The sequence below is a fragment of the Escherichia sp. KTE159 genome (assembly GCF_000408805.1).
Taxonomy (GTDB): domain Bacteria; phylum Pseudomonadota; class Gammaproteobacteria; order Enterobacterales; family Enterobacteriaceae; genus Escherichia; species Escherichia marmotae.
In genome coordinates, this window is record NZ_KE137292.1 from 3,167,659 (window position 1) to 3,398,344 (window position 230,686).

Annotated in this window: 236 protein-coding genes, 1 rRNA gene and 2 pseudogenes (1 of these 239 cut by a window edge); 89 read left to right on the top strand and 150 right to left on the bottom strand. The window is 50.5% G+C overall.

Features of this window, described 5'->3' with window-relative positions; genetic code table 11:
• Nucleotides 1–44 precede the first annotated feature (44 nt).
• Nucleotides 45–1,586, bottom strand: a 16S ribosomal RNA gene (locus tag A31E_RS06750).
• Nucleotides 1,587–2,057: 471 nt separating this feature from the next.
• Between A31E_RS06750 and A31E_RS06745 the strand changes: the two genes are divergently transcribed.
• Entirely contained in the window at nt 2,058–2,612 is a 555-nt protein-coding gene (locus A31E_RS06745) for a gamma carbonic anhydrase family protein (protein ID WP_001278230.1), read from the top strand.
• Here A31E_RS06745 and A31E_RS06740 read toward each other — a convergent pair.
• Genes A31E_RS06740 through dprA form a run of 6 tightly spaced genes read right to left on the bottom strand, consistent with a single transcriptional unit; the run spans nt 2,588 to nt 6,382 of the window.
• Nucleotides 2,588–2,845: a DUF1488 family protein gene (locus A31E_RS06740; RefSeq protein WP_001070589.1), complete on the bottom strand. Its 258-nt coding sequence runs from the start codon at nt 2,843–2,845 to the stop codon at nt 2,588–2,590. The genes A31E_RS06745 and A31E_RS06740 overlap by 25 nt on opposite strands.
• On the bottom strand, nt 2,842–3,660 hold the full coding sequence (gene aroE, locus A31E_RS06735; RefSeq protein ID WP_024191913.1) for a shikimate dehydrogenase: 819 nt from the start codon (nt 3,658–3,660) through the stop codon (nt 2,842–2,844). Before aroE ends, A31E_RS06740 begins: the two co-directional genes overlap by 4 nt.
• Nucleotides 3,661–3,664: 4 nt before the next feature.
• On the bottom strand, nt 3,665–4,237 hold the full coding sequence (tsaC, locus tag A31E_RS06730; RefSeq protein WP_016249269.1) for an L-threonylcarbamoyladenylate synthase type 1 TsaC: 573 nt from the start codon (nt 4,235–4,237) through the stop codon (nt 3,665–3,667).
• A 4-nt stretch (nt 4,238–4,241) separates the two neighbouring features.
• Nucleotides 4,242–4,784: a DNA topoisomerase family protein gene (locus tag A31E_RS06725; protein ID WP_001517199.1), complete on the bottom strand. Its 543-nt coding sequence runs from the start codon at nt 4,782–4,784 to the stop codon at nt 4,242–4,244.
• Between the two features lie 28 nt (nt 4,785–4,812).
• A complete protein-coding gene (gene smg / locus A31E_RS06720) occupies nt 4,813–5,286 on the bottom strand; it encodes a DUF494 family protein Smg (protein ID WP_000460672.1) in 474 nt (157 codons plus the stop codon).
• On the bottom strand, nt 5,258–6,382 hold the full coding sequence (gene dprA, locus A31E_RS06715) for a DNA-protecting protein DprA (protein WP_000228572.1): 1,125 nt from the start codon (nt 6,380–6,382) through the stop codon (nt 5,258–5,260). The genes smg and dprA overlap by 29 nt, the downstream gene beginning before the upstream one ends.
• Nucleotides 6,383–6,514: 132 nt before the next feature.
• Here dprA and def point away from each other — a divergent pair, with 132 nt between their 5' ends.
• The 5 genes from def to mscL all read left to right on the top strand — a co-directional run bounded on the left by def (nt 6,515) and on the right by mscL (nt 11,265).
• Nucleotides 6,515–7,024 carry a peptide deformylase gene (gene def / locus A31E_RS06710; RefSeq protein ID WP_000114984.1) on the top strand — a complete coding sequence of 170 codons (510 nt, stop codon included), beginning with the start codon at nt 6,515–6,517 and terminating at the stop codon, nt 7,022–7,024.
• Nucleotides 7,025–7,038: 14 nt separating this feature from the next.
• Entirely contained in the window at nt 7,039–7,986 is a 948-nt protein-coding gene (fmt, locus tag A31E_RS06705; protein WP_016249270.1) for a methionyl-tRNA formyltransferase, read from the top strand.
• 51 nt (nt 7,987–8,037) lie between these two features.
• A complete protein-coding gene (gene rsmB, locus A31E_RS06700; RefSeq protein ID WP_016249271.1) occupies nt 8,038–9,327 on the top strand; it encodes a 16S rRNA (cytosine(967)-C(5))-methyltransferase RsmB in 1,290 nt (429 codons plus the stop codon).
• A 21-nt stretch (nt 9,328–9,348) separates the two neighbouring features.
• Nucleotides 9,349–10,725, top strand: coding sequence for a Trk system potassium transporter TrkA (gene trkA, locus A31E_RS06695; RefSeq protein ID WP_000691382.1), 1,377 nt, complete (start codon nt 9,349–9,351; stop codon nt 10,723–10,725).
• A 129-nt stretch (nt 10,726–10,854) separates the two neighbouring features.
• Complete coding sequence (mscL, locus tag A31E_RS06690; protein ID WP_000022446.1) at nt 10,855–11,265, top strand: large-conductance mechanosensitive channel protein MscL; 411 nt, start codon at nt 10,855–10,857, stop codon at nt 11,263–11,265.
• Here the strand turns inward: mscL and arfA are convergent.
• The 31 genes from arfA to rpsJ form a co-directional block, all read right to left on the bottom strand.
• The gene (arfA, locus tag A31E_RS06685) at nt 11,262–11,480 is read right to left on the bottom strand and encodes an alternative ribosome-rescue factor ArfA (RefSeq protein ID WP_000092705.1); all 219 of its coding nucleotides are present in this window, start codon (nt 11,478–11,480) and stop codon (nt 11,262–11,264) included. The two genes, mscL and arfA, sit on opposite strands and share 4 nt — an antisense overlap.
• A gap of 55 nt (nt 11,481–11,535) precedes the next feature.
• Entirely contained in the window at nt 11,536–11,961 is a 426-nt protein-coding gene (zntR, locus tag A31E_RS06680; RefSeq protein ID WP_000285595.1) for a Zn(2+)-responsive transcriptional regulator, read from the bottom strand.
• A 10-nt stretch (nt 11,962–11,971) separates the two neighbouring features.
• Entirely contained in the window at nt 11,972–12,340 is a 369-nt protein-coding gene (locus A31E_RS06675; protein ID WP_000266523.1) for a DnaJ family domain-containing protein, read from the bottom strand.
• A 106-nt stretch (nt 12,341–12,446) separates the two neighbouring features.
• The gene (rplQ, locus tag A31E_RS06670; RefSeq protein WP_001216372.1) at nt 12,447–12,833 is read right to left on the bottom strand and encodes a 50S ribosomal protein L17; all 387 of its coding nucleotides are present in this window, start codon (nt 12,831–12,833) and stop codon (nt 12,447–12,449) included.
• 40 nt (nt 12,834–12,873) lie between these two features.
• Nucleotides 12,874–13,863 carry a DNA-directed RNA polymerase subunit alpha gene (locus A31E_RS06665; RefSeq protein WP_001162094.1) on the bottom strand — a complete coding sequence of 330 codons (990 nt, stop codon included), beginning with the start codon at nt 13,861–13,863 and terminating at the stop codon, nt 12,874–12,876.
• Between the two features lie 25 nt (nt 13,864–13,888).
• Nucleotides 13,889–14,509, bottom strand: coding sequence for a 30S ribosomal protein S4 (gene rpsD, locus A31E_RS06660; protein WP_000135224.1), 621 nt, complete (start codon nt 14,507–14,509; stop codon nt 13,889–13,891).
• 33 nt (nt 14,510–14,542) lie between these two features.
• The gene (gene rpsK / locus A31E_RS06655) at nt 14,543–14,932 is read right to left on the bottom strand and encodes a 30S ribosomal protein S11 (protein ID WP_001029684.1); all 390 of its coding nucleotides are present in this window, start codon (nt 14,930–14,932) and stop codon (nt 14,543–14,545) included.
• A gap of 16 nt (nt 14,933–14,948) precedes the next feature.
• Nucleotides 14,949–15,305, bottom strand: coding sequence for a 30S ribosomal protein S13 (gene rpsM / locus A31E_RS06650; protein ID WP_000090775.1), 357 nt, complete (start codon nt 15,303–15,305; stop codon nt 14,949–14,951).
• A gap of 146 nt (nt 15,306–15,451) precedes the next feature.
• A complete protein-coding gene (gene rpmJ / locus A31E_RS06645) occupies nt 15,452–15,568 on the bottom strand; it encodes a 50S ribosomal protein L36 (protein WP_000868187.1) in 117 nt (38 codons plus the stop codon).
• Nucleotides 15,569–15,599: 31 nt separating this feature from the next.
• Nucleotides 15,600–16,931 (bottom strand): preprotein translocase subunit SecY, encoded by a 1,332-nt coding sequence (secY, locus tag A31E_RS06640; protein WP_001118864.1) that lies wholly within the window; start codon nt 16,929–16,931, stop codon nt 15,600–15,602.
• 7 nt (nt 16,932–16,938) lie between these two features.
• Nucleotides 16,939–17,373, bottom strand: a complete 435-nt coding sequence (rplO, locus tag A31E_RS06635) for a 50S ribosomal protein L15 (protein ID WP_001238917.1) — start codon at nt 17,371–17,373, stop codon at nt 16,939–16,941.
• 3 nt (nt 17,374–17,376) lie between these two features.
• On the bottom strand, nt 17,377–17,556 hold the full coding sequence (gene rpmD / locus A31E_RS06630; protein WP_001140433.1) for a 50S ribosomal protein L30: 180 nt from the start codon (nt 17,554–17,556) through the stop codon (nt 17,377–17,379).
• A gap of 3 nt (nt 17,557–17,559) precedes the next feature.
• On the bottom strand, nt 17,560–18,063 hold the full coding sequence (gene rpsE / locus A31E_RS06625) for a 30S ribosomal protein S5 (protein WP_000940122.1): 504 nt from the start codon (nt 18,061–18,063) through the stop codon (nt 17,560–17,562).
• 14 nt (nt 18,064–18,077) lie between these two features.
• Nucleotides 18,078–18,431, bottom strand: a complete 354-nt coding sequence (gene rplR, locus A31E_RS06620) for a 50S ribosomal protein L18 (protein WP_000358960.1) — start codon at nt 18,429–18,431, stop codon at nt 18,078–18,080.
• Nucleotides 18,432–18,440: 9 nt separating this feature from the next.
• Nucleotides 18,441–18,974, bottom strand: coding sequence for a 50S ribosomal protein L6 (gene rplF, locus A31E_RS06615; protein WP_000091945.1), 534 nt, complete (start codon nt 18,972–18,974; stop codon nt 18,441–18,443).
• Nucleotides 18,975–18,986: 12 nt separating this feature from the next.
• Nucleotides 18,987–19,379, bottom strand: a complete 393-nt coding sequence (gene rpsH / locus A31E_RS06610; protein WP_000062611.1) for a 30S ribosomal protein S8 — start codon at nt 19,377–19,379, stop codon at nt 18,987–18,989.
• Nucleotides 19,380–19,412: 33 nt separating this feature from the next.
• Nucleotides 19,413–19,718, bottom strand: a complete 306-nt coding sequence (gene rpsN, locus A31E_RS06605; RefSeq protein ID WP_001118930.1) for a 30S ribosomal protein S14 — start codon at nt 19,716–19,718, stop codon at nt 19,413–19,415.
• 14 nt (nt 19,719–19,732) lie between these two features.
• Complete coding sequence (rplE, locus tag A31E_RS06600; RefSeq protein WP_001096200.1) at nt 19,733–20,272, bottom strand: 50S ribosomal protein L5; 540 nt, start codon at nt 20,270–20,272, stop codon at nt 19,733–19,735.
• Between the two features lie 14 nt (nt 20,273–20,286).
• The gene (gene rplX, locus A31E_RS06595; protein ID WP_000729185.1) at nt 20,287–20,601 is read right to left on the bottom strand and encodes a 50S ribosomal protein L24; all 315 of its coding nucleotides are present in this window, start codon (nt 20,599–20,601) and stop codon (nt 20,287–20,289) included.
• 10 nt (nt 20,602–20,611) lie between these two features.
• Nucleotides 20,612–20,983 (bottom strand): 50S ribosomal protein L14, encoded by a 372-nt coding sequence (gene rplN, locus A31E_RS06590; protein ID WP_000613955.1) that lies wholly within the window; start codon nt 20,981–20,983, stop codon nt 20,612–20,614.
• Nucleotides 20,984–21,147: 164 nt separating this feature from the next.
• Complete coding sequence (rpsQ, locus tag A31E_RS06585; protein WP_000130100.1) at nt 21,148–21,402, bottom strand: 30S ribosomal protein S17; 255 nt, start codon at nt 21,400–21,402, stop codon at nt 21,148–21,150.
• A complete protein-coding gene (rpmC, locus tag A31E_RS06580) occupies nt 21,402–21,593 on the bottom strand; it encodes a 50S ribosomal protein L29 (protein ID WP_000644742.1) in 192 nt (63 codons plus the stop codon). The genes rpsQ and rpmC overlap by 1 nt, the downstream gene beginning before the upstream one ends.
• Nucleotides 21,593–22,003, bottom strand: coding sequence for a 50S ribosomal protein L16 (gene rplP, locus A31E_RS06575; protein ID WP_000941212.1), 411 nt, complete (start codon nt 22,001–22,003; stop codon nt 21,593–21,595). Before rplP ends, rpmC begins: the two co-directional genes overlap by 1 nt.
• Nucleotides 22,004–22,015: 12 nt before the next feature.
• The gene (rpsC, locus tag A31E_RS06570; RefSeq protein ID WP_000529945.1) at nt 22,016–22,717 is read right to left on the bottom strand and encodes a 30S ribosomal protein S3; all 702 of its coding nucleotides are present in this window, start codon (nt 22,715–22,717) and stop codon (nt 22,016–22,018) included.
• A gap of 17 nt (nt 22,718–22,734) precedes the next feature.
• Nucleotides 22,735–23,067, bottom strand: coding sequence for a 50S ribosomal protein L22 (gene rplV, locus A31E_RS06565; RefSeq protein WP_000447529.1), 333 nt, complete (start codon nt 23,065–23,067; stop codon nt 22,735–22,737).
• Nucleotides 23,068–23,081: 14 nt separating this feature from the next.
• Nucleotides 23,082–23,360, bottom strand: a complete 279-nt coding sequence (gene rpsS / locus A31E_RS06560; RefSeq protein ID WP_001138117.1) for a 30S ribosomal protein S19 — start codon at nt 23,358–23,360, stop codon at nt 23,082–23,084.
• Between the two features lie 16 nt (nt 23,361–23,376).
• Complete coding sequence (gene rplB, locus A31E_RS06555) at nt 23,377–24,198, bottom strand: 50S ribosomal protein L2 (protein WP_000301864.1); 822 nt, start codon at nt 24,196–24,198, stop codon at nt 23,377–23,379.
• A gap of 17 nt (nt 24,199–24,215) precedes the next feature.
• Nucleotides 24,216–24,518, bottom strand: coding sequence for a 50S ribosomal protein L23 (gene rplW / locus A31E_RS06550; protein ID WP_000617544.1), 303 nt, complete (start codon nt 24,516–24,518; stop codon nt 24,216–24,218).
• Entirely contained in the window at nt 24,515–25,120 is a 606-nt protein-coding gene (gene rplD / locus A31E_RS06545; protein ID WP_000424395.1) for a 50S ribosomal protein L4, read from the bottom strand. The genes rplW and rplD overlap by 4 nt, the downstream gene beginning before the upstream one ends.
• Before the next feature lie 10 nt (nt 25,121–25,130).
• Complete coding sequence (rplC, locus tag A31E_RS06540) at nt 25,131–25,760, bottom strand: 50S ribosomal protein L3 (RefSeq protein ID WP_000579833.1); 630 nt, start codon at nt 25,758–25,760, stop codon at nt 25,131–25,133.
• 32 nt (nt 25,761–25,792) lie between these two features.
• Complete coding sequence (rpsJ, locus tag A31E_RS06535) at nt 25,793–26,104, bottom strand: 30S ribosomal protein S10 (RefSeq protein WP_001181004.1); 312 nt, start codon at nt 26,102–26,104, stop codon at nt 25,793–25,795.
• A 378-nt stretch (nt 26,105–26,482) separates the two neighbouring features.
• Between rpsJ and A31E_RS06530 the strand changes: the two genes are divergently transcribed.
• Nucleotides 26,483–26,950, top strand: coding sequence for a prepilin peptidase (locus tag A31E_RS06530; RefSeq protein ID WP_000340140.1), 468 nt, complete (start codon nt 26,483–26,485; stop codon nt 26,948–26,950).
• On the opposite strand, the gene bfr is transcribed toward A31E_RS06530, so the two are convergent.
• The 11 genes from bfr to fkpA all read right to left on the bottom strand — a co-directional run bounded on the left by bfr (nt 26,947) and on the right by fkpA (nt 35,147).
• Nucleotides 26,947–27,423: a bacterioferritin gene (gene bfr, locus A31E_RS06525; protein ID WP_000675514.1), complete on the bottom strand. Its 477-nt coding sequence runs from the start codon at nt 27,421–27,423 to the stop codon at nt 26,947–26,949. The two genes, A31E_RS06530 and bfr, sit on opposite strands and share 4 nt — an antisense overlap.
• 72 nt (nt 27,424–27,495) lie before the next feature.
• Nucleotides 27,496–27,690, bottom strand: coding sequence for a bacterioferritin-associated ferredoxin (bfd, locus tag A31E_RS06520; RefSeq protein WP_000289090.1), 195 nt, complete (start codon nt 27,688–27,690; stop codon nt 27,496–27,498).
• Between the two features lie 183 nt (nt 27,691–27,873).
• The gene (tuf, locus tag A31E_RS06515) at nt 27,874–29,058 is read right to left on the bottom strand and encodes an elongation factor Tu (RefSeq protein WP_000031784.1); all 1,185 of its coding nucleotides are present in this window, start codon (nt 29,056–29,058) and stop codon (nt 27,874–27,876) included.
• Between the two features lie 70 nt (nt 29,059–29,128).
• Entirely contained in the window at nt 29,129–31,243 is a 2,115-nt protein-coding gene (fusA, locus tag A31E_RS06510; protein WP_000124700.1) for an elongation factor G, read from the bottom strand.
• A 96-nt stretch (nt 31,244–31,339) separates the two neighbouring features.
• A complete protein-coding gene (rpsG, locus tag A31E_RS06505) occupies nt 31,340–31,810 on the bottom strand; it encodes a 30S ribosomal protein S7 (RefSeq protein ID WP_001138043.1) in 471 nt (156 codons plus the stop codon).
• Nucleotides 31,811–31,905: 95 nt separating this feature from the next.
• Nucleotides 31,906–32,280 (bottom strand): 30S ribosomal protein S12, encoded by a 375-nt coding sequence (gene rpsL / locus A31E_RS06500; RefSeq protein WP_000246815.1) that lies wholly within the window; start codon nt 32,278–32,280, stop codon nt 31,906–31,908.
• Between the two features lie 125 nt (nt 32,281–32,405).
• Nucleotides 32,406–32,693: a sulfurtransferase complex subunit TusB gene (gene tusB, locus A31E_RS06495; protein WP_000903393.1), complete on the bottom strand. Its 288-nt coding sequence runs from the start codon at nt 32,691–32,693 to the stop codon at nt 32,406–32,408.
• Nucleotides 32,694–32,700: 7 nt separating this feature from the next.
• Entirely contained in the window at nt 32,701–33,060 is a 360-nt protein-coding gene (gene tusC, locus A31E_RS06490) for a sulfurtransferase complex subunit TusC (RefSeq protein ID WP_001517204.1), read from the bottom strand.
• Nucleotides 33,060–33,446, bottom strand: a complete 387-nt coding sequence (tusD, locus tag A31E_RS06485) for a sulfurtransferase complex subunit TusD (RefSeq protein ID WP_016249272.1) — start codon at nt 33,444–33,446, stop codon at nt 33,060–33,062. Before tusD ends, tusC begins: the two co-directional genes overlap by 1 nt.
• Nucleotides 33,446–34,168: a helix-turn-helix transcriptional regulator gene (locus A31E_RS06480; RefSeq protein WP_000091466.1), complete on the bottom strand. Its 723-nt coding sequence runs from the start codon at nt 34,166–34,168 to the stop codon at nt 33,446–33,448. The genes tusD and A31E_RS06480 overlap by 1 nt, the downstream gene beginning before the upstream one ends.
• A gap of 166 nt (nt 34,169–34,334) precedes the next feature.
• The gene (gene fkpA, locus A31E_RS06475) at nt 34,335–35,147 is read right to left on the bottom strand and encodes an FKBP-type peptidyl-prolyl cis-trans isomerase (RefSeq protein WP_000838277.1); all 813 of its coding nucleotides are present in this window, start codon (nt 35,145–35,147) and stop codon (nt 34,335–34,337) included.
• A gap of 219 nt (nt 35,148–35,366) precedes the next feature.
• Between fkpA and A31E_RS06470 the strand changes: the two genes are divergently transcribed.
• Nucleotides 35,367–35,585 (top strand): protein SlyX, encoded by a 219-nt coding sequence (locus tag A31E_RS06470; protein ID WP_001153620.1) that lies wholly within the window; start codon nt 35,367–35,369, stop codon nt 35,583–35,585.
• 48 nt (nt 35,586–35,633) lie between these two features.
• On the opposite strand, the gene slyD is transcribed toward A31E_RS06470, so the two are convergent.
• The 4 genes from slyD to kefG all read right to left on the bottom strand — a co-directional run bounded on the left by slyD (nt 35,634) and on the right by kefG (nt 38,885).
• Nucleotides 35,634–36,224: a peptidylprolyl isomerase gene (gene slyD, locus A31E_RS06465; RefSeq protein ID WP_000861334.1), complete on the bottom strand. Its 591-nt coding sequence runs from the start codon at nt 36,222–36,224 to the stop codon at nt 35,634–35,636.
• A 94-nt stretch (nt 36,225–36,318) separates the two neighbouring features.
• Nucleotides 36,319–36,519, bottom strand: a complete 201-nt coding sequence (locus A31E_RS06460) for a YheV family putative zinc ribbon protein (protein WP_001007731.1) — start codon at nt 36,517–36,519, stop codon at nt 36,319–36,321.
• Between the two features lie 9 nt (nt 36,520–36,528).
• Nucleotides 36,529–38,334 (bottom strand): glutathione-regulated potassium-efflux system protein KefB, encoded by a 1,806-nt coding sequence (gene kefB, locus A31E_RS06455; RefSeq protein WP_000399145.1) that lies wholly within the window; start codon nt 38,332–38,334, stop codon nt 36,529–36,531.
• Nucleotides 38,334–38,885, bottom strand: a complete 552-nt coding sequence (kefG, locus tag A31E_RS06450) for a glutathione-regulated potassium-efflux system ancillary protein KefG (protein WP_001517205.1) — start codon at nt 38,883–38,885, stop codon at nt 38,334–38,336. The genes kefB and kefG overlap by 1 nt, the downstream gene beginning before the upstream one ends.
• Before the next feature lie 129 nt (nt 38,886–39,014).
• On the opposite strand from kefG, the gene A31E_RS06445 reads away from it, so the two are divergent.
• Genes A31E_RS06445 through A31E_RS06430 form a run of 4 tightly spaced genes read left to right on the top strand, consistent with a single transcriptional unit; the run spans nt 39,015 to nt 43,085 of the window.
• A complete protein-coding gene (locus A31E_RS06445) occupies nt 39,015–40,928 on the top strand; it encodes an ABC transporter ATP-binding protein (RefSeq protein ID WP_000634831.1) in 1,914 nt (637 codons plus the stop codon).
• A complete protein-coding gene (locus tag A31E_RS06440) occupies nt 40,928–41,950 on the top strand; it encodes a hydrolase (protein ID WP_000079999.1) in 1,023 nt (340 codons plus the stop codon). The genes A31E_RS06445 and A31E_RS06440 overlap by 1 nt, the downstream gene beginning before the upstream one ends.
• Nucleotides 41,944–42,162, top strand: a complete 219-nt coding sequence (locus A31E_RS06435) for a YheU family protein (RefSeq protein WP_000907082.1) — start codon at nt 41,944–41,946, stop codon at nt 42,160–42,162. Before A31E_RS06440 ends, A31E_RS06435 begins: the two co-directional genes overlap by 7 nt.
• Nucleotides 42,163–42,215: 53 nt before the next feature.
• Complete coding sequence (locus A31E_RS06430; RefSeq protein ID WP_001274686.1) at nt 42,216–43,085, top strand: phosphoribulokinase; 870 nt, start codon at nt 42,216–42,218, stop codon at nt 43,083–43,085.
• A 54-nt stretch (nt 43,086–43,139) separates the two neighbouring features.
• On the opposite strand, the gene A31E_RS06425 is transcribed toward A31E_RS06430, so the two are convergent.
• Nucleotides 43,140–43,544, bottom strand: coding sequence for an OsmC family protein (locus tag A31E_RS06425; RefSeq protein ID WP_001148907.1), 405 nt, complete (start codon nt 43,542–43,544; stop codon nt 43,140–43,142).
• 301 nt (nt 43,545–43,845) lie between these two features.
• On the opposite strand from A31E_RS06425, the gene crp reads away from it, so the two are divergent.
• Together crp and A31E_RS06415 are read left to right on the top strand one after the other, a co-directional pair.
• A complete protein-coding gene (crp, locus tag A31E_RS06420; RefSeq protein WP_000242755.1) occupies nt 43,846–44,478 on the top strand; it encodes a cAMP-activated global transcriptional regulator CRP in 633 nt (210 codons plus the stop codon).
• 50 nt (nt 44,479–44,528) lie between these two features.
• On the top strand, nt 44,529–46,619 hold the full coding sequence (locus tag A31E_RS06415; RefSeq protein ID WP_016249273.1) for a YccS/YhfK family putative transporter: 2,091 nt from the start codon (nt 44,529–44,531) through the stop codon (nt 46,617–46,619).
• Between the two features lie 109 nt (nt 46,620–46,728).
• Here the strand turns inward: A31E_RS06415 and argD are convergent, their stop codons facing one another.
• The 5 genes from argD to ppiA form a co-directional block, all read right to left on the bottom strand.
• Entirely contained in the window at nt 46,729–47,949 is a 1,221-nt protein-coding gene (gene argD, locus A31E_RS06410) for a bifunctional acetylornithine/succinyldiaminopimelate transaminase (protein ID WP_000190011.1), read from the bottom strand.
• Nucleotides 47,950–48,034: 85 nt separating this feature from the next.
• Nucleotides 48,035–48,598: an aminodeoxychorismate synthase component 2 gene (gene pabA / locus A31E_RS06405; protein ID WP_000601889.1), complete on the bottom strand. Its 564-nt coding sequence runs from the start codon at nt 48,596–48,598 to the stop codon at nt 48,035–48,037.
• 31 nt (nt 48,599–48,629) lie between these two features.
• Nucleotides 48,630–49,232, bottom strand: a complete 603-nt coding sequence (locus A31E_RS06400) for a putative adenosine monophosphate-protein transferase Fic (protein WP_016249274.1) — start codon at nt 49,230–49,232, stop codon at nt 48,630–48,632.
• Nucleotides 49,222–49,389: a YhfG family protein gene (locus A31E_RS06395; RefSeq protein WP_000736867.1), complete on the bottom strand. Its 168-nt coding sequence runs from the start codon at nt 49,387–49,389 to the stop codon at nt 49,222–49,224. The genes A31E_RS06400 and A31E_RS06395 overlap by 11 nt, the downstream gene beginning before the upstream one ends.
• Before the next feature lie 104 nt (nt 49,390–49,493).
• Entirely contained in the window at nt 49,494–50,066 is a 573-nt protein-coding gene (ppiA, locus tag A31E_RS06390) for a peptidylprolyl isomerase A (protein ID WP_000477213.1), read from the bottom strand.
• 264 nt (nt 50,067–50,330) lie between these two features.
• Between ppiA and tsgA the strand changes: the two genes are divergently transcribed.
• From tsgA to A31E_RS06360, 6 genes are all read left to right on the top strand, one after another.
• Entirely contained in the window at nt 50,331–51,512 is a 1,182-nt protein-coding gene (gene tsgA, locus A31E_RS06385) for an MFS transporter TsgA (protein ID WP_000185221.1), read from the top strand.
• A gap of 260 nt (nt 51,513–51,772) precedes the next feature.
• A complete protein-coding gene (gene nirB / locus A31E_RS06380; RefSeq protein ID WP_000049234.1) occupies nt 51,773–54,316 on the top strand; it encodes an NADPH-nitrite reductase large subunit in 2,544 nt (847 codons plus the stop codon).
• Nucleotides 54,313–54,639, top strand: a complete 327-nt coding sequence (gene nirD / locus A31E_RS06375) for a nitrite reductase small subunit NirD (RefSeq protein WP_000084764.1) — start codon at nt 54,313–54,315, stop codon at nt 54,637–54,639. Before nirB ends, nirD begins: the two co-directional genes overlap by 4 nt.
• A 124-nt stretch (nt 54,640–54,763) precedes the next feature.
• Nucleotides 54,764–55,570: a nitrite transporter NirC gene (gene nirC / locus A31E_RS06370; RefSeq protein ID WP_000493561.1), complete on the top strand. Its 807-nt coding sequence runs from the start codon at nt 54,764–54,766 to the stop codon at nt 55,568–55,570.
• Between the two features lie 17 nt (nt 55,571–55,587).
• Complete coding sequence (gene cysG, locus A31E_RS06365; protein WP_000349875.1) at nt 55,588–56,961, top strand: siroheme synthase CysG; 1,374 nt, start codon at nt 55,588–55,590, stop codon at nt 56,959–56,961.
• A 276-nt stretch (nt 56,962–57,237) separates the two neighbouring features.
• Entirely contained in the window at nt 57,238–57,405 is a 168-nt protein-coding gene (locus A31E_RS06360; RefSeq protein WP_001031834.1) for a YhfL family protein, read from the top strand.
• Between the two features lie 108 nt (nt 57,406–57,513).
• Here A31E_RS06360 and A31E_RS06355 read toward each other — a convergent pair whose 3' ends face one another.
• From A31E_RS06355 to hofM, 20 genes are all read right to left on the bottom strand, one after another.
• On the bottom strand, nt 57,514–58,599 hold the full coding sequence (locus A31E_RS06355; RefSeq protein ID WP_000847166.1) for an aminotransferase class I/II-fold pyridoxal phosphate-dependent enzyme: 1,086 nt from the start codon (nt 58,597–58,599) through the stop codon (nt 57,514–57,516).
• 11 nt (nt 58,600–58,610) lie between these two features.
• Nucleotides 58,611–59,915, bottom strand: a complete 1,305-nt coding sequence (locus A31E_RS06350) for a YhfT family protein (RefSeq protein ID WP_000366842.1) — start codon at nt 59,913–59,915, stop codon at nt 58,611–58,613.
• 11 nt (nt 59,916–59,926) lie between these two features.
• Nucleotides 59,927–60,280: a DUF2620 domain-containing protein gene (locus A31E_RS06345; protein ID WP_001517214.1), complete on the bottom strand. Its 354-nt coding sequence runs from the start codon at nt 60,278–60,280 to the stop codon at nt 59,927–59,929.
• A gap of 10 nt (nt 60,281–60,290) precedes the next feature.
• Nucleotides 60,291–61,169 (bottom strand): phosphotriesterase-related protein, encoded by an 879-nt coding sequence (locus A31E_RS06340; protein ID WP_016249275.1) that lies wholly within the window; start codon nt 61,167–61,169, stop codon nt 60,291–60,293.
• On the bottom strand, nt 61,166–62,392 hold the full coding sequence (locus A31E_RS06335; RefSeq protein WP_001517216.1) for a phosphopentomutase: 1,227 nt from the start codon (nt 62,390–62,392) through the stop codon (nt 61,166–61,168). The genes A31E_RS06340 and A31E_RS06335 overlap by 4 nt, the downstream gene beginning before the upstream one ends.
• Nucleotides 62,393–63,556: a YhfX family PLP-dependent enzyme gene (locus A31E_RS06330; RefSeq protein ID WP_016249276.1), complete on the bottom strand. Its 1,164-nt coding sequence runs from the start codon at nt 63,554–63,556 to the stop codon at nt 62,393–62,395. It abuts the gene before it with no gap.
• A gap of 83 nt (nt 63,557–63,639) precedes the next feature.
• Nucleotides 63,640–64,002, bottom strand: a complete 363-nt coding sequence (locus A31E_RS06325; protein ID WP_000450044.1) for a hypothetical protein — start codon at nt 64,000–64,002, stop codon at nt 63,640–63,642.
• A 16-nt stretch (nt 64,003–64,018) separates the two neighbouring features.
• The gene (gene yhfZ, locus A31E_RS06320) at nt 64,019–64,924 is read right to left on the bottom strand and encodes a GntR family transcriptional regulator YhfZ (protein ID WP_001254804.1); all 906 of its coding nucleotides are present in this window, start codon (nt 64,922–64,924) and stop codon (nt 64,019–64,021) included.
• A gap of 282 nt (nt 64,925–65,206) precedes the next feature.
• A complete protein-coding gene (gene trpS, locus A31E_RS06315) occupies nt 65,207–66,211 on the bottom strand; it encodes a tryptophan--tRNA ligase (protein WP_000165548.1) in 1,005 nt (334 codons plus the stop codon).
• A complete protein-coding gene (gene gph / locus A31E_RS06310) occupies nt 66,204–66,962 on the bottom strand; it encodes a phosphoglycolate phosphatase (RefSeq protein WP_001517219.1) in 759 nt (252 codons plus the stop codon). Before gph ends, trpS begins: the two co-directional genes overlap by 8 nt.
• Nucleotides 66,955–67,632, bottom strand: a complete 678-nt coding sequence (gene rpe / locus A31E_RS06305; protein WP_000816280.1) for a ribulose-phosphate 3-epimerase — start codon at nt 67,630–67,632, stop codon at nt 66,955–66,957. The genes gph and rpe overlap by 8 nt, the downstream gene beginning before the upstream one ends.
• A gap of 17 nt (nt 67,633–67,649) precedes the next feature.
• A complete protein-coding gene (dam, locus tag A31E_RS06300) occupies nt 67,650–68,486 on the bottom strand; it encodes an adenine-specific DNA-methyltransferase (protein ID WP_000742158.1) in 837 nt (278 codons plus the stop codon).
• Between the two features lie 106 nt (nt 68,487–68,592).
• Entirely contained in the window at nt 68,593–69,891 is a 1,299-nt protein-coding gene (gene damX, locus A31E_RS06295) for a cell division protein DamX (RefSeq protein WP_016249277.1), read from the bottom strand.
• Between the two features lie 91 nt (nt 69,892–69,982).
• Nucleotides 69,983–71,071 carry a 3-dehydroquinate synthase gene (gene aroB, locus A31E_RS06290; RefSeq protein ID WP_000439860.1) on the bottom strand — a complete coding sequence of 363 codons (1,089 nt, stop codon included), beginning with the start codon at nt 71,069–71,071 and terminating at the stop codon, nt 69,983–69,985.
• A 56-nt stretch (nt 71,072–71,127) separates the two neighbouring features.
• A complete protein-coding gene (aroK, locus tag A31E_RS06285) occupies nt 71,128–71,649 on the bottom strand; it encodes a shikimate kinase AroK (protein ID WP_000818619.1) in 522 nt (173 codons plus the stop codon).
• Between the two features lie 400 nt (nt 71,650–72,049).
• Nucleotides 72,050–73,291, bottom strand: coding sequence for a DNA uptake porin HofQ (hofQ, locus tag A31E_RS06280; RefSeq protein WP_071990327.1), 1,242 nt, complete (start codon nt 73,289–73,291; stop codon nt 72,050–72,052).
• Nucleotides 73,200–73,607, bottom strand: coding sequence for a HofP DNA utilization family protein (locus tag A31E_RS06275; protein ID WP_016249278.1), 408 nt, complete (start codon nt 73,605–73,607; stop codon nt 73,200–73,202). The genes hofQ and A31E_RS06275 overlap by 92 nt, the downstream gene beginning before the upstream one ends.
• Nucleotides 73,597–74,037, bottom strand: a complete 441-nt coding sequence (locus tag A31E_RS06270) for a HofO family protein (protein ID WP_001517223.1) — start codon at nt 74,035–74,037, stop codon at nt 73,597–73,599. Before A31E_RS06270 ends, A31E_RS06275 begins: the two co-directional genes overlap by 11 nt.
• Nucleotides 74,021–74,560 (bottom strand): PilN domain-containing protein, encoded by a 540-nt coding sequence (locus A31E_RS06265; protein WP_016249279.1) that lies wholly within the window; start codon nt 74,558–74,560, stop codon nt 74,021–74,023. The genes A31E_RS06270 and A31E_RS06265 overlap by 17 nt, the downstream gene beginning before the upstream one ends.
• Complete coding sequence (gene hofM, locus A31E_RS06260; protein ID WP_000874538.1) at nt 74,560–75,339, bottom strand: DNA utilization protein HofM; 780 nt, start codon at nt 75,337–75,339, stop codon at nt 74,560–74,562. Before hofM ends, A31E_RS06265 begins: the two co-directional genes overlap by 1 nt.
• 119 nt (nt 75,340–75,458) lie before the next feature.
• Between hofM and mrcA the strand changes: the two genes are divergently transcribed.
• A complete protein-coding gene (gene mrcA / locus A31E_RS06255) occupies nt 75,459–78,011 on the top strand; it encodes a peptidoglycan glycosyltransferase/peptidoglycan DD-transpeptidase MrcA (protein WP_001517225.1) in 2,553 nt (850 codons plus the stop codon).
• Between the two features lie 61 nt (nt 78,012–78,072).
• Nucleotides 78,073–78,717 carry a hypothetical protein gene (locus tag A31E_RS06250; protein ID WP_016249280.1) on the top strand — a complete coding sequence of 215 codons (645 nt, stop codon included), beginning with the start codon at nt 78,073–78,075 and terminating at the stop codon, nt 78,715–78,717.
• A 9-nt stretch (nt 78,718–78,726) separates the two neighbouring features.
• Here the strand turns inward: A31E_RS06250 and nudE are convergent, their stop codons facing one another.
• Nucleotides 78,727–79,287 (bottom strand): ADP compounds hydrolase NudE, encoded by a 561-nt coding sequence (gene nudE / locus A31E_RS06245; RefSeq protein ID WP_000045743.1) that lies wholly within the window; start codon nt 79,285–79,287, stop codon nt 78,727–78,729.
• A 321-nt stretch (nt 79,288–79,608) separates the two neighbouring features.
• On the opposite strand from nudE, the gene igaA reads away from it, so the two are divergent.
• The 4 genes from igaA (at nt 79,609) to hslO (ending at nt 83,791) form a co-directional block, all read left to right on the top strand.
• Nucleotides 79,609–81,744: an intracellular growth attenuator protein IgaA gene (gene igaA / locus A31E_RS06240; RefSeq protein ID WP_016249281.1), complete on the top strand. Its 2,136-nt coding sequence runs from the start codon at nt 79,609–79,611 to the stop codon at nt 81,742–81,744.
• Between the two features lie 63 nt (nt 81,745–81,807).
• Nucleotides 81,808–82,476 carry a GMP/IMP nucleotidase gene (gene yrfG / locus A31E_RS06235; RefSeq protein WP_000547898.1) on the top strand — a complete coding sequence of 223 codons (669 nt, stop codon included), beginning with the start codon at nt 81,808–81,810 and terminating at the stop codon, nt 82,474–82,476.
• 10 nt (nt 82,477–82,486) lie between these two features.
• A complete protein-coding gene (gene hslR / locus A31E_RS06230; protein WP_000660493.1) occupies nt 82,487–82,888 on the top strand; it encodes a ribosome-associated heat shock protein Hsp15 in 402 nt (133 codons plus the stop codon).
• A 24-nt stretch (nt 82,889–82,912) separates the two neighbouring features.
• The gene (gene hslO / locus A31E_RS06225) at nt 82,913–83,791 is read left to right on the top strand and encodes an Hsp33 family molecular chaperone HslO (RefSeq protein WP_001517230.1); all 879 of its coding nucleotides are present in this window, start codon (nt 82,913–82,915) and stop codon (nt 83,789–83,791) included.
• 149 nt (nt 83,792–83,940) lie between these two features.
• Here hslO and A31E_RS06220 read toward each other — a convergent pair whose 3' ends face one another.
• A complete protein-coding gene (locus A31E_RS06220) occupies nt 83,941–85,665 on the bottom strand; it encodes a DUF4153 domain-containing protein (protein WP_016249282.1) in 1,725 nt (574 codons plus the stop codon).
• Nucleotides 85,666–86,042: 377 nt separating this feature from the next.
• Here A31E_RS06220 and pckA point away from each other — a divergent pair, with 377 nt between their 5' ends.
• Entirely contained in the window at nt 86,043–87,665 is a 1,623-nt protein-coding gene (pckA, locus tag A31E_RS06215; protein WP_001517232.1) for a phosphoenolpyruvate carboxykinase (ATP), read from the top strand.
• A 74-nt stretch (nt 87,666–87,739) separates the two neighbouring features.
• A complete protein-coding gene (locus A31E_RS06210) occupies nt 87,740–88,132 on the top strand; it encodes a hypothetical protein (protein ID WP_016249283.1) in 393 nt (130 codons plus the stop codon).
• A gap of 90 nt (nt 88,133–88,222) precedes the next feature.
• Here A31E_RS06210 and envZ read toward each other — a convergent pair whose 3' ends face one another.
• Both envZ and ompR read right to left on the bottom strand, forming a co-directional pair.
• Nucleotides 88,223–89,575, bottom strand: coding sequence for a two-component system sensor histidine kinase EnvZ (envZ, locus tag A31E_RS06205; RefSeq protein ID WP_001253702.1), 1,353 nt, complete (start codon nt 89,573–89,575; stop codon nt 88,223–88,225).
• Nucleotides 89,572–90,291, bottom strand: coding sequence for an osmolarity response regulator transcription factor OmpR (ompR, locus tag A31E_RS06200; protein ID WP_001157751.1), 720 nt, complete (start codon nt 90,289–90,291; stop codon nt 89,572–89,574). Before ompR ends, envZ begins: the two co-directional genes overlap by 4 nt.
• Before the next feature lie 227 nt (nt 90,292–90,518).
• On the opposite strand from ompR, the gene greB reads away from it, so the two are divergent.
• The 8 genes from greB to A31E_RS06160 all read left to right on the top strand — a co-directional run bounded on the left by greB (nt 90,519) and on the right by A31E_RS06160 (nt 98,717).
• Complete coding sequence (gene greB / locus A31E_RS06195; RefSeq protein ID WP_001517234.1) at nt 90,519–90,995, top strand: transcription elongation factor GreB; 477 nt, start codon at nt 90,519–90,521, stop codon at nt 90,993–90,995.
• A 96-nt stretch (nt 90,996–91,091) separates the two neighbouring features.
• Nucleotides 91,092–93,413, top strand: a complete 2,322-nt coding sequence (locus tag A31E_RS06190; RefSeq protein WP_000980770.1) for a Tex family protein — start codon at nt 91,092–91,094, stop codon at nt 93,411–93,413.
• A 698-nt stretch (nt 93,414–94,111) separates the two neighbouring features.
• Nucleotides 94,112–94,339 (top strand): ferrous iron transporter A, encoded by a 228-nt coding sequence (gene feoA, locus A31E_RS06185; RefSeq protein ID WP_001200455.1) that lies wholly within the window; start codon nt 94,112–94,114, stop codon nt 94,337–94,339.
• Between the two features lie 16 nt (nt 94,340–94,355).
• Nucleotides 94,356–96,677 carry a Fe(2+) transporter permease subunit FeoB gene (gene feoB / locus A31E_RS06180; RefSeq protein ID WP_000737036.1) on the top strand — a complete coding sequence of 774 codons (2,322 nt, stop codon included), beginning with the start codon at nt 94,356–94,358 and terminating at the stop codon, nt 96,675–96,677.
• 10 nt (nt 96,678–96,687) lie between these two features.
• On the top strand, nt 96,688–96,924 hold the full coding sequence (gene feoC / locus A31E_RS06175; protein ID WP_000157586.1) for a [Fe-S]-dependent transcriptional repressor FeoC: 237 nt from the start codon (nt 96,688–96,690) through the stop codon (nt 96,922–96,924).
• A 215-nt stretch (nt 96,925–97,139) separates the two neighbouring features.
• On the top strand, nt 97,140–98,066 hold the full coding sequence (gene rpnA, locus A31E_RS06170) for a recombination-promoting nuclease RpnA (protein ID WP_000039070.1): 927 nt from the start codon (nt 97,140–97,142) through the stop codon (nt 98,064–98,066).
• Nucleotides 98,067–98,085: 19 nt separating this feature from the next.
• Nucleotides 98,086–98,358 (top strand): AbrB/MazE/SpoVT family DNA-binding domain-containing protein, encoded by a 273-nt coding sequence (locus tag A31E_RS06165; protein ID WP_016249284.1) that lies wholly within the window; start codon nt 98,086–98,088, stop codon nt 98,356–98,358.
• Nucleotides 98,352–98,717, top strand: coding sequence for a type II toxin-antitoxin system PemK/MazF family toxin (locus A31E_RS06160; protein WP_016249285.1), 366 nt, complete (start codon nt 98,352–98,354; stop codon nt 98,715–98,717). Before A31E_RS06165 ends, A31E_RS06160 begins: the two co-directional genes overlap by 7 nt.
• Nucleotides 98,718–98,735: 18 nt before the next feature.
• Here the strand turns inward: A31E_RS06160 and bioH are convergent, their stop codons facing one another.
• Complete coding sequence (gene bioH, locus A31E_RS06155; RefSeq protein WP_001060066.1) at nt 98,736–99,506, bottom strand: pimeloyl-ACP methyl ester esterase BioH; 771 nt, start codon at nt 99,504–99,506, stop codon at nt 98,736–98,738.
• Nucleotides 99,507–99,543: 37 nt separating this feature from the next.
• On the opposite strand from bioH, the gene gntX reads away from it, so the two are divergent.
• From gntX to gntT, 3 genes are all read left to right on the top strand, one after another.
• Nucleotides 99,544–100,227: a DNA utilization protein GntX gene (gene gntX / locus A31E_RS06150; RefSeq protein ID WP_016249286.1), complete on the top strand. Its 684-nt coding sequence runs from the start codon at nt 99,544–99,546 to the stop codon at nt 100,225–100,227.
• A gap of 58 nt (nt 100,228–100,285) precedes the next feature.
• Nucleotides 100,286–100,861: a Fe-S biogenesis protein NfuA gene (gene nfuA / locus A31E_RS06145; RefSeq protein WP_000619389.1), complete on the top strand. Its 576-nt coding sequence runs from the start codon at nt 100,286–100,288 to the stop codon at nt 100,859–100,861.
• Nucleotides 100,862–101,222: 361 nt separating this feature from the next.
• Entirely contained in the window at nt 101,223–102,539 is a 1,317-nt protein-coding gene (gntT, locus tag A31E_RS06140) for a gluconate transporter (protein WP_001131743.1), read from the top strand.
• 101 nt (nt 102,540–102,640) lie between these two features.
• Here the strand turns inward: gntT and malQ are convergent, their stop codons facing one another.
• Nucleotides 102,641–104,725, bottom strand: coding sequence for a 4-alpha-glucanotransferase (gene malQ / locus A31E_RS06135; protein ID WP_016249287.1), 2,085 nt, complete (start codon nt 104,723–104,725; stop codon nt 102,641–102,643).
• A 9-nt stretch (nt 104,726–104,734) separates the two neighbouring features.
• Nucleotides 104,735–107,128, bottom strand: a complete 2,394-nt coding sequence (gene malP / locus A31E_RS06130) for a maltodextrin phosphorylase (RefSeq protein ID WP_000081932.1) — start codon at nt 107,126–107,128, stop codon at nt 104,735–104,737.
• Between the two features lie 623 nt (nt 107,129–107,751).
• Between malP and malT the strand changes: the two genes are divergently transcribed.
• A complete protein-coding gene (malT, locus tag A31E_RS06125) occupies nt 107,752–110,457 on the top strand; it encodes an HTH-type transcriptional regulator MalT (RefSeq protein WP_000907051.1) in 2,706 nt (901 codons plus the stop codon).
• A gap of 42 nt (nt 110,458–110,499) precedes the next feature.
• On the opposite strand, the gene rtcA is transcribed toward malT, so the two are convergent.
• Together rtcA and rtcB are read right to left on the bottom strand one after the other, a co-directional pair.
• Nucleotides 110,500–111,516 carry an RNA 3'-terminal phosphate cyclase gene (gene rtcA, locus A31E_RS06120; protein WP_001517239.1) on the bottom strand — a complete coding sequence of 339 codons (1,017 nt, stop codon included), beginning with the start codon at nt 111,514–111,516 and terminating at the stop codon, nt 110,500–110,502.
• Between the two features lie 3 nt (nt 111,517–111,519).
• Entirely contained in the window at nt 111,520–112,746 is a 1,227-nt protein-coding gene (gene rtcB, locus A31E_RS06115) for an RNA-splicing ligase RtcB (protein ID WP_016249288.1), read from the bottom strand.
• Nucleotides 112,747–112,934: 188 nt separating this feature from the next.
• Here rtcB and rtcR point away from each other — a divergent pair, with 188 nt between their 5' ends.
• Nucleotides 112,935–114,533: a DNA-binding transcriptional regulator RtcR gene (rtcR, locus tag A31E_RS06110; protein ID WP_001232910.1), complete on the top strand. Its 1,599-nt coding sequence runs from the start codon at nt 112,935–112,937 to the stop codon at nt 114,531–114,533.
• Here the strand turns inward: rtcR and A31E_RS06105 are convergent.
• Genes A31E_RS06105 through glpE form a run of 3 tightly spaced genes read right to left on the bottom strand, consistent with a single transcriptional unit; the run spans nt 114,515 to nt 116,491 of the window.
• Entirely contained in the window at nt 114,515–115,273 is a 759-nt protein-coding gene (locus A31E_RS06105; protein WP_000815101.1) for a DeoR/GlpR family transcriptional regulator, read from the bottom strand. The genes rtcR and A31E_RS06105 overlap by 19 nt on opposite strands.
• 16 nt (nt 115,274–115,289) lie before the next feature.
• A complete protein-coding gene (glpG, locus tag A31E_RS06100; protein ID WP_001517241.1) occupies nt 115,290–116,120 on the bottom strand; it encodes a rhomboid family intramembrane serine protease GlpG in 831 nt (276 codons plus the stop codon).
• Between the two features lie 44 nt (nt 116,121–116,164).
• Complete coding sequence (gene glpE, locus A31E_RS06095; protein ID WP_016249289.1) at nt 116,165–116,491, bottom strand: thiosulfate sulfurtransferase GlpE; 327 nt, start codon at nt 116,489–116,491, stop codon at nt 116,165–116,167.
• 189 nt (nt 116,492–116,680) lie between these two features.
• On the opposite strand from glpE, the gene glpD reads away from it, so the two are divergent.
• Complete coding sequence (gene glpD / locus A31E_RS06090; protein WP_016249290.1) at nt 116,681–118,186, top strand: glycerol-3-phosphate dehydrogenase; 1,506 nt, start codon at nt 116,681–116,683, stop codon at nt 118,184–118,186.
• A 336-nt stretch (nt 118,187–118,522) separates the two neighbouring features.
• Here glpD and A31E_RS06085 read toward each other — a convergent pair whose 3' ends face one another.
• The 16 genes from A31E_RS06085 to asd form a co-directional block, all read right to left on the bottom strand.
• Nucleotides 118,523–118,987, bottom strand: coding sequence for a hypothetical protein (locus tag A31E_RS06085; RefSeq protein WP_010381141.1), 465 nt, complete (start codon nt 118,985–118,987; stop codon nt 118,523–118,525).
• Between the two features lie 3 nt (nt 118,988–118,990).
• A complete protein-coding gene (locus tag A31E_RS06080; protein ID WP_016249292.1) occupies nt 118,991–119,395 on the bottom strand; it encodes a hypothetical protein in 405 nt (134 codons plus the stop codon).
• A gap of 21 nt (nt 119,396–119,416) precedes the next feature.
• Nucleotides 119,417–120,931, bottom strand: a complete 1,515-nt coding sequence (locus tag A31E_RS06075; protein WP_016249293.1) for a PstS family phosphate ABC transporter substrate-binding protein — start codon at nt 120,929–120,931, stop codon at nt 119,417–119,419.
• Nucleotides 120,932–121,012: 81 nt separating this feature from the next.
• Complete coding sequence (locus tag A31E_RS06070) at nt 121,013–122,143, bottom strand: fimbrial protein (RefSeq protein ID WP_016249294.1); 1,131 nt, start codon at nt 122,141–122,143, stop codon at nt 121,013–121,015.
• A gap of 13 nt (nt 122,144–122,156) precedes the next feature.
• Nucleotides 122,157–122,933 (bottom strand): fimbrial biogenesis chaperone, encoded by a 777-nt coding sequence (locus A31E_RS06065; protein WP_016249295.1) that lies wholly within the window; start codon nt 122,931–122,933, stop codon nt 122,157–122,159.
• Entirely contained in the window at nt 122,899–123,423 is a 525-nt protein-coding gene (locus A31E_RS06060; RefSeq protein WP_000199134.1) for a fimbrial protein, read from the bottom strand. The genes A31E_RS06065 and A31E_RS06060 overlap by 35 nt, the downstream gene beginning before the upstream one ends.
• 7 nt (nt 123,424–123,430) lie before the next feature.
• The gene (locus tag A31E_RS06055; RefSeq protein WP_016249296.1) at nt 123,431–123,994 is read right to left on the bottom strand and encodes a fimbrial protein; all 564 of its coding nucleotides are present in this window, start codon (nt 123,992–123,994) and stop codon (nt 123,431–123,433) included.
• Nucleotides 123,994–126,585 (bottom strand): fimbrial biogenesis usher protein, encoded by a 2,592-nt coding sequence (locus A31E_RS06050; RefSeq protein ID WP_016249297.1) that lies wholly within the window; start codon nt 126,583–126,585, stop codon nt 123,994–123,996. Before A31E_RS06050 ends, A31E_RS06055 begins: the two co-directional genes overlap by 1 nt.
• 41 nt (nt 126,586–126,626) lie before the next feature.
• Complete coding sequence (locus tag A31E_RS06045) at nt 126,627–127,379, bottom strand: fimbria/pilus periplasmic chaperone (RefSeq protein ID WP_016249298.1); 753 nt, start codon at nt 127,377–127,379, stop codon at nt 126,627–126,629.
• Between the two features lie 121 nt (nt 127,380–127,500).
• A complete protein-coding gene (locus tag A31E_RS06040) occupies nt 127,501–128,205 on the bottom strand; it encodes a fimbrial protein (RefSeq protein WP_001517251.1) in 705 nt (234 codons plus the stop codon).
• Between the two features lie 483 nt (nt 128,206–128,688).
• A complete protein-coding gene (gene glgP / locus A31E_RS06035) occupies nt 128,689–131,136 on the bottom strand; it encodes a glycogen phosphorylase (RefSeq protein ID WP_000993434.1) in 2,448 nt (815 codons plus the stop codon).
• Between the two features lie 18 nt (nt 131,137–131,154).
• The gene (gene glgA, locus A31E_RS06030) at nt 131,155–132,588 is read right to left on the bottom strand and encodes a glycogen synthase GlgA (protein ID WP_016249299.1); all 1,434 of its coding nucleotides are present in this window, start codon (nt 132,586–132,588) and stop codon (nt 131,155–131,157) included.
• Entirely contained in the window at nt 132,588–133,883 is a 1,296-nt protein-coding gene (gene glgC, locus A31E_RS06025) for a glucose-1-phosphate adenylyltransferase (RefSeq protein ID WP_000624233.1), read from the bottom strand. The genes glgA and glgC overlap by 1 nt, the downstream gene beginning before the upstream one ends.
• A 17-nt stretch (nt 133,884–133,900) precedes the next feature.
• Entirely contained in the window at nt 133,901–135,874 is a 1,974-nt protein-coding gene (gene glgX / locus A31E_RS06020) for a glycogen debranching protein GlgX (protein WP_016249300.1), read from the bottom strand.
• Nucleotides 135,871–138,057 carry a 1,4-alpha-glucan branching enzyme gene (glgB, locus tag A31E_RS06015; protein WP_016249301.1) on the bottom strand — a complete coding sequence of 729 codons (2,187 nt, stop codon included), beginning with the start codon at nt 138,055–138,057 and terminating at the stop codon, nt 135,871–135,873. Before glgB ends, glgX begins: the two co-directional genes overlap by 4 nt.
• A gap of 271 nt (nt 138,058–138,328) precedes the next feature.
• On the bottom strand, nt 138,329–139,432 hold the full coding sequence (gene asd, locus A31E_RS06010) for an aspartate-semialdehyde dehydrogenase (protein ID WP_001517255.1): 1,104 nt from the start codon (nt 139,430–139,432) through the stop codon (nt 138,329–138,331).
• Between the two features lie 192 nt (nt 139,433–139,624).
• Between asd and yhgN the strand changes: the two genes are divergently transcribed.
• Entirely contained in the window at nt 139,625–140,218 is a 594-nt protein-coding gene (gene yhgN, locus A31E_RS06005; RefSeq protein ID WP_001002535.1) for an NAAT family transporter YhgN, read from the top strand.
• Between the two features lie 285 nt (nt 140,219–140,503).
• Here the strand turns inward: yhgN and gntU are convergent, their stop codons facing one another.
• The 5 genes from gntU to A31E_RS05980 all read right to left on the bottom strand — a co-directional run bounded on the left by gntU (nt 140,504) and on the right by A31E_RS05980 (nt 145,457).
• Nucleotides 140,504–141,844 (bottom strand): gluconate transporter, encoded by a 1,341-nt coding sequence (gene gntU, locus A31E_RS06000; RefSeq protein WP_000210103.1) that lies wholly within the window; start codon nt 141,842–141,844, stop codon nt 140,504–140,506.
• Between the two features lie 3 nt (nt 141,845–141,847).
• Entirely contained in the window at nt 141,848–142,375 is a 528-nt protein-coding gene (gene gntK / locus A31E_RS05995; RefSeq protein ID WP_000108330.1) for a gluconokinase, read from the bottom strand.
• 138 nt (nt 142,376–142,513) lie between these two features.
• Nucleotides 142,514–143,509 carry a gluconate operon transcriptional repressor GntR gene (gntR, locus tag A31E_RS05990; RefSeq protein WP_000730265.1) on the bottom strand — a complete coding sequence of 332 codons (996 nt, stop codon included), beginning with the start codon at nt 143,507–143,509 and terminating at the stop codon, nt 142,514–142,516.
• A 93-nt stretch (nt 143,510–143,602) separates the two neighbouring features.
• Entirely contained in the window at nt 143,603–144,298 is a 696-nt protein-coding gene (gene yhhW, locus A31E_RS05985) for a quercetin 2,3-dioxygenase (protein ID WP_016249303.1), read from the bottom strand.
• A gap of 121 nt (nt 144,299–144,419) precedes the next feature.
• On the bottom strand, nt 144,420–145,457 hold the full coding sequence (locus tag A31E_RS05980; RefSeq protein ID WP_016249304.1) for an oxidoreductase: 1,038 nt from the start codon (nt 145,455–145,457) through the stop codon (nt 144,420–144,422).
• A gap of 477 nt (nt 145,458–145,934) precedes the next feature.
• On the opposite strand from A31E_RS05980, the gene yhhY reads away from it, so the two are divergent.
• Entirely contained in the window at nt 145,935–146,423 is a 489-nt protein-coding gene (yhhY, locus tag A31E_RS05975) for an N-acetyltransferase (protein ID WP_001517259.1), read from the top strand.
• Nucleotides 146,424–146,483: 60 nt separating this feature from the next.
• Here the strand turns inward: yhhY and ggt are convergent, their stop codons facing one another.
• Nucleotides 146,484–148,229, bottom strand: a complete 1,746-nt coding sequence (gene ggt / locus A31E_RS05970) for a gamma-glutamyltransferase (RefSeq protein ID WP_016249305.1) — start codon at nt 148,227–148,229, stop codon at nt 146,484–146,486.
• 121 nt (nt 148,230–148,350) lie between these two features.
• Here ggt and A31E_RS05965 point away from each other — a divergent pair, with 121 nt between their 5' ends.
• A complete protein-coding gene (locus A31E_RS05965) occupies nt 148,351–148,791 on the top strand; it encodes a DUF2756 family protein (protein ID WP_000826135.1) in 441 nt (146 codons plus the stop codon).
• On the opposite strand, the gene ugpQ is transcribed toward A31E_RS05965, so the two are convergent.
• The 10 genes from ugpQ to livK form a co-directional block, all read right to left on the bottom strand.
• Nucleotides 148,778–149,521, bottom strand: a complete 744-nt coding sequence (gene ugpQ / locus A31E_RS05960) for a glycerophosphodiester phosphodiesterase (RefSeq protein WP_001517261.1) — start codon at nt 149,519–149,521, stop codon at nt 148,778–148,780. The two genes, A31E_RS05965 and ugpQ, sit on opposite strands and share 14 nt — an antisense overlap.
• The gene (gene ugpC / locus A31E_RS05955) at nt 149,518–150,588 is read right to left on the bottom strand and encodes a sn-glycerol 3-phosphate ABC transporter ATP binding protein UgpC (RefSeq protein ID WP_000907767.1); all 1,071 of its coding nucleotides are present in this window, start codon (nt 150,586–150,588) and stop codon (nt 149,518–149,520) included. Before ugpC ends, ugpQ begins: the two co-directional genes overlap by 4 nt.
• Before the next feature lies 1 nt (nt 150,589).
• On the bottom strand, nt 150,590–151,435 hold the full coding sequence (ugpE, locus tag A31E_RS05950) for a sn-glycerol-3-phosphate ABC transporter permease UgpE (RefSeq protein WP_000572182.1): 846 nt from the start codon (nt 151,433–151,435) through the stop codon (nt 150,590–150,592).
• Complete coding sequence (gene ugpA, locus A31E_RS05945; RefSeq protein ID WP_000099289.1) at nt 151,432–152,319, bottom strand: sn-glycerol-3-phosphate ABC transporter permease UgpA; 888 nt, start codon at nt 152,317–152,319, stop codon at nt 151,432–151,434. Before ugpA ends, ugpE begins: the two co-directional genes overlap by 4 nt.
• Before the next feature lie 97 nt (nt 152,320–152,416).
• A complete protein-coding gene (gene ugpB, locus A31E_RS05940) occupies nt 152,417–153,733 on the bottom strand; it encodes a sn-glycerol-3-phosphate ABC transporter substrate-binding protein UgpB (protein ID WP_016249306.1) in 1,317 nt (438 codons plus the stop codon).
• A gap of 407 nt (nt 153,734–154,140) precedes the next feature.
• Nucleotides 154,141–154,854, bottom strand: a complete 714-nt coding sequence (gene livF / locus A31E_RS05935) for a high-affinity branched-chain amino acid ABC transporter ATP-binding protein LivF (protein ID WP_000416891.1) — start codon at nt 154,852–154,854, stop codon at nt 154,141–154,143.
• A 1-nt stretch (nt 154,855) separates the two neighbouring features.
• The gene (gene livG / locus A31E_RS05930) at nt 154,856–155,623 is read right to left on the bottom strand and encodes a high-affinity branched-chain amino acid ABC transporter ATP-binding protein LivG (protein WP_000082101.1); all 768 of its coding nucleotides are present in this window, start codon (nt 155,621–155,623) and stop codon (nt 154,856–154,858) included.
• On the bottom strand, nt 155,620–156,897 hold the full coding sequence (gene livM / locus A31E_RS05925) for a branched chain amino acid ABC transporter permease LivM (protein ID WP_016249307.1): 1,278 nt from the start codon (nt 156,895–156,897) through the stop codon (nt 155,620–155,622). The genes livG and livM overlap by 4 nt, the downstream gene beginning before the upstream one ends.
• A complete protein-coding gene (gene livH, locus A31E_RS05920) occupies nt 156,894–157,820 on the bottom strand; it encodes a high-affinity branched-chain amino acid ABC transporter permease LivH (protein ID WP_001295106.1) in 927 nt (308 codons plus the stop codon). The genes livM and livH overlap by 4 nt, the downstream gene beginning before the upstream one ends.
• Before the next feature lie 47 nt (nt 157,821–157,867).
• On the bottom strand, nt 157,868–158,977 hold the full coding sequence (livK, locus tag A31E_RS05915; RefSeq protein WP_001517262.1) for a high-affinity branched-chain amino acid ABC transporter substrate-binding protein LivK: 1,110 nt from the start codon (nt 158,975–158,977) through the stop codon (nt 157,868–157,870).
• Between the two features lie 422 nt (nt 158,978–159,399).
• Between livK and panM the strand changes: the two genes are divergently transcribed.
• Nucleotides 159,400–159,783, top strand: a complete 384-nt coding sequence (gene panM, locus A31E_RS05910) for an aspartate 1-decarboxylase autocleavage activator PanM (RefSeq protein ID WP_000778773.1) — start codon at nt 159,400–159,402, stop codon at nt 159,781–159,783.
• A gap of 187 nt (nt 159,784–159,970) precedes the next feature.
• Here panM and livJ read toward each other — a convergent pair whose 3' ends face one another.
• The gene (gene livJ, locus A31E_RS05905) at nt 159,971–161,074 is read right to left on the bottom strand and encodes a branched chain amino acid ABC transporter substrate-binding protein LivJ (protein ID WP_010381090.1); all 1,104 of its coding nucleotides are present in this window, start codon (nt 161,072–161,074) and stop codon (nt 159,971–159,973) included.
• Between the two features lie 543 nt (nt 161,075–161,617).
• On the opposite strand from livJ, the gene A31E_RS05900 reads away from it, so the two are divergent.
• The 6 genes from A31E_RS05900 to dapA are packed head-to-tail and all read left to right on the top strand — an operon-like array spanning nt 161,618 to nt 165,927.
• Complete coding sequence (locus tag A31E_RS05900) at nt 161,618–162,019, top strand: PTS sugar transporter subunit IIA (RefSeq protein ID WP_001071222.1); 402 nt, start codon at nt 161,618–161,620, stop codon at nt 162,017–162,019.
• Between the two features lie 6 nt (nt 162,020–162,025).
• Nucleotides 162,026–162,511 carry a PTS sugar transporter subunit IIB gene (locus tag A31E_RS05895; RefSeq protein ID WP_016249309.1) on the top strand — a complete coding sequence of 162 codons (486 nt, stop codon included), beginning with the start codon at nt 162,026–162,028 and terminating at the stop codon, nt 162,509–162,511.
• A 16-nt stretch (nt 162,512–162,527) separates the two neighbouring features.
• The gene (locus A31E_RS05890; protein WP_000021881.1) at nt 162,528–163,274 is read left to right on the top strand and encodes a PTS mannose/fructose/sorbose/N-acetylgalactosamine transporter subunit IIC; all 747 of its coding nucleotides are present in this window, start codon (nt 162,528–162,530) and stop codon (nt 163,272–163,274) included.
• Entirely contained in the window at nt 163,267–164,121 is an 855-nt protein-coding gene (locus A31E_RS05885; RefSeq protein ID WP_000370586.1) for a PTS system mannose/fructose/sorbose family transporter subunit IID, read from the top strand. The genes A31E_RS05890 and A31E_RS05885 overlap by 8 nt, the downstream gene beginning before the upstream one ends.
• A 1-nt stretch (nt 164,122) precedes the next feature.
• Nucleotides 164,123–165,043, top strand: a complete 921-nt coding sequence (locus A31E_RS05880) for a phosphoglycerate dehydrogenase (RefSeq protein ID WP_016249310.1) — start codon at nt 164,123–164,125, stop codon at nt 165,041–165,043.
• Nucleotides 165,043–165,927: a 4-hydroxy-tetrahydrodipicolinate synthase gene (gene dapA / locus A31E_RS05875; protein WP_016249311.1), complete on the top strand. Its 885-nt coding sequence runs from the start codon at nt 165,043–165,045 to the stop codon at nt 165,925–165,927. The genes A31E_RS05880 and dapA overlap by 1 nt, the downstream gene beginning before the upstream one ends.
• 101 nt (nt 165,928–166,028) lie before the next feature.
• Here the strand turns inward: dapA and rpoH are convergent, their stop codons facing one another.
• The 4 genes from rpoH to ftsY form a co-directional block, all read right to left on the bottom strand.
• Complete coding sequence (gene rpoH / locus A31E_RS05870) at nt 166,029–166,883, bottom strand: RNA polymerase sigma factor RpoH (RefSeq protein WP_000130220.1); 855 nt, start codon at nt 166,881–166,883, stop codon at nt 166,029–166,031.
• Nucleotides 166,884–167,127: 244 nt separating this feature from the next.
• Nucleotides 167,128–168,186 (bottom strand): permease-like cell division protein FtsX, encoded by a 1,059-nt coding sequence (ftsX, locus tag A31E_RS05865; RefSeq protein ID WP_001042022.1) that lies wholly within the window; start codon nt 168,184–168,186, stop codon nt 167,128–167,130.
• Nucleotides 168,179–168,847 carry a cell division ATP-binding protein FtsE gene (gene ftsE, locus A31E_RS05860; protein ID WP_000617724.1) on the bottom strand — a complete coding sequence of 223 codons (669 nt, stop codon included), beginning with the start codon at nt 168,845–168,847 and terminating at the stop codon, nt 168,179–168,181. The genes ftsX and ftsE overlap by 8 nt, the downstream gene beginning before the upstream one ends.
• A 2-nt stretch (nt 168,848–168,849) precedes the next feature.
• Entirely contained in the window at nt 168,850–170,388 is a 1,539-nt protein-coding gene (gene ftsY, locus A31E_RS05855) for a signal recognition particle-docking protein FtsY (RefSeq protein WP_001517270.1), read from the bottom strand.
• Nucleotides 170,389–170,537: 149 nt separating this feature from the next.
• Between ftsY and rsmD the strand changes: the two genes are divergently transcribed.
• A complete protein-coding gene (gene rsmD, locus A31E_RS05850) occupies nt 170,538–171,134 on the top strand; it encodes a 16S rRNA (guanine(966)-N(2))-methyltransferase (RefSeq protein ID WP_000743180.1) in 597 nt (198 codons plus the stop codon).
• A complete protein-coding gene (locus tag A31E_RS05845; RefSeq protein WP_001517271.1) occupies nt 171,124–171,393 on the top strand; it encodes a DUF1145 family protein in 270 nt (89 codons plus the stop codon). Before rsmD ends, A31E_RS05845 begins: the two co-directional genes overlap by 11 nt.
• A gap of 2 nt (nt 171,394–171,395) precedes the next feature.
• Here A31E_RS05845 and A31E_RS05840 read toward each other — a convergent pair whose 3' ends face one another.
• Complete coding sequence (locus tag A31E_RS05840; RefSeq protein ID WP_000030471.1) at nt 171,396–171,755, bottom strand: DUF2500 domain-containing protein; 360 nt, start codon at nt 171,753–171,755, stop codon at nt 171,396–171,398.
• 140 nt (nt 171,756–171,895) lie between these two features.
• Here A31E_RS05840 and A31E_RS05835 point away from each other — a divergent pair, with 140 nt between their 5' ends.
• Nucleotides 171,896–172,522 carry a lysoplasmalogenase gene (locus A31E_RS05835; protein ID WP_000964706.1) on the top strand — a complete coding sequence of 209 codons (627 nt, stop codon included), beginning with the start codon at nt 171,896–171,898 and terminating at the stop codon, nt 172,520–172,522.
• Nucleotides 172,523–172,595: 73 nt separating this feature from the next.
• Nucleotides 172,596–174,794 (top strand): Zn(II)/Cd(II)/Pb(II) translocating P-type ATPase ZntA, encoded by a 2,199-nt coding sequence (gene zntA, locus A31E_RS05830; protein WP_000106513.1) that lies wholly within the window; start codon nt 172,596–172,598, stop codon nt 174,792–174,794.
• A 32-nt stretch (nt 174,795–174,826) separates the two neighbouring features.
• Here the strand turns inward: zntA and A31E_RS0123055 are convergent.
• A pseudogene (locus A31E_RS0123055) lies at nt 174,827–175,134 on the bottom strand (hypothetical protein).
• Between the two features lie 264 nt (nt 175,135–175,398).
• Nucleotides 175,399–175,644, bottom strand: coding sequence for a sulfurtransferase TusA (tusA, locus tag A31E_RS05825; RefSeq protein WP_000130621.1), 246 nt, complete (start codon nt 175,642–175,644; stop codon nt 175,399–175,401).
• A gap of 221 nt (nt 175,645–175,865) precedes the next feature.
• Between tusA and A31E_RS05820 the strand changes: the two genes are divergently transcribed.
• Both A31E_RS05820 and dcrB read left to right on the top strand, forming a co-directional pair.
• Entirely contained in the window at nt 175,866–176,531 is a 666-nt protein-coding gene (locus A31E_RS05820; protein WP_000991081.1) for a 7-cyano-7-deazaguanine/7-aminomethyl-7-deazaguanine transporter, read from the top strand.
• Nucleotides 176,532–176,603: 72 nt separating this feature from the next.
• Entirely contained in the window at nt 176,604–177,161 is a 558-nt protein-coding gene (dcrB, locus tag A31E_RS05815) for a phage sensitivity protein DcrB (RefSeq protein ID WP_001245289.1), read from the top strand.
• Nucleotides 177,162–177,163: 2 nt separating this feature from the next.
• On the opposite strand, the gene A31E_RS05810 is transcribed toward dcrB, so the two are convergent.
• Nucleotides 177,164–178,414 carry an MFS transporter gene (locus A31E_RS05810; protein WP_001517276.1) on the bottom strand — a complete coding sequence of 417 codons (1,251 nt, stop codon included), beginning with the start codon at nt 178,412–178,414 and terminating at the stop codon, nt 177,164–177,166.
• Between the two features lie 98 nt (nt 178,415–178,512).
• Between A31E_RS05810 and A31E_RS05805 the strand changes: the two genes are divergently transcribed.
• From A31E_RS05805 to nikR, 8 genes are all read left to right on the top strand, one after another.
• Nucleotides 178,513–179,562, top strand: coding sequence for an AI-2E family transporter (locus tag A31E_RS05805; protein WP_010381063.1), 1,050 nt, complete (start codon nt 178,513–178,515; stop codon nt 179,560–179,562).
• 54 nt (nt 179,563–179,616) lie between these two features.
• Complete coding sequence (acpT, locus tag A31E_RS05800) at nt 179,617–180,204, top strand: 4'-phosphopantetheinyl transferase AcpT (protein ID WP_000285763.1); 588 nt, start codon at nt 179,617–179,619, stop codon at nt 180,202–180,204.
• A 110-nt stretch (nt 180,205–180,314) separates the two neighbouring features.
• A complete protein-coding gene (gene nikA, locus A31E_RS05795; protein WP_016249312.1) occupies nt 180,315–181,889 on the top strand; it encodes a nickel ABC transporter substrate-binding protein in 1,575 nt (524 codons plus the stop codon).
• Complete coding sequence (gene nikB, locus A31E_RS05790) at nt 181,889–182,833, top strand: nickel ABC transporter permease subunit NikB (protein WP_000947086.1); 945 nt, start codon at nt 181,889–181,891, stop codon at nt 182,831–182,833. Before nikA ends, nikB begins: the two co-directional genes overlap by 1 nt.
• Entirely contained in the window at nt 182,830–183,663 is an 834-nt protein-coding gene (nikC, locus tag A31E_RS05785) for a nickel ABC transporter permease subunit NikC (RefSeq protein WP_001008957.1), read from the top strand. The genes nikB and nikC overlap by 4 nt, the downstream gene beginning before the upstream one ends.
• Nucleotides 183,663–184,427 carry a nickel import ATP-binding protein NikD gene (gene nikD, locus A31E_RS05780; RefSeq protein ID WP_016249313.1) on the top strand — a complete coding sequence of 255 codons (765 nt, stop codon included), beginning with the start codon at nt 183,663–183,665 and terminating at the stop codon, nt 184,425–184,427. The genes nikC and nikD overlap by 1 nt, the downstream gene beginning before the upstream one ends.
• A complete protein-coding gene (gene nikE / locus A31E_RS05775) occupies nt 184,424–185,230 on the top strand; it encodes a nickel import ATP-binding protein NikE (RefSeq protein WP_000173709.1) in 807 nt (268 codons plus the stop codon). The genes nikD and nikE overlap by 4 nt, the downstream gene beginning before the upstream one ends.
• 5 nt (nt 185,231–185,235) lie before the next feature.
• A complete protein-coding gene (gene nikR / locus A31E_RS05770; protein ID WP_001190061.1) occupies nt 185,236–185,637 on the top strand; it encodes a nickel-responsive transcriptional regulator NikR in 402 nt (133 codons plus the stop codon).
• 168 nt (nt 185,638–185,805) lie between these two features.
• Here nikR and A31E_RS05765 read toward each other — a convergent pair whose 3' ends face one another.
• From A31E_RS05765 to A31E_RS26270, 4 genes are all read right to left on the bottom strand, one after another.
• Nucleotides 185,806–186,930, bottom strand: coding sequence for an ABC transporter permease (locus A31E_RS05765; protein WP_001314210.1), 1,125 nt, complete (start codon nt 186,928–186,930; stop codon nt 185,806–185,808).
• Nucleotides 186,930–189,665, bottom strand: coding sequence for a ribosome-associated ATPase/putative transporter RbbA (rbbA, locus tag A31E_RS05760; protein WP_016249314.1), 2,736 nt, complete (start codon nt 189,663–189,665; stop codon nt 186,930–186,932). The genes A31E_RS05765 and rbbA overlap by 1 nt, the downstream gene beginning before the upstream one ends.
• On the bottom strand, nt 189,662–190,729 hold the full coding sequence (locus A31E_RS05755; RefSeq protein WP_000361522.1) for an HlyD family secretion protein: 1,068 nt from the start codon (nt 190,727–190,729) through the stop codon (nt 189,662–189,664). Before A31E_RS05755 ends, rbbA begins: the two co-directional genes overlap by 4 nt.
• 62 nt (nt 190,730–190,791) lie before the next feature.
• A complete protein-coding gene (locus A31E_RS26270) occupies nt 190,792–190,905 on the bottom strand; it encodes a hypothetical protein (RefSeq protein ID WP_214678606.1) in 114 nt (37 codons plus the stop codon).
• Between the two features lie 529 nt (nt 190,906–191,434).
• Here A31E_RS26270 and A31E_RS05750 point away from each other — a divergent pair.
• The gene (locus A31E_RS05750) at nt 191,435–192,487 is read left to right on the top strand and encodes a DUF2776 family protein (protein ID WP_010381050.1); all 1,053 of its coding nucleotides are present in this window, start codon (nt 191,435–191,437) and stop codon (nt 192,485–192,487) included.
• Between the two features lie 99 nt (nt 192,488–192,586).
• Here A31E_RS05750 and A31E_RS05745 read toward each other — a convergent pair whose 3' ends face one another.
• A complete protein-coding gene (locus tag A31E_RS05745) occupies nt 192,587–193,780 on the bottom strand; it encodes a BaiN/RdsA family NAD(P)/FAD-dependent oxidoreductase (protein ID WP_000439152.1) in 1,194 nt (397 codons plus the stop codon).
• 230 nt (nt 193,781–194,010) lie between these two features.
• Between A31E_RS05745 and pitA the strand changes: the two genes are divergently transcribed.
• Complete coding sequence (gene pitA / locus A31E_RS05740; protein ID WP_000902773.1) at nt 194,011–195,510, top strand: inorganic phosphate transporter PitA; 1,500 nt, start codon at nt 194,011–194,013, stop codon at nt 195,508–195,510.
• Nucleotides 195,511–195,577: 67 nt separating this feature from the next.
• On the opposite strand, the gene uspB is transcribed toward pitA, so the two are convergent.
• On the bottom strand, nt 195,578–195,913 hold the full coding sequence (gene uspB, locus A31E_RS05735; RefSeq protein WP_000626185.1) for a universal stress protein UspB: 336 nt from the start codon (nt 195,911–195,913) through the stop codon (nt 195,578–195,580).
• Nucleotides 195,914–196,303: 390 nt separating this feature from the next.
• Between uspB and uspA the strand changes: the two genes are divergently transcribed.
• Nucleotides 196,304–196,738: a universal stress protein UspA gene (gene uspA / locus A31E_RS05730; protein WP_000323571.1), complete on the top strand. Its 435-nt coding sequence runs from the start codon at nt 196,304–196,306 to the stop codon at nt 196,736–196,738.
• 308 nt (nt 196,739–197,046) lie between these two features.
• The gene (gene dtpB, locus A31E_RS05725) at nt 197,047–198,516 is read left to right on the top strand and encodes a dipeptide/tripeptide permease DtpB (protein WP_001098671.1); all 1,470 of its coding nucleotides are present in this window, start codon (nt 197,047–197,049) and stop codon (nt 198,514–198,516) included.
• Nucleotides 198,517–198,563: 47 nt separating this feature from the next.
• On the opposite strand, the gene rsmJ is transcribed toward dtpB, so the two are convergent.
• Together rsmJ and prlC are read right to left on the bottom strand one after the other, a co-directional pair.
• Entirely contained in the window at nt 198,564–199,316 is a 753-nt protein-coding gene (rsmJ, locus tag A31E_RS05720) for a 16S rRNA (guanine(1516)-N(2))-methyltransferase RsmJ (RefSeq protein ID WP_001517284.1), read from the bottom strand.
• Nucleotides 199,317–199,323: 7 nt separating this feature from the next.
• Nucleotides 199,324–201,366 carry an oligopeptidase A gene (gene prlC, locus A31E_RS05715; RefSeq protein WP_000184159.1) on the bottom strand — a complete coding sequence of 681 codons (2,043 nt, stop codon included), beginning with the start codon at nt 201,364–201,366 and terminating at the stop codon, nt 199,324–199,326.
• A 262-nt stretch (nt 201,367–201,628) separates the two neighbouring features.
• Between prlC and rlmJ the strand changes: the two genes are divergently transcribed.
• A complete protein-coding gene (gene rlmJ, locus A31E_RS05710; protein WP_001517285.1) occupies nt 201,629–202,471 on the top strand; it encodes a 23S rRNA (adenine(2030)-N(6))-methyltransferase in 843 nt (280 codons plus the stop codon).
• A 71-nt stretch (nt 202,472–202,542) separates the two neighbouring features.
• Nucleotides 202,543–203,895: a glutathione-disulfide reductase gene (gene gorA, locus A31E_RS05705; RefSeq protein ID WP_001517286.1), complete on the top strand. Its 1,353-nt coding sequence runs from the start codon at nt 202,543–202,545 to the stop codon at nt 203,893–203,895.
• A gap of 53 nt (nt 203,896–203,948) precedes the next feature.
• Here the strand turns inward: gorA and dinQ are convergent, their stop codons facing one another.
• Entirely contained in the window at nt 203,949–204,032 is an 84-nt protein-coding gene (dinQ, locus tag A31E_RS0123065; protein WP_001295215.1) for a damage-inducible type I toxin DinQ, read from the bottom strand.
• Nucleotides 204,033–204,341: 309 nt separating this feature from the next.
• Between dinQ and arsR the strand changes: the two genes are divergently transcribed.
• The 5 genes from arsR (at nt 204,342) to A31E_RS05675 (ending at nt 208,107) form a co-directional block, all read left to right on the top strand.
• Nucleotides 204,342–204,695 (top strand): As(III)-sensing metalloregulatory transcriptional repressor ArsR, encoded by a 354-nt coding sequence (arsR, locus tag A31E_RS05695; RefSeq protein ID WP_000025636.1) that lies wholly within the window; start codon nt 204,342–204,344, stop codon nt 204,693–204,695.
• Nucleotides 204,696–204,749: 54 nt separating this feature from the next.
• Complete coding sequence (gene arsB / locus A31E_RS05690; RefSeq protein ID WP_016249316.1) at nt 204,750–206,039, top strand: arsenite/antimonite:H(+) antiporter ArsB; 1,290 nt, start codon at nt 204,750–204,752, stop codon at nt 206,037–206,039.
• A gap of 12 nt (nt 206,040–206,051) precedes the next feature.
• Nucleotides 206,052–206,477, top strand: a complete 426-nt coding sequence (arsC, locus tag A31E_RS05685) for a glutaredoxin-dependent arsenate reductase (protein ID WP_000065763.1) — start codon at nt 206,052–206,054, stop codon at nt 206,475–206,477.
• A gap of 390 nt (nt 206,478–206,867) precedes the next feature.
• On the top strand, nt 206,868–207,434 hold the full coding sequence (gene slp, locus A31E_RS05680; RefSeq protein WP_001044202.1) for an outer membrane lipoprotein Slp: 567 nt from the start codon (nt 206,868–206,870) through the stop codon (nt 207,432–207,434).
• Nucleotides 207,435–207,576: 142 nt separating this feature from the next.
• Nucleotides 207,577–208,107 (top strand): helix-turn-helix domain-containing protein, encoded by a 531-nt coding sequence (locus A31E_RS05675; RefSeq protein WP_000478606.1) that lies wholly within the window; start codon nt 207,577–207,579, stop codon nt 208,105–208,107.
• Between the two features lie 61 nt (nt 208,108–208,168).
• Here A31E_RS05675 and chuS read toward each other — a convergent pair whose 3' ends face one another.
• Nucleotides 208,169–209,197 carry a hematinate-forming heme oxygenase ChuS gene (chuS, locus tag A31E_RS05670; protein WP_016249317.1) on the bottom strand — a complete coding sequence of 343 codons (1,029 nt, stop codon included), beginning with the start codon at nt 209,195–209,197 and terminating at the stop codon, nt 208,169–208,171.
• A gap of 48 nt (nt 209,198–209,245) precedes the next feature.
• Complete coding sequence (chuA, locus tag A31E_RS05665) at nt 209,246–211,159, bottom strand: TonB-dependent heme/hemoglobin receptor ChuA/ShuA (RefSeq protein WP_311933278.1); 1,914 nt, start codon at nt 211,157–211,159, stop codon at nt 209,246–209,248.
• A 752-nt stretch (nt 211,160–211,911) separates the two neighbouring features.
• Between chuA and shuT the strand changes: the two genes are divergently transcribed.
• From shuT to A31E_RS05635, 6 genes are read left to right on the top strand one after another with little or no spacing between them, the layout of a single operon-like run.
• Nucleotides 211,912–212,835: a heme ABC transporter substrate-binding protein ShuT gene (gene shuT, locus A31E_RS05660; protein ID WP_024193612.1), complete on the top strand. Its 924-nt coding sequence runs from the start codon at nt 211,912–211,914 to the stop codon at nt 212,833–212,835.
• 19 nt (nt 212,836–212,854) lie between these two features.
• On the top strand, nt 212,855–214,192 hold the full coding sequence (gene hutW / locus A31E_RS05655; RefSeq protein ID WP_016249320.1) for a heme anaerobic degradation radical SAM methyltransferase ChuW/HutW: 1,338 nt from the start codon (nt 212,855–212,857) through the stop codon (nt 214,190–214,192).
• A 12-nt stretch (nt 214,193–214,204) separates the two neighbouring features.
• The gene (gene hutX, locus A31E_RS05650) at nt 214,205–214,699 is read left to right on the top strand and encodes a heme utilization cystosolic carrier protein HutX (protein ID WP_000020030.1); all 495 of its coding nucleotides are present in this window, start codon (nt 214,205–214,207) and stop codon (nt 214,697–214,699) included.
• Nucleotides 214,699–215,322 carry an anaerobilin reductase gene (gene chuY / locus A31E_RS05645; RefSeq protein WP_016249321.1) on the top strand — a complete coding sequence of 208 codons (624 nt, stop codon included), beginning with the start codon at nt 214,699–214,701 and terminating at the stop codon, nt 215,320–215,322. Before hutX ends, chuY begins: the two co-directional genes overlap by 1 nt.
• Nucleotides 215,323–215,372: 50 nt before the next feature.
• Nucleotides 215,373–216,365, top strand: a complete 993-nt coding sequence (shuU, locus tag A31E_RS05640) for a heme ABC transporter permease ShuU/ChuU (RefSeq protein WP_016249322.1) — start codon at nt 215,373–215,375, stop codon at nt 216,363–216,365.
• The gene (locus A31E_RS05635; RefSeq protein ID WP_001517293.1) at nt 216,362–217,132 is read left to right on the top strand and encodes a heme ABC transporter ATP-binding protein; all 771 of its coding nucleotides are present in this window, start codon (nt 216,362–216,364) and stop codon (nt 217,130–217,132) included. The genes shuU and A31E_RS05635 overlap by 4 nt, the downstream gene beginning before the upstream one ends.
• A gap of 52 nt (nt 217,133–217,184) precedes the next feature.
• Here A31E_RS05635 and A31E_RS05630 read toward each other — a convergent pair whose 3' ends face one another.
• The 3 genes from A31E_RS05630 to hdeA all read right to left on the bottom strand — a co-directional run bounded on the left by A31E_RS05630 (nt 217,185) and on the right by hdeA (nt 218,671).
• The gene (locus A31E_RS05630; protein ID WP_010381017.1) at nt 217,185–217,832 is read right to left on the bottom strand and encodes an MgtC/SapB family protein; all 648 of its coding nucleotides are present in this window, start codon (nt 217,830–217,832) and stop codon (nt 217,185–217,187) included.
• 63 nt (nt 217,833–217,895) lie between these two features.
• Nucleotides 217,896–218,222, bottom strand: coding sequence for an acid-activated periplasmic chaperone HdeB (hdeB, locus tag A31E_RS05625; protein ID WP_001517295.1), 327 nt, complete (start codon nt 218,220–218,222; stop codon nt 217,896–217,898).
• 116 nt (nt 218,223–218,338) lie between these two features.
• Nucleotides 218,339–218,671: an acid-activated periplasmic chaperone HdeA gene (gene hdeA / locus A31E_RS05620; RefSeq protein ID WP_000756548.1), complete on the bottom strand. Its 333-nt coding sequence runs from the start codon at nt 218,669–218,671 to the stop codon at nt 218,339–218,341.
• Between the two features lie 254 nt (nt 218,672–218,925).
• Here hdeA and hdeD point away from each other — a divergent pair, with 254 nt between their 5' ends.
• On the top strand, nt 218,926–219,501 hold the full coding sequence (hdeD, locus tag A31E_RS05615; RefSeq protein ID WP_000965682.1) for an acid-resistance protein HdeD: 576 nt from the start codon (nt 218,926–218,928) through the stop codon (nt 219,499–219,501).
• Between the two features lie 714 nt (nt 219,502–220,215).
• Entirely contained in the window at nt 220,216–220,743 is a 528-nt protein-coding gene (gene gadE, locus A31E_RS05610) for an acid resistance transcriptional activator GadE (protein ID WP_000576682.1), read from the top strand.
• Between the two features lie 38 nt (nt 220,744–220,781).
• Here gadE and A31E_RS25845 read toward each other — a convergent pair.
• Nucleotides 220,782–221,048, bottom strand: a pseudogene (locus tag A31E_RS25845) (hypothetical protein).
• A gap of 107 nt (nt 221,049–221,155) precedes the next feature.
• Between A31E_RS25845 and mdtE the strand changes: the two are divergent.
• The 3 genes from mdtE (at nt 221,156) to A31E_RS25850 (ending at nt 225,732) form a co-directional block, all read left to right on the top strand.
• Complete coding sequence (gene mdtE / locus A31E_RS05605; RefSeq protein ID WP_308065336.1) at nt 221,156–222,265, top strand: multidrug transporter subunit MdtE; 1,110 nt, start codon at nt 221,156–221,158, stop codon at nt 222,263–222,265.
• Nucleotides 222,266–222,289: 24 nt separating this feature from the next.
• A complete protein-coding gene (mdtF, locus tag A31E_RS05600) occupies nt 222,290–225,403 on the top strand; it encodes a multidrug efflux pump RND permease MdtF (RefSeq protein WP_000024856.1) in 3,114 nt (1,037 codons plus the stop codon).
• Nucleotides 225,404–225,516: 113 nt separating this feature from the next.
• Nucleotides 225,517–225,732, top strand: a complete 216-nt coding sequence (locus A31E_RS25850; protein ID WP_032141470.1) for a hypothetical protein — start codon at nt 225,517–225,519, stop codon at nt 225,730–225,732.
• 36 nt (nt 225,733–225,768) lie between these two features.
• Here A31E_RS25850 and gadW read toward each other — a convergent pair whose 3' ends face one another.
• From gadW to A31E_RS05585, 3 genes are all read right to left on the bottom strand, one after another.
• The gene (gadW, locus tag A31E_RS05595; RefSeq protein ID WP_000951549.1) at nt 225,769–226,497 is read right to left on the bottom strand and encodes an acid resistance transcriptional activator GadW; all 729 of its coding nucleotides are present in this window, start codon (nt 226,495–226,497) and stop codon (nt 225,769–225,771) included.
• Between the two features lie 367 nt (nt 226,498–226,864).
• A complete protein-coding gene (gene gadX / locus A31E_RS05590) occupies nt 226,865–227,689 on the bottom strand; it encodes a DNA-binding transcriptional regulator GadX (RefSeq protein ID WP_001191824.1) in 825 nt (274 codons plus the stop codon).
• Between the two features lie 355 nt (nt 227,690–228,044).
• A complete protein-coding gene (locus A31E_RS05585) occupies nt 228,045–229,445 on the bottom strand; it encodes a glutamate decarboxylase (protein WP_001517297.1) in 1,401 nt (466 codons plus the stop codon).
• Nucleotides 229,446–229,940: 495 nt separating this feature from the next.
• Between A31E_RS05585 and A31E_RS05580 the strand changes: the two genes are divergently transcribed.
• Nucleotides 229,941–230,686, top strand: the 5' end (the start) of a protein-coding gene (locus A31E_RS05580) for an alpha,alpha-trehalase (RefSeq protein WP_001517298.1). 904 nt of this gene lie beyond the right edge of the window; only the first 746 of its 1,650 coding nucleotides appear in the window; it begins with the start codon at nt 229,941–229,943; its stop codon lies beyond the right edge, outside the window.

Sequence of the window (230,686 nt, forward strand, 5' to 3'; positions counted from 1 at the left end):
ATCAGACAATCTGTGTGAGCACTTCAAAGAACGCTTCTTTAAGGTAAGGAGGTGATCCAACCGCAGGTTCCCCTACGGTTACCTTGTTACGACTTCACCCCAGTCATGAATCACAAAGTGGTAAGCGCCCTCCCGAAGGTTAAGCTACCTACTTCTTTTGCAACCCACTCCCATGGTGTGACGGGCGGTGTGTACAAGGCCCGGGAACGTATTCACCGTGGCATTCTGATCCACGATTACTAGCGATTCCGACTTCATGGAGTCGAGTTGCAGACTCCAATCCGGACTACGACGCACTTTATGAGGTCCGCTTGCTCTCGCGAGGTCGCTTCTCTTTGTATGCGCCATTGTAGCACGTGTGTAGCCCTGGTCGTAAGGGCCATGATGACTTGACGTCATCCCCACCTTCCTCCAGTTTATCACTGGCAGTCTCCTTTGAGTTCCCGGCCGGACCGCTGGCAACAAAGGATAAGGGTTGCGCTCGTTGCGGGACTTAACCCAACATTTCACAACACGAGCTGACGACAGCCATGCAGCACCTGTCTCACAGTTCCCGAAGGCACCATCCCATCTCTGGAATGTTCTGTGGATGTCAAGACCAGGTAAGGTTCTTCGCGTTGCATCGAATTAAACCACATGCTCCACCGCTTGTGCGGGCCCCCGTCAATTCATTTGAGTTTTAACCTTGCGGCCGTACTCCCCAGGCGGTCGACTTAACGCGTTAGCTCCGGAAGCCACGCCTCAAGGGCACAACCTCCAAGTCGACATCGTTTACGGCGTGGACTACCAGGGTATCTAATCCTGTTTGCTCCCCACGCTTTCGCACCTGAGCGTCAGTCTTCGTCCAGGGGGCCGCCTTCGCCACCGGTATTCCTCCAGATCTCTACGCATTTCACCGCTACACCTGGAATTCTACCCCCCTCTACGAGACTCAAGCTTGCCAGTATCAGATGCAGTTCCCAGGTTGAGCCCGGGGATTTCACATCTGACTTAACAAACCGCCTGCGTGCGCTTTACGCCCAGTAATTCCGATTAACGCTTGCACCCTCCGTATTACCGCGGCTGCTGGCACGGAGTTAGCCGGTGCTTCTTCTGCGGGTAACGTCAATGAGCAAAGGTATTAACTTTACTCCCTTCCTCCCCGCTGAAAGTACTTTACAACCCGAAGGCCTTCTTCATACACGCGGCATGGCTGCATCAGGCTTGCGCCCATTGTGCAATATTCCCCACTGCTGCCTCCCGTAGGAGTCTGGACCGTGTCTCAGTTCCAGTGTGGCTGGTCATCCTCTCAGACCAGCTAGAGATCGTCGCCTAGGTGGGCCGTTACCCCGCCTACTAGCTAATCCCATCTGGGCACATCCGATGGCAAGAGGCCCGAAGGTCCCCCTCTTTGGTCTTGCGACGTTATGCGGTATTAGCTACCGTTTCCAGTAGTTATCCCCCTCCATCGGGCAGTTTCCCAGACATTACTCACCCGTCCGCCACTCGTCAGCAAAGAAGCAAGCTTCTTTCTGTTACCGTTCGACTTGCATGTGTTAGGCCTGCCGCCAGCGTTCAATCTGAGCCATGATCAAACTCTTCAATTTAAAAGTTTGATGCTCAAAGAATTAAACTTCGTAATGAATTACGTGTTCACTCTTGAGACTTGGTATTCATTTAGCGTCTTGCGACGTTAAGAATCCGTATCTTCGAGTGCCCACACAGATTGTCTGATAAATTGTTAAAGAGCAGTTGCGACGCGGCTTTCAGCTCACTGTCGCGAGGTGGCGTATATTACGCTTTCCTCTTTCAGAGTCAACCCTGAATTTCAGGATTTTTCTCTGTGTCGTTCCGACCATCTTGTGAAGTGTTTCACGTTGTCGTCTCAACGGAGGCGCATTATAGGGATCCCATTTTTTTGCACAAGTACTTTTTTGATCTTTTTTTCTGTTTGTTGTTTTTTCAGCCTTTTTGCTGCATTCGCATGCAAAATGGCGCATTTTTACATAGCAAAACACTTGCTTAAGGCTAATAAAGCACCCAAAGTCATAGTTAAATCATTTTTCGCTGAGGTAAGTATGTCTGACGCTCTACGCCCATACCGGGATCTTTTTCCACAAATCGGTCAACGAGTCATGATCGACAGCAGTAGTGTGGTTATTGGTGATGTTCGTCTGGCTGATGATGTGGGGATCTGGCCGCTCGTCGTGATTCGTGGTGATGTGAATTATGTTCAGATTGGCACCCGAACGAATATACAAGATGGCAGTGTCCTACACGTGACCCATAAATCGACGGCCAATCCTCAAGGTAATCCATTGATCGTGGGGGATGATGTTACAGTTGGGCATAAAGTCATGCTTCATGGATGCACCATTGGGAATCGTGTACTGGTTGGGATGGGCTCAATTTTACTTGATGGCGCTGTAATAGAAGATGATGTGATGGTTGGAGCGGGTAGTCTGGTCCCACAAAATAAACGCCTGGAGAGCGGATATCTGTATCTCGGTAGCCCCGTCAAACAGATCCGCCCGTTAACTGATGAAGAAAAATCTGCGTTACGCTATTCAGCTAATAACTACGTGAAATGGAAAGACGAGTATCTGGATCAGGGTAACCAAACCCAACCTTGATCATCTTCGCCTTGATCCTGAATCAAGCTTTCAGCTTCTTCTTCCAGATCCCAGCGATGTTGACGAAAATTCGCTAACCAATGTTCTGGCGTATCTCCGGCAAAACGATGCGCCAGACTCTCACCAGTAATCGCACAAGTCAATTGCATACCATTCACAATAGCAGGAAAACATACGCATTTTTTACTCTCGCTCCACTCTTCCCTGTCTGGAAACTGGATTGCCTGATTCACGCGGACAGCTCCTGTTGCAATTGTTTAATGACCGGTTCCACGTCGGGCAGAACACCATGCCAAAGAAGGAAAGCATGCGCTGCCTGCGCCACCAGCATTCCTAAACCATCAGCATTACGCTTTGAACCGTGCTGCTCACACCATACCAGAAAAGGCGTTTTCCCTTTCTGGTAGAACATGTCATAACAACTAATTCCTGGATGAATGAGTGATTCCGGAATCGCCGGAACATCGCCACTAATACCACTGGATGTCGCATTAATAATGAGATCGAACTCGTGCCCCTCCAGTTCGTCCATGCTCAAGGCCTGAACACTACCAGTATGCGCAAATAATTTAGCCAACTCTTCCGCGCGAGAAACCGTTCGGTTAGTGATTGTCACCGCACAATCCAGAGAAAGAAGTGGCAGTAATACACCCCGAGATGCCCCACCAGCGCCAATGAGCAAAATACGCAAGCCGGGGCGGATAAAAGACAGGCGTTCCAGATCGCTTAACAAACCTACGCCATCAGTATTGTCACCCAGCAGGCGTCCATCTTCTAACCGCTTGAGTGTATTAACCGCTCCAGCCAACGCCGCCCGCTCAGTAAGTTCATCTGCTCTGGCAAAAGCTTCTTCTTTAAAAGGCACCGTCACATTCGCACCTTTACCACCAGCACTAAAGAAAGCATTCAATGTGTTGATGAAATCATTGATTGGCGCCAGTACGCGTCCATAGGGATGTTCAATATTCAGTTGCTGTGCAAATTGCTGATGAATGAATGGCGATTTGCTGTGGGCTATCGGATTACCAAAAACAGCATAGGCTTGCATCATGTTACCCCTGTCGAAACAGTTCACCCGTCAGGGCATCGCGAATTTCTGAAGGATTTAAACGACCGCCCGTTTCACCTGGCACAATCGGGAACTCCGCACCAAATTGTCTGCGAACTTCTTCTACTGTTCGACAGGGCGGCAACCCACTCAAGTTGGCACTGGTAGAAACCAGCGGTTTACCATAAGCCTCGCACAAAGCAACCACCAACGGATGGTCGGTGACTCGGACAGCAAGCGAATCAAAGGACCCTGTCAACCAGCGCGGCGTTGCCGCAGACGCGGGAAAGACAAAGGTGACAGGACCTGGCCAGCGAGAAAAAATGGTTTCACGCTGCGCGTCCGTCAGCATGCTGTCATCAATATAAGGTTTGAGCTGCTCGTAACTTGCCGCGATTAAAATCAGCCCCTTATCAACCGGACGCTGTTTTAACTCCAACAGTCGCATTACTGCTGTTTCACTATCAGGATCACACCCGACACCGAAAACGGCTTCCGTTGGGTAAGCGATGACTCGTTCTTCATTGAGGACATCTACCGCAGTCGCGATAGCATCTTCTTGCAGGTTATTATTCACGTTATTATTCCGCCGAAACCGGCTTTCCACATTGTTTACTGGCACAGAAATGTTTTACACCCTGCGCGGTTTTCTTTTCGATGAGTAGCGGATAGTGACACTCAGGACACTCACCGGCTATAGGTTTGAAGTTAATAGCAAATTGACACTCCGGGTAGCGATCGCAGGAGTGAAACGTTTTACCATAACGAGAGCGGCGCTGGACCAGATGGCCCGTCCGACATTGAGGGCATGTAATTGTCGTTTCGTCCGGTTTATCGATAATTTCGGTATGCTCGCATTCAGGGTAGTTACTGCAACCAATAAACATACCGAAGCGCCCCTGACGTAACACAAGGTTTGCGTCACATACAGGGCAAACCTGCCCCTCCAGAACTTTGACAACATGGCCGTCCGCAGATGATTTCAGGGGACGGACATAGTCACATGCCGGATACTGTGAACACCCGAGAAACGGCCCATGTTTCCCGGATCGAATAACCAATTCAGCCCCACACTTTGGACAGGACTCATTATTACGCACCGTGAACAGTGCTGATTTTGCCATAACAACTTATGCTGAATTAAAGAAATGATTAATGCAGCATACCTTCATTCACCTCAAAGAGTAATTCTTCCATTTGCTGGTACGCATTTTCGCAGCCCGGAATGTTGAACAACACCATCAGGATCACCCATTTCAGATCTTCCAGGTCGAACTCCGCGGTATCCAGCGCGAGCACTCGCTCTATCACCATTTCACGAGTTTCAAGGTTGAGCACCTGAATCTGCTCGAGGAAAAGCAGGAACCCACGGCAACTGGCATCCAGTCTTTCACACTCTTCCGGGGTGTAAATACGCATGGAAAGAGGATCAGAGGCCAGTTGCATCGGCTCTGCCAATCCTTCCTGATAATCCGCAAGCTTTTCCAGCCAAAGCAAGGCATTGTAGATATCTTCTCGATCGAATCCTGCGTCGGTAAGATCCTGTTCAAGTTTGTCTTGATCCACACGTAACTCGGCTTCAGTGTGAATATAGGTTTCAAACAAATACATTAGTACGTCGAACATGGCATGCCCTCCTCAATCGGACATAGCCGCCGGGTACTGCTGCGATCCACCCTGCTAACTCCAGTTCGAGTAGTTGAGTAACTACCTCTGGCACAGGTTGGCCGGCACGTTCAGCGACGACGTCAACAGGTGTTACCTCATCTCCTACGTTAGCCAGGAGCTCAGGAAATGGCAATGCCACATCTTCGTGATCTGGTGAATAAAATGAATTTTCAGGAGCATCTGGCAACCAGTGCAATCCATATTGCAAATTTTCCAGAATTTCTTCCGGTTCCGTCACAAGAATCGCACCTTGTTTAATGAGCCAATGGGGCCCTTCACTACCGGGGCTACCTAATGGACCGGGTAAGGCAAAAACTTCACGCCCCTGCTCAAGCGCACAACGCGCAGTCACCAGTGAACCACTGCGCAAAGCCGCTTCCACCACCAGTACCCCTTTACTTAGACCACTTATAATGCGATTTCTTCGCGGAAAATTATAAGCAAGAGGTGGAACATCGAGAGGAAATTCCGAGACGAGAGCGCCGCCATGTTCAAGCAGACTGGTAGCCAGTCGGGCATGGCGACGAGGATGAATGGTATTGAGTCCATTCCCCAGTACAGCAATACTGACGCCATTCACCTGCAATGCCGCTTTATGCGCCACTCCATCAATTCCACGCGCCAACCCGCTGGTAATTGTTACACCTCGCACCGCCAGCGACTCGCAAAACAGCCGCCCCCAGCGTTCGCCATACCATGAATGTGCCCGACTCCCCACTACGGCAAGCTGAAATGATTGCAACGCGTGCAACTCTCCAGCAACAAACAGTGCGCCGGGGTAATCTGTCGTCGCAAGAAGTTGAGGAGGATAAAATTCGCTGTCCGCAGGGATTAAATGATGGTTTGGTTGTTCCAGCCAACGGCGTGAACTTTCGATACTCTTCTGCGAAAATGAAAGAAAGCGTTGTGCCTGCCGCAATGAAAGTCCTGTTTGCTGCAATACAACAGCATCAATATGCGGCTGTTCTACCAACCAGTGAGCAATACGAACCATATCATCGCCGTACAAGGTACTCACACTCATCAGACGCAGCCAAATTTCTGTGTCGACCATCCTTATCATCCCCTTGCCATAAGCAGCCTTAGCAATCTTTGCGATTGGTCAGTGATGCTGTCAATCAGAGGGGGATTTGTCTAGAATAGAAGAAATAATCTTTCTAACTCCTGAACACATCTCTGGAGATTTATGTCAGTTTTGCAAGTGTTACATATTCCGGACGAGCGGCTTCGCAAAGTTGCTAAACCGGTAGAAGAAGTGAATGCAGAAATTCAGCGTATCGTCGATGATATGTTCGAGACGATGTACGCAGAGGAAGGTATTGGCCTGGCAGCAACCCAGGTTGATATCCACCAACGTATCATTGTTATTGATGTTTCGGAAAACCGCGACGAACGGTTGGTATTAATCAATCCGGAGCTTTTAGAAAAAAGCGGCGAAACAGGCATTGAAGAAGGTTGCCTGTCGATCCCTGAACAACGAGCTTTAGTACCGCGCGCAGAGAAAGTTAAAATTCGCGCCCTGGACCGCGACGGTAAACCATTCGAACTGGAAGCAGACGGTCTGTTGGCAATCTGTATTCAGCACGAGATGGATCACCTGGTTGGCAAACTGTTTATGGATTATCTGTCACCGCTGAAACAACAACGTATTCGTCAGAAAGTTGAAAAACTGGATCGTCTGAAAGCCCGGGCTTAAGGATAAGAACTAACGTGTCAGAATCACTACGTATTATTTTTGCGGGTACACCTGACTTTGCAGCGCGTCATCTCGACGCGCTGTTGTCTTCTGGCCATAACGTCGTTGGCGTGTTCACCCAACCAGACCGACCGGCAGGACGCGGTAAAAAACTAATGCCCAGCCCGGTCAAAGTTCTGGCTGAAGAAAAAGGTCTACCCGTTTTTCAGCCCGTCTCCCTGCGTCCACAAGAAAACCAGCAACTGGTCGCTGATCTGCAGGCTGATGTCATGGTTGTCGTTGCCTATGGTCTGATTCTGCCCAAAGCCGTGCTGGAGATGCCGCGTTTAGGTTGCATCAATGTTCATGGTTCGTTGCTGCCACGCTGGCGCGGTGCCGCCCCGATTCAACGCTCACTATGGGCGGGCGATGCAGAAACCGGCGTAACGATTATGCAAATGGATGTCGGTTTAGACACTGGCGACATGCTCTATAAGCTCTCCTGCCCGATTACCACAGAAGATACTAGTGGTACGTTGTATGACAAACTGGCAGGGCTTGGTCCACAAGGGCTTATCGCCACGCTGAAACAACTGGCAGACGGCACGGCAAAACCGGAGGTTCAGGACGAAACACTTGTCACTTACGCCGAAAAGTTGAGTAAAGAAGAAGCGCGTATTGACTGGTCGCTTTCAGCAGCGCAGCTTGAACGCTGCATTCGTGCTTTCAATCCCTGGCCGATGAGCTGGCTGGAAATTGAAGACCAGCCTGTTAAGGTCTGGAAAGCGTCGGTCATTGATACGACGACCAAAGCTGCGCCAGGAACGATCCTTGAAGCCAACAAACAAGGTATCCAGGTTGCAACCGGTGATGGAATCCTGAACCTGCTCTCGTTACAACCTGCGGGTAAGAAAGCGATGAGCGCACAAGACCTCCTGAATTCTCGTCGGGAATGGTTTGTTCCGGGCAACCGTCTGGCCTGATAGTCCACTCTTCTAAGCCCGGTCTTGCCGGGCATTTTTATTTTTATACTTATGAAAAAACAACGTAATTTACGTAGCATGGCGGCCCAGGCCGTTGAACAAGTCGTTGAGCAAGGGCAATCATTAAGCAACATTCTGCCACCGCTCCAGCAAAAAGTTTCTGATAAAGATAAAGCACTTCTGCAGGAGTTGTGTTTTGGCGTACTGCGTACGCTCTCACAGTTAGACTGGCTGATTAATAAGTTAATGGCCCGTCCGATGACTGGCAAACAGCGGACCGTGCATTACCTGATTATGGTTGGTTTGTATCAACTGCTTTATACCCGTATTCCACCTCATGCCGCGTTGGCCGAAACGGTTGAAGGCGCAGTCGCAATTAAGCGTCCACAACTTAAGGGGTTGATTAATGGCGTGTTACGCCAGTTCCAACGTCAGCAAGATGAGTTATTAGCTGAGTTTAATGCCAGTGATGCGCGCTATCTGCATCCATCCTGGCTATTAAAACGTCTGCAAAAAGCATATCCAGAGCAGTGGCAATCCATCGTCGAAGCCAATAACCAACGCCCGCCAATGTGGCTACGCGTTAACCGTACACATCATTCCCGCGATAGCTGGATTGCACTTCTGGAAGAAGCTGGCATGAACGGCTTCCCACATGCGGTTTACCTGGATGCAGTACGCCTGGAAACACCCACGCCTGTTCATGCACTACCCGGTTTTGAAGAAGGATGGATCACCGTTCAGGATGCATCGGCGCAAGGTTGCGTAACTTATCTGGATCCACAAAACGGTGAGAATATTTTAGACCTCTGCGCCGCCCCCGGCGGTAAAACAACGCATATCCTTGAGGTGGCACCAGAAGCGCAAGTTCTGGCGGTTGATATTGACGAACGGCGCCTCTCTCGCGTTTACGACAATTTAAAACGTCTCGGTATGAAGGCAACCGTGAAACAAGGTGATGGTCGCTATCCTGCACAATGGTGTGGTAGCCAACAGTTCGATCGCATTTTATTAGATGCACCTTGTTCCGCTACCGGTGTGATTCGTCGCCATCCGGATATAAAATGGCTGCGTCGCGATCGCGATATTGCCGAACTGGCTCAGTTACAGGCAGAAATCCTCGATGCCGTCTGGCCGCATCTAAAATCAGGTGGAACGCTAGTTTATGCCACCTGTTCAGTGTTACCGGAAGAGAATAGCCAACAGATTAAAGCCTTCCTGCAACGCACTGAAGATGCAATGCTTTGCGAAACAGGAACACCAGAGCAACCGGGTAAACAAAATCTGCCCGACGCCGAAGAAGGTGACGGCTTCTTTTACGCTAAGCTAATTAAAAAGTGATGAGATAACGGGTCGCGACTGATGAAAATTATCATTCTGGGTGCCGGCCAGGTTGGTGGCACGCTGGCGGAAAACCTGGTAGGCGAAAATAACGATATTACCGTTGTCGATACCAATGGTGAGCGTCTGCGGACCTTGCAGGATAAATTTGACCTGCGAGTCGTTCAGGGTCATGGCTCTCACCCACGGGTCTTGCGAGAGGCCGGTGCCGATGACGCCGATATGCTGGTTGCAGTAACCAGTTCAGATGAAACCAATATGGTTGCCTGTCAGGTAGCCTACTCGCTTTTCAACACCCCTAACCGTATCGCTCGCATCCGTTCACCAGATTACGTCCGGGATGCCGATAAGCTCTTTCATTCAGACGCTGTACCAATTGATCATCTGATAGCACCAGAGCAGTTGGTTATCGATAATATTTACCGGCTGATTGAATATCCCGGCGCATTACAGGTGGTGAACTTCGCAGAAGGCAAAGTCAGCCTGGCAGTAGTCAAAGCCTATTATGGCGGCCCGCTGATTGGTAATGCGCTTTCGACCATGCGCGAGCATATGCCACATATCGATACCCGTGTAGCGGCCATCTTCCGTCACGATCGCCCCATTCGTCCACAAGGATCAACCATCGTTGAAGCTGGCGATGAAGTGTTCTTTATTGCCGCTTCGCAACATATCCGCGCAGTGATGAGTGAATTACAGCGTCTGGAAAAACCGTATAAACGCATTATGTTGGTTGGTGGCGGTAATATCGGTGCCGGGTTGGCGCGTCGACTGGAAAAAGATTACAGCGTCAAACTCATCGAACGTAATCAGCAACGTGCCGCCGAGCTGGCAGAAAAATTGCAAAATACGATCGTCTTTTTTGGTGATGCATCAGATCAAGAACTGTTGGCCGAAGAACATATTGATCAAGTTGATCTGTTCATCGCCGTCACCAACGATGACGAGGCCAATATCATGTCGGCCATGCTTGCTAAACGCATGGGTGCGAAAAAGGTAATGGTGTTGATCCAGCGTCGCGCTTATGTGGATCTGGTTCAAGGAAGCGTGATCGATATTGCGATTTCACCGCAACAGGCAACCATTTCTGCGCTACTCAGTCACGTACGAAAAGCAGATATCGTTGGTGTTTCCTCATTACGCCGCGGTGTAGCTGAAGCTATTGAAGCCGTTGCTCACGGGGATGAAAGTACTTCTCGTGTTGTCGGTAGGGTTATAGATGAAATTAAACTGCCGCCGGGAACAATTATCGGTGCTGTGGTTCGTGGAAATGATGTCATGATAGCCAATGATAATTTGCGCATTGAGCAAGGCGATCACGTGATTATGTTCCTGACAGATAAAAAGTTTATTACCGACGTTGAACGCCTCTTCCAGCCAAGTCCTTTCTTCTTGTAATTCATGAGGCGTCTTGTGGCGCCTTATTATTTCCTTTTGTTTTTCAAGGTTTAATTAAATTCATTCCTGACAGGAAAATGGCTTAACATTTGTTAGACTTATAAATGTCAGCTTCATAGGGAGAATAAGATGAGCATTATTAAAGAATTTCGCGAATTTGCGATGCGCGGGAATGTGGTGGATTTGGCTGTGGGTGTCATTATCGGTGCGGCCTTCGGTAAGATTGTCTCTTCACTGGTTGCCGATATCATCATGCCGCCGCTAGGTTTGTTAATTGGTGGGATCGACTTTAAACAGTTTGCTGTCACGTTACGCGATGCGCAGGGGGATGTACCCGCTGTTGTCATGCATTACGGTGTCTTCATTCAAAACGTATTTGATTTTCTGATTGTTGCCTTTGCCATCTTTATGGCGATTAAGCTAATCAACAAACTGAATCGTAAAAAAGAAGAACCGGCAGCGGCACCAGCACCAACTAAAGAAGAAGTGTTACTGACAGAGATTCGCGATTTGTTGAAAGAGCAAAATAACCGCTCTTAACAAATGCCTGAAAGCAGAAGGCCAGTGGTAAAAAAGTGATTTACTTTCTTGCCACTGGCCTCCCAGTTATTCCGGTTACCCTGTTTGCCTTTACGCATGTAACTTCCTTTCCCTTTCTTATTTTTCTCAACTCGTTGTCTGAACAAGGGATCATGCAGTAATGCTTCAATCGCATTATCCTTTATCTGCCCTTTAGTATGCTGATATCGACTCATAAAAACTCCTGTTGGTTATTTAACCGCGCGAGTGTAATCCTGCCAGTGCAATAAATCAACAGCCTGTTTTCACACCACTTGCACCTTGCTCAAGAGCTTCGAGAATTGAGCAATAAACGCTGCTATGGGCTGTTCCGCAGCAGGCATCATTAAGTCGTTGCAGTGAACGTTGCATACTCTGCAACTCAGCTATTCGTGCTTCCACTTCCTGTAGTCTTTCCTGCACAATGCCTTTTGATTCCTGGCAGGTATGATGTTCAGGATCGATACGGATCGACAACAACTCACGGATCGACTCAAGACTAAAACCGAGCTGTCTGGCATGGCGAATAAATTTCAAACGTCGGAGATCGCTTTCGGTATAAAGACGAAAACCACCTTCGGTACGTACTTCATGATCCATCATCTGCTGCTTTTCATAATAACGAATAGTGTCAGGCGTCACTTCCGCCAATTTTGCCAGCTCACCAATGCGATACATAAACGCTCTCTCAGTTGTCATTAATTTTATTCAGAAGCTTACCTGCATATTCGCCATGTAAAAATTCTGTGCTCAAACCTGCTTGTCGCAGTTTTAACTCTAGCAAAGATAACCTGCGGCTAACTTCCTGATATTGTGGATCGTCCTGACGAATGCTTTTAAGAATATCCAGAAGCTGAATTGCTTCCCTCCGCTGCTCAAGTTCTGGCGGTAAACAACCGGCATTCTTCAACAAGCGATACCCCGCACGTAATTCCGGTGGCACATGGGAATCATCATCCAGTATCAATGGTTCGCCGCTACCTGGTAGGTTATCAAACTCACCTTTCGCTTGCGCTTCTGATATATGGCGCTCTGCCCACTGGTCAAGTAACCACATAAATACTCCAGGGGATGAACAAAAAGAGTACAGCTATTGTAGATAAGTGGGGATGCGACGGGTATAAAAAAACCCGCCGGGGCGGGTTTTTTTACGTTGCTTCAGATTACTCTGCAGCAGCTTCTGCTTTCGATTCAGAACGATCAACCAGCTCGATGTATGCCATCGGCGCGTTGTCGCCTGCACGGAAGCCACACTTCAGAATGCGAGTGTAACCACCGGCGCGGCTCGCGAAACGCGGGCCCAGCTCGTTAAACAGTTTTGCCACGATCTCGTTATCACGAGTACGGGCGAATGCCAGACGACGATTAGCTACGCTATCAGTCTTGGCAAGAGTAATCAGCGGCTCAACTACGCGGCGCAGCTCTTTCGCTTTAGGCAGAGTCGTCTTGATGATTTCATGACGAACCAGTGAACCTGCCATATTGCGGAACATAGCCTGGCGATGGCTGCTGTTGCGGTTCAGTTGACGACCACTCTTACGATGGCGCATGACCTTATCCTTCTCAGTAAAACCTTAACCTGTGATCCGGTTACTCGTCAGCGATGCTTGCCGGTGGCCAGTTTTCCAGGCGCATGCCCAGAGACAGTCCACGGGAAGCCAGCACGTCTTTAATCTCAGTAAGAGATTTTTTACCAAGGTTAGGCGTTTTAAGAAGCTCAACCTCGGTACGCTGTACCAGATCACCGATATAGTGGATAGCTTCTGCTTTAAGGCAGTTAGCAGAGCGGACAGTCAATTCCAGATCGTCAACAGGGCGCAGCAGGATCGGATCGAACTCTGGTTTCTCTTCTTTCACTTCCGGCTGACGTACATCACGTAAGTCAACGAAAGCTTCCAGTTGTTCAGCCAGAATGGTTGCCGCACGACGAATCGCCTCTTCAGGATCGATTGTGCCGTTGGTTTCCATTTCGATGACCAGCTTGTCCAGGTCGGTACGCTGTTCTACACGCGCTGCTTCAACATTGTAGGCAATACGCTCTACAGGGCTGTAGCATGCGTCGACCAGCAGACGGCCGATTGGGCGCTCATCTTCTTCCGAATGAATTCGGGTAGAAGCCGGCACATAACCACGACCGCGCTGAACTTTGATACGCATGCTAATAGACGCGTTCTCATCGGTCAGGTGGCAGATCACGTGCTGCGGCTTGACGATTTCGACATCACCGTCGTGGGTGATATCGGCTGCAGTCACAGGGCCAATGCCAGATTTATTCAAGGTAAGAATAACTTCATCTTTGCCCTGAACTCTCACCGCCAGCCCTTTCAGGTTGAGCAGGATTTCCAGGATATCTTCCTGAACGCCTTCTTTGGTGCTGTACTCATGTAGTACACCATCAATCTCAACCTCGGTCACCGCGCAACCCGGCATCGATGAGAGCAGAATACGGCGCAGTGCGTTACCCAGAGTATGGCCAAAGCCACGCTCTAAAGGCTCAAGGGTCACCTTGGCGTGCGTCGAACTCACTTGCTCGATATCAACCAGGCGCGGTTTTAGAAACTCTGTCACAGAACCCTGCATTGTGTCCTCTCTTTGGTACTAAGCTTTACTTGGAGTAAAGCTCGACGATCAGGTGTTCGTTAATGTCCGCAGACAGATCAGAACGCTCCGGCTTACGCTTAAACGTACCTTCCATCTTGCCAGCATCAACTTCCAGCCAGGTTGGCTTTTCACGCTGCTCAGCCAGCTCCAGAGCGGCTTTCACGCGAGACTGCTTCTTCGCTTTCTCACGAATGCTTACAACGTCATTCGGACTAACCTGATAAGAAGCGATGTTAACAACACGACCGTTTACCATAATTGCTTTGTGGCTAACCAGCTGACGTGCTTCTGCACGAGTGGCACCGAAGCCCATACGGTATACAACGTTGTCCAGACGACCTTCCAGCAGAGCCAACAGGTTTTCACCGGTGTTGCCTTTCAGACGTGCTGCTTCTTTATAGTAGTTACGGAACTGACGCTCCAGCACACCATAGATACGGCGAACTTTTTGCTTTTCACGCAACTGCACACCATAGTCAGACAGACGCGGTTTACGCGCACCGTGCTGGCCAGGAGCTTGTTCAATTTTACACTTGGTATCGATCGCGCGAACGCCAGACTTAAGGAATAAGTCGGTGCCCTCACGACGGCTCAGCTTGAGCTTAGGACCCAAATATCTTGCCATTTTCTTTCTCCAACAAACCTGGAAAACGAAGCGTTATACGCGACGTTTTTTCGGCGGACGACAACCGTTATGAGGGATCGGAGTCACATCAGTAATGTTAGTGATGCGGAAACCTGCGGCGTTCAGAGCACGAATAGTAGATTCGCGGCCTGGACCCGGACCTTTAACCATAACTTCCAGATTCTTGATGCCGTATTCTTTCACGGCGTCAGCGCAACGCTCTGCTGCAACCTGAGCTGCAAACGGAGTGGATTTGCGAGAACCACGGAAACCGGAACCACCGGCAGTTGCCCAACCCAACGCGTTACCCTGACGATCAGTGATAGTCACGATGGTGTTGTTGAAAGAAGCATGGATATGAGCCACGCCGTCAGAGACTTGTTTTCTTACACGTTTACGTGCACGAATTGGTGCCTTTGCCATTATTCAATCACCCCGATTATTTCTTGATCGGTTTGCGCGGACCCTTACGGGTACGTGCGTTGGTCTTGGTACGCTGACCGCGAACCGGGAGACCACGACGATGACGCAAACCGCGATAGCAACCAAGATCCATCAGGCGCTTGATGCTCATGCTGATTTCACGGCGCAGATCACCTTCAACGACAAATTTGGCAACTTCGTCACGCAGCGTGTCGATTTGTCCTTCAGACAGCTCACTGATCTTAACATCTTCAGCGATACCCGCTGCAGCCAGGATGGCTTTGGAACGGGTCTTGCCGACGCCATAAATCGAAGTTAATGCGATTACGGCATGCTTATGATCAGGAATGTTAATGCCTGCTATACGGGCCACTATGCACTCCTACTATTTAATATGTACGTTCCATGCTGAAAAGCCCGTTTTCAGGATACTCAAATGGAAACGCACAGACATACAAAAGATTGGCTGGCTAATCTAGCCAGCTCAACCCAACTTTGCAAGAAAAATATGCGAATAAATCAGCCTTGGCGCTGTTTATGCTTCGGCTCGGCACTGCAAATCACACGGATGACACCATCACGCTTAACGATTTTGCAGTTACGGCATAATTTCTTGACGGAAGCACGAACTTTCATTTTTACTCTCCGTAACTTCTCGGGCGCCCAATTAACGGCCGTAGCCTTTCAGGTTCGCCTTCTTCAATGCAGACTCATACTGACTGGACATCATCAGAGTTTGCACTTGAGCCATAAAGTCCATAATCACGACAACAACGATAAGCAGTGATGTTCCACCGAAGTAGAACGGTACTTTCATTGCATCACGCATGAACTCCGGGATCAGGCAGATAAAGGTAATGTACAGCGCACCAACCAGGGTCAGGCGGGTCATTACTTTATCGATATACTTCGCCGTTTGCTCTCCCGGACGAATTCCTGGTACAAATGCACCGGACTTCTTCAGGTTATCTGCTGTTTCACGCGGGTTGAAAACCAACGCCGTGTAGAAGAAACAGAAGAAGATGATTGCAGACGCATAGAGTAACACATAAAGCGGTTGCCCAGGCTGCAAATACAGCGAAATTGTTGTCAGCCAGTTCCAACCAGTACCGCCCCCGAACCATGACGCAATGGTTGCCGGGAACAGAATAATACTGGAAGCGAAGATTGCCGGGATTACCCCCGCCATATTCACTTTCAGCGGTAAATGTGTGCTCTGTGCAGCATAGACACGACGACCCTGCTGACGTTTCGCGTAGTTTACCACAATGCGGCGTTGGCCACGCTCAACAAATACAACAAAGAACGTCACTGCAAATACTAATACTGCAACCAACAGCAACACGAGGAAGTGCAGGTCGCCTTGACGCGCTTGCTCGATAGTATGGGCAATGGCTGGCGGGAGTCCCGCGACAATACCGGCGAAGATAATGATTGAGATACCGTTGCCGATACCACGTTCAGTAATCTGTTCACCCAACCACATCAGGAACATTGTTCCTGTGACCAGACTTACAACAGCGGTGAAGTAGAATGCAAAGCCCGGATTCATAACCAGGCCTTGCATACCAGGCATATTCGGAAGACCGGTAGCAATACCGATCGACTGAAATATTGCCAGCACCAGAGTACCGTAGCGGGTGTACTGGCTGATCTTACGACGACCAGACTCCCCTTCTTTCTTAATTTCTGCCAGCGTTGGATGGACCACCGTCAGCAACTGGATAATAATTGATGCCGAAATGTACGGCATAATACCCAGAGCAAAGATAGAAGCACGGCTGAGAGCACCACCAGAGAACATGTTGAACATTTCAATGATGGTGCCTCGCTGTTGCTCAAGCAGTTTGGCAAGTACAGCGGCATCAATACCAGGGATCGGAATGAAAGAGCCAATACGGAACACAATCAGCGCACCGATAACAAACAGCAGTCTGCGTTTCAGCTCGCCTAAGCCACCTTTGGCACTTTGAAAATCTAATCCCGGTTGTTTAGCCATCTGCTACTTATTCCTCGATTTTACCGCCAGCAGCTTCGATAGCAGCACGAGCGCCTTTAGTAACACGCAGGCCACGAACAGTTACCGGAGTTGTAACTTCACCAGCCAGGATCACTTTCGCGAACTCGATCTGGATACCGATAATGTTAGCCGCTTTCAGCGTATTCAGGTCTACAACACCGCCTTCTACTTTAGCCAGGTCAGACAGACGAACTTCGGCTGTAATCGCTGCTTTACGAGAAGTGAAGCCGAATTTCGGCAGACGACGGTACAGAGGCATCTGACCACCCTCAAAACCGCGACGTACGCCACCGCCAGAACGAGACTTCTGACCTTTGTGACCACGACCACCGGTTTTACCGAGGCCAGAACCGATACCACGACCCAGGCGTTTACCCGCCTTTTTGGAGCCTTCGGCCGGAGACAGAGTATTTAAACGCATCTCTTACTCCTCAACTTTAACCATGAAGGAAACCGCGTTGATCATACCGCGAATAGCAGGAGTATCCTCGCGCTCTACGGTGTGACCAATACGACGCAGACCCAGGCCAAGCAGCGTTGCCTTGTGTTTCGGCAGACGACCGATTGCACTGCGGGTTTGAGTAATTTTAATAGTCTTTGCCATGGTTTATTTCCCCAGAATTTCTTCAACGGATTTACCACGCTTGGCAGCGACCATTTCTGGAGAACTCATATTTTCCAGGCCATCAATAGTTGCACGAACCACGTTGATCGGGTTGGTAGAACCATATGCTTTAGCCAGAACGTTATGAACTCCAGCGACTTCCAGAACGGCGCGCATTGCACCACCGGCAATGATACCAGTACCTTCGGAAGCCGGCTGCATGAATACGCGAGAACCCGTATGAACACCTTTAACAGGGTGCTGCAGAGTGCCGTTATTCAGCGCGACGTTAATCATATTGCGACGGGCTTTTTCCATCGCTTTCTGGATCGCTGCTGGAACTTCACGCGCTTTACCGTAACCAAAACCAACGCGACCGTTACCATCGCCTACTACAGTCAGAGCTGTGAAGGAGAAAATACGACCACCTTTAACGGTTTTAGATACGCGGTTTACCGCGATCAGCTTTTCCTGCAGTTCGCCAGCTTGTTTTTCGATGTGAGCCATCTTACACCTCTACCTTAGAACTGAAGGCCAGCTTCACGGGCAGCATCTGCCAGTGCCTGGACACGACCATGATATTGGAACCCGGAACGGTCAAAGGATACATCTTTGATGCCTTTTTCCAGAGCGCGTTCAGCGACAGCCTTACCCACAGCTGCAGCCGCGTCTTTGTTACCGGTGTACTTCAGTTGTTCAGCGATAGCTTTTTCTACAGTAGAAGCAGCTACCAGAACTTCAGAACCGTTCGGTGCAATTACCTGTGCGTAAATGTGACGCGGGGTACGATGTACCACCAGGCGAGTTGCGCCCAGCTCCTGGAGCTTGCGGCGTGCGCGGGTCGCACGACGGATACGAGCAGATTTCTTATCCATAGTGTTACCTTACTTCTTCTTAGCCTCTTTGGTACGCACGACTTCGTCGGCGTAACGAACACCCTTGCCTTTATAAGGCTCAGGACGACGGTAGGCGCGCAGATCCGCTGCAACCTGGCCGATCACCTGCTTATCAGCGCCTTTCAGCACGATTTCAGTCTGAGTCGGACATTCAGCAGTGATACCCGCAGGCAGCTGATGGTCAACAGGATGAGAGAAACCCAGAGACAGGTTAATCACATTGCCTTTAACCGCTGCACGATAACCTACACCAACCAGCTGCAGCTTCTTAGTGAAGCCTTCGGTAACACCGATAACCATTGAGTTCAGCAGGGCACGCGCAGTGCCAGCCTGTGCCCAACCGTCTGCGTAACCATCACGCGGACCGAAGGTCAGGGTATTATCTGCATGTTTAACTTCAACAGCATCGTTGAGAGTACGAGTCAGCTCGCCGTTTTTACCTTTGATCGTAATAACCTGACCGTTGATTTTTACATCAACGCCGGCAGGAACAACGACCGGTGCTTTAGCAACACGAGACATTTTTTCCTCCGATTAGGCTACGTAGCAGATAATTTCGCCACCAAGACCAGCCTGGCGCGCTGCACGATCAGTCATAACACCTTTAGAGGTAGAAACAACTGCGATACCCAGACCCGCCATAACTTTCGGCAGCTCATCTTTACGTTTATAGATGCGCAGACCTGGGCGGCTGACACGCTGAATGCTTTCTACAACAGCTTTGCCCTGGAAATACTTAAGAGTCAGTTCCAGTTCAGGCTTGGTGTCGCCTTCAACTTTAAAATCTTCAATAAAACCTTCTTCCTTCAGCACGTTGGCGATTGCCACTTTCAGCTTGGAGGAAGGCATGGTGACCGCAGCTTTGTTCGCGGCCTGACCGTTACGGATACGGGTCAGCATATCCGCGATCGGATCTTGCATGCTCATCTGTCTTTACTCCCGTGATTCAATTGGTGACAATTACCAGCTAGCCTTTTTCAGACCCGGGATTTCACCGCGCATAGCGGCTTCACGGACCTTAATACGGCTCAACCCGAACTTCCGCAGGAAACCATGCGGACGACCTGTTTGACGGCAGCGGTTACGCTGACGAGACGGGCTGGAATCACGCGGCAGAGTCTGCAGCTTGAGAACAGCATTCCAACGATCTTCGTCGGAAGCGTTCACATCAGAGATGATCGCTTTCAGTTCAGCGCGTTTCGCGAAGTATTTATCAGCTAAAGCTACGCGTTTTACTTCGCGTGCTTTCATTGATTGCTTAGCCATTTAGTAACCCTACCTTACTTGCGGAACGGGAAGTCAAAGGCAGCCAGCAGAGCACGGCCTTCTTCGTCAGATTTCGCAGTAGTGGTAATGGTAATATCCAAACCACGAACGCGGTCGACTTTATCGTAGTCGATTTCTGGGAAGATGATCTGCTCACGGACACCCATGCTGTAGTTACCACGACCGTCGAAAGACTTAGCGGACAAGCCACGGAAGTCACGGATACGCGGTACAGCAATAGTGATCAGGCGCTCAAAGAACTCCCACATGCGTTCGCCACGCAGAGTTACTTTACAGCCGATCGGATAGCCCTGACGGATTTTGAAGCCTGCAACAGATTTGCGTGCTTTGGTGATCAGCGGTTTTTGACCGGAGATTGCTGCCAGGTCTGCTGCTGCGTTATCCAGCAGTTTTTTGTCAGCGATCGCTTCACCAACACCCATGTTCAGGGTGATCTTCTCGACCCGAGGGACTTGCATGACAGAATTGTAGTTAAACTCAGTCATGAGTTTTTTAACTACTTCGTCTTTGTAGTAATCATGCAGTTTCGCCATCGTACTACTCCAAATTACTTGATAGTTTCGCTGTTAGACTTGAAGAAACGGACTTTTTTACCGTCTTCGAATCTAAAGCCTACACGGTCAGCCTTGCCGGTTGCCGCATTGAAGATTGCTACGTTGGAAACCTGAATAGCGGCTTCTTTCTCAACGATGCCACCCGGTTGGTTCAGAGCCGGAACTGGCTTCTGGTGTTTCTTAACCAGGTTGATACCTTCAACAATGACCTTGCCGGAAGACAGGACATTCTTAACTTTACCGCGCTTACCTTTATCTTTACCGGTTAACACGATAACTTCGTCATCACGACGGATCTTCGCTGCCATGATTCGCTCCTTAGAGTACTTCTGGTGCCAGAGAGATAATTTTCATGAACTTCTCACTACGAAGCTCACGAGTTACCGGCCCAAAAATACGCGTACCGATAGGCTGCTCGCTGTTGTTGTTCAGAAGAACACAAGCATTACCATCGAAGCGAATGACAGAACCGTCCGGGCGACGAACACCCTTCTTGGTGCGCACCACTACCGCCTTCAGCACATCACCTTTTTTGACCTTACCACGCGGAATTGCTTCTTTGATGGTGATCTTGATGATGTCGCCTACGCCTGCGTAGCGACGGTGCGAGCCACCCAGAACCTTGATACACATTACGCGACGTGCACCGGAGTTGTCGGCGACGTTCAGCATAGTCTGTTCTTGGATCATTTTAGTGCTCCGCTAATGTCAACTACTACTGAGACCCGAAAATCAGGCCGTTAAAAAGCCCCATATCGAGGGCGCGGCATTATAACACCGCTTCAACGATAAGGGTAGAAAAAATAAACGGCTCATCGCTGAGCCGTTTATTCGTATCGAGAAAGTGTACTGTATTACAGAACTGCTTTCTCTACAACGCGAACCAGCGTCCAGGATTTGGTCTTGGACAGCGGACGGCATTCGCGGATTTCAACCACGTCACCGATACCGCATTCGTTGTTCTCGTCATGTACGTGCAGTTTGGTCGTACGCTTGATGAATTTACCGTAGATCGGGTGTTTCACAAAACGTTCGATAGCAACAACAATGGATTTCTCCATTTTGTCGCTAACAACGCGACCTTGCAGAGTACGGATTTTATCGGTCATTACGCACCCGCCTTCTCAGTCAGTAAAGTCTTAACGCGTGCGACATCGCGACGCACTTGCTTCAACAGGTGAGACTGTTGCAGCTGGCCACTTGCAGCCTGCATACGCAGGTTGAACTGCTCACGCAGCAGGTTCAGCAGCTCGGTGTTCAGCTCTTCAACGCTCTTCTCACGCAGCTCTTTTGCTTTCATTACATCACCGTCTTAGTTACAAAGGTGGTTTTAATCGGCAGTTTCGCTGCTGCCAGCTTGAATGCTTCACGGGCCAGCTCTTCCGGAACACCGTCCATTTCATACAGGACTTTACCCGGCTGAATCAAGGCAACCCAATACTCCACGTTACCTTTACCTTTACCCATACGCACTGCCAGCGGCTTTTCAGTGATCGGTTTGTCCGGGAACACACGGATCCAGATCTTACCTTGACGCTTAACTGCACGGGTCATAGCACGACGTGCTGCTTCGATCTGACGTGCAGTCAGACGACCACGGCCAACAGCTTTCAGACCGAAGCTGCCGAAGCTAACATCCGTACCCTGCGCCAGACCGCGGTTACGGCCTTTGTGCATTTTACGGAATTTTGTACGCTTTGGTTGTAACATCAGCGACGCTCCTTATTTACGGCCTTTACGCTGCTGCTTTTTAGGCTGAGCAGCCGGTTTTTCCGGTTGTTCAACAGCAGCCATACCACCCAGGATCTCGCCTTTGAAGATCCACACTTTAACGCCGATTACACCGTAAGTGGTGTGCGCTTCGGAGGTGTTGTAGTCGATGTCAGCACGCAGAGTGTGCAGCGGTACGCGACCTTCGCGGTACCATTCGGTACGTGCGATTTCCGCGCCGCCCAGACGGCCGCTAACTTCAACTTTGATACCTTTAGCGCCCAGACGCATTGCGTTCTGTACAGCACGCTTCATAGCACGACGGAACATAACGCGACGTTCCAGCTGAGAAGTGATGCTGTCAGCAACCAGTTTTGCGTCCAGTTCAGGCTTACGAACTTCGGCGATGTTGATCTGTGCAGGAACGCCAGCGATGTCCGCTACGACCTTACGCAGTTTTTCTACGTCTTCACCTTTCTTACCGATAACGATACCCGGGCGAGCAGTGTGAATGGTTACACGGATGCTCTTAGCCGGACGCTCGATAACGATACGAGATACGGACGCTTTAGCCAGTTCCTTAGTCAGGTACTGACGTACTTTAAAATCGCTGTCCAGGTTGTCAGCGAATTCTTTGGTGTTCGCAAACCAGGTAGAGTTCCATGGTTTTACAATACCCAGGCGAATACCATTAGGATGTACTTTCTGACCCATTGCTAGTCTCCAGAGTCTCAGCGATCGGACACAACCACAGTGATGTGGCTGGTGCGCTTCAGGATGCGATCTGCACGACCTTTTGCACGCGGCATAATGCGCTTCATGCTCGGGCCTTCGTCTACGAAAATTTTCGTAACTTTCAGATCGTCAATGTCAGCGCCATCGTTGTGTTCAGCGTTAGCAATGGCAGATTCCAGAACCTTCTTGACCAGTACAGCCGCTTTCTTGTTGGTGTAGGTCAGAATATCCAGAGCCTGCGACACTTTCTTACCGCGAATCAGGTCAGCAACAAGGCGAACCTTCTGAGCAGAAGAACGAGCATGGCGATGTTTAGCGATAGTTTCCATCTCTTCCTCCTACCTTATTTCTTTTTCGCTTTTTTATCAGCAGCATGGCCGCGATAAGTACGAGTCGGTGCGAATTCACCCAGTTTGTGACCAACCATTTCGTCGGTTACAAATACCGGAACGTGCTGACGACCATTATGGACAGCGATGGTCAAACCGATCATGTTAGGAAAGATCGTTGAACGACGGGACCAAGTGCGCAGGGGCTTCTTGTCTCCGCTTTCCACCGCTTTCTCTACCTTCTTCAGCAAGTGCAGGTCAATAAAAGGACCTTTCTTGAGAGAACGTGGCATGGCTTATCCTCTAAAATTATTTGCTACGGCGACGTACGATAAATTTATCAGTACGCTTGTTGCTGCGGGTCTTCTTACCTTTGGTCTGAACGCCCCACGGAGTTACCGGGTGCTTACCAAAGTTACGACCTTCACCACCACCATGTGGGTGGTCTACCGGGTTCATCGCCGTACCGCGAACGGTAGGACGAACACCACGCCAGCGTGCAGCACCTGCTTTACCCAGAACGCGCAGCATATGCTCAGCATTGCCAACTTCGCCCAGAGTAGCGCGGCAGTCTGCTTCTACTTTACGCATTTCACCAGAACGCAGACGCAGGGTGACATAAGCACCGTCGCGAGCAACGATCTGAACGTAAGTACCAGCGGAACGTGCCAGCTGACCGCCTTTACCTGGTTTCATTTCTACGTTGTGAACAGTAGAACCAACCGGGATGTTGCGCATCGGCAGAGTGTTGCCTGGTTTGATTGCAGCATCAACGCCAGACTGAATCTGGTCGCCAGCTTTCAGGCCTTTAGGGGCCAGGATGTAACGGCGCTCACCGTCTTTGTACAGAACCAGCGCGATGTTCGCGGAACGGTTCGGATCGTACTCAAGACGTTCAACAACTGCCGGAATACCGTCTTTGTTGCGTTTGAAGTCAACAATACGGTAAGCCTGCTTGTGGCCACCACCGATATGACGAGTGGTGATACGGCCATTGTTGTTACGACCACCGGATTTGCTGTTTTTTTCCAGCAACGGAGCAAAAGGTTTGCCCTTGTGCAGCTCAGGGTTAACCACTTTAACAACGTGGCGACGACCCGGAGATGTCGGTTTACATTTAACAACTGCCATTGTATTACTCCTCCGACTTACTCAGCGCCGCCAACGAAGTCCAGGTTCTGGCCTTCTTTCAGGGTGACGTAAGCTTTTTTCCAGTCGCTACGACGACCGATACGCTGTCCGTGACGTTTAACTTTCCCTTTAACAACCAGGGTGTTAACGACTTCGACTTCGACTTCAAACAGTTTCTGCACAGCAGCTTTGATTTCTGCTTTGGTCGCGTCTTTAGCAACTTTGAGCACGATGGTGTTAGATTTTTCCATCGCAGTAGACGCTTTTTCAGAAACGTGCGGTGCACGCAGCACCTTCAGCAGACGTTCTTCACGAATCATGCCAGCATCTCCTCAACTTGCTTAACAGCATCAGCAGTCATTACGACTTTGTCGAAGGCGATCAGGCTAACCGGGTCGATACCAGTTGCATCGCGTACGTCAACCTTGTGCAGGTTGCGCGCAGCCAGGAACAGGTTCTCGTCCAGCTCACCGGTGATGATCAGCACATCTTCCAGAGCCATGTCTTTCAGTTTCTGTGCCAGCAGCTTAGTTTTCGGTGCTTCTACAGAGAACTTCTCGACAACGATCAGACGATCCTGACGTACCAGTTCGGACAGGATGCTTTTCAGCGCGCCGCGGTACATCTTCTTGTTAACTTTTTGACTGTGGTCCTGCGGACGAGCAGCGAAGGTCACGCCACCAGAACGCCAAATCGGGCTCTTGATAGAACCAGAACGCGCACGGCCGGTGCCTTTCTGGCGCCACGGTTTTTTACCGGAACCAGTTACTTCAGCACGAGTCTTCTGAGCACGAGTACCCTGACGAGCACCGGCTGCATAAGCAACAACAACCTGGTGAACCAGCGCTTCGTTGAAATCACGACCGAAGGTAGTTTCGGAAACAGTCAGCGCGCTCTGCGCGTCTTTCAATACTAATTCCATTGCTATCTCCTTACGCCTTCACAGCTGGTTTAACGATCAGGTCGCTACCGGTTGCACCCGGGACAGCACCTTTCACCAGCAGCAGGTTGCGCTCAGCGTCAACGCGTACTACGTCAAGGCTCTGAACGGTTACACGTTCGTTACCCATCTGACCTGCCATTTTCTTGCCTTTGAACACTTTGCCCGGAGTCTGGTTCTGACCGATAGAACCCGGTACGCGGTGAGACAAGGAGTTACCGTGAGTAGCATCCTGGGTACGGAAGTTCCAGCGCTTAACGGTACCTGCGAAACCTTTACCTTTAGAGGTGCCAGTTACGTCAACTTTTTTAACGTCAGCAAACAGTTCAACGCTAATGCTCTGACCTACAGTGAACTCTTCGCCTTCAGCCAGGCGGAATTCCCACAGACCACGGCCAGCTTCTACGCCAGCTTTAGCAAAGTGGCCAGCTTCAGGCTTGGTCACACGGTTAGCTTTTTTAGCACCGGTGGTTACCTGAATAGCACGGTAGCCATCGTTAGCCAGGTCTTTAACCTGAGTAACGCGGTTTGCTTCAACTTCGATTACGGTTACTGGGATAGAAACGCCGTCTTCTGTGAAGATACGGGTCATACCCACTTTTTTACCGACTAAACCAATCATTGTTTCAACCTCTCAATCGCTCAATGACCTGATTAACCCAGGCTGATCTGCACGTCTACACCGGCAGCCAGATCCAGACGCATCAGAGCATCAACGGTTTTCTCGGTTGGCTCAACGATGTCAACCAGACGCAAGTGAGTACGGATTTCGTACTGATCACGCGCGTCTTTGTTGACGTGCGGAGAGATCAGAACAGTGAAGCGCTCTTTGCGTGTCGGCAGCGGGATCGGACCACGGACCTGCGCACCAGTGCGCTTGGCAGTCTCGACGATTTCCGCGGTTGCTTGATCGATCAGACGATGATCAAACGCTTTCAGGCGGATACGGATTCTTTGGTTCTGCATGAGACCAGAGCTCCAATTATTTTATAAACGAAAATGATTACTCCTCAGACCCATTACGATTGATGGGAGAGTGTAACCGTTCTTACGTAGCTCCCCGATTGGGAGCATTGTTAGGTAGCCAAAATCAGCTAACTGAGGTTCAGATTGAACCTGCTGTCAACTACGACAAGCCCGCGCATTATACGTAAATCTGAGCCTGACGCAAGCATCGCGTAGAAATTAATCGTAGTGAGCATATTGCGAACTACATTCCACCAAATATGTAAGGTTGTGAAGAGAGAATTTTTCGCCGGAACCAGGTTAACAAAGTCGGCAATTCTTTGTTGCTGATTATCTGGACTTATTCGAAGGTGATACTCCATTTACAGAGGATGCTTTATGGATGCCACCTTTCCTTTTCTGATTTTATACATTTGTTTATCGTCCCTGCTTTTTTTCTATGATGCAAAACATGGCTTGCTGCCTGACAGGTTTACCTGCCCATTACTCTGGTCCGGGCTTCTTTTTTATCAAATTTGTCACCCTGGCGGTTTAGCCGATGCGTTATGGGGGGCCATTATCGGTTACGGTGCATTCGCCATTATCTACTGGGGTTATCGCATACTGCGCCATAAAGAAGGATTAGGCTATGGCGATGTGAAGTTTCTCGCAGCCCTCGGAGCCTGGCATACATGGGCATTTCTGCCACGGCTGGTTTTTCTTGCTGCGTCATTCGCCTGCGGAGCTGTTGTTATTGGTGTGCTCATGAGGGGAAAAGCATCATTAAAAAACCCGCTGCCTTTCGGACCATTTCTGGCGGCTGCGGGTTTCGTTGTAGGCTGGGATAGTCTGCTGACGGGCAGTTAATCATTAACTTTAATTTGTGATTGCAGGTAATTCTGTAGGCCTATTTTATCAATGAGATCAAGTTCAGTTTCTAGCCAGTCAATATGGCCTTCTTCATCAGCAAGAATTTCGATCATCATATCGCGGCTGACATAGTCACGGACATTGTCGGCGTAGGCGATGGCCTCACGAAGATCCTTTGCCCCTTCCAACTCTAAACGCAGGTCGGACTGCAGCATCTCTTCGACATCTTCACCTATTCCCAGCTTACCCAGATCCTGTAAATTGGGGATTCCTTCTAAGAATAAAATACGCTCGATATATTTATCAGCGTGTTTCATCTCATCGATGGATTCATGGTATTCGACGTCATTAAGGCGCATCAGGCCCCAGTTTTTAAACATCCGGGCATGAAGAAAATACTGATTGATTGCGACAAGCTCATTTCCCAATAGTTTATTGAGATAATTTATGATTTTAACATCACCTTTCATTTTATAGTCCCTCCGCTTCCACTATTAGAGCGTAGATGGGGCTAGCGGGATGTCAAAAAATAAGCGCGGGCTTCAGGCAATCTCTTTAAATTCGGGCATCTGCATCAACTCATCCTGCATCACTTCGCGTGCGGCGCGAATGCACTTACCACATTGATTTCCCACAGGAATAAACTTACGTAATTGTTGAAAAGACTGAGGATGAAATTGACGTACCGCCTGACGAATTTTTTTGTCACTTACACCATTACACAAACAAACGTACATGATTACTCCCGTTCAAATTCTGCGCAAAGTGTAAATGAGAATAGTTATGATTACAATAGCACAATTTTATTTGCACCACGGTACAGCGAGCAAGAATTACGACTAAATATTTCCAGAATAAATTACGGACAGCAAAAAGGGCGCCGAAGCGCCCTTTTCAATTCAAAACTAATTAACGAGTAATTAGCTCAGAACTTTAGCTACAACGCCCGCGCCGACAGTACGGCCGCCTTCACGGATTGCGAAACGCAGACCGTCGTCCATCGCGATCGGGTGGATCAGGGTAACAACCATTTTGATGTTGTCGCCCGGCATTACCATCTCTACGCCTTCCGGCAGTTCGATAGTACCAGTCACGTCAGTAGTACGGAAGTAGAACTGCGGACGGTAGCCTTTGAAGAACGGAGTATGACGGCCGCCTTCATCTTTGGACAGAATGTACACTTCAGATTCGAACTTGGTGTGCGGCTTGATGGTGCCCGGCTTAGCCAGTACCTGACCACGTTCGATTTCTTCACGTTTGATACCACGCAGCAGAACACCTACGTTCTCACCAGCACGGCCTTCGTCCAGCAGTTTGCGGAACATTTCAACGCCAGTACAGGTAGACTTCTGAGTCTCTTTGATACCAACGATTTCAACTTCTTCGCCAACTTTGATGATACCGCGTTCCACACGACCGGTAACAACAGTACCACGACCGGAGATGGAGAATACGTCTTCGATCGGCAGCAGGAACGGCTTGTCAATCGCACGCTCTGGTTCCGGAATGTAAGAATCCAGGAAGCCAGCCAGTTCCAGGATTTTCGCTTCCCACTCTGCGTCGCCTTCCAGCGCTTTCAGTGCAGAACCACGAACGATCGGAGTGTCGTCGCCCGGGAAGTCGTACTGAGACAGAAGTTCACGAACTTCCATTTCAACCAGTTCCAGCAGCTCTTCGTCATCAACCATGTCGCATTTGTTCAGGAACACGATGATGTACGGAACGCCTACCTGACGACCCAGCAGGATGTGCTCACGGGTTTGCGGCATCGGGCCGTCAGTCGCAGCAACAACCAGGATCGCGCCATCCATCTGAGCAGCACCAGTGATCATGTTTTTAACATAGTCGGCGTGCCCCGGGCAGTCTACGTGTGCGTAGTGACGGGTCGGGGTGTCGTATTCAACGTGAGAAGTGTTGATGGTGATACCACGAGCTTTTTCTTCCGGCGCGTTATCGATCTGGTCGAATGCACGAGCAGCACCGCCGTAGGTTTTAGCCAGTACGGTGGTGATTGCAGCGGTCAGAGTAGTTTTACCGTGGTCAACGTGGCCAATAGTACCAACGTTAACGTGCGGTTTTGTACGTTCAAATTTTTCTTTAGACACGGCTATATTCCTTACTATAGTGCTCTCCCCTTCAGGAGAGAGCACGGGACTTTGGTATTAACCCTGAGGCTTATTTACCACGGGCTTCAATTACGGCCTGAGCAACGTTACTCGGCGCTTCATCATACTTCAGGAATTCCATAGTGTATGATGCGCGACCTTTGGTCAGAGAGCGCAGCTGAGTTGCATATCCGAACATTTCAGACAGCGGTACTTCAGCGTGGATCTTAACGCCAGTAACTTCAGATTCCTGACCTTTGAGCATACCACGACGACGGCTCAAGTCACCGATAACGTCACCGGTGTTCTCTTCAGGAGTTTCTACTTCAACCTTCATGATCGGCTCAAGCAGAACTGGTTTCGCTTTCTTAAAGCCTTCTTTAAAGGCGATAGAAGCAGCCAGTTTAAACGCCAGTTCAGAGGAGTCAACGTCATGGTAAGAACCGAAGTGCAGACGAATACCCATGTCTACTACTGGGTAGCCTGCCAGCGGGCCAGCTTTCAGTTGTTCCTGGATACCTTTATCAACGGCCGGGATGTATTCGCCAGGGATTACACCACCTTTAATGTCGTTGATGAACTCGTAGCCTTTCGGGTTTGAACCCGGCTCCAGCGGGTACATGTCGATAACAACATGACCATACTGACCACGACCACCAGACTGTTTCGCGTGTTTACCTTCAACATCGGTAACTTTCTGGCGGATAGTTTCACGGTAAGCAACCTGCGGTTTACCTACGTTCGCTTCAACGTTGAATTCACGTTTCATACGGTCAACGATGATGTCGAGGTGCAGCTCACCCATACCCGCGATGATGGTCTGGTTAGATTCTTCGTCAGTCCATACACGGAAAGACGGGTCTTCTTTAGCCAGACGGCCCAGAGCCAGACCCATTTTTTCCTGGTCAGCTTTGGTTTTCGGTTCTACTGCGATGGAGATTACCGGCTCAGGGAATTCCATACGTTCCAGAATGATCGGCGCATCCGGGTCACACAGGGTGTCACCAGTGGTTACGTCTTTCAGACCGATTGCAGCAGCGATGTCGCCCGCGCGAACTTCTTTGATCTCTTCACGTTTGTTAGCATGCATCTGAACGATACGGCCGAAACGCTCACGTGCAGCTTTCACGGAGTTCAGTACGGTATCACCAGAGTTAACCACACCGGAGTACACACGGAAGAAGGTCAGGTTACCAACAAACGGGTCGGTAGCAATTTTGAACGCCAGTGCAGAGAACGGCTCGTCATCACTTGCGTGACGTTCAGCCGGAGTGTCTTTACCGTCGTCCAGGATACCGTTGATCGCAGGTACGTCAACCGGGGATGGCAGGTAATCAATTACCGCATCCAGCATCGCCTGAACACCTTTGTTCTTGAACGCAGAACCACAGGTTACCAGGATGATTTCGTTGTTCAGAACGCGCTGACGCAGAGCACCTTTGATTTCTGCTTCAGTCAGTTCTTCACCACCCAGGTATTTTTCCATCAGCTCTTCAGAAGCTTCAGCCGCGGATTCGATCAGGTTCTGGTGCCATTCGTTAGCCAGTTCAACCATGTCTGCCGGGATATCTTCGTATTCGAAGGTTACGCCCTGGTCAGCATCGTTCCAGTTGATAGCTTTCATTTTCACCAGGTCAACAACACCGGTGAAATGTTCTTCAGCACCAATCGCCAACTGCAGCGGAACCGGGTTCGCGCCCAGACGGGTTTTGATCTGGTTAACAACTTTCAGGAAGTTCGCACCCATGCGGTCCATTTTGTTAACGAACGCAATGCGCGGAACTTTATATTTGTTTGCCTGACGCCATACGGTTTCAGACTGCGGCTGAACACCACCAACTGCGCAGTAAACCATTACCGCACCATCGAGAACACGCATGGAACGTTCTACTTCGATTGTGAAGTCAACGTGCCCCGGGGTGTCGATGATGTTGATGCGATGCGGCTCATACTGCTTAGCCATACCAGACCAGAATGCAGTAGTCGCAGCGGAAGTGATGGTAATACCACGTTCCTGCTCCTGCTCCATCCAGTCCATGGTTGCAGCGCCGTCATGAACTTCACCGATTTTATGGTTTACACCGGTGTAGAACAGAATACGTTCGGTAGTAGTGGTTTTACCGGCGTCGATGTGCGCACTGATACCGATGTTACGGTAGCGTGCGATGGGTGTTGTACGAGCCATTTGTTTCCTCGTTTATCTTTTAGGCGTTCAATTTAAGTAGCCCAAAGCGGGCTGCTTACTGGAAGCGCCCGCCTGGTGACTAAAACTCCGAAGGGATTACCAACGGTAGTGTGCGAACGCCTTGTTGGCTTCGGCCATACGGTGAACGTCTTCACGTTTCTTAACTGCAGTGCCTTTGTTTTCTGCAGCATCGGAAAGTTCGTTCGCCAGGCGCAGAGCCATGGATTTATCACCGCGTTTACGAGCAGCTTCAACGATCCAACGCATTGCCAGAGCATTACGACGAACCGGACGGACTTCAACTGGGACCTGATAAGTAGAACCACCAACGCGGCGAGACTTAACTTCGACAGTCGGGCGCACGTTTTCGAGAGCTACTTCGAATGCTTCCAGTTCAGATTTACCAGAACGCTGAGCCAGGGTCTCCAGCGCGCTGTATACGATAGATTCAGCAGTAGATTTTTTACCATCTACCATCAGGATATTTACAAATTTAGCCAGCAGTTCTGATCCGAACTTCGGATCTGGCAGAATTTTACGCTGACCAATGACGCGACGACGTGGCATGGAAATACTCCGTTGTTAATTCAGGATTGTCCAAAACTCTACGAGTTTAGTTTGACATTAATTTAAAACGTTTGGCCTTACTTAACGGAGAACCATTAAGCCTTAGGACGCTTCACGCCATACTTGGAACGAGCCTGCTTACGGTCTTTAACGCCGGAGCAGTCAAGCGCACCACGTACGGTGTGGTAACGAACACCCGGGAGGTCTTTAACACGACCGCCACGGATCAGGATCACGGAGTGTTCCTGCAAGTTGTGACCTTCACCACCGATGTAGGAAGTCACTTCGAAACCGTTAGTCAGACGAACACGGCATACTTTACGCAGTGCGGAGTTCGGTTTTTTAGGAGTGGTAGTATATACACGAGTACATACGCCACGTTTTTGCGGGCATGCTTCCAGCGCAGGCACGTTGCTTTTCGCAACTTTGCGAGCACGTGGTTTGCGTACCAGCTGGTTAACTGTTGCCATTAAATAGCTCCTGGTTTTAGCTTTTGCTTCGTAAACACGTAATAAAACGTCCTCACACAATATGAGGACGCCGAATTTTAGGGCGGTGTCGAAAAGGTGTCAAGAAATATACAACGATCCCGCCGTCACCAGGCCATCTGACTGGTGTGCTTAACCGTAAGTCTGACGAAATCAGTATAGTCAATTCGGATGATATCGTTCGAAATTTGACCACTCAAACCGCGAGCAATGAGGTCTTCGTTCAGGGCATAGACCTTAATGGGGGCATTACGTAGACTTTCAAGGTAGCGGTTACCGTCAACTGCGGCAGTTACGCCATCCTGCAATAACAGCAGTTCGTCGCCCTCACCGAGCAGACGCAGCAGTGCAGAAAAATCCGTCAACCAGGGGGAGCGATGTAATGTGTGCAGCATGGACGCCTCAAAATCTTAAAATAACATCATAATTGCCAAGCTCACGACGTAATGTTTCAGCTTCGAGCGGCGTGGCTTCCACGACCAATGGTGTCTCCGGATTTAACCCGCGTTCACGTAGTGAAGCCGCACAAACCCAACACTGTTCAATGTCGTAAAGCCCCAGCAGTTTAAAGGTAGCGATGTAATCACGCGCCAGCACTACATCGGGCTTTTGGCCTGGCAGAATTTGAAAAACACCATCGGCAATAAAGAAAACTGCAATATCGTCAGTTAATGCGGAGGTTGCGAGTAATGCATCTAATCCTTCACGGCCAGCCGCTGTGCCGTGGGGTGCAGTAGAAAAGACAAACGCAATTCGTTTCATCAGAACTGTACCACCCTGTCGCAGGTCAGCGAGGCTTCCGCCAGAGCGCCAAGGCCACTTAAGGTAAAGCCCGGCTGGAGATTAGCTGATGCCAGACCTAATCTTCCAGCCTCGGTTTCATCGACAATACCGCGACGTAATGCTGCCGCCACACAGATATTCAGCATCACGCCGTGTTGTGTATTCAATTGCTGCCAGCCGCGCACAAGGTCAAATTCATCACTCGCGGGAGAGGTCAACTGGTTGGCGTTGTAGACACCTTCCCGGTAGAAAAAGACGCAACTCAGCTCATGACCTTCGGCTATCAGCGCCTGCGCAAACTGAAAAGCACTACTCGCCTGTTGCGTACCGTATGCTGGCCCGGTTACCACGATGGCAAAACGCATTACTTATCTTGCCCCTGGAAATCACCGCTCTTGAACTGACGGATATAGAGATAGACAGTATGTTTGGAGATATTCAGACGGTCAGCCACCTGGTTGATCGCGTCTTTGATGTCGAAGATGCCTTTCTCGTAAAGATTCAGCACGATCTGGCGATTTTTGGCGTTATTAGAAACATTGCGATCGGCGTTCACTTCTTCAATGGTGAACTCCAGCGTTTGGGTAACCAGATCTTCAACAGAAGAGGCAAAGTTGACGCTTGAACCGACATCCGGGGTTTCTGGCGGCACAAAAGTGCTCATAATCTGCGAGAAAGGAACATCAAGATTCATATTGATACATAGCAGACCAATCACTCGCTGTTCGCGGTTACGAATGGCGATTGTCAGGGACTTCATTAATACTCCGCTTTTGGCGCGAGTAAAGTAGCATTTAGAAACGCTGCTATCCGCCCCCGTCATATCGTGCAGCATACGCAGCGCCAGATCGGTAATTGGCGAACCAATCTTCCGGCCTGTATGTTCACCGTTGGCAATACGAATGGCTGAACATTTTAAATCCTGCAAAGAGTGCAAAACGATTTCACAGTGGGAGCCAATGAGCATCGCTAACCCGTCCACCACCGCTTCGTAGGATTTCAGAATATCAAAATCGGTCTGGTCGAAAGGACGTTGATCCAGTAAATCCAACTCACTGGTTTCGTTGGTTAAAAGCGACCTGGACATGAAAAAAAACACTCCTTTTCAGGAGCCTGTCGTTAACTTTTCAGGGCAGGCTCATTAATGATGCGGGTAATTAAATTAATACAGCGGAGGTTCCGCTTTCCAGCACTAATTATATCCGGCCTGCAATAAAAAAACCGCCGCCTGGTCAGGCGGCGGTTTTTAATGCTTATTTTTTAGCAGAATCTGCTGCTTTAGCATCTGCTTCTGGCTTCGTATCAGCCTTCGGCGCTGGTTTCACATCCAGCAGCTCTACGTCAAACACCAGGGTAGAATTCGGTGGGATCCCCGGAACACCCGCTTTGCCGTAAGCCAGTTCTGGTGGAATAACCAGCTTAATCTTGCCGCCTTTCTTAATGTTCTTCAGACCTTCAGTCCAGCCCGGGATTACACCATCCAGACGGAAGGAGAGCGGTTCACCACGGGTGTAAGAGTTATCGAACTCTTTACCGTCGATCAGCGTACCTTTGTAGTTCACCACAACAGTGTCGCTGTCTTTCGGTGCTTCACCTTTACCGGCATCCAGGACTTGATACACCAGGCCAGTAGAAGAGGTTTTCACACCTTTCTCTTTGGCAAATTTCTCGCGGTACTCTTTACCTTTCGCTTCGTTATCAGCCGCATCTTTTTCCATCTTCGCCTGAGCGGAGGATTTCACGCGTGCTTCAAACGCTTGCAGAGTCTGTTCGATCTCTTGATCGGAAAGTTTGCTCTTATCAGCAAATGCATCCTGAACGCCAGCGATCAGCTGATCTTTATCCAGTTTAATGCCCAACTTTTCTTGTTCTTTCAGAGAATTTTCCATGTAACGACCCAGCGAAGCGCCCAGTGCGTAAGCTGATTTCTGATCGTCATTTTTGAACGCTGCTTTGCTGTCAGCAGTTGTAGCAGGTTTCGCCGCTTCGGCAGCAAAAGTGATTGGTGTATGCAGGGCAACAGCCATTGTGGTCGCCAGCAGCGTTACTTTAAACAGTGATTTCATCCATATCTCCAGGATCGGGGCATCTCACCCCAGGGTTAACTATTATCAGAAGGGTACTATAAAGCGTTGTCGGATAAATCTACATACAGACACGCCCTATTATCATCTATTTTCAGACTCTTTTTGTTTAAATTAGTTTCGATGCCACAAAATGAGTGCTGTCTCTGGCAACAAAGTTAAGTAGAATCCGCGGCGACCATTCGACAAAAGAGGTGAATCATGCAGGATTTATCAATGGAAGCACGCCTGGCAGAGCTGGAGAGCCGACTGGCTTTTCAGGAAATCACCATTGAAGAACTGAACGTCACGGTGACCGCTCATGAAATGGAGATGGCAAAACTGCGCGATCATCTGCGTCTGCTGACCGAGAAGTTAAAAGCCAGTCAGCCGTCGAACATCGCGTCACAGGCTGAAGAAACGCCACCTCCGCACTATTGAGGCGAAAAAAAGCGGGGAATTCCCCGCTTTTTTGTCACCTGTTCAGCCTTAGTGGCAACCGCAACCGCCGTTACCTTTACCGCCACAGCAACCTTCGCCACCGTGTTCATGACCGTGATCGTGGCCATGACCGCCGCAGCAACCGTCGTGGTCGTGATCGTGGTGATGATCGTGCGCACCATGAACGTGACCGTGAGCCAGTTCCTCTTCGGTCGCTTCACGAATCGCCACAACTTCAACGTTGAATTTCAGATTCTGACCAGCCAGCATGTGGTTACCGTCAACCACAACGTGATCGTCTTCAACGGCAGTGATTTCAACCGGTACTGGACCCTGGTCGGTTTCAGCCAGGAAGCGCATACCCACCTGCAGTTCGTCAACGCCCATAAATACGTCTTTAGGAACGCGCTGAACCAGGTTTTCGTCGTACTGACCGTAAGCGTCGTTCGCGCCAACAGCGACATCAAATTTGTCGCCAACTTCATGACCTTCCAGCGCCGTTTCCAGGCCAGAGATCAGGGAACCGTGACCATGCAGGTAGTCCAGCGGCGCACTCACCGGAGACTCATCAACCAACACACCGTCTTCTGTACGTACCTGATAGGCCAGGCTGACCACCAGGTCTTTTGCTACTTTCATGATATCTCCTGAGCATGGGAAGAATTGTGGCGCAGATTGTAGCGGAATTCTGCAGCCGTGTACTCACTAGCTTAAAAAAACTCAGCGCATATCGCTAGTCCGGATAAAAAATCCCGATAACTTGCTCATCTTTGCGAACGTGATCGCGGGCTTCTTTATCCGCTTCCCGCATTTGGTGTCCGCACTTAACGCATTCAACAATATCAATATTATTTTCGCGCCACATCGCCATTGAATCCTGCGCCTGACAGGCTGGACATTTTGCACCAGCGATAAAGCGTTTTCGTATTGCCATATTCACCCTCTACTCAAATTCATCCCAGCCGTCGAACTGACGTCGTTCTTGTTGCATCTCACGCTGGAAAATCTCTTCCAGTTCGCGTCGGGCTTCCCTGGCGCGAGAAATTTGTACGGTATCGGCATGCATCGGGATTAACTCCCGCAACATACGCATATCCAGGCGACGAAAATGGAGCTGTGCCCGCTGTGCCTGATGCGGGTGCATCCCAAGCGTAACCAGCGTTTTGCGCCCCAGCTCTAACGCACTGGAGAATGTTTCACGGGAAAACTGCGTCACCCCTGCCTGTAATAACTCATGCGCTTCCACACGTCCGCGCGCTCGCGCAAGAATATGCAAATGCGGGAAGTGTTGCTGGCATATTTCCACCAGTTTCATGGTGTCTTCCGGTTCATTGCAGGTAATGACGATGGATTCTGCGGCTTCTGCACCCGCAGAGCGCAACAGGTCAACTTGCGTAGCGTCGCCGTAATATACTTTGTAGCCATATTTGCGCATCAGGTTAACCGCGCTGATATCCCGCTCCAGCACGGTAATGCGCATTTTATTCGCCATCAGCAAACGACCAATCACCTGACCAAAACGTCCGAAGCCCACCACAATCACTTGCGGTTTATCATCGTTTACCCACGGTTTTTCATCCTCTTCTTCCGGGGCGTTGAACTGGCGGGATAGCCACTTATCCACAAGCTTCATCAACAGCGGTGTGGTCATCATGGAAAGCGTAACTGTCACCAACAACAGCGCCATCTGATCGCCCTGAAACAATCGTTGTGAAGAGGCTGTAGAAAAGAGCACAAAGGCAAACTCACCGCCCTGACTCAGCACACCAGCAAACTGCATCCGCTCGGAGCTGCGCACGCCATACAGCCTCGCCAGCAGATACAGCACGAGAATTTTCACCGCTACCAGCACAACCACACTTATCACCACCCACAGAAGATGGGTATAAAGCACCCCAAGGTTGAGCGACATCCCGACGGAGATAAAAAACAGTCCAAGCAGCAAGCCTTTAAACGGATCGATAGCCGTTTCCAGTTCATGGCGATATTCGCTCTCCGCCAGCAACACGCCCGCAATAAACGTACCGAGCGCCATCGACAGCCCCAGCGCATCCATAAATAACGCAGACCCCAGCACCAGCAGTAACGTCGCGGCGGTGAATACTTCCCGCACACCTGAAGCCGCAATAAAGCGAAATACCGGGCGCAGCAAATAGCGCCCGCCGATCAACATGCCGACAAACGCCAGCACCTTCATGCCGACCTTCATCCAGTCGAAATGTTCGTCTGCCGATCCCGCCAATAACGGCACTAACGCCAGCGCCGGGATCACCGCCAGATCCTGAAACAGCAACACCGAGAAACCTAACTGACCGGATTCGCTGCGATTCATCCCTTTCTCGCGCATTAGCTGCAACGCCATTGCGGTTGAAGACATCGCCAGACCAATTCCCCCCACAACTGCCGCCTGCCAGGCAAAGTCCGTCAGCATCAATAATCCTGCCAGCAACGCCGCGCTTAACAGCACCTGCGCTGCGCCGACGCCAAAAATGGAGCGCCGCAATTGCCAGAGCTTGGAAGGATTCAACTCGAGCCCGATGATAAACATCAGGAACACCACGCCAAGTTCCGAAAAGTGGAGGATCTCATCGACGTCGCTAATAAACCCCAGTCCCCACGGACCAATCGCAATTCCAGCCAGCAAATATCCCAACACCGCACCAATGCCCAGCCGCGATGCCAGTGGCACCGCAGCCACCGCCGCGAAGAGAAACAGCACTCCTGCAAGTAAAAAATCGGAACCTTCCATCAGCGACCTCCCACGGGCAGCGGATTTGCCAGCCAGTCGCTGTAGGCTCTGGCGTGACTCGCCAGCTCCTGTGCGCTTTGCCGTCTCGCCCAGTAAATAATGATGGGGCTTAACCAATGCATCCGGCACATGCCCGCTGCCAGTTCAAAGGGGCGCAGAACATCGCTCATCGGATAACGATTCAGCGCGTCATAACGGTAGGCACTTTCTGGTTCGCCGGTGGTGATCACGCTACGCCAGTACTTTCCCGCCAGTTGGTTTCCTCCCGGCCCGCTGGCAAACCCACGGCTTAACACCCGGTCAAGCCACTCTTTCAGTAACGCCGGGCAACTGTAGGTATAAAGCGGATGCTGAAAAACAATCACCTCGTGCTCACGCAGTAATGCCTGCTCACGGGGAATATCAATAAAAAAATCGGGATAGTGCGCGTAAAGGTCGTGCACGGTAACATTGCTGAGCTGCGTGGCCGGTTTAAGCAGTACCCGGTTTGCCACCGAGTCCTGAGATTCCGGATGGGCATACAGCAGCAAAACTTTCGCTGGCTGAGACATCATCCCCCTCCCGGTATGGTTTTGTGTATAGTCGCTGTTTTGGGCTACCATTGCGCCCGGAGCGGCAGCTCGCCCATACACTACATTATCATAATGATAATTTAACATAGTCTGAACATACGGCGCCTTATGATTGTTTTCTCCTCGTTACAAATTCGTCGCGGCGTGCGCGTCCTGCTGGATAATGCCACCGCCACTATTAACCCTGGCCAGAAAGTCGGCCTGGTGGGTAAAAACGGCTGCGGTAAATCTACCCTACTGGCATTGCTGAAAAATGAAATCAGCGCCGACGGCGGCAGCTACACCTTTCCTGGTAGCTGGCAACTGGCGTGGGTGAATCAGGAAACGCCGGCGCTACCGCAAGCGGCACTGGAATATGTCATTGATGGCGACCGCGAATATCGCCAACTGGAAGCGCAACTTCAGGATGCTAACGAACGTAACGACGGACATGCCATTGCGACCATTCACGGCAAGCTGGATGCTATCGACGCGTGGAGTATTCGCTCCCGCGCCGCCAGCCTGCTGCATGGCCTCGGTTTCAGCAATGAGCAACTGGAGTATCCGGTGAGCGATTTCTCTGGTGGCTGGCGAATGCGCCTTAACCTCGCCCAGGCACTGATTTGCCGTTCAGACTTGCTGCTGCTCGACGAACCGACTAACCACCTCGATCTCGATGCAGTTATCTGGCTGGAAAAATGGCTGAAGAGCTATCAGGGCACGCTGATCCTTATCTCTCACGACCGCGACTTCCTCGATCCGATCGTCGATAAAATCATTCATATCGAACAACAAAGCATGTTCGAGTACACCGGCAACTACAGTTCGTTTGAAGTGCAGCGCGCCACCCGTCTGGCGCAGCAACAGGCGATGTACGAAAGCCAGCAGGAGCGCGTGGCGCATCTGCAAAGTTATATCGACCGTTTCCGCGCCAAAGCCACCAAAGCGAAGCAAGCCCAGAGCCGCATTAAGATGCTCGAGCGCATGGAGCTGATTGCCCCCGCGCACGTCGATAACCCTTTCCGTTTTAGCTTCCGCGCGCCGGAAAGCCTGCCTAATCCATTGCTGAAGATGGAAAAGGTCAGCGCGGGTTATGGCGATCGCATTATTCTCGACTCGATCAAACTGAATCTGGTCCCCGGTTCGCGCATTGGTCTGTTAGGCCGCAACGGCGCAGGTAAATCAACATTAATCAAATTGTTAGCCGGTGAACTTGCGCCGATTAGCGGTGAAATTGGCCTGGCGAAAGGGATTAAACTCGGTTACTTCGCCCAGCATCAACTGGAATACCTGCGCGCAGATGAATCGCCCATTCAACATCTGGCGCGTTTAGCACCGCAAGAGCTGGAACAAAAACTGCGAGACTACCTCGGCGGCTTTGGTTTCCAGGGCGATAAAGTAACGGAAGAAACCCGCCGTTTCTCCGGTGGGGAAAAAGCACGGCTGGTGCTGGCGCTGATCGTCTGGCAGCGTCCGAATCTGCTGCTGCTCGACGAACCGACCAACCACCTTGACCTCGACATGCGCCAGGCACTAACCGAAGCGTTGATCGAGTTTGAAGGCGCGCTGGTTGTCGTTTCGCACGACCGTCACTTACTGCGTTCCACCACTGACGATCTCTATCTGGTTCACGATCGTAAAGTCGAACCGTTCGATGGCGATCTGGAGGATTATCAACAGTGGTTGAGCGACGTTCAGAAGCAGGAAAACCAATCTGACGAAGCGCCGAAAGAAAACGCTAACAGCGCCCAGGCACGTAAAGATCAGAAGCGTCGGGAAGCAGAGCTGCGTGCGCAAACCCAGCCGCTACGTAAAGAAATCGCCCGTCTGGAAAAAGAGATGGAAAAGCTGAATGCACAACTGGCACAGGCAGAAGAAAAATTGGGCGACAGCGAGCTATACGACCAGAGCCGTAAAGCAGAACTGACCGCTTGTCTGCAACAGCAAGCCAGCGCCAAATCCGGGCTGGAAGAGTGCGAAATGGCATGGCTGGAAGCCCAGGAGCAACTGGAACAAATGCTGCTGGAAGGCCAAAGCAACTAATGGCGCAAGTAACGACGACCGATCTTAACGACGCCAGCAGTAGTGCTGAATTCACCCCCATGCGCGGCTTCAGTAATTGCCATTTGCAAACCATGCTACCGCGTCTGTTTCGTCGTCAGGTGAAATTCACCCCACACTGGCAGCGGCTGGAATTGCCTGACGGTGATTTTGTCGATCTCGCGTGGAGTGAAGATCCCACACAAGCGCAACATAAACCGCGTCTGGTGGTTTTTCATGGTCTCGAAGGCAGTCTGAATAGCCCTTACGCACATGGTCTGGTCGAGGCAGCGCAAAAGCGTGGTTGGCTTGGCGTAGTGATGCATTTTCGCGGTTGTAGCGGTGAACCAAACCGGATGCACCGCATTTATCACTCTGGTGAGACGGAAGATGCCAGTTGGTTTTTACGCTGGCTACAACGCGAATTTGGTCATGCGCCAACGGCTGCCGTGGGCTATTCGCTTGGCGGTAATATGCTGGCTTGTCTGCTGGCTAAAGAAGGCAATGACGTCCCGATTGAGGCGGCGGTAATTGTCTCCGCGCCGTTTATGCTGGAAGCCTGTAGCTATCACATGGATAAAGGCTTCTCCCGCGTTTATCAGCGTTACCTGGTGAATCTGTTAAAAGCCAATGCAGCGCGTAAACTGAAGGCGTACCCCGGAACACTGCCGATAGATCTCTCGCAGTTGAAATCGGTGCGCCGCATCCGCGAATTTGACGATCTGATCACCGCCAAAATTCACGGCTATGCCGACGCCATCGACTATTATCGTCAGTGTAGCGCCATGCCGCTGCTCAATCGGATCGCCAAACCGACGCTAATTATTCATGCCAAAGACGATCCGTTTATGGATCATCAGGTGATCCCTAAACCGGAAAATTTACCCACGCAGGTGGAGTATCAACTGACCGAACATGGCGGTCACGTTGGCTTCATTAGCGGTACGTTACTCCACCCGCAAATGTGGCTTGAGTCACGCATTCCTGACTGGTTATCAATGTATCTGGAGGCGAAATCATGTTGATTCCCTGGCAAGACCTCTCCCCCGAAACGCTGGAAAATTTAATTGAAAGTTTTGTGTTACGCGAAGGCACAGATTATGGTGAACATGAGCGTACACTTGAACAGAAAACCGCCGACGTCAAACGCCAGCTACAATGCGGAGAAGCGGTGCTGGTATGGTCGGAGCTGCACGAAACGGTCAATATCATGCCGCGTAGTCAGTTTCGCGAATAACCTGCAACCGTCGGCGGACAAGATAATAATGATAGCCAGGTCATGGAGTTACTATGTCTGCCAAACATCCGGTCATTGCAGTAACAGGATCCAGCGGCGCGGGGACCACCACCACCAGCCTCGCGTTTCGTAAAATATTCGCGCAGTTAAATCTGCATGCAGCCGAGGTGGAAGGCGACAGTTTTCACCGTTACACCCGCCCGGAAATGGACATGGCGATCCGCAAAGCGCGCGATGCCGGGCGGCATATCAGCTACTTCGGTCCCGAGGCCAACGACTTCGGCCTGCTGGAACAAACCTTCACTGAATACGGGCTGAGCGGCAAAGGCCAGTCGCGCAAATATCTGCACACCTACGATGAAGCCGTGCCGTGGAACCAGGTGCCCGGTACGTTTACCCCGTGGCAGGCGCTGCCAGAACCGACCGATGTGCTGTTTTATGAAGGATTGCACGGCGGCGTGGTTACGCCACAACATAACGTCGCGCAGCATGTAGATTTATTGGTTGGGGTCGTGCCTATCGTTAACCTGGAGTGGATTCAAAAACTCATCCGCGATACTGGCGAGCGCGGACACTCACGAGAAGCAGTGATGGACTCGGTAGTGCGCTCAATGGAAGACTATATCAACTACATCACGCCGCAGTTTTCCCGCACTCATATCAACTTCCAGCGCGTCCCCACTGTTGACACGTCTAACCCTTTCGCTGCAAAAGGCATCCCGTCGTTGGATGAAAGTTTTGTGGTGATTCATTTTCGTAATCTGGAAGGGATCGATTTCCCCTGGCTGCTGGCGATGTTACAAGGCTCATTCATTTCCCACATCAATACGTTAGTGGTGCCGGGAGGTAAAATGGGTCTGGCAATGGAGTTAATTATGCTGCCGCTGGTACAACGACTGATGGAAGGGAAGAAAATCGAGTAAATGTTCTTATATGCCGGATAAAATAATATCCGGCATCATATTTTAATCATTAAATCACGCGGCTATCACTTCATAGGAGTGGGTAATATTCACGGCTTTCTCTAGCATCAGCGCTACCGAACAATACTTCTCGGCAGAGAGATCCACCGCTCGCGAAACCGCCGCGTCCTTCAGGTCGTGACCTGTGACGATAAAATGCAAATTGATGTGCGTAAACAGGCGCGGTGCCTCTTCGCGGCGTTCAGAGGTTAATTTTACTTCACAATCGACCACATCCTGACGCCCTTTTTGCAGGATAGAAACCACATCAATGGCGCTGCAACCGCCTGCCGCCATCAACACCATTTCCATCGGACTTGGCGCTTTATCGCCAGAGTTACCGTCCATTAAAATCTGGTGACCCGAGGCGGACTCGCCCAAAAAAGTTAACCCTTCGACCCACTTCACACGCGCTTGCATAATCGGAACTCCATTGCGTCAATTTTCCTGACAGAGTACGCGTACTGACCAAATCGCGCAACGGAAGGCGACCTGGGTCATGCTGAAGCGAGACACCAGGAGACACAACGCGAAAGCTATGCTAAAACAGTCAGGATGCTACAGTAATACATTGATGTACTGCATGTATGTAAAGGACGTCACATTACCGTGCAGTTCAGTTGATAGCCCCTTCCCAGGTAGCGGGAAGCACATTTCGGCAATCCAGAGACAGCGGCGTTTTCTGGCTCTGGAGAAAGCTTATAACAGAGGATAACCGCGCATGGTGCTTGGCAAACCGCAAACAGACCCGACTCTCGAATGGTTCTTGTCTCATTGCCACATTCATAAGTACCCATCCAAGAGCACGCTTATTCACCAGGGTGAAAAAGCGGAAACGCTGTATTACATCGTTAAAGGCTCTGTGGCAGTGCTGATTAAAGACGAGGAGGGTAAAGAAATGATCCTCTCCTATCTGAATCAGGGTGATTTTATTGGCGAATTGGGCCTGTTTGAAGAAGGCCAGGAACGTAGCGCATGGGTACGTGCGAAAACCGCCTGTGAAGTAGCTGAGATTTCCTACAAAAAATTCCGTCAATTAATTCAGGTGAACCCGGATATTCTGATGCGTCTCTCCGCACAGATGGCGCGTCGTCTGCAAGTCACTTCAGAGAAAGTGGGCAACCTGGCATTCCTCGACGTTACAGGTCGTATTGCACAGACACTGCTGAATCTGGCGAAACAACCCGATGCCATGACTCACCCGGACGGTATGCAAATCAAAATTACCCGTCAGGAAATCGGTCAGATTGTTGGCTGTTCTCGTGAAACCGTGGGACGTATTCTGAAAATGCTGGAAGATCAGAACCTGATCTCTGCACACGGAAAAACCATCGTCGTTTACGGCACCCGTTGATCCCATCGGAGTGGCGCGTTACCTGGTAGCGCGCCGTTTTGTTTAAGCCGATGTGGCGCAGACTGATTTATCATCCCGACATCAACTACGCACTACGACAAACACTGGTGCTATGTTTGCCCGTGGCCGTTGGTCTATTGCTTGGCGAATTAAGACTCGGGCTGCTCTTTTCTCTCGTCCCCGCCTGTTGCAATATTGCGGGGCTTGATACTCCTCATAAGCGTTTTTTCAAACGCTTAATCATTGGTGCGTCGCTGTTTGCCACTTGTAGCTTGCTAACGCAACTGCTGCTGGAAAAAGATATCCCCCTACCCTTTCTGCTGACGGGGTTAACGTTGATACTTGGCGTCACTGCTGAGTTAGGGCCATTGCATGCAAAATTACTTCCCGCATCGCTACTCGCCGCCATTTTTACCCTCAGTCTGGCGGGATATATGCCGGTCTGGGAACCGTTGCTTATCTACGCGTTAGGCACGCTCTGGTATGGACTGTTTAACTGGTTCTGGTTCTGGCTCTGGCGTGAGCAACCGTTACGCGAGTCGCTTAGCCTGCTGTACCGTGAACTGGCGGATTACTGTGAAGCCAAATACAGCCTGCTTACTCAGCACACCGATCCCGAAAATGCTCTGCCACCATTGTTGGTGCGTCAGCAAAAAGCGGTCGATTTAATTACCCAGTGCTATCAGCAAATGCATATGCTTTCCGCGCAAAATAATACGGACTACAAGCGGATGCTGCGTATTTTCCAGGAGGCGCTGGACTTACAGGAACATATCTCGGTCAGTTTGCATCAGCCGGAAGAGGTGCAAAAGCTGGTCGAGCGGAGCCATGCGGAGGAGGTTATCCGCTGGAATGCACAAACTGTCGCCGCCCGCCTGCGCGTGCTGGCTGATGACATTCTTTATCATCGCCTGCCGACACGTTTTACGATGGATAAGCAAATTGGCGCGCTGGAAAAAATCGCCCGCCAGCATCCGGATAACCCCGTGGGACAATTTTGCTACTGGCACTTTAGTCGCATCGCCCGCGTGCTACGAACGCAAAAACCACTTTATTCCCGCGATCTGCTGGCAGATAAACAGCGGCGAATGCCGTTACTCCCGGCGCTGAAAAGCTATCTTTCCCTGAAATCGCCAGCGCTGCGTAATGCCGGACGATTGAGTGTGATGCTGAGTGTTGCCAGCCTGATGGGCACCGCGCTGCATTTGCCGAAATCCTATTGGATATTAATGACGGTATTATTGGTGACGCAAAATGGTTATGGCGCTACTCGCCTGCGGATTGTGAATCGTTCTGTGGGAACCGTGGTCGGGTTAATCATTGCGGGTGTTGCGCTGCACTTTAAAATTCCCGAAGGTTACACCCTGACATTGATGCTGATTACCACGCTCGCCAGCTATCTGATATTGCGTAAGAACTACGGCTGGGCGACGGTCGGTTTTACCATTACCGCTGTGTATACCCTGCAACTGCTGTGGCTGAATGGTGAGCAATACATCATCCCACGCCTCATTGATACCATCATCGGCTGTCTGATTGCCTTCGGTGGCACGGTATGGCTGTGGCCGCAGTGGCAGAGTGGTTTACTGCGCAAGAACGCCCATGACGCCTTAGAAACTTACCAGGAGGCTATTCGTCTGATCCTCAGTAAAGATCCGCAACCCACGCCACTTGCCTGGCAGCGAATGCGGGTGAATCAGGCGCATAACACCCTGTATAACTCGCTGAATCAGGCGATGCAGGAACCGGCGTTTAACAGCCATTATCTGGCAGACATGAAACTGTGGGTAACACATAGTCAGTTTATTGTTGAACATATCAATGCCATGACCACACTGGCGCGGGAACACCGGTCATTGCCGCCGGAACTGGCGCAGGAGTACTTGCAGTCTTGTGAAATCGCCATTCAGCGTTGTCAGCAACGACTGGAATATGATGAACCGGGTAGTTCTGGTGACGCCAATATCATCGACTCGCCAGAGATGCTGCCACACGAAGGTGCGTCCGGCACGCTGGAGCAGCATTTACAACGCGTTATTGGCCATCTGAATACGATGCACACCATTTCAGCAATGGCCTGGCGGCAGCGACCACACCACGGGATTTGGTTGAGTCGCAAGTTGCGGGATTCGAAGGCGTAATTTATTCATCGCCAGAACAAAATCGAGGGTCAGATAAGGCACATACGCCGTATCCGACGCCCTTTGCCTGGTGCGACGCTTACCGCGTCTTATCAGGCTTACTCCCGTTTTACGCCGCAATCACCTTCGCCACTGCGCGGGCAAAACGCTGCATCCCTTCGTCGATATCCGCATCTTCCACCACCAGCGACGGCGCAAAACGCACCACATCTGGTCCGGCGTTCAGCACCATTACACCTGCATCCGCACCCGCATAAAGGAAATCACGCGCCTTACCTTTGTATTGTGGTTTCAACTCCGCACCAATCAACAGCCCCATGCCGCGAATATCGCTAAACACATCGTACTGCTGATCAATCTTCTGCAAATGCTCAACAAAACGCTGACGTTTCGCCTGAATGCCTTCCAGCACGACCGGCGTATTGATGATATCAAACGCCGCCCCAGCGACCGCACAGGCTAGTGGATTACCACCGTAGGTGGAACCGTGCGAGCCAGGATGAAACGCAGACGCAATCTCCGCCGTGGTCAGCATGGTGCTAATCGGGAAACCACCGCCTAACGCTTTGGCGGAGGTCAGAATATCCGGCGTCACGCCGTAGTGCATATAGGCAAATAAATCGCCTGTCCGCCCCATCCCGCACTGCACTTCATCAAATACCAGCAATGCCTGATGTTGATCGCACAGTTCACGCAAGCCCTGCAGAAACTCCGGCGTCGCAGCCGTCACGCCGCCCTCGCCCTGAATCGGCTCAACAACCACTGCGCAGGTATGATCATCCATCACTGCTTTCACCGCGTGGAGATCGTTAAAGGGAACATGAATAATGTCTGCCGGTTTTGGCCCAAAGCCGTCAGAATATTTCGGCTGGCCGCCCACCGAGACGGTAAACAATGATCGGCCATGAAAGGCGTTATGGAAGGCAATAATTTTGGTTTTGAACGGGCTATGGCGCACACAAGCGTAATGACGTGCCAGTTTAAAGGCAGTTTCGTTGGCTTCCGTCCCGGAGTTCATAAACACCACTCGTTCGGCAAAGGTCGCCTCAATCAGTTTACGCCCAAGACGTAATGCTGGTTCATTGGTGAAAACGTTGCTGATATGCCACAAGGTTTCGCCCTGGGTTTTTAACGCTTCCACCAGCGCCGGATGGCAATGACCTAACGCCGTAACCGCAATCCCCCCCGCGAAATCGACATACTCCTTACCCTGTTGATCCCAGATTCGGCTACCCTGGCCTTTTACCGGAATAAACTCTGCCGGTGCATAAATCGGCAGAATCACTTCATCGAAAGTCGCGCGTGTAATTGCTGTTTGTTCAGTTGCCATCTCATGATCACCCTGTTACGCATAAATCATTATGAAATTATAATCACAAAATATGCATAAAAAATCATTAAATGGCAACCAGAAATCAGCGATGCAGGAAATTAGCCAGCAACTGATGCCCCTGTTCGCTAAGAATACTTTCCGGATGAAATTGCACCCCTTCGAGATCCCACTGGCGATGGCGAATCCCCATAATCTCGTGGGTCTCGCTCCAGGCGGTCACTTCAAAACACTCCGGCAGCGAGTCGGGGTCCACCACCAGTGAATGGTAGCGCGTCACGGTTAATGGATTTGCCAGCCCCTGAAATACGCCTTCGCCGTTATGCGTAATGGGTGAGGTTTTGCCGTGCATTACCTTTGCGGCGCGTACCACTTTAGCGCCGAAAACCTGCGCCATCGCCTGATGCCCCAGGCAAACGCCAAGAATCGGCAACCGTCCGGCATAGTGACGAATAACCTCAAGGGAAATCCCGGCTTCATCTGGCGTACAGGGTCCAGGCGATATGACAATTTTCTGCGGTTTAAGGGCGTCAATATCCGTCAGCGTCAACGCATCGTTGCGCTTAACCAGCACATCCGTCCCCAGTTCACAAAAATACTGGTAGAGGTTCCAGGTGAAAGAATCGTAGTTATCAATAAGCAGGATCATGGCGGCTCCGGTACGAAAGAACCGCGCTATTTTACTCAGATTCCCCGGCTTCGCTTACCACTTTGCTAAATATCGTCTTCAGCGCAGAGAGATCGCCCATTGCCCCGCTCTGATTAGCCTGATTCCACACCTCTTTTTCGATGCCCTGCCAGCTCAATTGATAGCCAGCATGAATCGCCAGTTGTTCGAAGAAGATACGCTGCGCAAGGCCACTTCCCGCGCGGAATGGGTGCAGGACGTTGATTTCACAATAGTAGTGTGCCAGCCGCTCAACGAACTTCTCTTTCTCAAGGCCGACCAGATAACCTTCTTCCTCCAGATCCTGCATCAGGGCATTGCCCTCTTTTTCGATATAGGCAAAGTGGCAGAATGGTGTATCTCCTTGATAAATGTCAACTTCGCGTAATTGGCCCGCCCAGTCGAAAATATCCTGATAAAGCTGGCGATGAATAGCACGCAAATGGGGTAAACCGCGCATCAGCGGACCAAGCTCAATGGTCGCGGCGCGCAGCGCCGTCATTTCGTAAGCGGCCTGCTCCAGTCGCTGCTGTTGGCGGATATCCAGTCGGTTACGCATGATGTCGAGGCCAGGATAAAGATACGGGTCGCGCCCTTCTCCGAACTTATCGCTCATAGTGCCTCCTTAGCTCTTCAAGGCGCACCAAAGCCTCAGCGGCAGTAAGCGTCACCAAGGGGCTCTCGACACCTTCGAGACGGCGGCTGGCCTGGAAATTACGATTACGCTGAAGTTCCCAAAGACGGGACTTTTGCTTATCGGTGAGTTTCTTCACTTGATGCCTCCCTGAACGTGTCCGTTTGCCACAAGTATAAGCGGCAAATGCAGGTTACGCCGGGAGAGCAGATGCGCGGACAATATTGCCCGCGCGAGAAATCGTTACGGCAGGACTTTAGCGGAAAGGATAACGACCGGCTTTGACGGCACATTCTGGTATGGACCAACATCATGAGTCGGCACCTGGGAAATCTTGTCTGCGACATCCATCCCTTTTACCACTTTACCAAAGACGGCGTAGCCGAAATCACGCTGGCCGTGGTCGAGGAAGGCGTTATCGGCAACGTTAATAAAAAACTGGCTGGTTGCGCTGTCTTTATCAGCAGTACGCGCCATAGCAATCGTGCCGCGCGTGTTGCGCAGACCGTTATCAGCTTCATTTTTGATCGGCGGATTCGGTTTTTTCTGCTGCATCTGCTCGGTGAAACCGCCGCCCTGAATCATAAAGCCCGGGATCACCCGGTGAAAAGTGGTGTTGTTATAAAAACCGCTGTTCACATAATCGACAAAGTTTTGCACTGATACCGGTGCTTTCTGGCTATCCAGCTCCAGTTCGATATTACCAGCAGAGGTTGTTAACAATACGTGCGGGTCCCCTTTCGCTGCCATTGCTACAGGTGAGAGAGCAGAAAGAGCGAAAACAGCTACAAAAGCTGCCAGGGTCGATTTGAACATGAGATTTCCTTAACAGAGCAGAAAAAAAGCAAGTGAAGAGATTCTAAATAGCCTTCAATGACAAGGCCATTCCTTTACCTAATTTTACGTACTTGAAATATATGTAACCTGATGATCACTTATATTTCGTGATCAGAATCACTTTAAATATTGCAAATTAGCAACCGTTTGCAATTAGATATTTAATCAGATCACAAAATCACCTAAAATCGCCCGCTCGCGGCATACCCACTATGCCATTTTCTCTTTCAACGCAGGCCAATCATGACTAACAGCAATCGCATTAAGCTCACATGGATTAGCTTTCTTTCCTACGCACTCACCGGTGCGTTGGTTATTGTCACCGGGATGGTGATGGGGAATATTGCAGATTATTTCCATCTGCCCGTTTCCAGTATGAGTAACACCTTCACCTTCCTCAATGCCGGAATTTTAATCTCTATCTTCCTCAACGCCTGGCTGATGGAAATCGTCCCGCTGAAAACGCAGTTACGTTTTGGCTTTCTCCTGATGGTGCTGGCGGTTGCTGGTTTGATGTTCAGCCACAGTCTGGCGTTGTTCTCGGCGGCGATGTTCATCCTCGGGGTGGTCAGTGGTATCACCATGTCGATTGGTACGTTCCTGGTTACACAAATGTATGAAGGGCGTCAGCGCGGTTCTCGCTTGCTGTTTACCGACTCCTTCTTCAGTATGGCCGGGATGATTTTCCCGATGATCGCGGCATTTTTGCTGGCACGTAGCATTGAGTGGTACTGGGTTTATGCCTGCATCGGGCTGGTGTACGTCGCTATTTTTATTCTGACCTTCGGCTGTGAGTTCCCGGCACTGGGCAAACATGCGCCAAAAAATGACGTTCCGGTAGTGAAAGAAAAATGGGGAATTGGCGTGCTGTTTCTCTCCATTGCGGCGCTGTGCTACATCCTCGGTCAGTTAGGTTTTATCTCCTGGGTGCCGGAGTACGCCAAAGGTCTGGGCATGAGCCTGAACGACGCAGGAACGCTGGTAAGCAACTTCTGGATGTCGTACATGGTCGGCATGTGGGCCTTCAGCTTTATTCTGCGTTTCTTTGACCTGCAACGTATTCTGACCGTGCTGGCAGGACTGGCCGCGATTCTGATGTATGTCTTTAACACTGGAACACCGGCACATATGGCGTGGTCTATTCTCGCTCTGGGCTTCTTCTCCAGCGCGATCTATACCACCATCATCACCCTGGGTTCACAGCAAACCAAAGTGCCGTCCCCAAAACTGGTTAACTTCGTCCTCACCTGCGGAACCATCGGCACCATGCTGACCTTTGTGGTTACTGGCCCGATTGTAGAGCATAGCGGTCCACAGGCGGCGCTGCTCACTGCAAATGGTCTGTACGCTGTGGTATTCGTGATGTGCTTCCTGCTGGGTTTTGTCAGCCGTCACCGTCAGCATAACACCCTGACCTCTCATTAATTGCCAATATCGGGCGGCGCTTTCGTCGTCCGTTTTTTTCCTCTCTTCCCCTCAACCTATCCTCATATCTTTAAACTCTCTTATTTTGCCTATTTTTTGCACACACACGAAATATCAGACAATTCCGTAACTTAAGAATATTTATACAAATCAGTAATATACTCCTTAAGAGGTATATAAAGGTGAATTTGATTTGCATCAATAAGTGGGGTTGCTGAATCGTTAAGGTAGGCGGTAATAGAAAAGAAATCGAGGCAAAAATGAGCAAAGTCAGACTCGCAATTATCGGTAACGGTATGGTCGGCCATCGCTTTATCGAAGATCTTCTTGATAAATCTGATGCGGCCAACTTTGATATTACCGTTTTCTGTGAAGAACCGCGCATCGCTTATGACCGCGTACACCTCTCGTCTTACTTCTCTCACCACACTGCCGAAGAGCTGTCGCTGGTGCGCGAAGGCTTTTATGAGAAACACGGCATTAAAGTTCTGGTCGGTGAGCGCGCGATTACCATCAACCGTCAGGAGAAGGTGATCCACTCCAGTGCCGGACGTACCGTTTATTATGACAAGCTGATCATGGCGACCGGTTCCTACCCGTGGATCCCGCCGATCAAAGGTTCTGATACCCAGGACTGTTTTGTCTATCGCACCATTGAAGACCTCAACGCCATTGAATCCTGCGCCCGTCGCAGCAAGCGCGGTGCCGTTGTTGGTGGCGGCCTGTTAGGTCTGGAAGCCGCTGGCGCGCTGAAAAACTTAGGCATTGAAACCCACGTTATCGAATTTGCCCCTATGCTGATGGCGGAACAGCTTGATCAGATGGGCGGCGAACAGCTTCGTCGCAAAATCGAAAGCATGGGCGTGCGCGTTCACACCAGCAAAAACACCCTCGAAATTGTGCAGGAAGGTGTCGAAGCACGTAAAACCATGCGTTTTGCCGACGGTAGCGAGCTGGAAGTTGACTTTATTGTCTTCTCTACCGGTATCCGTCCGCGCGATAAGCTGGCGACTCAGTGTGGCCTGGACGTGGCTCCGCGTGGGGGTATCGTTATTAACGATTCCTGCCAGACTTCCGATCCGGATATCTACGCCATCGGTGAATGCGCAAGCTGGAACAACCGTGTGTTTGGTCTGGTAGCACCGGGCTACAAAATGGCTCAGGTGGCTGTTGACCACATTCTTGGTAGCGAAAACGCATTTGAAGGTGCAGATCTTAGCGCCAAGCTGAAACTGCTGGGCGTAGACGTGGGCGGTATTGGCGATGCGCATGGTCGTACACCAGGCGCGCGTAGCTATGTTTACCTCGACGAAAGCAAAGAGATTTACAAACGTCTGGTTGTCAGCGAAGACAACAAAACGTTGCTCGGTGCGGTACTGGTGGGCGATACCAGCGACTATGGCAACCTGCTGCAACTGGTACTGAACGCCATTGAACTGCCGGAAAACCCGGACTCGCTGATCCTGCCTGCCCACTCTGGCAGCGGTAAACCGTCTATCGGTGTTGATAAACTGCCGGACAGCGCGCAAATCTGCTCCTGCTTCGACGTCACCAAAGGCGATCTGATTGCTGCCATCAACAAAGGCTGCCACACCGTTGCAGCGCTGAAAGCCGAAACCAAAGCGGGTACAGGCTGCGGTGGTTGCATTCCGTTGGTTACTCAGGTGCTGAACGCCGAACTGGCGAAACAGGGCATCGAAGTCAACAACAACCTGTGCGAACACTTCCCATATTCGCGCCAGGAACTGTTCCATTTGATTCGCGTTGAAGGCATTAAAACCTTCGAAGAACTGCTGGCAAAACACGGCAAAGGCTACGGTTGTGAAGTGTGTAAACCCACCATCGGTTCGCTGCTGGCGTCCTGCTGGAACGAATACATTCTGAAACCGCAGCATACTCCGTTGCAGGATTCTAACGATAACTTCCTCGCTAATATCCAGAAAGACGGCACCTATTCGGTGATCCCGCGTTCTCCGGGCGGTGAAATTACCCCGGAAGGTTTGATGGCTGTAGGTCGTATCGCACGTGAATTTAATCTCTACACCAAAATCACCGGCTCCCAACGTATTGCGATGTTTGGTGCACAGAAAGACGATCTGCCGGAGATCTGGCGTCAACTGATTGAAGCGGGATTCGAAACCGGTCATGCCTATGCGAAAGCGCTGCGTATGGCGAAAACCTGCGTGGGTAGCACCTGGTGCCGCTACGGTGTTGGCGACAGCGTCGGCCTCGGCGTAGAACTGGAAAACCGCTACAAAGGCATCCGCGCACCGCACAAAATCAAGTTCGGTGTCTCTGGTTGTACCCGTGAATGTTCAGAAGCGCAGGGCAAAGACGTAGGTATCATCGCCACTGAAAAAGGCTGGAACCTGTACGTTTGCGGTAACGGCGGCATGAAACCGCGTCATGCGGATCTGCTGGCAGCGGATATCGATCGCGAAACGCTGCTCAAATATCTCGACCGCTTCATGATGTTCTACATCCGTACTGCCGACAAACTGACCCGTACCGCACCGTGGTTAGAAAACCTCGAAGGCGGCATCGATTACCTGAAAGCGGTGATCATTGATGACAAACTGGGTCTGAACGCACATCTGGAAGAAGAGATGGCGCGCCTGCGTGAAGCTGTAGTGTGTGAGTGGACTGAAACGGTCAATACGCCGTCTGCACAGACTCGCTTCAAGCACTTCATCAACAGCGACAAGCGTGACCCGAATGTGCAGATGGTGCCTGAGCGCGAACAGCACCGTCCGGCAACGCCGTATGAACGTATTCCGGTAACTCTGGTGGAGGACAACGCATGAGCCAGTGGAAAGACATCTGCAAAATCGATGACATCCTGCCTGAAACCGGCGTCTGCGCGCTGTTAGGTGACGAGCAGGTGGCAATTTTCCGTCCGTATCACAGCGACCAGGTGTTTGCTATCAGCAATATCGATCCGTTCTTCGAATCCAGCGTACTGTCACGCGGGCTGATTGCGGAACATCAGGGTGAGCTGTGGGTAGCCAGCCCGCTGAAAAAACAGCGTTTTCGCTTAAGCGACGGCTTGTGCATGGAGGACGAACAGTTCTCCGTCAAGCATTACGAAGCACGAGTGAAAGACGGCGTAGTACAACTGCGCGGTTAATGTTTTAACGGGAGGCGCAATGCCTCCCCTTTTTGCATTGTCCTGTAATAACCTTCGGTATATTGCAGGACATTTTTTAAACTCTTTGTTTTATTTTTTGTTTTTATTTTTTAAGGATAATCAAATGTTTACAGACACTATCAATAAGTGTGCGGCGAACGCTGCGCGCATCGCACGCCTGTCGGCAAATAACCCGCTTGGCTTTTGGGTCAGCTCCGCAATGGCGGGAGCTTATGTGGGTCTTGGGATCATCCTGATTTTCACGCTCGGCAATTTGCTCGATCCGTCCGTGCGTCCGCTGGTGATGGGGGCAACTTTTGGTATCGCCTTAACGCTGGTGATTATCGCCGGTTCTGAACTGTTCACCGGACACACCATGTTCCTCACCTTTGGGGTGAAAGCAGGCACCATCAGCCACGGGCAAATGTGGGCAATTCTGCCGCAAACCTGGCTGGGTAATCTGGTCGGTTCCATCTTCGTAGCGATGCTCTATAGCTGGGGCGGCGGTAGCCTGCTACCGGTGGATACCAGCATCGTCCATTCTGTCGCGCTGGCCAAAACCACCGCACCGGCGATGGTACTGTTCTTCAAAGGCGCATTGTGTAACTGGCTGGTTTGCCTGGCAATCTGGATGGCGCTGCGCACCGAAGGCGCGGCGAAATTTATCGCTATCTGGTGGTGTCTGCTGGCGTTTATCGCCTCCGGCTATGAGCACTCCGTTGCCAACATGACGCTGTTCGCCCTCTCCTGGTTCGGCAACCATAGCGAAGCCTACACTCTGGCGGGCATTGGTCATAACCTGCTGTGGGTAACGCTGGGTAATACTTTATCTGGCGCCGTATTCATGGGATTGGGTTATTGGTATGCTACGCCGAAAGCTAATCGTCCGATTGCGGACAAATTTAATCAAACTGAAACGGCTGCAGGTTAATCAGTAAGGGGTTTTACGTGGATCATTTGCCTATATTTTGCCAATTACGCGATCGCGACTGTCTGATTGTCGGCGGCGGTGATGTCGCGGAACGCAAAGCCAGGTTGCTGTTGGACGCAGGCGCTCGCTTAACGGTGAATGCATTAGCGTTTATTCCGCAGTTTACCGCATGGGCAGATGCTGGCATGTTAACCCTCGTCGAGGGGCCATTTGATGAAAGCCTTCTCGATACCTGTTGGCTGGCGATTGCGGCTACTGATGATGATGCGCTTAACCAGCGCGTCAGCGAAGCCGCTGAATCTCGTCGTATCTTCTGTAACGTGGTAGATGCACCGAAAGCCGCCAGTTTCATTATGCCGTCCATTATCGACCGCTCACCGCTAATGGTAGCGGTCTCCTCCGGCGGCACATCTCCAGTCCTGGCGCGCCTGCTGCGCGAAAAACTCGAATCACTACTGCCTCTCCATCTGGGTCAGGTGGCAAAATATGCCGGACAGTTACGCGGTCGGGTGAAACAGCAGTTCGCCACAATGGGTGAGCGTCGCCGTTTCTGGGAAAAACTGTTCGTCAATGACCGTCTGGCGCAGTCGCTGGCGAACAACGATCAGAAAGCCATTACTGAAACTACCGAACAGTTAATCAATGAGCCGCTCGATCATCGTGGTGAAGTGGTGCTGGTTGGCGCAGGTCCAGGCGATGCCGGGCTACTGACGCTGAAAGGCCTGCAACAAATTCAGCAGGCTGATGTGGTGGTCTACGACCGTCTGGTTTCTGACGATATTATGAATCTGGTACGCCGCGATGCTGACCGCGTTTTCGTCGGTAAACGCGCGGGATACCACTGCGTACCGCAGGAAGAGATTAACCAGATCCTGTTGCGGGAAGCGCAAAAAGGCAAACGCGTGGTGCGTCTGAAAGGCGGCGATCCGTTTATTTTCGGGCGTGGCGGCGAAGAGCTGGAAACGCTGTGCAATGCAGGCATTCCGTTCTCGGTGGTTCCGGGCATTACCGCAGCTTCTGGTTGCTCTGCCTATTCGGGTATTCCGCTAACACATCGCGATTACGCCCAGAGCGTGCGCTTAATCACCGGGCACTTAAAAACGGGTGGCGAGCTGGACTGGGAGAATCTGGCGGCAGAAAAACAGACGCTGGTGTTCTATATGGGGCTGAATCAGGCCGCGACCATTCAGCAAAAGCTGATTGAATACGGAATGCCAGGTGAAATGCCGGTGGCGATTGTCGAAAACGGTACGGCGGTTACGCAACGCGTGATTGACGGTACGCTCGCGCAACTCGGTGAACTTGCGCAGCAAATGAACAGCCCGTCTTTGATTATTATTGGTCGGGTCGTTGGCCTGCGCGATAAATTAAACTGGTTCTCTAACCATTAATTTAAAAAAAATTATCTAAGGCCGGATATTTCTGGCCTTTTTATTTACAATAATCACCATATTAATTTTTATTTTCAGCAGACATAAAACAACTTTTTAACTAATTTGTTTTTTAACAACTCCCCACAGTTACAGTGGCTTACAAATATAATTGAATTATTAATAGTCCACTCACTGACGTGTCATAGATATTCCTGTATTGTCTCTAACGAGCTGTTTGCTTATATTCACATAATTAATGAATATTACTCGATATATTTTACATAGGGAATGAGAATGAACAAGTTTATTAAAGTAGCATTGGTAGGTGCGGTACTGGCAACGTTAACTGCATGTACTGGTCATATTGAAAACCGTGACAAAAACTGCTCTTATGATTACCTTCTGCATCCGGCAATTTCTATTTCTAAAATCATTGGCGGCTGCGGTCCGACTGCACAGTAATCTCTTAACAGAGATCGGTTAATGCTGTTTTAATTACCTGACGCCCTCTATTTTTACCAGAGGGCGTATTTGTTTTTACCTTGCCTTTAAAAATATCGTTCACAGCAGTTAAATACAGGCAATACTCTCGCGCAAAATACGCAGCACTGTCTCCTCACCACTACGATTAGGATTAATACGAATCGCACAATGTTCTAATTGTGGATTCGCCTGACGAAATGTCCCGGAAAGACGATAAAAGAGCGGCGGAATTTCATATTTCGACTCCGCACCAACTGGATATGGCAATGCACCGCGTTTCTGCGCTTCTTCCAGTACCCTTGCAGCAATCGGCTGATGGAACTCCACAATCAACACCTTCGACTGCGCATTGGCAATGACGGCGCTTTTAACTTGTGGCACTGCGCCACCGTTGAGCAAGGTCAGCAACCTTTCAGATACTCTCGCCTGTACTGCATGCATCACTGGCGCAAAAACCAGTCCGCGCAAGACTTCCAGCGCCTGAGCGCCCTGAATCTGGCTGCCTCCGGAGTAAAGCGTGGCACGAATACGGTTGATGGCATCAGCATCGCCTACCACCGCACCAACACCCTCCGGCCCAAACAGCTTGAAGCAGGAAAAAGTTGAGACATTCGCCCCGCATTCGCAGCCAATCCGCGCCACCTTCATCACCGCATAGTTGTCATCAGTTAACGCTGGAACACCCGCCAGGCGCAACGTTGCCAGCACATCTGCCAGAATGTAGCGATCCTGCGGCTGCTGGCGTGTATGTTGTACCAGTGCCGCATCTGGTTGTTGCTCTTCGACGATTTGCTTAAGTGCCGACAGGTCATTGAAATCAGCGGTAATAAGCGTCAGCCCCATCTGCTCAATAATGACCCGCGTAGTCGGATAAACAGGCGCATCATGTACCAGAAGACGCTGCCCGGGCTTGAGCAAAGCTGCCAGCCCGGCACGGATCGCCCCAGTGCCAGCGCCTTGCACCAGCGCCGCCGCTTGCGCATGAAACACACCCGCCAGTACCTGTTCCACACGTTGAGTAATGCGCGGTTGATTCAACCCCGGCGTTAATCCCAAATCACCACAGGTAAGGAACTCACCGCCAGGGAAATAGCGGCAAATCGTGTCCACCAGCGCAAACTGCTTTTGCTGTGCTTCAGCAAGAGTCAGGCTTTGCAAGGGAAACGTCTTCATAAGTGCATTCCTTAAGCCGGAACAAACAAGCCAAGCCAGTAAAGAACATTCAGCAGAATGCCGGTGATCATCACTGCCACCACAGGTGCCGCCATTTTCTGTACCGGACGCCCCAGAGATTCGTTGAGGAAGTAAATGGCGACCGCAATAGAGAATCCGGTATAACCCGCCATTTTGATTGCCGCGAAAATCGAACCGACCAACAGAGCCACTTCCATCAGCATATTCATGGCGTTACGAATGTTATCCGACGCATTACGCACTGACGGGTAGCGCCCCAGCCATTTACCTATCGACCGTAACAACAAAACTTCCGCCGAAATAACCACTGCGCCCAATACCGCCGCAACCATCGGATTAGGCGAGAGATAGCCCACCGCATAGACAAAGGTAAAGCCAGCAACCGCATACACCCCCGTGGCTAACGCAGTGGTGGCAATCAACGGCACAAAACCCAGCCCGCGCATAAATTCTGCCAGCGCCGCCTGATTGATCAGCGTTTGCGATTGCTCCGGCGTGACGCCTGCGGAGTACGCTTTCTCAAGGGTGAAGATCGACACTTCGCTACCAGCAAAAATTTTCATACTGGCAACAGCAGCGATCAGCGCTCCGACAATGGCGATATACGGAAGATTTTTGATAATCCGCGACGTGCGCTCTTCAAAGACCGAAAATCCGCTGGCATCGATATCATTTTCATCACGATGACGCAGGTCGTGAGTTATCGCGATCCCCAGCAGCATTACCATGCCAATAAAGATTTCGATGGATTCCGGATTAAGATGCGGGAAATAACGCACCACCACGACGCGAGTCATCAACACGACGGCGGCAGCGATCAGGCTTTGCTTCCAGCCAAACTGGTAGAAAATCGCCACCAGCGGGAAGAGTGCAAAAGCAGAAACTACCGGAGAGCTTAATTCCCCCAGACTACCTAAAACATCAACCGGCAGCGCAGTCAGCAACTGGTTTACCGGCAGCAGGCAGGTGAGGATCAGTATCCCCCAGATTGCGCCAAGGCCAAACGCCATCAGGCTGTTTATCGCCAGTACGCCGAGGATATCGGTAGGAAGAAAAAGTAACCATGCGTTGAGCAGGCCGGTTTTCAGGGTAAAGGAGATCCCCACCGATGCCACAAAACCAATACTCAAACCGAAAGCGATACTCCCCGCCTCGCGACGGTTCATATAGCCTTCAATCAATTGTGGCAGGATCGGGCGAATACCATCATGAAATACGGCCGCCGAGCGATGTGCCAGAAGTGATGTCATACCGGTCAGGCACGCCACCACGATAATCTGAATATACAGATCCATAGTCGTGCCTTTTATTTCAGATGGTTAATCAGCATCGGAATCGCGTGTTCAACGTGCTCAACGGAAAGCCCAAACGCCACCTTTCCTTCAGCGATCATTTTGGCGATATGCTCGTCTTTCGCTTTAATACCAGGCCTGGCAATGGTGCAACTTTTGTTATAACCAATCACCGCGATAGCAATCGACAATGCCGCACCTGCGCCGGTATTACACGCGCCGATGTAGTAATCCAGTTGCCCGGATTTCACTTTCATTGCCGCTTCCATGTCGTTATAAATGAAAACTTCAAAACAGCCAGGAGCCGTCGTTTCAATGGTTTTTTTAATCTGCTCACGCTGTAAGCCTGCAACGCCAATCTTTTTCATGAGTCTGTCCTTATTGGAAAAATTGAGAGGGAGTTTCACGTAACATCACATCCACATCGGCCTGACTGAATCCTGACTGGCGCAACTGCGGAATAAAGGTGGTAAATAAAAAGTCATAGCCATAACCACCGTTGGCTTTTAAATGGGAACGACGAGTAATATCCATCGACAGCATGACGCGGTTAAGCAATCCACGGTCGCGGAGCGCGTGAAGCATCGCAATACGCTTCTCATCCGGGTAGTAACTGTTCTTGCCAATGGTGTCGAACTGCACATACGCGCCGAGATCGATCATCTTTAAAATGTTGTCGAGGTTGTCTTTAAGATCGCAGTGCCCGAGGGTGACCCGCGAAAGATCGACACCGTGGGATTGCAGTAGAGCCAGTTGTTCCAACCCCATAGTGCTAAAAGATGTATGAGTGGAAATGGGCCGTCCGGTCTGGTTATGCGCCAACGCGGCGGCAATGAAAACTTTCTCTTCCAGCGGCGTGATTTTGCCCTCACTGGAGCCAATCTCCGCGATGACCCCGGCTTTCAGTTCTGTGCCATCGATACCCTGTTCAATTTCATCGACCATCTCTTGCGCCAGCTCCTGCACGCTGCGGGTCGCCACATGCTCCGGGAAAAAGGCATCCTGGTAATAACCAGTACAAGGCACCACGTTGATTCCCGTCTCACGCATCACATCGAGCATAAATTGCGCATTGCGGCCCATGTAACGATTGGTCATCTCAATCACATTACGAACGCCCTGCGCCATCAGGTCGTTCATCTCCTGGCAAATGAACGCATATTGATCAAGGCGGCAATCCACGTTGTTTTTAAAGCCGGAGAGATCAATATGCAGATGCTCATGAGCAAGGGTGTAGCCGGTCGAATCGATGGTCATAAAGAGTCACCCTGAAAGCGAAGGGAAGATAAAAAAGAGCTGCCGTTTTGTGGCGGCGAAGCACGGAAAAATTCACATACTGTGGCTCCAACATCAGAGAGCGTGGGATACACACCCAGACGAGTGGCAGCCAATCCACGCTGATAAACCAGCACAGGCACTACTTCGCGGGTATGGTGGCTGTGGCCGATAGTCGGGTCGTTACCGTGATCAGCCATGACGATCAGGCAATCATCCGGCTGCATCGCCTCAACAAGCCGGGCAAGATTACGGTCAACGACCTGCAAACGTTCGGCATAACGTGCGACGTCTTCTGCGTGGCCGGCGAGGTCGGTTTCCTGAATATTGGTGCAAATAAAGGCTGTCGGATGGGCGTTAAATTCGTCGAGAGTGATATCCATAATCCGTTGGCTATCCACCAAATTTTGCCAGCTCATTCCATGAGGATTGCTGACGATATCCGCCACCTTACCCACCAGCACCGTAGGTACGCCTACCTGATGCAGTTGTTGCGGCACCTGCACTTTTTCATCGACACCGTAGCCCATATGTACAACCTGGAAACCGCTGTCATAAGCGCCGGAACGCGGTGCATTTATGCCAATAAAACGCCCTTCCTTGCTTTCTGCGGCATCAAGAATGCGCTGGCTGTCCTGCAACAGGCCGCCAAAAGTAATAACCCTGCCAACCTGTACCTGCTCACGCACCACACGACCAATCTTGACAACTTCATCGAACGGTATCGCAGAGAGATTGGCGGTAACGTTATAGACCTGGCCTAAATCCGCTTCGAGATTGTCGCCAACTGCCACGGCCTGGTTTACCCACAGAAATTGCAACGCATCGCCACGGCGTTCGACCTGCCAGCCCGCAGCCATTAAGGCTCGTTCAACACGATCAATAACGTCGCGAAAGGGCATCCGCAGCGGCGGCAAGGGGCGCGTACCTAAAATTTCCTGATGCCCCATAAAGGTATCGCCACCTTCATGTTGCAGTTCTGCTACGCCCCAGACTGCGCAATCCGATGGCTGCATATCACCCGGCGCATAACCCAATGCATTGATTAGCCCCAACTTCTCAAGAGTCGGCAACTGTAAATGCGGCAACTGGCTAAGAATGTGACCACAGGTATTCGCCCCGGCATCCTGTGGGCGTACCCGCGCAACATCTTTCATTGCGCCTACGCCAAAACTATCGATCACTAACACCACAAATCGCGCCATTTACGCCTCCAGAAGGTTGCCGAGACTGTCATAGCGACCAACAATTTCCGCCGCGCCGCGCTGAATACCGGACACCAACACCACATCGCTACGGGTGACAAAAATCTGCGTACGAAAACAGAGCACCACCGCGCTACTTACCGGAAACTCACCAGCCAACGGCAGGTAATAGTCGATACTGTTGTCATCCACTGTTTTGAGAAGTGTTTCTGTGATGCTTTGATTTTCTGGAGTAAAAATAAGAGCGTGATGTGCATGACCACGGCGATAGTAACCACCGCCATAGCAATAACTGTCGCCACGGAAGTGGTGGGAAATTTCACTTAACCAAAGCATGGCGATACGTTCGGGTTGATCGCCCTGCTGGTTTGCCGGAATAGTGCCGGTCAGCGCATGACCAGGTTCGGCATGGGTAACACCATATTGCGCTAACACCGGCAACGAAGTGCAACTGGTCGCTGAAGGCGCGTTTAGTTGCTCAAGGGCAGTGCCAGATTTAGCCAGTTGATCCCGCGCCTGTACCAGCGTGTGAAGATTCGGCGTGGGTAAAACTTTCCCGCTTGTTTCATCCCAAAGCAGGCAAGGGAAATGGGTAAGTCCCGCTAAATGTAGTCCTGGTAGTTTTTGGATTTCAGCGACAATGTCATGCAGCGTATTTTGGGTAAAACCGCTCTCCTGCCCTGGATAAAGGAAATCATCGTCGCTATAAACTTTGAGCAGCACAGACTGTACGCATCCAGCCTTCACCGCTGCCGCAGAAATTTCCCGTGCTTTATCGAGGGTAAACACAGTGATAACACCGGTTCCCTGTTCAACGGTGTCAGATACCTGGTGACAAGGGATTTGTACCAGATGCCCCTGATGCGCCACCGGCAAACCGGCGCGACGCATCACTCGTGCCTCTTTGTAGTCCACCGCCACAATGCCGCTGTAGCCCAGCGCCAGCAGCTTTTCCGCCAGCCACGGGTTACGACCGAACTGCTTAGTCATCAGATACAGTTCAATACCGTAAAGCCGTGCTGTCTCAATGAGTCGCTTACCGTTTTCCAGTACCTGATCCACGTCGATCACCCAACAGTCCGGGGCGATCTTGCCCTGCTGCCACAGGCTTAATGCGGCAGAAATCAGCGCCGGGTTCTGGCGTTTCAATGCTTCTAAAAACATCTTGTTGCCTCGTTTCTGTTCCTTAATTCAAATATTCATTTTTTTGAATATTTAAGATGTACGACGTGGATTTGCCATGTGCTTCAAAGGTCTTCGTTAGCGGCCATCCATAATCCATAAAGGTTGGCCAGCAGATATCCTTCTTCACACGGGTTAACTTCCAACGCGAATCCCTGCAATAACACCCGATGCAACTGCATGATCGCTGGCCAGTGGCTGGATTGCGCCAGTTCCGTCAGTAATTCGTCATCCAGCGGCAGTATCTGTTCACCGCGACGGCTGCGCATCAGCGCACTCGCCATATGCGTCATCGCCATCGTTCCCTGCTCGCTACGTATGGGCAGATGACATTCTGTTTCCAGAATCTTGACAACCTGCATCATGCCTTTACAGATGTCCTTATCTATGACCCCTGCATCGCAAAGCAGGTTGAGTCTGGTTTCCATTTTAGATGCCTTTTATTTAATAACTGGGTTCCTGTTCCCCGCTGACCACCCGCTGTTGATGGGCAAGCAGGGCGTGTTTATCAACAACCGCACGCAGTAATTGTTGCATTGGGTAATCATCAGCTCGCGTCAGGATCACGGCTTCGGTGGCCTGCAAAAATCGCGGATCGTCTGTGAGCGGCGTCGCTTCTAATCCAAGCATGGCCAGTTCGCTTTCTGCCACCACATTCCAGATCACCGCATCGACATCACCTTTGACAATGCGCTGCAAACTCTCGTGATAGGAGAGATCGACGCGCTCCACACTGCGATCACCAAAAAAGACATCGGTCATGATTTTCTGATCCGCCGAGCGACTATCCAGCCCAACACGCTGCACATTACCGGATTCACCTTTGCGACAAATCAACTGGTGCTCACCAACGTAGGTGTGCGGCCCCAACTCCAGTGCGAGGCATAAACCTTTTTGTGTGAGATAACTTTCTGCCGCCAGCCGGGAAACCACTGCCATGTCATACACACCGTTAAGCAAACACTCCACGCGAATATCCGCGCCGCGCATATGCGCATAGTAAAAAGGAATGCCATCAAACTGGGCTTTTAACCCGCTCGCCAACCCTTCGTACAGACGGGTATAAGGCAGAGGCATCGCACAGACTACATTGTTGATATCGACATGGCTCAACAGCGCTTTGTTATCCATCTCCGCCAGGAAACTGCCATTACGCCCGCGACGTTCAATGCGTATCGCGCCGCTTGATTCCAGCGTTTTTAGCGCGGCCTGCGTCAGGCCAACGGACGAGCGGCATTCAGTTGCCAGCTCATCAATCGTTTTCAGGCGATTACCGCATTTTTCACCCAACAAATAACGGGCCAGCGTCGTGATGACGACACCTTCTTTTTTGATAAACGTTCGGCGCATAGTAAATTTTCAATAAAGTGAATATTTATATATTCATTAAAATGAAGATAAGTGGCAACCACGAGAGATGGAAACGGCGAGATGCTTCACATTTTTCCGGATTACTGCGAAAAAGGGACAAAAAAACCGGGTTTCCCCGGTTTCAGAGTGATGATAAAAGCAAAACTGCATGATGCGCTACGCTTTCCTTCAACATGTTGAATTTACAACATTTTATAGGCCAGATAAGGCGTTCACGTCGCATCTGGCATAAACAAAGCGCACTTTGCCAACAATGTTGAATTACGGCTTCGCTACAAAACCAATTGCTTCGTAAACCGCTTTCAGCGTGCGGGAAGCGTGTGCGCTGGCTTTTTCTGCGCCGTCTTTCATCACCTGTTGCAGGAAGGCTTCGTCATTGCGGAAACGGTGATAACGCTCCTGCAATTCAGTCAACATTCCGGAAACCGCTTCTGCCACTTCGCCTTTCAGATGACCATACATTTTGCCTTCGAACTGTTTTTCCAGCTCCGGGATGCTCTGGCCAGTCACTGCAGAAAGGATATCCAGCAGGTTAGAAACCCCCGCTTTGTTCTGCACGTCGTAGCGAACTACTGGCGGCTCGTCGGAATCAGTGACCGCACGCTTGATTTTCTTCACTACCGATTTCGGATCTTCCAGCAGGCCGATAACGTTATTGCGGTTATCGTCAGACTTGGACATCTTTTTGGTCGGCTCCAGCAAAGACATTACGCGCGCGCCAGATTTCGGAATATACGGCTCTGGCACTTTAAAGATATCGCCATACAGCGCGTTGAAACGCTGGGCGATATCACGGCTCAGTTCCAGGTGCTGTTTCTGATCCTCACCGACCGGCACCAGGTTGGTTTGATACAGCAGGATATCTGCTGCCATCAGCACCGGATAGTCAAACAGACCAGCGTTGATATTCTCAGCGTAACGTGCAGATTTATCTTTGAACTGAGTCATGCGGCTCAGCTCACCGAAATAGGTATAGCAGTTCAGCGCCCAACCTAACTGTGCGTGTTCCGGTACGTGGGACTGAACAAAGATGGTGCTTTTCTCAGGATCGATGCCACAAGCCAGATACAGTGCCAACGTATCCAGCGTCGCTTTACGCAGCTTCTGTGCATCCTGGCGCACGGTAATAGCGTGTTGGTCAACGATACAGTAAATGCAATGGTAGTCATCCTGCATGTTTACCCACTGACGCAGCGCACCCATGTAGTTACCAATGGTCAATTCACCTGAAGGCTGTGCGCCACTAAAAACGATGGGCTTAGTCATTTTTCGATTCCTGATTTTCGCTTTGCGGAAGCCCTAATGCGGGCAGAAGGTCATTGAGAGACTGATAAATTACATCAGGCTGGCTAAGTTCGATAGCCTCGCCGTAGTTATATCCATAGGTTAAGCCAACAGAAGGACAACCGGCCGCTTTTGCCGCCTGAATATCATTGCGAGAGTCGCCAACAAACAGCATTTGTTGTGGAGCAATGCCCATACGTTCAGCCACCAGTAACAGCGGATCCGGATGCGGCTTTTTGTTTTGTACGTCATCGCCACCGATGACCACGCTAAAGTATTTGGCGATATCTAAAGCTTCAAGCAATGGCGCAACAAACGGCGTCGGTTTGTTCGTGACCAGACCTAACGGCAAGCCTTTGGCCTGCAACGCACCGAGCGTATCGGCAACGTGTGGAAACAAAAACGTCCCTTCTTCAGCAACCTCGCCATAGTAGCGGTCAAACAGCTTACGCATAATACGCACCTGTTCTTGCAATGGGATGTCGTCATCAACAGGCGGCTTACCCATCGTTTTACGCAGGGTCGCACGTTCCTGACGCGCCCAGGTCAGTGCTCGTTCCATCAGAACATCTGCGCCGTTACCAATCCAGGTAATAACTCTTTCTTCGCCTGCGACAGGTAACTCCAGCGCGTACAGCGCCATATCTACCGCGGCAGCAAGACCGGGAGCACTGTCAACCAGCGTGCCATCGAGATCGAAGGCAACGCCCCGAATATCTTCAAACTTATTCATGACTTACCTTTGCCAGTTCACTGCGCATTTCATCAATGACTTTTTTGTAGTCTGGCTGGTCGAAAATGGCCGAACCAGCGACGAACATATCCGCACCCGCCGCAGCGATTTCGCCAATGTTATTAACCTTCACTCCGCCATCCACTTCCAGGCGGATATCGAAACCAGACTCGTCGATGCGGCGACGCACTTCGCGTAGTTTATCTAACGTTTGCGGAATGAAAGACTGACCGCCAAAACCGGGGTTAACTGACATCAGCAGGATCACATCCAGCTTATCCATCACATAGTCCAGATAACTCAACGGCGTGGCCGGGTTGAACACCAGACCCGCTTTACAGCCATTTTCTTTAATCAGTTGCAGCGTGCGATCAACGTGCTCTGAGGCTTCAGGATGAAAGGTAATGATGCTGGCACCTGCGGCAGCGAAATCCGGCACAATGCGATCAACCGGTTTCACCATCAAATGTACATCAATAGGGGCGGTAATGCCGTAGTTACGCAAGGATTTCAGCACCATAGGTCCAATCGTCAGGTTGGGAACGTAGTGGTTATCCATGACATCAAAATGCACGACATCAGCGCCGGCTGCCAGGGCTTTTGCGGTATCTTCACCCAGGCGGGCAAAATCAGCCGACAGAATTGAGGGGGCAATCAAATACTGTTTCATCCGCTTCTCCTTGAGAATTATTTTTTCGCGGGTGAAACGACTCCTGGTTTGTACAAAGCCAGCAGTTCGTCCACCTTTTTACGTGTGCCGCCGTTGCTGCTTATACTGCGTCGAACTTTGACGACATGCAATTTTGCGCGCTGATACCACTCGCGCGTTAGCGCAGTATCATGATTGGAAATCAGTACCGGGATCTGGCGATCAACCAGACCTTCAGCAATCTCCGCCAGATGCGCTTGTTGTTCAAGAGTAAAACTATTTGTGTGATACGCCGTAAAGTTGGCGGTTGCAGAAAGTGGTGCATAAGGCGGATCGCAATAAACGACGGATGCATCATCCGCGCGCGCCATGCTGTCGGCGTAAGACTCACAATAGAAAAAGGCATTCTGCGCTTTTTCGGCAAAGTGATACAACTCTGCTTCCGGGAAATAGGGTTTTTTGTAACGGCCGAATGGCACATTAAATTCACCGCGCAGATTGTAACGGCACAGACCGTTGTACCCGTAGCGATTCAGATATAAAAACAGTACCGCCCGGCGGAAGGGATCCTGACTTTTGTTGAACTCTTCGCGGAACTGATAGTAGACCTCAGCGCAATTTGTCTCAGGAACAAACAGCTCGTGAGCAGCCTGTACGTACTCATCGGTACGCGTCTTCACAATGTTGTAGAGACTGATCAGGTCGCTATTGATATCAGCAAGGACATAACGAGAAAAGTCGGTGTTGAGAAACACCGACCCGGCACCCACAAAAGGCTCAACCAAACATTCGCCCTTAGGCAAATGTCGTTTAATATCATCAAGCAGGGGATATTTGCCCCCTGCCCACTTCAAAAAAGCGCGATTTTTCTTCATGCTGACTAACTAATTACACCTTCTCCGGCTGTGGAGAAAGCTCCGACAGCATCCAGCGCTTCAGGCAGTTCCCGCAACGGTAAACCATTGCGGGAAATAGCCTTGATTACTTCAAATCGGCCTGTACCTGACGCAGCGGTTTCGCCCACGGGTTTTTGGCCTGAACATCGGCTGGCAATGTAGATACCGCTTTTTTCGCTTCTTCTTTCGAAGCGTACACGCCAGAAACCAGGACATACCACGGCTGACCGTTACGCGTCGTTTCATAGACAACGTAGTTTTTCAGATTCTCTTTCTTCGCCCAACCGTTCAGGTTGTCGTAGTTAGAAGAACTGCTTAGCTGCAGAGTGTAATGGCTGGACGGTGCCGATTTCAACGAGCCGACATTGCCTGTGGTCTTCGCCCCAGCGGCTGGTGTTGCCGTGGTTTGCGCCGGAGATGCCGTTTGTGCAGGCTCCGTGCTGGCGGTCGCTTTCGGCGCAGGCGTTGCTACTGGCGTAGAAGTCGCAGCAGGTGCCCTGGTGCTCACCACTGGCGCAGCCGGTTCAGTATGCTTCGGCTGTTGTGCTACTGGCTTCGGTTCCGTTTTCACGGTTGCTTGCGGTTTCTTCGGTTCAATCACCGTCTGCTGACGTGCCGGACGCGTGGTGGTCGGACGTTCAGCAGTTTGCGTTTTCGCCGTATCACGCGATGCATTGCCATTGCGAACTGGGGCTACAGTCGCAGGTTCGGTCGGCAGCGTGGAGTTGACCGCCACATTGTTCAACTGCTGCTGATTTTGTGGTTGTGTCAGCGCGTTATTCAGATCGCCCTGCACTTCAACACGTTGCTGCCCATCCATTGCCGCCGGGGATTGCCCCTGGGTCGGCGTAGAAGAGATCGGTGGCAGAGAAACATCCTGCTGGGTATTTTGCGCAGACGTGGTTCCCGGCGCTGGCTGCACACCATTCGCCTGATCGACCGCATTACCAGAAAGATCAATACTCTTCTCACCAGACGCAGTTTGATCGCTGGAAGAGGTCGAGGGGGCTTTTAGCGCAGAACCGATACCGATGATCAACAACAACAGAACCAGAATGCCGACGCCCATCATCATATACTGACGAGAAGCCGGTTTGCTGGCTGCTTTTTTACGCTTACGCGGACGACGCTCTACGCGCTCTTCATCCACAGCTTCATCTTCGGAATCATCAATTTCTTCTTCGATTTCCGGTTCCTCATTGCGCTCTTTTTGCGCACGAGTCGGACGGCGATCGTCAGTGTCATCAAGTTCAATATCATCAAAATTGATCTGCGGTTCGCCACGTTCAGTACGTTCTGAACGCTCAGAAGATTGACGAGAACGACCAGTACGACGATCGCTGGGATCGGGTTTCAGCTCGTCTTCTGGTTTGAATTCATCCATTTAACACCCCACTAAAAGGTTAATGCTTACCACGTTGCAATTAACCTGAAGCTAATAGACCACTTAATAAGCGGCCTGACCTTTCTTGTTGTTACGCTGATTGACAATCGGCAATAGCATTAAGAACAAGCTCGTGCGATACGCCGCCGCGAACTTCGCTTTTACCAATTGCCAACGGAAGAATTAAGCGCATTTCTCCCGCAAGGACTTTCTTGTCACGCAGCATATGCGGTAAATATGCCTGCGCGGACATTTCGCGCGGCCCATTAACCGGTAACCCAGCCCGCGTGAGCAGAGTAATAATACGCTGCGTTTCGGCAGAACTGAACTGCCCAAGACGTTCCGACGTCCGCGCCGCCATCACCATACCTGCAGCAACCGCTTCGCCGTGTAACCAATTGCCATAGCCCATTTCAGCTTCAATGGCATGACCAAAGGTATGTCCCAGATTCAGTAAAGCACGTAAGCCGGATTCGCGCTCGTCGGCAGCAACAACTTCTGCTTTCAGCTCGCAACAACGACGAATACAGTACGCCATTGCCGAACCATCCAGACCGAGCAATGCATCCAGATTATCTTCCAGCCAGTTGAAAAACTCACCGTCAAGAATAATGCCGTATTTGATGACTTCCGCCAGCCCCGAAGCTAACTCTCGCGGGGGAAGCGTTTTCAGACAGTCGAGATCCACCACCACGGATGCTGGCTGATAAAAAGCGCCAATCATATTTTTACCGAGGGGATGGTTGACTGCGGTTTTGCCGCCGACGGAAGAGTCCACCTGCGACAGCAGTGTCGTCGGGACTTGAATGAAGCGAACACCGCGCTGATAGCTCGCCGCTGCAAAACCGGTAAGATCGCCCACTACACCGCCGCCAAGCGCTACCAGCGTCGTATCGCGACCGTGCGGCTTTTGCAACAACGCCGTAAAAACGGTGTCGAGCACTGCCAGGCTTTTATACTGCTCGCCGTCAGGAAGGATAACGCTATCAACGTTAACACCCGCCTGTTCAAGTACGCCGCGAACCTTATCGAGATACAAGGGAGCCAGGGTTTCGTTGGTGACCAACATCACCTGCTCGCCCGATTTCAGCGGTAAGAATGAAGCTGGTTCGTTAAACAAACCAGATGCGATGGTAATTGGGTAACTACGTTCCCCGAGAGTAACGACTATCCTCTCCATAACGCGACATCCACCTTAATTACTGTACCCGCAGACGAGTGTATATAAAGCCAGAATTAGTTGCTTTCCAGCATGTGAATAATCTGGTTTGCGACCACTTTGGCGCTTTGATCATCAGTACGAATGGTCACGTCGGCAATCTCTTCATACAGCGGATTGCGTTCATTAGCCAACGCTTCCAGAACTTCACGCGGCGGCGTTTCAACGTGCAGCAACGGGCGTTTTTTATCACGCTGCGTGCGCGCAAGTTGCTTTTCGATGGTCGTTTCAAGATAAACGACAACACCACGTGCGGAAAGACGGTTACGCGTTTCGCGGGATTTCACAGAGCCGCCGCCAGTAGCCAGCACAATACCCTGCTTCTCGGTCAACTCATTGATGACCTTTTCTTCGCGTTCGCGGAAGCCTTCTTCGCCTTCTAAATCGAAAACCCAGCCCACATCAGCTCCGGTTCGTTTCTCAATCTCTTGATCGGAATCGTAAAATTCCATATTGAGTTGTTGAGCTAACTGGCGCCCAATAGTGCTTTTTCCGGCACCCATAGGCCCAACCAGAAAGATATTGCGTTTCTCTGCCATTTTTTCGGTACTACTAAGACTATTCGTTAATGATAAACCCGCTTCGCTCAGAGAGCGCCGCAGGACATGAACTGAAACCTCATAAGATATTGCGAGAGTCAGACTGAAAATTATCTCAATACTCCAGCGGGTTTGGCAACTGAATAAATCGCCCCTCCCTCTGCATATCTGGTCGTTGCAGGTGCACTGCCTTGCTATCACCGCTCTGGCGATAAATCACCGGGTAAGATTAGCGTAAAAAAGACAGCAAAATGCCGCGTGAAAGATAAATCACCATCATATAACGCAGGCAGCAAGGAACACCGACTCTCAAATCGGTACTCCTTGTATGCTAAATACCTGCGCACGTCAAATAGATGAAACATGTTCAGCATAAAAACATCGCCGTTTTTGCGGTGATTTACTCACTGGAAACCAACCGTGGCGTGATAAACACCACTAACTCACGTCGTTCATCTTCTTTTCCGTCATGACGAAATAATTGCCCGAACCAGGGGATATCGCCCAGCAGCGGTACGCTATCCTGTCCCGATTTATTTTTACGGGTAAAGATGCCGCCCAGTGCCAGCGTTTCTCCGCTTTTGACTTCAACCTGCGTTTCGATCTCCTGTTTATCAATCGCCAGCACTTCGCCATCAGCCTGTTGTAGTACTTGCCCCGGCACGTTCTGGCTGATGTGTAATTTCAACCGGATGCGGCCTTTTTGTAACACTGTAGGCGTGACCTCCATTCCCAGTACGGCCTCTTTAAATTCCACCGACGTCGCGCCGCTTTCACCGCTGGAAACCTGATACGGGATCTCGCTTCCTTGTTTAATGCTGGCAGGCTGGAGATGCGAGGCCAGCAGACGCGGGCTGGCGATAATATCCAGTTGCTGTTTTTGTTCGAGTGCGGAAAGCTCCAAATCCAGTAAACGCCCGTTGATGCGCCCAATGTTAAACCCGATATGCGTCGTCGCCGTCGCCACGGAAAGATCGCTTCCAAGTGCGGTCACTTGCCCAACGCCGCCAGCTTGTTGCGCATCTGCCAGCGTCCATTTCACCCCCAATTCCCGCAAACTTTTTTCATTAATAGTGACAATGTGCGCCGACAGTTCAACTTGCCCGACCGGCAAATCCATTTGCGCAACCCACTGTTCCAGCGCAGTTAACGCAGCTTTGTTATCACGTAGCAAAAGGCGATTGGTGCGTTTATCGACGGTCATACTGCCTTTGGCGCTAAGCAACTTCTCCCCTGCTTTCGCCAGCTCTCCGGCATCTGCGTATTGCAGAGTAATATTGCGATTTTCCAGCGGAAGATTCGCCTGCGCCCGCGCCTGTTCAGCCTCCTGACGGGCGATATTGTCATTCTGCCAGGCAACAGAATGCACCGAGAGAATGTTGCCTTCCTGGCGCGTTATCAGCCCGGCGCTTTTCACTACGGTTTGTAGTGCCTGCTTCCAGGGAACGTCAGTGAGATGTAATGACACCGTACCGTTGACGTCAGGCGAGACCACCAGGTTTAACTTTTCCTGTTCAGCCAGTGCCTGTAAAACCTGAGCTACCGGAACATCATCCACCATCAGCGTGACTTTTTGCGGCTTTGCCGCCTGTACGATGGGTATCATGATTATCAGCAGTAGCGCGGCTATCCATTGCTTCATTTTTATCTCCTTGCCGTTGCCACAACCACTGTGGCGGTTCGCAGTTTTTTCCGGTTCTCAGCGTTAATGTTTCTGGCGTCAGTTGAAAAATCGTCCAGCCATTCTCCAGCACATCGTTTTGCTGTACCCGTCGCCATTTCTTTTGGCCATCTTTTATTACGCCAATAACGCGGTCGCCTCGCCCTATTATTCCCTGATAACGCCACTGGCTGAGTTCGCTAATCCGGCATATATCCTCCGACGGTTTAAAAGGGTCACGCATCCCCGTTAAAAGGCATAATGCAACACCCGCCAACAACCAGCGTTTACCCCTCATGTGGCGTCTCCAGTTGTAGCGTGAACAAAAGTTCATCACCTTCCACGCTTAACGAAAAACGGCTCACGCTGACATTGCGTTCTGCCAGGCGTGTAAATGCAGACGGCACCGCTTCCCAAAGCGTTTTCAACGCCAACTCGCCTCCCTGGGCGGACGGGTGCCAGTAAACCAGTTGCGCGCCGGGCAACTGAAAATCCAGCGGCGAAAATGGCAATGTCTTTTCTTCGCTGATGAGAGTGGTATCTACCAGGCGATACAGTGCGACGGATTGCTGGTGATTCGTTGCTCGCAGTCGGGTTAATGCATCGCTCTCTTCCTGGCGTGCCAATGAAAGAAAGAGGAGCGTGAATAACACCAGCAACCAGAGCGTCCACCCAAACAGGCGGATACGGGGTGATGTGGCATACCACCAGTCAAAGAACGTGTTCATCGCTAACTTTCCTTGTTAACCGATACTCAAATTGCCAGCGTCCTTGTGCATCCTGCTGCGTGACCCCACGCTGGTTGAGCTGAAAAGTAGCATCCTGACGAAGTGACGTTTCCAGCGCATTTAACGCGGTAATGTTCGCCGTAAGTCCCTTTACCTCCAGCGTTCCCTGCTGCCAGCTTATCGTGGTCAGCCAGGCGTGCTCCGGTAAAAGCGTCGCCAGTGACTCCAGTGCAGATTGCCAGTCGCGGGTAAATTGTCGCTGGCGCTGACGTTGCAAACGCTGTTCGCGAAATTGTTGGCGCTCCAGCAAACGCGGCTTAGTAACCTGTAAGCCACGGGCAAGTTGCTGTTCTGCCTGAAGTAAAACAGCATCTACGCGAGCTTCGGCGTTGCTTGTCAGACGCAGCATTTGCGTTATCACAACAGCCAACAGCAAAGGAGCAACGAACATCAGCAACCAGAAGCGAAAAAAGGTTGTCCGGCGTTGCTGTCGCCAGGGCAAAAAATTGATTGGCGGATTCATCAGCGCGTCTCCCCAAGCGCCAGACCCAGCGCAATAGCGAAGTCTCCACCAGGCGGCGGTAGCGGCGGCTGACGAACAGAAACCGCGTCCCAGGGGTCAAACCCACCTTCACCACATATCGCGACACTTTCGGGGTCAACAGCTAACGCCGCCGCCAGCTCATTCGCGCTTGTCATCCCTACCGCCAGTTTGCGCCCCCAGCTATAACGCGTCGCCCATAGCCACTGTTCGTTATCACGCCAGGCCAGGCACCGCTGATGAGAGGGTAAAAAAGGCAGGAATCGCTGCAAAGCGCAGGCGTCTGGGGTAATCGCACTAACGTGAACACGCAATCTTTCTGCCAGGGTAAGCAGCGTCGCCAGCTCTTTGCTTTGCGCAGCGGTCACGTTATAAGCAGGGCTTAGCGAATCTTCGCTGTAATCAAAGCGCAGGGAGTCCGGTTCCATATCCAGCTCGCGGGCCATCGTACCTGTCAGCCAGGCCGTTTGCTCCCGTTCACCGAGGGACATCGCCGGACGCGGTATTGCCCTCTGTAACGTGCGGCTGGCAGGAAATGCCAACATAATGTGATGACGGCGCGGCAGTTCACGACTCCACGGTAACAACGTTTTGGCCAGCCGTTCCGCGTCAATAATGCGCCCATCTTTGATAATGTCTGTTGCCAGCGGCAAGCGCCACCAGCGTTGTAAAAAGCATTCTTTAGCGCCACGCACGATAGCAACCGCCACCGCTTCTTGCTGTTGTAAATGCAAACCAATTTGCCAGATCTTAAATGCCATTGTGATGATCTCCTTATCCCCCGTCACTCTGACGGGTATATCAATGCGTCTGGCTTGCCTTTATACTACCGCGCGTTTGTTTATAAACTGCCCAAATGAAACTAAATGGGAAATTTCCAGTGAAGTTCGTAAAGTATTTATTGATCCTTGCAGTCTGTTGCATTCTGCTGGGAGCAGGCTCGATTTATGGCCTCTACCGCTACATCGAGCCACAACTGCCGGATGTGGCGACATTAAAAGATGTACGCCTGCAAATTCCGATGCAGATTTACAGTGCCGATGGCGAGCTAATTGCTCAATACGGTGAAAAACGTCGTATTCCGGTTACGTTGGATCAAATCCCGCCGGAAATGGTGAAAGCCTTTATTGCGACGGAAGACAGCCGCTTCTACGAGCATCACGGTGTTGACCCGGTGGGGATCTTCCGTGCGGCAAGCGTGGCGCTGTTCTCCGGCCACGCATCACAAGGGGCGAGCACCATCACCCAACAACTGGCGAGAAACTTCTTCCTGAGTCCAGAACGCACGTTGATGCGTAAAATTAAGGAAGTCTTCCTTGCGATTCGTATTGAACAGTTGCTGACGAAAGACGAAATCCTCGAGCTTTATCTGAACAAGATTTACCTCGGTTACCGCGCCTATGGTGTCGGTGCTGCGGCACAAGTCTATTTCGGTAAAACGGTCGATCAATTGACGCTGAACGAAATGGCGGTGATTGCCGGGCTACCGAAAGCCCCCTCCACCTTCAACCCGCTCTACTCTATGGATCGTGCCGTTGCGCGACGGAACGTCGTGCTGTCGCGAATGTTGGACGAAGGGTATATCACTCAACAGCAGTACGCTCAGACACGCACTGAGCCGGTTAACGCCAACTATCACGCACCGGAGATCGCCTTCTCAGCGCCGTATCTCACCGAAATGGTACGCCAGGAGATGTATAACCGTTACGGCGAAAGCGCTTATGAAGACGGTTATCGCATTTACACTACCATTACCCGCAAAGTGCAGCAGGCCGCACAGCAAGCTGTACGTAATAACGTTCTGGACTACGACATGCGTCATGGCTATCGCGGCCCAGCCAATGTGCTGTGGAAAGCAGGTGAGTCAGCGTGGGATGACAAAAAGATTACCGATACGCTGAAGGCGCTGCCGACCTATGGTCCGCTGCTGCCTGCCGCGGTCACCCGCGCCAACCCGCAGGAAGCGACAGCAATGCTGGCGGACGGAACATCTGTAACGCTGCGAATGGAAGGAGTGCGCTGGGCGCGGCCTTATCGTTCAGATACTCAGCAGGGACCGACGCCGCGTAAAGTGAGCGATGTTGTGCAAACAGGTCAGCAAATCTGGGTTCGCCAGATGGGCGATGCCTGGTGGCTGGCACAGGTGCCGGAAGTGAACTCAGCGCTGGTATCTATCAATCCACAAAACGGCGCGGTTATGGCGCTGGTTGGTGGCTTTGACTTCAACCAGAGCAAATTTAACCGCGCCACCCAGGCGCTGCGTCAGGTTGGTTCGAATATCAAGCCTTTCCTCTACACCGCAGCGATGGATAAAGGTCTGACGCTGGCAAGTATGTTGAACGATGTGCCGATTTCCCGCTGGGATGCAGGTGCGGGTTCTGACTGGCAGCCGAAAAACTCACCACCGCAGTATGCCGGTCCAATCCGTTTACGCCAGGGGCTGGGTCAGTCGAAAAACGTGGTAATGGTACGAGCGATGCGTGCGATGGGCGTGGACTATGCCGCAGAGTATTTGCAACGCTTCGGCTTCCCGGCACAAAACATTGTCCACACTGAATCGCTGGCGCTGGGTTCTGCTTCCTTCACGCCGCTACAGGTGGCGCGTGGGTACGCAGTGATGGCTAATGGTGGCTTCCTGGTTGACCCCTGGTTTATCAGCAAAATTGAAAACGACCAGGGTGGCGTGATTTTCGAAGCTAAACCGAAAGTAGCCTGCCCGGAATGTGATATTCCGGTGATTTACGGTGATACGCAAAAATCGAACGTGCTGGAAAATAGCGACGTTGAAGATGTTGCTACCTCTCGCTCGCAGCAGAATGTTTCCGTTCCAATGCCGCAACTGGAGCAGGCTAATCAGACATTAGTGGCGAAGACTGGCGCGCCAGAGTACGCACCGCACGTCATCAGCACACCGCTGGCATTCCTGATTAAGAGCGCCCTGAACACCAATATCTTTGGTGAACCAGGTTGGCAGGGCACCGGCTGGCGCGCAGGCCGTGATTTACAACGTCATGATATTGGCGGGAAAACCGGGACAACCAACAGCTCGAAAGATGCGTGGTTTTCGGGTTACGGTCCAGGCGTTGTGACCTCGGTATGGATTGGCTTTGACGATCACCGCCGCAATCTCGGCCACACCACGGCTTCCGGCGCGATTAAAGATCAGATCTCGGGTTATGAAGGTGGAGCGAAGAGCGCGCAGCCAGCATGGGACGCTTATATGAAAGCCGTTCTGGAAGGCGTACCGGAACAACCGCTGACGCCGCCGCCGGGTATTGTGACGGTGAATATCGATCGCAGCACTGGGCAACTGGCCAGCGGCGGCAACAGCCGCGAAGAGTATTTCATCGAAGGTACGCAGCCTACACAGCAGGCGGTGCGCGAGGTGGGAACGACCATTATCGATAATGGTGAGGCGCAGGAATTGTTCTAAAAACGACGCCCGGCAACGTTAATGTTGTCGGGCTTTTTTACTATGGAAGATATCAACGAAAATGGAAATTCACTCCCCTTCTCTTTCAGAGAATTGCAGCGAAATCAGTCGTCAGTTCACCAGGCAATATGCCCCGTTCAGCCTCAACCAGACTGATTTTCTAACCATCAATGGCCTTGTTCTACGAAGATATCATCCAGATAAAGTGCCACGCCTGCACAAAGCGACTCTCTATGACATCATTGCTGTCACGTTTTTCTTGCTATTCCCTGCATCTCTCGTGATTTTAGGGATATTTAATATAGAAATTGAATTATCAGTCTGGAATAACATCACCGATGACCTTCTGTTTATACTCAACAAAAACAAAGTATTAATTATCGTATTTTGGCTACATGGTATGTTTTTTTCAGTAAAGACCTACTGGACAAGGTATAAGCAGAAAAAAGCACAGTCTGATATCTACAATCAAAACGCAATAACGGAAGGATTGAACTTTCAAATCGATGAGACTGGTGTTAAATGCTGGAAAAAATCTGGCACCCACAGCTTTTGTGTCTGGTCAGAGATAAATGACCTTATCCCCTATAAAGATATATTTGTATTGGTTATGAACAAGTCAAGTTTTATATGGCTGAGTGATAAAGAAGAGGAAGCACTGGCGTTTATTCACGAAAAACTCGCCCAGTCACGCCAGCCTGCATAACCAGGGGCTTTACAACCGCCCCTGCCCCTTCAACCACTCACGTACCAGGAACAGCGCACTGACATTGCGCGCTTCGTTGAAATCAGGGTCTTCGAGCAAATCCATCATATGCGCCAGCGGCCAGCGCACTTGCGGCAGCGGCTCTGGCTCATCGCCTTCCAGCGATTCAGGGTAGAGATCCTGCGCCACCACGATATTCATTTTGCTGGAAAAGTAAGACGGTGCCATGCTGAGCTTCTTCAAGAAAGTCAGATCGTTCGCACCAAATCCCACTTCTTCTTTTAGCTCGCGGTTAGCGGCTTCATAGACACTTTCACCGGGGTCAATTAACCCTTTCGAAAATCCTAACTCGTAGGATTCAGTTCCCACTGCGTATTCGCGGATCAAAATCAGGTGATCGTCCACAATCGGCACAATCATCACGGCTTCCCGGTTGGTTGGACGCATTCGTTCATAAACACGCCGCACGCCGTTGCTGAACTCCAGATCCACGCTTTCGACGGTAAACAATCGGGAACGGGCTACAGTTTCAACATTCAGAATGGTGGGTTTTTGTAATGATTTGCTCATCGTGGAATCTATGCTGTGAAATCAGCAGTTATTGTGCGATATCGGACACGCTTTCGGCAATGTGAATTGCATGTTATTTACATTTACGTAACCTAATAAATAATCATTCTCAAATCAAATAAAAAGTCAATAGGTTGAAATAAGTCCAGGAATTTGCTGATATTCCGCCCTCAGAGGGTTTGCTATGATCAGCGGTTACTGGGATGCGCTTAATGATGCTCAAGTTCAACTCCACGCTTGCCGATAGCCAACCGCAGAATCCTATATTGTGTCCAGGATGCGACTAACCACACCTGACAAATTAAGTAAGATGGGGAAAGCATGAGCACCATTGTGATTTTTTTAGCTGCTTTGCTGGCCTGCTCACTACTTGCAGGATGGCTGATAAAAGTACGCTCCAGGCGACGTCCACTGTCCTGGGCTAACGCCTTCGCTGATGCGCAAACGCGCAAACTCACTTCTGAAGAACGTAGCGCCGTTGAAAATTATCTCGACAGTCTGACGCAGGTTTTGCAGGTTCCCGGCCCAACGGGTGCCAGCACGGCTCCTGTTTCTCTGACCCTGAACGCCGAAAGCAACAACGTCATGATGTTGACGCACGCCATCACGCGTTATGGCATTTCTACCGACGATCCAAACAAATGGCGTTACTATCTCGATTCGGTGGAAGTCCACCTGCCCCCGTTCTGGGAGCAGTACATCAACGATGAAAATACCGTTGAACTGATCCATACCGATTCGCTGCCGCTGGTTATTTCACTCAACGGTCATACGCTGCAAGAGTACATGCAGGAAACTCGCGGCTATGCGTTACAGCCAGTCCCGTCAACGCAGGCGTCTATTCGCGGAGAAGAAAGCGAACAAATTGAATTACTCAATATTCGCAAAGAAACGCACGAAGAGTATGCGCTTAGTCGCCCGCGTGGGCTGCGTGAAGCGTTACTGATTGTCGCCTCCTTCCTGATGTTCTTTTTCTGCCTGATTACCCCGGATGTCTTTGTTCCGTGGCTGGCTGGTGGCGCATTACTGCTGCTGGGAGCAGGTCTGTGGGGGCTATTTGCGCCGCCGGCAAAATCATCCCTGCGGGAGATCCACTGTCTGCGTGGTACGCCGCGTCGTTGGGGATTATTTGGCGAAAACGATCAGGAACAAATCAACAATATCTCGCTCGGTATTATCGACCTGGTCTATCCCGCGCACTGGCAGCCTTATATTGCCCTGGATCTGGGGCAGCAAACGGATATCGATATCTACCTTGATCGGCATGTGGTACGCCAGGGACGCTATCTTTCGCTGCATGACGAAGTGAAAAACTTCCCGCTGCAACACTGGCTACGCAGTACGGTTATCGCTGCCGGATCGCTGCTGGTGCTGTTTATGCTGCTGTTCTGGATCCCCCTGGATATGCCGCTGAAATTCACCCTCTCCTGGATGAAAGGCGCGCAGACCATTGAGGCCACCAGCGTTAAACAACTGGCAGATGCCGGAGTACGTGTAGGCGATACCTTACGTCTTAGCGGTACAGGGATGTGTAATATCCGCACTTCCGGAACCTGGAGCGCGAAAACTAATTCACCGTTTTTGCCATTTGACTGCTCGCAGATCATCTGGAATGACGCCCGTTCATTGCCATTACCAGAGTCTGAACTGGTCAACAAGGCCACGGCACTGACCGAGGCAGTAAACCGCCAGTTGCACCCGAAACCGGATGATGAATCTCGCGTCAGCGCCTCATTGCGTTCAGCAATTCAGAAATCCGGCATGGTACTGCTTGATGACTTTGGCGACATTGTGCTGAAGACGGCTGATCTCTGTGCTGCCAAAGATGATTGTGTACGGTTGAAAAATGCGCTGGTAAATCTCGGCAACAGTAAGGACTGGGACGCACTGGTAAAACGCGCCAACGCCGGAAAACTCGACGGTGTCAATGTGTTACTCCGCCCGGTGAGTGCAGAATCACTCGATAACCTGGTGGAAACCTCTACAGCACCATTCATCACTCATGAAACGGCGCGAGCGGCGCAATCACTGAATAGCCCGGCACCGGGAGGATTCCTGATTGTCAGCGACGAAGGCAGTGATTTAGTCGATCAACCGTGGCCTGCGGTTTCGCTTTATGATTATCCGCCACAAGAGCAGTGGAACGCCTTCCAGAAGCTGGCACAAATGTTGATGCATACGCCTTTTAACGCCGAGGGGATCGTCACCAAAATTTTCACCGACGCCAACGGCACGCAGCATATCGGCCTGCACCCCATCCCGGATCGCTCCGGACTGTGGCGCTATCTGGGCACGACATTGCTGTTGCTAACGATGCTGGGCAGCGCCATCTATAATGGCGTGCAGGCCTGGCGGCGATGCCAACGTCACCGTACCCGTATGCTAAAAATTCAGGAATACTACGAAAACTGCCTGAATTCGAAACTGCTGACATCTTCAGAAAGCCTCATCGAATAACACGTTTGCGCGGCAGGTTATGCTACCCTGTCGCGCAAATTGCTTCACTCTGGAGATTCCCCCATGCATATCAACATTGCCTGGCAGGACGTAGACACCGTTCTGCTGGATATGGACGGCACACTGCTCGACCTCGCTTTCGATAACTATTTCTGGCAAAAGCTGGTGCCCGAAACCTGGGGCGCGCAGAACGGTGTCACGCCACAAGAAGCGATGGAATATATGCGCCAGCAATATCACGACGTGCAGCATACGCTAAACTGGTACTGTCTTGATTACTGGAGTGAGCAACTGGGCCTGGATATTTGCGCGATGACCACCGAAATGGGGCCACGCGCCGTGCTGCGTGAAGATACCATTCCGTTTCTTGAAGCTCTGAAAGCCAGCGGCAAGCGGCGAATTTTGCTCACTAACGCCCATCCGCACAATCTGGCGGTAAAACTCGAGCATACCGGTCTGGACGCACACCTTGATTTATTACTTTCCACCCACACATTTGGTTATCCGAAAGAGGATCAGCGGTTATGGCATGCGGTGGCCGAAGCTACGGGTCTGAAAGCTGAAAGAACGCTGTTTATTGATGACAGCGAAGCGATTCTCGACGCTGCCGCGCAATTTGGTATTCGTTACTGCCTCGGCGTTACTAATCCCGACTCAGGGATTGCTGAAAAACAGTATGAGCGCCATCCGTCACTGAATGACTACCGCCGCCTGATCCCCTCGCTAATGTGAAGGAGACGCCATGAAAGAAAAACCTGCTGTTGAGGTTCGACTGGATAAATGGCTATGGGCCGCCCGTTTTTATAAAACCCGCGCGCTGGCCCGCGAAATGATTGAAGGCGGTAAGGTGCATTACAACGGGCAGCGCAGCAAGCCGAGTAAAGTCGTCGAACTGAATGCCACGCTCACACTGCGCCAGGGAAATGACGAGCGAACAGTAATTGTGAAGGCGATTACTGAGCAGCGTCGCCCCGCCAGCGAGGCGGTCTTGCTGTATGAAGAGACTGCGGAAAGTGTAGAGAAACGCGAAAAAATGGCGCTGGCACGTAAACTTAATGCCTTAACCATGCCGCACCCGGACCGACGCCCGGACAAAAAAGAGCGCCGCGACCTGTTACGATTTAAACACGGCGACAGTGAATAACTGTCACCTGCAAGAGAGATGATTATGCCGCAACATGACCAATTACATCGCTATCTGTTTGAAAACTTTGCCGTGCGCGGCGAACTGGTAACCGTTTCGGAAACCCTGCAACAGATCCTTGAGAATCACGATTATCCGCAGCCGGTGAAAAACGTGCTGGCAGAACTGCTGGTCGCAACCAGCCTGCTGACCGCTACACTGAAGTTTGATGGTGATATCACCGTGCAACTACAAGGCGACGGCCCGATGAATCTGGCGGTCATCAACGGAAACAACAAACAGCAGATGCGCGGCGTCGCACGCGTGCAGGGCGAAATTCCAGAAAATGCCGATCTGAAAACGCTGGTCGGTAACGGTTATGTGGTAATTACCATTACGCCGAGCGAAGGCGAACGCTATCAGGGCGTCGTTGGTCTGGAAGGTGATACCCTGGCAGCTTGCCTGGAAGATTACTTTATGCGTTCTGAACAGTTGCCGACGCGCCTGTTTATTCGCACCGGCGAAGTAGATGGTAAGCCTGCCGCTGGCGGCATGCTGTTGCAGGTGATGCCTGCGCAAAATGCCCAGCAGGATGACTTCAATCACCTGGCGACACTGACCGAAACCATCAAAACCGAAGAACTGCTGACCTTACCGGCAAACGAGGTTTTGTGGCGTTTGTATCACGAAGAAGAAGTGACGGTTTACGATCCGCAGGATGTTGAGTTCAAATGCACCTGCTCGCGTGAACGTTGCGCCGACGCGCTGAAAACGCTGCCGGATGAAGAAGTAGATAGCATCCTGGCGGAAGAAGGCGAAATTGACATGCATTGTGATTACTGTGGTAACCACTATGTGTTCAATGCGATGGATATTGCCGGGATCCGCAACAACGCATCTCCGGCAGACCCGCAGGTTCATTAATTAGTAAATCCGGCAGAGACAACTCTGCCGGATTTTTTGTCTTAATAGCCTGATGCGCTGTGCTTATCAGGCCTACGGTATAAATCGCAAGTTATTGTAGGTCAGATAAGGCGTTCGCACCGAATCCGGCAAAAATCAGATGCGCGTTGTCACTCATTCAGATTCAAATCCAGCGTTTCACCATCCACCGTAAGATCGCGCCACGCTTTAGGCTTCGTCCCCAGTTTTCCCTCCTTCGCAGCAGTGAGTAATTTTTCTTTCGTTATTTCGCGCGGAAGTAAACTCATCGTAAGCTCTTGCCATTCTTTCTTGTCAGGATCAAAGCCATAAACAATATATCTTTCACTATTAAAAGCGAAAAGAATCCCCTCTGCCCTGCCATCACTATTCAGATCTTGCTCAACCAGTACACAGGCGTCTTTTTCAATACATATCATCGCGTTATAGAGATTTTTCATCACTGCCGACCAGAATGTCGCATCCGGTTTGCCAGAACCTGGGGCAATTAATACATTATCGGCTAATGCTTTTTCCGATATCCGCTGCTGAAGACGCAGGACTCCATCAAACGCCATAAGCAGACTCCGTCTGCGTTTCGGGTCTTTCATATACTCGACATCGCTTTTCAGCGACTCGAGCGCCGCACGTCCATAGCGACCGCTCTGTTCGAGCATGTAGATACTCACCTGGTCTGGCGTGTTTTTGCCGCTCTGATAACGCGCCATATGACTGTTCACGCTAATGCGCATACTGTCCAGCACTGGAGAATTAAGCAATACCAGTATCACCAGCACCAGCAACGAAACCGCAAGATTCACTTTACCCTGAAGAACAAGGGGATTTTGCCCTTTACGCCAGACAATACTGACAAAATATCCCAGCGACCAAACCAGTAACACCACCACAGCCAGCGCACCATGCAAGCGTTCGGCAGTCCAGCCGTACTGAGCAACCCGCAACCATAACGCCCAGGCGGCAATCAGCACATACAGCGGCGTAACCAGCAGAGCGGTTTTAATCAGGTAACGCAACGGGCCAGCCCAGGGAATTGATGCTTTTTGCGGATCGCGGACAACGGCCATTAAAAGCAGTTGCAAAAAGGCCAGCGTCAAAAGCAACCCAGCGGCAGAGATATGGCGAGAAATCGCATTCAGGCCCGCAAACGGCAGGGTGATAATAAACAGCAGCGTCAGCAATGACACCAACGGCAGTAAACCCGTGGCAATTAACGTGAACAACTTTTGAATTGAGTCAATTAAACGTGACTGTGTCCGCGCCAGGATCACCGCCAGCGCAGTAACCAGCCCCAGCGTAAGATAAATAAACCAGTCGGTTGAAAAAAAGAGCGTTTTGAAAAACGTGATGCCAACAAGTTTAAATAACTCACTCCACAGTAAAAGCACCAGCCACGTCAGGCCATTGGTGATAAAAATCACTAATAATACAAGTACGTTATGCCATACCGACTGGTAAAAATAGCTATAGCGGGTAATGTCATTGTGCACACGCAGGCTCTGTTGTATCCACGGCAGCAACATCACTCCCATCAACAGCAGATAACAACCAAAATCCCAAAGCGCCTTTTCCGCTCTCCAGGGACTCATGCCATCAATTTGCCACTTCAGCCAGCCGCTCATCCCGAGAGTGGCAATCAACACTATCGCCAACCATCCCCAAAGTCGCTTCTGTTTGAAGGACACCACGGTGAAGAGTAAAACAGATGAAAGCGCCAGGGTCGCAGGCACGCCATAGACAATCCAACTGTTATTTTTTCCGGCAAGCCAGGTTATCAGCAAGTAGCAAACCAGCCCCTGGAGTAATCCGGTAGCAACCATTCCCCAGCGTGTTACGGGTAAAAGTTCAACGTTGTCCATGTTGGTATCCAGATTCGAAAGGAGAGTTAATTATCGCATCCAGGCAGGACTAATTTGCTTTTTTCAGAAAATAATCAAAAAAAGTTAGCGTGGTGAATCGATACTTTATCTATTGAATTTTCATCAGTTTCATAAATGAATGCGATTACGCTCACAATATCCCTGCCATATAAACCAATTTTTAACCTTTTAAGAACATTTTCCACACCGGGAATGCTATTTCTGCGATAATAGCAACCGTTTCGTGACAGGAATCACGGAGTTTTTTGTCAAATATGAATTTCTCCAGATACGTAAATCTATGAGCCTTGTCGCGGTTAACACCCCCAAAAAGACTTTACTATTCAGGCAATACATATTGGCTAAGGAGCAGTGAAATGCGCGTTAACAATGGTTTGACCCCGCAAGAACTCGAGGCTTATGGTATCAGTGACGTACATGATATCGTTTACAACCCAAGCTATGATCTGTTGTATCAGGAAGAGCTTGATCCAAACCTGACCGGTTATGAGCGCGGGGTGTTAACTAACCTGGGTGCTGTTGCCGTCGATACCGGGATCTTCACCGGCCGCTCACCAAAAGATAAGTATATCGTCCGTGACGATACTACCCGCGATACCTTCTGGTGGGCCGACAAAGGCAAAGGTAAGAACGACAACAAACCTCTCTCTCCGGAAACCTGGCAGCATCTGAAAGGCCTGGTGACCAAACAGCTTTCCGGCAAACGCCTGTTTGTCGTTGACGCTTTCTGTGGCGCTAACCCGGACACTCGCCTTTCCGTGCGTTTCATCACCGAAGTGGCCTGGCAGGCGCATTTCGTCAAGAACATGTTTATTCGCCCGAGTGATGAAGAGCTGGAAGATTTCAAACCAGACTTTATCGTCATGAACGGCGCGAAGTGCACCAACCCGCAGTGGAAAGAACAGGGTCTGAACTCTGAAAACTTCGTTGCGTTTAACCTGACTGAGCGCATGCAGTTGATTGGTGGCACCTGGTACGGCGGTGAGATGAAGAAAGGGATGTTCTCAATGATGAACTACCTGCTGCCGCTGAAAGGCATTGCCTCCATGCACTGCTCCGCCAACGTTGGCGAGAAAGGCGATGTTGCGGTGTTCTTCGGCCTTTCCGGCACCGGTAAAACCACCCTTTCCACCGACCCGAAACGTCGCCTGATTGGCGATGACGAGCACGGCTGGGATGATGACGGCGTATTTAACTTCGAAGGCGGCTGCTACGCGAAAACCATCAAGCTGTCGAAAGAAGCAGAACCCGAAATCTACAACGCCATCCGTCGCGATGCGCTGCTGGAAAACGTCACCGTGCGTGAAGATGGCACTATCGACTTTGATGATGGTTCAAAAACCGAGAATACCCGCGTTTCTTATCCGATCTATCATATCGAAAACATCGTTAAGCCAGTCTCCAAAGCGGGCCACGCGACTAAAGTGATCTTCCTGACCGCAGATGCTTTTGGCGTACTGCCGCCGGTTTCTCGCCTGACTGCCGATCAAACCCAGTACCACTTCCTCTCAGGCTTCACCGCCAAACTGGCCGGTACTGAGCGTGGCATCACCGAACCGACGCCAACCTTCTCTGCCTGTTTCGGCGCGGCATTCCTGTCGCTGCACCCGACTCAGTACGCAGAAGTGCTGGTGAAACGTATGCAGGCGGCGGGTGCGCAGGCATATCTCGTTAACACCGGCTGGAACGGCACTGGCAAACGTATCTCCATTAAAGATACCCGCGCCATTATCGATGCCATCCTGAACGGTTCGCTGGATAACGCAGAAACCTTCACCCTGCCGATGTTTAACCTGGCGATCCCAACCGAGCTGCCGGGCGTAGACACGAAGATCCTCGATCCGCGTAACACCTACGCTTCCCCGGAACAGTGGCAGGAAAAAGCTGAAACGCTGGCGAAACTGTTTATCGACAACTTCGATAAATACACCGACACCCCTGCGGGTGCCGCGCTGGTCGCTGCTGGCCCGAAGCTGTAATCAGTTAAGTTAAGAGACAAAAGCCCCCGTTTCGCAAGATACGGGGGATTTTTTATAGTAGAAAGGAAGCATCAATGAGCTACGATTTAATGGTGTTTGAACGTAGTGCAGCCCCACAAGATCCGGCTGTTTTTATGGAATGGTATGAGAAGCAAACTTCATGGAGTGAACAACACGACTACAATAATTCAGAAATAAGCAGCCCCGCCCTTAGAAATTTTTACTCAACTCTGATTCAAACCTTCCCTAATTTAAATGGGCCGGATGCCCCCGATGACGAACAGTTCGATAAGCTGGATGAGTCAGGATTAGATGTTTATTTGACCGACTATTCAATTGGAAAAAATATTATCTATATGGCATTTAGCTGGTCTGTAGCAGATGACGCATTGAAAAAAGTTCGTGAAATAGCTCACCTTCATCAAGTTGGTTTTTGCAATGTAAGTAGCAATATGGAAGTTGAATAATCTTATCAACACGATGAGTCTATATTCTCGTGTTGTGAGCATAATGTATTAGAAGCGAAAAAAACGGGAGGCTCATCGCCTCCCATTTTTTTACCCTTCTTTTGTCGTGCCCTGCGCTCGCGTGACCGGTACAGGCAACCAGGCGCGAATGGAAAGCCCGCCTCGCTCGCTGGTGCCGAGCTCCAGCATCCCGTTATGGTTATCGATGATACGCTGCACAATTGCCAGCCCTAACCCCGTTCCGCTAATGGTGCGCGCGCTGTCGCCGCGGACAAACGGCTGGAATAAGTGCTTACGCTGCTCTGGTTCAATACCAGGACCATCATCTTCCACCTGGAACCAGGCGCGATTCGGCTCCGTACCACTACTGACTTTAATCCAGCCATTGCCGTAACGGGCGGCGTTCACCACCATATTTGCCACTGCGCGTTTGATGGAGAGCGGATGCATTTTTACTTCAATGCTGCCCGGCTCAAGCGCGGTTTCAATTTCCCGCTCATAGCCACTTTCCGCAGCAATCACCTCACCAAGCACGGCATTAAGATCGGCCAACTCCATCGGCATCTCCTGCCCGGTGCGTAGATAGTCGATAAATTGCTCAATGATGGCATTGCACTCTTCGATATCCTTGTTGATCGATTCCGCCAGGTAGCCATCCTGCTCACTCATCATCTCCGTTGCCAGGCGAATACGCGTCAGCGGCGTGCGCAGGTCATGACTCACCCCTGCCATCAACAACGTGCGGTCATCCGCCAGTTGCTTGACACCAGCCGCCATATGGTTGAAGGCACGGGTAACCGAACGCACCTCCGAAGCACCATATTCACGCAGCGGCGGAGGAATAATCCCCTTACCCACCTGCAAAGCCGCATGTTCGAGATCGACTAACGGTCGGTTCTGAATACGAATAAACAGCCACGCGCCGCCTATCGCCAACAGCATTATCGCCAGCGTATAGCGGAACAGCGGGGAGAAATCACCCTGATGAATTTCGGTCAGCGGCACACGCACCCAGATATTGGGCGACAGCCAGGTTTTCAGCCAGACGACAGGCGAGCTTTTGTTGACCTCGACGCGAACTTCCGTCGGACCGCCCAGTTGCTGCGCCATCTGATGGCTTAAGAATTCATAGTGTTGCGCCCAACGCAGCCCGGCCTCTTCGGCAGCTTCGTTGGAATAGAGAGAGATCCCCAGCTCACGGTAGATCTCCCGACGAAAAGCGGGAGGCACAACCAACTGCGTGCCGTCCTCCAGTTGCAGTTTGTCGGTCATCAACATACGTACTTCGTATGCGAGGACTTTATTAAACTGCTGAAGGCTCGGCAAAATCGCGAAGTTCAGTACCACCAGGTAAGTCGTCACCAGGCTGACGAACAGCAAGGTGACGATGAGCAATAACGTGCGGGCAAATGAACTTCGTGGCGAGAAGCGCAATCGCCTCATGCTTTAGAACCGTCCGGCACGAAGACGTAGCCCAGACCCCAGACGGTCTGAATGTAACGTGGGTGCGCCGGATCTTCTTCCACCATGCGGCGCAGACGCGAGATCTGCACGTCGATGGAGCGTTCCATTGCGGAATATTCACGTCCACGGGCAAGGTTCATCAATTTATCGCGGGAGAGCGGCTCACGCGGATGACTGACCAGCGCCTTCAGTACCGCAAATTCACCGCTGGTGAGCGGCATCGGCTCATCTTCACGGAACATTTCGCGCGTACCGAGGTTAAGTTTGAACTTACCGAAAGCAATTACCGCTTCTTCCTGCGACGGCGCGCCCGGCAACTCGTTCGCCTGACGACGCAGTACCGCACGAATACGAGCCAGCAGTTCACGTGGGTTAAACGGTTTCGGAATGTAATCGTCAGCGCCAATCTCCAGGCCAACGATACGGTCAACTTCTTCCCCTTTCGCCGTCACCATAATGATCGGCATCGGGTTACTCTGGCTACGAAGACGTCGGCAAATCGACAAGCCATCTTCACCAGGTAACATCAAATCCAGTACCATAAGATGGAAAGATTCACGGGTGAGCAGGCGATCCATCTGTTCTGCATTAGCGACGCTTCGAACCTGGAAGCCTTGTTCGGTGAGATAACGCTCCAGCAGCGCGCGCAGGCGCATGTCGTCATCGACCACCAGAATCTTGTAGTTCTCTTGCATTGTTTATACTCCCAAAGGTTCGCAACAATTTGTAAGCGTGTATTCTTAAAAAAGCTTACGTTCGTCACCAGCTAAATCTGGTATAAATTTCAGCCTAAATTGTTACAAAGCATATTAAACAGCAGTTTAAGTATACAATTTATTCGGCGGAACATTATTGATTCTGTTGATATGATCACGTTATACCCAATGTGCGCATTATCAAACAGACAAAGGGAATCAACGAGATGAAAACGCCCCTGATTACCCGGGAAGGGTATGAAAAACTCAAACAAGAGCTCAATTATCTCTGGCGTGAAGAACGCCCCGAGGTCACAAAAAAGGTGACCTGGGCTGCAAGTCTGGGCGACCGCAGCGAAAATGCTGACTATCAGTATAATAAAAAGCGCCTGCGTGAAATCGACCGCCGCGTGCGCTACCTCACTAAATGCATGGAAAATCTCAAAATCGTCGATTATTCCCCGCAGCAGGAAGGCAAAGTGTTCTTTGGCGCGTGGGTGGAGATTGAAAACGACGATGGTGTTACCCACCGTTTTCGTATCGTCGGCTACGATGAAATTTTTGGCCGTAAAGATTACATCTCTATTGATTCCCCAATGGCCCGCGCATTGCTGAAAAAAGAGGTTGGCGATCTGGCGGTGGTGAATACCCCTGCCGGGGAAGCGAGCTGGTATGTTAATGCCATCGAGTACGTGAAACCGTAAGGAAGAGTCTTAACCTCCTGCCGATGGCTGGCATTTTTGCCAGCCAGTCCGTATAACTATCCCCTGATTTTTGATCCGAAAAGATGAACTCAAACCATGATGAATGATTCGTTCTGCCGCATTATTGCGGGTGAAATTCAGGCGCGCCCGGAACAGGTTGAAGCCGCCGTTCGCCTGCTTGACGAAGGGAATACCGTGCCGTTTATCGCACGTTATCGTAAGGAAATCACCGGCGGTCTGGATGACACGCAGTTGCGTAATCTGGAAACGCGTCTGGGATATTTGCGCGAGCTGGAAGAGAGACGTCAGGCGATCCTCAAGTCCATTTCTGAGCAAGGTAAACTCACCGATGAGCTGGCGAATGCCATCAACGCCACTTTGAGCAAAACCGAACTCGAAGACCTCTATCTGCCCTACAAACCTAAACGCCGCACCCGTGGGCAAATCGCCATTGAAGCAGGTCTTGAGCCGTTAGCTGACCTGTTGTGGAACGATCCATCGCAAACGCCGGAAATTGCCGCTGCGCAATTTGTTGATGCTGATAAAGGCGTAGCGGATACCAAAGCCGCGCTGGACGGCGCGCGCTATATACTGATGGAACGTTTTGCCGAAGATGCCGCCCTGTTGGCGAAAGTGCGTGATTATCTGTGGAAGAACGCACATCTGGTCTCAACCGTAGTGAGCGGTAAAGAAGAGGAAGGGGCAAAATTTCGCGACTATTTCGATCATCACGAACCGCTGTCAACGGTGCCCTCTCACCGCGCGCTGGCGATGTTCCGTGGGCGTAATGAAGGCGTACTCCAGCTTTCGCTGAATGCCGATCCGCAGTTCGACGAGCCACCGAAAGAGAGCTATTGCGAACAAATCATTATGGATCACCTCGGCCTGCGCCTGAACAATGCTCCGGCGGATAGCTGGCGCAAGGGCGTGGTGAGCTGGACCTGGCGCATCAAGGTGCTGATGCATCTGGAAACCGAACTGATGGGCACCGTGCGCGAACGCGCAGAAGATGAAGCAATCAACGTTTTTGCCCGTAACCTGCATGATCTGCTGATGGCGGCTCCTGCCGGGCTGCGTGCGACGATGGGCCTCGATCCGGGTCTGCGTACCGGGGTAAAAGTAGCGGTAGTCGATGCGACCGGTAAACTGGTGGCAACCGACACCATTTATCCGCACACCGGGCAGGCCGCAAAAGCAGCGATGACCGTTGCTGCTCTGTGCGAAAAACATAACGTTGAGCTGGTGGCGATTGGTAACGGTACGGCTTCCCGCGAAACCGAGCGTTTCTATCTCGACGTTCAGAAGCAGTTCCCGAAAGTGACGGCGCAAAAAGTGATCGTCAGCGAAGCAGGCGCATCGGTTTACTCTGCTTCCGAACTGGCAGCGCAGGAGTTCCCGGATCTCGATGTTTCTCTGCGTGGCGCGGTATCTATCGCCCGTCGTTTGCAAGATCCGCTGGCGGAGCTGGTGAAAATCGATCCGAAATCCATCGGCGTGGGTCAGTATCAGCATGACGTCAGCCAGACACAACTGGCTCGCAAACTGGATGCAGTGGTGGAAGACTGCGTAAACGCCGTTGGCGTCGATCTCAACACCGCTTCTGTTCCGCTGTTAACTCGCGTGGCGGGTCTGACGCGCATGATGGCACAAAACATCGTTGCCTGGCGCGATGAGAATGGGCAATTCAAAAACCGTCAGCAATTGTTAAAAGTTAGCCGTTTAGGGCCTAAAGCCTTCGAGCAGTGTGCGGGCTTCCTGCGTATTAACCACGGCGATAACCCGCTGGACGCGTCTACCGTTCACCCGGAAGCCTATCCGGTGGTCGAACGCATTCTGGCGGCAACGCAACAGGCACTGAAAGATCTGATGGGTAACAGCAGCGAACTGCGTAACCTGAAAGCCTCTGACTTTACCGATGAGAAATTCGGTGTGCCGACGGTAACCGACATTATCAAAGAGCTGGAAAAACCGGGTCGCGACCCGCGTCCGGAATTTAAAACCGCTCAGTTTGCCGATGGCGTCGAGACAATGAACGACCTGCAACCGGGTATGATCCTCGAAGGTGCAGTCACCAACGTCACCAATTTTGGCGCGTTTGTCGATATCGGCGTACATCAGGACGGTCTGGTTCACATCTCTTCCCTGTCGAATAAGTTTGTGGAAGATCCGCACACCGTGGTGAAAGCGGGTGACATTGTGAAGGTGAAAGTGCTGGAAGTGGATCTCCAGCGTAAACGTATCGCCCTGACCATGCGCCTGGACGAACAGCCTGGTGAAACCAATGTCCGTCGTGGCGGCGGTAACGATCGTCCGCAAAACAACCGCCCGGCAGCAAAACCGCGTGGCCGTGAAACGCAGCCTGCCGGTAACAGCGCGATGATGGATGCGCTGGCAGCAGCGATGGGTAAAAAGCGTTAAACACTATGACTGGCCTACGGTTCAGCTTTGCACGGGTTCGTAGGCCAGATAAGGCGTTCACGCCGCATCTGGCAATAAACGCCTTAACTGACATAAAAGTGCCGGAGAACATCTCCGGCATTTGAGATTGCTGACAAACTCGCTTACGGGTCAAAACAGGCACAACTTTCCCCCCTCTCCCTAGCCCTCTCCCCGATGGGGCGAGGGGACCGTCCGTGCACTTGCCTGGCTCCGGTATTTTTATTCCACAGCCAAAACCACAATATATTCCGCTAATATTTATCACATCATTAACAACTGAAACCTTAATTAAACATCAAGCTGCCCTAATAATTCGTCACTCGAATTTTATTTTGACCAAGATATAACCTTGAGCCACATCAACATTGGCGCAAATTATTATCTAAACCAACATTCGCACACATTTTAAGTATTGCTGATAGAAACCATTCTCATTATCATTGTACTATTGATTATTTAATCTCTCCTTCGTTGGCGAATCATCTGGTCTCATGTCGCTGTCAAACGCCCCATGAGGTAGTTAACCAGTTTTACTCTAAATAATTCGAGTTGCAGGAAGGCGGCAAGTGAGAGAGTCCCCAGGTACTTACCCCAGTAAGTAACTGGGGTGAGCGACCGAAGCCGCAGCACATGCAATTTGAATTATGACGAGTATAGCGAGAAACAAGTAGGCACCTATGCAATACACCCCAGATACTGCGTGGAAAATCACTGGCTTTTCCCGTGAAATTAGCCCGGCATATCGTCAGAAGCTGCTTTCTCTTGGCATGTTACCTGGCTCCTCTTTTAATGTGGTGCGCGTCGCTCCACTCGGTGATCCTATTCATATCGAAACCCGTCGTGTAAGCCTGGTATTACGGAAAAAAGATCTGGCCTTATTAGAAGTGGAAGCGGTTTCCTGTTAATACGGTGAGAATAACAATGAAAAAATTAACCATTGGCTTAATTGGTAATCCAAATTCTGGCAAGACAACTTTATTTAACCAGCTCACCGGTGCTCGTCAGCGTGTAGGAAACTGGGCTGGTGTTACCGTCGAACGTAAAGAGGGTCAGTTCACCACTACCGATCATCAGGTCACCCTGGTGGATCTGCCCGGCACTTATTCTCTGACCACCATCTCTTCGCAGACTTCGCTGGATGAGCAAATCGCCTGTCACTACATTTTAAGCGGCGATGCCGATCTGCTGATTAACGTGGTGGATGCGTCTAACCTTGAACGTAACCTTTACCTGACGCTGCAACTACTGGAGCTGGGTATTCCGTGCATCGTGGCGCTGAACATGCTCGACATTGCCGAGAAGCAAAATATTCGCATTGAAATTGATGCCCTGGCGGCGCGTCTTGGCTGCCCGGTGGTTCCACTGGTCTCCACTCGTGGTCGTGGTATTGAAGCGCTGAAACTGGCAATTGACCGCTACAAAGCCAACGAGAATGTAGAACTGGTGCATTACGCCCAACCGCTAATCAATGAAGCCGACGCACTGGCGAAAGTGATGCCGTCCGACATCCCGCTGAAACATCGCCGCTGGCTGGGTCTGCAAATGTTGGAAGGCGATATTTACAGCCGCGCCTACGCTGGTGAAGCATCGCAGCATCTGGATGCTGCTCTCGCCCGTCTGCGTAATGAGATGGACGATCCGGCGCTACACATTGCCGATGCGCGTTACCAGTGTATTGCCGCCATCTGTGATGTGGTGAGCAACACCCTGACGGCAGAACCCAGCCGTTTCACCACTGCCGTAGATAAAATCGTGCTTAACCGATTCCTTGGCCTGCCGATTTTCCTCTTTGTGATGTACCTGATGTTCCTGCTGGCTATCAATATCGGCGGGGCGCTACAACCGCTGTTTGACGTCGGTTCCGTGGCGCTGTTTGTACATGGTATTCAGTGGATTGGTTACACACTCCACTTCCCGGACTGGCTGACTATCTTCCTCGCCCAGGGCCTGGGTGGTGGTATTAACACCGTTCTGCCACTGGTGCCGCAAATTGGCATGATGTACCTATTCCTCTCCTTCCTGGAAGACTCCGGATATATGGCGCGTGCGGCGTTTGTGATGGACCGTCTGATGCAGGCGTTGGGATTACCGGGTAAATCTTTTGTGCCATTGATTGTTGGCTTCGGTTGTAACGTGCCGTCGGTGATGGGCGCGCGAACCCTTGATGCACCGCGTGAACGCCTGATGACCATCATGATGGCTCCATTTATGTCCTGCGGCGCACGTCTGGCAATCTTCGCGGTATTTGCGGCTGCGTTCTTTGGGCAGAACGGCGCGCTGGCTGTGTTCTCACTGTATATGCTGGGTATCGTGATGGCTGTGCTGACTGGCCTGATGCTCAAATACACCATCATGCGCGGTGAAGCGACGCCGTTTGTCATGGAGTTGCCGGTATACCACGTACCACACGTTAAGAGCCTGATTATCCAGACCTGGCAGCGTCTGAAAGGTTTCGTTCTGCGCGCCGGTAAAGTGATTATCATCGTCAGTATTTTCCTGAGTGCCTTCAACAGCTTCTCGCTAAGCGGGAAAATCGTCGACAACATCAACGACTCAGCGCTGGCTTCTGTCAGCCGTGTGATCACCCCGGTCTTCAAGCCGATTGGTGTACATGAAGATAACTGGCAGGCAACGGTTGGCCTGTTCACGGGTGCCATGGCGAAAGAAGTGGTGGTGGGTACGCTCAACACCCTCTACACCGCAGAAAATATTCAGGACGAAGAGTTCAATCCGGCGGAATTCAACCTTGGTGAAGAGCTGTTCAGCGCGGTAGATGAAACCTGGCAGAGTCTGAAAGACACCTTTAGCCTTAGCGTACTGATGAACCCAATTGAAGCCAGCAAAGGCGACGGTGAAATGGGCACCGGGGCGATGGGCGTGATGGATCAAAAATTCGGTAGCGCGGCAGCAGCTTACAGCTATCTGATTTTTGTCCTGCTGTATGTACCGTGCATCTCGGTAATGGGCGCCATCGCTCGTGAATCAAGCCGTGGCTGGATGGGCTTCTCCATCCTGTGGGGGCTGAATATCGCTTACTCGCTCGCCACCTTGTTCTATCAGGTTGCCAGCTACAGCCAGCACCCAACCTACAGTCTGGTGTGCATTCTGGCGGTGATCCTGTTTAACATCGTGGTCATTGGCCTGCTGCGTCGCGCGCGTAGCCGGGTTGATATCGAACTGCTGGCAACGCGCAAATCGGTAAGCAGTTGCTGCGCAGCCAGCACCTCTGGCGATTGCCACTAAGGATACGGCAATGGCTTCGCTCATCCAGGTGCGTGATTTGCTGGCGTTACGGGGCCGTATGGAAGCGGCCCAAATCAGCCAGACGCTGAACACTCCACAACCGATGATTAACGCAATGCTGCAACAACTGGAAAGTATGGGCAAAGCCGTGCGAATTCAGGAAGAACCTGACGGCTGCCTCTCCGGCAGTTGCAAAAGCTGCCCGGAAGGAAAAGCCTGTCTGCGTGAGTGGTGGGCGTTGCGTTAACATTGTTCCACAACATTGTTCCACCACCTGTTTTGAAAAGCCCGGTATGCGTTTGCTACCGGGCTTTTTTGCGTGCCACTTTCCATAAAAATGCAACTCTTGCAGCACGACGTAAATTCCTCTGAAAGAGTCTCGCAGGGATGAAAACTGGCTAATGCACAGGTGTGGAGTGGCGCGTAGAGTCGCGGCATTCAAACAACAGGTGAAGGAACGCCATGAGCAAAAAGCAGAGTTCCACCCCACACGATGCACTGTTCAAACTCTTTTTACGCCAACCGGACACGGCGCGCGATTTTCTTGCGTTCCATTTACCGGCCCCCATTCACGCGCTCTGTGATATGAAAACCCTCAAGCTGGAGTCGAGCAGTTTTATTGATGACGATCTGCGTGAAAGCTACTCTGACGTGCTGTGGTCGGTGAAAACCGAGCAAGGACCAGGATACATCTATTGCCTGATTGAACATCAAAGCACCTCAAACAAACTGATCGCATTTCGCATGATGCGTTACGCCATTGCCGCAATGCAAAATCACCTGGATGCCGGATACAAAACGTTGCCGATGGTGGTGCCGTTGTTGTTTTACCATGGTATTGAAAGCCCCTATCCCTATTCGCTGTGTTGGCTGGATTGTTTCGCCGATCCCAACCTGGCAAGGCAGCTTTATGCCTCTGCATTTCCGCTGATTGATGTCACCGTCATGCCTGATGATGAAATCATGCAACACCGACGCATGGCGCTGCTGGAGTTAATTCAAAAACATATTCGTCAACGCGACCTGATGGGACTGGTAGAGCAAATGGCCTGCTTATTAAGTAGTGGATACGCTAATGACAGACAAATCAAAGGGCTGTTTAATTACATACTACAAACAGGCGATGCGGTACGTTTTAACGATTTTATCGATGATGTGGCCAAACGTTCACCGAAACACAAGGAGAGTTTAATGACTATTGCAGAAAGATTGCGGCAGGAGGGACATCGTCAAGGGGTACAACAAGGTGTACAGCAAGGTGTACAGCAAGGACGACGCCTGGAAGCCCTGGATATTGCCCAAACGATGCTGAAAGCGGGTATCCCCCACGAAGACATAATCTTATTTACCAGCCTGACGATGGAGGAGCTTAAAGAAATTATCCATTGATAAAACAAAGGAGAGTTTAATGACTATTGCAGAAAGATTACGGCAACAAGGAGGAGCCATGATCGTTACTATCCCACGAGATCTTGCCACCGATCCTGGCTGGTCACCGGGCACAGAGATTACCGTGGAGAAAAAAGGCGATAGCGTTAATTTGCGCGCCACAGAGCACAAGCCGCGTGGGCGTCTTACCGTCGCGCAATTGTTGAGCCAGATCGATGAAAGCGAAATTACGGAGCTAAATCAGTCGACAGAAGGATGGGAAGAAGGGAAAAAAGGTAATGAAGCATGGTAAAGGCACGGACGCCACATCGTGGTGAGATCTGGTGTTTTAACCCTGCTCCGGTTGCCGGGCATGAACTTCGGGGTCCACATTATTGCATTGTGGTAACAGACAAAGAACTCAACAATGTCTTAAAAGTTGCTATGTGCTGTCCGATTTCAACAGAGGCAAATGCAACACGTTCCACAGGGGTGACGGTGAACGTCCTCCCCCATGATACGCAAACCGGTAACCTGCATGGCGTTGTGCTTTGTCACCAGCTAAAAGCTGTCGATCTTATTACCCGTGGCGCTAAATTTCATACCGTTGCCGATGAAACATTGATTAGTAAGGTACTCGGTAAACTGGTAAATTTAATCGACCCACAATAATTTGCCCTTACTTACCACCTACACCCTCTGCTTCAACGCCACCAGCAGGTGACAAAACTCATCCGGATGAGAAATAAACGGCGCATGAGCCGCTTTGGCGAAGATATATGATTTGCTGTGAGGCCAGAGTTCATCCAGCATTGGCACTACTTTGCGCGGCACCAGACCGTCAAGATAGCCATATAAGCGCAAAAACGGCATTTGTACGCTTTGCAACGGCTGACGGAGATCGACCGTTTTCAGAATTTCCAGCCCACCATTAAGCACGTCAACCTCCGGCATCGGTAACGCCAGAACGGTTTTCTTCAGCGCTCGCGCATCCTGACGCGCCGTTTCCGTGCCCATCGTTTGTAGTGCAAGGAACCGTTCCACTGTACGCTGAAAATCTTCACTTAGCTGCTGCTGAAAACCCGCCAGCACGTCCGGTTTTATCCCCGGCCACTCGTCACGAGCACTGAAACACGGTGACGAAGCTACGGTAACCAGCGCCTGAACACGCTCGGGATGGGTTAACGCAATCTGACTTGCCACCAGCCCGCCCAGACTCCAGCCCAACCAGATGGCTTTATTCGGTGCCCGTTGCAGCACGCATTCCGCCATGTCAGAAAGCGACATCGCGCCATATCCCTGGCTGCGCCCGAAGCCAGGTAGATCAACAAGATGCAGCGTAAAATGCGAGCTGAGTTCCTCATCGATGCAACGCCACACTTCGGCATTCAGTCCCCATCCGTGCAACAGCACAAGATGAACATTCCCCTGACCTTTGGTCTGCCACCAGATGTTATTCATCCGCTATTGTTCTCTTTTGACTCACAAGGATGAATATATGCTAGCAGTACCGGGATTATGCTGGCTATGCCGAATGCCGCTGGCGTTAGGTCATTGGGGAATCTGTTCTGTCTGCTCCCGCGCCGCACGTACACATAAAACGTTATGCCCGCAGTGTGGATTACCGGCTTCACACTCACATCTTCCCTGCGGTCGCTGCCTGAAAAAACCGCCACCGTGGCAGAGACTGATCACTGTTGCCAACTATGCACCTCCATTAAGCCCGCTCATTCACCAGCTTAAGTTTTTGCGACGTAGTGAAATCGCCAGCGGCCTGTCACGTCTGTTACTATTAGAAGTCTTACACGCCCATCGGACTACCGGATTACAACTGCCGGATCGTATCGTCAGTGTTCCGTTATGGCAGCGCCGCCACTGGCGTCGGGGATTCAATCAAAGCGATTTGCTGTGCCAGCCTTTATCGCGCTGGCTGCACTGCCAATGGGATAGCGACGCCGTCACGCGTATAAGAGCCACTGCGACCCAGCATTTCCTCAGTGCCCGGCTGCGCAAGCGCAACCTGAAAAATGCCTTTCGCCTTGAATTGCCCGTGCAAGGTCGCCATATGGTGATTGTGGATGATGTCGTTACCACCGGAAGTACCGTCGCAGAGATTGCGCAGTTGCTTTTACGCAATGGTGCGGCGACAGTCCAGGTCTGGTGCCTTTGTCGAACCTTGTAGAGCCTCGATGATGGGCGTATTATAACCAACTAAAATAGTCAACTATTAGGCCATTACTATGATCCGTATTTCCGATGCTGCACAAGCGCACTTTGCCAAACTGCTGGCAAACCAGGAAGAAGGGACACAAATCCGCGTATTTGTGATTAACCCTGGCACGCCTAACGCTGAATGTGGCGTATCTTATTGTCCGCCAGACGCCGTAGAAGCCACCGATACCGCCCTGAAATTTGACCTGCTGACCGCGTATGTTGATGAACTAAGCGCACCTTACCTGGAAGATGCAGAGATTGATTTTGTTACCGACCAACTGGGTTCTCAGCTAACGCTGAAAGCCCCGAACGCCAAAATGCGTAAAGTGGCTGACGATGCGCCGCTGATGGAGCGCGTGGAGTATATGCTGCAATCGCAGATTAACCCGCAGCTTGCCGGTCACGGTGGTCGTGTCTCGCTGATGGAAATCACCGAAGACGGTTATGCCATTCTGCAATTTGGCGGCGGCTGTAACGGTTGTTCCATGGTCGACGTGACGCTGAAAGAAGGGATCGAAAAGCAGTTGCTGAACGAATTCCCGGAACTGAAAGGTGTACGTGACCTCACCGAACACCAGCGCGGCGAACACTCTTACTACTAAGTTATCCCCCTCTTTTGTAGATTGCCCGATGCGACGCTAAAGCGTCTTATCGGGCTACGTTGAACATGTGCCAGACGTTGGCACGGCATTACCTCAGTAAATCTAATCCCTTCATTTCCCCACGATAATATGACCAACCTCTCATAATTTAAATTTACCCCGCTCTGGTGATTCTCAAGCGCATAATGTTACCCGTATCATTCTCATGGGCACCGAACACACTCATAACATTTGACGACACTAACTCGTTTTAGGAGTCATCAGCCGTGGTGCCGTTATATCTCTGTTCCCAGTTGGGACAACCAGGATTTGTCGTCAGAAACCTGACGTTACCCATAACAAATTAAAGGCCAGGTAAATCATGCCATTAGTCATTGTTGCTATCGGTGTAATCTTGTTATTACTCCTGATGATCCGCTTCAAAATGAACGGCTTCATCGCTCTCGTCCTGGTGGCGCTTGCTGTTGGATTAATGCAAGGGATGCCGCTGGATAAAGTTATTGGCTCTATCAAAGCCGGTGTTGGCGGAACGCTCGGTAGCCTTGCCCTGATCATGGGTTTTGGCGCAATGCTGGGCAAAATGCTGGCAGACTGCGGCGGCGCACAACGTATCGCCACCACGCTGATCGCCAAATTTGGTAAAAAGCACATTCAGTGGGCAGTGGTACTGACCGGTTTTACCGTCGGTTTTGCCCTGTTCTATGAAGTGGGCTTCGTACTGATGCTGCCGCTGGTGTTTACCATCGCCGCTGCTGCAAATATCCCGCTGCTGTATGTTGGTGTACCGATGGCCGCTGCGCTTTCCGTAACCCACGGCTTCCTGCCACCGCATCCTGGCCCGACTGCGATTGCAACCATTTTCAATGCCGATATGGGTAAAACCCTGCTGTACGGTACTATTCTGGCAATCCCGACCGTTATTCTCGCGGGTCCGGTTTACGCTCGCGTGCTGAAAGGCATTGATAAGCCGATCCCGGAAGGCCTGTACAGCGCGAAAACCTTTAGTGAAGAAGAGATGCCGAGCTTTGGCGTCAGCGTCTGGACTTCTCTGGTTCCGGTTGTACTGATGGCAATGCGTGCCATCGCTGAAATGATCCTGCCGAAAGGTCACGCTTTCCTGCCGGTAGCAGAGTTCTTAGGTGACCCGGTAATGGCAACGCTGATTGCCGTACTAATCGCGATGTTCACCTTTGGTCTGAACCGTGGTCGCTCAATGGATCAAATTAACGACACGCTGGTTTCTTCGATCAAAATCATCGCCATGATGCTGCTAATCATCGGTGGTGGCGGTGCGTTCAAGCAGGTGTTGGTAGACAGTGGCGTGGACAAATATATCGCCTCCATGATGCACGAAACCAATATTTCCCCGCTGCTGATGGCCTGGTCTATTGCCGCCGTACTGCGTATCGCGCTGGGTTCCGCAACCGTTGCGGCAATTACTGCGGGCGGTATCGCTGCGCCGCTGATTGCAACAACTGGCGTCAGCCCAGAGTTGATGGTTATCGCGGTTGGTTCCGGTAGTGTGATTTTCTCTCACGTGAACGATCCGGGCTTCTGGCTGTTCAAAGAGTACTTTAACCTGACTATCGGTGAGACCATCAAGTCCTGGTCGATGCTGGAAACCATTATCTCGGTGTGCGGTCTGGTAGGCTGCCTGCTGCTGAATATGGTGATTTGATAACACTGACTGCCGGATATGGCGTGAATGTCTTATCCGGCTGCTCTAATGAGTAGGCCGGATAAGACGCATCAAGCGTCGCATCCGGCATTAACCGCACTCTACGTCTTCTTCCCTGCCGCCCTGCGCCGTCTGTCCAAATCCTTCAGTAACTTGTTCACGCCATCATCGGAAAACATCGTCTCAAGGGTTGTAGACAGCTTGCGCCGCCAGTTTTTGTACTGGTAACTGGTGCCAGGAATATTCACCGGTTCCGCCATATCCAGCCAGTCTTCCGGCTGTAGCCCTAACAGAGCGCTGTTACTGTCGGCAATGTACCGCTGCAAACCACGATTAAGCATCGGCGTCATCGACATCAGCGATGCCTTATGTCCGGCACGTTTTGGCAGACAACCATATTTATGCAGCGCATCCAGTAGCCCTTGCTTCGCCAGCTCGCGATCCTGATACAAACCGCGCAGCACTACTTCATCCGGGTACAGCCCCAGCGTTTTGCCCAGCGTTAAATCCCCGCTCTCCCAGTAACCACGCAGCGTTGGCAGGTCGTGCGTTGCTGCTACTGCCATCGACTGTTCCGGATACGCTTTCGGTGCGCGGAACGTCTTCTCATGGTCACTTTCGAAATAGAGCACTTTGTAGGAGTAAACCCCGCTACTGCGCAGCTTACCGACAATCTCTACCGGTACAGTGCCGAGATCTTCGCCAATCACCATGCAGCGATGGCGTTTGCTTTCCAGCGCCAGAATAGCGAGCAGATCATCCACCGGATAGTGAACATACGCTCCCTGATCCGCCGTTTCACCATACGGTATCCACCACAAACGCAGCATCGACATCACATGGTCAATTCGCAATGCGCCGCAGTTTTGCATGTTCGCGCGCAGCAGTTCGATAAACGGTTCATAGGCGCGCGCGGTGATGATATGCGGGTCCATCGGCGGCAAACCCCAGTTTTGCCCTAACGGGCCAAGGATATCTGGCGGTGCGCCAACCGATGCTTTCAGGCAATACAACTCACGGTCACACCAGGTTTCTGCCCCACCTTCCGCTACGCCAACCGCCAGGTCACGATACAAGCCAATCGGCATTTCATAGCCCTGGCTTATCTCCCAGCAGGCGGCAAACTGGCTGTAGGCCAGCCACTGCAGCCAGAGATAAAAATCGACGTCATCACGATGTTCTTCACAGAACTGACGCACTTCTGGCGAGTCTACGTTCTGATACATCTCGGGCCATGCTGGCCAGCCCCAGCGCATTTCGTCTTCTTTTACTTGTTGTGCATGTAGCGCATCAAACGCCGCCTGCCAGAACAGGCTGTCGCCCTGTTCAGCAACAAACTGGCGAAACGCTACCATTTGTCCATCATCACGTTGTGCGAAGACTTTCCACGCCATCCGCAGTGCGGTCATTTTCAGTGCGGTGACGGTAGAGTAATCGACCCAGTCAGTATCCCGCGCCTGTTGCAGCGCCTGTTGCGTAGTCGGCATGTGCCACCAGGCCTGCGCCTCCTCGCTAAGATGGAAATCTTCAACGGCGTTAACATCAATATAAATCACGTTCAGCCAGCGGCGAGAAGACGGGCTATACGGGCTGGCACTTTCCGGGTTTGCCGGATAGAGCGCATGAATCGGGTTCAGGCCAATGAACGACCCGCCGCGTTTCGCCACATCCACCAACATGGCTTTGAGATCGCCAAAATCACCGATGCCCCAATTTTTTTCCGATCGCAGGGTATAAAGCTGAACGCAAGCGCCCCACAGTTTTTGTTTATTCAACAATGCCTGCGGTTCGTAGCAGCGTTTCGGTGCGACAATCACCCGACAATGGGCGCGCTGTTCGTCCTGGGTAAGCGTCAGCGTGTGATAACCTTCCGGCAGCTTCGCCGGAAGATTGAAGGCTTTGCCACCACTCACGTTGCCTTTGTACTGTGTTCCTTCTTCGGTAGTCAGCAGCCAGCTAAATTCGCCGCTGCCCTCCACCGCCATTGGCATTTTTTTACCGAAGGTATACACCATGACGTTGGGTACTGGCGTTACCGCCACTTTCGTGGCGGTACTCCGATGCATCGCGTCAAGCAAACGCCGTTTGGTTTCGGCGCCAATCGACTGCGGTTTACCGTGGGCATTGATGTAATTGGGGCTGATCCCCGCCGCCAGCGCGGCATTATCCAGACGTTTGCTTTCCATCGAGCTTCCTTAGCGTTTTGCCTGCCAGATACGAGCCTGATAATCGCGAATAGAGCGATCCGAGCTAAACATACCGCAGCGGGCGGTATTGAGGATCGCCGCGCGTGTCCAGGCTTCCTGGTCGCGGTACAGCACATCCACCTGCTTTTGTGCCTCTACATAGGCTGCGAAATCCGCCATCACCAGATATGGATCGCCGCCCTGCTTACCGATACTGTGCAGCATCTGGTCAAACGCATGTTTATCGCCGTCGCTGTATTTACCGCTTTCCAGCTCTTTCAATACTGCATCGAGCTGCTTGTCTTTCTTACGCCATTTGAGCGGATCGTAGCCCTTCGCTTTCAATGCCTTAACCTGCTCCACGGTATGACCGAAGATAAAGATATTTTCTTCACCGACTTTTTCAGCAATTTCGACATTTGCGCCATCCAGCGTACCGACAGTGAGCGCACCATTAAGAGCCAGTTTCATATTGCCCGTGCCAGAAGCCTCTTTCCCAGCAGTCGAGATCTGCTCAGAGATATCCGCCGCCGGGATCAGCATTTCCGCCGCCGAGACACAGTAATCCGGCAGGAACACCACTTTCAGCTTGTCACCCACTTTTGGATCGTTGTTGATCACTTCAGCCACTTTATTGATCGCAAAAATAATGTTCTTCGCCAGATAGTAGCCCGGCGCGGCTTTCGCCCCGAACAGGAACACGCGCGGTACGCGGTCAGCTTGCGGGTTTTCGCGAATCTCTTTGTACAACGCCAGAATATGCAGCAGATTCAGGTGTTGCCGTTTGTACTCGTGCAGACGTTTAATTTGGACGTCGAAAATTGCCTGCGGGTTGATTTCAATACCAGTACGCGCTTTTACAAACTCTGCCAGACGAACTTTATTCGCCTGTTTGATTTCGCGATATTGCTGGCGGAATTTCGCGTCATCAGCGAATTTTTCCAGATTAATCAACTGATCGAGATCGTTAGCCCACTCTTTTTTCAGCGATTTATCCAGCAGCGCCGCCAGTGCCGGGTTGCACTGTTTGATCCAGCGACGCGGAGTAATACCATTAGTGACGTTATGGAATTTGTTCGGCCACAACTGGTGGTATTCCGGGAACAAATCTTTCACCACCAGATCCGAGTGCAGCGCCGCCACGCCATTCACCGCAAAGCCGCTAACCACACACATATTGGCCATACGAACTTGTTTGTCATGTACCACCGCCAGTTTCGCCCATACCGCCTTGTCGCCCGGCCAGGTTTGTTCCACCAGCTTCTTAAAGCGGTTATTGATTTCGTTGATTACCTGCATATGGCGTGGCAACAGCGCTTTAATCAGCTTCTCATCCCAGCACTCCAGTGCTTCTGGCATCAGGGTATGGTTGGTATAAGCGAAGGTTTTACTGGTGATTGCCCAGGCGTCATCCCAGCTCATTTGGTGCTCATCTATCAGCACACGCAGCAGTTCAGGAATGGCAATAGTCGGGTGTGTGTCGTTAAGTTGAATGACTTCGTAATCCGCCAGCTCGTGCAGTTTACGCCCCGCCAGATGATGGCGACGAAGAATGTCAGCAATCGAACAGGCGCACTGGAAGTATTGCTGCATCAGGCGCAATTTTTTACCGGCGGTATGGTTGTCGTTTGGATAGAGAACTTTAGTCAGTTTTTCCGCGTTGATGCCCTGTTGTTCAGCACGCAGGAAATCACCGTCATTAAATTTGGTAAGATTGAACGGATGAGCATGAGTCGCCTGCCACAAACGTAGCGGCTGTGCTACGCCGTTACGGTAGCCCAACACCGGAAGATCCCACGCTTGCCCGGTAATGGTAAATTCCGGTTCCCAGCGTCCATCTTTCGTCACTTTGCCGCCAATGCCCACCTGCACATCCAGCGCTTCGTTATGGCTAAACCACGGATAGTTGCCACGATGCCAGTCGTCTGGCGCTTCAGACTGTTTGCCACCGACAAAGGACTGACGGAACAGGCCATACTGGTAGTTAAGACCATAGCCAGTAGCTGACTGCCCAACGGTTGCCATTGAGTCGAGGAAACACGCAGCCAGACGCCCCAGGCCACCGTTCCCCAACGCCGGGTCGATCTCTTCTTCCAGCAGGTCTGTCAGGTTGATGTCATAAGACTTCAATGAATCCTGAACAGCCTGATACCAGCCGAGGTTTAACAGATTGTTGCCTGTCAGACGACCAATCAAAAACTCCATTGAGATGTAGTTAACATGACGCTGATTCGCCGCCGGTTTGGCAAAAGGCTGGGCCCGCAGCATTTCCGCCAACGCTTCACTCACAGCCAGCCACCATTGGTGAGGGGTCATCTCAGCCGCTGAAGTTAAACCATAACGCTGCCACTGGCGTGACAGGGCTTCCTGAAATTGCTTTTCATTAAAAATGGGTTGTGACATAGGAGTTCCAGTTTTCTTAGATATTAAACACAACGTTATCGTTAGTTTGCCAGGCTCCATGTTGACCTTCCTCATCCTACGGGGGATTAGGCGGGGAGGAGTGACGGGGATGAGCAAGAAAATGTGATCGCGCCCACTTAAAGGTAGTGCAATCAACTGCAAAAGTATCAGCTCAGTGCCAGAGAGCGCAGAAAACCTGTTATTAACAGTCAGAAATGGCCGTTGCGTATTATCAAAAAGCGGAAAGTAACTCTATAAATTAAGTAAAGCGGCGAAATAGTTTCAACAATGAAATATCCATCAAAGGGCATCTCATTCTTAATAGATTTATTAAGATCATCTTTCCAGAGAGACCTTTCATCAGGAATTAAGGAGGTTTCATTGCTTTAATGAACCTTTTGGATTAAGGGAAAACACCCTAGGATCCAATATCCACACTGCATTTGCGTTGTTTTAAGATGAGGCATTAATAAACGTTTGGAATTGTGACAGAGTGCAAATTCAGACACATAAAAAATTGTCATCGCTTGCATTGCACAGGTTTCTGGCCGAACTTATAACTATTAATTACGAAGCGCAAAAAAAATAATATTTCCTCAATTTCCACAGTGAAGTGATTAACTATGCTGATTCCGTCAAAATTAAGTCGTCCGGTTCGACTCGACCATACTGTGGTTCGTGAGCGCCTGCTGGCTAAACTTTCCGGCGCGAACAACTTCAGGCTGGTGCTGATCACAAGTCCTGCGGGTTACGGAAAGACAACACTCATATCCCAATGGGCGGCAGGAAAAAACGATTTGGGCTGGTACTCGCTTGATGACGGCGATAACCAGCAAGAACGTTTCGCCAGCTATCTGATTGCCGCCGTGCAACAGGCAACCAGCGGGCACTGCGTCATCAGTGAAACAATGACGCAAAAACGGCAGTATGCCAGCCTGACGTCACTGTTTGCCCAGCTTTTCATTGAGCTGGCGGAATGGCATAGCCCACTTTTCCTGGTGATTGACGATTACCATCTGATCACCAATCCGGTTATCCACGAATCCATGCGCTTCTTCATTCGTCATCAACCAGAAAATCTCACCCTGGTGGTGCTGTCACGCAATCTTCCGCAATTGGGCATTGCCAATCTGCGCGTACGTGAACAACTATTAGAAATTGGCAGCCAGCAACTGGCTTTTACCCATCAGGAAGCCAAGCAGTTTTTTGATTGTCGTCTGTCATCACCGATTGAAGCGACCGAAAGCGGTCGGATTTGCGATGATGTGTCCGGTTGGGCGACGGCGTTGCAGCTAATCGCGCTCTCTGCGCGGCAAAATACCCACTCGGCCCATAAATCAGCGCGCCGTCTGGCGGGCATCAATGCCAGCCATCTTTCTGATTATCTGGTCGATGAAGTGCTAGATAACGTTGATCTGGCGACACGCCATTTCCTGCTAAAAAGCGCCATTTTGCGCTCAATGAATGATGCGCTAATCACCCGCGTGACCGGCGAAGAAAACGGGCAAATGCGTCTTGAAGAAATTGAGCGCCAGGGGCTGTTTTTGCAACGGATGGATGATACTGGCGAATGGTTCTGCTATCACCCGCTGTTTGGTAACTTCCTGCGCCAACGCTGCCAGTGGGAGCTGGCGGCGGAGCTGCCAGAAATCCACCGTGCCGCCGCAGAAAGCTGGATGGCACAAGGCTTTCCCAGCGAAGCTATTCATCATGCGCTGGCGGCAGGCGATGCTTTGATGTTGCGCGATATTTTGCTTAATCACGCCTGGAGCCTGTTCAACCATAGTGAACTGTCGCTGCTGGAAGAGTCACTCAAAGCCCTGCCGTGGGACAGTCTGCTGGAAAATCCACAGTTGGTGTTATTGCAGGCCTGGTTGATGCAAAGCCAACATCGCTACGGCGAAGTGAACACCCTGCTGGCGCGAGCCGAACACGAGCTCCAGGACATCAGAGAAGGCACCATGCATGCAGAGTTCAACGCCCTGCGCGCCCAGGTGGCCATTAACGACGGTAATCCGGAAGAAGCCGAACGACTGGCAAAACTGGCTCTGGAAGATCTGCCTCCGGGTTGGTTCTATAGCCGCATTGTTGCGACCTCTGTGCTTGGCGAAGTGTTGCACTGTAAAGGTGAGCTGACCCGCTCGCTGGCATTAATGCAACAAACTGAGCAGATGGCGCGTCAGCACGATGTCTGGCACTACGCCTTGTGGAGTCTGATTCAGCAAAGCGAAATTCTGTTTGCTCAAGGATTCCTGCAAACTGCGTGGGAAACGCAGGAAAAAGCGTTCCAGTTGATTAACGAACAGCATCTGGAACAGTTGCCGATGCATGAATTTTTAGTACGTATCCGCGCGCAACTGTTATGGGCATGGGCACGGCTGGATGAAGCCGAAGCCTCGGCGCGTAGTGGAATTGAAGTCTTATCGTCTTATCAGCCACAGCAACAGCTCCAGTGTCTGGCAATGTTAATTCAATGTTCGCTGGCTCGTGGCGATCTGGATAACGCCCGTAGCCAACTTAACCGCCTGGAAAACCTGCTGGGGAATGGCAAATATCACAGCGACTGGATCTCTAACGCCAACAAAGTTCGCGTTATTTACTGGCAGATGACCGGCGATAAAGCCGCCGCAGCAAACTGGTTGCGCCATACTGCGAAGCCGGAGTTTGCCAATAACCACTTCCTGCAAGGTCAATGGCGCAACATTGCCCGTGCACAAATCTTGCTGGGCGAGTTTGAACCTGCGGAAATTGTCCTCGAGGAACTCAACGAAAACGCCCGCAGTCTGCGGTTGATGAGCGATCTGAACCGCAACCTGCTTTTACTCAATCAGTTGTACTGGCAGGCAGGGCGGAAAAGTGACGCCCAGCGCGTATTGCTGGACGCATTAAAACTGGCGAATCGCACAGGATTTATCAGTCACTTTGTCATCGAAGGCGAAGCCATGGCGCAGCAGTTACGCCAACTGATTCAGCTCAATACGCTGCCGGAACTGGAACAGCACCGCGCGCAGCGTATTTTGCGGGAAATAAACCAACATCACCGGCATAAGTTCGCTCACTTTGACGAGACCTTTGTCGAACGTCTGCTAAATCACCCGGAAGTGCCGGAACTTATCCGTACCAGCCCGCTGACCCAACGCGAATGGCAGGTGCTGGGGCTGATTTACTCCGGTTACAGCAATGAACAAATTGCGGGCGAACTGGAAGTGGCAGCGACCACCATCAAAACGCATATCCGCAATCTGTATCAGAAACTCGGCGTTGCCCACCGTCAGGCTGCGGTACAGCACGCACAGAAACTGCTGAAGATGATGGGATATGGGGTGTAAGTTTGGTCGGATAACATTCCTGCTCCGACTTACATCCCTGCATTATTCAACGCTAACTCGCGTTACATCGTCTGTTTCAGTCAGAGTAAACCGCACAGGTAAGAACCGTTCCACCACCGCGATATTGGTCAGCAGATGGCATGAGGGATGCGCGACCGTAAACGCCCCCGCACCCGCCAACGCCATGGGCAACACCAGTTGATCTGCGAGATATTCACCTACTGCCGCCGGACTTGCCAGGTAACGTTTCACTTCTTTAACCAACTGCGCTGCTACCACTTCGGCACTGACGCGCTTTTCACCGACGGCAAAAAAGCGTTCGGTAATATTTTCGCTTTCCACTTCTAGCGAGACGGTATTTCCCGGTCCCTGCTCACGCGGCAAGAGATGGATATTCTGCTCATACAGCGAAAAACTGGCTGCCAGCGCAACGAGTTCACGTTCTCCGACATGCCGCGGCACACCAGCTAATAATACTTCGCCGCGTAATCGCATAACGGTGCCCCGCTCGCCCAGTTGTAACGCGTTTAGTGATGCCACGGGCGTGACTTCCGCTACCACCACACCGCCTCCGGCAGGGTAAAAACCGTGGCGTAACAGCGTGGTTTGCTGATGAATCCCCATTTGTGCCAGCAGAGGTTCCAGCACGCGGCAGATAAAACCCGCGGGCGGCGCCGACGGGTTTTCGGTGCCACCGCTGACTTCTACGCGAGAAGGTCCATCGGCAAACCACAGCGCAGGCAACACCGTTTGCAGCACCAACATGCAGCTTCCGGCACTACCGATAGCAAAGCGATAATCGCCGCCACGCACATTACCGGGCCGGAAGACCAGGCGCTGCGAACCCAGTTCCGCGCCGTCTACTATAGCTCCGCAAATTTCCGTCGCCGCCTTTACCGCGGTCAGATGCTGGCGCAACAGCCCCGGTTTCGCCCGTCCGGCACGAATGCCTGTGATGGTAAACGGCTTACCGGTTATCATCGACAGACTTAACGCCGAGCGCAGGATCTGCCCGCCACCTTCGCCCTGTGCACCATCCAGCGCAATCATCCTTTTCATCATTTATCCTTTTACGCACACCACCTGACGCAGGGTGTAGACGACTTCCACCAGATCGCTTTGTGCTGCCATTACTGCATCAATGTCCTTATACGCCATCGGGATTTCGTCGATCACCTCGGCATCTTTACGGCATTCCACATGCGCTGTAGCACGGATCTGATCTTCCACACTAAACAGTTTTTTCGCTTTGGTACGGCTCATCACGCGACCTGCACCGTGGCTGCATGAGCAGAAAGACTCTTCATTTCCCAGCCCACGCACGATAAAGCTTTTCGCCCCCATCGACCCAGGAATAATTCCGTACTGCCCGGCACGCGCAGACACCGCGCCTTTCCGCGTCACATAGATCTCTTCGCCAAAGTGCAGCTCTTTTTGCACATAGTTGTGGTGGCAGTTGATCTCTTCCATTGCCAGCGTTTGCGGCTGTCTCACCGTTTTATGCGTAATGCTCTGCAACGCCGATACCACGTTTTCCATCATCGCATCACGGTTGAGGCTGGCAAAAAGCTGCGCCCAGGCTACTGCTTTCAGGTAATCGTCAAAATATTCCGTTCCTTCAAGGAAGTACGCGAGATCACGTGACGGCAACGTTTCAAGCTGTTCCTGCATCTCTTTTTGCGCCAGGTCGATAAAGTAAGTTCCGATGGCGTTACCAATTCCGCGTGAACCGGAGTGCAGCATAATCCACACCCGATCCGCCTCATCAAGGCAGATTTCAATAAAGTGGTTACCCGTTCCCAGCGTTCCCAGGTGTTTATAGTTATTGGTATTCAGGAAACGCGAGTATTTTTGCGTTAACCACTGATAACCGGCTTCCAACCCGGCCCATTTAGCATCGACGTTAACAGGCGGATTTTCCCATGCACCTTTATCACGTTTACAACGCCCGGTAGTACGCCCGTGTGGCACGGCAGTTTCAATTGCCTGACGCAGCTCCGCCAGGTTTTCAGGCAAGTCTGCCGCCGTTAACGCGGTACGCAGTGCGTTCATTCCACAGCCGATATCCACGCCCACCGCCGCCGGAATAATCGCCCCTTTGGTCGGGATCACGCTACCAATGGTGGAACCTTTCCCCAGGTGCACATCGGGCATCACCGCAATATGCTTGAAAATAAACGGCATCTTCGCCGTATTTATCAGTTGCTGGCGCGCATCGTCTTCTACCGGCACGCCTTTGGTCCACATTTTTACCGGGGCATTTTCAGTGGTCAGTAATTCGTAATTCATTTTCTTTTTCTCGTTTCGTTGTTTGCTGTCCTGATAATTGCAACCGTCGTGCCAGAAAATTAAATCAGCAGATTAAATCTATAATTAATTGTTTTTATTTAATTAAAAGTACAAAGTCCGTATACGGAGATTTTCTATAAAGCCACTTAACCGATAATGAAATATCGTCTTTTATAAGGATATCTAAGATGCGTAAAACAGTGGCTTTTGGTTTTGTCGGAACCGTACTGGATTATGCCGGGCGCGGTAGCCAACGCTGGTCGAAATGGCGGCCGACACTCTGTTTATGCCAGCAAGAATCATTGGTGATTGATCGACTGGAATTATTACACGACGCCCGCTCACGCTCGCTGTTTGAAACGCTTAAACGCGATATCGCCAGCATTTCACCAGAAACGCAGGTTGTAGGTGTAGAAGTGGAACTCCATAATCCGTGGGATTTCGAAGAGGTCTACGCCTGCCTGCATGATTTCGCCCGTGGTTACGCTTTTCAACCTGATAAAGAAGACTATTTAATTCACATCACCACTGGCACCCACGTAGCGCAAATTTGCTGGTTTTTGCTGGCAGAAGCGCGTTACCTGCCCGCCCGACTGGCGCAAACTTCCCCGCCGCGTAAGAAAGAACAGCCGGATAGCGCAGGCGCAGTGACGATTATCGATCTCGATTTAAGCCGTTATAACGCTATCGCCAGCCGCTTTGCCGAAGAACGCCAGCAAACGCTCGATTTTCTTAAGTCGGGCATCGCCACGCGTAACCCACACTTCAACCGCATGATTGAACAGATCGAAAAAGTAGCGATTAAATCCCGCGCGCCAATCCTGCTTAATGGCCCGACCGGCGCGGGCAAGTCGTTTCTGGCACGACGCATCTTCGAATTAAAACAGGCACGGCATCAGTTTAGCGGCGCGTTTGTTGAAGTGAACTGCGCCACGCTGCGCGGTGATACCGCCATGTCGGCGCTGTTTGGTCATGTGAAAGGTGCGTTCACCGGCGCGAGAGACGCGCGGGAAGGGTTATTACGCAGCGCCAACGGCGGCATGTTGTTTCTTGATGAAATTGGCGAACTGGGCGCAGATGAACAAGCCATGTTGCTGAAAGCCATTGAAGAGAAAACTTTTTATCCGTTTGGCAGCGATCGCCAGGTGAGTAGCGATTTTCAGCTTATCGCCGGAACGGTGCGCGATTTGCGCCAGTTGGTCGCTGAAGGGAGATTTCGTGAAGACCTGTATGCGCGGATAAATCTCTGGACCTTCACTCTGCCAGGACTACGCCAGCGTCAGGAGGATATTGAGCCTAACCTGGATTATGAAGTGGAGCGCCACGCCTCACTCACCGGCGATAGCGTGCGTTTTAACACCGAAGCGCGGCGCGCATGGCTGGCTTTTGCGACATCCCCCCAGGCAACATGGCGCGGTAATTTTCGCGAACTTTCTGCCAGTGTTACGCGTATGGCGACGTTTGCCAATAGCGGACGCATCACTCTGGAAGCTGTGGAAGATGAGATTCGCCGTCTGCGCTATAACTGGCAGGAGAGTCGCCCTTCGGCACTTACGACGTTGCTGGGCGCAGAGGTGGAGAACATCGATCTCTTCGACCGAATGCAACTGGAAAACGTGATTGCCATTTGTCGCCAGGCAAAATCGCTTTCCGCCGCCGGACGTGAACTTTTTGACGTTTCGCGCCAGGGCAGAGCCAGCGTTAATGACGCGGATCGGCTACGCAAATACCTGGCGCGTTTTGGTCTGACGTGGGAATCGGTACTGACTCAGCACAGTTCCAGTTGAATATGATGGTCCGTCAGCACCTGCATCACCCCCGCAGGCGGCATGGTGTCGGTGTAAACGGCATCGACCATGCTGATGCTGCCCATGTTTACCATCGCATTACGGCCAAATTTTGAGTGATCGACAACCAGCATAACGTGGCGCGAGTTCTCAATAATGGCGCGTTTGGTGCGAACTTCATGGTAATCGAACTCCAGTAACGAGCCGTCGCTGTCAATGCCGCTGATCCCAAGAATGCCGAAATCGAGGCGGAACTGAGAGATAAAATCCAGCGTCGCTTCGCCAATGATCCCGCCATCGCGGCTACGCAATTCACCACCGGCGAGAATAATGCGGAAATCTTCTTTCACCATCAGCGTATTAGCGACATTGAGATTGTTGGTGACAATGCGCAAATTGCTGTGATTGAGCAGCGCGTGCGCCACCGCTTCCGGCGTGGTGCCGATATCAATAAACAGCGTCGAACCGTTGGGGATCTGCTCGGCCACTTTACGGGCGATACGCTCTTTTTCTTCGGTCTGGGTAGCTTTGCGATCATGCCACGGCGTGTTAACCGAACTGGAAGGCAGCGCCGCGCCGCCATGATGGCGCAGGATCAGGTTCTGTTCCGCCAGTTCATTGAGGTCACGGCGAATAGTCTGCGGGCTGACGGAAAAATGCTCTACCAGCTCTTCGGTGCTGACATAGCCCTGCTGCTTAACCAGTTCGATAATACCGTTGTGTCGTTGTGTTTGTTTCATTTATAAATCCCTGGAATTATTTTCGTTTTCGCGCATTGAGCGAATCAACAAAAGCCATCGCTAAACCCACGGCTAACCCGGCGATGTGTGCTCCATTCGCCATCGACATCCCAAACAAATCAAACCATCCGGCAACAATCCAGATCAGCGCAAAGATGATTAACCCACGTTGCAGGTAAATACCGCTTTGTGGATCGCGCTCGCCGCGTAGCCAGACGTAGCCCATCAGTGCATAAACCACACCAGAAAGCCCGCCAAACCACGGCCCACTGAACTTTTGCTGCACATAGCCGCTTAGCAGGGCGCTGATGAGAGTAATGACTATCAGCTTACCGCTACCGAGGCGTTTTTCCACTGCGCCACCGAGATACCACCACCAGAGCAGGTTAAAGAGGATATGCATCAGCGAGAAGTGCATTAACGCATGCGTGAAGTAGCGCCAGAACTCAAATTTCAGCGTCGGATCGAATGGCCAGGCCAGCCATAACATCACTTCCTGATCGCCAAGAATTTGCATGGCGATAAACACCAGCACGCAGGCAATCATCACTACCCAGGTGACCGGGCCTGCACGTTCACGCAAAGTGGCAAAGAAAGGAAAACGGCGATAGTGCAGGCCACTACCGGTATGACCTGACTGCCAACTGGCGGCGAGATAACGCGGATCTGCCGGGTTTTCGAGAAAACGCGCCAGCTCTGCCCGCACGCGTTCGGCCTGGGATTCATCCGCCAGCCAGACATCGCTTTGGTTATGTTGTTGAATCGTGAGGATAACGCCCTGTGTCGCCATGTAATCAACAAATGCCTGCGCCACGCGGGGGTTAGCAAAAGAGGTAATCATCAACATCGTTGCTGTCGCTTATTCCACACAAAAGGGGACAGTATAAAGCGTTACGCGCCGTAAGCCACCTCTACGGGAAACTGACGCTGCCAGGCTTCAAAGCCACCATCGATACTGTAAACCACATCATAACCCTGTTGCAGCAGATACTGCGCCGCGCCTTTGCTGCTATTACCGTGGTAACACATCACCATTACCGGGGTATCGAAGTCATTTTCGCGCATGAACGCACCCAGCGTGTCATTGGTTAGATGGAAAGCCTGCGCCGCATGCCCCATTGCGAAACTTTGTGGATCGCGAATATCGACCAGCACCGCCTCTTTTTCCTGCAACTTCTGGTGCGCGTCGGCAACGTTAATACATTCGAACTGATCCATGCGTCTCTCTTTCTTTACAAACAAGTGGGCAAATTTATCGCACAGTTTACGTCGGAGCGGCAGATAAACGCCATAATGTTATGCATATCACTCTAAAATGTTTTTTCAATGTTACTCAAAGCGCGTTTGTTTGCTATTATGTTCGATAACGAACATTTATGAGCTTTAACGAAAGTGAATGAGGGCAGCATGGAAACCAAAGATCTGATTGTGATAGGTGGCGGCATCAATGGTGCTGGTATCGCGGCAGACGCCGCTGGACGCGGTTTATCCGTGCTAATGCTGGAAGCGCAGGATCTCGCTTGTGCGACATCTTCCGCCAGTTCAAAACTCATTCACGGTGGCCTGCGTTACCTTGAACACTATGAATTCCGTCTGGTCAGCGAGGCGCTGGCAGAACGTGAAGTGTTGCTGAAAATGGCCCCGCATATCGCTTTCCCAATGCGTTTTCGCCTGCCGCATCGCCCGCATCTGCGTCCCGCGTGGATGATTCGCATTGGTCTGTTTATGTACGATCATTTGGGTAAACGAACCAGCCTGCCGGGATCAACCGGTTTGCGTTTTGGCGCAAATTCAGTATTAAAACCGGAAATTACGCGCGGATTCGAATATTCCGACTGTTGGGTCGACGACGCCCGTCTGGTATTAGCCAACGCCCAGATGGTCGTGCGTAAAGGCGGCGAAGTGCTTACCCGTACTCGTGCCACGTCTGCCCGCCGCGAAAACGGTTTGTGGATTGTGGAAGCGGAAGATATCGATACCGGCAAAAAATATACATGGCAGGCTCGCGGCCTGGTTAACGCCACCGGTCCGTGGGTGAAACAGTTCTTCGACGAAGGAATGCATCTGCCCTCACCTTATGGCATTCGCCTGATCAAAGGCAGCCATATTGTGGTGCCGCGTGTGCATACCCAGAAACAAGCGTACATTCTGCAAAACGAAGATAAACGTATTGTGTTCGTGATCCCGTGGATGGATGAGTTTTCCATCATCGGCACCACCGATGTGGAATACAAAGGCGATCCAAAAGCAGTGAAGATTGAAGAGAGTGAAATCAATTACCTGCTGAAAGTGTATAACACGCACTTTAAAAAGCAGTTAAGCCGTGACGATATCGTCTGGACTTACTCCGGCGTGCGTCCGCTGTGTGATGATGAATCCGACTCACCGCAGGCAATCACCCGTGATTACACCCTTGATATCCATGATGAAAACGGCAAAGCACCGCTGTTGTCGGTATTTGGCGGCAAGCTGACGACCTACCGCAAACTGGCGGAACACGCGCTGGAAAAACTGACGCCGTATTATCAGGGTATTGGCCCGGCGTGGACGAAAGAGAGCGTGCTGCCGGGTGGTGCCATTGACGGCGACCGCGACGATTATGCCGCCCGCCTGCGCCGCCGCTATCCGTTCATTACGGAATCGCTGGCACGGCATTACGCGCGCACTTACGGCAGCAACAGCGAGCTGCTGCTCGGCAATGCAGAGGCGATAAGCGATCTCGGGGAAGATTTCGGTCATGAGTTCTACGAAGCGGAGCTGAAATATCTAGTCGACCACGAATGGGTACGCCGCGCCGACGATGCCCTGTGGCGTCGCACGAAACAAGGCATGTGGCTGAATGCAGAACAACAATCTCGTGTGAGTCAGTGGCTGGTGGAGTATACGCAGCAGAAGTTGTCGCTGGCGTCGTGATTTAACGTAAGCTGCCAGGTCAGATTTCAATCTGACCTGAGACTGATGACAAACACAAAAACTGCCTGATGCGCTACGCTTATCAGACCTACGTGGTTTATGCAATATATTGAATTTGCATGATTTTGTAGGCCGGATAAGGCGTTCACGCCGCATCCGGCATGAACAAAGCGCACTAATTCCATTTGGTTGTCCTTTATTATTAACGGACAGTTTAAACTGTCAGGATAAACCTATCCTCTAGATGATATCTATTCAAAATCCGTGCAATAAAAAACTGTGCAAGGCTATTGAGAATGTCAGGAGTTTGTTGATAAATTCATTATTTCATAACGTTCATTCATTAACGCTATGTAGAAACACAGAAATATGGGACTCTATCCATCGTATCATTTCATTATGCCTGAAGCAGACATTCTCACCGTTAATTTTTCCACATAAACCAAAACCATCAAAATAGATATCACATTTTTTATTTTGATATGAAGTGATATTCACGCGCCACCTCAGATTAGTAACATTTTCCTCTTGTTCAGCATAATCCATCTGTAATAGCTCAACAATTTTTTTACTTTCTTTATCATCAAGCTCAGTGATTTCAACCTTGTATTTATAAATTTCATTCAGCCGTCCCTCATCAATTGAAACTGGCGAAGTGTATCCCTGCGGATAATTTATAATCTCTAGTTTATCTACACGATTACCTATGTGGCATAAATCGTTCACTTTGCCTTCGGCAACTGCGGATCCGGCGTAAATCATAAGCAAAACCGTTAAAGCTTTTTCTATTTTTTGTTTCATATTTTATTGAGTAACATTAACAGAGTCGTTTAGCGTTGATTTCTCCCTGTTGCCATCATCACTCAAGTAAATTAATTTATCGATATTATAATCAGGGTAAACTGCATATGATGTTGAAATATTTAACCTGTCCTCAAACGGACTTTTCACGCTCACTCTCAATAAAACAGAAACTGATGGTCCTCTGACTTGATTCTCTATATCCGGGCAACGAAAAGCATAATATTGGTACAAGTCAAATTCATTTTCTGAATAATACTCAGACAAATTAATTCCGGGGTTAATTTGCTCTCTTTCACAAGCTAATGTGTAATGCAGGAAAGGCGGTGAAATACTCTGGTGGGCAGCATTACTCTCAGGAAGAAAGAGTAAGCAACTGCTGATAGGTAATAAAATCTTCATATCCATATCTGCCCCCTGTTTACTTTATTATTTAATATCTGATAACGTTTTATACAGCGGCACATAACCAACATCATCTACCAGGCTCTGCCCTTGTGGCGTTAAAAACCACTCCACCAGTTTTTGTGTTTCTGACGTTGTATTTTCCCGCGTCACCATGAACGCATCGACGATGTACGGATATTTGCCGTTGCGAATGTTTTCCGCAGTCGGCGCAATGCCGTTAATCGCTAATAATTTTATATTCTTATCAGCATTCATTTGCGTGGCGTAATAGCGGAAGGTGTAACCAATTGCGTTGTTTGTATTACGGTATTCGGCAACGACTTTAATCATTCCTTCCATCACACTTGCTACTTCTGTTTCCTGCGGAGAGATCATGCGGATATTTTTCATGACCTGTGATTGCATCACCGTCTGACTACCCGAGTCTTCCGGGCGTTGCCAGGTCTGGATCTCCTGATCATTACCGCCAACCGTGTGCCAGTTGGTAATTGCGCCACTGAAGATGTCACGCACTTGTTGTTCAGTCAGGGAATTAACCGGGTTATCCGCATTGACGATGAAAACAAATGCTTCGCGAGCAAAAGGTGTGTACATCAAAGTAACACCTGATTCCTCTGCACGTTTTTTCTGCCCACCGGAAGGTTGAGCCACAAAAATAATATCAGCGTCTCCCTTAACGATTTTGTTATACGCCTCCGGCGTGCGAGAGTTCGCCAAATATTCCCGGGTGTGTAAATCTTCCGGTATTACGCTTAACGCATAAAATGCAGAGGCATAAATTGGGTACGCTGCCGTAGCGCCATCGAGTCGCGGCCAGTTTTGCGTAAACTGGATTTGTGGTTTACCACGCAGCGCTGTAAGTTGATTATTGAGTTTATCGGGTCGCCAGGCCCAGGTATCAATATTTTCGCGTACACCAACGCCGGGATTGAGCTGTTTATATAAATAAGCCTGATAACCAGCGACAAAACCAAGCATGAGAAGGATAAACAGGAGAGAATTACGGCAACGTAGCCCGGATGTACCGGTTAAAGAATGTCTGGTTGGCCAGGAGTATCCCAGCGAAAAACTGATATGCGCCCCAACGGGAATTATGACTATCCACCAGAACTCACCACCAACTAATGAGACTAACAAAACGCCCATCCAGGGAAGCATAAGGTTTGCCAACCAATCTGCTCCCATCTGGCGAAATTGATAATCTGCCAGATGTAGCGTGATTATCCAGCCAACCAGGATTAATAGTGCCGGTAACAGAAAAAAGCATTGTCGCCAGGCGGCTATTTCTCTTTTTTCTGGAGCGCTATCGCCCGCCCATACTCGCCCCGAGAAAAATAGCATTATCGCGCCCAGCGCCAACATAAAAATGTTAAGCAGAAGGTAAATTGTTGGCGTGAAGAGTAAATTGCAAACCTCAAGAATGGCGGTAAGTCCGACCCCCAGCATGGCAACAACCGCTGCCAAAAATTGCGTCAGTATGGGGATGCCGAAAAAAGTCATTACCAGCGAGGTCAAAATCCATTTTCCGTTTTGCATATTATTCATCCTTGCTGTTACTGCGCTTTATTTTGCACCGATGGCTAAAAGCGGGCTAATCCGATTCTGTACTCACACACATTACTGATATTCCACCCGCAAAATAGCCAGGGCGTTATAACGACCCGCAGCAGGTAGCCGCCCTGTGGTACTGACGGGGAGAGACAGAAAAGTCACGTCTGCCGTCTGAGCTGACGCAGCCCGGTTTTCAACTAACTTAAATGGCACGCCAACATGCGCAGCCAGCTCATTCAAGTCTACGGACTCCTGTTGGCTATCCATAATCATAATGCCAACGTCTGGGTTATCCTCCGCCTGAATAATGCTTTGCCGACCATTAACATCTCTCGTTGATGAAATATTGCCATCAAAAACCAGCGTCATTACGGCATCAATATCTTTATTTGTACAGTTTATCGGAATAGTGGTTGCAACCGGGGAAACGCCCGTTGGCTTCACTCCAGCACCAGCCCGACTTAGCTCACTGGCCCAGACATCCGGCATATTAACGGTAAAACTGGTGCCCTCATTAATTGTGCAACCTTGTGGAACCTCAATATTTAAGTTACCAATATAAGCATTAAATACAGGAACTGGTCCGTGCTCCGTTGGGAACTGGCTGACATACAAAGAAACCAGCAGCACGTTATTTATTGAGATGTCGGATATTATTTTTTTATCAAGTCTGATTTTTATATAGCCTTCTGTTCCGGATGACCAACTCGATGGTTTACTTCTGTCTGCTGGATAATTGGTGCTATAGTTTTCAAAAGGAACTGTCTTATCTGTCATTGTTTCATTTCTCTTATAGAGTTTTATATGTGTTGAAACCGATATCTCATGAGTCAAGGGGATAAATATATCGCTTCCCTGATGATCACCAGACGCACCTGATGGATCTATGCCAGATGTGGCTGTAAAATAAACCTCGTAATCATCCAGGGAATTGCAATACGCTTTATAAGTCCCTATTTTCCAGTTCTGCACTGGTAATATTTTTCCGGGAGAATTATTATTAACATCTGAGACAGTAACAGTACCAAAATTATAAGAAAATGTCGCAGGAGTAGTATTATTCCCTGGCTTTCCAGGATAACAAAAAGCGCGATCCCGTCCCATATCTTCTGCATACACGATGTTATAGCAACTACTGATTAAAAGAAAAAACAATATACAAATTACTTTTATATTTCCCCAGAAATAAGTTAACATTCTGCTTCTCCAGTTATCCATGTATCGCTACTGCACCCATAACATTATTTTGCAAAACATTTAATTTCACGTTACATACAGGTAAGGCATTATTATAAAGATCCAACGTTTGCCAGTTAACCTCACAATATCCTTGCCGCAAACACCAATTCTGTTGACGATGGCTAAATGGTGCGACCATGCCACCATTTATGCTTTTACCATCAATAGATAAATTATAGAGTGTCACATACCAGGGGGTAGGGTTAAAAATGGTGACAGTTTCATTGTTTCGCGACCAACGTAACTGTTTATAAGCGTCAAGTGGATTACCTGATAATGTCTCCGGGCGATAAAATATTTTCATCCTATTGCGTACGGCTACCTGGAGTTGATTTTCGTTCTTAAGCTGTGAGTTTGGTTCCTGAGCAGGTAACGCTGCAATATTCAGTATAAATAAACTCTCACGATCTGCAGGTAACTGGCCACCCACGTGATTAATTCTTATTTTGGTATGTTTATCTTGTTTAAGTACTAATAATGGTGGCGTCGCAATAAATATCTTATCTGGAAGTAAAGGCTGGGATTCCACTGTCCCTTTTAACTGACGTCCATCATCAGGTGTCACGGAAATTTTAACCAACATATCTTTACTGGCAGTATTTTTAAGCTCGACCGATATTGATGACTGCTTTTCTGGGTAAACAAAACGGGTACTGCCAACGACAACCCCTGCTTGCGCATTTGTGCAACATATTAAAAAGAATATCAGCACATTAATCATAAGTGACGATAAAGGAAACTGATGCATTCGCATCTCCTGGTTGTACATCATTTTTTATGGCTTTATAAGCCGCAAAGAAATGCAATGTGTTATCTACCAATGGCGTAAGAGCATAACTGGTGCTTATTATACCATTACTAATACTTTGTCTGTTGTTATCAAAAATAGCCAGCGCTAACCCCTCAACAGATCCCTCATCCAGTTTATACAGGGTGGTATCTTCACTTACTGATGTTCCATCAAATTTGATATTGGCATTACTGACATCACTGCCACAGCGGGTTAATTTTATAGAGAAGTCAATTTTTTCAGTGACATCTCCTGAATTTCTAACCCTATAACTGGGCACATCTGGCATGTTGACCGTAAAATTTTTAGACTCATCGGCAACAATGCAAGTCTTTGCCGTTATTATTCCTTCTATACGTACAACACCTGTATGCGTTGTATCATCAGCAATGGATGATATTGATATCACAGAGAATAACAAAGCAATTAAATTACAATAGCGCGTCATATTATCCTCACTGATAGTCTATATCAAAGTACAACAGTGCATTTGCCTGCCCCGCATGTACGTTTTGCTGAGTTGACTTATAGCGGAGTTTAAAGTCTAAACTGGCATCGCCATTATTATCTAAAACTAATTCTTTGAAACCTGACTCATCATTAATTGCAATAACTTTATCATCGTTATCTAAAATTTCGACGCCCACTCCAGTTGCACTATCTGCACTGGAAGTAAGGCGTAATAAGGTGGTATTGATGGTGTCTGTATCCCCGCTAAACCGCACATTAGCACTGACTCCTGAACTATAAATAGTACTGGTTGCCGTTGGACATCCTTCCAGATTTATCGTAAATGTATGACTGCCAGAAACATCTCCCACATTTAAAAAATCATTGGCGTCATAAGTTCCCATGCTTACTGGCTGGTCTTTACTTCCAGTTGTAATATCACATGTTTTTGCTAATAACTGACCTGTAAATGTGACCACGACGGTATCGTTAGCAAGTGCATTACATGAAACCACCACCATGAATAATGAAGTAAAAATTAATAAAATAAATTTCTGTAATATATTCATTAGCGGCACTCCAGATTTGCATAGCTAATAGCATTATCTATCTCGCTTTTCGGTAATTGATAGCTTGCCTGACATTGCTGATAAGAACCGTCTCCCCACTGTATATTTATTATGCCTTGTAAAGGCAAACCGGAGAGATAAACCTGACCACTGTCGCCAACTATTCCTGTAATCTGAGTCGTCCCCTCAGTGGGTACACTGGCTGTCGCACCAAATGGAACAGGTTTATTACGATAGCGAACATTAAATAAACCACGAATACCGACATGGGCATTAAACTCAGCGCGAACTAAAGCGCCTTTACTGGGTATCACTTCCATGCTGGTAGCATCTAATTCTGTATGCATACTCATAGACATAGGGTCTAAAGAGATATTATTACGCCGGTATTCCGTGGCATAAGGTACGACAGCATAGCCACGCCAGTCTGTCTTCACTCCCGTTCCACGTTCCACATTTACATTGTTTGCCCCAGGTGCTTTTATCAGTATATTTGTTTCACCTAACGGCTGGCTTAGCGTGAGACCATTTTCATGAACAACCAGGGCACCACTTAAACCATAGTTAAATTGCTGGTTACCATTATTATCGTAGCTGTATCCTGAATTTAGTGAACCATAAGCACCACGGTAGTTTAAACCTACCGATCCATTCCCACCATTATTCTGATTGGCGAAATTTTGTTGAATGTTATAGTTAAGATTATGTTGCTCCAGCAGTGAGCCTGATACTCCAGCATACTGATTCACATGGCCGCTATTATCCTGACTGTAACCATAAGTCGCAGTCATAGAATTTGATGCATTACGCCCATCAACGGCTGGTGATAGCCAATTGCTGATCGGCAATGAGACATTGACGGATAAGATTCTGTCAGCATCAGAACCCGGTGATTTGCTATAATTATAAGCAACATTTAAATAAACCCCATGCACGCTCGTATTATAGCCGACCTGATATAAGGTATCTTTATTATTCGTATTCCAGTAACTTTGCTGACTTGCCGCCAAATACATAGAACCATATTTACCTAATGGTTGCGATATATTTGCCTGAAACTTTCCTCTTTTGTTATAACGCAAATTGTAAAAATCATTCCAGTTATAAACATAGTCTTTTTCATTAAGAGTATCTGGATCGATAACTGTCCCCGACATTTGTTTATATGTGGTATCACTCAACGAATAAAATCCTTCCGTCGAGTAACGATAACCAATAATCTGAAAAGCCGTACCTGTTTGCACTAATGATTTTGAGTATAGAAAACGGTACGATTTCCCTTGATGTTTACTGCCATCGGCAAGCGTGCTATTGGCTTGCGTCAAATCGAATGACGTCGCTCCAAACATACCAAGATTGAACCCCAGCCCGAGAGCTATTGCCCGATAATTATCAGAATATTGTATTCCTCCATATGCAGTAATATCCCAGGGTAATCCCCAAATCAAATCGCCCTGAAAGATATATGGATTATTTTGATTGTAACTATTAGTACGATATTTACCGGCCGTCGCGGAATATTTTATATGGCCTTCGCGTTGAAGGATGGGAACAGCGGCGTAAGGAATGGTATAGATAGTTTCGGAATTATCAGACTCTTTGATCGTAACTTCCAAATCCCCTGCGGAAGACGTAGGGTTCAGATCGTTGATTTCAAAAGGTCCGGGAGGAATATAAGTCTGATAAATAACATAGCCATTTTGTTTAATCGTTACCTGAGCATTGCTTTTAGCAATGCCGCGCACAGTAGGGGCAAAACCACTTTGGCTATCGGGCAGCATGTTTTCGTCGGACTCAAGTTTAGCACCACGAATACTCACGCTGTCGAAAACATCTGATGAAGACCAGGTATCACCCAGTGTTAATTCACTTTTGAAAGGAATAATTACCCGTTGTAATGTACTACTCACATGTGCAATTTTCCCCGGTGAATTACCTGAACGACTCCATGTAGAGTAATCACGAAAACGCCACGCCCCTAAATTTAAACCTGAACGCAGATTTAAATAATAGCTATCAGACACGTAGTCGCCACGATCACTATTGCCAGAAAAATCATAATTAATAAGAACTGCCGGGATACCATTATCCCATTCTTCAGGTGGAATATAGCCACGTGCCTCATGCTTTAATATTGCCTGCGGGAAAGTCAGTTTGAGTCGTTGCGCATCAAGTTCAGGTGTATATTGAACTTCTGCAAACCATATACGCAAATCGAGACAATGATTCCCCTCATCTTGCGCCTGCTCCGGCAATGCACTTTTGTTAATTCCTAAAATGACTAATTCATCGAGCGAAAAACAGGGAATCAACTGATTCTGCTCATCAGCTTTGAAAGTGACCTTACGTGATGTCAAAGGCGAATCATTGACCCATATTTCAACCTCATAACTACCAGGTAGATAAGTCATCCCTTTCTCAAAACGAGATAAATCAGCAACAGCTTCAGTATCACCCGACAGAAAGGCAGGGTTAAAGCGCATACCCGCCGCTGAATACGCAGGCAAAAGTGTCAGTAGAAGCGGTATACACTGCCCCATCTGCTTGTTCCTTGCCATCCAGTGTTCGAGTTTTTTGAGCTTTAGGTTCATGTCCCTGACCTGAGTTGCTTTAACGTTTTAATCTTCCAGGTTTATTGCATCGTTCCCTTTTGCCTGGCCGTTGTGGCACCGTAATCATTGATAGTTTGATAAGTAATTTCGCCCGCTAACGTCACCGGAGAAGATACTGTGATGTCGCTTTTTGGGGGAACAAACGTATTGGGTAATTTTACCCCTTGCACCCTGATTCCTGTCACCGTCAGATAATAGGGAGAAGGATTAATGATTTTCAGTTGTTTACCTTCGTATTTAAATCGCAACATATCCCGTGCTTTACCAGCCTGAACGGGTAAGTTAGTCGGACGGTAAAATAATTTAATCCTGTTTTGTAACGCCAGTTGTAATGTGTTTTTCTGGGTATTCTTCTCATCCGTCGGCGGAATCGCTTTCACGTTCATCCAGAATAGTGTTTCACGGTCAGTCGGTAACTGTGTTTTACCAATAAACATTATCCGCAGTGATGCTTCTTTTCGGGTTGGCAACATAAATAATGGAGGCGTAACCACAAAGTTTGGACTTTTCTTACCGCTTTGATTGTCATCCACCCATGACTGAATTAAATAGCTGGTATTGGACCCACCATTCTGCACACTTAACGTAATTTGCTGACTGTCAGATGGATAAACCAGACGCGTAGAACCAAGACCAAAACCACCCGCTGCAATAGCGTTGATAGATATGGCGGACAGTAAAAATAGAGCACCGACCCTTATGGCATATTGAGTCTTCAGCGAAGGTTTAATGTTTCTATTTGCAAAACATTTATTTTTTGAAATCCATCTCATACTGCATCCTTGTAGATGAAAATTAACTGCAATTATTAACTCGTGTATATTTATTATAAATAAACACGTAGTATTAATTTCAGGCTACAAATAACTGTAACCTGAAATTATATTGCTGTAATTATTCGTACAGCACGACGAAACTGGCCGTAGATTTCACCAGACCTGGTGCAACGGTACTACCGTTCTGAGCATATCCCGCGGTAAATGCAGCGATAAAATCATGGGCGGTTGCATCGCCAGGAATCACGTAAGCCGCCGAAGAACTACTCCCCTGAGGAGATTGTGTATTCAGTTTAACCAGGCCATCAGTTGTCGTGTTTTTAGAATAAATACGAATCCCTACTCCAGTTGCTCCCGCTTCGCCAGTACCATCAGCATCAGCAGCCCCTTCCACTTCATTGGCAAGCGTCTGGTTGGCACCGTCCGCTGCACCAGTAAAACGGAATTCAATATTTTGACTGGTCGTATTGCTACAATCGGTTAGTTTAATGTTGAAGTTAGTCTGGTTACTGGCACCCGTTGCTTCAGTATCGATGCCCGTGAAAGCGTTAGAAGGTACGACTGGCAGTACCACTTCAATCTGTTTCGATTCTGTTGCAATCTTACACGTTGCTTTAACCACGCGACCAGTAAAACGAATGTTTCCGCCCATCGCATCGGTGTTGTCATCCATATCGGTAAGTTTCGGATAATCAACGGTGCTCCAGTCTGTATCGGCACCACCAAATTGTGATGCATCGCCTGGCGCAGCGGTTACCGCAGTTGACATCAGCATACCTGATGCGAGTAAAACTACGGATAAATTAGATAGATTGAATTTCATTTATACCTTTCCTTTTGTTAAAAAATCCAAGCAATATTGGCGATTATTATTACATTCAGCTTTAACAAGTCACATTATTAAGATGAGCAAAGCTGGCGTTGGTGAATCCCAGGGGGATTTTATTAAGGGATAGATTGACTTAAAAATATTATATGTGCTGTTTAGCAATGTAACTAAAAAATCCCATACTCGCAATGAGTGACTTTATATAAACATACAGTAGATTGAAAATAAAGGGTTTTATTTTAAACAGAATAGCTGAGGAGTGGTGAAATATATAAATATAACGAATGATTTATTGGTTATTTATTTATGGTGTTTATTATATGATGCGTACTCAGATGAAATTTTTTATTAATAATTTATTATTAATAGATGCTGTGTGTAAATCGTCATGACATATTATTTATCTGATATAAAAATGCCGTATGCCCATTAACGATAGTTTTAAATGGAACACACGGCAGTTATCACTTTGCGAAATTACAATCTCACTGGATCAATATGCCAGATAAGATCGGCGTACTCTTTGATGGTCCGATCAGAAGAGAAGTAGCCCATATTGGCGATGTTCAGCATCGCTTTGGCTGTCCACTCTTCCGGACGCTCGTAAAGTTCGTCAACCTTATCCTGGCAATCGACATAGCTGCGATAATCCGCCAGTACCTGGTAGTGATCGCCAAAGTTGATCAGCGAATCAACCAGATCGCGGTAGCGGCCCGGATCTTCCGGACTGAACACGCCGCTGCCGATTTGCGTCAGCACCTGATGCAGTTCTTCATCTTTCTCGTAGTATTCACGCGGTTTGTAGCCCTGACGACGCAGTTCTTCCACTTCTTCCGCTGTGTTACCAAAGATAAAGATATTGTCCGCACCGACATGATCCAGCATCTCAACATTCGCGCCGTCCAGCGTACCGATAGTCAGCGCACCGTTAAGTGCAAACTTCATGTTGCTGGTGCCAGAAGCTTCTGTCCCTGCCAGTGAGATCTGTTCGGAAAGATCGGCCGCCGGGATGATCAACTGCGCCAGGCTGACGCTGTAGTTCGGGATAAACACCACTTTCAACTTGTCGCCAATCTGCGGATCGTTGTTGATCACCGTCGCTACATCGTTGATCAAATGGATAATGTGCTTCGCCATGTAATAGGCCGATGCTGCCTTACCGGCAAAAATATTCACACGCGGAACCCATTTCGCATCAGGATCGGCCTTGATACGGTTATAGCGGGTGATAACGTGTAACACATTCATCAATTGACGTTTGTATTCGTGAATACGTTTGATTTGCACATCAAACAGCGCTTTCGGATTCACCACCACATTCAGTTGTTGTGCGATGTACTCCGCCAGACGCTTTTTGTTATCCAGCTTCGCCTGATGAACAGCATGATTGACCATCGGGAAATCACAGTGCTGTTGTAGCTCGTTTAATTGGCTCAGGTCGGTACGCCAGTTACGCCCCAGGTGTTCGTCCAGTACGGCTGAAAGCGACGGGTTCGCCACCGCCAGCCAGCGACGCGGCGTCACACCGTTGGTGACGTTGGTGAAACGTCCTGGGAAGATTTTCGCAAAGTCGGCAAACAGCGATTGCACCATCAGATTAGAGTGCAACTCCGACACACCGTTAACTTTGTGACTGACCACAACAGCCAGCCAGGCCATCCGCACACGACGCCCATTAGATTCATCAATGATCGACGCCCGTCCCAACAAGTCGGTATCGTTCGGATACTGCTCCTGCAAGGTTTTCAGGAAATAGTCGTTGATCTCAAAGATAATCTGCAAATGACGCGGCAGAATTTTACCCAGCATATCGACCGGCCAGGTTTCCAGCGCCTCGCTCATCAGCGTGTGGTTGGTGTATGAGAAGACCTCACAGCACACTTCAAAAGCGTCGTCCCAGCTAAATTTGTGCTCATCAATCAGCAGGCGCATCAGCTCAGGAATCGACAGCACCGGATGGGTGTCGTTGAGATGAATCGCGATTTTATCCGCCAGATTATCGTAGGTTTTATGCAACTGATAATGGCGACTTAAAATGTCCTGAATGGTTGAGGAGACCAGGAAATACTCCTGACGCAAACGCAGTTCACGCCCGGAATAGGTGGAATCATCCGGGTAAAGCACGCGGGAAACGTTCTCGGAGTGGTTTTTGTCCTCCACCGCCGCGAAGTAATCGCCCTGGTTAAATTTACCGAGATTAATTTCGCTACTGGCTTGTGCGCTCCACAGACGCAAGGTGTTTGTCGCGTCAGTATCATAACCTGGGATGATTTGGTCGTAAGCCACGGCCAAAATTTCTTCGGTTTCAATCCAGCGCGTTTTCTTGCCTTCTTGCTGAATACGACCGCCAAAACGCACTTTGTAGCGCGTATTGTGGCGTTTAAATTCCCACGGATTGCCGTACTCCAGCCAGTAGTCCGGAGACTCTTTCTGACTGCCGTTAACGATGTTCTGTTTGAACATACCGTAGTCATAACGGATTCCGTAACCGCGTCCCGGCAACCCTAAAGTCGCCAGTGAATCCAGGAAGCAGGCCGCCAGACGCCCCAGGCCGCCGTTACCGAGGCCCGGGTCATTTTCCTCATCAATCAACTCTTCGAGATTTAATCCCATCGACTCCAGCGCACCCTGGACATCGTCATAAATACCTAACGACAGCATGGCATTGGAGAGAGTTCGGCCAATCAAAAACTCCATCGACAGGTAGTAAACCTGACGAGTTTCTTGCGATAGCTGGGCACGGTTCGAGCGTAACCAGCGCTCCACGAGACGATCGCGCACAGCAAATAACGTTGCGTTCAGCCATTCATGTTTATTGGCTACGACCGGATCCTTTCCAATCGTAAACATCAGCTTATAAGCGATAGAGTGCTTAAGAGCTTCTACGCTAAGCGTGGGCGATGAATATGTAAACGGAGCATTCATATAGGCGTTTCCTGAAAACTATTTCAAGCGATAGTAAAGCTCACGGTACGACTTCGCCGCGACCTGCCAGCTAAAATCCATTGCCATAGCCTGACGTTGCACAAACCGCCACAGCGAAGGGCGGGACCACAGAACAAAAGCGCGCCGAATAGCCCGTAACAACGACCAGGCATTACTATCTTCAAAGACAAACCCACTGGCGACGCCATCTGCAAGGTTCTCAAGAGAACAGTCAGAAACCGTATCAGCAAGCCCACCGGTACGCCGCACCAATGGCAGCGTGCCGTACTTCAATCCATAAAGTTGCGTTAAGCCGCACGGTTCAAAACGACTGGGCACCAGAATGACGTCCGCGCCGCCCATAATGCGATGCGAAAATGCTTCGTGATAACCAATCTGTACACCAACCTGCCCGGGATGTTCCGCCGCTGCGGCAAGAAAACCTTCCTGCAACACCGGATCGCCCGCGCCGAGTAACGCCAGTTGTCCACCCTGTTCCAGAAGGCCCGGTAAGGCCTCCAGCACCAGGTCAAGACCTTTCTGGCTGGTCAGACGGCTCACCACTGCAAAAAGCGGCACTTTATCGTCAACCTTAAGCCCCATTGCGATTTGCAACTGGCGCTTATTCTCCGCTTTATCCTCCAATGAATCGCGGGTGTAACGCGAGGCTAAAAGTAAGTCCGTCTCTGGACTCCATATTTTCTCGTCCACGCCGTTCAGTATGCCGGAAAGCCGCCCTTCACGATGACGTTGCTGGAGCAGACCTTCCATACCGTAGGCAAACTGAGGTTCAGTAATCTCACGAGCGTAGGTCGGACTAACCGCGGTAATGTGGTCAGCGTAATACAATCCGGCTTTCAGGAAAGAGATTTGCCCGTTGAACTCCAGTCCGTGAACATTAAAGAATGACCATGGCAATTGGATGTCATTCATGTGATGTGCATAAAACATGCCTTGATAGGCCAGATTGTGCACAGTAAACACCGACTTCGCCGGACTCCCACTTGCCGCCAGATACGCAGGCGCAAGGCCTGCATGCCAGTCGTGCGCATGCACCACATCGGGACGCCAGAATGGGTCAAGCCCACTTGCCATCTCTGCCCCAACCCACCCCAGCAGTGCAAAACGCAATACGTTGTCGGTGTAGGCAAATAAGTTGGTATCGTGATACGGGCTTCCGGGACGATCGTAGAGATGTGGCGCATCAATCAGGTAAATGCCAACCCCGTTGTAATGCCCGAACAGCAGCGTGAAATGCCCGGCAAAGGTATCACGACGAGATACCACCTTTGCATCGGTCACGCCGCGGCGAATATCGGGAAATGCAGGCAACAGTACGCGAGCGTCAACGCCGTCTGCGATTTGTGCTGCGGGTAATGCCCCAATAACATCAGCCAGACCGCCGGTTTTAAGCAGCGGGAACATCTCTGAACATACATGTAAAACCTGCATTATCGCTCCTGTTTATACCCTAACTTCCGTAGCATTTCGCGCGTAACCAGCACGATGCCTTCTTCTGAACGATAGAAACGACGTGCATCCTCTTCTGCATCCTCACCAATCACCATGCCTTCCGGAATAACACAAGCGCGGTCAATGACACAGCGACGCAGACGGCACGAGCGACCTACCCATACTTCTGGTAGCAATACGGCGGAATCAATGTTGCAGAATGAATTCACGCGAACGCGTGAGAACAGAACGGACTGCACCACCACCGAACCAGAGATCACACAACCGCCAGAAACCAGGGAGTTAAGGGTCATCCCGTGGCTACCGGAGCGATCCTGAACGAATTTCGCTGGCGGCAATGATTCATTGTAGGTACGAATCGGCCAGTTGCGATCGTACATATCCAGTTCCGGCACGACAGAGGCCAGATCGAGGTTCGCTTTCCAATAAGCTTCCAGCGTCCCCACATCGCGCCAGTACGGCTCGGCGTCCGGGTCGGACTGTACACAAGAGAGCGGGAATGGATGCGCATAGGCGAGGCCTTCTTCGGTAATTTTTGGAATCAAATCTTTACCAAAGTCGTGGCTGGAGTTTTCATCGCGATCGTCTTCTTCCAGCAGTTCATACAGGTAGTCGGCGTCAAAGACGTAGATCCCCATACTCGCCAAAGATTTGCTCGGATCGTTTGGCATTGACGGCGGGTTAGCCGGTTTCTCAACAAATTCGATAATTTTATCGTTTTCATCGACTGCCATAACACCAAATGCAGAGGCTTCTTCAATTGGGACTGGCATACAAGCAACGGTACAACGCGCACCTTTTTCGACGTGGTCGATAAGCATTCGCGAATAGTCCTGCTTGTAGATATGGTCACCCGCCAGGATCACTACATACTCCGCTTTATAACGGCGAATAATGTCGAGGTTTTGGGTAACTGCATCAGCCGTACCGCGATACCAGTTTTCCCCTTTCATTCTCTGCTGCGCTGGCAGCAGATCGACAAACTCGTTCATTTCTTCATTGAAGAACGACCAGCCGCGCTGAATGTGCTGCACCAGGGTGTGAGACTGGTACTGGGTGATCACGCCCATACGGCGGATACCGGAGTTGATGCAGTTGGACAGAGCAAAGTCGATAATGCGGAACTTGCCGCCGAAGTGTACGGCAGGCTTTGCTCTCTTATTGGTTAAATCCTTCAGGCGAGTACCGCGTCCCCCCGCCAGAATCAAGGCAACAGACTTCAATGGCAGCTGGCGTGCCAACATTAAGTGATCGTTCTTCTCTAAACTAATCATGACTAACTCCTTTTTTATCATCTCTGGAACACACACAATCCGTGTGCAGGTCCCGGCCAGACAGCCGTAATCACTGGGTTATCCTCTCCAGCGAATGGGGGAATGGCATGCCACTCCCCTGCAGGTAAAACAATCTCTGTTACCTCAAGCGTGGCGTTTATTGCGATCAAGAAACGCTCCGAAAGCAAAATTTGCAGTTGCTTCGGCCCGTTCTGCCACTCATCCGAGCTTAAAGATTGAGCATATCGATTTAGCCAACGGACATTGCCGTCGCCTTCTTCCCACCAGCGATCCTCTACCAAAGCAGGAATGCGCTTGCGCAGATGGATTAACGCGGCGGTAAACGCGATTAAACCACTGCTTGCTTGCGACCAGTCCAACCACGTTAGTTGGTTATCCTGACAGTAAGCATTGTTATTGCCATGCTGGCTGTGACCATGTTCGTCACCGGCCAGTAACATCGGCGTACCCTGGGAGAGCAACAACGTTGTTAACAGGGCGTGAATGCTGTCGCGCCGCCGTTCAACCAGATCAAGAGTACCGCCTAATCCTTCTTTACCATGATTGTTACTGTAATTGTTGTTGGTTCCGTCGCGATTTTCTTCTCCATTTGCTTCATTGTGCTTATGGTTGAAACAAACGCAGTCGCGAAGCGTAAAACCGTCATGTGCTGTGACCAGATTAATCGCAGCACTCGGCAGACGGCCATTACGTTTAAAAACATCACTGGATGCGGCAAAGCGTCCGGCAAACTCTCCCAGAGGTAAATCATAATGCAGCCAGAAACGGCGGGCGGCATCGCGGAAATGATCGTTCCACTCGGCAAACAGCGGAGGGAAATTCCCCACCTGATAGCCGCCGGGTGCGATATCCCACGGTTCAGCAATCAGCTTCACTTGCGAAAGCACCGGGCAATTCTGGATAGCGATAAACAGCGGCGCATCCTGACGAAACTCCGGCGTTCGCCCCATGACTGTTGCGAGATCGAAACGGAAGCCATCAACGTGACAGGTTTCCACCCAATAGCGTAGACAGGCGCTGGCGTATTCCACCACTGCCGGATGGCTCAAGTTGAGCGTGTTGCCACAGCCGGTCCAGTTGTGATAATCGCCGTCTTCTCTTATCCAATAATAGCTACGGTTATCGATCCCGCGCAGTGAGAATACCGGACCGTCGAGATCCAGTTCCGCACTGTGGTTGAGCACGATGTCGAGAATGACCTCAATGCCCGCTTTATGCAGGGCTTTGACTGCATCACGAAACTCATCCAGCGCCGTTTCTGGCGAGCAGGCATACGCCGGATGCAGCGCAAACAGCGCCACCGGGTTGTAACCCCAGTAGTTGCTTAGCCCCATGCGTTGCAAACGCGGCTCACTGGCAAATTGCGCCACCGGCAGCAGCTCCAGTGCGGTAATGCCCAACCGTTTTAAATAGTTGATCATCACCGGATGCCCCAGGGCTTTATAAGTGCCGCGGATCTCTACCGGGATCTCCGGGTGCAAGTAGGTTAATCCTTTGACATGGGCTTCATAAATGATAGTGCTGCCCCACGACGTGCACGGCGGGGCATCATCCTCCCAATCATAGTGGTCCACTACCACGACGCATTTCGGCGCAATGGCAGCATTGTCGCGATAGTCAGGTTCACTATGGCCAGCGTGCAGCAGCGGGTTATCTTTAAATTCCCCGACAATTTGCCGCGCGCAAGGATCAATCAACAACTTCGCCGGGTTAAAGCGATGCCCCATGGCGGGTTGCCATGGGCCATGAACGCGATAACCATAACGCAAACCCGGGCGCGCATCCGGCAGATAACCGTACCAGATATCGCCACTTCGTCCTGGCAAGTCATACCGATGTTCTACGTCCTGGGCGTCAAACACACACAGCTCTACCCGCTCGGCATGAGCGGAGAAGAGCGTGAAGTTGACGCCCTGGCCGTCGTAATGCGCGCCAAGGGGAGCGGGTTTGCCAATGGCAAGTTGTGTCATTCTCCCTCCCGAACCAGCCAGATAGTGGCCAGCGGCGGTAGTGTAAGGCTTAATGAATGCTGACGACCGTGGCTGGCAATCTCATCGCTGTGTACCGCGCCGCCATTGCCGGCATTACTACCGTGGTAGTGCATGGAATCAGTGTTGAGGATTTCACGCCATTTACCCGGCTGATTAATGCCAAAGCGATAGTCATAGCGCGGCACCGGCGTAAAGTTACTGGCAACGATAATTTCATTCCCCTCTTTATCGCGGCGAACAAAAATCAGCACCGAGCGTTCATGGTCATCCACCACCAGCCATTCAAAGCCATACGCGTCGAAATCCAGCTCATGCAGTGCTTTATGATGACGATAAGTGTGGTTCAGATCGCGTACCAGACGCTGGACACCGTGATGCCAGTTGTCACCGCCTTCCAGCAGATGCCAGTCGAGGCTGGCATCGTGGTTCCACTCTCGCCCTTGGGCAAATTCATTACCCATGAACAGCAGTTTTTTGCCCGGAAACGCCCACATCCAGGCATAGTAGGCGCGCAAATTGGCAAACTTCTGCCATGCATCACCCGGCATTCTGTCGAGAATCGATTTTTTGCCGTGCACCACTTCGTCGTGCGACAACGGCAGGACGAAGTTTTCAGTGTAGTTGTAGAGTATCCCGAAGGTGAGTTTATCGTGATGGTATTGACGATAAATCGGGTCGAGCTTCATGTAATCCAGGGTGTCGTGCATCCAGCCCAGGTTCCATTTGTACCAGAAGCCCAGGCCGCCAATATCCTGAGGACGAGAAACGTTCGGGAAGTCGGTAGACTCCTCCGCCATCGTTACCGCGCCAGGAACTTGCTCACCGATAATACGGTTGGTATTGCGCAGGAACTCAATCGCTTCCAGATTCTCGCGTCCACCAAACTCGTTGGGGATCCACTCACCCTCTTTACGGCTGTAATCACGATAAATCATCGACGCTACTGCATCGACACGCAGCGCATCAATACCAAAACGTTCAACCCAGTACAGCGCGTTACCGACGAGGAAATTGCTGACTTCACGACGTCCATAGTTGTAGATCAGGGTATTCCAGTCCTGGTGGTAGCCTTCACGCGGATCGCTGTGCTCATACAGGTTCGTACCGTCAAATTCGGCAAGCGCAAAGTCATCAGTCGGGAAGTGCCCCGGCACCCAGTCGAGAATAACGTTCAAACCGGCTGCGTGTGCGGCATCAATGAAATAACGGAAGTCATCACGAGTACCAAAACGACGAGTTGGCGCATACAGACCCGTCGGCTGATAGCCCCAACTGCCATCGAACGGATGTTCATTAATCGGCAACAGTTCGAGGTGGGTAAAGCCCATCCACTTGGCGTAAGGCACCAGTTGATCAGCCAGTTCGCGATAGCTTAGCCAGAAGTTGTTGTCGGCGTGACGACGCCAGGAGCCCAGGTGAACTTCATAGATAGAGATTGGCGCATCAAACTGATTCGCTTTTTTGCGCTCTTCAGTCTGTACGACTTTTTCAGGCAGTCCGCAAATAAGGGAAGCGGTTTCCGGGCGCATCTGCGCTTCGAAAGCATAGGGATCAGACTTCAGACGGAGATTACCGTTAGCATCAATCATCTCGTATTTATAGAGCTGACCGTTATGCGCGCCAGGGATAAACAGTTCCCAGATACCGCTTTCTTTACGCAGACGCATTGGGTGACGGCGGCCATCCCAGTAGTTGAATTGCCCAACGACCGAGACTCGTCGGGCATTTGGTGCCCAGACAGAAAAACGCGTGCCGGTAACGCCATCCATAGTATCAGCGTGCGCGCCTAAGGTTTCATATGGGCGCAGGTGAGTACCTTCAGATAACAGCCAGGCATCCATTTCCTGGATTAAAGGACCAAAACGGTAAGGATCATCAATCAGGTTCTGCTGACCATGCCAGACAACAGCCAACTGATAACGGAAAAAATTCTTACGCCGCGGTATGACGCCGCTAAAGAATCCACGAGAGTCAAGACACTCCAGTTTAGCGACTTTGCGTCCGGTTTTTGGTTCAATCACCCACACATCGGTGGCATCAGGTAAAAGGGCACGGACTTCCAGTCCCGCTGTAGTTTTATGCATTCCCAGTACGGAAAATGGGTCTGCAAAATGGCCTGCAATTAGCGCGTTTATCACGTCTCTATCGATACGAACGGACATGCTTGTCTTCCTGTTTTATTGTGTCACCCCATCCAACTGATTTTTGACATCTGGTTGTGACATTTTTTTGACCTGAACGACGCAGCACTCTGTGCATCCTCTCTGCGTCGTCCTCCCTTCAGGTAAGGCAGTGAATACCCAGGTATTCTGCCACCCTTAAAGAATAGCCAATGCTTTATCTAACTCCCGGTAAATCATGAAACATCTGCGCTTACTCCTGTATTACGCACTAAAAGGGGCGGCATCGCGCCCCAAATTTAATGAATAAAGATTACGCCAGTTGACGAAGCATCCGACGCAGCGGCTCCGCGGCCCCCCACAGCAACTGATCACCCACGGTAAAGGCTGACAGGAATTCTGGTCCCATATTCAGTTTACGCAGGCGGCCTACAGGCGTGGTCAGCGTGCCGGTAACGGCTGCTGGGGTTAGCTCACGCATCGTGATTTCACGATCGTTTGGTACTACTTTCGCCCACGGATTGTGCGCAGCCAGCAGTTCTTCCACGGTCGGAATGGATACATCCTTTTTCAATTTAATGGTGAATGCCTGGCTGTGGCAGCGTAGTGCCCCGACACGCACACATAAGCCATCTACCGGGATCACGGAAGATGTGTTGAGGATCTTGTTAGTTTCCGCCTGCCCTTTCCACTCTTCGCGGCTCTGACCATTATCGAGCTGTTTGTCGATCCACGGAATCAGGCTACCAGCCAGCGGCACGCCAAAGTTATCAACTGGCAGTTCGCCGCTGCGGGTTAGCGTCGTAACTTTGCGTTCGATCTCGAGAATAGCAGAGGAGGGGGTCGCAAGTTCATCCGCCACATGGCCATACAACTGACCCATCTGGGTTAATAACTCACGCATATGTCGCGCACCACCGCCGGAAGCCGCCTGGTAGGTCGCAACGGAAACCCAATCAACAAGATTATTAGCGAATAAACCGCCCAACGACATCAACATCAGGCTGACAGTACAGTTACCGCCAACAAAAGTCCTGATGCCTTTATTTAATCCGTCGGTAATGACGCCCTGATTAACAGGGTCAAGGATGATGATGGCGTCATCTTTCATGCGCAGAGACGATGCTGCGTCAATCCAGTAACCTTGCCATCCGCTTTCACGAAGCTTTGGATAGATTTCGTTGGTATAATCGCCGCCCTGACAGGTCACGATGATATCGAGAGCCTTCAGCGCTTCCAGATCAAAAGCATCCTGAAGTGTGCCGGAGGTGCCGCCAAAGGACGGCGCAGCCTGGCCAGACTGGGAAGTCGAAAAGAAGACAGGGCGAATGGCGTCGAAATCGCGCTCTTCAACCATGCGTTGCATGAGAACGGAGCCGACCATACCGCGCCAGCCGATAAAACCAACATTTTTCATAAGCGTTTTTTTCCTGCAAAGATGTGTGCTGTATAAATGTGCCTGTGTCCTCATGGCACATCTTTCACCATACAAAAAGCAGCCAAAGTCGCAAGTGAAATTAATCAATGATAGCGAAGCCATCAGTAATGCGACTTATCCTGCTTTAACAGCACGCAGAAAGTCCACCGCAATTATCAGGGAACTTGAGTTATGAATGAAATCATTTCTGCAGCAGTTTTATTGATCCTGATTATGGATCCGCTCGGAAACCTACCTATTTTTATGTCCGTACTAAAACATACTGAACCGAAAAGACGCCGGGCAATCATGGTGCGAGAATTGCTCATCGCGCTATTGCTGATGTTAGTGTTCCTGTTTGCGGGCGAGAAAATTCTGGCATTTCTTAACCTGCGGGCAGAAACCGTCTCTATTTCTGGCGGCATCATTCTTTTTCTGATTGCCATTAAGATGATTTTCCCCAGCGCCTCGGGTAACAGTAGTGGACTTCCGGCAGGTGAAGAGCCGTTTATCGTGCCGCTGGCAATTCCACTGGTGGCGGGGCCGACTATCCTCGCCACGCTGATGCTGCTGTCACACCAGTACCCGAATCAGATGGGCCATCTGGTAATTGCCCTGCTGCTGGCCTGGGGCGGCACATTTGTCATCCTGCTACAGTCATCGCTCTTTTTGCGCCTGCTGGGCGAGAAAGGGGTAAACGCACTGGAACGCCTGATGGGGTTGATTCTGGTAATGATGGCAACCCAGATGTTCCTCGACGGTATTCGGATGTGGATGAAGGGGTAATGTTCAAACAGGTGCTGCGCGCAACCAGCATTTTTCGCCGCTGATTAACCACAGCATCTATAGCTTCCCATTGCCCTTCCCTGAAGGTAGCGGTGGCGTTACTTAACATCCGTTGTAACAGCAATTCAGCTCCGTGTTTCTCCATCATCTTCTCCTGCGTCCGTTAACGCTGTGATTAGAATGGATAATGAGCCAGTGTTTTTGCGAGAGAGATCAAAAAGATGAAGAGAGGGGAAAAGAGAAATGAATTACTGCGAGCAAGCTCGCAGTAATTTGTCGCGGTAATTAACTCAACAACTGAAACGCAATCATCCCGACGATGGCACCGACAGTACCAAGAATGGTTTCCATCATGGTCCAGGTTTTCAGCGTTTCGGCTTCGGTCGCGCCGGTAAATTTACCGAACAACCAGAAACCGGCGTCGTTAACATGGCTGACTACAATCGAACCACCAGCGATACAAATCGACAGCGCCGCCATTTGCGCACCGGAGTAATTCAGTTGTTCAATAACCGGCATCACCAGCCCCACCGCCGTTAAACAGGCAACGGTTGCAGATCCCTGAATGATGCGCACCGCCGCTGCCAGCACGAAGCAGGTGATCGCAATCGGCAGGCCCATCCCGGTTAACGCTTCGCCCAGCGCCGGACCTACGCCAGAGTCAACCAGCACCTGTTTGAACACACCGCCCGCACCAATCACCAGCAGAATAATCCCCGCAGGTTGCAGCGCGTGACCGCAAATCTCCATCACTTTGTCTTTCGGCATACCCTGACGCATCGCCAGACCATAAATCGCCACCAGACAAGCAACCAGAATCGCGGTAAATGGATGGCCAACAAACTCAAACCATTCATAAGCCGTTGACCCTTCTGGCACAAAACGTGCAGCAATGGTTTTCAGCCCAACCAGTACTAACGGCAGCAGGATCAGCGACAAACTGAATCCGAAGGACGGCATTTTGCCTTCGCCAAGATGCGGTTCACTGATGTCGTCAGGAATATGCAGCTCAACGTAACGGCTGATGAAATTACCCCACAGCGGGCCGGCAATAATCATCCCCGGAATTGCCGCACACAGGCCAATCAGGATCATCCAGCCAAAGTCGGCATTCATCTGCGATGCCAGCAGCATTGGCGCTGGCCCCGGCAGCAAGAACGCCGCTGCCGCTGCTACGCCTGCAAACAGCGGGATAACCAGCTTTACCAGGTTTGTGCCCGTGTGGCGCGCCATTGAGAATGCAACGCTAATCAGCAGAACAATCGCCACTTCAAAGAACAATGGTAACGCACAGACCAGACCCGCAAGGCCAATGGCATAATGCGCGCGGCTGTGACCGAAGGATTTGAGCATTTTGACGGCAATCTGATCGACTGCGCCGGTTTCATGTAAGATCTTGCCAAACATGGCTCCCAGGGCGACAACCACCGCCAGGAAACCAAGGGTACCTCCCATCCCTTTTTCCATCGTCGCTGCGATTTTATCGAGCGGCATACCGGAAAAAAGGCCTGCCCCCATAGACACCACCATCAAAGCCAGGAAAGCATGCATACGCGCCTTCATGACTAAAAACAGCAGCAGTAAAACAGACCCTACTGCTGTTAAAACAAGCGTTAATGTAGTCACTACTTATTTGCCTTTTTTAATAACCTCAATGGTGCTTGCCACAACACCTTCCAGCGGCTGATCGATATCTACCACCAGTACATCGGTTTCGTCCGCACCCGGTTCCTGCAGCGTTTCAAACTGCGTCACCAGCATTTGGGTTTTAAAGAAATGGCCTTTGCGCGCTTTCAGGCGGCTTTCAATCACATCAAAATCGCCTTTCAGGTAGATGAAAGAGAGATTTGGATTACCTTCACGCAGCAGGTCGCGATAGTGCTTTTTCAGTGCAGAACAGACGATCAGCGACACTTTATTGGTACGCTGCATGGCAAACGCGGCGTCGTTCAGCGCCTGTAACCACGGTTTACGATCATCATCATTCAACGGTTCACCGGACGCCATTTTTTCGATATTGCGACGCGGATGGAGGAAATCGCCATCAAGAAACGCGGCATGAAGTTGATGCGCCACTTCACTGGCGACCGCAGATTTGCCGCTGCCCGATACGCCCATCAGAACGTAAATGTGGTGATCATGATTAGTCGTGCTCAAAGTGGTGCCCCCACAGTACAAGAATTAAAAATGTTACGGGTAACTGTTATCGGTAACATTGTCAGGCCGGACAAAAACAGAAGCAATATCCATCCGTGCCTTAAGTGTATAAGTGTGAGCTACTTCAAATTTGTGAGCTTAAATAGATCCGCCCGGTGACAAGGTGAAACCTAAATCTAACATTTTCGGTGTCACCGCTTCGCCACGAATACGCGCCAGCAGGCGCTCAGCGCCAATGCTGCCCATCCGCTCACGCGGCGTCAGCACGCTCGCCAACCGTGGCTCCATCACCTGACCAATATCGTGACCGTGGAAACCGGCGATCGCCATATCATCAGGGATTTTCAGCCCCAGGCGCTGACATTCAAATGCCGCGCCAACGGCCAGGTCATCGTTGGTACAGAACACGCCATCTAACTGCGGATATTCCCGCCGCGCCTGGCGAATCAGTTCAATACCAGAAGAGTAAGAAGAGGATTGCTCGACCATCACGCTATACGGCACCAGGCCGGCATCCAGCATCGCCTGCTCATATCCCTTCTGTTTGATGATAGTACGTTCATCGAGGCGCGCACCAAGATAAGCCACATGACGATGCCCACGGGCAATGATAGCGGCGGTCATCTGCCGTGCCGCTTCAAAGTTATTAAATCCGACGGCGATATCGAGACACGGCGACTGGCTGTCCATCAGTTCCACCACCGGAATACCTGCCACTTCAATCATCTTTAATGTGCGCGGCGTGTGGGTACGTTCGGTAAGGATCAGCCCGTCGATATTCCACGAGAGCATCGATTCGAGGCGTTCTTGCTCCATTTCCGGTTTATAACCGTAGTGAGCCAACATGGTTTGATAACCGTGTGCGTCGGTAACGCTTTCAATTCCGCGTAACACTTCGGCAAAAACCTGGTTAGTCAGAGAAGGTAGCAGGACGCCAATCGCCCGACTGGTGGCGTTTGAGAGGATATCGGGTGCGCGATTGGGAATATAACCCAGTTCATCAAGAGCGGCAGCGATCTTGCCGCGCAGGGCGACGGAGACTTGCTCCGGGTTGCGTAAAAAACGACTGACCGTCATTTTGGTCACGCCTACACGATCAGCCACATCCTGAAGTACGGGTCTTTTCTTTTTCATCGTCCTGAAAGGTACAAAAGGGATAGATTCCTTTAGTTTACCACGGACGCATCAGAACCTTCCCGATTCCTCGGGAAGGTTTGTGAGATAAATTTAGACTGGCGGTAAATCGAACAGCAGAATTTCACTGTCGCTATCGGCGTGGATGGATATCGCCTGCTCATCCCAAATTGCCAGGCCATCGCTGGTCGAGGCTTTTACGCCGTTAATGGTGACGTTGCCTTTCACCACCTGGATCCAGACGCGGCGTTCAGCGGCAATCTGATGTATTGACTGTTCATCTTTCACCAGCGCCCAGCGATACAGCTCCATATCCTGATGCACTTTCAACGAACCGTCACGCGCATCCGGCGAGAGCACCAGTTGTTTGCCCTGTACGGCATCGAAGCGACGCTGTTCATAACGCGGCGTAATGCCGTTTTCTTCCGGCATGATCCAGATCTGATACAGATGCAGACGCTCGGTGCTACTTGGGTTGTACTCTGAGTGACGAATACCCGTACCCGCACTCATAATCTGAAACTCGCCCGCCGGAACCTGTTCTTTGTTCCCCATGCTGTCCTGATGCTCAACCGCACCTTCCAGCACATAGGTCAAAATTTCCATATCTTTATGTGGGTGAGTGCCGAAGCCCTGCCCTGCTTCAATCACGTCGTCGTTAATCACACGCAGCGCGGAGAAGCCCATAAAGTTCGGATCGTAATAGTTGGCAAAAGAGAAAGTGTGCCAGGAGTCCAGCCAGCCATGATTCGCATGGCCACGTTCATTTGCTTTGCGTAAGTAGATCATTTGTATTCGCCCCCTGAATGATTTGATGGGCTTAGTGTGGACCCGATCCGTCCGGGATGATAGAGGGTGAAAATTGACCCCTCTGTTCAAAAAAATTGAACTATTTGAGGGGGCATAAAACTTACTTCGCGAGAGTTACCGTGGAGGGTGAAGCTTGCTCAAAACCACGCTCAAGGATTTCCAGATTAGTAAGAACTTCAGATTCCTTGACGTAATTTGGTGCACCGGTAGTAATGGTTTGATACAGCGCATCGTAGACGCGTCCGTAATCTCCCACTTCCGGCTTCATTTCCTCTCTTACCGTAACGCCCTCGTCATTGACATACTCCAGCACACCGACCGAATCATCCGCCGCGAATCCCGCTTCGCCCGGCATAATATTAGCCTTCAGGCTGGTTTCCTGCTGGTCAATACCGTATTTAATAAATGTACCTTTCTTACCGTGAACGATAAATTTCGGATAATCGATTTTCACCAAATGGCTGGTTTTGACGATGGCTTTCAAATCACCATAAAACAACTGCGCTTCGAAAGTGTCGTCCGGATTGGCTTTATTACGCAGGCTGCGAATATCGTAAGCCACATGATCCGGGCGACCAAACAGTGAAATAATCTGGTCGAGGGTATGCACGCCAAGACCATAGAACGCGCCATCTTGCGGTAGTCCGGATTTAGTTTCTGCCACCGGGCGGTAGTAGTCAAAATGGCTTTCCACTTCGACAATCTCTCCCAGCTTGCCGCTTTCAATCGCTTTTTTCGCCGTCAGGAAGCAGGAGTCAAAGCGACGATTCTGATACGGCGTGACGGTCAGCCCTTTACTTTTTGCCAGCGCAAACAGCTCTTTCGCTTGCGCAAGCGTAGGGGTGAACGGTTTTTCGACCAGCACATTTTTTCCGGCCTCCAGCGTGCGCTTCGCATACTCGAAGTGGCTGTCAGCATGGGTGCAGACGACAACCAGCTTAACGTCGGGATCATTTAATACTTCGTCGAGATCGCTGGTGAAATGAATATGGGAATAGATGGGAGCCTGTTCTTCCGGCCTGGCATGGCGGCGAAAAATATGCGCGACATGCCAGCTATCCTTGCGGTTAAGTACATACGGCAGATGGTAACGGGTGGTGCTTTTACCGAAGCCAATGAAGGCGCAGTTAATGACCATAGTTTCGTCCTTTTTAAGGTGGTTAGTGACACCTTAGCGCAAAGCGGACGTGGTTCCTATGCCTGTGTTTCAGTACGTCAGATTGTTGGCAAAGTGCACTTTGATCATGCCGGATGCGGCGTGAACGCCTTATCCGGCCTACACAAAATGGCATCGGTTTGTAGGCCTGATAAGCGTAGCGCATCAGGCAATTTTGCATTTGTCTCAACACGAGCACTTCCCGTGGGCAAAATAGCAAGTCAGCCTGGCTGAAACGAAAGCAAAAAAAAAGCCAGCACCCGGCTGGCTAAGTAATACTGGAAGCAATGTGAGCAATGTCGTGCTTTCAGGTTCTCCGCGAGGGTCTTCCTGATCGCGAGACAATAATAATCATTCTCATTCGCACTTGTCCAACACTTTTTGCAAAAAAATGCATTTGACTCGCTTTTGAAAGTCAATGATGTTGAAAGGGACATTTACACCAAAGAGGACAGAGGAATGAATGAGATAGTGATACGCCACGCTGAAACGCGCGATTACGAGGCTATTCGGCAGATTCACGCCCAGCCGGAGGTGTATTACAACACGCTACAGGTGCCTCATCCTTCCGCTCATATGTGGCAGGAGCGACTCGCCGGGCATCCCGGCATCAAGCAACTCGTCGCCTGTATTGATGGAGACGTCGTAGGTCATCTTACCATTGACGTACAGCAACGCCCGCGTCGCAGTCATGTTGCCGATTTTGGTATCTGCGTCGACTCCCGCTGGAAGAATCGCGGCGTCGCCAGTGCCCTGATGCAAGAGATGATTGAAATGTGCGACAACTGGTTGCGGGTAGATCGCATTGAGCTAACGGTGTTTGTCGACAACGCCCCGGCAATTAAGGTCTATAAAAAATACGGCTTTGAGATTGAAGGAACTGGCAAGAAGTACGCATTGCGAAACGGTGAATATGTTGATGTGTATTATATGGCGCGGGTGAAATAGAAAATTTGCAATCTAAGTTTGTCATTTAAGCCCTCACCTACCGGGAGAGGGCTTAACATATTAATACCCCGCCGTTAAATCATCTACCGAACGTGGATCAGATGCGCCGTACAACTCACCGTCCGGAGCAACCATAATGCTTTGCGTGCTGCCCATCGCTTCTTTCAGCGCCACTTTCTGGCCTTTTGCTTCCAGTAGCTTGAGCGTATCCGGGCTAAATCCTTTCTCCACTCGCAACTCGTCCGGCAACCACTGATGGTGGAAACGCGGCGCATTAGTCGCTTCAGCGACGTTCATTCCATAATCGATACTGTTCACTACCATTTGCAGCACGGTGGTGATAATTCGGCTACCGCCAGGGCTGCCAGTGACCAGCCAGGTTTTGCCATCTTTCACCACAATGGTTGGTGACATCGATGACAGCGGGCGCTTGTTCGGCCCTACAGCATTGGCATCACCGCCTACCAGCCCGTACACGTTCGGTACGCCCGGTTTGGCCGAGAAATCATCCATTTGGTTATTAAGCAAAATACCGCTCTCGCCCGCGACAATGCCCGTACCGAAGGTGGTATTCAGCGTATAGGTCACCGCCACCGCGTTACCGTCTTTATCCACCACTGAATAATGGGTGGTTTGATTACTCTCATAAGGCACAAGCTTGCCGGGGCGAATTTCGCTGGACGGCTTCGCTTTATTGATATCAATTTGATCGGCAATAGATTTGGCATAGGCCTTATTCGTCAGCGCCTGCCACGGTACTTTGACAAAATCCGGGTCGCCAAGGTATTCCGAGCGATCGGCATAGGCATGTTTCTCGGCTTCGGCCATGATTTGCATCGCATCGGCGCTACCAAAGCCATATTTCTTCATATCGAAGTTTTCCAGAATATTGAGGATCTGCACGATATGAATCCCACCAGAAGATGGCGGTGGCATGGAGTAAACCTGATACCCGCGATAATCGCCGCTAATCGGTGTGCGTTCGACCGCTTTATACGCAGCTAAATCCTCTTTGGTAATCAAACCACCGTTTTTCTGCATCTCCTGGGCAATCTGCTCAGCTATTGTGCCTTTGTAAAACGCGTCCGGGCCATTTTCGGCAATCATCTCCAGGCTCTTTGCCAGGTTCGCCTGCACCAACTTGTCGCCCTTTTTCAGCGGCTCCCCCTCTTTCCAGAAGATAGCCTTGCTGTTTTCGTGATTCGGCAGCACTTCGCTACCATAGGTTTTGAGGTCGTCAGCCAACGCATCGTTAACGATAAAACCATCACGCGCCAGTTTAAACGCGGGCTGAACCACTTTGTTCAGCGGCATGGTGCCGTATTTATCCAGCGCCAGCGAGAAACCTGCTACCGTGCCCGGCGTGCCGGAGGCCAGATGCGAAGTGAGTGATTTTTTACTGTCCGGGTTGCCCTGGTCATCGAGGAACATATCGCGGGTCGCTTTGGCAGGTGCCATTTCGCGGAAGTCGATAGCGGTGGTGTTGCCATTTTTAGTGCGGATCAGCATAAAACCGCCGCCCCCCAGATTCCCCGCCTGCGGATGCGTTACCGCCAGCGCATATCCCACCGCCACGGCAGCATCCACGGCATTCCCGCCCTCCTTGAGGATATCTACCCCCACCTGAGTGGCAGTGGCATCGACAGAAGCCACCATTCCCTGCTTCGCGCGCACCGGATGGAAGACATCCTCCTCCACGCCATACGAGACGGGCGGCGGCGCAGGTGGCGCGGCTGCCGCACTAAAACAACATCCTGAAAGTAAAGTAGCAATCGCCGCCCGGCGTAAAAACGTCGGTTTTATCATCGTTATTCTCCAGTTGTATGAGGGGCCTTCCCCACTTAAGCCTGGTGTATAACTCTGAAATAATCATCGTTTTGCCGGGAAACGAGTAAACTTAAAGGATATCTTCAGAGGAGGATACGCGATGAAACGACTTCTGCTTTTGACGGCACTCCTGCCGTTTGTCGGCTTTGCACAGCCCATTAATACTCTGAATAATCCTAACCAGCCGGGATATCAAATCCCCAGCCAGCAACGGATGCAAACCCAGATGCAGACTCAGCAAATCCAACAAAAAGGGATGCTGAATCAGCAACTGAAAACTCAGACGCAATTACAACAGCAGCATTTAGAAAATCAGATTAACAGCAACTCGCAGCGGGTATTGCAGTCGCAGCCGGGGGAGCTAAATCCCGCCCGGCAGCAAATGCTGCCCAACAACAACGGCGGGATGTTAAACGGCAACCGTAATCCGGATAGTTCGTTGAATCAGCAGCATATGCTGCAAGAGAGGAGAAACGGCGACATGCTGAATCCACCCAGCACATCGCAGCCTGACCTTCCGTTGAAAACTATTGGGCCGTAAAATTTGGCCCGATCACGTCAATCGCATCAGTACAGATGCAATCCACGCCCCAGCGCAGCAACTCTGCCGCTCGCTGGGGTCTGTTGACGGTATAAACCAGAATCCGCAACCCAGCGTCTTTCAACTGCATCACTCGCGCTTTATCGAGCAACTTATGATTGAGATGAATAGAAACGCAGCCCAGCCGCGTAGTCAGTTCGCGCCAGTCGTCGCGCCACTCATCAAGCAACAAACCGCGCGGCAGTTCCGGTGCTGCCAATTGTGCGGCTTCTAAAGCATCAATCTCAAACGATGACAGCAGCGGCGGGGTCATCTCCGCCCAAAGTTCGCGTGCCGCCAGTGCCACCATTTTGCCCGTCGACGACCCGGTGCCGGTGGTGGGTTTGATTTCGATATTCGCCATCATCCCGTGTTCGCGACAGCGTTCCGCCACCTGCGAAAGCAACGGCAGCGGCTCACCTTTAAACGCTTTGCTGTACCAACTGCCTGCATCCACGCGCAGTAAATCCTGCCAGTTCAGTTCGCCCGCGACGCCCCAGCCGTTGCTGGTACGTTCGAGGTTGTCATCATGGAGCAAGAAGATCTCACCATCTTTCGATAACTTCGCATCAAATTCGATCATCTTATGACCGTATTTTGCCCCCACGTCGATTGCCGCCAGGGTGTTTTCCGGGGCAAGTTTACCGCCGCCACGGTGGGCGACAATGCGGGGATAAGGCCAGTTACTCATACTCGTTGTCCTGTTTCACCATCAAAAAGATGTAGCTGATTTTCCGGCAAATGCAGCCACAACATGCTGCCTGCCGTCGGGCGTTCCTGATGCGCCAGTCGTACCACCAGCTTCTGATCGCCCCAGCGTCCGTGCGCCAGATTATCAGCGCCGAGGATCTCCAGCGTGTCCATCACCAGCGGCACGCCGCCTTCTGCCTGCGAGCTTAACGCAATATGTTCCGGGCGGATACCGAGGGTCATTTTACGCCCGGCATACTGCCGATAATAACCGTTCAACGGTAGTACGATGCCGCCGTCCAGCTCGAAGTGCGTACCTTCGTTATTCACGCGACCTGTCAGCAGGTTCATCGCCGGACTGCCGATAAAACTCGCCACAAACAGGCTGGCGGGTTTTTCGTACACTTCAACCGGCGTGCCAATCTGTTCGGCAACGCCGCCGTTCATTACCATCACTCGCTGGGCGAGGGTCATCGCTTCAACCTGATCGTGGGTGACGTAGAGTGATGTCGTTTTCAGACGACGGTGTAACTGCTGCAACTCAAGACGCATCTGTACGCGCAGCTTGGCATCGAGGTTAGAGAGCGGCTCATCAAACAAGAACACCGCCGGATCGCGCACAATCGCGCGCCCCATCGCCACACGCTGACGCTGACCGCCAGAAAGCTCGCGTGGACGGCGCTTAAGCAAACCGTCAAGTTCGAGAATGCGTGCTGCTTCTTTGACACGTTCAGCAATTTGCTGCTTGCCCATACCGCGAATTTTCAGCCCCCACGCCATATTCTCCTCTACGCTCATATGCGGATAAAGCGCGTAGTTCTGGAACACCATCGCAATCCCGCGATCTTTCGGCTCCATTTCGGTTACGCGCTGCTCGTTGATCCAGATATCGCCCTCAGTCACCTGCTCCAGCCCGGCAACCATGCGCAGTAGCGTGGATTTTCCGCAGCCAGACGGCCCAACCATCACAATAAATTCACCGTCTGCCACATCAAGCGTCAGCGGTTTAATGACCTGGGTTTTGCCATCCCAGCTTTTGGTTACTGCCTGTAATTTCAGTCCTGCCATCTTATTTCTCACTATCGACCAGGCCGCGCACAAAGGCACGCTGCATCACTAAAACAATCAATACTGGTGGGATCAGGGTTAACAACATCGCAGCCATCACCGAGTTCCATTCTGTCGTGCCTTCGCCAGTGGCGATCATCCCTTTAATCCCCGCCACGGTGGTGCCGAGATCAACATCGGTAATAATCAGCAGCGGCCACAGATACTGGTTCCAGCCGTAGATAAAGGTGATCACAAACAGCGCCGCCAGATTGGTTTTTGACAGCGGAAAGACAATGTCGCAAAAGAAGCGCATCGGTGACGCACCGTCGATACGAGCCGCTTCCACCAGCTCATCCGGCAGCGTCATAAAGAACTGCCGGAACAGGAACGTAGCGGTCGCTGAGGCCATCAGCGGCAGCGTTAAACCTGCGTAGCTGTCGAGCATCTTCAGATTGGCGATCACTTCTACCGTCGGGAAAATACGCACTTCAACCGGCAGCATCAGAGTAATAAAAATCATCCAGAAGAAGAGGTTACGCAGCGGAAAACGAAACCAGACGATGGCGAATGCCGAGAGCATCGAAACGGTAATTTTGCCCAGCGTAATGCTGAACGCCATCACGAAACTGTTAAGCAACATCCGCCAGAATGGCGCGCTATTCGTGCCTACTCCGTTTACCCAAATGTTATGGATATTCTCCAGCAGATGCGTGCCGGGGATCAGCGTCATCGGCGCGGCGTAGACTTCCTGTTTATCCAGCGTCGCTGCGACAAACGCCACGTACAGCGGGAAGAGGATCACCGCAATCCCAAGGATCAGCATGGTATGGCTGAATATCGTCAGCCACGGACGGTTCTCAATCATTGGTAACGCACCTTGCTTTCAACATAGCGGAACTGCACCACCGTCAACACGATGACGAGGAACATCAACACCACCGACTGCGCGGCAGACGAAGCCAGATCCAGTCCGGTAAAGCCTTCGCGGTAGATCTTATAAATCAGCGTGGTAGTGGCCTGTACTGGCCCACCGGACGTAGCGGCATCAATCACCGGGAAGGTGTCGAAGAAGGCGTACACCAGATTAACCACCAGCAGAAAGAAACTCACCGGAGCGATAAGCGGTAACGCGATCTTAAAGAAGCGGCGAATCGGGCCTGCGCCGTCAATGGCCGCCGCTTCGATCAGTGAACGGGGAATGGATTGCAGCGCGGCATAGAAGAACAGAAAGTTGTAGCTGATTTGCTTCCACACCGAGGCGAACACCACCAGAAACATCGCCTGGCCGCTGTTTTGCGCGTGGTTCCAGTCATAGCCGAACTCAGCAAGAAAATGAGTGATCAGCCCGCGACCGGGGTTAAACAGGAAGATCCACAATACGGCGGCAACGGCGGGAGCCACGGCATACGGCAACAACATTAAAGTTTGATAGAAACGGCTGCCGCGCACGATGTACTCCACCAGCGCCGCAAAGAACAGCGACACCAGCAAACCGCTGACGGTGACAAAGGTGCTAAATTTTATCGTCGTCCAGAAGGAGTCGAGATAGTAACTGTCATGGAACAGCGTGACGAAGTTATCCAGCCCGACAAACTGGCTGGAGAAACCAAACGGATCGACGCTTTGTAGCGAGTACCACAACGCTTCGCCCGCAGGCCAGATAAAAAAGATAACGGTGATGATGAGCTGCGGCGCGACCAGCAAATAAGGCAGCCAGCGCGAGCGGAACACCGGACGGGATGATGACATTACGGTTAATTCCTGAACTGTGCCGGATGCGCTTCGCTTATCCGGCCTACACGCGATGCCAGGTCAGATAAGCGAAACGCATCCGACATTACACTGATTAAGACTTCGTCGATTTCTCAAAGCGGCGCAGCAACTGATTCCCACGCTCAACGGCGGTATCCAGCGCCTGCTGTGGCGTCTTCTTACCGGTCCACACGCTCTCCAGCTCTTCATCCACAATTACGCGGATCTGCGGCATATTGCCCAGACGCAGTCCTTTGGTATACGGCAACGGCGGCTTGTTCAGCATCTGACGCGTCGCAGTATCCGCTCCTGGGTTTTTCTCGTAAAAGCCCTGCTCACGGGTCAGGTCATAAGCCGCTTTAGTGATCGGCAGATAACCGGTTTTCTGATGCCACTCAGCAGCGTTTTCTGGCTTCGCGAGGAAGTCGAGGAACTTCGCCACACCGGTGTAAGTATCCTTATCTTTGCCCTGCATCACCCACAGGCTGGCTCCGCCGATAATGGCGTTTTGTGGCGCATCTTTCGCATCGGCGTCGTAAGGCATCATGCCTACGCCATAGTTGAATTTGGCATACTCTCGAATGTTGGCAAGCGAACCGGAAGAGGCGGTCGTCATCGCGCAATCACCGTTATAGAACTTCTCGGTGGATTCATCCTTACGCCCGACGTAGCTAAAATCGCCCTTCTTGTTCATCTCTTCCAGCATGGCGATATGTTTCACCTGCTCCGGCTTGTTGAACTCCAGCACCGCATCTGTGCCGTCAAACCCGTTGTTTTTGCTGGCAAATGGCAGGCCATTCCAGGCGCTAAAGTTTTCCAGTTGGATCCAGCCCTGCCAGCCGCTGGCGTAGCCGCACTTCATACCGGAGGCTTTCAGTTTTGCGGCATAGTCAGCCAAATCCTGCCAGGTTTTCGGCGGCTGCTCCGGGTCTAACCCTGCTTTTTTGAAAGCATCTTTGTTGTAATAGAGAACGGGAGTCGAGCTGTTGAACGGTTGGGAGAGTAAATGTCCGGTTTTGCTGTCGGAGTAGTAGCCTGAAACCGTCGGCACAAACTGCGACTCATCGAAGTTAATCCCCGCATCTTTAAATACTTCATACACCGGTTTAATCGCTTTCGACGCCATCATGGTGGCGGTGCCAACTTCATAAACCTGCAAAATAGCCGGCGCGTTACCGGTACGAAATGCTGCGATACCCGCGCTTAAATTCTGTTCGTAGTTGCCTTTGTAGGTCGGTACAATTTTGTAATCCGGGTTTTCGGCGTTAAAACGTTGAGCCAGAGAATCCACCTCTTTACCCAGTTCCCCTTCCATCGAATGCCAGAGCGGAATAGTCGTCACGGCCTGTGCATTCCCCATTAACGCCAATCCGAGCGCCAGTGCTGAAGCTGTATAATGTAACGGTTTCATTGATTATCTCTCTTGTTGTACCGGATGCGCGAATTCACGCGTTTTATGCTCGCGGGGTAACATGACATGCTCGAATTACAGAAAAATAACTCTTTTGTTACATTTTTAAGATAGTAAGGTGTCAGAAAGATGACAAGGCGGTGACGGTACGGGTGAGGGAAAATGGGAGATGGGGCACGGATAAGCGGGAAAATAGAAGGTCTGAGTCAAACTCTACAGATTGTAGATAATGTGCTCATCGTTTCATGCCGGATGCGGCGTGAACGCCTTATACGGCCTACAAGATCGTGCAAATTCAATATATTGCAACTCACCCAATAGGCCTGATAAGCGCAGCGCATCAGGCAATTTTACATTTGTCACCTGTCTCAAAGGAGTCTTTTGACTCCTTATCAATCAACGCGTTATTACCCGCCTAAATACGCGCTTCTCACCGCTTCGTTCGCCAGTAGTGCGTCGCCGGTATCGGAGAGCACCACATGACCGTTTTCCAGCACGTAGCCGCGATCTGCCAGCTTCAGCGCCTGATTGGCGTTCTGTTCGACGAGGAAGATGGTCATTCCCTGCTCGCGCAACTGCTCGATGGTGTCGAAGATTTGTTGGATGATAATCGGTGCCAGTCCGAGCGATGGCTCATCAAGCAGCAGCAAACGCGGATTGCTCATCAGTGCACGACCAATCGCCAGCATCTGTTGTTCACCGCCGGACATGGTGCCCGCCCGCTGAATACGGCGCTCATGCAGACGCGGGAACAGCTCATAGACCCACTTTATGCGCTCCTGAAACTGATCTCTTTCGGCAAAGAAACCGCCCATTGCCAGGTTCTCTTCCACCGTCATCCGCGAGAAGACACGACGCCCTTCCGGGACAATCGCCACTGCTTCACGCATGATTTTCGCCGTCTGCCAGTCGGTAATGTCTTTATCATCAAACACAATTCGTCCGCTGGTGGCGCGCGGGTCGCCGCATAACGTACCGAGCAAGGTGGTTTTCCCTGCGCCGTTCGCACCAATCAAGGTAACAATCTCTCCCTGATTAATATGCAGGCTCACCTCATGCAGCGCCTGGATTTTGCCGTAGTGGGCGCTGACTTTGTCAAAGGACAACATGACTTTTTCCATCTTATGCCTCACCTAAATAGGCACGGATCACGTCCGGGTTATTACGGATCTGCTCCGGCGTACCATTTGCCAGTGGCGTCCCCTGATTAACCACGTAGATTCTGTCTGAAATCCCCATCACCAGCTTCATATCGTGCTCAATCAACAAGATAGTGGTGTTGTGATGATTACGCAGCTCGGCAATCAGCTCATCCAGTTCTTTGGTCTCTTTCGGGTTAAGACCTGCCGCCGGTTCGTCGAGCATTAAAATCTCCGGCTGCGTCACCATGCAGCGGGCAATCTCCAGACGACGCTGGTCGCCATAGGCCAGGTTGCTCGCCTGGCGGTTGGCGTGTTCCAGCAAACCAATGCGCTCAAGCCAGGTTGCGGCGCGGTCGAGCGCTTCACTCTGGGCGCGACGGAAAGAAGGCGTTTTCAACAGGCCGGAAAACAGCCCGGTTTTTAGTTGCTGATGCTGCGCCACCAGCAGGTTTTCAATCACTGTCATTTCACGGAACAGACGCACATGCTGGAAGGTGCGCACCACGCCCATGCGGGCAATTTGCTGGCCGGGCAAACCTTCCAGATGCTGATCGCGCAGTAAAATGGTGCCGCCGGTGGGTTTGTAGAATCCGGTCAGGCAATTGAAGACCGTGGTTTTTCCGGCACCGTTAGGGCCGATTAACGAGACGATTTCCTGCGGGTACAGCTCGAGATTGACGTTGTTCACCGCCAACAGGCCGCCGAAGCGCATCATCAGGCCGTTAACAGATAATAATGGCTGACTCATGCCTGCTCTCCTTTCGCTTCGCCGTTCTTCAGCTTCAGTTGCGGGCGTGTCATGGGCAGCAAGCCCTGTGGACGCCAGATCATCATCAGCACCATCAGGCCACCGAGCATCAACATGCTGTATTCGTTGAAATCACGCATCAACTCGCGCGACACCACCAGCAGAACTGCCGCCAGAATCACCGCAAACTGTGACCCCATGCCACCGAGCACCACAATTGCCAGCACAAATGCCGATTCGGCAAAGGTGAAGGATTCCGGGCTGACAAAGCCCTGGCGCGCAGCAAACAGCGTTCCGGCGAAACCCGCAAACGCGGCGCTGATGGTAAAGGCTGTCAGCTTGATACGGCGCGGGCTTAAACCCAGCGAACGACAGGCGATTTCATCTTCACGCAACGCTTCCCATGCGCGACCCAGCGGCATCCGCAGCAGGCGATTAATGACGAATAAGGAAAACACCACCAGCAACAAGGCCACCAGGTAGAGAAAGATGACGCGATCGGACGGATCGTATTTCAGGCCAAAGAAATTACTGAAGGTATCCCAGCCGCCTTCACGGGCAGTACGACTGAACTCGAGGCCAAAAAAGGTCGGTTTAGGGATCTGGCTGATGCCGTTCGGACCGCCGGTAACTTCAGTATTATTGAGCAGCAAAATACGCACAATTTCACCGAAGCCGAGAGTAACGATCGCCAGATAATCACCGCGCAGACGCAACACCGGGAAACCGAGCAGGAAGCCCGCCGCCGCTGCCATCAGACCGGCAATCGGCAGACAGGTCCAGAAGCCAAGACCATAATAGTGATTGAGCAGCGCAAAGGTGTAAGCACCAATGGCGTAAAATCCGCCATAACCGAGCACCAGCAGGCCGGAAAGCCCTACCACCACGTTCAACCCGAGGCCGAGGATAATATAGATCATGGTCAGAGTGGCGATATCCACCGTCCCTCGCGACACCATAAACGGCCACGCCACCGCAATCACCAGCAGCGCCACGAGGAACAGCTTCTGTTTCACCGTGGAACCATCAATCGCTGGCAGGATGAACTTCGGCCCGGAAACGCTTTTCAACCCTTTCTGGAAAGCAGGTCGCACAAGCTGAAAGAAAAAGACCACCGCCGTGCCGATAAACACCCATTCCCAACGGACATCCGAAGCCGCGTCGACCACCAGTTTGGTGCCGTCCAGCTCCAGTTGCACGCCCATAAAGACGCCCGCCAGGACAAAGAACATGGCGGCAGAGAGCAGCGCCATTGCAATATGCATCGGTTTCATACTTTCTCTACCTCCGGACGCCCCAGAATACCGGTCGGCATCACCAGCAACACCAGAATCAGCAAGGCGAATGAAACCACATCTTTATATTCCGTACTCAGATAGGCAGAAGAGAGCGCCTCCGCAATCCCCAGGATCAGCCCGCCAATCATCGCCCCCGGAATGCTACCAATCCCGCCGAGTACCGCAGCAGTAAAGGCTTTCATCCCGGCCATAAAGCCAATATAGGGGTTAATCACGCCGTAGAACTGACCGAGCAGAACGCCTGCCACCGCCGCCATCGCTGCGCCAATCACAAAGGTCAGCGCAATCACCCGGTCGGTGTTAATGCCAAGCAGACTCGCCATTTTCAGATCTTCCGCGCAGGCACGACACGCGCGTCCCATACGGGAATAGCGAATGAAAATCGTCAGCGCCAGCATGGCGAGGAAGGTGACAATCCAGATCACCGCCTGCATGGTGGTAATAGACGCAGAGAAGTTTTCGCTATGACCCACTATCCACTGACCGTTAAACAGGCTGGGCAGCGCCACGTCGCGCGAACCTTCGGTCAGGCTGACGTAGTTTTGCAGGAAGATAGACATGCCAATCGCGGAAATAAGGGCAATCAGACGTTTAGAGTTACGCACCGGGCGATACGCTACCCGTTCGATACTCCAGCCGTAAGCGCTGGCAATGACTATTGCACCGACGAATCCCGCCGCCACCAGCAGCCAGCCGGTATCAATGCCCATCATCATCAGCGCAGCGATGATCATAAACGAGACGTAGCTGCCGATCATATAAACCTCGCCGTGGGCGAAGTTGATCATGCCGATAATGCCGTAAACCATGGTGTAGCCGATGGCAATCAGCGCGTAAGTACTGCCCAGCGTGACGCCGTTAAACATCTGCTGCAAGAAATACAAAAACTGCTCAGACATAAGGTAACCTTTCTAAACCTGCCCGCTTTTCACGGGCAGTGGGATGATTACTTGGCTGCCGTGGAAGAACCGTCGGCGTGCCACTGGAAGACACCAAAATCAAATCCCTTCAGATCGCCTTTTTCATCCCAGTTCAGCGGCCCAATCACGGTATTAGCACCGTTAGCTTTTAAATCTTTCACCAACGCCAGCGGTTCATCGCTGCCGGTACGCTCAAGGGCAGTCGCCAGAGATTGCACCGCTGCGTAGGTGATCCAGACATAGGGACCGGTTGGATCTTTCTTGTCGGCTTTCAGCGCATCAACAATGCCCTGGTTTGCCGGGTCCTGGTCATAGCGTTTTGGCATGGTGACCAACATACCTTCGGCAGCATCACCGGCAATGTTCGACAGCGACGCGTTACCGACACCTTCCGGCCCCATAAACTGGGTTTTCAGGCCGACGGAACGAGCCTGGCGCAGCATCTGCCCCATTTCCGGGTAGTAACCGCCGTAGTAAACGAAGTCGATGTTTTCTTTTTTCAGGCGGGCAACCAGCGCGGAGAAATCTTTCTCGCCAGCAGTAATGCCGTCGAAGAAGACGATATTGGCATTAGCCGCTTTCAACGCGTCCTGCACCGAACGCGCCAGCCCTTCGCCATACTGTTGTTTGTCGTGAATAATGGCGATGCGCTCGGGTTTCACCGTCTCAACAATGTATTTCGCGGCAGTCGGCCCCTGGGAGGAGTCCAGCCCGGCAGTGCGCATGATGTGTTGATAACCGCGTTGAGTCAGTTCCGGGTTGGTCGCCCCCGGCGAGATCATCAGAATACCTTCGTCTTCATAGATGTCCGACGCAGGCTGGGTAGAGGAGGAACAGAGATGACCAATAACGTATTTAATGCCGTCGTTAACGATTTTGTTGGCGACCGCAACGGCTTGTTTCGGATCGCAGGCGTCGTCATATTCCACGCCAACCAGCTTATCGCCTTTAATTCCTCCTTTCGCGTTAATGTCTTTGATTGCCTGGCGAGCACCGTTAAATTCCATATCGCCCCACTGGGCAACCGGGCCAGACATCGCGCCGACAACGGCAACTTTAATATCGTCGGCCAACGCGGTGTGTGATATTGCCAGTGCAATCATCCCTGCGATGATAGTTTTCGCATTCCGTTTCATTATTCAAAATCCCCACTCGTAATGTTGTGTTGCTTTGTTTTTATGTATTAAAAAATCTGGCTGTTCTTTTTTTATACTGCGCTGTTTTGCCTGTCTGATTAAGGGTTTAGCGCAGTATTTTGTGATAATAGCGATTAAAATCCCTATTTTTCAGTCGATTAAGAACAGATAATATTCTGAATTTATTGATAGATAAACAGAAAAAAGCGCCGTTGTCAGCATAAAATAACGACACAAAGGGCGGAATAATTCACTACCATTCAGGGGATTATGCTGGACAATTTTCATTCTCTAATGTTTTTAATTTGTAATTATTGCTGAAAAAAAATTAATCACCTGCCAAAAGAAATAAAAAAGAGAAAGCCTCCGATTAAATTATTTCGCTACACTGGTTCCACTTTTGTGATTTGTACGGGTTACCTATGAAGCTGACCATCATTCGATTAGAAAATTTTAGCGACCAGGACCGGATTGACCTGCAAAAGATCTGGCCGGAGTATTCCCCTGCGTCTTTACAGGTTGACGATAACCACCGTATCTACGCCGCGCGTTTTAACGAGCGCCTGCTTGCTGCCGTGCGAGTAACCTTAAGCGGCACTCAGGGGGCACTGGATTCCCTACGCGTGCGGGAAGTCACCCGCCGACGCGGTGTGGGGCAATATCTGCTGGAAGAGGTGTTACGTAACAATCCTGGCGTTTCATGCTGGTGGATGGCGGATGCCGGTGTGGAAGATCGCAGCGTGATGGCGGCGTTTATGCAGGCGTTGGGATTTAAGGAACAACCGGGCGGCTGGGAAAAGCATTAATATTCAGGTGTGATGACAAACGAGGGATTGCCTGATGCGCTACGCTTATCAGGCCTACAATGTGTATTTCAATTTACTGATTTCTGTAGATCTTGTAGGCCGGATAAGGCGTTTACGCCGCATCCGGCATGAAGCAATGAACTTGATATCAGCAATTTGACGGCAACCCTGGGTTGCCGATTAATGATTACTTCGCATCGGTCGCCGTGCCATTAGCGTGCCAGTCAAACACGCCGAACTCGAAACCTTTCAGATCGCCTTTCTCATCCCAGGTCAGCGGCCCCATCACCGTATCAACCGGGTTCGCTTTCAGGTATTTGGCGATCTCAGCCGGATCGTCGGACTGGTTCAGACCCGCCTGTAAAGATTGCAGTGCCGCGTAGGTGGTCCACACGAATGCGCCGCTTGGATCCTGTTTTTTCGCTTTGATCGCGTCAACAATTGGTTTGTTCGCCGGAACCTGATCGTAGTTCTTCGGCTTGGTCACCAGCAGACCTTCCGCTGACTCGCCCGCGATATTAGACAGCGAGACGTTAGCCACACCTTCCGGCCCCATAAACTGGGTTTTCAACCCCGCCGCACGTGCCTGACGCAGGATCTGCCCCATTTCCGGGTGGTAACCGCCGTAGTAAACGAAGTCGATATTCTCTTTCTTCAGACGCGCCACCAGGGTTGAGAAGTCTTTTTCTCCGGCGGTGATGCCGTCAAAGAACACCACGTTAGCGTTACCTTTCTTCAGGCCGTCCTGCACCGCACGCGCCAGACCTTCACCGTACTGCTGTTTGTCATGAACGATAGCAATACGCTGCGGTTTCACTTTCTCAAGAATATATTTCGCCGCTGTTGGTCCCTGGTCAGAGTCCAGGCCAGTGGTGCGCATGATCAACTTATAGCCACGCGCGGTCAGTTCTGGCGCGGTTGCCGCTGGGGTGATCATTAAAATACCTTCATCTTCATAGATGTCAGACGCTGGCTGCGTTGATGAAGAACAGAGGTGGCCAATCACATATTTTATGCCGTCGTTAACAACTTTGTTCGCCACTGCTACCGCCTGTTTCGGGTCACAGGCATCGTCATATTTTACGATTTGCAGTTTGTTGCCTTTAACGCCGCCTTTGGCGTTAATATCCGCAACTGCCTGCTCTGCGCCAGTAAATTCCTGGTCACCATACTGGGCTACCGGGCCAGACATCGCTCCGACAACCGCGACTTTGATATCTTCCGCCAGAGCCATATTGCTGAATGCCAGCGCGATACATCCTGCCAGTAACGCTTTACCCTTTATATTCATCCTGAGAATCCCCATTCTTCTGGTTATTACGTGTATTGTGATGTTGTTGTACAGCACTTTATTTCGTTTTGTGTATGACTACCCGTGCCTTAGCAGCATACTCTGCTAAAACATACCCGATTTTTATGATTTTGGAACGAGAAATTTAGACGAAACACCACAAATTCATAACAAAAATTACCATCATTGAGAACCATATCTTCGCTTAGATATTTATAACCACATGAAATGTATATTAATATATTATTTGCTATATTTATGGCATATCTTAAATAAGATATTCAGTTCAAGAATAAATAAAACATTAATCATCATTTAAAACAATAAAATATAACCCACCCTTCCTCTTATTTATTACAAAAAGTTTATTAGCAATTTTAGCCAACGCTACCATCTGTGATCCTGTTAACATTTTAATTTATTCGAATTAATATAAAATCTTAGACCAAGGATTCATCCTTAATATGATAAGAAACATAACATTCGAATTATGAATATTTATTTCTTATCAGCCGCGCCATAACTATAAAAGGAACTTATCATTTGAATCAGTTCGATATTATAATTCTGACACACGGTGAAGCTGGTAATTATTTATTATCCAGCAGCGAAATGATTGTAGGTAAAACAAAAAATTCCACGTCGCTTTCTCTGCAGCCTGGAATGTCACCTGAAACACTTATGCTACAAGTAAAAGCGGTACTCAGGCCTGGTATTGATACGCTCATATTCACAGATATCTATGGCGGAACGCCATCAAATATTGCCCTCCTTCTTTCTAAAGATTTTCCCATTCGCTGTATCAGCGGTGTCAATTTGGCTATGTTAATCGAAGCCAACATGTTACAGGATTCTGACGAAATACTTACCTTTGAAGAATATGTTCAACATGTACATGATGCGGGTAAAGAAATGGTTCAAACTTATTACTTTAATAAAGGATGATAAACTATGAGTATAGTACATGCCCGTATTGATTACCGTTTAATTCATGGACAAGTTATAACAAAATGGTTAAAAAGAAGTGATGCTAATAAAATAATTGTCATTGATGACCCTTTATCACGCGATCCTTTTCTTGCCGAAGTCTATAAGATGGCAGCGCCAAGTGGCGTCGAAGTAATAATGACATCTATTGAAGATGTATTACAGCGCTGGAATAGCAATAACTTCTATGAAGGAAAGCTATTAATACTTTTCAAATCGATCGATTCTGCATTACAAACCATACAAGGTGGTTTAATGCTAGAGGAATTACAGGTCGGCGGCGTTGAAAACACTCCAGGAAGGAAAATAGTTTTCAATCAAATATCACTCAATCATGAAGATGCCGACAAACTTCAAATCATCGAAGATAAGAATATAAAAGTTTATTTCCAAACTATTCCTGAAGAAGATCCTGCCAGCCTACAAAAAATCAAAAATAAGTTACCTTAATTAAGGAGAGGAACTTATGTCTATTTTTACCGCAGCAATTATTGCCCTGGTATATTGGATATCCCAGGCAAAAGTATGGTACGGTTTTTCTATTATGCGTATGCCATTATCGATAGCACCTATTATGGGACTAATCTTTAATGATATGCCAACCGCTTTATCTGTTGGGGCCACCTTACAGATGATCTATATCGGGAGTATTGCCCCGGGAGGAAACCCTCCTGCCGATGAAGGTTTAGCCTCGTGTATCGCAATCCCAATTGCACTTACCGCAGGTATTAAACCAGAAATTGCTATCTCTTTAGCTATTCCTCTGGGGTTGCTGGGCGTGGTTCTGGAAAACGTGCGCAAAACACTGAACACTACGTTTGTCCACATGGCTGACCGCTATGCAGAAAAAGGGGATATCAAAGGCATACAACGCGCAGCCACAATATATCCTCTCCTGTTAGCCTTTCCGATGCGTTTTGTACCGGTATTCATCGCCTGTTTGTACGGCCCGGATGCCATTGCCTCTTTTGTAAACCTGCTTCCCGCCTGGTCGACGAATGGACTGGCGATTGCCGGTAATATTCTGCCTGCACTCGGTTTCGCAATAACCATCATTGTCATCGGTAAAAAACAATATATCCCTCTGTTCATTATCGGCTTTTTCCTCGTGACCTATTCAGGTTTGAATACTATTGGCATCTCTATTTTTGGACTCTGTGCCGTCCTCTTATATATGCAGTCACAAAATGCAAAAGGAACGCAAAATGGATAATACAATTGAGTCAGGATACTCAGCATCCTCACCAATTACGCAAAGAGATGTTCAGATTGTTTGGCTAAAATGGCACGCGTTCTCTGAAACATCTTTGAATTTCGAACGCTTGCAAGCGCTGGCATTTTGTAACGCAATGACAGGGGTATTAGCGAAATTATATCCCGATGAAAAAGATCTCGCTAAAGCCCTACAACGCCATTTAACCATGTTCAACACTCAGGCGAACTGGGGATCGGTTATCGCTGGTATTAGTATTGCGCTGGAGGAAAAAGCAGCCCAGGAACCAGAAGAACAACGTGAAGCAACAACGCAGCTCGTTACGGGTTTAAAAACGGGTCTTATGGGGCCTGTATCAGGTATTGGTGACACGTTAGACTTTGGTACATTGCGCCCCATTGTTATTGGTGTCTGTATCCCGTTTGTTATTCAGGGATACGTTATTGCCGCACTTCTCCCCCTGATTTACCAGGTTGTTTACATGTTTTTCGCCAGTCGATTTGCACTCAATATCGGCTATAAAAAAGGGAAAGAATCAATCCTGGAAATCCTGCATTCTGGTAGCATTCATCGAATCATTGAAGGCGCAGGAATGTTCGGGTTGTTGATGATGGGGGCGCTTTCAGCAACATATGTAAAAATTAAGACGCCATTGCACATTACAACCGGTGGCGGTAATACCATCGTCTTACAAGATATGCTGGATAAAATTGTACCTAACATGTTGCCGCTTATTGCCGTGTTGGGTATTTATTTTTACATACAAAAGTGTGGCCCACATTTCTTACGCATTCTGGTAACTATTCTGTTTTTAAGCCTGGCGTTTTCTTTCTTTGGAGTTTTATAAAATGAAAAAGATAACTATCACGCCAAGACCTTTTGTTGATAAAGGCAAAGTCTATATTGAAAAACTACAATCTGCAGGTTATGACGTTGAATGTAATACCAGTGGAGGTCGATATAGCAAGGAAGAACTCATCGAGAAAATTAAATATGCAGATGCCATTATTACCGGCAACGATCCTTTAGACAGAGAAGTGATTGATCAGGCAAAAAACTTGAAGGTTATATCGAAATATGGTGTAGGGTTAGACAATATAGATGTCGATTACGCGAATAGAAAAGGCATCGTAGTGCACAAAGCTCTCAATGCCAATTCTATTTCCGTTGCAGAGATGGCCATCCTGATGATGCTCTCCAGTTGCCGAAAATATGTCGAAACCGAGAATCAAGCCAGAAATGGTCAGGATGTCAGGCTTGTCGGTCATGAGCTATATCAAAAAACGCTGGGATTAATTGGGCTTGGTGCAATTGGTCAGCATGTTGCCCATATTGCTCATTCTCTTGGAATGATTATCACCGCCTATGATCCCTATCTCGATAAAAATAAAGTTCCATCTTATATAGAGCTTAAATCACTGGATGATATTTATCATCATAGCGACATCCTTTCTCTACATTTGCCGTTACTGGATAATACTCGTAATCTGATCAACGAGACGGTATTCGATAAAATAAAACCCTCGGCCATTTTAATTAACACAGCAAGGGGGGGATTGGTTGATGAAGAATCTTTATATAGCGCACTTATTAATCAGAAAATAGCCTTTGCCAGCGAAGATATTGAGTTGAAGGAACGTTCAGCAAAAATTAAAGAACTAAAAAATTATTCTATTACACCTCATGCTGCTTCATTCACCAATGAGGCCGAGCATAACACCATGCAAATTTCTATCAAAAATGTCCTACAGGAACTGGAGAAAGAATAATGAAAGAGCTTAAAGGGATTATTACCGCAATGGTAACGCCTTTCGATGAAATGGAAAAAATGGACATTTCAGCAGCAAAAAAAATGGCACGTTGGTTAGTCGATAAAGGCGTACACGGCTTGTTTATTTGCGGAACGAACGGTGAGTTTCATTTGCTCTCCGATGACGAAAAAGTTGAACTAACAAAAGCCGTAGTTGAAGAAGTTGGCAATGAAGTGACTATTTGTGCAGGCGCGGGTTGCTGTAGCACAAAACAAACTATTGAATTAACAAGACGCTTAGTAGATGCAGGTGCCGATTACATTTCCGTTGTGACACCATACTACCTGGTGCCTAACCAGGAAGATTTATACCGCCACTATTATGATATTGCCTTAAGCACAACAGCCCCCATTATTCTTTATAACTTGCCGGGTCAGACAGGGTTGAGTATTGAATATGAAACGGCAAACCGTTTAGCCGATATTGAAAATATCGTAGCGATAAAAGATAGCAGTGGTAAATTTGAAGTTCAGAAACAATATCTGGAAATATCTAAACATAAAAACTTTAAGGTGTTAAATGGCTCAGACTCCTTAATGCTGGATGCATTTAAAGAAGGTTCTGTGGCTGCTGTTGCTGCAACGTCGAATGTTCTGCCTACTATTGAAGTCGATTTATATAACTACTTCATGGCCGGTGAACTGGATAAAGCACTGGAAGAGCGCAACAAGATGGATTCGCTACGCATGACCATTAAAAAAATGACTGCGCCTGCGGTAATGAAGGAAGCACTAAACCTGATGGGCGTGAAAGCCGGTATTACCCGTAGACCAATTCATATGCCAAACGACGCGATCGTCGAAGACATCAAGGAAATGCTAAAAGGCTATAAATTCCTGTAAATGATAAATGCCGGATGCACCTTATCCGGCAAGACAGCAGAAACAAAAACCCCCGGACTCGCTTCCAGGGGTTATCAGGTACAGCTCAACGCGTTGTGCAGTTACGCTTCAATAGCAGCGCGAAGTTTTTTCATCGCGTTCTTTTCAAGCTGACGCACACGCTCGGCGGAAACGCCGTAACGGTCAGCCAGTTCCTGCAACGTAGATTTGTTGTCTTCGTCAAGCCAGCGCGCGCGGATGATGTCCTGGCTACGTTCGTCCAGACCTTGCATCGCGTCGGTCAGACGGTTTGCCGCCTGCTCTTCCCAGTTATCATCTTCAATGCCGTCGGCAAAGTTAGATGATTTATCCTGCAGATAGAGCACCGGAGCCATCGGTTGGCTATCGGAATCGTCGTCGGAAGACATATCGAATGTCATGTCTTGTGCCGCCATACGCGATTCCATCTCACGCACGTCTTTGCTGGTAACGCCCAGTTCGCGAGCCACCATTTCGACTTCATCCTGATTAAACCAGCCCAGACGCTGCTTGGTTTTACGCAGGTTAAAGAACAGTTTGCGCTGTGCTTTGGTCGTCGCAACTTTAACGATACGCCAGTTACGCAGAACGTATTCGTGGATCTCTGCTTTGATCCAGTGGACGGCGAAGGAGACCAGGCGCACACCCACTTCCGGGTTGAAACGGCGCACTGCTTTCATCAGGCCGATGTTACCTTCCTGAATCAAATCCGCCTGTGGCAGGCCATAGCCCGCATAATTACGAGCAATATGAACAACAAACCGCAGGTGAGACAGGATCAGCGTTTTAGCTGCTTCCAGATCGCCATGGTAATGCAGCTTTTCAGCCAGCGCCCGCTCCTCGTCAGCCGACAACATCGGCCACGCGTTAGCTGCCCGGATGTAGGAATCCAGGTTGCCAACAGGGGCTAAAGCTAAACTTTGCATTTTGTCAGTCATTCAAATCCTCTCAATCGATATCTTCTGGCGCCTCAGTGGTAGCAACAACTGTGCCAGAGCTTAAGAGCAACGAGATTATCATTCACAGTTTTATCAGACCGTGATTTTATCCACAAGTTCAATGCTGGCTTGTGAATAAATTACGCACAAAATGTGACATAGAGATGAAATACCGGGAAGAGACAACGGGGTCTCTTTCCCTGCTACGGAACCCATTGCAGGGAAAGAGTATAGCACGCTTTTATTATTCCGGCGTAAAGTGGCGTAAATGCTGTACCGTGGCAAGCCACGCTGCCACCCAGCCAATCATCGAACACACCAGCAACAACAACAGGCATTCATCGAAAGATAACCCATTGATATCAAACTTCGTTCCGAATACCTGTGCCACTTCTGCAACCGCCGATGACAAACGTAGCACCAGGATTTCTGACAAAATTAATGACAGCAATGCGCCAGAAAATCCCAGCAGCGCACCACCGTACAGGAACGGGCGAAGGATGAAACCATCCGTCGCGCCAATCAGTTTCTGCACGTTAATAGAATCACGACGGGCAAAAATGCTCAGACGCACACTGTTGCCGATAACAAGGAACACTGCCGCCACCATCAGCACGCCGATCATTGCCGAAACACGCCCAACCAGCCCAGTTAGCGCGGTCAGACGGGCAAACCAGCTATCGTCCATTCGCACTTCATCAATGCCGTTAATCTGGGTAATACGGTCACGTAGCGTATTCAGTGACTCCGTACCCTGAAAATCGAGTTTCGGGATCACCACCGCTACTGCCGGAAGCGGGTTTTCCTCCAGCATATCCAGCGCACCGCCAAAACCAGACCAATTACGGAACTCGCCCAGCGCGTCTTCACGAGAAAGATAATTCACTTTCTCCACGCCCTGCTCGGCCTGTAGCTGCGCAACCACCCCCGCTGCTGCATCATCGTCCAGCGTTTTTTGCAGATAAACGGTGATTTGCGGTGACGGATAATATTGCGTCGCCGCATGGTTGACGTTTTTGTACACCATATAACAAACGCTGGGCAGCGTCAGGGAGATGGCGATCACCATCACCGTTAAAAACGTGGCGAACGGTTTGCTTTTTAGATCCTGCAAAGCACCGTGGAACGCATAGCGCACCTGTTCGTTGAAAACATTGGTTTTGCGATTCGCCGGTTTCGGTGATGACTTCGCTCGTTTCGGCGCGTTACGACCACCGTCGCCAGAGCCGCCGACCGATTTACGGAAGCGATCCAGACGTCCACCGAACTGGCGAATATTATTAATTGCATCGCGCTTATTCATGGGTCACGCCTCCATGCAAGTGACCATCGCTCAGAGTGAGCATGCGATAGGAACGCCGCGAAATCAGGTTAATATCGTGCGTTGCCATTAATACTGTTACTCCAACGCGGTTAAACTCTTCAAACAAACGTAAAATCCCTTCTGACAGCGCGTCGTCCAGGTTACCGGTCGGTTCATCCGCCAGCAGTACCGCAGGTTTGTTAACCACCGCACGGGCAATGCCAACGCGTTGTTGTTCACCGCCAGAAAGCTGAATAGGAAAGTTCTTCGCTTTGTCCAGTAGCCCGACTTTATCCAGCGCCGCCGATACACGGCGACGGATATCGTCACCACTGGCACCGGCGATAATCAGCGGGATCGCCACGTTATCGTAGACAGTACGATCCATCAGCAGATGGTGATCCTGGAAAATCATACCGATCTGGCGGCGCAGAAACGGAACTTCACGGTTTTTCAGACGCGTGATGTCATGGCCGCTAAACCAGATTTTCCCGGCGCTGGGCCTCTCAATCCCACAGATCAGCTTCAGGAGGGTACTTTTCCCTGCGCCGGAATGACCGGTCAGAAACGCCATCTCACCCGGCTGCATATGGAACGTCACGCCCTGCAGCGCCTGCCTCCCACCGAGATAAGCCTTGCTGACATGTTCAAAGCGAATCATTTTTAGTCCTCTCGGGCAAAAAGTGCCTCAATAAAGTCGTCCGCTTTAAACGGACGCAAATCCTCAATACGTTCGCCTACACCAATATAGCGGATAGGAATACCAAACTGGTCAGCCACCGAGAAAATTACCCCGCCTTTCGCCGTGCCGTCCAGTTTCGTCAGCGTGATACCGGTTAAGCCAACCGCTTCGTGGAACAGTTTGGCCTGGCTTACCGCATTCTGCCCGGTGCTGGCGTCGATAGTCAGCATAACTTCATGCGGAGCTTCAACGTCGAGTTTCTTCATCACGCGAACGATTTTCTTCAGCTCTTCCATCAGGTGCGATTTGTTCTGCAAACGTCCGGCGGTATCGGCAATCAGGACATCAACATTACGCGCCTTAGCGGCCTGAATGGCATCGAAGATAACAGAGGCGGAGTCCGCACCGGTATGCTGGGCAATCACCGGAATATTATTGCGCTGTCCCCAGACCTGAAGCTGCTCAACCGCTGCCGCACGGAAAGTATCGCCTGCCGCCAGCATTACCGACTTGCCCTGCTGCTCAAACTGACGCGCCAGCTTGCCGATGGTCGTGGTTTTACCCACACCGTTGACGCCCACCATCAGGATCACGAATGGTGTTTTGCCTTCGACATTCAGAGGCTCATCAACCTTCGCCAGAATCTCACCCATCTCTTCTTTCAGCAGGCCGTAGAGCGCCTCAGCATCGCGAAGCTGCTTGCGTGATGCGCCTTCTGTCAGATTGGTGATGATTTTGCGTGTGGTTTCCACGCCCACATCGGCAATCAAAAGCTGTTCTTCCAGCTCTTCAAACAGATCATCGTCGATTTTTTTCCCACGGAACAGGCTGATAAATCCGGAACCGAGGTTTTCTTTCGTTTTTAACAGGCTGCGCTTCAGGCGCGCGAAGAAACCTTCTTTGGTTGGTTTTTCCTGTTCCTGAGCGATTTCTTTAACCGGCTGATCTTCTTCTGCCGGAGTAACCACCATCACCGCCTCTTCTACCGCTTCGGCGGCCAGTGCCTGCGCTTCCAGCTCTTCGTCAGTGATTTCTTCTTGCGCCGCTTGTTCTTCCGCCGCGTCGACAATCTCCACGGTTTCCGCTTCTGCCTGCCATTCTTCTGGCGAAACTTCCTGGGCTTTGACTTCTTCCGGCAGCGGCAGTTCTTCACGCTCAATAGCCACCGGTTCCGGCATGACTTCAGGTTCAACTACCGGCGCTGGCGCTTCTTCAACTATAGATTCCGGCTCTGCAATAACTTCCGGTTCGCTAACAGCTTCAGGCTGCACTTTCTCACTTTCGACAACCTGTTCGCTTACTTCCACCACTTCGGCAGCAAAAGTTTCCGCCCCGGCTTCAGTATGAACCTGCGGCTGCTCTTCAACAGCTTGTTCAGCTACTTTCGCAGGCTCTTCTGCCTGAACGATTTCTTCTACAACCTGTTGTTCATTTTGGACTTCTGTCTCTTTTTCCGGGGTCTGCTCTTTTTGACCAAAGCCCAGCCAGGAAAAAAAGCCACGTTTTTTTTCTTTCGCCATCTGCGACTATACTCCTCGCTGTTGCTTCATGGCACAGCGTTCACGCTATGTACATAGCAGCTAAAAAAATGATGAAATAGTCTATCACTTAACTTATTCCACATCACCGCCTGCAATTATGTGTTATCTGGCGGATTGAGCACTTTATCATGAAAAAACCGAATCATTCCGGCAGCGGTCAAATCCGCATTATTGGCGGGCAGTGGCGAGGCCGTAAACTCCCGGTTCCTGATAGCCCAGGTCTACGCCCCACCACTGATCGCGTACGTGAAACCTTGTTTAACTGGCTAGCGCCGATAATTGTTGATGCGCAATGTCTGGATTGCTTCGCAGGTAGCGGGGCTCTGGGGCTGGAAGCCTTGTCACGCTACGCTGCGGGAGCTACGCTGGTTGAGATGGATCGTGCAGTATCTCAGCAGTTAATCAAGAATCTGGCGACGCTGAAAGCAGGCAATGCGCGAGTCGTGAACACCAATGCGATGTCTTTTCTGATGCAAAAAGGAACGCCGCATAATATTGTGTTTGTTGACCCACCGTTCCGCCGTGGCTTGTTGGAAGAAACCATTAATTTACTGGAAAACAACGGCTGGCTGGCTGATGAAGCCTGGGTTTATGTTGAAAGTGAAGTAGAAAATGGCCTTCCCACCGTTCCGGCAAACTGGTCGTTGTATCGCGAAAAAGTGGCGGGTCAGGTCGCTTATCGGTTGTATCAGCGTGAAACACAAGGAGAAAGTGATGCTGATTAATATTGGACGTTTGTTAATGCTCTGCGTTTGGGGATTTTTAATCCTCAATCTTTTTCAACCATTCCCACGCCCGCTGAATATTTTCGTTAATGTCGCGCTGATTTTTACGGTTCTGATGCATGGTATGCAACTGGCGCTGTTGAAATCGACCTTACCGAAAGATGGCCCACAGATGACCACTGCCGAAAAGGTGCGTATTTTCCTTTTCGGCGTGTTTGAACTGCTGGTCTGGCAGAAGAAATTTAAAGTTAAAAAATAACCTTATTGCTCGCCAACAAAGCTGACAAAACGCGTTCCTTTAAAGCTCAACGTACCTTTATCACCCACCGTCAGGGCATGGTACTGTTGAGCGTCAAGACGGAACGTCTGCTCCAGTCCGCCGCTTTGCGGTTTGAAACTCGCCTCATAACGCAGACTGGTGCCAGCCGGTATCACTTCCTGCTGACGCGAACGACGATCGTTAATCGGTGTTTCTCGCTTATTGCTCACCACCACCAGTTGTTGCTGGAGCGGTGCCATATCATTATCAGCTTTTTCCCGTCGCTGCTGCATAAAGCGAAACGATGCGGCGACAATGATTAAGCCAATGATAACAATAAAGAAAAGAGGTGCCTTGCTCATCTTTATCCCTCATCGGAAAATGCGGAAATAAGCATACCCTGCCAGTTATGGTGTTGTCATCCGTCCACCCTCGCCACTAAACTGGAAGCAAGACTGTAGGCATTCCGCTTACGAAAAAATAACGAATTCAAGGAACTAAGATGCTTTGGTCGTTTATCGCTGTCTGTCTTTCCGCATGGCTATCTGTGGATGCATCGTACCGTGGGCCAACCTGGCAACGCTGGCTATTTAAACCGTTAACCCTTCTTCTCCTGCTATTGCTGGCCTGGCAGGCACCAATGTTCGACGCGATTAGTTATCTGGTGCTGGCGGGGCTGTGTGCGTCACTGCTGGGTGATGCGTTAACCCTGTTACCACGCCAGCGTCTGATGTACGCCATCGGCGCGTTTTTCCTCTCACACCTGCTGTACACCATCTATTTCGCCAGCCAGATGACGCTCTCCTTCTTCTGGCCGTTGCCGCTGGTACTGCTGGTGCTGGGCGCGCTATTACTGGCCATTATCTGGACGCGTCTGGAAGAGTTCCGTTGGCCTGTCTGTACTTTTGTCGGTATGACGCTGGTAATGGTGTGGCTGGCAGGTGAGCTGTGGTTCTTCCGCCCGACCGCTCCCGCACTCTCTGCTTTTATGGGCGCTGCACTGCTGTTCATCAGTAACTTTGTCTGGCTGGGTAGTCACTATCGCCGCCGCTTCCGTGCGGATAACGCCATTGCAGCGGCTTGCTATTTTGCCGGTCACTTCCTCATCGTCCGCTCACTGTATCTCTGATAAAACTTGACTCTGGAGTCGACTCCAGAGTGTATCCTTCGGTTAATGAGAAAAAACTTAACCGGAGGATGCCATGTCGACTCCTGACAATCACGGCAAAAAAGCCCCTCAATTTGCCGCATTCAAACCGCTAACCACGGCACAGAACGCCAACGACTGTTGCTGCGACGGCGCATGTTCCAGCACGCCAACACTCTCTGAAAAAGTCTCCGGCACTCGCTATAGCTGGAAAGTCAGCGGCATGGACTGTGCCGCCTGTGCGCGCAAAGTAGAAAATGCCGTGCGCCAGCTTTCTGGCGTGAATCAGGTACAGGTGTTATTCGCTACCGAAAAACTGGTGGTTGATGCCGACAATGACATCCGTGCGCAAGTTGAATCGGCGGTGCAAAAAGCGGGCTATTCCCTGCGCGATGAACAGGCCGCCGAAGAGCCAAAAGAATCACGCCTGAAAGAGAATCTACCGCTGATTACGCTCATTGTGATGATGGCGATCAGTTGGGGACTGGAGCAATTTAATCATCCGTTCGGCCAACTGGCGTTTATCGCCACCACGTTGGTTGGGCTGTACCCGATTGCTCGCCAGGCGTTGCGCTTAATTAAATCCGGCAGCTATTTTGCTATTGAAACGTTAATGAGCGTAGCCGCCATCGGCGCGCTGTTTATTGGCGCAACGGCAGAAGCCGCGATGGTATTGCTGCTGTTTTTGATTGGTGAACGGCTGGAAGGTTGGGCCGCCAGCCGCGCACGTCAAGGCGTCAGCGCATTAATGGCGTTGAAACCAGAAACCGCCACGCGCCTGCGTAACGGCGAACGTGAAGAAGTGGCGATTAACAGCCTGCGCCCTGGCGACGTGATTGAAGTTGCTGCGGGCGGGCGTTTACCTGCCGACGGTAAACTACTCTCACCATTTGCCAGTTTTGATGAAAGCGCCCTTACCGGCGAATCCATCCCTGTGGAACGCACAACAGGCGATAAAGTCCCTGCAGGTGCCACCAGCGTCGACCGACTGGTTACACTGGAAGTGCTATCAGAACCGGGTGCCAGCGCCATTGACCGCATTCTGAAACTGATCGAAGAGGCCGAAGAGCGCCGCGCACCGATTGAGCGATTTATCGACCGTTTCAGCCGTATTTACACGCCTGCGATTATGGCCGTCGCCCTGCTGGTGACGCTGGTGCCACCGCTGCTGTTTGCTGCAAGCTGGCAGGAGTGGATTTATAAAGGGCTGACATTGTTACTGATTGGCTGCCCGTGTGCGTTAGTTATCTCCACGCCTGCGGCGATTACCTCCGGGCTGGCGGCAGCGGCGCGTCGTGGGGCGTTAATTAAAGGCGGCGCGGCGCTGGAGCAGTTAGGTCGTGTTACCCAGGTGGCGTTTGATAAAACCGGTACGCTAACCGTCGGTAAACCGCGCGTTACCGCGATGCATCCGGCAACCGGTGTTAGCGAATCTGAACTCCTGGCGCTGGCGGCAGCGGTGGAGCAAGGGGCAACACATCCACTGGCGCAGGCCATAGTTCGTGAAGCGCAAGTTGCCGCACTCAGCATTCCTGGCGCAGAGTCACAGCGAGCGCTGGTCGGCTCTGGCATTGAAGCGCTGGTCAACGGCGATCGGGTGCTGATATGCGCCGCAGGGAAACATCCTGCCGAAGCATTCGCCGGTTTGATTAACGAACTGGAAAGCGCCGGACAAACGGTAGTGCTGGTGGTGCGTAACGATGACGTGCTTGGTGTGATTGCGTTGCAGGATACGCTACGCGCCGACGCCGCAACTGCCATCAGTGAACTAAACGCGCTGGGCGTTAAAGGGGTGATCCTCACCGGCGATAATCCGCGTGCAGCGGCAGCCATTGCCGGTGAACTGGGGCTGGAGTTTAAAGCTGGATTACTGCCGGAAGATAAAGTCAAAGCCGTGACCGAGTTGAATCAACATGCGCCACTGGCGATGGTGGGCGACGGTATTAACGACGCACCAGCTATGAAAGCCGCAGCCATTGGGATTGCAATGGGTAGCGGCACAGACGTGGCGCTGGAAACCGCCGATGCAGCGTTAACGCATAACCACCTGCGTGGTCTGGTGCAGATGATTGAACTGGCACGCGCGACTCACGCCAATATCCGCCAGAACATCACTATTGCGCTAGGGCTGAAAGGGATCTTCCTCGTCACTACACTCTTGGGTATGACCGGCCTGTGGCTTGCGGTGCTGGCAGATACGGGGGCGACGGTGCTGGTAACGGCGAATGCGTTGCGGTTGTTACGCAGGAAGTAAAGGTGTTGCCTGATAGCCTCTGGCTATCAGGCTTAACGCTGGGGCGGGAACGGCGGCATAGTCAGGAAAGCGTAATATAGCGCTAACATCAGAATGACGGAGATAACACTGAATGCAGCAACCAGGCGAGATGCTAATGATGGCCTTTTGAACATCAACCACAGAGCATAAGCAAGCCCGACGCCGTTGAGTAAAGGTAAAAATATCATTAGCCAGAGCCAACCCCATGCAAGTACCCCCAGCCATCCCCCCACGACGATAAAAACAGGGGCAGCCAATTGGGGGCGAATATCGCGAGCAATCCCAGCAATCCCAGACAAACTGGAATTAAATAATCCATTTGTGCATTCCATTACACTTGCTTGCCGGATGCGGCGTAAACGCCTTATCCGGCCTACACAGGGCATCGAACTCGTAGGCATGATAAGACGCGACAGCGTCGCATCAGGCATTGTGCACCATATCGCCAGATGCAGCTTAAACGCTTTATTCGTTATACAAACCGGTTGCAAGCCGCAAAATTGAGCGCGATCGGCCCCCTCGCCCCTCTGGGGTGAGGGTTAAGGTGAGAGGAAAAGGCGGCATCGAAGCCAATCTGCCCCCATCAGCCACCTTTGCGAATCAAATAACGATAAGGCAGTCCGTCCGTCTCTTTGGCCACCAGTTCGTGTTCCATAAAGGTACAAAACCCAGGAATATCGCGGGTCGTGGCCGGATCATCGGCAATAATCAGCAACGTTTCGCCAGGCTGCATATTACGCACGGTTTTACGCACCATCATCACCGGTTCCGGGCAGCGCAGGCCTAGTGCGTCAAGTGTGTGGTCAGGGCTGGAAAAGAGATCGGTCATTTTCTTCTCGTCACATAAAAAAACGGCGCTAGTTTACGCCCTGCGAGTCCGTAAGCAAACCAGGTTAACGATTGCGTGAAAATTAACCATTGCATTGTTAACACAAAGCAGTATCATGCGGCGGCTCGAAAAAAGGGTAAGCACGTTATTATCTCACTATAAAATAACGTGCCGTACGTATTGGGTTCCCTCACCCCAATGGTTAATCAAAAAGGTACAATATGAACGCTTTCTCGCAAACTCAACGCTATAAAGCGTTGTTCTGGTTATCGTTATTTCATCTACTGGTGATCACCTCCAGTAACTATCTGGTACAGCTTCCGGTCTCTATTTTCGGTTTTCATACCACCTGGGGCGCGTTTAGCTTTCCGTTTATTTTTCTTGCTACCGACCTGACCGTGCGTATTTTTGGCGCGCCGCTGGCTCGTCGTATCATCTTTGCGGTGATGATCCCCGCGTTGCTGATCTCCTACGTCATCTCGTCGCTGTTTTATATGGGTTCATGGCAGGGATTCGGCGCTCTCGCCCACTTCAACCTGTTTGTCGCCCGTATCGCTACCGCCAGCTTTATGGCCTACGCGCTGGGACAGATCCTCGACGTACACGTCTTTAACCGTCTGCGTCAGAGTCGTCGTTGGTGGCTGGCACCGACGGCTTCCACACTTTTCGGTAACGTCAGCGACACATTGGCCTTCTTCTTTATTGCTTTCTGGCGCAGTCCGGATGCCTTTATGGCCGAACACTGGATGGAAATCGCGCTGGTTGATTACTGTTTCAAAGTGTTAATTAGCATCGTTTTCTTCCTGCCAATGTATGGCGTATTACTCAATATGCTATTGAAAAGACTGGCAGATAAATCCGAAATCAACGCTTTGCAGGCCAGTTAAAGGTTCGTTATCAGACTTGTGATAAGATGGATGAATGAGCCGTTATGGCCGTTTATCAAAAGGAAGATGTCAATGCGCAATCTGGTTAAATATGTCGGAATTGGCCTGCTGGTTATGGGGCTTGCGGCCTGTGATGATAAAGACACTAACGCTACAGCGGAAAGCACAGTCGCGGAAAGTAACGCTACCGCGAATACCGTCAACCTGCTTGATGGCAAGTTAAGCTTCTCGCTGCCAGCAGATATGACCGACCAGAGCGGTAAGCTGGGAACACAGGCCAATAACATGCACGTCTGGTCCGACGCCACTGGGCAGAAAGCAGTGATTATTATTATGGGCGATGATCCGAAAGAAGACCTGGCTGTGCTGGCGAAGCGTCTGGAAGATCAGCAACGTAGCCGCGATCCACAACTGCAAGTGGTGACTAACAAAGCCATTGAGCTGAAAGGTCACAAAATGCAGCAGTTAGACAGCATCATCTCCGCTAAAGGCCAGACGGCGTACTCTTCCGTCATTCTGGGTAACGTGGGAAATCAAATGCTGACGATGCAAATCACGCTGCCTGCTGACGATCAGCAAAAAGCGCAGACCACTGCAGAAAACATCATTAATACACTGGTGATTCAGTAATTTTAAGATGATGAAACGGCCTCCGGTACTTGCTCCGGAGGCCGTTTTTTTAATCGCCACGTCAGCAATAACGCGATTGCTACCAATCCCGCCGCCGCCAGATAAATCACTGGCACACCTGCCCAACTCATCACCAGCCCAGCCAGCGGCCCGGTCACGCCCAGCGATAAATCCATAAACACAGTATAGGTTGCCAGCGCCGCCCCCTGATTCTGCTGAGGCACCGCTTTTACCGCCACCACGCCCAACGCCGGGAACACCAGCGAAAATCCCGCCCCCGCCAGTAGGACGCCGATTTTCGCCATCCACGGCATGGTCGCCACGCCAACCAATAGCAGGCCGATAATCTCAACGCTAAAGCAGATCATCGCCACGTTTAAGCCGCCAATACGATTAATACCGTTAGGGAATAACAGCCGCGTACCGACAAATGCACAGCTAAACAGCGTCAGCGCGAAAGCTGCGCCGTCCCAACCTTTAGCGTCATAAAACAGTGTGATAAAAGTGGCGATGACACCAAATCCGGCGGAAGCTAACGCCAGTGCCATGCCGTATAGCCAGACGCGCCCAAGCACCGCGCGAAACGGCAGCGGCTTGCCTTTGTTGGCTTTCACTGAAGGACGCGGGATCGCCAACAGAATTGCCACCAGTGCCACGCCCATAATGATTAACGCCAGCGCCTGCAAACCGCCCCAGTGATAAAACAGCACGCCCAACGGCGCGCCCATAGCCATCGCCCCGTAAGTGACAATGCCGTTCCAGGAAATGACTCGCCCGATATGCAGCGAACCAACCACGCCAACGCCCCACAGTGTCGAGCCGGTTCCGGCAAAACTTTGTCCAATGCCGAGAATTACACGCCCCAGACACAGTAATAACAGGCTGATGACGGGCAGACTGGCGGTTAATCCTGCCGTCAGATACCCCAGACCACTCAAAAAGCAGCCGCACAGACCAAAGATGACTATCTTTTTTGGCCCCAGCAAATCGGCGTAACGGCCGGCATGAGGACGACTCAGCAAGGTGGCGAAATATTGCAGGCTGATAACCAGCCCCGCCCAGAAGGCGCTAAAACCCATCACATCATGGACATAGCCCGGCAATACAGCGAGCGGCAACCCGATGGTAAGGTAGCTGGCGAAGTTAAACATGACAATGGAGACAATGCGCAAATTCAGGCGCAATCCGTTAAATGCCGGTTCGGCAACGGGTTCGGGCATGAGGATCACCACGTTTTTACAACAGTGTTTCATTTTTACCACGTGCTGACGTGGAAATCAGCAGTAAGAATCAGAATATTGCTGGCGTGACTCCCGCTACACTTAATACAAAAAGTCACAAGGAAGCCCCAATGGAAACCCCTCAACCCGATAAAACGGGTATGCACATCCTGCTGAAGCTGGCCTCACTGGTGGTGATCCTCGCGGGTATTCACGCAGCAGCAGATATCATAGTGCAACTGTTGCTGGCGCTGTTTTTCGCCATTGTCCTCAACCCGCTGGTCACCTGGTTTATTCGTCGCGGAGTCCAGCGTCCCGTTGCCATTACGATTGTGGTGGTAGTAATGCTGATCGCACTTACCGCGCTGGTCGGCGTGCTGGCGGCATCGTTTAACGAATTTATCTCCATGTTGCCGAAATTTAACAAGGAACTGACGCGTAAACTCTTTAAATTACAAGAAATGTTGCCATTTCTTAATCTGCATATGTCGCCGGAACGGATGCTTCAGCGGATGGACTCAGAAAAACTCGTAACATTCACCACTGCGCTAATGACCGGACTTTCCGGGGCAATGGCGAGCGTGCTTTTGCTGGTGATGACCGTGGTTTTCATGCTGTTTGAAGTGCGCCACGTGCCTTACAAAATGCGCTTTGCGCTGAATAACCCACAGATTCACATCGCGGGATTACACCGCGCACTTAAAGGCGTTTCGCATTATCTGGCCTTGAAGACGCTGTTAAGTTTATGGACGGGCGTGATCGTCTGGTTAGGGCTGGCGCTGCTGGACGTACAGTTTGCACTGATGTGGGCAGTTCTGGCGTTTTTGCTCAACTACGTGCCCAATATCGGCGCGGTGATCTCCGCCGTGCCGCCGATGATTCAAGTGCTGCTGTTTAATGGCGTTTACGAATGCATCCTGGTCGGCGCACTGTTTTTAATCGTCCATATGATCATCGGCAATATTTTAGAACCACGGATGATGGGCCATCGCCTTGGAATGTCCACCATGGTGGTGTTTCTTTCATTGTTAGTCTGGGGATGGCTGCTCGGCCCGATTGGCATGCTACTTTCAGTACCACTAACCAGCGTGTGTAAAATCTGGATGGAAACCACGGAAGGCGGCAGCAAACTGGCGATTTTACTGGGACCAGGCAGACCGAAAAGTCGGTTACCGGGATGAGGCGACAAGTGATACGATACGCACTTTCCATCATAATTAAACGTTGGCCCTGATATGTATCGGATAGTTCTGGGGAAAGTTTCGACCTTAAGCGCAGCTCCACTGCCACCGGCTTTGCGCGATCAAGCACCGCAAGGCCCACGGCGAGAACGCTGGCTGGCGGGGCGTGCATTGCTTTCGCACACGCTTTCTCCACTACCGGACATCATCTACGGTGAACAAGGGAAACCCGCCTTCCCCCCGGAAACGCCGCTCTGGTTCAACTTAAGTCATAGCGGTGACGATATCGCCCTGCTGTTGAGCGATGAAGGTGAAGTCGGCTGTGATATCGAAGTGATTCGCCCGCGCGCCAACTGGCGTTGGCTGGCGAACGCGGTGTTCAGCCTCGGAGAACATGCCGAAATGGACGCTGTGCATCCTGACCAACAACTGGAAGTGTTCTGGCGTATCTGGACACGCAAAGAAGCCATCGTTAAACAGCGTGGCGGCAGCGCCTGGCAAATCGTCAGCGTAGACAGCACCTACCAGTCATCGCTGTCAGTCAGCCATTGCCAGCTCGACAATTTAAGCCTGGCAATCTGCACCCCTACTCCCTTTACGCTCACCGCCGACAGTGTGCAATGGATCGATTCACTTAACTGATCCGCCCGTCCGACTGCCTATCTCTTGATCCAGAACAGGTTATCAGTATGACGAATACTTAAAATCGTCATACTTATTTCCGCCATCTATTTTAATCCATTGGGGTTACCATGTTCTCCACACTCCGCCGCACTCTGTTTGCGCTGCTGGCTTGTGCGTCTTTTATCGTCCATGCCGCCGCGCCAGATGAAATCACCACCGCCTGGCCGGTGAACGTCGGGCCACTAAACCCGCACCTTTACACGCCTAACCAGATGTTCGCCCAGAGCATGGTTTATGAACCATTGGTGAAATATCAGGCAGACGGTTCGGTGACCCCGTGGCTGGCAAAAAGCTGGACCCATTCGGAAGATGGCAAAACCTGGACCTTCACCCTGCGTGATGACGTGAAATTCTCTAATGGTGAACCGTTCGATGCAGAGGCCGCAGCAGAAAACTTCCGCGCAGTGCTCGATAACCGTCAACGTCACGCCTGGCTGGAGCTGGCAAATCAGATTGTTGGTGTCAAAGCACTCAGCAAAACCGAGCTACAAATCACCCTGAAAAGCGCCTACTATCCTTTCCTGCAAGAACTGGCTCTGCCGCGCCCTTTCCGCTTTATCGCTCCGTCACAATTTAAAAACCACGAAACCATGAACGGGATTAAAGCCCCGATTGGCACCGGGCCGTGGGTTTTGCAGGAATCGAAACTGAATCAATACGATGTCTTCGTCCGTAACGAAAACTACTGGGGTGAAAAACCGGCAATTAAAAAGATCACCTTCAACGTGATCCCCGACCCGACTACTCGCGCGGTAGCTTTCGAAACCGGTGATATCGACCTGCTGTACGGTAATGAAGGGCTGCTGCCACTCGATACCTTCGCCCGCTTTAGCCAGAACCCGGCTTACCACACTCAACTGTCACAACCGATCGAAACTGTGATGCTGGCGCTTAATACCGCCAAAGCCCCTACCAACGAGCTGGCAGTGCGGGAAGCGCTCAATTACGCCGTAAACAAAAAATCGCTGATTGATAACGCATTGTATGGCACCCAGCAGGTTGCCGACACTCTGTTTGCCCCTTCTGTGCCTTACGCTAATCTCGGCCTGAAGCCGCGCCAGTACGATCCACAGAAAGCGAAAGATTTGCTGGAAAAAGCAGGCTGGACGCTGCCTGCGGGCAAAGATATCCGCGAGAAAAACGGTCAGCCGCTGCGCATTGAACTGTCGTTCATCGGCACCGATGCGTTAAGCAAATCAATGGCAGAAATCATTCAGGCCGATATGCACCAGATTGGCGCTGATGTCACATTAATTGGAGAAGAAGAGAGCAGTATCTACGCCCGCCAGCGTGACGGTCGATTTGGCATGATTTTCCACCGCACCTGGGGCGCGCCATACGATCCACACGCTTTCCTGAGTTCGATGCGCGTACCGTCGCACGCTGACTTCCAGGCACAGCAAGGATTAGCCGACAAGCCGCTGATTGATAAAGAGATTGGCGAAGTGCTGGCGACCCATGACGAAACACAACGTCAGGCACTATATCGCGACATTCTGACCCGTCTGCACGACGAGGCGGTTTATCTGCCAATCAGCTATATCTCGATGATGGTGGTGGCAAAACCGGAACTGGGCAACATCCCCTACGCGCCGATTGCCACTGAAATTCCGTTCGAACAGATTAAACCGGTGAAACCTTAATGTTGCGTTATGTATTGCGCCGCTTTCTGCTGCTGATCCCGATGGTGCTTGCCGCCTCGGTGATCATTTTTCTGATGCTACGCCTCGGCACCGGCGATCCAGCGCTCGATTATCTGCGTCTGTCCAACCTGCCGCCGACGCCGGAAATGCTGGCTTCTACCCGCACAATGCTCGGTCTGGATCAGCCGCTGTACGTGCAATACGGCACCTGGCTGTGGAAGGCGCTACATCTTGACTTTGGTGTCTCATTCGCCAGCCAACGCCCGGTGCTGGACGATATGCTGAATTTCCTGCCCGCCACGCTGGAACTGGCAGGCGCGGCGCTGGTGTTAATTCTGCTCACTTCCGTGCCGCTCGGTATCTGGGCGGCGCGCCATCGCGATCGCCTGCCCGATTTCGCCGTGCGTTTTATCGCGTTTCTCGGCGTGTCGATGCCTAACTTCTGGCTGGCATTTTTGCTGGTGATGGGGTTTTCGGTGTATCTGCAATGGCTGCCCGCGATGGGCTACGGCGGCTGGCAGCACCTCATTTTACCTGCGGTATCCATCGCCTTTATGTCGCTGGCGATAAACGCACGTCTGCTGCGCGCCAGTATGCTGGACGTCGCCGGTCAGCGTCACGTGACCTGGGCGCGGCTACGCGGTCTGAACGACAAACAGACCGAACGCCGTCACATCCTGCGCAATGCCTCGCTGCCGATGATCACCGCCGTGGGGATGCACATTGGCGAGCTGATCGGCGGGACAATGATTATCGAAAATATCTTTGCCTGGCCGGGCGTCGGCCGTTACGCCGTGTCGGCAATTTTTAACCGTGACTATCCGGTCATTCAGTGTTTTACGCTGATGATGGTGGTGGTTTTTGTGGTCTGTAATTTGATTGTTGATTTGATCAATGCTGCGCTGGACCCGCGTATTCGTCGTCATGAAGGAGCGCACGCGTGAACTTTTTCCTCTCTTCCCGCTGGTCGGTACGTCTGGCGCTGATCATTATCGCCCTGCTGGCGCTGATTGCGCTCACCAGCCAGTGGTGGCTACCGTATGATCCACAGGCGATTGATCTGCCTTCTCGCCTGCTTTCGCCAGATGCGCAGCACTGGTTGGGCACTGATCATTTAGGCCGCGATATTTTCTCGCGGCTGATGGCGGCGACTCGCGTGTCGCTCGGCTCAGTAATGGCCTGCCTGCTGCTGGTACTGACGTTAGGGTTGATTATTGGCGGTAGTGCCGGGCTGATTGGCGGGCGCGTCGATCAGGCCACCATGCGCGTTGCGGATATGTTTATGACCTTCCCGACCTCGATTCTGTCGTTCTTTATGGTCGGCGTACTCGGCACCGGGCTAACCAACGTGATTATCGCCATCGCCCTGTCGCACTGGGCGTGGTACGCACGTATGGTGCGCAGCCTGGTGATTTCACTGCGCCAACGCGAGTTTGTGCTGGCGTCACGGCTTTCTGGCGCGGGCCATGTGCGGGTGTTTGTCGACCATCTGGCAGGCGCGGTGATCCCTTCGCTGCTGGTACTGGCAACGCTGGATATCGGCCATATGATGCTGCACGTGGCGGGAATGTCCTTCCTCGGCCTCGGCGTGACCGCGCCGACCGCCGAATGGGGCGTGATGATTAACGACGCGCGCCAGTATATCTGGACTCAGCCGCTACAAATGTTCTGGCCGGGGCTGGCGCTGTTTATCAGCGTGATGGCCTTTAACCTGGTGGGTGACGCACTGCGCGATCATCTGGATCCTCATCTGGTGACGGAGCACGCACACTAATGCCGCAACAGATTGAACTGCGCGATATCGCGCTACAGGCCGCAAAGCCGCTGGTGCACGGTGTATCGTTAACCCTGCAACGCGGCCGCGTGCTGGCGTTAGTTGGCGGTAGCGGCAGCGGGAAATCATTAACCTGCGCCGCGACGCTGGGCATTCTACCCGCAGGCGTTCGCCAGACGGCTGGGGAAATTTTAGCCGATGGCACACCGGTTTCTCCCTGCGCCCTACGCGGTGTCAAAATTGCTACCATCATGCAAAACCCACGCAGCGCCTTTAATCCGCTGCACACCATGCACACCCACGCGCGGGAAACCTGCCAGGCGTTAGGGAAACCCGCCGATGACGCCACGCTTATCGCAGCCATAGAAGCAGTGGGGCTGGAAAACGCTGCGCGCGTGCTGAAGCTGTACCCGTTCGAGATGAGCGGCGGCATGTTGCAGCGCATGATGATTGCGATGGCAGTGCTGTGTGAATCACCGTTTATCATCGCTGATGAACCAACTACCGACCTTGATGTGGTGGCGCAGGCGCGCATCCTTGATCTGCTGGAAAGCATTATGCAAAAGCAGGCTCCGGGAATGTTGCTGGTCACTCATGATATGGGCGTAGTGGCGCGTCTGGCGGACGATGTAGCAGTGATGTCACACGGTAAGATTGTCGAACAGGGCGATGTCGAAACGCTGTTTAACGCGCCGCAACATCCGGTGACGCGCAGCCTGGTTTCCGCTCATCTCGCGCTTTACGGTATGGAGCTGGCATCATGACTTTACTTAACGTTTCCGGCCTTTCACATCACTATGCGCACGGAGGATTTAGCGGTAAGCACCAGCATCAGGCGGTACTGAATAACGTTTCTCTGACCCTGAAAAGCGGTGAAACTGTCGCCTTGCTGGGGCGCAGCGGCTGTGGGAAAAGTACTCTCGCACGGCTGCTGGTGGGTTTAGAGTCGCCGTCGCAGGGCACGATTAGCTGGCGCGGTGAACCGCTGGCGAAGCTCAATCGCGCCCAGCGTAAAGCGTTCCGCCGTGATATTCAGATGGTGTTTCAGGACTCCATCAGCGCCGTTAACCCACGCAAAACCGTGCGCGAGATCCTGCGTGAGCCGATGCGTCACCTGTTATCGCTGAAAAAATCGGAGCAACTGGCGCGCGCCAGCGAAATGCTGAATGCGGTAGATCTCGACGACAGCGTGCTCGACAAGCGCCCACCGCAGCTAAGCGGCGGTCAACTCCAGCGCGTCTGCCTGGCGCGCGCGCTGGCAGTCGAACCGAAATTGCTGATTCTGGATGAAGCCGTTTCTAACCTTGACCTGGTACTGCAGGCGGGAGTGATTCGCCTGCTGAAAAAGCTGCAACAGCAGTTTGGCACCGCCTGCCTGTTCATCACCCACGACTTACGCCTGGTAGAACGTTTTTGCCAGCGGGTAATGGTGATGGACAACGGGCAAATCGTCGAAACCCAGGTGGTGGGAGAGAAATTAACCTTTTCCTCTGACGCCGGACGTGTGCTACAAAACGCGGTATTACCCGCATTCCCCGTGCGCCGTCGCGCCACAGAAAAGGTTTAACGCAAATGCAACGAGTCACCATCACGCTTGATGACGATTTACTGGAGACGCTGGACAGCCTGAGCCAGCGTCGCGGCTATAACAACCGTTCCGAAGCTATCCGCGATATTCTGCGTAGCGCTCTGGCACAGGAGGCTACCCAGCAGCACGGCACACAAGGTTTCGCGGTGCTCTCCTATGTGTATGAACACGAAAAACGCGACTTAGCCAGCCGTATTGTCTCCACGCAGCATCACCACCACGACCTTTCGGTCGCCACGCTGCATGTGCACATTAATCACGACGACTGCCTGGAAATCGCCGTGCTGAAAGGTGACATGGGCGATATACAGCATTTTGCCGATGATGTTATCGCCCAGCGCGGCGTGCGGCACGGGCATTTGCAGTGCTTGCCGAAGGAAGATTGATTTATTTCTGAAACGAGGAAAGAAAAGATATTAACTGAACTTAATTTATAAAATTAAGTTCAGTTGCATAGATAGATCCTGTAAAGGCAGATGTTCTGCGTAATGAACGCAGCTAAAATTTATGACTTCGCTTTATGACATCACAATATGAAGCCAGGTTTCCCTTCCTTACGCCATTGTCCCAATCGTCTTCCTGAATCGCAGTAGCGCGATGGTGAAAAACGCGCCGCCAATTGCCATCAGCGTCAGGAACTGCGGCCAGACGATTTCGAATCCGGCACCACGGTAGAGAATGGCTTGCGCGAGGCTAACAAAGTGTGTCGTCGGCATGGTCAGCATAATATCCTGCACCATCTGCGGCATACTTTCGCGCGGGGTAGAGCCACCGGAAAGCATTTGTAACGGTAGCAACACCAGAATCACCAGCAGCCCAAGCTGTGGCATCGAACGTGCTATCGTCCCCATAAAAATGCCGATTGACGTGGTGGCAAACAAACTGAGCGCTACACCCAGCATAAACAGCGGGATCGAGCCTTCAATCGGTACGCCCAGCACACCTTTCACCATCAGCACCAGCGATAATCCCGACACCACCAACACCACCAGCCCCATCGACCAGACCTTCGCCATCATGATCTCAAACGGCGTTATCGGCATCACCAACAAGTGTTCCACCGTGCCGTGTTCACGCTCACGGATCAGTGCCGATCCGGTGAGCACAATCGCCAGCATGGTAATGTTGTTGATGATCGCCATCACCCCGCCAAACCACGCGGGGTCGAGGTTCGGGTTAAAGCGCATGCGGGTTTCCAGCGATACCAACGGTTCGCTGTTATCACGGTAGCGCGCGACAAAGCTATTCACTTCACCGTTGATAATATTCTGGATATAACCGTTGCCAGTGAATGCCTGGCTCATGCGCGTGGCATCGACGTTCACCTGAATATCTGGCTGGCGTCCGGCGAGGACATCACGCTGAAAATTTGGCGGAATATTTATCGCGAAGGTATAGCGTCCGGCGTCCAGTCCGGCATCCATCTCATCGGCGGTGATCATCTCCGGTGGCAAAAACCACGGGCGATAGAAGCTGTTAACGATCCGGTTCGACAATTGCGATTGATCCATATCGGCAATAGCGATCGGCGCGAGGTTCAACGATCCTGGCGTAACGGTTGCCGACGAGTACACCGACACCGTAAACGAGAAGACAATCAGCGTCAGCATCGCTTTATCACCGAGCAGACTGCGCAACTCTTTGATACCCAGATTAAAAATATTGCGTAAATGGCGCATCATCCCTCCTGTTTTTTCAGTAGCAGGATGCTTAAGCCCATCACCAGCGGTATGGCTATCAGCAACGGGATGAAAAGTTGCCACAAATCAGTCAGATCCAGCGCCTTCGAGAATGTCCCACGGGCGATAGTCAGAAAATGGCTGGTCGGATAAACCTCGCCAATCCAACGTCCCGGCCCTTCCAGTGAAGCTACCGGATCGATCATCCCGGAAAACTGCGTCGCCGGAATCAACGTGATTATGGCAGTACCGAAAATGGCGGCTATCTGGCTTTTCATAAAGGTGGAGATCAGCAGCCCCATTCCGGTGGCGATGATGATATACAGCAGTGCCGCCAGGGTGAGCGTCAGGAAACTGCCTTTATGCGGCACGCCAAACACAAACACCGACAGGCCGCAGAGCAGGAAAAAGTTCAGCATTCCCAGCGCGATGTACGGTAGCTGTTTACCGAGCAAAAATTCGCTGCGGGTAGTAGGCGTAACGTAGAGATTGATAATCGACCCCAACTCTTTTTCCCGTACCACGCTAAGGGCGCTTAGCATTGACGGAATCATCATCAACAGAAGCGGGATCACCGCCGGAACAATCGCTGGCAGACTTTTTACGTCCGGGTTATAGCGATAGCGCGTCTCAATGTTCATCAGACCGCTTTGACTGGCTGGTGTCGATTGTTGGCTTGCCTCGTTCTGTAGCCAGTTCTGATGCATCGCCTGCACGTAACCTTTTACCGTTTCAGCGCGGCTGGGCATCGCGCCGTCGATCCAGACGCCGATTTCCACCGGCGTACCGCGTGCGATATCGCGGCCAAAATTGGGTGGGATCTCAATCGCTACCGTCACATCTCCTGCACGCATCCGGCGCTCAAGCTCGTCGTAACTGGTGAGCGGCGGCTGTTCGATAAAGTAACGGGAACCGGAGAGATTGAGTGTCCACGCCTGGCTGCTGACAGTCTGGTCGCGGTCAAGCACCGCAAAGCGCAGGTTTTCCACATCCATACTGATGCCGTAACCCATTATCAGCATCAGGATCACCGTCCCCATCAGCGCCAGCGTTGAACGTACCGGATCGCGTCGCAGTTCCAGTGCTTCGCGGCGGCTGTAGCTAAACAGACGACGCAGGCTAAATCCCTGACGCGGCGCGTGAGTGGTGTCATGTCCCACGGGCGGTGCTTCAACTTCGTTGCTCTGCCCTGCCGCTTCCTGCAAATAGGCGATAAATGCCTCTTCCAGGCTGGCAGCCCTGCGTTTCTCAACCAGCTCCTGCGGCGTGCCGCTGGCGAGTACTTTTCCGGCGTGCATCAGCGAGATGCGGTCGCAGCGTTCCGCTTCGTTCATAAAGTGGGTGGAGATGAAAATGGTCACTTTGTCCTGGCGCGAGAGATCCACCATCAACTGCCAGAACATATCCCTCGCCACTGGATCGACGCCAGAAGTCGGCTCATCGAGGATTAACATCTCCGGGCGATGAATCACCGCCACAGCCAGCGAAAGTCGCTGACGAATACCGAGCGGCAGGGATTCCGGCAGTGCATCTTCAACATCGTTGAGCTTAAAACGCTCGCTCATCTCAGCAACTCGCGCAGGAATGTCCACTTCCGGAATGTGAAACAAGCGGGCATGTAACTCAAGGTTTTGCCGCACGGTGAGTTCGTTATAAAGCGAAAACGCCTGCGACATATAACCCACCCGCCGGCGGGTATCGATATCTTTTGGATCGACTGGTTGCCCAAACAACCACGCTTCACCTTCGCTGGCAGGCAGCAGCCCGGTGAGCATTTTCATGGTGGTGGATTTACCGCAGCCGTTCGAACCGAGAAACCCAAAAATCTCCCCGCGTGGAATGCGAAAATTAACGTGATCAACAGCGACAAAGGAACCAAAACGCATGGTCAGATCGCGCGCTTCGATGGCAATCTCTGCGTTTTCAGGTTGATACGGTGGGATGACTACCGCCTGATGCGCCTGGCGTTGCGCTTGCGGCAACAGATTTATAAATGCTTCTTCCAGCGTGGCGCTTTGCGTTTGCTGCCGCAGCTCTTCGGCACTTCCGGTTGCCAGCACTTCTCCGGCATTCATCGCTACCAGCCAGTCGAAGCGTTCGGCCTCTTCCATATAGGCGGTGGCAACCAGCACGCTCATATTACTCTGCCGCTGGCGGATGCTGTCGATCAGATCCCAGAACTGGGCGCGGGAGAGCGGGTCAACCCCCGTCGTAGGCTCATCAAGAATCAACAATTCCGGATCGTGGATTAACGCACAACACAACCCAAGTTTTTGCTTCATGCCGCCGGAGAGTTTACCCGCCGGACGATCGCGAAAAGGTGCTAACCCGGTACTGGTCAGTAGTTCATTAATTCGCACTTCCCGCTCCGCTTTGTCGTGACCGAACAAGCGGGCGAAAAAATCGACGTTTTCATACACCGACAAGGTGTGGTAGAGGTTTTTGCCCAGTCCTTGTGGCATCCAGGCGATGCGCGGGCAGACGTCGCGGCGATGCTTCGGGTCGCGCATATCGCCGCCCAATACCATCACGCTGCCCTGCTCAATGACGCGGGCACCAGAAATCAACGACAACAAACTCGACTTCCCGACACCGTCAGGGCCAATCAGCCCGACCATACAGCGGGCCGGAATATCGAGAGTGATATTGTTCAGCGCAACGGTTTTTCCATAATGCTGGCTCACGCCCGCCAGTTGCGCGACAGGCGGGACGGGAACCAGTTCCAGATGCGTCATTGCGGCAACCTCACCGCCAGGTCTTCAGGCCACGGAAGTTCTTCATTCACCCGCACCCACGCCACGCCCGGCAAGCCAGTTTTGACATATTCCAGATGCTGCTGGAGTAATTCCGGTGGGATACGCGCTTTGACGCGGAACATCAGTTTCAGCCGTTCATCGCTGGTTTCGACGGTTTTTGGCGTGAACTGGGCAACGCTGGCGACAAAGCTGATGGTCGCCGGAATACGCAGATCTGGCGCGGCATCAAGGATCAGACGCGCTTCCCCGCCCAGTTTCAGCGTGCCAGCCTGTTCGGTTGGCAGGAAGAAGGTCATATAGACATCGCTCAGGTCGACCATATTCAGCACCCGACCGCCTGCCGCCAACACTTCACCAGGCTCAGCAACCCGATACTGCACACGTCCGTCGCGCGGGGCTTTCAGTTCACTATCGTCGATATCTGCCGCGATACGCCGTTCAGTGGCTTGTGCGGCTTCGACACGCGTTTGCGCCTGAATGATATTGGTGCGTGCCGCTTCTATAGCGGCTTTAGAGGCAGAAACCTGGGCTTTTGCCGATTCCAGCGCAGCACGGGCGCTTTCGGCAGCGGCGCGGTCATCATCCAGTTGTTGCGCAGAAATAGCCCCACTATGGGCGAGCGAGCGGGAACGGGTATGACGTTTGGCAACGGAGTCCAGTTCAGCCTGGCGTTGATTGACCAGCGACTGCGCGGCGCGAGTTTCACTTTGCCTCTGCTCCAGCAAGGCCCGGGCGGCAGCAACGGCGCTTTGTGCTTCTTTGATTTGTGCGATGGCTTCCAGCCGCTGCTCCTGCAACACGCGGGTATCCATTTTCGCCAGCACTTCACCTTCGCGGACAAACTGGCCTTCTTTCACCAGAATAGTGTCGATACGCCCGGCGATTTTGCTGGCGATATCCACTTCCGTCGCTTCAATGCGCCCATTACTGACGGCAAAACCTTCCGGCACACCTGTCGGGCGCAACAACCACCATGCCACGACGGTAGCAACCGCCAGAACCCCGACAACCCACCACGCCAGATGGCGTTTACTCTTATCCATAATCGATCCGCCATAATCCCTGTAAGCAAACGAAACGTGTTACAACTGCCACTGAACGACGTTCAGCGGATTCTTCCATCCGGGATAAGAAGGAAACGGCATATGCGGCCAGGGCGCTGCAAGATGAGCACCAACGGGGAAGGCTTAGTGAAAACGGGTAGTAATGTTGTCATCATCAGCATTCCTGGCCGTAAATGAAACACGCATACTCATAATTGAAATCAATTAAATACTAACAGTTATATTCATGTTGTCTATTTGATTACTATCAGCTTGTGATACACCACGATGTTCTACATTTCGATTACGTTCTTAACCAAAAATCCTTTTTACAGGTTCTCAGGTTGTGCGACATAAATTTTCACAACAGGAAATAATGTAACTATCACACAGAGTTATTATCCCCTTGAGTACGAATATTTCACGAATGTGAATACGTTTTTTACGAAAAGATGATGAATGAGAAAAGACTGCACCTTACGCAACGATGAAAATAAGAAAAATATATTAATTCAGAATTCATCGTAGGATAAATATTTAATTACCAGCTTTAATCCATCTCTAAAAGCCGATACTTACAACAATAAATCCAGCTATAGTAAAGTCACTTTTTACAATTAGTGGTATCTCATTGTTATATTTAATTAGCTGAAAATACTACTTATACGTTTTCTGATATTAGCAGAAAAACATATGGAGATAGAGATGAATATCTATATTGGATGGTTATTTAAATTAATCCCTTTGCTAATGGGGGTAATATGCATCGCATTAGGTGAGTTTGTATTAGCAGGTTCTGGACAAAGTGAATACTTCGTTGCAGGGCATGTTCTGATTTCTCTCTCTGCAATATGTCTGGCATTGTTCACTACCGCATTTATTATTATCTCTCAGTTAAATCATGGCGTGAATAAACTCTACAACACATTATTCCCTGTTATTGGTTATGCTGGCTCCATTGCAACTATGATTTGGGGATGGTCATTTCTGGCCAGCGATAATGTGATGGCAGATGAATTTGTCGCCGGGCATGTGATTTTCGGTGTTGGCATGATTGCCGCCTGCGTATCAACCGTGGCGGCCTCTTCCGGGCATTTTCTGCTGATCCCGAAAAACGCAGCGGGTAGTAAGAGTGATGGAACACCATTGCAGGCGTATTCTTCAACTATCGGTAATTACTTAATTGCTATCCCCGTTCTGCTCACTCTCTTCGGTTTTATTTGGTCAATAGTGCTGTTACGCAGCGCAAATATCACACCACATTATGTTGCAGGCCATGTACTCCTGGGGCTAACAGCAATTTGCGCTTGTCTTATTGGTCTGGTTGCTACCATCATCCATCAAACGCGGAATACGTTCTCAGCGAAAGAACATTGGCTCTGGTGTTATTGGGTTATTTTACTCGGCTCACTTACCGTTATTCAGGGCATCTACGTATTAATCAGTTCAGATGAAAATGCCCGTCTGGCTCCGGGTATTATTCTCATTTGTCTGGGGATGATCTGCTACAGTATTTTCTCCAAAGTGTGGTTGCTGGCGCTGGTCTGGAGACGCGCCTGTTCGTTAACCAACAGAATACCCATGATACCCGTATTTACCTGTCTGTTTTGCCTGTTCCTCGCGGCATTCCTTGCTGAGATTGCGCAAACCGATATGGCTTACTTTATTCCCTCGCGGGTTCTGGTTGGCTTAGGTGCAGTGTGTTTTACGCTGTTTTCAATTGTTTCTATATTAGAAGCAGGGTCTGCAAAAAAATAATAGAAAAGACTTCAGATAAGACGCTGAGCGTCTTATCTGGGCTTTATTCAGGTTGATTCCCCCTGATTTCACTGCGAAAACGAGGGGGTACTTTACGTCTTATTCTGCCGCCAAATCCTGCGCACAAGCCCACGCGCTGGACCACGCCCACTGGAAGTTATAGCCTCCCAGCCAGCCTGTGACGTCCATCACTTCACCAATAAAGTACAGCCCAGACACTTTGCGCGCTTCCATCGTCCGTGATGAGAGTTCATTGGTGTCCACGCCGCCGAGAGTCACTTCGGCGGTGCGATAGCCTTCGGTGCCGTTGGGTTGTACGCGCCACTCGGTCAATGTGGTAATCAGCGCCTGTTGGTCACGCACGTTGAGCTGTTTTAGCGGGACGTCCGGGATTTGCCCAAGTTGTTGCAACCGTTCAACCAACCGTTTCGGCAGATGAACCGCCAACGTGTTCTTCAGGCTCTGATTCGGATGTGCACTGCGCTGCTCGTTAAGGAAGGCTTCCAGGTCGACATCCGGTAGCAGATTGATGCTGACAAATTCACCCGGTTGCCAGTAGCTGGATATCTGCAACACCGCCGGACCAGATAAGCCACGATGCGTGAAGAGTAAATTTTCACGGAACACCGTGCCGTTTTCAGCGGTGATCACTGAAGGTACTGCAACGCCTGCCAGCACCTGTAACTCTTCCAGCAACGGTTTATGCAGTGTGAATGGCACCAGACCAGCGCGCGTCGGCAACACGTTGAGGCCAAATTGTTCGGCAATCTTATAACCGAACGGCGACGCGCCCAGACCCGGCATCGAGAGGCCTCCGGTCGCAATGACCAGTTTATCGCAGCCGACGGTCATACCATTCAGTTCAAGCGTAAAACCCGTTTCATCCTTTGCCACACTCAGCACTTCGCTACGCAATCTGAAGGTCACATTACCCTTCTCACACTCTGCCACCAGCATGTCAACAATCTGCTGTGCGGAGTCATCGCAAAAGAGTTGCCCTAACGTTTTCTCGTGCCAGGCGATGCCGTGTTTATTGACCAGATCAATAAAATCCCACTGCGTAAATCGGGCGAGGGCAGACTTACAAAAATGCGGATTCTGGCTCAGATAGGCACCAGGCTCGACATAAAGGTTGGTAAAGTTACAGCGCCCACCACCAGACATGAGGATTTTGCGCCCCGGTTTTTTACCATTATCGATCAGCAAAACTCTGCGCCCTGCCTGACCTGCCAGCGCAGAACAGAACATACCAGCCGCACCAGCGCCTATAATAATGGCATCAAACCTTTCCACGTTGCGCTCCTCTTAGAAAAAATGGGCGTGAATTGTAAAGATTCCTCAGTGGCCGCACCAGCATCAATATTACTTAGGGGAAGTATTTATCTGAATTATATAAGATAATTATTTTTTGAGTGAAATTCATACAGGAGGCAAATCAAAAAAATCTATATTTCACTTTGCCCGCGCCGCGAAAGTCACTGATAATGCGCCGCGTTCATGTCCTCAAAATGGCGTAACGTCCTATGCTACATTTGTTTGCTGGCCTGGATTTGCATACCGGGCTGTTATTATTGCTTGCACTGGCTTTTGTGCTGTTCTACGAAGCCATCAATGGTTTCCATGACACCGCCAACGCCGTGGCAACTGTCATCTATACCCGCGCGATGCGTTCTCAGCTCGCAGTGGTTATGGCGGCAGTGTTCAACTTCCTGGGTGTTTTGCTGGGTGGTCTTAGTGTTGCCTATGCCATTGTGCATATGCTGCCGACAGATCTGCTGCTTAATATGGGATCGTCTCATGGCCTTGCTATGGTGTTCTCTATGTTGCTGGCGGCGATTATCTGGAACCTTGGTACGTGGTACTTTGGTTTGCCTGCATCCAGCTCCCATACGCTGATTGGCGCGATTATCGGTATTGGTTTAACCAATGCGTTGATGACTGGTACGTCAGTGGTGGATGCACTCAATATCCCGAAAGTATTAAGTATTTTCGCATCTCTGATCGTTTCCCCTATTGTCGGCCTGGTGTTTGCTGGTGGTCTGATTTTCTTGCTGCGTCGCTACTGGAGCGGCACCAAGAAACGCGCCCGTATCCACCTGACCCCAGCGGAGCGTGAAAAGAAAGACGGTAAGAAAAAGCCGCCGTTCTGGACACGTATCGCACTGATCCTTTCTGCTGTCGGCGTGGCGTTTTCTCACGGAGCGAACGATGGTCAGAAAGGCATTGGTCTGGTTATGCTGGTACTGATTGGCGTCGCACCAGCAGGCTTCGTGGTTAATATGAATGCCACAGGTTACGAAATCACTCGTACCCGCGATGCTATCAACAACGTGGAAGCTTACTTTGAGCAACACCCTGCGCTGCTCAAACAGGCGACCGGTGCTGATCAGTTAGTGCCGACTCCGGAAGCAGGCGCAACACAGCCTGCGGAGTTCCATTGCCATCCGTCGAATACCATTAACGCGCTCAACCGCCTGAAGGGCATGTTGACCGCCGATGTGGAAAGCTACGACAAGCTGTCGCTTGACCAGCGTAGCCAGATGCGCCGCATTATGCTGTGCGTTTCTGACACTATCGACAAAGTGGTGAAAATGCCTGGTGTCACTGCGGATGATCAGCGTCTGTTGAAGAAATTGAAGTCCGATATGCTTAGCACCATCGAGTATGCTCCGGTATGGATCATCATGGCGGTCGCGCTGGCGTTAGGTATCGGGACGATGATTGGCTGGCGTCGTGTGGCGACGACTATCGGTGAGAAAATCGGTAAGAAAGGCATGACCTACGCTCAGGGGATGTCTGCCCAGATGACGGCGGCGGTGTCTATCGGTCTGGCGAGTTATACCGGGATGCCTGTTTCCACCACTCACGTACTCTCCTCTTCCGTAGCGGGGACGATGGTCGTTGATGGCGGTGGCTTGCAGCGTAAAACGGTAACCAGCATTCTGATGGCCTGGGTGTTTACCCTCCCGGCTGCAGTGCTGCTCTCCGGCGGGTTGTACTGGATCTCTTTGCAGTTCCTGTAATCGCACGCATAAAAACGAGCGGGTCAGTTTTCTGGCCCGCTTTTTTTATGCCTTATTGCCGTGGTACTTAATGCCAAATCATCAATGCAATCAGGCTTATCACCACCAGACCACACAATGCGCTGGTCAGGATAAACTGCCGACGCACACGCTCGCAGCGACGAATAAACTCATCATCGTGATGATCACGATACCTCTGAGCATAGATATACCAAACGAGACGAACCTGTTTGTTGGGTTGGCCATGTGAGGTAAAAAAGCCCCCTCCATCAACATATTGATAGAGCAATGGATCGCAATTACGCAGTACCACTAACAACGCGCGTAGTGATGAGAAATAGCGCGCCATGTTAACAATGCAAACGACACATAAAGCCCAAAATAATGCGACGGTGCTTATCATACCTCCTCCCCGGCGACCTGCCCACGGAGTTCCACCCCGGGGCTACCGCTCCCGATACGCTGCCAATCAGTTAACACCAGGTCCTGGAGAAACCGCTTTTGTCGTAACGAACATCCGAGCGGCTCTATAGATAGTGTAGGAGATCAGGTTGTTTTTTTTCCATAAGGTTAACCACTATCAATATATTCATGTCGAAAATTTGATTATCTGATTGGTAAGCAAGGCGGATTGACGGATCATCCAGGTCGCTATAAGGTAAGGATGGTCTTAACACTGAATCTTTACGGCTGGGTTAGCCCCGCGCACGTAGTTCGCAGGACGCGGGTGACGTAACGGCACAAGAAACGCTAGCTGGCCAGTCATCGACAACTTTATGGAAGGAGTAACACTATGGCTTATAAACACATTCTCATCGCGGTCGATCTCTCCCCGGAAAGCAAAGTTCTGGTAGAGAAAGCGGTCTCTATGGCCCGCCCCTACAATGCGAAGGTTTCTCTGATCCACGTAGATGTAAACTACTCTGACCTATACACCGGACTTATTGATGTGAATCTGGGTGATATGCAGAAACGCATTTCCGAAGAGACTCATCACGCGCTGACTGAGCTTTCCACTAACGCAGGCTACCCAATTACTGAAACTCTGAGCGGCAGCGGCGATCTGGGTCAGGTTCTGGTTGATGCGATCAAGAAATACGATATGGATCTGGTGGTTTGTGGTCATCACCAGGACTTCTGGAGCAAACTGATGTCTTCCGCACGCCAGCTAATCAACACCGTTCACGTTGATATGCTGATTGTTCCACTGCGTGACGAAGAAGAATAATCATTCCCCTCTACTTGCTCCTGAACGCCCGCTCATGCGGGCGTTCTGCTTTTTGTTTTGAGCCGATGTTAATCTGCAGTCAGAAAGCTCACTGCGTAGCGAGCAATTCAAATTTACACCCCATAAAAAAGCATGTAACGCCATTACACATAAAAACATCAGCATGATTGGCTGGTTATTTTTGCTGTGATAGTGCATTAATGCATTCATTACATCAATATTAAGAATTTTAGACGCGTGTAAAATCTTTCGCGCGCAATCACTTACGCGTTCATACTTTTCAGGACGGTATTGGAAGGTTAATAAATATGAATACAACAACACCCACTGGGATGCTGCAGCAACCTCGCCCATTTTTTATGATCTTTTTTGTCGAATTATGGGAACGATTCGGCTACTACGGCGTGCAAGGCGTGCTGGCGGTTTTCTTCGTTAAACAGCTCGGATTTTCACAAGAGCAAGCCTTTGTCACCTTTGGTGCCTTTGCGGCGCTGGTCTATGGCCTTATCTCGATCGGCGGTTATGTTGGCGACCATCTATTGGGAACCAAACGCACCATTGTTCTCGGGGCAATTGTGCTGGCGATTGGCTACTTTATGACCGGGATGTCGTTACTCAAACCTGACCTGATCTTCATCGCGCTGGGGACTATCGCCGTCGGCAACGGCTTGTTTAAAGCCAACCCTGCCAGCTTGCTTTCTAAGTGCTATCCGCCAAAAGATCCGCGGCTCGATGGCGCTTTCACCCTGTTTTACATGTCAATCAACATCGGCTCGTTGATAGCATTATCGCTGGCACCAGTTATCGCTGACAGATTTGGTTATTCCGTCACCTATAATCTGTGCGGTGCGGGGTTAATTGTCGCGTTACTGGTCTACATCGCCTGTCGTGGAATGGTAAAAGATATTGGTTCTGCGCCAGACTTCCGACCAATGAGCTTCAGCAAACTGTTGTACGTGTTGATTGGCAGCGTTGTGATGATCTTCGTCTGCGCATGGCTGATGCACAACGTGGAAGTTGCCAACCTGGTGCTGATAGTCCTCTCCATCGTCGTCACCATTATTTTCTTCCGTCAGGCATTCAAGCTGGATAAAACCGGGCGCAACAAGATGTTTGTCGCCTTTGTGCTGATGCTCGAAGCGGTGGTGTTTTACATCCTCTACGCCCAGATGCCAACATCACTGAACTTCTTTGCCATCAACAACGTGCATCATGAAATCCTCGGCTTTTCCATCAACCCGGTCAGCTTCCAGGCGCTCAATCCGTTCTGGGTGGTCATTGCCAGCCCGGTACTGGCGACTATCTATACCCGTCTGGGCAGCAAAGGCAAAGATCTCTCGATGCCGATGAAATTCACCCTTGGCATGTTTATGTGTTCATTGGGTTTTCTGACTGCCGCCGCTGCGGGGATGTGGTTTGCTGATGCCCAGGGACTGACATCGCCGTGGTTTATCGTCCTGGTTTACTTGTTCCAGAGCCTGGGTGAACTGTTTATTAGCGCCCTGGGTCTGGCGATGATTGCTGCGCTGGTGCCGCAGCATTTGATGGGATTTATTCTCGGGATGTGGTTCCTGACGCAGGCAGCCGCATTCTTGCTGGGCGGCTATGTAGCGACATTTACCGCCGTGCCGGACAACATTACCGATCCGCTACAGACATTACCGGTCTACATCGATGTGTTTAGCAAAATTGGTCTGGTCACGCTGGGCGTTGCGGTGGTAATGCTGCTGATGGTGCCGTGGCTGAAACGGATGATTGAGACGCCAGAAAGCAATTAATTTTTCCTGCAGCAAACCGGGTAGCAGTAACGCTACCCGGTTTACTTTTACGCTGGTGTCCCGGCATAAATATCAAAGCGATGCCCTTTGGTAACGACCGCGTTAGGCGTGGCGACATTCGCCAGCGGCGGGGCGTAGTCCGGCCGTTTGACCACCACGCGTTTTGTCGCTAACTGGCGAGCAGGCTCCAGCAACCCATCCGCATCGAGATCCGGCCCAACCAGCGACTGAAACACGCGCATCTCTTTTTTCACTAACGCACTTTTCTGCTTATGCGGGAACATCGGGTCGAGATAGACCACCTGTGGGCGCGGGGTAATATCGGTCAGCGCCGTCAGGCTGGAGGCGTGAATTAACTGCAAACGTTCCTGTAACCAGCCGCCGATTTCCGCATCGGCATAGCCACGCGCCAGGCCATCATCGAGCAGCGCGGCAACCACCGGATTACGCTCCAGCATCCGCACGCGGCAGCCCACCGAAGCCAGCACAAAGGCATCGCGCCCCAAACCTGCAGTGGCATCGACTACATCCGGCAGATAATCACCCTTAATGCCCACCGCTTTTGCTACCGCCTCACCGCGTCCGCCGCCGAATCTGCGTCGGTGTGCCATCGCTCCGCCAACAAAATCAACAAAAATACCGCCAAGTTTCGGCTCATCGCGCTTGCGCAGTTCCAGATGCTCCGGCGTTAACACTAAGGCCATCAGGTTGTCTTCATCGTGCTCCAGCCCCCAGCGGGTCGCCAGAACAGATAAGGCACCGTCTCCGGTGCCCGATTCATCAATTAAGCAGATTTTCACTGACTGATCAGCCCTTAATGCCGTAATGCTCCAGCATCGCATCCAGTTGCGGTTCACGACCACGGAAGCGTTTGAACAGCTCCATCGGCTCTTCTGAACCGCCACGGCTCAGAATATTGTCGAGGAATGACTGTCCGGTTTCACGGTTGAAAATACCCTCTTCTTCAAAGCGTGAGAAGGCATCCGCCGCCAGCACGTCGGCCCACAGGTAGCTGTAGTAACCTGCTGCATAACCTCCGGCAAAAATGTGACTGAAAGCATGTGGGAAACGCCCCCAGGATGGAGACGGCACCACGGCAACCAGTTTTTTGATTTCTGCCAGCGTTTCGAGGATCTTCGCGCCTTGTTCAGGACGGAACTCCGCGTGCAGACGGAAATCGAACAGGCCGAACTCCAGTTGACGCAGAATAAACAGCGCTGCCTGGTAGTTTTTCGCCGCCAGCATTTTATCCAGCAGCTCTTTCGGCAGCGGTTCGCCGGTTTCATAATGACCAGAGATAAACGCCAGCGCCTCCGGCTCCCAGCACCAGTTTTCCATAAACTGACTCGGCAGTTCGACTGCATCCCACGGCACCCCGTTGATACCGGAAACGCCTGCGGTCTCGATGCGGGTCAGCATATGATGCAGGCCGTGACCGAACTCATGGAACAGGGTGATCACTTCGTCGTGGGTAAACAGCGCCGGTTTACCATTCACCGGACGGTTGAAGTTACAGGTCAGGTAAGCGACCGGTTTTTGCAGCGAACCGTCGGCTTTACGCATCTGGCCTACGCAGTCATCCATCCACGCCCCGCCGCGCTTGTTTTCACGGGCATACAGATCGAGGTAGAAGCTGCCGCGCAGTTCGTTGTTCTCGTCATAGAGTTCGAAGAAACGTACATCCGGATGCCAGACATCGACATCCTTACGCTCTTTGGCGGTGATGCCGTAAATACGTTTAACCACTTCAAACAGGCCGTTAACCGCTTTGTTTTCCGGAAAGTACGGACGCAGTTGTTCGTCGCTGATGCTATAAAGATGCTGTTTTTGTTTTTCGCTGTAGTACGCAATATCCCACGGCTGCAACTCATCGACGCCAAATTCGGCTTTGGCGAAGGCGCGCAGTTGCGCCAGTTCTTTTTCACCTTGTGGACGTGCGCGTTTTGCCAGATCGGTTAAGAAATCAAGCACCTGCTGCGGATTTTCTGCCATTTTAGTGGCGAGTGATTTAAAGGCGTAGTTTTCAAAACCCAGCAATTGCGCCAGTTCATGACGCAAGGTGAGGATCTCTTCCATCACTTTACTGTTGTCCCACTTACCAGCGTTCGGGCCTTGATCGGAGGCGCGGGTGCTGTAAGCGCGATACATCTCTTCACGCAGGGCCTGGTTGTCGCAGTAGGTCATTACCGGCAGATAGCTTGGGATATCCAACGTCAGCAGGTAACCTTCCAGTTCTTTCGCTTCGGCCTGAGCTTTTGCCGCAGCCAATGCACTTTCTGGCATACCCGCCAGTTCCGCTTCGTCGGTGACGAGTTTAGTCCAGCCCATCGTCGCATCGAGGACGTTGTTGCTGTACTGGTTGCCCAGTTCGGAAAGACGGGTAGCAATCTCACCGTAACGCTGCTGTTTTTCTTTCGGCAGGCCGATGCCAGAAAGTTCAAAATCACGCAGTGCGTTATCAACCGCTTTTTTCTGCGCTGTGTTCAGCGTGGCGTAGTAATCGCCATCGCGCAGGTCACGGTACGCTTTATATAGCCCTTCATGTTGCCCTACCCAGGTGCTGTATTCCGACAGCAGCGGCAGCGTTTGTTCGTAAGCTTCACGCAGTTCCGGGCTATTTTTCACCGAGTTCAGGTGGCTAACCGGGGAGAAAATACGTCCCAGTACATCATCGACTTCTGCAAGCGGCTGGCAGAGATTTTCCCAGGTGTACGGTGCCCCTTGCGCTACCACGCGCTCTACATTTTCGCGGCAGTCGTTCAACGCCTTAGTGACGGCTGGAACCACATGTTCCGGGAGGATTTTTGAAAACGGCGGGAGTTCAAAGGGAGTCAGTAACGGATTCGTCATAGGTACAGTCCTGGTTAAATAGGGGGAACGAAACGCTCGCAGGCGCTTTCGCCGGATGCGACGCAGGCGTCTTATCCGACCTACTTTGGTAGGCCGATGCCATCCGACGCGTAATGGGTAATAGCATGGGGTTAAGTGTAGTGAATTTCAATGAGAAACGTTACGCTTTCGCGGCGGCGGCCTCTTTTCGGTATACTGTTCTGATACGCTTTTGTGCGCCCCGAATACGGGCCGATTTTTACTTACCGGAACACCTTTACCCATGCTCAGTTATCGCCACAGCTTTCACGCTGGCAACCACGCCGACGTCCTTAAACATACCGTTCAGAGCCTGATCATTGAGTCGCTGAAAGAGAAAGATAAACCGTTTCTCTATCTCGATACCCACGCGGGTGCGGGGCGTTATCAGTTAAGTAGCGAACATGCCGAGCGTACAGGCGAATATCTCGAAGGCATCGCCCGTATCTGGCAGCAGGATGACCTGCCCGCAGAATTGGAGTCGTACATCAATGTGGTAAAACACTTCAACCGTAGTGGGCAGCTACGTTATTACCCTGGTTCGCCGTTGATTGCCCGTCAGTTACTGCGTGAACAAGACAGCCTGCAACTGACCGAGTTGCACCCCAGCGATTATCCGTTACTGCGTTCTGAATTTCAGAAAGACAGCCGTGCGCGCGTAGAAAAAGCTGACGGCTTCCTGCAGCTTAAAGCTAAACTGCCGCCGGTCTCCCGCCGTGGCCTGATCCTTATCGACCCGCCGTATGAAATGAAAACAGACTATCAGGCGGTGGTCAGTGGGATAGCAGAAGGCTACAAACGTTTCGCCACTGGCACTTACGCATTGTGGTATCCGGTAGTGCTGCGTCAGCAAATTAAGCGCATGATCCACGATCTGGAAGCGACCGGTATTCGCAAAATTCTGCAAATTGAACTGGCGGTGCTGCCAGACAGCGATCGCCGTGGCATGACCGCTTCTGGCATGATTGTCATTAACCCTCCGTGGAAGCTGGAACAGCAAATGAATAACGTGCTGCCGTGGCTACACAGCAAACTGGTTCCGGCAGGCACCGGGCACGCTACCGTAAACTGGATCGTACCGGAGTAATTGCAGCCATTGCTGGCACCTTTTACGTCTCGCGCTACAATCGCGGTAATCAACGATAAGGACACTCTGTCATGACTAAACACTATGATTACATCGCCATCGGCGGCGGCAGCGGCGGTATCGCCTCCATCAACCGCGCGGCTATGTACGGCCAGAAATGCGCGCTGATTGAAGCCAAAGAACTGGGCGGCACCTGCGTGAACGTCGGCTGCGTGCCGAAAAAAGTGATGTGGCACGCGGCGCAAATCCGTGAAGCCATCCACATGTACGGCCCGGATTATGGCTTTGATACCACCATTAATAAGTTCAACTGGGATACATTGATCGCCAGCCGTACCGCCTATATCGACCGTATCCATACCTCCTATGAAAACGTACTCGGTAAAAATAACGTCGATGTAATCAAAGGTTTTGCTCGCTTCGTTGATGCCAAAACGCTGGAAGTTAACGGTGAAACCATCACTGCTGATCATATTCTGATCGCCACCGGTGGCCGTCCGAGCCATCCGGATATTCCGGGCGTGGAATACGGCATTGATTCTGATGGTTTCTTCGCCCTTCCCGCTTTACCAGAGCGCGTGGCGGTTGTTGGCGCAGGTTACATCGCCGTTGAACTGGCTGGCGTGATTAACGGCCTCGGCGCGAAAACGCATCTGTTTGTGCGTAAACACGCACCACTGCGCAGCTTTGATCCGATGATCACTGAAACACTGGTCGAGGTGATGAACGCCGAAGGCCCACAACTGCACACCAATGCAATCCCGAAAGCGGTGGTGAAAAATGCCGATGGCAGCCTGACGCTGGAGCTGGAAGATGGTCGCAGTGAAACGGTGGATTGCCTGATTTGGGCGATTGGGCGTGAACCTGCCAATGACAATATCAACCTCGAAGCTGCTGGCGTTAAAACCAACGAAAAAGGTTATATCGTCGTCGATAAATATCAAAATACTAACGTTGAAGGTATTTACGCGGTGGGCGATAACACTGGCGCGGTGGAACTGACGCCGGTTGCAGTAGCAGCGGGTCGTCGTCTCTCTGAACGCCTGTTTAATAACAAGCCGGATGAACATCTGGATTACAGCAATATTCCGACCGTCGTTTTCAGCCATCCGCCGATTGGTACTGTTGGTTTAACAGAACCGCAGGCGCGTGAGCAGTACGGCGACGATCAGGTGAAAGTGTATAAATCCTCTTTCACCGCCATGTATACCGCTGTCACCACTCACCGCCAGCCGTGCCGCATGAAGCTGGTATGCGTTGGGCCAGAAGAGAAGATTGTCGGTATTCATGGTATTGGTTTTGGTATGGATGAAATGTTGCAGGGCTTCGCGGTAGCGCTGAAGATGGGCGCAACCAAGAAAGACTTCGACAACACCGTCGCTATTCACCCGACGGCGGCAGAAGAGTTCGTTACTATGCGTTAAATGTTAAAGGGCAAAGAGTGGTGTGCTCTTTGCCCTTAGCTACGTTTCCGCTATCAGTTCAGAAGCTGAAGCAGGAAGCGGATCAGTTCCAGCAACGCAATTAACGCCCCAAGAACAATGATTGCTTTATCAATCACCCGTTTTCTCCATGCTATGGAGTGAGAATGCATCCGCTTACTCATCCATTGCCTGTCACGGTGCATGTCTCATTGTTAGATAACGACTATCTCACTCCGACCAGGGCCACCAACTCTGGGCTGGAAAGTAAAAAACCGACGACAAGTCGGTTTTTTTACGTCCTGATTCAGACCCCTTTTCAAATAAATACCCAACTCTTAATTCACACCCATTACCTTCCTTTGCACCTATACATCCGTTAAATCATATATGTTTTTGACTTATTCATTTCGAAGAGAGACACTACCTGCAACAATCAGGAGCGCAATATGTCAATTCTGTTACCCATCCAACTGTTCAAAATTCTTGCCGATGAAACGCGTTTGAGTATCGTTTTACTGCTCAGCGAGATGGGTGAGTTATGCGTCTGTGATCTCTGTACTGCCCTGAATCAGTCGCAGCCCAAGATCTCACGCCACCTGGCATTGCTGCGTGAAAGCGGCTTATTGCTGGATCGCAAACAAGGTAAGTGGGTTCATTACCGTTTATCGCCGCATATTCCTTCCTGGGCTGCGAAAATTATTGAGCAGACCTGGAGATGTGAACAGGAAAATGTTCAGGCAATTGTCCGTAACCTGGCCCGACAAAATTGTTCCGCAGACAGTAAGACCATTTGCAGCTAAAAAATTCACCCACACATATATGAATTTTCGCATATGTTATTTCAGGGAGGCATTATGTTACTGGCAGGCGCTATTTTTGTCCTGACCATCATATTGGTTATCTGGCAGCCGAAAGGTTTAGGCATCGGCTGGAGTGCGGCGTTGGGCGCGGGACTGGCGTTAGTTACGGGTGTGGTACATCCGGGCGATATTCCTGTGGTGTGGAATATTGTCTGGAATGCGACTACTGCATTTATTGCCGTTATTATCATCAGCCTGCTGCTGGACGAATCCGGTTTTTTCGAATGGGCGGCGCTGCATGTTTCACGTTGGGGTCATGGGCGTGGCCGCTTGCTGTTTACCTGGATAGTCCTGCTCGGTGCGACCGTTGCGGCTCTGTTTGCCAATGATGGCGCGGCACTTATTTTGACGCCGATCGTTATCGCCATGTTGCTGGCTTTAGGTTTCAGTAAAGGCACAACGCTTGCATTCGTCATGGCGGCTGGATTCATTGCCGATACCGCCAGCCTGCCGCTTATCGTATCCAACCTGGTAAATATCGTTTCGGCAGATTTCTTTGGCCTCGGCTTTAGCGAATATGCCTCGGTCATGGTGCCGGTGGACATCGCCGCAATACTGGCCACGCTGGTGATGTTGCATCTCTACTTTCGCAAAGATATTCCACAGAACTACGATATGGCATTGCTGAAACCTCCCGCCGAAGCAATTAAAGATCCTGCCACCTTCAAAACGGGCTGGGTTGTTTTATTGCTTTTGCTGGCGGGATTTTTCGTTCTGGAACCGCTCGGTATCCCGGTAAGCGCCATTGCGGCAGTGGGCGCGCTAATTTTGTTTGTAATCGCTAAACGCGGCCATGCTATCAATACGGGTAAAGTGCTACGCGGCGCACCCTGGCAGATTGTCATCTTCTCACTCGGCATGTATCTGGTGGTTTATGGCCTGCGCAATGCGGGGCTAACAGAATACCTTTCTGGCGTACTTAATGTATTGGCAGATAACGGTCTGTGGGCCGCGACGCTGGGCACCGGATTTCTGACCGCCTTCCTCTCTTCTATTATGAACAATATGCCTACGGTACTGGTTGGTGCGTTGTCTATTGATGGCAGCACGGCGTCCGGCGTGATCAAAGAAGCGATGGTTTACGCCAACGTTATTGGCTGCGATCTGGGGCCGAAAATTACGCCAATTGGTAGCCTGGCAACACTGCTCTGGTTGCACGTACTTTCGCAGAAGAATATGACGATTAGCTGGGGGGATTACTTCCGTACAGGAATTATTATGACCCTGCCGGTGCTGTTTGTAACGCTGGTCACGCTGGCGCTACGTCTCTCTTTCACTTTGTAATGAGATACTGATATGAGCAACATTACCATTTATCACAACCCGGCCTGCGGCACGTCGCGTAATACACTGGAGATGATCCGCAACAGCGGTACAGAACCGACTATTATCCACTATCTGGAAACCCCACCGGCTCGTGACGAGCTGGTCAAACTCATTGCCGATATGGGAATTTCGGTACGCGCGCTGCTGCGTAAAAACGTTGAACCATATGAGGAACTGAGTCTTGCAGACGATAAATTTACTGACGATCAGTTAATCGACTTTATGTTGCAACACCCGATTCTGATTAACCGTCCAATTGTGGTAACACAGTTGGGAACCCGGCTGTGCCGCCCTTCGGAAGTAGTGCTGGAGATCCTGCCGGATGCTCAGAAAGGGGCGTTCACCAAAGAAGACGGTGAGAAAGTGGTTGATGATTCAGGTAAACGATTAAAATAAACAAAGGGGGCGACTGTGCCCCTAATCGTTGACGCAGCGCGTATCATTTCTTAGCGGATGCGAGATCGTGCAATTTCAGTAAATTGCGCTTCCTGCCCTCACAGATAAATAGTTTCCCTTTTAATAAACAGTTATCACCATAATGATAATAATTAGCACTCTATGTTCCATAAGAGAAAAAACAATTTAATTAAAATAGTTAAATAAAGGACTAGTATTATAAATAGACGGGTAATAACATCACACAGCAATGCTCTCTCTGGGACTAATGTTCAAGATATAAATATCAGACAGGTTTACATTACTATCAGGCATATCACCTGAGAATTGGATGAAAACCATAAAGAAATATCTATTATGGTTTTAACATTTGTTGATAAGGATAGTAACATGAACAAGACAAAAGGTGCACTCATCTTCAGCCTTTCATTTTTTCTTGCCGCATGTAGTTCGATTCCGCAAAATATCAAAGGCAATAACCAACCTGATATTCAAAAAAGTTTTGTTGCTGTTCATAACCAACCAAATTTGTATGTTGGTCAACAGGCACGCTTTGGCGGTAAGGTTATCAACGTTATTAACGGCAAAACAGATACGTTGTTAGAAATCGCCGTATTACCGCTGGATAGCTATGCCAAACCTGAAATTGAAGCCAACTATCAGGGTCGCCTGCTCGCCAGACAAAATGGCTTCCTTGACCCAGTGAACTACCGTAACCACTTTGTCACCGTTCTCGGCACGATTCAGGGCGAACAGCCAGGTTTTATCAATAAAGTCCCGTATAACTTCGTTGACGTGAATGTACAGGGGATTCAGGTGTGGCATTTGAGAGAAGTGGTCAACACCACCTACAACCTGTGGGATTACGGCTACGGCGCATTCTGGCCAGAACCCGGCTGGGGCGCACCTTATTACACCAATGCGGTTAGCCAGGTAACGCCAGAACTGGTGAAATAATTTAGTTTAAAGATGCAGATATTTTCCAAATATCTGCATCTTTAATATGAATATTAATATACAACTATAATTATAAGTCCTGCCCTGTTTATTACCTTTGGCAACCTGATTATGAAGTTAATGCTCGCAACAGGAGTCGGTTATGTTTCTTATAATTACCAAAGACATCATGTTTTTCACCGCAATGAAAAATATTTTGAGTAAGGGTAATGTCGTTCATATACAGAACGAAGAAGAGATTGACTTAACGTTGCATCAGAGTGCTTTGGTGATTATTGATACATTAATGAATAATGTATTCCACTCATCAATGCTCAACAAAATTGAACGTCTGCAACCTGTCCATGTCATTGTTTTCTCGCCGTTTAATATTAAACGCTGTCTGGGGAAAGTCCCGGTAACTTTTGTTCAGAGAAATATTACGATTATTGACTTTGTCGCGCTGCTCAATGGCAGTTACTGTTCTGCGCCAGAAGCGGATGTGTCACTCTCGCGCAAACAGCATCAGGTTCTGACCTGCATTGCAAATCAAATGACGACAGAAGATATTCTGGGAAAACTAAAAATCTCATTAAAAACATTCTACTGCCATAAACACAATATTATGATGATCCTCAACCTCAGGCGGATCAACGAACTGGTACGGCATCAACATATTGATTATCTGGTCTGAATTCTCCAGCCGATATTTATAAAGAGGCCCGGCGACAGCCAGACCTCCGGACAATGACACGTTACGCAGCAACGCCTTCTTGCGTCAGTGCCGCAATCTGTTTACGCCATTGCGCTTGCTCTTGTTCGCCTTCTGTACGTTGACCATAAAGTTGCGCAATCTGCGTACCATCATGGGCAAACAATTCCAGGCTGGTCACGTAGCCATCGCTGGTCGGTTTACGGGTAACCCAGGTTTCAGCGATGCTCTCTTCTAATAGATGAAGAGTAAATGTTGGGTTGAAAATATTCAGCCAGCCTTTCATTGGCACCACTTTTTCTACCACACCCGTGAAAATTTGTACGCAGCCACGGTTGCCAACAAACACCATGATCTCATTGCCATCTCGCTGGGCGGATTCCAGAATCTGCGCCAGCGCACTATTGGCGACTTTGCAGGCCAGATCGTCTGCCACCAGTTTAAACGCCTGTTGGCGCATCAGGTTATGCCGCTTGAGCAGCGTAAAAAACTGATGAACATCCGTCATCGCACGCCACTCTTGCTCTACAGCACTGGCATCGACGTTGCTATGCGCAGCAGGTGCATCAACCGTTGTTAACTCAAGCGGCGTATTTTCCTCGACAATAAAACGCGCCAGAAGCTCGCTCCATGCCGCCATATCGGTATTGTCGGTGGCATAAACTTTCAGTAACGCATCGCCCTGATGATCAAAGAACTGAACACTCTGACGTTCGCCGCGAGCCGTGGTTTCTTTTATATGGAAAACACTGGCCCACTGGTTGAGAAACAGACGCAGATCCAGCGCGCGCGGATTGAGTATTAATCCGGCATGGCCGTTCAAATGCTGGTTGGTAAATGCCCCAACTTGCTCATGAACAGCATATTCATTACGACAGATACATTTGGTTTCGCCAACGCTTTCCAGCGCCGCGAGAATTTCACGAATATCGCCGCGCATCCGCCACGCATCGTGCGTGACACGGGCAAATGCCAGTTCTGCTTCGCTGATATTCATTAAACCTGCGATGTCACGCGCGTACTTTCCGGGATTTTGTTCTTTTAACTCAAGCCAGCGTGTGTAGTGGTTCATTGTCTCTCTTCCTTCCAGATAAATGCCCCGAAATATCGGGGCTGATGATTACCATTGATAACTCACGAAAATTTTTCCGTTACGACCATCCTGCGGGATACCCTGCGGTGACCAGTACTCTTTATCGAAGGCGTTGCCCAGTACCAGAGTGGTGGTCATGCCTTTGAGCGCCTGCTGTCCTTGATAACTAACGTAGAAATCATTCACGCCGTAGCCTGGTTGTTTGCTGTAACTGCTGCTGACATGTGTTGAGCGATCGGCAAACGTACCAACCCAGCCGACAGAGAAGCCACTGTGGGCGATCGGAATATTCAGGGTGCTGGTAACGGTATCCGGGTTAATGCTGGAGATATATTCTCCGGTATCGGTGTCTTTGCCGCGGGTACGGTTATAGGCCACATCAAGGCTAAACAGGTCAGTGGTATATTTCGTCATTACATCCCAACCCCAGATTTTGGCGTTCGGGACGTTATAAGACATGGTTGTCGCCGCCGCGAAATCGACGGTTGTGGAGATGTAATCCTTCGCTTTGGTATCAAAGTAGCTGGCTTTAAATTCCAGGGCATCATTGGACAACATCAGGTCATCAAAACGCAGCCCAAAGCCGTATTCCTGAGTTTCGTTGGTTTCCGGACGTAAGTTCGGGTTCGGCACCCAATAGTTGGTATAGAAGCGACCAATCGAGAAGTGCTTAGAATCGTTGTACATTTCACCCATCGTCGGCGCACGGAATGCCTGGGCATACGAACCAAATAACATTAGCCAGTTGGTCGGGTTGATAGTCATCCCCGCGCGAGACGACCATTTGTCGGCATCAACATCTTTGTAACCATCACTGCTGCCGCGATAGCTGTCATAGCGGGTTCCGCCGAGCAGGGTAATCGGCAGATCGCGTAAGGTGATCTCATCCTGTAGCCAGCCGGAGCTGAAATCGATTTTCGCTTGCGGGAAGCCCGTTGTCGCACCGCCCGGATGCTGTTCCTGACGATAATACTCACCGCCATATGTCAGCAGGTGAGAAGCAAAACTATCGGCAAACAGCGTGGAGCGGTTCTCCAGTTTGGCACCTTTTGTTGTCTGTTCACGATATTCGCCGGAACTCCCCGTGTTCTGGGCATTAATACGGACTTCCGACCAGTAAACTTTTGCATCGGCATTTAACCAGTCGTTGCCCACTGGCGCGAGTTTATAAGCAAGTTGCGCATCACGTTGAATCGTTGAACGATCAACCATCGGATTACTGCTGTCAGAAGCTTCAACGGTCTGCGGATTTTTTGGTTCGCGCGCGTCGTTATTGTAATAACGCACTAATCCACTCAGAGCCTGGGCAGAATCAATTTGCCAGGTCCCTTTCGCCAACATGTTATTAATGGCCTCATCATTCGGCGCGGTTTCGCCATTGCTCTGGCGTAAATCACCACGATCGCGGCTGGACCAGGCCACAATACCATCCAGATTTTCCGTTCGCCCAAAAGCACTCGCGCCTAACCCCAGGCTATGATCTCCCGTGCCGCCAGTGCCAAAGACACGAAAACCGCTGCTTTGTCCTTCCTGCAATAAATCTTTTGCATCGACCGTATCGTAGGAGATAACCCCTCCCAATGCGCCACTGCCATACAGTAATGCCGAAGGTCCACGGACAATCTCAACACGTTTGATCAGCGCCGGATCGAGGAAAGTCCCATTCAGGTGCCCGGTATCGGTTCCCTGACGAACACCATCAACAAGGATCAACACGCCGCGATGGTCATAGCCACGCATATTCACATCCTGTCCATTTGTACGCCCAGTACCATCAAGGGTAATCCCTGGAACATGACGCAGTAGATCGGTGGCTGACGTAGCCGTTTGGTTTTCAGGGGCGGAAGTGTCGATAACGCTGACCATCATTGGCGCTTCGAAGGAACTGCGTGCATTCCCTGTTGCCGTAACGGTCATGGTTTCAGTAGCAAAAGCAATCATCGGCAAGCTGGCAGAAACAGCCAAAGCCAACAAACTCAAGCGCAACGAGGTAAATTGCGGACGTGACATAGCGATTCTCCATGAGGAAAATAAAAAATGCTGGCTGCCTGGGTAAAAACCGGGGTGGCTGGCGAAAAATAAATTTATTTGTGATTCAACGCGATAGTATTAGCCGGGTGAGTTAATTGGCGTTTATATCCCGTGAAATTACCTGGTATTTCTGACCATTGCGCAAAAGCACGCCCTCTTTGTCAGGCAAAGTGGTACACCACGTCTGAAGTGAAGAGTGCTGTGCGTTATCCTTCGCAAAAGCTATGAATTTGTTATCCATATAGTCATATTTTGTTAAAGCCAATCGTGATAATGAGAATTATTATCGATCAATTTTTTATGATCAAGCTTTTTTTTAACCGCTATTAGCACAATAAACAGGGGGTTATGAAATCTATCTTGTCTCCTGGAAACCATCCTGTTCTTGTGGTAATTCCTCACGGCGTCATCACGAAGCTTTGTCGTTAACGGCAATAATTTCCCCATCTCTTCGCTCTGTAAGCCGCAATATCTCTGAGATCTCCGCTTTTTCCCGCCCTGAAATTTAGTCGGCAACAATAACGTTAGCTGACGAAGCATCTTGATAAAAATCAAAAATAAATACGCTTGTAACACCTTGTGTATTGAATCGATGGTTGTGTTTCATATATAACTCAAATGATAATCATGATCATTCTCAATTTGATACGAGTTCTCATATGCTGCCAAGGATCACCAACAGGCTGTTTATTTTTTCCCCACTAACGTTATGTATTTCAGTTATGGCCTCCACCGCGAAGACCACTGTAAAACGTATCCCCATGAAAAAACTGTTTACGGCAGTGTTGGCACTTAGCTGGGCCTTTAGTGCAACGGCTGCCGAACGCATTGTGGTCGCAGGAGGATCACTGACGGAGCTGATCTACGCGATGGGCGCTGGCGACCGCGTGGTTGGTGTCGATGAAACGACATCTTATCCACCAGAAACCGCCAAACTGCCGCATATTGGCTACTGGAAACAGCTAAGCAGCGAAGGCATTTTGTCACTTCGCCCGGATAGCGTAATTACCTGGCAGGATGCAGGACCGCAAATTGTGCTCGACCAGCTACGGGCGCAAAAGGTCAATGTCGTCACTCTGCCGCGTGTACCCGCCACCCTTGAGCAGATGTACGCCAACATTCATCAACTGGCAAAAACGTTACAGGTTCCTGAACAAGGTGACGCGCTGGTGACACAAATTAATCAACGCCTGGAGCGAGTACAGCAAAGCGTGGCGGCAAAAAAAGCCCCGGTTAAAGCGATGTTTATTCTCTCTGCTGGCGGCAGTGCGCCACAGGTTGCCGGTAAAGGCAGCGTCGCAGACGCCATTTTGTCGCTTGCCGGAGCAGAAAACGTCGCTACCCACCAGCAATACAAAAGCTACAGCGCGGAATCGCTGATTGCGGCTAACCCTGAAGTGATTGTCGTAACCTCACAAATGGTCGATGGCGATATTAATCGTCTGCGTTCTATTGCCGGAATTACCCACACTGCCGCCTGGAAGAACCAGCGTATTATCACCGTTGATCAAAACCTGATTCTGGGAATGGGCCCGCGTATTGCTGATGTCGTTGAGTCGTTACACCAGCAACTTTGGCCGCAATAAATGGATTTGAATCAGACATATGAATACGAATACTACGTTAGATCTCAAGCCACATTTTGCTTTAGACGGTACGCAGCCATTTAAAGACAGACGCGCCATGATGCCATTTCGCGGGGCTATTCCGGTCGCCAAAGAGCAACTGGCGCAAACCTGGCAAGCGATGATCAACCAAACAGCAACACCACGTAAACGACTGGTTTATCTGCACATTCCATTTTGTGCGACACACTGCACGTTTTGCGGTTTTTATCAGAATCGTTTTAATGAAGATGCGTGTGCTCATTATACCGACGCCCTGATTCGAGAAATCGAACTGGAGTCAGACAACGTATTGCATCAGTCCGCGCCCATCCATGCGGTCTATTTCGGTGGCGGTACACCTTCCGCGCTTTCGGCACGCGATTTGGCCAGAATCATCACCACATTACGAGAAAAGCTGCCATTGGCACCTGATTGCGAAATCACGATTGAAGGCCGGGTGCTGAATTTTGACGCTGACCGAATCGACGCTTGCCTTGATGCGGGAGCAAACCGCTTCTCGATTGGCATTCAGTCATTTAACAGCAAAATCCGCAAGAAGATGGCACGCACCTCAGATGGCCCAACTGCCATTGCGTTTATGGAAAGCCTGGTCAAACGCGACCGTGCTGCGGTGGTCTGCGACCTGCTGTTTGGCCTGCCTGGTCAGGATGCACAAACCTGGGGAGAAGATCTGGCTATTGCCCGTGATATCGGCCTCGACGGCGTCGATCTCTATGCGCTCAACGTCCTTCCCAACACGCCGCTGGGCAAAGCCGTGGAAAACGGGCGCACTACCGTGCCCTCTCCGGCAGAACGTCGCGATCTTTACCTGCAAGGATGTGATTTTATGGAAGACGCGGGCTGGCGCTGCATCAGTAACAGCCACTGGGGCCGCACCACACGCGAACGCAATCTCTATAACTTGCTGATTAAGCAAGGTGCCGATTGTCTGGCCTTTGGTTCCGGCGCAGGCGGTTCGATTAATGGTTACTCCTGGATGAACGAACGCAATCTTCAGACCTGGCATGAATCCGTCGCGGCAGGCAAAAAACCGTTGATGATGCTCATGCGTAACGCCGAACGTAACGCGCAGTGGCGTCATACCTTGCAGTCGGGTATTGAAACGGCGCGTGTACCGCTGGACGAACTTACGCCACATGCCGAAAAACTCGCACCGTTACTGGCTCAGTGGCACCAAAAAGGCTTAAGCCGCGATGCTTCAACTTGCCTGCGGTTGACCAATGAAGGTCGTTTCTGGGCAAGCAACATTTTGCAGTCTCTTAATGAGCTAATTCAGATACTTAATGCGCCAGCGATTGCGCTTGAAAAACCATAACAGGAGTGACTTATGAGCCATGTCTCGTTACAGGAATTTTTGAAAACGGAGCCAGACGGTACGCTGGAGGCCATTGCCGAACAATACAATACCTCACTGCTGGAAGTGGTGAAAAACCTCCCCTCCCCGACAATCGTGCCAGGCGATAAATTCGATACTGTCTGGGATACCGTCTGCGAATGGGGCAAGGTCACCACGCTGGTGCATACCGCTGATGTGATCCTCGAATTTAGCGGCGAACTACCTTCCGGTTTCCATCGCCACGGCTATTTCAACCTGCGCGGAAAACAGGGCATGTCCGGGCATATCAAAGCAGAAAACTGCACGCATATTGCCTTGATCGAACGTAAATTTATGGGCATGGATACCGCCTCTATTCTCTTTTTCAATAAAGAAGGCAACGCCATGCTGAAAATTTTCCTCGGTCGGAATGAGCATCGTCAGCTCCTGAGTGAACAAGTCAGCGCCTTCCATACTCTGGCGGCATCTCTGAAGGAACACGCCTGATGACGCCCTGGCTACTCTTTGGCGCAGGCGGAAAGGGGGTTGGAGCCAGAACGCTCGAACTGGCACTGGCGGAACAACGTCCGGTCGTCGCTGTCGTTCGTCATGCCGATGCCGCCACGAGGCTGGCGCAACAAGGCGTACAGGTTTTTACTGGTGACGCTTGTGACGCCAGCATAGTCGCAGCCGCCTGTCGCGCTGCGGGTTCGGATGCGCTTGTCATCTCATCAATGGGTGGCGCACAGGATTATCTGGCGCACAGAACAGTGATTGATGAAGCCGAAAAAGCAGACATCAGACGCATGATTCTGGTGACTTCTTTGGGATGCGGCGATAGCTGGCCGTTCTTATCGGAGCGGGCAAAAGCCGCGTTTGGTCAGGCGGTACGGGAAAAAACACTGGCGGAAAGCTGGCTACAAACCAGCCGGCTTGACTACGCCATTCTCCGCCCTGGCGGACTGCTTGACGGCGCAGCAACAGGCAAAGCACAACGGATACAAAATCAGGAGTGTCATGGTTTTGTCCGCCGTGCCGATGTTGCCGCACACATTCATGAACTGGCAAACGCGCCAGCACTCAATAAGCAGATCTACAGTCTGATTGAACCGGGCCTGAAACCGGCGTAATCCCATGCGGCGCAGGCTCTCCGCGCCGCAACGTCATAACGGAGTTTTACGTGCTCAAGGATTCATTTTCTTCCGCCAGTGTCTTTATGGGGCTATCACTATTATTGCTTGCCCTGGTGCTGTTCGGTGCCAGTCAGGGAGCGTTAAAAATCAGCTTTAGCGCCCTTCTTGATGAGGAATACCGCGATATCTGGCTGAATATTCGCCTGCCACGCGTTTTACTGGCAGTGCTGGTAGGCGCAGCGTTGGCAACCGCTGGGGTAATTATGCAGGGGCTTTTTCGCAACCCCATGGCTGACCCAGGATTGCTCGGCGTCAGTAGCGGTTCAGCATTAATGGTTGGCGTGGCAATTGTCCTGCCCTTTTCCTTCCCTGTGGTGCTGGTGCTCTATGAGCAAATGGTGTTTGCCATCGCCGGAAGTTTAGTGGTCTGCACCGTCATTTTTCTCATCACACAGCGCCATCGCGATGGCAGCATGATGCAATTGTTACTCGCCGGGATCGCCATCAACACCCTGTGCGGTGCGGCGATCGGCATACTGAGCTATATAGGCGATGAGCAGCAGCTACGACAACTCACGTTGTGGATGATGGGCAATCTCGGTCAGGCGCAATGGCCGACATTATTGGTCGCCAGTTCATTCATTCTGCCAGCCATTATGGCAACAACCTGTCTCGCCGGGACGCTGAATTTGCTGCAACTTGGTGATGAAGAAGCCCATTACCTCGGCGTGAACGTAAAGCGTAAACGCCAACAATTACTGTTGATTAGCTCGCTGCTGGTTGGTGCTGCGGTATCGGTAAGCGGCATTATCGGTTTTATTGGCCTGGTGATCCCGCATCTGATTCGCATGACGACCGGGGCGAATCACCGCTGGCTAATCCCTTGCTCTGCCCTCGCCGGAGCCTGTTTGTTACTGATGGCAGACACACTTGCCCGCACGCTGGTACAGCCAGCAGAAATGCCCGTAGGATTATTAACCAGTCTGCTTGGTGGGCCTTATTTTATGTGGTTGATTCTGCGTAACCGGAGGATCGCATGATCAGCGCCAAAAACCTGGTTTATAGCCTTCATGGGCGACGTCTGACTGACAATGTCTCGCTGACTTTTCCCGGCGGAGAAATTGTTGCCATTCTCGGCCCTAACGGTGCGGGAAAATCCACGCTGCTTCGCCAGCTAACCGGCTATCTTCAACCTGATAGCGGCGAATGCCGGTTGTTTAATAAGCCATTAAATGAATGGTCAATTACCGAACTGGCGAAACACCGGGCCGTGATGCGTCAGAATAGCCATATGGCGTTTCCATTCAGCGTACAAGAAGTGATCCAGATGGGGCGACATCCTTATCGTACCGGTAATCAGGGTGATGAAACGGCACAAATACTGGCGTTATGTGACTGTCAGTCGTTAGCTAACCGCGACTACCGGCAATTATCCGGCGGCGAACAACAGCGTGTACAATTGGCTCGCCTGCTGGTGCAACTCTGGGAAGCAATACCCTCGCCAAAATGGTTATTTCTTGATGAACCAACTTCGGCGTTGGATATTCACCATCAACAACATCTATTTCGTTTATTACGTCAGTTAGTTCGAGAACGGCAATTTAACGTCTGCTGCGTATTGCACGATCTTAATCTTGCTGCCCGTTATGCTGACCGTGTCGTATTAATGCAAAAAGGCAGAGTTGTCGCAAATGGCAAACCGCAAGATGTGTTGACGCAGCAGGCGCTAACTACGCTCTACGGCGCGGATATTACAGTATTAAGCGATCCCGCTAATCATTCGCCACTGATCGTCCTCGATCATTAAATACGACGGGAGTGCCAGTCTGGTACTCCTGTCGAATTAACTATTATGAACATCAGCTAATTGAAACACCTTTCACCCCTGCCATTCCTTTTAGTAATCGCAACAGGTCTTCTATCGGCGTCGTAGCATGAAGCTGGATATCAATAGCAACCACCTCATGATCTTCATTTTCCTGCAACGAAACTAAATCTGTTTTTATTTTTTTCTGCTTAAACCAGTCGAGCATCGACACTGTATTACCGTTCACCAACGTAAGCTGCAAATGATAATTTTTGCTCATCAGGCGGAAGGTTAATTGATGGAAGACTTCCAGCACCAATAAGGTCATTACAGAACCGTAAATCCCCAGTTCATACATGCCGCTGCCAATCACCATACCGATCGCTGCTGTTACCCAAATATCCGCAGCGGTAGTTAAACCGACAATATTTTGATTACGAACGAGGATGTTCCCCGCGCCGATAAACCCGACGCCAGTGACGACCTGAGCGGCAATACGGCTGGGATCAAGCCCGACATGGTCGAACGCCAGCACATCAGCAAAACCATATTTCGACACAATCATAAACAGCGCACTGCCCATACCAATCAAGACATGGGTACGTAAACCAGCACCTTTGCCGCGTATTTGCCTTTCTATGCCAATAGCACCACAAACAATTGCGGCCAGGATCAAACGAATAATGAATTCGCTAGTCATATAAAAACGCAAAAAGGAGCAGCAAGATGGCTCAACTTGCTACTCCTTTTTGCTTTATTCCTGTTAATTCGGCAGGACATTTGCCAATTTATCTTTGAAGGTATACAAATTTTTCTGCGGATTTTTCTTACAGTATTCAATCACTTTAGGGATCTGAGTCAGGTCAGTTTCGTTTAAGGTTACAGTATCACCGCCTTTATAAACTGTTTCTTCATGCAGCATCCACCATGCAACAGGTGTCATTGCTTTTGGATTCAGGTCAATAAATTCCTGACAAGTCATATCCTTAGCAGATTCATTAGCAGCCAGTGCAGATTGCGCATTCACCAGTGACAGAGCTGCTACAGCGCCAACGAAAACAATGGCTTTACGTAGAGATGAAATATTCATTTTACAACCCATTCAATAAATAATTTACATATGAACAGGAGGATCACCTGCTTTTAACGCAAGGTATTCCGGCCTGTTCAATATTTAAGGAAATACGATGTAACGCATTCCCTTAATTACATATCTTTCTTGATTTTGTCCCATTCGCCTTTAACTTTATCTTTAAAGCTGGCTTTTTTATCCTGGGTACAAGCCTGAACGATAGCAGGCGTTACGGTTGCAATACCCTGAACATCTAAAACCGCATCTTCTGGTTTGTCTTTATTATTCAGAGCCTCAGCAAAACCGACTGCAGTCGGCTGGAAGGATTCGTCTACAGCCAGGAAATCTTCACAGGTCCAGGAGTTGACCGGTTTTTTATTGTCGGCTGCTTTTTGCGCATCGGCTGCATTGCTCACTACAGGCAGAAGAAGCAGACCACCTAGAATAACGCCTAATACTTTTTTCATCGTAATATCCTCAACTATAAAGTGAAAGAGCCGTCACGAATCAATTTCGACATTGAGGTTATAACCTGGTTTTCTGGGTATGTCATGTTGAGACAAAATATCAAAATCAGATATTTTTATTATAATACAATAGGTTACATAGTCATCAAGCACAGTAATTAGGAAATTTTTATTAAATCAACTGCATTCTCTGATGCATTTTTGGCATAGATTGATAGCAGGGGTTTTCCTTCTTAAATTTATAGGGTGGTTCTATGTTATATATAGATAAGGCAACAATTTTAAAATTTGATCTGGAGATGCTTAAAAAGCACCGCAGAGCGATCCAGTTTATTGCCGTGCTGCTGTTTATCGTCGGTTTGTTATGTATCAGTTTCCCGTTTGTTTCTGGCGACATTCTAAGCACAGTCGTTGGCGTATTATTAATCTGTTCGGGTATTGCGCTTATTGTTGGATTATTCAGCAACCGCAGTCATAATTTCTGGCCTGTATTATCGGGTTTCCTCGTGGCGATAGCCTATTTATTGATCGGCTATTTCTTCATCCGTGCACCAGAACTGGGGATTTTCGCCATTGCGGCGTTTATTGCAGGATTGTTCTGTGTCGCAGGGGTTATTCGCCTGATGAGTTGGTATCGCCAGCGCTCAATGAAAGGCAGTTGGTTACAACTCGTTATTGGCGTGCTGGATATCGTCATTGCCTGGATCTTCCTTGGCGCAACGCCAATGGTTTCTGTGACATTGGTGTCAACCCTGGTAGGGATCGAACTGATATTTAGCGCTGCCAGCCTGTTCAGCTTTGCTAGTTTGTTCGTAAAAAATAATAACTAGCAGACCTATCTCTGCTCCATTTTTTAGCCAGGATCATAGTTACGTATAATAACTATGATCCTGGCAATATTCACATCACCGCATTACTCCTTTGATAAATTACGTACTATTGTTGAAATAACTATCACACAACGATTAAACCAACCATTTAAAAATTTTATATTTTTCTTTATTTTGCAGCAAATTAGCCATTTCAAACATTATCATGGCTGATATTTTTCGTTGTCAGGTTTAATGTTTTAGAAGTGCTGTGAGAAAGTGAACTGAAGGTTCCATAAACGTCGACACTATGGGTACAGTCTGGGGTTTGTTTTTGCACTATCAATGCACTAAAAGAAAGCTGGCAATCCAATTGCCAGCTTAAATAGAAACAAGGAGACTCAATATTTAAATCGGATTACGCTTTAACTTTAGTAATATTCTTCAGAGATCACAAACGGATAAATTATAACTTATTCTTGGGTAGATTCCTGCAAACTGTTAATATTCTGTTTACTAATCACAAATTGATAACAACCAGGAATATTACCTAGGATCAATATATGGAGTACGTAATGGATAAATCTGAAGTTTTGATTAGTGTTAATAGACGTATTAGTTCACGAAGGGCAAAGTTCTTATAGGCGTTTACTATATTGAACACCATATTCGGACATGGATGTAAATAATGAAAAGGACAACATGTTCGAAACGATAACGGCTAAGGAGCAAGTTATGATTTTTCTCATGACGAAGGATTCTTTTCTTTTACAGGGCTTTTTGCAGTTGAAAGATAATCACGAAATGATAAAAATCAACTCCCTGTCAGAGATAAAAAGCATAGGCAACAAACCATTCAAGGTGATCATTGATACCTATCATAATCATATCCTTGATGAAGAAGCGATTAAGTTTCTTGAGAAATTAGATGCCGAAAGAATCATTGTTCTGGCACCTTATCACATCAGTAAACTTAAAAGTCAGTCACCTATTTATTTTATCAGCCGCAAAGAAAGCATTAACACTCTGCTTGATATTACCTATGGAAAACACTTGCCCCATAAGAATTCTCAATTATGTTTCTCGCATAATCAATTCAAAATCATGCAACTGATTCTGAAAAATAAAAATGAAAGTAATATCACGTCAACACTGAATATTTCTCAACAAACATTAAAGATCCAGAAATTCAATATCATGTACAAGCTGAAACTTAGACGTATGAGCGACATCGTGACTCTGGGGATCTCTTCTTATTTCTAAATAAGGAGTCGATGTGGCCCAGCGATAATTGCCTGAAATTAATGGCTGGCATGACGAGGGATGCAAATGCTGACTCCATTACTCCCGGTGATAACCAAAGGAGAAGCAAAAACGAGCTTATTCCCCTGGTATGTGTATCCACCAGTAGAAACCTTCGTTGCCCGGATGCAGGCAGAGACTGTCGGCAGAACGGCAACATTTTTTTTGCCATTCGCGTCACTATATTGGTCGCTCTGCCTACATGCTCCCTCGCTGGCTTACAACCCCATGGCTTGCATTATGCCGCTGGTCTGTAAATCCCTCATACCTCTCCCCGCGCGTAATTCAAAGAACCGTTATTTCTCACGAATTTTCAGGGACTAAAATGAACAGAAAAAGAAAACTGTTAATACCGTTGTTATTCTGCGGCGCGATGCTCACCGCCTGCGATGACAAATCGGCGGAAAATGCCGCCGCTATGACGCCTGAAGTGGGGGTAGTGACGCTCTCCCCCGGTTCGGTCAATGTGATGAGCGAACTGCCCGGCAGAACCGTTCCTTATGAAGTTGCCGAGATACGCCCCCAGGTGGGTGGCATTATCATTAAACGCAACTTTATCGAGGGTGATAAGGTCAACCAGGGGGATTCACTTTATCAGATTGACCCTGCTCCATTGCAGGCAGAGCTGAACTCCGCGAAAGGTTCGCTGGCGAAAGCCCTCTCCACCGCCAGCAATGCCCGCATCACCTTCAATCGCCAGGCATCGTTGCTGAAAACCAACTATGTCAGCCGCCAGGATTACGACACCGCGCACACCCAACTGAATGAAGCGGAAGCCAATGTCGCCGTCGCCAAAGCGGCTGTTGAGCAGGCAACCATCAATCTGCAATACGCTAATGTCACCTCGCCCATTACTGGCGTCAGCGGAAAATCGTCGGTGACCGTCGGCGCATTAGTCACCGCTAATCAGGGAGACTCTCTGGTAACCGTGCAGCGTCTGGACCCGATTTATGTCGACCTCACCCAATCAGTGCAGGATTTTTTGCGCATGAAAGAGGAAGTCGCCAGTGGGCAAATCAAACAGGTTCAGGGCAGTACGCCAGTGCAGCTTAACCTGGAAAATGGCAAACGTTACAGCCAGACCGGCACGCTGAAATTCTCCGACCCGACAGTGGATGAAACCACCGGCTCCGTCACGTTGCGTGCAATTTTCCCCAACCCGAATGGAGACTTGCTGCCTGGTATGTACGTCACGGCTTTGGTGGATGAAGGTAGTCGGCAGAATGTGTTGTTAGTACCGCAAGAAGGCGTTACCCATAACTCCCAGGGCAAAGCAACGGCGCTCATTCTGGATAAAGACGATGTTGTACAGTTACGCGAAATTGACGCAACCAAAGCCATCGGAAATCAGTGGGTTGTTACCTCTGGTTTGCAAGCTGGCGATCGGGTGATCGTTTCCGGTTTGCAACGCATTCATCCAGGTATCAAAGCACGCGCAATTTCCTCCAGCCAGGAAAACGCCAGCACCGAATCGAAACAGTAACGTTGCAGGCTTAAGGGGACTTTCATGGCTAACTATTTTATTGATCGCCCGGTTTTTGCCTGGGTACTTGCCATTATTATGATGCTCGCGGGTGGGCTGGCGATCATGAACCTACCGGTTGCGCAGTATCCGCAGATTGCGCCGCCGACCATCACCATCAGCGCTACCTATCCGGGGGCTGATGCGCAAACGGTAGAAGACTCGGTCACTCAAGTGATCGAACAAAATATGAATGGGCTGGATGGCCTGATGTATATGTCATCAACCAGCGATGCGGCAGGCAATGCTTCCATCACCCTGACCTTTGAAACGGGAACATCGCCCGATATTGCGCAGGTTCAGGTGCAGAATAAACTGCAACTCGCGATGCCTTCGTTACCAGAAGCGGTGCAGCAACAAGGGATCAGCGTTAATAAGTCGAGCAGCAACATCCTGATGGTAGCGGCGTTTATTTCTGATAACGGTAGTCTCAACCAATACGATATCGCGGACTATGTGGCTTCTAACCTCCAGGATCCACTAAGCCGTACCGCGGGCGTCGGTAGCGTGCAGCTCTTTGGGTCAGAGTACGCCATGCGTATCTGGCTGGACCCACAAAAACTCAATAAATACAGTCTCGTTCCTTCTGATGTTATTTCCCAAATCAAGGTACAGAACAACCAGATTTCCGGTGGTCAACTGGGGGGGATGCCACAGGCGGCAGACCAGCAACTGAACGCCTCAATCATTGTGCAGACGCGTCTACAAACGCCGGAAGAATTTGGCAAAATCCTGCTGAAAGTGCAGCAAGATGGTTCGCAAGTATTGCTGCGCGACGTTGCCCGCATCGAGTTGGGGGCAGAAGATTATTCCACTGTGGCGCGTTATAACGGCAAACCTGCTGCCGGGATTGCTATCAAGCTGGCTGCCGGAGCGAATGCCCTTGATACCTCGCGGGCGGTAAAAGCGGAGTTAAACCGATTATCAGCCTATTTCCCCGCCAGCCTGAAAACGGTTTACCCTTACGACACCACACCATTTATCAAAATTTCAATTCAGGAAGTTTTCAAAACGCTGGTTGAAGCTATCATCCTCGTCTTCCTGGTCATGTATCTGTTTTTACAAAATATTCGCGCTACGATTATCCCAACTATCGCCGTGCCGGTCGTTATTCTCGGCACATTTGCGATTTTGTCGGCGGTCGGTTTTACCATCAACACCCTCACCATGTTTGGGATGGTGTTAGCTATAGGGCTTTTGGTGGATGATGCCATCGTGGTGGTAGAAAACGTTGAACGCGTGATAGCGGAAGATAAACTGCCACCGAAAGAAGCGACGCATAAATCGATGGGACAAATCCAGCGTGCGCTGGTCGGGATTGCCGTTGTTCTTTCTGCGGTATTTATGCCGATGGCCTTTATGAGCGGCGCAACCGGGGAAATTTATCGCCAGTTCTCCATTACGCTGATCTCCTCTATGTTGCTTTCGGTGTTTGTGGCAATGAGTCTGACCCCAGCCCTTTGCGCCACCATTTTGAAAGCCACACCGGAAGGCGGTCACAAACCGAACGCCTTGTTCGAACGCTTCAACCATCTGTTTGAGAAATCGACTCAGCACTATACCGACAGTACCCGCTCACTGTTGCGCTGCACTGGTCGCTATATGGTGGTATACCTGCTGATTTGTGCCGGGATGGCGGTGCTGTTCCTGCGTACACCGACCTCTTTCTTACCGGAAGAGGATCAGGGGGTATTTATGACCACGGCGCAGTTACCGTCAGGTTCCACAATGGTTAACACCACTAAAGTGCTGCAACAAGTAACCGATTACTATCTGACAAAAGAGAAAAATAATGTCCAGTCGGTGTTTACCGTTGGCGGCTTCGGCTTTAGCGGCCAGGGACAAAACAACGGTCTGGCATTTATCAGCCTGAAACCGTGGTCTGAACGCGTCGGTGAGGAAAACTCGGTGACCGCAATCATTCAGCGGGCGATGGTGGCTCTGAGCAGTATCAATAAAGCGGTGATTTTCCCGTTCAACTTACCTGCGGTAGCGGAGCTGGGTACAGCATCAGGTTTTGATATGGAACTACTGGACAACGGCAACCTGGGGCACGAAAAGCTGACCCAGGCGAGAAACGAGCTGCTGTCACTGGCAGCACAATCGCCTGACCAGGTAACGGCGGTTCGCCCGAACGGCCTGGAAGATACGCCAATGTTCAAAGTGAACGTCAACGCCGCGAAAGCCGAAGCGATGGGCGTGGAGCTGTCTGATATCAACCAGACCCTCTCTACCGCCTTCGGCAGTAGCTACGTGAACGACTTCCTCAACCAGGGGCGTGTGAAAAAAGTGTATGTCCAGGCAGGAACACCGTTCCGTATGCTGCCGGACAACATCAACCAGTGGTATGTACGCAACGCCTCCGGCACGATGGCACCGCTTTCCGCTTATTCTTCAACAGAATGGACCTACGGTTCGCCGCGACTGGAACGCTACAACGGCATTCCGTCGATGGAGATTTTAGGGGAGGCCGCTGCTGGAAAAAGTACCGGTGACGCGATGAAGTTTATGGCAGAACTGGTGGCTAAACTTCCGGCGGGCGTCGGCTACTCCTGGACTGGGCTGTCGTATCAGGAAGCGTTATCGTCCAACCAGGCACCCGCGCTGTATGCCATTTCACTGGTCGTGGTGTTCCTCGCCCTCGCCGCGTTGTATGAAAGCTGGTCAATTCCATTCTCGGTGATGTTGGTTGTTCCGTTGGGCGTTATTGGCGCATTACTGGCAACTGACCTGCGCGGCCTGAGCAATGACGTCTACTTCCAGGTCGGTTTGCTGACCACCATCGGGCTTTCAGCCAAGAACGCCATCCTGATCGTCGAATTTGCGGTTGAGATGATGCAGAAAGAAGGGAAGACACCGGTAGAGGCGATTATCGAAGCGGCGCGGATGCGTTTACGCCCGATCCTGATGACCTCTCTGGCCTTTATTCTTGGCGTACTGCCACTGGTTATCAGTCATGGCGCAGGTTCCGGCGCACAAAATGCGGTCGGTACAGGCGTTATGGGGGGGATGTTTGCAGCAACCGTGCTGGCGATTTACTTCGTTCCCGTCTTTTTCGTCGTTGTGGAACATCTCTTTGCCCGCTTTAAAAAAGCGTAACGTATGAATGAGAGTAAGGCTGAACGTGAATGTTCTGCCTTACTCTTTCCTGACAACCATTCACTACTCAACAACCAGCTAACCATCAGGAATACCAGACTTAGCAAACAGCATTGAAAGTAGAAACCACTCCAGCCATTGGTCATCAACTTGAACAGTACGACACAAACCAGCATTCCCGTAATTATATGAATAATCAGCTTAATAACTCCAAACATGCTGCACCTTTTCCTCCTGAAAATACTAATATCCGTTTGCGAACTGCCAAAGAGAACTTGCCGGTGCCCCCGGCAAATATGGATGGGAAAAGATTTTTACATGAAGCGTAAAGCAGATCCTGACCGACTTTCGAATGATAGATGAAGTCAGGAAAAAGTCCCTGTTGACTGTTGCGCAAACTGGTGTGGTGTTACGCCATAATACTGGCGGAAAGTGTTAATAAAGTACGACGTACTGCTATAGCCACATTTTTCTGCGATCATCGGTAGCGGGAATTGTCGTAACTCGAGCAATTGTCTGGCCATCGACATTCGCGAGGCCAGTAATATTTTACTAAAGCAGGTGTTTTCATCCTGTAGCTTCTTTTTGATTAGGCTTTCACTGGTATACATCTTTTCTGCGATATCACGCAGATACCAGCGTCTGGCAATATCAAAGCTAATAATGCGTTCAACTTTTCCTGCAATGGTACTAATACTATTAAAAAGGAATGGAATCAGCTCTTTATTTCGTGAAAACATCGAAAGGCAGGAGAAATAGAGCATATTATTTAATGTCGTTGAAGCAATGTCCTCTTTAGTAAAACTATCGAATATTGCTGTAACCAACGGCATCGGTGGGGTCATGTTAACTAACAGCTTTTTTTTATTGTGCAATCCTAAACACCGGAACGGTGGACGGACATTGTGTAAGTAATGAGTAATTATTCGTTCATCAATATCCAGCCTGCGGACATTTGATTCATTAAAGTCAAAACTCTCCGCCATATTTTTTTCTATCAGTAGAATACTATCTTTATACAAAGATAGTTTTTGCTGCTCATGGTATATATCAAATGAGCGACAGGTGAGGATCACCGAACAAACATGTGCCATGACAAGCCCTTATATTCCATTACCACGAACATTACAATTTCAGTATACAAATGAAATGATGAATGATTCACTCCGTGAGCCAAAACTGCCAAAATTGGTAGGACCAAAAGCCAGCCATAGCGCAGTGTACATAACAGCTAATTACTAATAAGTAAATGCGTCAGCAATATATTTTAAGAAAGCGTATAGCTTATGTTTATAAAAAAATGGCTGATATTATCGACAATTAAAGTTATATTTTATTTACTGAGAGCACAAAGTTTCCCGTGTCAACAAGGAGCGTTATAACGGTTTATTAGTCTGGAGACGGCAGACTATCCTCTTCCCGGTCCCCTATGCCGGGTTTTTTTTATGTCTGAGTAAAGAATCAGAGTCTTATCCCTTCAGCATGGCGTTCAGAACTGTAAAAATTTCCCTGCCCAACAAAACTTGCTATCGGGTCACCATTCAGTATTCCCTGCGCTATTCGCTCCTGATACTCTGTCGGCGTCATACCATAATAGTTTCGAAAGACATAAATAAAATACGACGCACTGTTATAACCGCAGGATACGGCTACTCGTTTTATTGGAAAACCATGAACAACAATCAGTTGCAACGCCCGCTGCATTCTACATTCAGTCAGTAACTGTGAATACGATGTCTCTTCTTCACGCAATTTTTTCTTTAACAAACTCGGACTCACCAATAACTCACTGGCAATCTGTGCTAATGACCATTCATGAGCAATATTATTATTGATGACCGTGCAAACCCGCGTTCGCATATTCGGTCGCAAAATATTCATAAGCAGTGGTATAAACTGTTTATCTTCAAGAAAAATAGACAATAACGCAAATGTTAATGCTCTTTTACGTAATATCTCACCATAGCGGAGATCTTGATTTTGCGAAAGATGTACAACTTCCTGAAAAACAGGGATCTCTCTGGAACAATGATGAACAACTAACGAAGGAGCTTTTTTATAGGTATAAAGATTTAGCGTCTCCTCCTTGAGCATCGGGAGAAATAGTGAAAGTGTGTCCTTCGTGACTAATACGACGTTACCTACACACTTATCAATCAAGATCTGGCTTGCATCCGCAAAAACCACATCACCACCATTAAAGCAGCGATATTCACCATTCAACATAGTGAGAATAAATTTATGTTTTGCGTACGCAATTAAACAATTCCCATATTGTGATTGCATAGTTGACTTAATATAACATAAATATATTACTGATTATTAATGTAGCACGCCGCCATCTTAAGTCAAATTTATTGGCAAATAAATTTAAACAATTTTGACAGGGGAATTGATTAAATGTGAAGGAAAATTGTGTAAGAGCATTGAATTTATAATAAAAAATCGAAAGTACCAACGTAAGGAGATTAATACAAAACAAATGATCTACTGGCGTCATTTTGTTTGATTTTAGAAAGATTTATATTAGATACAACTTAACAACGCCATGAATACAAAATCAATATAATATTAATATTGCGCTAATGAACGTATGCCCCGGTTTTCAAACCGGGGCAAAGATTATTATAACGCCCTGTTATCAGGTATGTTTAAAGCTGTTCTGCTGGGCAATACCCTGCAGTTTCGGGTGATCGCTGAGGTATTTCAGGGAGGCTTTGTAGTCTTCCAGCAACAGTTCAGCGAAGTCCATTTCGAAGCCACGACGACACATAATACGCATCACCACGATGTCAGTGGCTTCACCGCCAAGGGTGAAGGCTGGAACCTGCCAGCCGCGCAGGCGCAGACGTTCAGAGAGGTCATACAGGGTGTATCCCGGATCTTCCCCGTCTTTCAGTTTGAAGCAAACCGCCGGGATACCTTCGTCCGGGCGACCGGTGCAGATGAACTCATACGGTCCCAGTTTAGCGATTTCATCCGCCAGGTAAGTGGCGACCTGATAAGAGGCGTTCTGCACTTTGGTGTAGCCTTCACGACCGAGGCGCAGGAATTCATAGTACTGGGCAATCACCTGACCCGCCGGACGCGAGAAGTTGATGGCAAAAGTCCCGATTTGCCCGCCGAGATAGTCAACGTTAAACACCAGCTCTTTCGGCAGTGCTTCTTCGTCACGCCAGATAACCCAGCCGCAGCCCAGCGGAGCCAGACCAAATTTATGACCAGAAGCACTGATCGATTTCACGCGTGGCAGGCGGAAGTCCCAGACGATATCCGGGGCGACGAACGGTGCCAGGAAGCCACCGCTGGCAGCGTCGATATGCATATCGATGTCGATACCGGTGTCGGCCTGGAACTTATCCAGCGCATCGTGCAGCGGTTGCGGGAACTCATAGTTACCGGTGTAGGTCACGCCGAAAGTCGGCACCACGCCGATGGTGTTTTCGTCGCAGGCCTCAATCATCCGTTTCGGATCCATAAACAACTGACCGGGGCGCATAGGGATCTCACGCAGTTCCACATCCCAGTAACGGGCGAATTTATGCCAGCAGATTTGCACAGGACCGCACACCAGGTTTGGTTTATCGGTCGGTTTACCTGCGGCTTCCATACGCTTGCGCCAACGCCATTTCATCGCCATCCCGCCGAGCATACAGGCCTCGGAAGAACCAATGGTGTTGGTGCCAACGGCCTGACCGTTTTTCGGCGCAGGCGCGTGCCACAGATCAGCAACCATGTTTACGCAACGCAGGTCAATTGCTGCAGATTGCGGGTATTCTTCTTTGTCGATCCAGTTTTTATTTATCGACAAATCCATCAATTTATGGACATTTTCATCGTCCCAGGTCTGGCAGAAAGTCGCCAGATTCTGACGGGCGTTACCGTCGAGAAATAATTCATCATTGATAATCTGGAATGCGATGTCATCGCGTATTTCATGCAGCGGAAAACGTTTCGATTCCGCGATAGTGGAAATTGCCTTTGCGCCAAAACGTGAATCTAGTAGTTCTGAGCGGAAATCCGTTAACAACTTCTGGTCCATTTCGAACTCCTTAAATTTATTTGAAGGCAATAAAAAAGTAGGATTTATCTGTAATAGACGCAAGGAGTTGCCGGTGTAATTTAAATAACAAAATCCTAAGAGTGAAATAACGTTATTTATATAATCAGTTATCGCTAATAATATTATATTTATAGCTTATTAAAACAAATGTATATTTTGGCATTTCTTTATTAATTTTTATTTTAATTACAAAAAAGTTGGTGACCTTCTGCATTGTTACACAGGTAGCCGCTACTCTTATTCGTAACAACAATGACATATCCTGATTTCTCAACAGATTACATGAATATTCCGAAAGTGAAGAATGACGGGAAACAACATATATAATATTCTCTTTGAATATTAGTGAGTTATATTTTTTCTCCATTAATAAACGTGATCTACCGCACGCTTTGTCGCCCACCAGGCGGAACGAATGACTACCCTTAAAGGAAAGCCCGATAATTAGCGACGAATTTCGGAGGTCGGATCCTTATGCTCAATCAGAAAATTCAAACCCCTAATCCAGACGAACTGACGATCGAAGTCGATCTCTGTTATGAGCTGGATCCGTATGAATTAAAACTGGATGAGATGCTCGAGGCAGAGCCAGAACCCGAAATGATTGAGGGATTGCCTGCCTCTGACGCGCTAACGCCTGCTGACCGCTATCTCGAACTGTTCGAACATGTTCAGTCGGCAAAAATTTTCCCCGACAGTAAAACCTTTCCCGATTGTGCGCCGAAAATGGACCCGCTGGATATATTAATCCGCTACCGTAAGGTTCGCCGCCACCGTGATTTTGACTTGCGCCGATTCGTTGAAAATCACTTCTGGTTACCGGAAGTCTACTCCAGCGAGTATGTATCGGACCCACAAAACTCACTAAAAGAGCATATCGACCAGCTATGGCCAGTGTTAACCCGCGAACCGCAAGATCACATCCCGTGGTCTTCTCTGCTGGCGCTGCCGCAGTCGTACATTGTCCCCGGAGGCCGTTTTAGCGAAACCTACTACTGGGATTCCTATTTCACCATGCTGGGGCTGGCGGAAAGCGGACGCGAAGATTTACTGAAATGCATGGCCGATAACTTCGCCTGGATGATCGAAAACTACGGCCACATCCCCAACGGCAACCGCACCTACTATTTGAGCCGCTCACAGCCACCGGTTTTCGCTCTGATGGTGGAGCTGTTTGAAGAAGATGGGGTACGCGGCGCACGCCGTTATCTTGATCATCT

Bases quoted from the DNA above. Each gene is read 5' to 3' on its own strand.
- A31E_RS06725 (WP_001517199.1), bottom strand. From the start codon at position 4,784: ATGGCAAAATCAGCACTGTTCACGGTGCGTAATAATGAGTCCTGTCCA.
- A31E_RS06400 (WP_016249274.1), bottom strand. From the start codon at position 49,232: ATGAGCGATAAGTTCGGAGAAGGGCGCGACCCGTATCTTTATCCTGGC.
- bfd (WP_000289090.1), bottom strand. From the start codon at position 27,690: ATGTACGTTTGTTTGTGTAATGGTGTAAGTGACAAAAAAATTCGTCAG.
- ugpB (WP_016249306.1), bottom strand. From the start codon at position 153,733: ATGAAACCGTTACATTATACAGCTTCAGCACTGGCGCTCGGATTGGCG.
- A31E_RS06085 (WP_010381141.1), bottom strand. From the start codon at position 118,987: ATGAAACAAAAAATAGAAAAAGCTTTAACGGTTTTGCTTATGATTTAC.
- A31E_RS06530 (WP_000340140.1), top strand. From the start codon at position 26,483: ATGGATGCCACCTTTCCTTTTCTGATTTTATACATTTGTTTATCGTCC.
- gntT (WP_001131743.1), top strand. From the start codon at position 101,223: ATGCCATTAGTCATTGTTGCTATCGGTGTAATCTTGTTATTACTCCTG.
- rpsG (WP_001138043.1), bottom strand. From the start codon at position 31,810: ATGCCACGTCGTCGCGTCATTGGTCAGCGTAAAATTCTGCCAGATCCG.
- yhgN (WP_001002535.1), top strand. From the start codon at position 139,625: ATGAATGAAATCATTTCTGCAGCAGTTTTATTGATCCTGATTATGGAT.
- tusC (WP_001517204.1), bottom strand. From the start codon at position 33,060: ATGAAACGAATTGCGTTTGTCTTTTCTACTGCACCCCACGGCACAGCG.
- rtcA (WP_001517239.1), bottom strand. From the start codon at position 111,516: ATGAAAAGGATGATTGCGCTGGATGGTGCACAGGGCGAAGGTGGCGGG.
- rplF (WP_000091945.1), bottom strand. From the start codon at position 18,974: ATGTCTCGTGTTGCTAAAGCACCGGTCGTTGTTCCTGCCGGCGTTGAT.
- mscL (WP_000022446.1), top strand. From the start codon at position 10,855: ATGAGCATTATTAAAGAATTTCGCGAATTTGCGATGCGCGGGAATGTG.
- rsmB (WP_016249271.1), top strand. From the start codon at position 8,038: ATGAAAAAACAACGTAATTTACGTAGCATGGCGGCCCAGGCCGTTGAA.
- rpsJ (WP_001181004.1), bottom strand. From the start codon at position 26,104: ATGCAGAACCAAAGAATCCGTATCCGCCTGAAAGCGTTTGATCATCGT.
- rtcR (WP_001232910.1), top strand. From the start codon at position 112,935: ATGCGTAAAACAGTGGCTTTTGGTTTTGTCGGAACCGTACTGGATTAT.
- arfA (WP_000092705.1), bottom strand. From the start codon at position 11,480: ATGAGTCGATATCAGCATACTAAAGGGCAGATAAAGGATAATGCGATT.
- uspA (WP_000323571.1), top strand. From the start codon at position 196,304: ATGGCTTATAAACACATTCTCATCGCGGTCGATCTCTCCCCGGAAAGC.
- malP (WP_000081932.1), bottom strand. From the start codon at position 107,128: ATGTCACAACCCATTTTTAATGAAAAGCAATTTCAGGAAGCCCTGTCA.
- tusD (WP_016249272.1), bottom strand. From the start codon at position 33,446: ATGCGTTTTGCCATCGTGGTAACCGGGCCAGCATACGGTACGCAACAG.
- A31E_RS05635 (WP_001517293.1), top strand. From the start codon at position 216,362: ATGATCAGCGCCAAAAACCTGGTTTATAGCCTTCATGGGCGACGTCTG.
- A31E_RS06330 (WP_016249276.1), bottom strand. From the start codon at position 63,556: ATGTTTTTAGAAGCATTGAAACGCCAGAACCCGGCGCTGATTTCTGCC.
- A31E_RS05585 (WP_001517297.1), bottom strand. From the start codon at position 229,445: ATGGACCAGAAGTTGTTAACGGATTTCCGCTCAGAACTACTAGATTCA.
- rplQ (WP_001216372.1), bottom strand. From the start codon at position 12,833: ATGCGCCATCGTAAGAGTGGTCGTCAACTGAACCGCAACAGCAGCCAT.
- livG (WP_000082101.1), bottom strand. From the start codon at position 155,623: ATGAGTCAGCCATTATTATCTGTTAACGGCCTGATGATGCGCTTCGGC.
- mdtE (WP_308065336.1), top strand. From the start codon at position 221,156: ATGCTCACCGCCTGCGATGACAAATCGGCGGAAAATGCCGCCGCTATG.
- A31E_RS06430 (WP_001274686.1), top strand. From the start codon at position 42,216: ATGTCTGCCAAACATCCGGTCATTGCAGTAACAGGATCCAGCGGCGCG.
- nikD (WP_016249313.1), top strand. From the start codon at position 183,663: ATGCCGCAACAGATTGAACTGCGCGATATCGCGCTACAGGCCGCAAAG.
- gorA (WP_001517286.1), top strand. From the start codon at position 202,543: ATGACTAAACACTATGATTACATCGCCATCGGCGGCGGCAGCGGCGGT.
- A31E_RS05805 (WP_010381063.1), top strand. From the start codon at position 178,513: ATGGAAACCCCTCAACCCGATAAAACGGGTATGCACATCCTGCTGAAG.
- trpS (WP_000165548.1), bottom strand. From the start codon at position 66,211: ATGACTAAGCCCATCGTTTTTAGTGGCGCACAGCCTTCAGGTGAATTG.
- argD (WP_000190011.1), bottom strand. From the start codon at position 47,949: ATGGCAACTGAACAAACAGCAATTACACGCGCGACTTTCGATGAAGTG.
- A31E_RS06040 (WP_001517251.1), bottom strand. From the start codon at position 128,205: ATGAAATTCAATCTATCTAATTTATCCGTAGTTTTACTCGCATCAGGT.
- A31E_RS05965 (WP_000826135.1), top strand. From the start codon at position 148,351: ATGAAACGACTTCTGCTTTTGACGGCACTCCTGCCGTTTGTCGGCTTT.
- fkpA (WP_000838277.1), bottom strand. From the start codon at position 35,147: ATGAAATCACTGTTTAAAGTAACGCTGCTGGCGACCACAATGGCTGTT.
- rplX (WP_000729185.1), bottom strand. From the start codon at position 20,601: ATGGCAGCGAAGATCCGTCGTGATGACGAAGTTATCGTGTTAACCGGT.
- glgC (WP_000624233.1), bottom strand. From the start codon at position 133,883: ATGATTAGTTTAGAGAAGAACGATCACTTAATGTTGGCACGCCAGCTG.
- panM (WP_000778773.1), top strand. From the start codon at position 159,400: ATGAAGCTGACCATCATTCGATTAGAAAATTTTAGCGACCAGGACCGG.
- glgX (WP_016249300.1), bottom strand. From the start codon at position 135,874: ATGACACAACTTGCCATTGGCAAACCCGCTCCCCTTGGCGCGCATTAC.
- rpsH (WP_000062611.1), bottom strand. From the start codon at position 19,379: ATGAGCATGCAAGATCCGATCGCGGATATGCTGACCCGTATCCGTAAC.
- gadW (WP_000951549.1), bottom strand. From the start codon at position 226,497: ATGGCACATGTTTGTTCGGTGATCCTCACCTGTCGCTCATTTGATATA.
- A31E_RS06080 (WP_016249292.1), bottom strand. From the start codon at position 119,395: ATGGATATGAAGATTTTATTACCTATCAGCAGTTGCTTACTCTTTCTT.
- hslR (WP_000660493.1), top strand. From the start codon at position 82,487: ATGAAAGAAAAACCTGCTGTTGAGGTTCGACTGGATAAATGGCTATGG.
- A31E_RS06275 (WP_016249278.1), bottom strand. From the start codon at position 73,607: ATGAGGGGTAAACGCTGGTTGTTGGCGGGTGTTGCATTATGCCTTTTA.
- smg (WP_000460672.1), bottom strand. From the start codon at position 5,286: ATGTTCGACGTACTAATGTATTTGTTTGAAACCTATATTCACACTGAA.
- A31E_RS05755 (WP_000361522.1), bottom strand. From the start codon at position 190,729: ATGGATAAGAGTAAACGCCATCTGGCGTGGTGGGTTGTCGGGGTTCTG.
- rpnA (WP_000039070.1), top strand. From the start codon at position 97,140: ATGAGCAAAAAGCAGAGTTCCACCCCACACGATGCACTGTTCAAACTC.
- rbbA (WP_016249314.1), bottom strand. From the start codon at position 189,665: ATGACGCATCTGGAACTGGTTCCCGTCCCGCCTGTCGCGCAACTGGCG.
- yhhY (WP_001517259.1), top strand. From the start codon at position 145,935: ATGAATGAGATAGTGATACGCCACGCTGAAACGCGCGATTACGAGGCT.
- livH (WP_001295106.1), bottom strand. From the start codon at position 157,820: ATGTCTGAGCAGTTTTTGTATTTCTTGCAGCAGATGTTTAACGGCGTC.
- rplE (WP_001096200.1), bottom strand. From the start codon at position 20,272: ATGGCGAAACTGCATGATTACTACAAAGACGAAGTAGTTAAAAAACTC.
- feoC (WP_000157586.1), top strand. From the start codon at position 96,688: ATGGCTTCGCTCATCCAGGTGCGTGATTTGCTGGCGTTACGGGGCCGT.
- A31E_RS06350 (WP_000366842.1), bottom strand. From the start codon at position 59,915: ATGGATCTGTATATTCAGATTATCGTGGTGGCGTGCCTGACCGGTATG.
- ugpE (WP_000572182.1), bottom strand. From the start codon at position 151,435: ATGATTGAGAACCGTCCGTGGCTGACGATATTCAGCCATACCATGCTG.
- aroK (WP_000818619.1), bottom strand. From the start codon at position 71,649: ATGGCAGAGAAACGCAATATCTTTCTGGTTGGGCCTATGGGTGCCGGA.
- hofQ (WP_071990327.1), bottom strand. From the start codon at position 73,291: ATGAAGCAATGGATAGCCGCGCTACTGCTGATAATCATGATACCCATC.
- zntR (WP_000285595.1), bottom strand. From the start codon at position 11,961: ATGTATCGCATTGGTGAGCTGGCAAAATTGGCGGAAGTGACGCCTGAC.
- glpE (WP_016249289.1), bottom strand. From the start codon at position 116,491: ATGGATCAGTTCGAATGTATTAACGTTGCCGACGCGCACCAGAAGTTG.
- A31E_RS06055 (WP_016249296.1), bottom strand. From the start codon at position 123,994: ATGAATATATTACAGAAATTTATTTTATTAATTTTTACTTCATTATTC.
- livF (WP_000416891.1), bottom strand. From the start codon at position 154,854: ATGGAAAAAGTCATGTTGTCCTTTGACAAAGTCAGCGCCCACTACGGC.
- rlmJ (WP_001517285.1), top strand. From the start codon at position 201,629: ATGCTCAGTTATCGCCACAGCTTTCACGCTGGCAACCACGCCGACGTC.
- A31E_RS06345 (WP_001517214.1), bottom strand. From the start codon at position 60,280: ATGAAAAAGATTGGCGTTGCAGGCTTACAGCGTGAGCAGATTAAAAAA.
- aroB (WP_000439860.1), bottom strand. From the start codon at position 71,071: ATGGAGAGGATAGTCGTTACTCTCGGGGAACGTAGTTACCCAATTACC.
- nikE (WP_000173709.1), top strand. From the start codon at position 184,424: ATGACTTTACTTAACGTTTCCGGCCTTTCACATCACTATGCGCACGGA.
- pckA (WP_001517232.1), top strand. From the start codon at position 86,043: ATGCGCGTTAACAATGGTTTGACCCCGCAAGAACTCGAGGCTTATGGT.
- malQ (WP_016249287.1), bottom strand. From the start codon at position 104,725: ATGGAAAGCAAACGTCTGGATAATGCCGCGCTGGCGGCGGGGATCAGC.
- A31E_RS05840 (WP_000030471.1), bottom strand. From the start codon at position 171,755: ATGAGCAAGGCACCTCTTTTCTTTATTGTTATCATTGGCTTAATCATT.
- A31E_RS06210 (WP_016249283.1), top strand. From the start codon at position 87,740: ATGAGCTACGATTTAATGGTGTTTGAACGTAGTGCAGCCCCACAAGAT.
- A31E_RS05630 (WP_010381017.1), bottom strand. From the start codon at position 217,832: ATGACTAGCGAATTCATTATTCGTTTGATCCTGGCCGCAATTGTTTGT.
- ggt (WP_016249305.1), bottom strand. From the start codon at position 148,229: ATGATAAAACCGACGTTTTTACGCCGGGCGGCGATTGCTACTTTACTT.
- nudE (WP_000045743.1), bottom strand. From the start codon at position 79,287: ATGAGCAAATCATTACAAAAACCCACCATTCTGAATGTTGAAACTGTA.
- A31E_RS06470 (WP_001153620.1), top strand. From the start codon at position 35,367: ATGCAGGATTTATCAATGGAAGCACGCCTGGCAGAGCTGGAGAGCCGA.
- A31E_RS06105 (WP_000815101.1), bottom strand. From the start codon at position 115,273: ATGAAACAAACACAACGACACAACGGTATTATCGAACTGGTTAAGCAG.
- rpsK (WP_001029684.1), bottom strand. From the start codon at position 14,932: ATGGCAAAGGCACCAATTCGTGCACGTAAACGTGTAAGAAAACAAGTC.
- A31E_RS06340 (WP_016249275.1), bottom strand. From the start codon at position 61,169: ATGACCATCGATTCGACCGGCTACACCCTTGCTCATGAGCATCTGCAT.
- A31E_RS26270 (WP_214678606.1), bottom strand. From the start codon at position 190,905: ATGATGACAACATTACTACCCGTTTTCACTAAGCCTTCCCCGTTGGTG.
- aroE (WP_024191913.1), bottom strand. From the start codon at position 3,660: ATGCAAGCCTATGCTGTTTTTGGTAATCCGATAGCCCACAGCAAATCG.
- gntR (WP_000730265.1), bottom strand. From the start codon at position 143,509: ATGAAAAAGAAAAGACCCGTACTTCAGGATGTGGCTGATCGTGTAGGC.
- A31E_RS05835 (WP_000964706.1), top strand. From the start codon at position 171,896: ATGCTTTGGTCGTTTATCGCTGTCTGTCTTTCCGCATGGCTATCTGTG.
- ftsY (WP_001517270.1), bottom strand. From the start codon at position 170,388: ATGGCGAAAGAAAAAAAACGTGGCTTTTTTTCCTGGCTGGGCTTTGGT.
- glgB (WP_016249301.1), bottom strand. From the start codon at position 138,057: ATGTCCGTTCGTATCGATAGAGACGTGATAAACGCGCTAATTGCAGGC.
- A31E_RS06075 (WP_016249293.1), bottom strand. From the start codon at position 120,931: ATGCAAAACGGAAAATGGATTTTGACCTCGCTGGTAATGACTTTTTTC.
- hofM (WP_000874538.1), bottom strand. From the start codon at position 75,339: ATGGCATTTAAGATCTGGCAAATTGGTTTGCATTTACAACAGCAAGAA.
- rplW (WP_000617544.1), bottom strand. From the start codon at position 24,518: ATGATTCGTGAAGAACGTCTGCTGAAGGTGCTGCGTGCACCGCACGTT.
- trkA (WP_000691382.1), top strand. From the start codon at position 9,349: ATGAAAATTATCATTCTGGGTGCCGGCCAGGTTGGTGGCACGCTGGCG.
- A31E_RS05820 (WP_000991081.1), top strand. From the start codon at position 175,866: ATGAACGCTTTCTCGCAAACTCAACGCTATAAAGCGTTGTTCTGGTTA.
- hutX (WP_000020030.1), top strand. From the start codon at position 214,205: ATGAGCCATGTCTCGTTACAGGAATTTTTGAAAACGGAGCCAGACGGT.
- crp (WP_000242755.1), top strand. From the start codon at position 43,846: ATGGTGCTTGGCAAACCGCAAACAGACCCGACTCTCGAATGGTTCTTG.
- tsgA (WP_000185221.1), top strand. From the start codon at position 50,331: ATGACTAACAGCAATCGCATTAAGCTCACATGGATTAGCTTTCTTTCC.
- tusA (WP_000130621.1), bottom strand. From the start codon at position 175,644: ATGACCGATCTCTTTTCCAGCCCTGACCACACACTTGACGCACTAGGC.
- nikA (WP_016249312.1), top strand. From the start codon at position 180,315: ATGTTCTCCACACTCCGCCGCACTCTGTTTGCGCTGCTGGCTTGTGCG.
- dcrB (WP_001245289.1), top strand. From the start codon at position 176,604: ATGCGCAATCTGGTTAAATATGTCGGAATTGGCCTGCTGGTTATGGGG.
- ompR (WP_001157751.1), bottom strand. From the start codon at position 90,291: ATGCAAGAGAACTACAAGATTCTGGTGGTCGATGACGACATGCGCCTG.
- pabA (WP_000601889.1), bottom strand. From the start codon at position 48,598: ATGATCCTGCTTATTGATAACTACGATTCTTTCACCTGGAACCTCTAC.
- A31E_RS06165 (WP_016249284.1), top strand. From the start codon at position 98,086: ATGACTATTGCAGAAAGATTACGGCAACAAGGAGGAGCCATGATCGTT.
- rplR (WP_000358960.1), bottom strand. From the start codon at position 18,431: ATGGATAAGAAATCTGCTCGTATCCGTCGTGCGACCCGCGCACGCCGC.
- A31E_RS05890 (WP_000021881.1), top strand. From the start codon at position 162,528: ATGTCTATTTTTACCGCAGCAATTATTGCCCTGGTATATTGGATATCC.
- dtpB (WP_001098671.1), top strand. From the start codon at position 197,047: ATGAATACAACAACACCCACTGGGATGCTGCAGCAACCTCGCCCATTT.
- nfuA (WP_000619389.1), top strand. From the start codon at position 100,286: ATGATCCGTATTTCCGATGCTGCACAAGCGCACTTTGCCAAACTGCTG.
- slp (WP_001044202.1), top strand. From the start codon at position 206,868: ATGAACAAGACAAAAGGTGCACTCATCTTCAGCCTTTCATTTTTTCTT.
- rpsE (WP_000940122.1), bottom strand. From the start codon at position 18,063: ATGGCTCACATCGAAAAACAAGCTGGCGAACTGCAGGAAAAGCTGATC.
- A31E_RS06460 (WP_001007731.1), bottom strand. From the start codon at position 36,519: ATGGCAATACGAAAACGCTTTATCGCTGGTGCAAAATGTCCAGCCTGT.
- chuY (WP_016249321.1), top strand. From the start codon at position 214,699: ATGACGCCCTGGCTACTCTTTGGCGCAGGCGGAAAGGGGGTTGGAGCC.
- rplN (WP_000613955.1), bottom strand. From the start codon at position 20,983: ATGATCCAAGAACAGACTATGCTGAACGTCGCCGACAACTCCGGTGCA.
- A31E_RS05810 (WP_001517276.1), bottom strand. From the start codon at position 178,414: ATGAAACACTGTTGTAAAAACGTGGTGATCCTCATGCCCGAACCCGTT.
- A31E_RS06335 (WP_001517216.1), bottom strand. From the start codon at position 62,392: ATGGCGCGATTTGTGGTGTTAGTGATCGATAGTTTTGGCGTAGGCGCA.
- A31E_RS06190 (WP_000980770.1), top strand. From the start codon at position 91,092: ATGATGAATGATTCGTTCTGCCGCATTATTGCGGGTGAAATTCAGGCG.
- hdeD (WP_000965682.1), top strand. From the start codon at position 218,926: ATGTTATATATAGATAAGGCAACAATTTTAAAATTTGATCTGGAGATG.
- feoA (WP_001200455.1), top strand. From the start codon at position 94,112: ATGCAATACACCCCAGATACTGCGTGGAAAATCACTGGCTTTTCCCGT.
- ugpA (WP_000099289.1), bottom strand. From the start codon at position 152,319: ATGTCATCATCCCGTCCGGTGTTCCGCTCGCGCTGGCTGCCTTATTTG.
- A31E_RS06480 (WP_000091466.1), bottom strand. From the start codon at position 34,168: ATGTCCAGGTCGCTTTTAACCAACGAAACCAGTGAGTTGGATTTACTG.
- kefB (WP_000399145.1), bottom strand. From the start codon at position 38,334: ATGGAAGGTTCCGATTTTTTACTTGCAGGAGTGCTGTTTCTCTTCGCG.
- rplO (WP_001238917.1), bottom strand. From the start codon at position 17,373: ATGCGTTTAAATACTCTGTCTCCGGCCGAAGGCTCCAAAAAGGCGGGT.
- yrfG (WP_000547898.1), top strand. From the start codon at position 81,808: ATGCATATCAACATTGCCTGGCAGGACGTAGACACCGTTCTGCTGGAT.
- A31E_RS05765 (WP_001314210.1), bottom strand. From the start codon at position 186,930: ATGCGCCATTTACGCAATATTTTTAATCTGGGTATCAAAGAGTTGCGC.
- A31E_RS06160 (WP_016249285.1), top strand. From the start codon at position 98,352: ATGGTAAAGGCACGGACGCCACATCGTGGTGAGATCTGGTGTTTTAAC.
- rplD (WP_000424395.1), bottom strand. From the start codon at position 25,120: ATGGAATTAGTATTGAAAGACGCGCAGAGCGCGCTGACTGTTTCCGAA.
- dam (WP_000742158.1), bottom strand. From the start codon at position 68,486: ATGAAGAAAAATCGCGCTTTTTTGAAGTGGGCAGGGGGCAAATATCCC.
- glpG (WP_001517241.1), bottom strand. From the start codon at position 116,120: ATGTTGATGATTACCTCTTTTGCTAACCCCCGCGTGGCGCAGGCATTT.
- bfr (WP_000675514.1), bottom strand. From the start codon at position 27,423: ATGAAAGGTGATGTTAAAATCATAAATTATCTCAATAAACTATTGGGA.
- A31E_RS06265 (WP_016249279.1), bottom strand. From the start codon at position 74,560: ATGAATCCGCCAATCAATTTTTTGCCCTGGCGACAGCAACGCCGGACA.
- yhfZ (WP_001254804.1), bottom strand. From the start codon at position 64,924: ATGCGCCGAACGTTTATCAAAAAAGAAGGTGTCGTCATCACGACGCTG.
- A31E_RS06070 (WP_016249294.1), bottom strand. From the start codon at position 122,143: ATGTTAACTTATTTCTGGGGAAATATAAAAGTAATTTGTATATTGTTT.
- rplB (WP_000301864.1), bottom strand. From the start codon at position 24,198: ATGGCAGTTGTTAAATGTAAACCGACATCTCCGGGTCGTCGCCACGTT.
- rsmD (WP_000743180.1), top strand. From the start codon at position 170,538: ATGAAAAAACCGAATCATTCCGGCAGCGGTCAAATCCGCATTATTGGC.
- A31E_RS06665 (WP_001162094.1), bottom strand. From the start codon at position 13,863: ATGCAGGGTTCTGTGACAGAGTTTCTAAAACCGCGCCTGGTTGATATC.
- hutW (WP_016249320.1), top strand. From the start codon at position 212,855: ATGAATACGAATACTACGTTAGATCTCAAGCCACATTTTGCTTTAGAC.
- acpT (WP_000285763.1), top strand. From the start codon at position 179,617: ATGTATCGGATAGTTCTGGGGAAAGTTTCGACCTTAAGCGCAGCTCCA.
- A31E_RS06060 (WP_000199134.1), bottom strand. From the start codon at position 123,423: ATGACGCGCTATTGTAATTTAATTGCTTTGTTATTCTCTGTGATATCA.
- arsR (WP_000025636.1), top strand. From the start codon at position 204,342: ATGTCAATTCTGTTACCCATCCAACTGTTCAAAATTCTTGCCGATGAA.
- A31E_RS05880 (WP_016249310.1), top strand. From the start codon at position 164,123: ATGAAAAAGATAACTATCACGCCAAGACCTTTTGTTGATAAAGGCAAA.
- A31E_RS06435 (WP_000907082.1), top strand. From the start codon at position 41,944: ATGTTGATTCCCTGGCAAGACCTCTCCCCCGAAACGCTGGAAAATTTA.
- rplV (WP_000447529.1), bottom strand. From the start codon at position 23,067: ATGGAAACTATCGCTAAACATCGCCATGCTCGTTCTTCTGCTCAGAAG.
- malT (WP_000907051.1), top strand. From the start codon at position 107,752: ATGCTGATTCCGTCAAAATTAAGTCGTCCGGTTCGACTCGACCATACT.
- gadX (WP_001191824.1), bottom strand. From the start codon at position 227,689: ATGCAATCACAATATGGGAATTGTTTAATTGCGTACGCAAAACATAAA.
- prlC (WP_000184159.1), bottom strand. From the start codon at position 201,366: ATGACGAATCCGTTACTGACTCCCTTTGAACTCCCGCCGTTTTCAAAA.
- arsC (WP_000065763.1), top strand. From the start codon at position 206,052: ATGAGCAACATTACCATTTATCACAACCCGGCCTGCGGCACGTCGCGT.
- A31E_RS06745 (WP_001278230.1), top strand. From the start codon at position 2,058: ATGTCTGACGCTCTACGCCCATACCGGGATCTTTTTCCACAAATCGGT.
- gntX (WP_016249286.1), top strand. From the start codon at position 99,544: ATGCTAGCAGTACCGGGATTATGCTGGCTATGCCGAATGCCGCTGGCG.
- nikB (WP_000947086.1), top strand. From the start codon at position 181,889: ATGTTGCGTTATGTATTGCGCCGCTTTCTGCTGCTGATCCCGATGGTG.
- hdeA (WP_000756548.1), bottom strand. From the start codon at position 218,671: ATGAAAAAAGTATTAGGCGTTATTCTAGGTGGTCTGCTTCTTCTGCCT.
- A31E_RS06045 (WP_016249298.1), bottom strand. From the start codon at position 127,379: ATGAGATGGATTTCAAAAAATAAATGTTTTGCAAATAGAAACATTAAA.
- zntA (WP_000106513.1), top strand. From the start codon at position 172,596: ATGTCGACTCCTGACAATCACGGCAAAAAAGCCCCTCAATTTGCCGCA.
- A31E_RS06355 (WP_000847166.1), bottom strand. From the start codon at position 58,599: ATGAAGACGTTTCCCTTGCAAAGCCTGACTCTTGCTGAAGCACAGCAA.
- A31E_RS06440 (WP_000079999.1), top strand. From the start codon at position 40,928: ATGGCGCAAGTAACGACGACCGATCTTAACGACGCCAGCAGTAGTGCT.
- gph (WP_001517219.1), bottom strand. From the start codon at position 66,962: ATGAATAAGTTTGAAGATATTCGGGGCGTTGCCTTCGATCTCGATGGC.
- livM (WP_016249307.1), bottom strand. From the start codon at position 156,897: ATGAAACCGATGCATATTGCAATGGCGCTGCTCTCTGCCGCCATGTTC.
- rpsN (WP_001118930.1), bottom strand. From the start codon at position 19,718: ATGGCTAAGCAATCAATGAAAGCACGCGAAGTAAAACGCGTAGCTTTA.
- rpmD (WP_001140433.1), bottom strand. From the start codon at position 17,556: ATGGCAAAGACTATTAAAATTACTCAAACCCGCAGTGCAATCGGTCGT.
- ftsX (WP_001042022.1), bottom strand. From the start codon at position 168,186: ATGAATAAGCGCGATGCAATTAATAATATTCGCCAGTTCGGTGGACGT.
- rplP (WP_000941212.1), bottom strand. From the start codon at position 22,003: ATGTTACAACCAAAGCGTACAAAATTCCGTAAAATGCACAAAGGCCGT.
- A31E_RS05895 (WP_016249309.1), top strand. From the start codon at position 162,026: ATGAGTATAGTACATGCCCGTATTGATTACCGTTTAATTCATGGACAA.
- A31E_RS06220 (WP_016249282.1), bottom strand. From the start codon at position 85,665: ATGGACAACGTTGAACTTTTACCCGTAACACGCTGGGGAATGGTTGCT.
- hdeB (WP_001517295.1), bottom strand. From the start codon at position 218,222: ATGAATATTTCATCTCTACGTAAAGCCATTGTTTTCGTTGGCGCTGTA.
- A31E_RS06250 (WP_016249280.1), top strand. From the start codon at position 78,073: ATGGAAATTCACTCCCCTTCTCTTTCAGAGAATTGCAGCGAAATCAGT.
- glgA (WP_016249299.1), bottom strand. From the start codon at position 132,588: ATGCAGGTTTTACATGTATGTTCAGAGATGTTCCCGCTGCTTAAAACC.
- ugpQ (WP_001517261.1), bottom strand. From the start codon at position 149,521: ATGAGTAACTGGCCTTATCCCCGCATTGTCGCCCACCGTGGCGGCGGT.
- A31E_RS06065 (WP_016249295.1), bottom strand. From the start codon at position 122,933: ATGCATCAGTTTCCTTTATCGTCACTTATGATTAATGTGCTGATATTC.
- bioH (WP_001060066.1), bottom strand. From the start codon at position 99,506: ATGAATAACATCTGGTGGCAGACCAAAGGTCAGGGGAATGTTCATCTT.
- A31E_RS05675 (WP_000478606.1), top strand. From the start codon at position 207,577: ATGTTTCTTATAATTACCAAAGACATCATGTTTTTCACCGCAATGAAA.
- envZ (WP_001253702.1), bottom strand. From the start codon at position 89,575: ATGAGGCGATTGCGCTTCTCGCCACGAAGTTCATTTGCCCGCACGTTA.
- asd (WP_001517255.1), bottom strand. From the start codon at position 139,432: ATGAAAAATGTTGGTTTTATCGGCTGGCGCGGTATGGTCGGCTCCGTT.
- feoB (WP_000737036.1), top strand. From the start codon at position 94,356: ATGAAAAAATTAACCATTGGCTTAATTGGTAATCCAAATTCTGGCAAG.
- hslO (WP_001517230.1), top strand. From the start codon at position 82,913: ATGCCGCAACATGACCAATTACATCGCTATCTGTTTGAAAACTTTGCC.
- rpsD (WP_000135224.1), bottom strand. From the start codon at position 14,509: ATGGCAAGATATTTGGGTCCTAAGCTCAAGCTGAGCCGTCGTGAGGGC.
- livJ (WP_010381090.1), bottom strand. From the start codon at position 161,074: ATGAATATAAAGGGTAAAGCGTTACTGGCAGGATGTATCGCGCTGGCA.
- gadE (WP_000576682.1), top strand. From the start codon at position 220,216: ATGATTTTTCTCATGACGAAGGATTCTTTTCTTTTACAGGGCTTTTTG.
- igaA (WP_016249281.1), top strand. From the start codon at position 79,609: ATGAGCACCATTGTGATTTTTTTAGCTGCTTTGCTGGCCTGCTCACTA.
- kefG (WP_001517205.1), bottom strand. From the start codon at position 38,885: ATGTCTCAGCCAGCGAAAGTTTTGCTGCTGTATGCCCATCCGGAATCT.
- yhhW (WP_016249303.1), bottom strand. From the start codon at position 144,298: ATGATCTACTTACGCAAAGCAAATGAACGTGGCCATGCGAATCATGGC.
- ftsE (WP_000617724.1), bottom strand. From the start codon at position 168,847: ATGATTCGCTTTGAACATGTCAGCAAGGCTTATCTCGGTGGGAGGCAG.
- def (WP_000114984.1), top strand. From the start codon at position 6,515: ATGTCAGTTTTGCAAGTGTTACATATTCCGGACGAGCGGCTTCGCAAA.
- greB (WP_001517234.1), top strand. From the start codon at position 90,519: ATGAAAACGCCCCTGATTACCCGGGAAGGGTATGAAAAACTCAAACAA.
- secY (WP_001118864.1), bottom strand. From the start codon at position 16,931: ATGGCTAAACAACCGGGATTAGATTTTCAAAGTGCCAAAGGTGGCTTA.
- arsB (WP_016249316.1), top strand. From the start codon at position 204,750: ATGTTACTGGCAGGCGCTATTTTTGTCCTGACCATCATATTGGTTATC.
- nirD (WP_000084764.1), top strand. From the start codon at position 54,313: ATGAGCCAGTGGAAAGACATCTGCAAAATCGATGACATCCTGCCTGAA.
- uspB (WP_000626185.1), bottom strand. From the start codon at position 195,913: ATGATAAGCACCGTCGCATTATTTTGGGCTTTATGTGTCGTTTGCATT.
- rpe (WP_000816280.1), bottom strand. From the start codon at position 67,632: ATGAAACAGTATTTGATTGCCCCCTCAATTCTGTCGGCTGATTTTGCC.
- glpD (WP_016249290.1), top strand. From the start codon at position 116,681: ATGGAAACCAAAGATCTGATTGTGATAGGTGGCGGCATCAATGGTGCT.
- A31E_RS05845 (WP_001517271.1), top strand. From the start codon at position 171,124: ATGCTGATTAATATTGGACGTTTGTTAATGCTCTGCGTTTGGGGATTT.
- rpmJ (WP_000868187.1), bottom strand. From the start codon at position 15,568: ATGAAAGTTCGTGCTTCCGTCAAGAAATTATGCCGTAACTGCAAAATC.
- A31E_RS05885 (WP_000370586.1), top strand. From the start codon at position 163,267: ATGGATAATACAATTGAGTCAGGATACTCAGCATCCTCACCAATTACG.
- A31E_RS06415 (WP_016249273.1), top strand. From the start codon at position 44,529: ATGTGGCGCAGACTGATTTATCATCCCGACATCAACTACGCACTACGA.
- glgP (WP_000993434.1), bottom strand. From the start codon at position 131,136: ATGAATGCTCCGTTTACATATTCATCGCCCACGCTTAGCGTAGAAGCT.
- A31E_RS06050 (WP_016249297.1), bottom strand. From the start codon at position 126,585: ATGAACCTAAAGCTCAAAAAACTCGAACACTGGATGGCAAGGAACAAG.
- nirB (WP_000049234.1), top strand. From the start codon at position 51,773: ATGAGCAAAGTCAGACTCGCAATTATCGGTAACGGTATGGTCGGCCAT.
- tusB (WP_000903393.1), bottom strand. From the start codon at position 32,693: ATGCTGCACACATTACATCGCTCCCCCTGGTTGACGGATTTTTCTGCA.
- A31E_RS06445 (WP_000634831.1), top strand. From the start codon at position 39,015: ATGATTGTTTTCTCCTCGTTACAAATTCGTCGCGGCGTGCGCGTCCTG.
- chuA (WP_311933278.1), bottom strand. From the start codon at position 211,159: ATGATTGCTTTTGCTACTGAAACCATGACCGTTACGGCAACAGGGAAT.
- rtcB (WP_016249288.1), bottom strand. From the start codon at position 112,746: ATGAATTACGAATTACTGACCACTGAAAATGCCCCGGTAAAAATGTGG.
- rpsC (WP_000529945.1), bottom strand. From the start codon at position 22,717: ATGGGTCAGAAAGTACATCCTAATGGTATTCGCCTGGGTATTGTAAAA.
- nirC (WP_000493561.1), top strand. From the start codon at position 54,764: ATGTTTACAGACACTATCAATAAGTGTGCGGCGAACGCTGCGCGCATC.
- damX (WP_016249277.1), bottom strand. From the start codon at position 69,891: ATGGATGAATTCAAACCAGAAGACGAGCTGAAACCCGATCCCAGCGAT.
- pitA (WP_000902773.1), top strand. From the start codon at position 194,011: ATGCTACATTTGTTTGCTGGCCTGGATTTGCATACCGGGCTGTTATTA.
- A31E_RS06325 (WP_000450044.1), bottom strand. From the start codon at position 64,002: ATGGAAACCAGACTCAACCTGCTTTGCGATGCAGGGGTCATAGATAAG.
- dprA (WP_000228572.1), bottom strand. From the start codon at position 6,382: ATGGTCGACACAGAAATTTGGCTGCGTCTGATGAGTGTGAGTACCTTG.
- slyD (WP_000861334.1), bottom strand. From the start codon at position 36,224: ATGAAAGTAGCAAAAGACCTGGTGGTCAGCCTGGCCTATCAGGTACGT.
- chuS (WP_016249317.1), bottom strand. From the start codon at position 209,197: ATGAACCACTACACACGCTGGCTTGAGTTAAAAGAACAAAATCCCGGA.
- ugpC (WP_000907767.1), bottom strand. From the start codon at position 150,588: ATGGCAGGACTGAAATTACAGGCAGTAACCAAAAGCTGGGATGGCAAA.
- A31E_RS06360 (WP_001031834.1), top strand. From the start codon at position 57,238: ATGAACAAGTTTATTAAAGTAGCATTGGTAGGTGCGGTACTGGCAACG.
- rpsS (WP_001138117.1), bottom strand. From the start codon at position 23,360: ATGCCACGTTCTCTCAAGAAAGGTCCTTTTATTGACCTGCACTTGCTG.
- A31E_RS05980 (WP_016249304.1), bottom strand. From the start codon at position 145,457: ATGGTCATTAACTGCGCCTTCATTGGCTTCGGTAAAAGCACCACCCGT.
- A31E_RS06425 (WP_001148907.1), bottom strand. From the start codon at position 43,544: ATGCAAGCGCGTGTGAAGTGGGTCGAAGGGTTAACTTTTTTGGGCGAG.
- rpsQ (WP_000130100.1), bottom strand. From the start codon at position 21,402: ATGACCGATAAAATCCGTACTCTGCAAGGTCGCGTTGTTAGCGACAAA.
- A31E_RS06270 (WP_001517223.1), bottom strand. From the start codon at position 74,037: ATGAACACGTTCTTTGACTGGTGGTATGCCACATCACCCCGTATCCGC.
- mdtF (WP_000024856.1), top strand. From the start codon at position 222,290: ATGGCTAACTATTTTATTGATCGCCCGGTTTTTGCCTGGGTACTTGCC.
- livK (WP_001517262.1), bottom strand. From the start codon at position 158,977: ATGAAACGGAATGCGAAAACTATCATCGCAGGGATGATTGCACTGGCA.
- rpmC (WP_000644742.1), bottom strand. From the start codon at position 21,593: ATGAAAGCAAAAGAGCTGCGTGAGAAGAGCGTTGAAGAGCTGAACACC.
- rpsL (WP_000246815.1), bottom strand. From the start codon at position 32,280: ATGGCAACAGTTAACCAGCTGGTACGCAAACCACGTGCTCGCAAAGTT.
- rplC (WP_000579833.1), bottom strand. From the start codon at position 25,760: ATGATTGGTTTAGTCGGTAAAAAAGTGGGTATGACCCGTATCTTCACA.
- A31E_RS06675 (WP_000266523.1), bottom strand. From the start codon at position 12,340: ATGTGGTTACTTGACCAGTGGGCAGAGCGCCATATATCAGAAGCGCAA.
- A31E_RS05750 (WP_010381050.1), top strand. From the start codon at position 191,435: ATGAATATCTATATTGGATGGTTATTTAAATTAATCCCTTTGCTAATG.
- ppiA (WP_000477213.1), bottom strand. From the start codon at position 50,066: ATGTTCAAATCGACCCTGGCAGCTTTTGTAGCTGTTTTCGCTCTTTCT.
- nikR (WP_001190061.1), top strand. From the start codon at position 185,236: ATGCAACGAGTCACCATCACGCTTGATGACGATTTACTGGAGACGCTG.
- dapA (WP_016249311.1), top strand. From the start codon at position 165,043: ATGAAAGAGCTTAAAGGGATTATTACCGCAATGGTAACGCCTTTCGAT.
- rpoH (WP_000130220.1), bottom strand. From the start codon at position 166,883: ATGACTGACAAAATGCAAAGTTTAGCTTTAGCCCCTGTTGGCAACCTG.
- fusA (WP_000124700.1), bottom strand. From the start codon at position 31,243: ATGGCTCGTACAACACCCATCGCACGCTACCGTAACATCGGTATCAGT.